A 230,686-nucleotide genomic window follows, 5' to 3' on the forward strand; every position below is an offset into this window, starting at 1 on the left:
GTACGCTTACCGAAGCCGTTTTCAGTCGCGGTCAATACCGATTGCTGCTCGTTTTCGGCCACCAGCAGCGCAATCACTTGCTGACCTTCTTCCAGATTCATACCGCGCACACCACGTGCCGTACGGCCCATTGGACGTACATCGTTTTCGTCAAAGCGCACTGCCTTACCCGAATCGGAGAACAACATGACATCGTGCTTGCCGTCCGTCAGTGCTGCACCGATCAGGAAGTCGCCATCATCCAGATCCACCGCGATAATGCCGGCTTTACGTGGATTACTAAAGTCGTTCAATGGCGTCTTCTTCACGGTACCAAGGCTGGTCGACATGAAGATGTAATGGTCTTCAGGGAAGCTGCGGTTATCGCCTGACAATGGCAGGATCACTGTGATTTTTTCACCATCTTGCAACGGGAACATATTCACAATCGGCTTGCCGCGGGAATTACGTGAGCCTTGCGGCACTTCCCAAACTTTTAACCAGTACAGACGACCACGATTCGAGAAGCACAGGATGTAATCATGCGTATTGGCGACAAACAATTGCTCGATCCAGTCGTCATCCTTGGTCGCTGTGGCCTGCTTGCCGCGACCACCGCGTTTTTGCGCACGATATTCAGACAAAGGTTGCGACTTCATGTAGCCGGTATGTGACAGTGTCACGACCATATCGACTGGCGTGATCAGGTCTTCTGTTTCGAGATCGGTGGCATTATGCGTGATCTCAGAACGACGAACGTCTTTGTTGCCTTCTCCGTATTCATTGCGGGCAGCAGTCAATTCGTCAGTAATGATGACGGTGACGCGCTCTGGCTTGGACAAAATATCCAGCAAATCAGCAATCACGGACATCACGTCTTTGTATTCGTTGACGATCTTGTCTTGCTCCAGACCAGTCAAACGCTGCAGACGCATCTGCAAAATCTCTTGCGCCTGATCGTCGGACAGCTTGTACAAACCGTCCTTTTGAATACCATAATGCTTAGGCAAATTTTCTGGGCGGAATGCATCGATACCGGCTGGATTATCTGCCGCAGTCCGCATTAACATCTCACGCACCATGGAGCTGTCCCAAGCGCGATTCATCAATTCTTGCTTCGCTAAGGGCGGTGTCGGTGCTGCTTTGATGATGGCAATGAAATCATCAATATTAGCCAATGCAACCGCGAGACCTTCCAGAACATGGCCACGTTCACGGGCTTTGCGCAACTCAAATACCGTGCGGCGTGTAACCACTTCGCGACGATGCGACAGGAAGCAATCCAGCATCTGCTTCAGGTTCAGCAATTTAGGCTGACCGTTCACCAGCGCCACCATATTCATACCAAAGGTGTCTTGCAGCTGCGTTTGCTTGTACAGATTATTTAATACGACTTCTGGCACTTCACCGCGCTTCAGCTCAATGACGACGCGCATACCGGACTTATCGGATTCATCACGGATGTCAGAAATACCATCCAGTTTTTTATCGCGCACCAGCTCGGCGATACGTTCTAGTAGAGACTTCTTATTGACCTGATAAGGTAGCTCATCGACGATCAATGCAGTGCGGTTTTCTTTGCCAAACTCCTCAAAATGCGTCTTGGCACGCATGACCACACGGCCACGACCAGTACGGTAACCGTCACGCACACCGGATACGCCATAAATAATGCCGCCGGTAGGAAAATCCGGTGCAGGGATAATTTCGATCAGCTCATCAATCGTGCAGTCCTGATTACGCAAAACATGCAACGCACCATTGATGATTTCGGTGATATTGTGTGGCGGAATATTGGTCGCCATACCTACCGCAATACCCGATGCGCCGTTGATCAGCAGATTCGGGATGCGGGTCGGCAAGACGGATGGTTCTTTTTCTTTGCCGTCGTAGTTGGGAACAAAATCGACAGTTTCTTTCTCAATATCGGCGAGAATTTCATTCGCGATCTTGTCCAGGCGGCATTCGGTATAACGCATCGCTGCCGCATTATCCCCATCGACTGAACCGAAGTTACCCTGACCGTCGACCAGGGTGTAGCGCAGAGAAAAATCCTGTGCCATACGCACCAGCGTGTCGTAGATCGACGCGTCGCCGTGCGGGTGATACTTACCCATGACTTCACCGACCACGCGCGCACATTTGACGAACGGGCGGTTATACACGTTGTTCATTTCGTGCATCGCGAACAGAACGCGTCTATGCACAGGCTTCAAGCCATCACGTACATCCGGCAAGGCACGGCCAACAATCACGCTCATGGCGTAATCGAGGTAGCTCTTGCGCATTTCTTCTTCAAGGGAAATCGGGAGTGTTTCTTTAGCGAATTGATCCATTGGCGGGCCGGCAATTTAGAGCTTGGTTAAATAACGATGCATTCAAAAAAAACCATGCAAATTCTCATCAAAAAAACAAGAGAAATGCAAATTAGGCATTTTTAGTGCTGAACTTCTGATTTTAACATGCTCGTCATATGAGCAACACCGTTTTTGAGCCAGGCCCATATTCATCCAAGTGTCGCCCAAATGACAGCAAGTGAGGAATGTCTTATGTTGTAATCAGTTCATAACAATCACAAATACACATTTATTTATCCAGACGGAGACAAAAATGATGACAACAATTAAAACATATGTAACTTGCCTGATTACCATGACGAGTCTGTCATGTCTTGCACAAACTGACATTAAAGCAGCCACACCGAATAGCGCATATGTTCAGGACGGTCGCGGCATCGTTGCAAGAAGCGCATTCGGGCTATGCTGGCGCACCGGATACTGGACGCCTGCCGACTCCATTCCCGGTTGCGATGGCCCTTTATCAGTACCAGTAGTCACGCCAGCAGCGCCGCCAATTGCCCCTCCTGCGCCAGTAGCTGTGCTCCCCGTACCAGCAAAACCTGCACTGCCAAAACGTTGCGATTTTGCAGTCACATTGCAAAATGACGAGACTTTTGCATTCAACAAAAGCATTTTAAGTAACGCGGCCAAGCAAAAAATCGATGCAGAGGTCACGCCCAAACTCGCAAATTGTGCCAAAGTGGATCTAGTGATTGTGACCGGACATACCGACCGCATAGGCACTCAGCAATATAATCAAAAACTTTCTGAAAAACGCGCCGACGTCGTCGCAGCTTATCTGACCAGCAAGGGTATTAACGCCACAATAGACACAATGGGCATGGGTAAAACTCAGCAAATCATGTCCTGCGATGACAAACTGGGGCAGGTAAAACTCGCTGAATGTCTGGCACCAAACAGACGCGTTGTGATTGAAGGTCGAGGCCTTGCCAAGTGAAACGCCCTGTCAATGACGCGCAATTGATGACAACCTTAAGTATTTGCACTCAAACATGGCAAGTTGCTAAAACACGACAAATTCACAAAATGTTACTTTAGCGATTTAACAATCTTAGCTTAGTGATACATCCTATGGCAAAATGGTAAGGTGTTACAACGCTATTTCAGCTATGGTAATTTGATGATGAAATAGTATTGTCATCAAGCACGTGGTAGTATCCAGTTTTATGCAGTCAATTGCGCAGTTCATCTGCGGTAGGTAATCTCACCCGAGAGGAGAAATATGAAAAATTTAGTAAAACTCGTTATCGCAGCTTCCTCAGTAGCCGCTTTTTCAGTATCTGCACAAGATATGACAGATATCAAAGCAAGCACTCCAAACAGCGCTTATGTACAAGATGGTCGCGGTGTCATCGTGCGTGATCCATTCGGCCTGTGCTGGCGTACTGGCTACTGGACACCGGCTGACGCGGTTCCAGGTTGCGACGCTCCATTGGTCAAACCAGCACCAGTAGTTGCTGCACCTGCACCAGCGCCAGAAGTAGCGCCTGCACCAGCACCGAAGCCAGTTGCTCCACCAGCACCAACATCTGAGAAAGTTACTTTCGCAGCTGATGCATTCTTTGATTTCGACAAAGCAGTACTGAAACCAGAAGCAAAAGCAAAATTGGATGACATGGCATCAAAACTGAAAGGTATCAACCTGGAAGTTGTGATCGCTGTTGGTCACACTGACTCTGTCGGCTCTGATGCTTACAACCAAAAATTGTCTGTAAAACGTGCAGAAGCTGTTAAGGCTTATCTGGTTAGCGCTGGTATCGAAGCGAACCGTGTCTACACAGAAGGCAAGGGCAAAAAACAACCAGTTGCTGATAACAAATCAGCAGAAGGCCGTGCTCAAAACCGTCGCGTAGAAATCGAAGTAGTCGGTACACGTAACGTTAAATAATTTTTCCGCCCGTAGGCGGTGAATTACAAAAACCCCGCTACGGCGGGGTTTTTTATTATGGACACGTCCTGAAGGCTTTTATCAAGTTGGACTACAATAGCCAATTTCACACGTAATAGTCTTATACCCTCTCACTTCAGGCATCTAAACTATGTCAACAGTTAACGTCGATCCCGCCGAAATTCAAAAATTCAGCGATCTGGCTCACCGCTGGTGGGATCCCAGTTCCGAATTCCGCCCACTGCATGAAATCAATCCACTGCGTCTGGAATGGATTAACAGCCGTATAGCACTCGCAGGAAAAACGGTCATTGATGTCGGATGCGGCGGCGGTATACTTGCCGAATCCATGGCAAAAAAAGGGGCAAAGGTCACAGGCATCGATCTTTCTGAAAAAGCACTCAAGGTTGCCGACTTACACGGCCTGGAGTCTGGCATCAGCGTGCGCTATGAAAAAATTGCCGCAGAAGATATGGCAGCCCGTGAGGCAGAGCAATTCGATGTGGTTACTTGCATGGAAATGCTGGAGCATGTACCTGACCCGGCCTCAGTGATTCAAGCCTGCTATCGCATGGTCAAACCCGGTGGACATGTATTTTTCTCTACACTGAACCGCAACCTGAAGTCCTATGTATTCGCGATTCTGGGGGCAGAATATATTTTGCAACTGCTACCCAAAGGCACACATGATTATGCCAAGTTCATCACACCGGCAGAATTGTCTCAGGCAATCCGCAATGCTGGCCTGCAGGTTGAAGCCTTAAAAGGCATGAGCTATAACCCCCTGACGAAAATTTACTCACTCAATCAGGATACCAGCGTCAATTATCTGGTCGCCTGCACTCGTCCAGTTTAACTACCTCACCCTCTTCCGCAGCGACTCCCGCTGCGGAAAACATCATCTATTTCTTATGCAAACTCCCCGCGCTATTTTGTTTGATCTTGACGGCACACTCGCCGACACCGCCCCCGATCTTACTGCAGCGGTAAATCTGATGCGTAGCAAACGTCAATTGACTGAAGTCCCGTATCTCAGTTTGCGGCCCTTCGCCTCCGCAGGCGCCAGAGGCTTGCTAGGCGCAGGCTTTGATATCAAACCCGAGCATCCTGATTATGAAGCGATGCGGATTGAATTTCTGGCAAATTACGAGGGCGCTATTGCAGTACATAGCCAACTGTTTGCTGACGTAACTCAACTCCTGCAAGGCATAGAAGAACTGGGCTTGCCATGGGGTATCGTGACCAATAAAGCCACGCGTTTTACCATGCCGTTACAACCTTTGCTCGGCTTGCAAAATGCTGCCTGTAGCATTTCTGGTGACACGACACCGCATGCCAAACCCCACCCTGCTCCGTTACTCGAGGCCGCCAGGCAAATCGGCATCAAGCCTGAGGATTGCTGGTACGTAGGCGACGACCTGCGCGACATACAGGCGGGGCAAGCTGCGGGCATGTTCAGCATCGCCGCAGCTTGGGGATATTGCGGTGCGACAGAGCCAACCCACTGGAAGGCAGATGCGATTCTGGACTCACCTTTAGAGCTGCTAGAGCTGATACGCGCAAAACATAGCCAGCGAACCAGCCCTTGAAATAATCAATATCCACCGCACATCAAGGTTACACGCTACAATAACGTTCTGTTTGGGGACGACCTGGTTTCGACAGGGGTTGCAAAGCAGCGCAGGGCATACCGAGGCCTGACTACCTCGTAAATACAATCAGAACTATATAACTGCAAACGATAACTCGTACGCATTAGCAGCTTAATTGCTTGCTAACTCTACACCGTCTCTTCCCTAGGGCGGGCTGGCAACAGCAGTAGAGTCATTCATAGGGAATCGTCTTAAGTTGGGTTACTTAGCTTTAGACTAAATAATAGGTGACTCGTCCAGCCGCAGCGTGTGCGTCCGCGTCGTCTGGATTAAATTAAATGGCAGCACTAAGTATGTAGAACTGTCTGTAGAGTGCTTCTGGACGCGGGTTCGATTCCCGCCGTCTCCACCAATATATCAACGCCAACGGGTCTCCGTTGGCGTTTTTATTTGCGTAATGCCGCGTGTTCGCGGGGGCTGGCGCGGGTGTTTGCGGACTGCGGGCTACCCTCGGAATGAGCACTCGAGGCTGGTTTCCGCTCTCTCCAAGCCGATATTCTCTCCACCTCTCCTTTCCCAAAAAAGCCCAAAGTCCGCAAAGGCCGCCTTCCACCCCCTTATAAATCAATGGTTTACACGCGGACGAATCGACCGGTTTCATTCTGGCATTGGTAGAGCGAATCGTCTTGATTTGAGGGGTAGAACATCTGATATTTATCATAATCCGTTGGTTCGGCCAGCCGTGGGCGCGTTGCAAGCCATCGACTTGATTCGCGTCTGCCTCCCCGCCTGAATCGTGGCATGGCGCTTTTCATTGGCCCACTCCAATGATTGATTTACCACAGACAACAAAATTGCACACCTGACAGTATTGACAGGCGTATCTCGTCCGCCTTTTCAAAATTTGTATCGTTGTGTATTTCCTGCTACGCTTCGCAGCTAATTTACAATAAGGGCAGTTTGTGCGCTTTTGCTTTTCAATCCACAAGGCAATATTCGTTTGCGTGATGCTTACCGGGGGAAGCTCGCCCGCAAGTGCCGACAACCTGAAAATTGGGCGTGACATACAGCAGCAATTGGCCCTCCCGGAAAATAAGATCGACGTCGGCATTGCGGCATTGACCTTCGCCAAGGAAATTTATCCAGATATTGACGTCGCCGCCTATTCGAGAAAAATAGACTTGTTGGCTGACAAAGCACGACAACTTGCCAATGGCACGCAAGACCCGGAACGAAGAATTCGAGTGCTCAATACGGTCCTTTTTCGAATGGAAGGAGTTCATTACGATCATGCACCAGATGCTCGACGCAAGAAGGAATACTATTTTCTGAATGGCATACTGGATACGAAACAGGGCATTTGCTACACGATGCCATTGCTCTATATGGCTGTTGCTCAACGCCTGGGCTATCCGGTGTATCCGGTTCATGCGCCAGATCATCTGTTCGTCCGCTACGTCGATCCTTCCTTCAAACAGCAAAATATCGAGGTGACCAGCGGCGGAAAATATTTCGAAGACGAATGGTATATCCAGGACTTCGCTATCGGGGAAAAGGGACTGTCCAGCGGAAGTTATCTCAGGACCATGACCTATCGAGAGTTTCTTGGAGACATGTTGGGCGCGAACGCATTCATTGTTGGAACAAGAGATGGCGAAAAAGCTATCACATATTATGAAATCGCACGCGAGCGCGACCCGAAATTTGCCGACAATTATTTCAATCTGTCAAATGGGTACCACATCAAAAGCAGAATAGGCATCGCCGGATGGAAAGAGAAATATCAAAAATTGTCTGAACAATATGCGTTGAAGGCGAAAGAACTTGGGTATGTCGATCCCGTTGAAATCGATAAAGTTAGAGGGTTAAAGGGAAAATGAAATTTTTTAAAATGCTTTCAGCCGTATTGCTGAGTTTCGCGTTTTGTTCGATGGCACACGCCACCTATTACGACAAGGAAACCGGTCTTTTTTACAACTACCATCGAGATCTTGATCCGAGTACCGGCCGATATATTGAAAGCGATCCCATCGGACTTAAGGGTGGCATAAATACCTACACCTACGCCTACAACGCACCAACAAAATACACCGATCCGACTGGGGAGTTCGTCCCACTAGTGATTGCCGGCATTTGCTGGGGTGGTGGATGTGAAGCCATCGGAGCGGCATTGGCCGCTACTGCTGTATGGTGGGGAATTCAACATACCCCCGCCATTCCGTCGACTAGCACCCCGGCAAATGCAGGTGGACAATCATGTGTTGAACAGTGCTACCCAATTTTAGAGCGCCCCAAAAAAGGGTGGTGGGATGATTCGAACACATCAGATTTCAATAAATGTATGGCCGCATGCCAGGAAGCAAAAGCCTGTCACAAGTAAGAAAGGATGATCCATGGATAAAGAGATAGCCAAACTCGTTGCGCTTACGGCGTTTCGCAGTTCAGCGGATATTAATAACCTAATTCCGTTTTTGAAAGAACATTGCAGTGAAACAGAATGCCGCGATTTTGGGTTGGCTATTGCAACTGCGTCTGCAGGAATTAGTGAGCACGTATTGACAAAAATTTTTGCTATGTATCCAGATTTGGAGGCAGAGTTTGACATGCAAATCCGTAAATATGGCCGCCCAATCTAGGCCAAATGCGCTTGTGCGGAAAGCATTTTACTGAAATGATTTCCACACAATATGTGTCTCAAGTTCGTTTGAGAGTTGATGATATCCCGACTTTCGACAGGTACCCTTTTTCGCTTTCTGCAGTGCGTAATTTGGACGTCCTCGAACTGCACCCCAATGTCACCTTCCTTGTGGGAGAAAACGGGTCTGGAAAATCCACTCTTCTGGAAGCCATCGCGGTGTCATTCGGATTCAATCCTGAAGGCGGTACGAAGAATTTTGGTTTTAATACCCGAGCATCTCATTCGGAGTTACATAAATTTATTCGCCTATCTAAAGGCGTCAAATTTCCTCGGACCGGATTCTTCCTTCGCGCCGAAAGTTTCTTTAATCTTGCGACAGAAATCGAAAGATTAGATGCTGAACCAGGCGGGCCTCCAATAATTGATTACTACGGTGGCAAATCACTACATGAACAATCTCATGGGGAATCGTTTTGGGCTCTCCTGATGAATCGATTCGGCGGACAAGGGTTCTACGTGCTTGACGAACCTGAAGCCGCGTTGTCCCCGCAACGTCAGCTCGCAACGCTTGCCAGAATTCATGAACTTGTCAATGACGACTCTCAATTTATCATTGCAACTCATTCGCCGATTTTGATGGCGTATCCAAACGCGTATATCTATGGTTTTTCGGAACACGGCATTGAACGTCTTACCCTTGAAGAAACGGAGCATTACCAGGTCATGCATGACTTCGTAATGAATCCGAAGCGAATGCTTGATGAACTTCTCGACTCGTCAAAACATGGCGACGGCTAAGATAATTTCTGTCGGGGCATCCCAACAGCAAAGGAGCAATCGTTGAGGTACGCACGTTGACGGACAACACAAAATTATTTTCCCCCGGCTTCTTCGGCCGCTTTTTCAATCGCTCGCCCAATTGGGAACTCCATCTTTCCGCTCCAACATCAACACTCGTTTTCGACGGGCAGAAAACAGCCATAGACCTGCAAGCGATATTGTCGGCGCGAGTCGAAGATGGCTACGTCTGGAGCATGATCGCGATTGGCCCGTGGCGACTCGAAGGCCTGACAATAGACCGACGCGTTGAACTTGGCAAAACGGCTCAATATTTAGCCGAGCAGCTTCGCCGACAACAGGAGAACGAGGCTCGTCGAAAGGAGGCCGAAGAGCTGGCGCGCCTGAAACTGGAAGAAGAGGAGCGCCGCATCAAGGCCGAGATCGCGCGACTCCGCGCTGAATTCGAAAAACTCGTACCCTCGCTTGATCGCCTGTCTGCCGCCTACAACGAATTGCTGGGCCGGGGTTGGTATATACGGGAATATTTGCGGAATGACTTTCTCTCGAAATGCCAAGGTGATATTGAAGTCCTACCAGCCCTGGCGACGGTTCTCGATCACCCGCTCTTTCAACATGAAAAGAAGGCAGCAGCCCACGCTGCGCATCGCCGACTTGCACGCGCACTGACATCGCCCTTCGCTGGCATAAAAGATTACAACGACCAGTTCATCAATGCCGAGAAAGTCCAGTGGGCGGATTTTTTCAAAAACGTGGAAAAATCGGAACTCACCGACGAGCAGCAGATTGCATCCATCGTTCACGAGGACAGGAATCTGCTAGTCGCTGCAGCAGGTTCCGGAAAAAGCTCTACGCTTGTTGCCAAGGTCGGGTATGCGATCAAGAAAGGCTACATCAAGCCGGAACAAGTATTGGCACTGGCATTCAACAACGATGCTGCCAAAGAGCTCTCCGAGCGGCTCGACAAGCGCCTGAAGCTGCCGATCAAGGCGCAGACATTTCACAGCTTGGGCAACGAAATCATCAAAAATACGCTTGGGCGAAGGTCTTTGCTTACGAATAACAGTAGTGAACTGCAGAAATTGCTCGACACACTGTTGATTGACAGTCCTGGCTACCGCACCCTGTTCTATTTGTATCATGCGGCGTTCTGCATCACTGAACCTGAGCAGGAGCATACTTCCGTCCAAGCATATGAGACCTATATTCGACGTGTCGGTGAATTCGATAAGGATAGGAAAATCTGGGGGGTGCCGACGTTGCGCGGCGGAGTGGTACGCTCGTTCGAGGAATTGTCGATCGCGAACTGGCTACACGTACAAGGCATTGAATATCGCTATGAATCATTCTACCCACATGATGTAACGCATCTTGGGTGGACCAAATACGAACCCGATTTTTGCTACGTTCTGCCGGACGGGCGAACTATCTACCACGAGCACTTCGCACTCCGCCCTGACGGAACTTCGCCGTTTGGCCAATCGTATGTCGAAAGCGCAAAACAGAAGCGCGCGCTCCACAAAAAATATGGAACGCTCTGTTTTGAAACCACCAGTGCCGGCTTCAAGAATGGTCGTATCTTCACCGACTTGCAGGCCGCACTTGATGCGCACGGCATCCCGTTTGCTCCGATGACGCATGAAGCAATCGCCGACACCCTCAAGGGAAATCCACTCAAGGAATTTACTAAATTAGCTGGCGCGCTCATTGCCCACGCCAAGGAGGGTGGGCTCACCGAGGAGTCGATACGCCAGCGAGCGCAGAAATTGCGAAACCAGTTGAGAACCCAAAGTTTTCTGGCGCTTTTTTTCCCGCTATGGGAGAAATACGAGGAATATCTCAAGCGCACGCGGAAAATCGATTTCGCCGATATGATTGGCGAAGCGGCGGCCTTGGCATCCAGGAAAGAATTTCCGTCGCCATATAAATTCATCCTGGTTGACGAGTTTCAGGACATTTCGCGAGGACGTGCCAATCTGGTTCGCGCGCTCCTCGACCTGCATCCGGACTCTGTTCTTTTTGGTGTCGGTGATGACTGGCAATCAATTAATGGCTTTGCCGGGTCGGATCTCTCGATCATGCGTCAATTCGAAACCGAATTTGGACGCTCTGCAACGAATTACCTGAGCCTCACCTTCCGGAGCAATCAAGGTATCAGCAACGTCGCGGCGATGTTCGTTTCCGAAAATGGCACGCAAATAAAGAAATCGGTCAAATCCATCCAACCCAAAACAAAAGATGTGGTTCGGCTGACGGAATTCAACGGGCTCGACGACCAGCGAAAAAAAATCGCTTCGAAATTGGGAGAATTGGCTGAGAAAGCTTCCATTGAAAATCGTGTGATCTCCGTCATGTTACTGGGTCGCTATAAGTACACGACGACCGAGGCGATCACGGATGAGCAGGTAAAGGAATGGAATCTTACCTTTGCGGGGCGTCTCAAAATAATCCGCAAGGAGAAAAAGAAAGACGGAGAGATTGTCGACGCGGCTCTCGATACAGTTCACAGTTCCAAAGGCCTCGAATCCGATTTTGTACTGGTCCATAGCCTTCAGGCGCCGTTCCAGGGGTTTCCCTGCAACATTGAAGACGATCCATTGCTGACATTGGTACTTCCAGACCGGGAACCATTCTCATACGCAGAAGATCGCCGGCTTTTCTATGTAGCGCTCACTCGCGCCAAGGAAGAAGTCACGCTATTCGTTTCGCGAGGTCAGGCATCTCCTTTTGCCATCGAGCTACTTGGGAAAAAATATCGGGGAATGGTGACATTCGAAGGCCTGCTCAATCCGCCGGAGATCTGTACGACATGCGGGCAAGGCTACTATGTTCCTCGACCTGGTAAGCGTGGACCATTTCTTGGATGTTCCTCTTTTCCGACAACTAAGTGCAACGGATCTAAAGATATGCCTCTGACGATGGTGGCGTAGTGAGCACGGCTCGCAATATTTGGCGAATGCGTGACTCGGGACAACATCCTACAACCGAAGCCGTTGCTCGTCCCACAGCGCCGGCGGGTCAACCGCCAGATCGAACAAAGTGATGTGATCCGGCAGAGCATCGTCGAGAATGGCATTGACGATGTCCGGCGCCAGCGTGGTCAGGTTGACCATCCGACTGACGTAGCTGTTATCAACACCTTCCTTTGCGGCGAGTTCCTTCAGCGACCTGACCTCGCCGGAATCCAGCATGGCGAGCCAACGATGCCCGCGAGCAAGCGCAAGTTGCAGCGGCGTCGCGGCACAATCCCATGGTCGCGGCTTGGCCGTTTCACCACTGGGCAGCGTGACGAGCTTACGGCCACTACGGCGCTTGATGCGGATCGGGACCGAGATCGTGAGTCGGCCGGAGCTATCCGGGATCACCTCGGGAGCGCCAGTCTGGTCGATGCGAGTTTCGCTCATACCATTTCCTCCTCAACCGGCTCGGTTGCTTCCGGGTGTAATTCCAGCGCCAGGCGCTCGATGCCGTTCGCATGCAGTCTGAGTTCGATGTCATCCGGCGAAACCACCACCTTTTCCACCAGCAGCCGCACGATGCGAATCTGCTCGGCTGGAAATAGCTGATCCCAGATCTGGTCGAGCCGCGTCATCGCCACTGTGATCAGCGCCTCGTCAAGCGTGGCATCCAGTTCGACGGCCCGGGCGACAACGTCCCCCAGCAGGCTTGGCGAGCGCAGCGTCGCACGCAACTGATCTAGCACCGCCGACTCCAGTTCGGCTGCCGGCAGGCGCGGCAAACCCGATGCTCCCGCATGTTCTTTCGCGTCCCGCTGCGGAATGTAGTAACGGTACCGGCGTCCGGTTTTCTTTGTCGTATGCCATGGAGACAATGCGCGCCCGTCATTGCCGAATACGATGCCCTTGAGCAGGAATGGCACCGTCGCCCGAGTCGCATTGGCACGCACATGGCTATTGCTGGCCAGAATCGACTGCACATCGTCCCATGTCTTGCGGTCGACGATTGGAGGGTGCTCCGCCTGATACCACTGTTCCTTGTGCCGCAGCTCGCCGAGATAGGTGCGGTTGCCGAGCAGTTTGTAGATCAAACTCTTGTCGATAGGCTTGCCCTCGCGCACCTTGCCCTCCTGCGTGACCCAGGCTTTAGAGGTCACTCCATCGAGACGCAATTCCTTTACCAGCAACGTCGACGACCCCAGTTCGACGAATCGCTTGAAAATATGCCGGATGATTTTGGCTTCGCGCTCGTTGGCCACGAGCCTTCGGTTCTCGACGTCGTACCCGAGCGGCGGCACGCCACCCATCCACATTCCCTTGCGCTTGCTGGCGGCAATCTTGTCCCGGATGCGCTCGCCGGTGACTTCGCGTTCGAACTGTGCAAATGACAGAAGGACGTTGAGCATCAGCCGCCCCATCGACGTCGTGGTATTGAATTGCTGGGTTACCGAAACGAACGACACACCCTGCCGATCGAACACCTCGATCATCTTGGAGAAATCGGCAAGACTGCGCGTCAGGCGGTCGATTTTGTAGACAACCACGATATCGACCTTCCCGGCCTCGATATCCATCATCAGACGCCTCAGCCCAGGCCGCTCCATGTTGCCGCCGGAAAAAGCGGGATCGTCGTAGTCGTCGGCGACCGCAATCCACCCCTCGGCGCGCTGGCTGGCGATATACGCATGGCCGGCATCGCGCTGAGCGTCGATCGAGTTGTATTCCTGATCCAGCCCTTCCTCGCTGGACTTTCGCGTATAGACGGCGCAACGCAGGCGACGCTTGAGTATTTCGCTCATTTTGCCGCTCCCTTCTTCGGCTTGGACGGCGTCTTGAGCCCGAAGAACAGCGGGCCGGACCAGCGGGTGCCGGTGATTTCCCGTGCGATCACGGACAGGCTCGGGTAGAGACGCCCTTCAAATTCGTATTGATCATCGGCGGTTACCGTGACCCGATATTCGATCTTCTGGTATTCGCGGGTGAGGACGGTGCCAGCCACAGGCCGGTAATCGCGGTCGCGCTTCTTGAGTTTGCCCGTTTCGACCAGCGCGGCGATTCGCCGGCGGTTGCGCTCCAGCAGTGCGCCATTGCTTTTGCGGCACTCGTTCTCCTGCAGCTTGTAGGCAATGCGCCGCTCCAGGAACTGCCGGTTGTGGGTGGGCGTCTCGGCCGCAAACAGGCGGCGCCAGAGCGACTTGATCTCAATCATGGGCAGTGCGGACAAGCTGGAAATCTGCGCGACCAGCGTGGGCGGCATGGTAGGAATAGTTGGTGGCACTTTCATTTGAACTCCGGTTTTCTGGTTGACGGGTTGTCATGAACGCTCTGGTCACCAGAAAAGCCAAGTACAAAATCGCTCTCTGCGCCATGCCTTGCGGACTTCGCGAGATTAGTGTTTCGTAAGCGGACAATCCCGCGCGCCAGGTAGTGGGCGACTTCGCTGCATCGCTGTTCGGCGGTCATTCTGGACGGTGGCGTCTGGTTGACGTCTTTCATTGGTTAGCCCTTTATCATTTCAAACTGGTGTGATCCACGATTATCCGAATCTGCCCGTCCTCGCGTAATCCCGGAATTGCGTAGCCATTAGGGTGAAATCGAAAAATTGCGGGATCTCCGCCACGACAGTCCAACTCTTGACGAAAACGCCGACGCCGCCAGCAACCAGGCATGCGTTGAAATATTTACTACTTTTGTACGATTGCTTTCTTGAAATATTACTCACAGACCCTCATTTGTTCGTGTTTTCATAAAAAACCTGAAAAACGCAGTTCAGCCAAGCTCAACGGACGGCATCCAAGGCGGCTTTTGGCCACGGATTACCCATGCATGCTTTTCTGATAACAACATTCAACAAACGGAGCAACATGGCAAGAACATTTAAAGGAATCCCATCACTGCACCGACTGCTGGAGTCAGCGCCCGTCGAAACCATCAAAACGCTCGTGCTTAACGTCGACGAAGCACAACATGCCGCCTGCTTCGCCGATGTGCCATGGCCGGCAGACGATGCCGACGATGCGCAGATCGACGCGACCCGGCATGCCGCACTCGAGGTGGCACTCGGATTAAAACCAGAAACGGCGATCCCGCTGGAGCAGCACGCGCTGCGGATCCTCACGCTGTCGGAGGGGCGAGGGAGCGAGGCGATTGGCAAGGTGTCGGGCCGGATTTTCGATACCGACAAACTTGCCGCGTTCAACACGCAGCGCGATGGCTATGGCCGGGCCGGCTGGTTGTACCTCAATGAGGAAACGCTGTTCGACGAAGCGGAAAATCTGTTCTACGCGGATCACTACCGCAACCTGGGCAAGATGTATGAAGCCTTCGAGGTCGATACCAGTGGCGGCATCGAATTCGAGTGGAATGCCACCACCAAGGCGGCACTCGAGCAAAAGCTGCAGGAAGAGCTCGATCTTGCCGAGCCCTGCAAGATCGACCACATCCGCGTAACCAATACGCGCGACGACGGCACCGAATACGAGTCGCACCTCCTCATCGTTCGACATGCCGGACCGCTGTCGAGTGTCGCCGCACTGAAAGACGGACGCAAAAAGCCGCTCTACTACCGCCCGGCGATCGAGGCGACACTGATGTATTGCCCGCAGGATGGCGTGGTCGAGGTGTTCGCGGAAAGCGCTGGCGTCAGGCCGGTGGTTGCGTCGGCGTTTGCGGTAGTCGGACTGAAGCATGATCTCTCGGACAAGCCGCTTACCCTCAAGCAGTACAATCTCGCGCGCTTCCTGGATTCGCTCAAGCTCGACGTGCCCAGCATTCCGGGATTTGACATTGAGTTCGTGACGATCGTGGAGGCCGAAGCCAGGCCCCAGAATCTCAGGCATCGTGCCTCGCTCAAGGTTTCGCCGGGTGACGACATCGAAACCGTCGCTGGCGAACTGTTCGGACCGGATAACATCTTCCGGCGCGCCGCCGTCATCAGCAAGGTGGTGATTGCCGTGCGCTATTCGATGGACGGCGAAGGCAAAACCAAAACACTGAACATCACGCTCAGCGATCCCAACCGCTGCAACCTGCGCAGCAACCGGGATCCAAGGCAGCGGGATTTCGGATTCGCGCTGCTGGCACATTGGGGAATCCTGCAGACGGTGCGGCAACTGGACGCCGCTGAAGAAAACACGATCTTCCCAGCATTACTTGCCCTTTATGATCAACGGGAAGGCCAGATTTCCCGCAAGTATCTTCACACACGCGGCATCCCTGTCGATACGCTGCTTGACGGCGGGTTCCTGGTGCGCCGCGGTCGCCACAATTCCATCGATATCGATCTGGACGACGGTCAGGTGCAGATGGTGCCCGTCTCGCCCTCATCGACGCCGGGTCACGTCAGATACGATTGTCCGCAGGCCGGGCTACCGATTGAAATTCCCGGCCTGATGCTGGAATATTTCGAGATCAAGCGCGACTGGATCGAGGAGCGGGTTGTCAATGGTCTTCGCGCTTCGCTCAAGCCGGTCGGGCAGCCGTTGCACGATGACGGACTGATCTATCTCGGGGAACTGGATTTGGATTCCGAGAGAGTGCCCGGCTACCTCGCCCGGCAATTGCACGATGGACGCGTGGTGAGCAGCTACGACACCCAGCTGCGCGCCAGGCATGACGCCGGTACCGGCATCGTTCTTTCCGCCGGCAATACGCATCCGTCGTTCCTCGGCATCAATGTGGTTGTGCCGCTCCCATCGATGCTCGCCACCAATGCCGCCGCAATTACCGTCGACATTGCCCGTCTCAAGAGCGTCTACATTCAGAACAAGACCTTGGCACGCGGCGGACTGACCGTCGATTTTGCGGTCGACGGCAATCGCACGGCCACACTGTTCATTCCCGGCAAGCCCGCCCTGACCATCGTCGGCGAGAAGCAGATCAAGATCATCCAGCGTCTTGTCGACGCCTATCGCTCTGGCAATCCTGCGGTGGCCACCAAGGATCTGATGGATGGATCCGGTTCGCAAAGCCCCAGCCAGGCATTCCGTAACTGGGATTCCATCGTCGATACCTACATCGGCACTGCCGGCAAGCGCGGCGCGTGGATGCTGCTGGTCTGACCAGCGTCTCATCAGCGTTTAACCTCCCCAACGGGCCGCCACAGTGCGGCCCGTTTCCTTTTGCGGGTTCGCCCCGTCTCACGAGCGTCTAAGTTTTCGGTATAGAGCGTCTCAATTCATATCCGGAGGATTCGGGTTTCCTTAAACACACTTAGGAATACCCAAGATGCACATATCTTCCTCACCTACCCGGCAAGGCACCGCAGCAGCGGTCTCCGTTTCGCCGGAATCAATTTCTGCCCCCAAGACCCGCCTCGCGCAGCTCGACCTGTCAGAACGCTGGGGCATTTCGCCAAAAACCCTGGAACGCTGGCGCGTGCTCGGCATTGGTCCGTGCTTCCTGAAGCTGGGAGGCAAGGTCGTCTACCGGCTCGAAGATGTCGAGGCGTATGAACGGCATTCCCTGCGCCAAAGCACTTCCGAAGCGGCTCACGCCGGAGGTGCAGCATGAGCCGCCTCACCCTCGACCGGGCGTTCACCACGCCCGTCACCAAACTTGCCCAGTTGCCGGCCGACGCCCTGTTTGACCTGAAGACCGAAGCGGCCGATATCCTGACCGCCGCCAAGGGTCTCATCGAGCACATCGACACCGCCGTCGAACTGCGATTCGCCGAACAGGCCCAGACATTGCGCTTCGCAGCCGGCAAGGACACCGGCGTCGTGCATTTCACCGATGGAGCGGTACGCGTCACCGCCGACCTGCCCAAGAAAATCGAATGGGATCAGGCCAAGCTGGCCGAAATCGTTTCGCGCATTGTCGCTGCAGGCGACAACCCTGCCCAGTACGTTGACGTCAGCTATCGCGTGGCTGAGACGAAATACTGCGCCTGGCCAACAGTGCTGCAGGAGCAGTTCACGCCAGCCCGCACCATGAAAACCGGCAAACCCGGCTTCCGCCTGGCGCTGATCGATGGTGGAGACACGCAATGAGCCTGCCCATCATATCCGCAGACCAGCGGCTCGCCGAAAAGCGCGGCAGCAAGCTGGTGATCTTCGGCCCATCCGGCATCGGCAAGACCAGCCTGCTCAATACCCTCTCCGCCGAACGCACGCTGTTCGTCGATCTGGAAGCCGGCGACCTGGCCGTACAGGACTGGACGGGCGACGCGATCCGTCCGCAGACCTGGCAGGAATTCCGCGATTTTGCGGTATTTCTCGGCGGTCCAAATCCGGCACTGCGCGACGAGCAGCCGTTTTCGACGGCGCACCACCGCTTCGTGTGCGATCAGTTCGGCGATCCGGCTTCGCTGGCGAAATACGACACCTATTTCATCGACAGCATCACCGTGCTGGCGCGCCTTTGCTTCCAGTGGTGCAAGGGGCAGCCGCAAGCCTTTTCCGAAAAAACCGGCAAGCCGGACAGCCGCGGCGCCTATGGCCTGCTGGGGCAGGAACTGATCGGTGCGCTGACCCACCTGCAGCACACCCGCGACAAGAACGTGGTGCTGGTCGGCATCCTCGACGAAAAGACAGACGACTTCAACCGCAAGGTGTTCGTGCCGCAGATCGACGGCAGCAAGACCGGCCTGGAGTTGCCCGGAATCGTCGACCAGGTGATCACGATGACGGCCTTGAAAGCCGATGACGGCAGTCTCTATCGCGCTTTCGTCTGCCACACGCTCAATCCGTGGGGCTATCCAGCCAAGGATCGCTCGGGCCGGCTCGACCTCACCGAGGAACCGCATCTCGGCCGCCTGCTGCACAAGATGGCTGGTCCGGTGCGTCCGGCCGCCGAGCGCCTGCGCTTCGACACGTTGCCATCAACACAAACCCCGCAAGACACCGAATCCACTTCACTGCAAGGAATCTGATCCATGAACAACTACAACCACACCAATCCATGGGCCGATTTCAACGACGCCCAGAACCAGCAATCGTATGACGTGATCCCGAAAGGCACGCTGGCGCGGGTACGCATGACCATCAAGCCGGGCGGCTACGACCAACCCGATCAGGGCTGGACCGGCGGTTACGCAACCCTCTCCGACAAGACCGGCTCGGTCTACCTGAATGCCGAATTCGTCGTGACAGAAGGCGATTTCGCCAAGCGCAAGATCTGGAGCCTGATCGGTCTGTACAGCCCTAAAGGACCGGACTGGGCCAACATCGGCCGCGCCTTTGTGCGCGCGCTGCTGAATTCGTCGCGCAATCTGCAGCCACAGGATAACGGCCAGCAAGCTGCAGCGGCGCGCCGGATCCAGGGATTCGCCGATCTCGACGGCATCGAGTTTCTGGCGAAGATCGACGTCGAGAAAGATCAGAACGACGAGCCCAAGAATGTCATCAAGGTCGCGATCCAGCCGGACCACAAGGACTATGCGCGACTGATGGGTTTGCCGTCCCGTGCTCTCGCCTCGTCCGCAGGCTCGGCCCCGGCAGCGCCGACACCTGTGGCGCCAGCGACTCAACCATCGCGGACTCCACCACCGGCTCCCGCCAACGCACCCGGCCGCCCGAGCTGGGCGCAATAGGAGACCGCTGCCATGATGCTCAGACCACGACAACACATCTTTGTCGAGCGCTCGGTAGCGGCGCTCGACGCTCACGGCAACACGCTGGGCGTGGCGCCGACCGGCGCCGGCAAAACCGTCATGCTGTCGGCCACCACTGGCCGCATGCTGGCCAACCGCGACGCCAAAGCCTGCATCCTGGCCCACCGCGACGAACTGGTTGCACAGAACCGTGCCAAATTCGAGCGCATCAACACCGGCGTCAGCACCTCGGTGTTCGACGCCAGAACCAAATCGTGGGATGGCCGCGCCATCTTCGCGATGGTGCAGACCCTGTCGCGCGACAACCATCTCGATACGATGCCGGAGCTCGACCTGCTGGTAATCGACGAGGCGCATCACGCGGCCTCGGCCAGCTATCGCCGCGTGATCGAGCGCGTGCTGCAGAAGAATGCGAAAGCCAAGGTCTTCGGCGTCACGGCGACACCGATGCGCGGCGACGGCAAGGGCCTGCGCGAAGTTTTTACCAATGTCGCCGACCAGATACGCCTCGGCGAACTGATCGCGTCCGGCCATCTGGTGCCGCCGCGCACTTTCGTGGTCGATGTCGGTACCGCCGACGCGCTGTCGCAGGTCAAGCGAACGGCTTCCGACTTCGACATGAGCGAGGTCGAGGCGATCATGAACAAGACGCCGGTCACCGATGCAGTGATCCGTCACTGGCGCGAAAAGGCTTCCGGCCGCAAGACCATTGTCTTTTGTTCGACCGTCGCGCACGCCGACAGCGTATGCCAGGCATTCAATACCTCCGGCATCGCGGCGGTGCTGGTGCATGGCGACCTGTCGGAAGCCGAGCGCAAAACGCGCCTCGCCGCTTTCGAATCCGGCGCCGCCCAGATCGTCGTCAACGTCGCCGTCCTGACAGAGGGCTACGACTACACCCCAACTTCCTGCATCGTGCTGCTGCGTCCGAGCTCACACAAATCAACCCTGATGCAGATGATAGGACGCGGCCTGCGCACCGTTGATCCGGCCGAATATCCAGGCGTGTTCAAGAGCGACTGTATCGTGCTGGACTTCGGCACCGCGACGCTGATGCACGGCCAGCTTGAGCAGGAGGCGAATCTCGACGGTCGTGAATCTTCATCCGGCGATGCGCCGGTCAAGGAATGTCCTGGCTGCGAGGCGGACGTTCCGGCCGCCTGCCGTGAGTGCCCGTTATGCGGCTTTGTCTGGGAGCGTTGCGACGACGGGGCCGAGGCGTTGACCGACTTCATCATGACCGAGGTCGATCTGCTCGCGCGCTCCAATTTCCGCTGGTGCGACCTGTTCGGCGACGACTGCGCGCTGGTGGCCACGGGCTTCTCGGCCTGGGGCGGCGTGTTCTACCTGAGTGGGCGCTGGCATTCACTGGGCGGCGGCAAGTCCCTGCCGACGCGCCTGCTCGGCATCGGCGAGCGTTCGGTGTGCCTGGCGCAAGCCGACGACTGGCTGAACGACCATGAAAACGCCGACTCCGCGCACAAGACCAAGCGCTGGCTCAACGAACCGCCGACTCCGGCGCAAATGAAATATCTGCCGCTCCAGCATCGCAACGACTACGGCCTGACGCGCTACCAGGCGTCGGCGATGCTGGCTTTCCACTTCAGCAAGCCACAGATCAAGAATCTGGTGTTCGCTGCCAATGCAGCACAACGGGAGGCGGCTTGAGATGCGCAATCTGTTATCGGCAAGCAAAGGGTTTCGGCTGGCAGGCGCCGCACATCCGCATTCATCTTCAGATCGACGTCGCGCCCGCTCTACGCCGACGGTTCACCTTCTGCTCCATGCGCTGCCAGGCGGCATTCTCGCGCATCGTCATCAAAACGGAGGGTCGCATGATTGATCCGTCTGAACTCGAACTTGCGGCACTGCAAAGCTGCCTGGCGCCACTGGGCGACTACGTCGGCGCGATCGGCATGGATCGGCCGCTGGCCGACTACAGCAAGCGCGAAGTGCAGGGACTGGTCGAAACCATTGTCAGCGCCTATCAGGAATACATGATCGACGCGCACGAGCAGATGGCAAAGCGCGATCTCGCCTTCCTGGAAGAAAGGCTGGCGGCTTCTCGGCAAAATTCTCAGAAAAATTCACAGCAAGCCCCGCAGCAAACCCAACAGCATGGCTTGCAACACAGATCGCTGGCGCGTGGTACGGGAGTGCCGTTCTGATGCTCGACTATAACTCCCAACCGAAATTTCACGAGCGCGTCGCCGCCGTGCTGGACGCCGCGCTGCAGGCAGAACGCGACCAACAGGCAGCGCGCACTTATCTCGGTGCATCGCGACTGGGGGTCGCCTGCGCACGCGCGCTGCAATACGAGTTCGTGCAGGCGCCGGTCGACCCGGAGCGCGAACTGCCGGGACGCACGCTGCGCATCTTCGAGGTCGGCCACACGCTGGAGGACCTGGCGATCCGCTGGCTGCGGCTGGCCGGATTCGAAATCTACACCCGCAGGCAAAGTGGCGACCAGTTCGGTTTCGCCGTCGCCCGCGGACGCGTGCGCGGCCATGTCGACGGCATCCTTGCCGCCGGACCGGCAGCGCTCAGCATGCTTTATCCCGCGCTATGGGAATGCAAGACGATGAATGACAAGAACTGGCGCGATTGCGTGAAACGTGGCGTCGCGCTGTCAAAACCAGTCTATGCGACCCAGATCGCGATCTACCAGGCCTACATGGAACCGGCGGTACCAGGCATCTCGGCTCACCCGGCTCTGTTCACCGCAATCAACAAGGACAGCCAGGAACTGTATTTCGAGCTGGTGCCGTTCGACGCAGCGCTGGCGCAACGGGGATCCGATCGCGCGGTGCAGATCCTGCAGGCAACCGATGCCGGTGAACTGCTGCCGCGCATTGCGCACGATTCGTCCCATTACGAGTGCCGCTGGTGTAACTGGCAGGAGCGCTGCTGGAGCAAACAGGCATGAGAAATGGCATCGACTGGTTCGATTTCAACGATGCTGGCGGTCAGGTCAATCCGCGCATGCAGCGGGAAGACACAGCTGCATTGCGACACGGGCTGTTGGCAGGCATCGATGCGGTTCTGCATTATCTGCTGCCGCAGGGCCGGGTGCGCGGTGGGAAATTCTATGTCGGCGACACCGATGGCAATCCCGGCAAAAGCCTCGTGGTGGAACTGGCCGGTGAGCATGCAGGGTTGTGGAAAGATTTCGCTTCCGGCGAAGGCGGCGACCTGTTCGACCTGTGGGCAAGAATCCGGGGCTATTCGATTGAAAGGGATTTTCCTGTTGTTGCGACCGAGATCGGTCAGTGGCTGGGCATGCGTCCGGTCACACCCCTTGCCTCTGCCCGGACGGATATCCGCAGTCCGGCCATTGATGAACTCGGCCCCTACACGGCGAAGTGGAACTACACCACGGCCAGCGGTGAGTTGATCGCCTGTGTCTACCGCTACGATCCGCCGAGCGGCAAGGAATTCAGGCCATGGGATGTGCGTGCCCGCGCCTGGCGCACGCCCGATCCGCGTCCGCTTTATAACCTGCCGGCGGTCGTCAAGTCTACGACCGTGGTGCTGGCCGAAGGTGAAAAGTGTGCGCAGGCATTGATCGGGCTGGGCATTTGTGCGACGACCGCAATGAATGGCGCCAAAGCGCCTGTCGACAAGACCGACTGGTCGCCGCTGCGCAACAAGCATGTGCTGATCTGGCCGGACAAGGATAGCCCAGGCTGGGACTATGCCGAAGCTGCGGCCCAGGCCATCGTGGCTGCCGGCGCGCTGTCGGTCTCGATTCTTTTGCCGCCCGACGCCATGCCGGAAAAATGGGATGCGGCCGATGCCGTCGCCGATGGCTTCGACTGCAAGGCTTTCATCGCAACAGGCGAACGCGCGACGATCAAGGCGGCGCCCGCGTCGCTGCCGGTGTTTTCTCTCGGTGCGATGCTGGACGATCTCAGTCCTATTCCTGACGACATCATCAATCCGCGCGTGCTCACGCCGGGCGGCATGCTGGTGTTCGGCGGTGCTCCCAAGGTCGGCAAGAGTGATTTCCTGCTGTCGTGGCTGGCCCATATGGCGGCAGGCGCTCCGTTTCTGGGTATGCGGCCGCCACGTCCGCTGCGCGTGTTCTACCTGCAGGCGGAAGTGCAGTACCACTATCTGCGCGAGCGGATGCGCGACATCAAGTTGCCGGCATCGCGCATGCTGGAGGCACGCCGCAATCTGGTGGCCACATCCCAGTTGCGCATGGTGCTCGACGACCATGGCCTGCAGCAGATCATTCCGGCGATTGCGAACGCTTTCGGCGGTGAGAAGCCTGACATCATCGTGATTGATCCGATCCGCAACGTGTTTGACGGCGGTGACGATGGCGGAGGGGAAAACGACAACGCCGCGATGCTGTACTTCCTCTCGCAACGGGTCGAGCGACTGCGCGATGCTGTCAATCCGGAAGCGGGGATCATCCTCGCCCACCATACCAAAAAACTATCGAAGAAGCAGTTTGAGGAAGACCCGTTCCAGGCGCTCGCGGGCGCCGGCAGCCTGCGCGGTTATTACACCACCGGGATGCTGCTGTTTCGCCCGGACGAAAGCAGGACCACGCGTCAGCTGATTTTCGAGCTGCGCAATGGCCCGGGCATTCCGACCAAACATGTCGACAAACTCAATGGCGCGTGGTGCGAGCAGGATCCGAACGTCGAACGCCTGGTGAAGCAGGACTATGGCGACAAGCTCGATGCCGAGCGCCGGCGCAAGCACGACGTGATCCTGCAGATGCTGTTCGACGAGGCGCAGAAAGGGCGCGCCTACACGGTCGTCCAGTTCGCGGAGAGCTTCGAGAACCAGGCGGGTCTGGGTGGCCGCTCTACGGTTGCCGAGCGCATCGGTGTGCTGGCTACCAAGGGCTACGTGAAATTTTTTCAGAATCCGCGCGATTACGGGCTGACGGCGCCGACCCGCAGCAAGTTCGGCTACCTGTGCGTGGAAGGCATGGCCCTCCTGCGCCCAACCGGGCCGCCTGACCCCGACACGGGCGAGATTCACGAGGCACCGGTGTCGGTGCTGCCTACCCATTACAAATGCCGCCAAAGCGGCGCAGTACTGCCAGTTGAAAACCCCCAGATCTGGATCTATCAGGATGAACATCACGAAAGCGAGGAGTACAACGATGACGAAATACATGCATGAATTACCCCAATCCCAGAATCCACGCGTGCCGGATTCTGGATTCTGGCTGGATGGTCAAACCGATATAAATCAGGGACTTGACGCAGATTCCAGAATCCAGCGGATTCTGGGCTGGATTCTGCGGATTCTGGCAACAACCCCAGAATCCATGCGGGTTTGCGCAGGGTTTCCAGAATCCAGTAGTTCACCCTACTACTACGTAGTAGGGAACCCTATGGGTTTCCCTACGCTACGTAGGGCGGTTCTCTCGCTCGGGGGTGTCTGATGCAAGTCATTCTCACGCTCGATCTGGGCACGGCCACCGGCTGGGCTATCCGCACACGCGACAACGGCATCACCAGCGGCACGCAATCGTTCAAACCCCAACGCTTCGAAGGTGGCGGCATGCGCTTCCTGCGTTTCAAGCGCTCGCTCACCGAAGTCAAGCAATCAGTCGATGGCATCAACGTCGTCTACTTCGAAGAGGTGCGCAATCACGCGGGCGTCGATGCCGCGCATGCCTATGGTGGCTTCATGGCGCATCTCACCGCCTGGTGCGAACACCACAACATCCCGTACCAGGGCGTACCGGTAGGCACGATCAAGAAGCACGCGACCGGCAAGGGCAATGCGGGCAAGGACGACATGATCGCCGCCATGCGAAGCAAAGGCCACGCACCGGCCGACGACAACGAAGCCGATGCGCTGGCGCTGCTGCACTGGGCAATCGATACCCAGGAGGACGCCATATGAAAATCCACAAACAATCCTACCGCTGTCCGCTGGACCGGCTGCTGGCACAATCCACCGATCTGGACGCGGTCAAGCAAAGCGGCTGGCGCGATCAGCGCATTCTGGTGGTGTCGGAAACCGACGAGCGGCTCGATTTCGTCGAGCGCGAATTCGTGCGCCGCCTGGACCAACGTCTCTACGGCTCAACCAGCAACGGAGGGCAGCATGACTGACTGGACCATCGAAGCAGTGGCTGAACGACTTATCGACGCGGACCAGATTGCCCGACGCTTGCCACCCGTCCGGGTGCAGGGCTACTACAACGTCTGGCCTTTGTTTGTACGCACCGAATACGAGCGCATGGCAGGCGACGATCCCCCGCCCCGACGATTTCCACCGGATCCGAAAGCTGTCGACCGCATGCTCGAGACGATGAGCTGGATGCAGTGGCTCGAACAGGAGCAGCGTCATCTGGTATGGATGCGCGCCCAGCGCTATTCCTGGTCCGACATTGCCAAGCGCAACGCCTGCTCGGTCAGCACCGCGCAGCGCCGCTGGCAATCTGCCCTGTCGGCGCTCTGCAAGCGAATCAATCAGCCACGAGAGATTGCGGGAAGTGGATGAAATCTGCGGGACATTGCTGGCGCATGAGGGAAATTGCGGAAAGTGGGGTCATCCTGGCGTGACGCGTTTCAGGAAAATTAGTCTATGATTTCGGCTATGGTTGCGAAAGCTGCATCTGAGCTGAACTGCAGACCAAATCACATTCAAGAGCCCGCGACGAGCATTGCTTCTCGCGGGTTTTTCATTTCCCGGATCCCATGCCTGAATTGCGTTCGTCCATTGCTGAGATCCAGATTGTGTTGCGGCCGGTCGATGCTCTGATCCCGTATGCCAAAAATGCCAAGCAGCACTCCGACGCACAGGTGGCACAAATTGCCGCCAGCATCGTCGAATTCGGCTGGGGCGCGCCGATACTGGTCGATGGCGAAGACAATGTCATTGCCGGCCACGGTCGTCTCCTCGCCGCACGCAAGCTTGGCATGAGCGAAGTGCCGGTGGTACCGATGACGCATCTGACCGAAATCCAGCGCAAGGCCCTGATCCTGGCAGACAACAAGATCGGCGAGAACGCCACCTGGGATAACGAACTGCTTGGCCTTGAACTGGCCGAATTGCAGGACGGCGGATTCGACCTGGGATTGACTGGTTTTTCGTCCGATGAATGGGACGCACTGATCAACGGCGGCGAACCTGAAAACGCGGGACTGACCGACGAAAACGACGTGCCGGGCGTTGCCGCAACTCCAGTGTCTGTTTCCGGCGATGTCTGGATTCTCGGTAATCATCGGTTGCTTTGCGGTGACGCGACGATGCCCGAGAGCTACGATGCGTTGTTGGGCGAATCGCATGTCGACATGATCTGGCAAGACCCGCCCTACAACGTCGACTACGCCAACAGTGCCAAGGACAAGTTGCGCGGCAAAAGCCGCGCCATCATGAACGACAATCTGGGCGACGCATTTGGCGGCTTCCTGCTGGCGGCGCTGGCTCCTGCCATGGCACGCTGCGACGGCGCCATTTACATCGCAATGAGTTCTTCCGAACTCGATGCGCTGCAAATGGCCTTCCGCGCTGCAGGCGGCAAATGGTCCACCTTCATTATCTGGGCCAAGAACACGTTCACGCTCGGCCGCTCCGACTACCAGAGGCAATACGAACCAATTTTGTATGGCTGGCGCGATGGCGCGAAGCACCATTGGTGCGGCGACCGTAACCAGAGCGACGTCTGGAACGTCAAGAAACCGCAAAAGAACGACTTGCACCCGACAATGAAGCCGGTCGAACTGGTCGAGCGTGCCATCCGCAACTCAAGCCGCCCGGGCGACACTGTGCTGGACTGCTTCGGCGGTTCAGGCAGCACCTTGATCGCCGCCGAAAAAACCGGGCGTCATGCACGACTCATGGAACTCGATCCGAAATACGTGGATGTGATCGTGAAGCGGTGGCAGGACTGGAGCGGGAAGAAAGCAACCCGCCAGTCCGACGGGCTGGAATTCGATGCGTTAGCTTCTCCGGTCAATGCATAGCACGTTGACGGAAATCGACGAGCTTGGCGACAAGATCATCATCGAAGCCAAATCCGTCGAACTGGGCCAGTCCCTCGCGTTCGAGGATACGCCAGCGCGCCGTGTCGTTCTCCGCACGGCGAAGCTCGCTGCCAATCTGTTCGAGATATAAATTCTCCTCGTCCGTGAGTTGACGCGGTTGTTGTTTGAGACTTTGCAAAATCGTAATCAGTTTGAGCATGGAGGTCTCCCGAAATCAATGCCGGGTACCGCGGCTGTTGAACAATTTTCCCGTCGCGCCAACCGGTATCCGTTCGAGCAATTCCAATATTTGCGCCCATGGGATGAAAATCAGCGGCTTGGCAAATGCTCCCGGCAAAGCGGAACTCCAGTTTCTAGTTTCCGAAGCAAACAGTCCGTCTCCAGTGACGCCGATCAGGGTTCCGATGGGTTGTCGCTCTGCGGCTATGTATCGCGCAATCGCGTCATTGATATCAGCCGGAGTCAGGTTATTGCGAGTGAGTAGCGAAAGTGCCATTGGGCTTCCGGTTGGAAATACCTGCAGGCCAGCATTGTTCCTCGTGCGTTTCATGTGATGTCCTCAAAATAATTCAGGGGCTCGCGCCCCTGTGAAAAAAGTCATTCGATCCCGTCAGCCGATTCGCGCCACATAGCGGCCATAATCGCTGCCTGATGGATCCACGAGCAGGATGGGTCGGCCCGGTGCGCTGATTTCGACACACAACCTGCCGTCCTCGGCATAACCGCCCTTGCCGCTCAGCCACTCGCGCGACAACAATAATTGCGCGGCAAAAGCGTCGAATTCAATCGCGCTCATCTCCCGCGTTTCGGTAACGAAGACCCGGTAGCTTCCCGATCCGCCAACCTCACTGAGATCGGCAGGCTTGCGGGCAAATGGCACGCGCAAATCGAGTTCCTCGACCTGGATGGCGTTGCCGCCGACAGTCAGCGTGCGCGGTGTGCGTTCGATCGTGATTGTCATGATGGTCATGCGCTTACTCCTTTCCAAGAATTTCGAAGCTACCGGGGCCGTTGCCCTCGTCGTCAGCGAGGAACGTCAGGGTCAATTCCTTGCCGTTCTGTAGTGTGATGACAATCCCGAAAAATTCTTCATCGAAAGCGTCCTGCGGAGGGCCTGTCCGCGCGAGGGCCGTGATTCGTCCGCCGACGAGGCGCTTGAGCTGGTTAAGGTAAAAATCCGTATTTGTTTGCATGGAGTTCATTCCGTTGTTGTTGATGACGCTTACATGAACGCTTCATTCACAAAAATCATCAAGCGATGATTACGTGATATCGCACATGTTTGTCGCTATTTAGGTAACGCCTCAATGGCCGCATGCATGGCCTCGAGCGCCGAATCGTAAAACTGCACTTTGATCAGCTGGCGCGGCGCGATGAAGGTATAACCCTGCTGTTCGTCGTCAGCCATGCGCAGCACGGTCAGGCCGTAGTCGAACCAATGCCCGGCAAACAGCGCGGTCGGGATATTGATTTGCCACATCAACCGGAATCGCCCATCCGGTCCCTCGCAGAAGCGAACGGTCTCGAAGCGGTTGAGCGCTATTCCCGCAAACAAGTCGTCCGCCATGCTCACGCTCCTGCGCTGATCATGTAGACGCGATCAGCGCCGGGCTCCTTGGTGGAGGTGATGTCGAGCTTGAGTTTTTTCTTGAAGGCGCCTGCAAAGGTGCCGCGCACCGTGTGCGTCTGCCAGCCGGTCACCTCAACGATCTGCGCGATGGTCGCGCCCTCCGGACGTTTCAACATGGCGATCACTTGCGCCTGTTTGCTTTTTTCGCGCGGCTGGCCATCGCCTTGCCACGTCGCCTCGGCGGTTTTGACGGCGATGTCCAGATCGGGATCGGCCGGCGTTGCTACTTGCGGACGACTGCAGCCGACCGCTGCGTAGCCTGCGTCGGTGATCACAATATCCTTGCGCTTTTTCTTGGCGAGGTCGCGGCTCAACAAGCCGTCGATCACCTTCTGGCGCGCACCACCTTTCAGTTGCGGTGGCAGCGGTTCAATGTTGCCGTCTGGACGTTCTGCTGCTTGTAACAAGACGGTGCGTTGGGTGTCGGTGAGTTTGATCGTGGTAGTCATGGTTCGGTTTCCTTGAGGTTGGATAATCCCCGCCGGTTGGCGGGGTGTGATGCTTTACTTGGTTGCCGCTACTTCGTTGGCCAGCGCCGGGAGGTCGATCTGGCCGGAGGCGATCGCTTGCAGGATGTCGTCGTCAAAACACCCGATCACGCGGCAGGCGCGGCGTTCTAGTTCTTGCTGTGCGATGCGCTGCCAATCCTTGAATGCGGCAAGTTGCTGCAATGCGTTGTTGCCGGTTGATCCGAATCCACGCAGGTAATCCTTGGCGTGTCCGGCGATTTCGCTGGTGTCTCTGGTCATGCTGTTTCTCCTTGGTCTGGTTGCGTCGTCAATCGCGACAACGACATGAACGCTTCATTCCGATCAAAAGCCAAGTAGGTATTCGATGGTTCTTGCGAATGATTGCGAACCCTTGCGCGTAGTTGCTAAAAAGCCGCAGAAAGATTGACCCGTGCCCCGCTCTGCTCCAACGCCGTGCCGACATCCGGGCTGCCCGGCGGTGCTGGTCACGCCGGGTTACTGCGCCAGGCACCAGGTCGCATTGCATCGCGACTATGGTCGCGCTCGGCGTGGTTTCGATGCCGAACGTACCTTCTACCAGTCGGTGGCATGGCGTACCCTGCGTGCCGCCTTCCTGCGGCTGCACCCGGTGTGCTGCCGTTGCGAGGCGCGTGGCGTGATCGTGGCGGCGGTGGTCGCCGACCATGTACTGCCGATCAAGGATGGCGGCGCACGGCTGGACGAAGCGAACCTGCAGGCGCTTTGCGTGCCCTGCCACAACCGCAAGACCGCCAGCGAGACGGCGCTGCGGGCAAGACGTCGCGCACCATAAAGCTGGCACAGGCGCGTAGCCCCCGTGGGGGTGTCAATTTTCTGGAAGGCTGGCTCGCCGATGCGTGCGCCAAGTCAAATTTTTGTACCCGCGAAATTCGCATAGGGGGGGTTCCCCATTACTGGATACGACGATGCCGCGAGGCCGAACACCCAAGCCGACCGCGCTCAAGCTCATTGCAGGTAATCCCGGCAAACGCAAACTCAACCCGCGTGAACCAAAACCGGAGGGCGTCCTGATCGAGCCGCCCGCCTATCTCTCAGACGGTGCCAAGGATGCGTGGCGCGCCGCTGTTCGCGCGGCGCCGCCTGGACTGCTGCGCACGCTGGATGGTTCGATTCTGGAGATATGGTCCTGCGCGGCGGATCTGTACAACAAGGCACAGACCGGCTTGACCAAGACAGGCTTGCTGGTCAAGGCGCCGAACACCGGCGTCCCGATGCAATCGCCTTACCTTGCGATCGCCAACAAGCAGGCGCAGATCATGATGAAAGCTGCCGCCGAGATGGGTTTTACGCCGGCATCGCGCTCCCGGGTGACGCTGCCGCTGGAAGCTGCTGGCGATCTGGATCCTTGGGCCGATATCGCTGGATGAACGCAGATCAATGACGAGAGCTAAATATGCCACCGTGGCGCGGCAATACGCCGAAGCCGTGGTGGCGAGAGACATTCCGGCCTGCCGCTGGGTGCAGCTCGCGTGCCAAAGGCAACTGGACGATCTGGCGCGCTTCAAGGGTAAAGGCAGTCCATACCGCTTCAATCCGAAACTGACAGACCGCACGGGCAAGACATTCGCTCCGGCGGACAACCTGTGCGCCTTCATTGAGCGGCTGCCGCACGTAAAGGGGCCGCTGGCCGGGATGTCGATCAAACTGGAGCCATGGCAGGTCTTCATCCTGTCTACAGTGTACGGCTGGGTCAAGGCAGACGGGACACGACGCTTCCGTCGCGCCTATATCGAGGTGCCACGCGGCAATGCCAAATCGACGCTGTCGTCGGCAGTTGCGCTGTACATGCTGGCTGCAGATGGAGAAGGTGGCGCAGAGGTGTATTCGCTGGCGACCACCCGCGACCAGGCCCGTATCGTGTTTGGCGATGCGCAGACGATGGCGCGCAAGTCCAGCGGTTTCCGCTCACGCTTTGGCGTTGCCGTTGGCGCACACAACATGCACGTTCTGGCGACAGGTTCCAAGTTCGAGGCGCTGTCGGCGGAAGGCTCGACCCTGGATGGATTGAACATCCACTTCGGCTGCGTCGACGAACTGCACGCGCACAAGACGCGCACCGTCTACGACGTGGTTGAAACCGGAACCGGCAAGCGCGACAACTCGCTACTGTGGGTGATCACTACCGCTGGCAGCAATCGCGCCGGCATCTGCTACGAGGTGCGCACTTTCGTAACGAAACTGCTGGACCGCGTGTTCGAAGACGACAGTCAGTTCGGCATCATATTCGGACTGGATGACGGCGACGACTGGGCCAGCGAAGCAGCATTGGTAAAAGCCAACCCGAACTGGGGTATCTCGGTACGAGCGGAAATCCTGTTGCCGCTGCAGGCCAAGGCAATGCAATTGCCCAGCGCGGTCAACAATTTCAAGACCAAGCACCTGAACGAATGGGTCAATGCCGATACCGCGTGGATGGACATGCGCGCCTGGGATCGCTGCGCCGACCCGGCACTGAATCTCGACAACTTTGCTGGACAGCCTTGCTGGATCGGACTGGATCTGGCGAGCAAGACCGATATCGCGGCACTGGTGCTGGTATTCGCGCACCCGGATATCGCGGGCGGCTTCGCCGTCTTCGGACGCTATTACCTGCCGGAAGATACTGTCATGGCGACTGGCAACAGCCAGTACCCCGGCTGGATGCGCACCGGACGCCTGACCGTTACTCCCGGCAATGTGATCGACTTCAGCTGGATCGAAGCAGATCTGATTGATGCGGTGTCGCGCTTCGCGATCCAGGCAGTGGCGTTCGATCCGTTTCAGGCGACGCAACTGTCGACCCGCATGATCGCCGAGGGCCTGCCGATGATCGAGGTACGTCCCACCGTGCTCAACTTTTCGGAGCCGATGAAGACGCTCGAAGCGCTGGCGCTGCAAAGGAAGCTGATCCACGATGGCGATCCGGTCCTGACCTGGATGGTGTCCAACGTGGTCGCCCATCTGGATGCCAAGGACAACATCTATCCGCGCAAGGAACGCCCCGAGAACAAGATCGACGGCATTGTTGCGCTGATCATGGCGCTGGCCCGCGCCAGCCTGCCGGGCGCGATCATGGAATCGATCTATGACCAGGGCGTCGGCATTTAACGCGCAAATCTGAATCACCTTTTTCGGCCCGTCCAGGCGTTTGTCTGGTGCGGGCTTTTTTAACTGCACTTCCAACAAGGATCAAGCATGAATGTCATTCTGAATATCACCACCAGTCCGCTCGCCCTGCCGACCGGCATCACCGCCGGACAACTCAGTCTCGCGATCACCGACGTCGCCGGAAAGCCGGTCAACGACGCCAGCGGGAATCCCATCGCCGCTCATGTAGGTACCGAAACGCAGGCGACGTTTGCTAACGTTCCCACCGGCGATTATCTGGCCACTGCCGTCCGTCTGGATACCAGCGGCAATGCCATCGGCACCGCCATTACCCAGCCTTTCACGGTGCCGCATCCGACCGTCGCGACCTACGACGCGCCACAGTCGATCACCGTCACGCTGGCGTAATCGTGTTTCGCCTGCCCGGCAACTGGAGTGAAATCATGAGCAAGTTCAGGTACATCGTGCTGCGCTGGCTTCATAAATTGCCCGGCAGGCGGACTACCCAGGTACCGGCATCGATCACGGCAACAGTCAAATGAGATCTAACCAAAAACTGGCCGCATGGGCCAATGCGCATCTTGATCTCATTGCGTTTCTGGTCGGCTTGGTTGGCTTCGCGTTATTCGTCGCCGGTATTGGCTTCATTTACTGGCCGGCGGCATTGATCGTTGCCGGTGCAGGACTGCTCATGTGGTCGTTCATGGCCGCACGGGCAGTCGCCGCTCGCAACACCAGAGATGCGCAGGACCACTGATGTTCTTTTCCGACATTGTATTTGCCGGCAACGGTAATGTGACCCAGCAAGGCAGTGGTGGCTGGCTGGGCTCAGCCCTTGGTGGCGGCTGGGGCATTCGTGCCGATTCCGGCGCCGTGGTAACGCCCCAGACCGCGCTCGCACTCACTGCCGTTCAGCGAGCCGTGACCATCCTGGCTGAAGCGGTGGCGCAACTGCCGGTGAATTTTTACCAGACCACGCCGGACGATGGCCGCACGCTGGTCAGGGATCATCCTGCCTATGCGTTATTGCGCGTAGCACCGAACGCGTTCCAGACACCGTTCCAGTTCAACGAATTCAAGCAGCTGTCGCTGGGACTGCGCGGCAACGCATTCGCGCTGAAATTCTATGATCGCGGTGGTCGGGTCAACAGTCTCTATCCGCTCAACGCCGACCGCGTACAGGTGATGGTGAGTCCGGTCGACCGCATGCCTTACTACCGGATCCTGCGCATGCCGGACGGCATCGAGGGAATTTTCCCCTTGCGCGACATCCACCATGTGCGCTGGATCTCGGACAACGCCTATACCGGTATCTCGCCGGTATCGCTTCATCGCGACGCCATCGGCGTGGCGCTAAGCACCGAGCGCCATACCGGCAAGATGTTCGGCAACGGCACGCATCTGTCGGGCGTGATCACGCGTCCGGCCACCGCGCCGGCGATCAAGGATCCCGCCGGCATCGAGCGGATCACGACCGAATGGGCCGCGAAATATGCCGGCACGGACAACGCCGGCCGGGTGGCACTGCTGCAGGAAGGCATGGACTTCAAGCCGCTGTCGATGAGCAATGAGGATGCCCAGCTGATCGCAGCGCGCCAGTACGGCGTGCGCGACATCGCCCGCATTTACGGCATCCCGGCGCACATGCTGGGCGACCTCGACCGTGCAACCCACTCGAATATCGAACAGCAATCGCTGGAGTTCGTGATCTACACGCTGATGCCGTGGCTGAAGCGCCATGAGGAGGCAATGGAGCGGGATTTCCTCTCTGATGAAGAACGACTGGGAGGAATGATTATCCAGTTCAGCGTCGCCGGCCTGCTGCGCGGCGACATCACGTCGCGTTACGCGGCCTACGCCCAGGCACGCCAGTGGGGCTGGATGTCGATCAACGACATCCGCCGCATGGAGAACCTGCCGCCGGTTGCCGGCGGCGATATTTACCTGCAGCCGCTGAACATGACCGACGCACGGACGCCGCAACCGGGTATTCCGCCGGCCGGTCAACCTGCGCGCGCCACCGACAAACAGATTGCCGCAATCGAGGCCCTGCTCTCATGAATCGTGCTTATTTGTCCACTTATTCGTCCACTTACTCCCCTATGTATCCGCATCTTATCTCCCAGATTTTTAACCGGGCGCACATGATGACGCCCGAACTGATGGCGCTGGCCGTCGAACTCGCCCGGTCGCACCTGTTTTCCGACGCGTCGGCTGCGACGCTACCGCAGACTGCCATGCAAGGCGCCGGCCCCGATGATGAAGACGATGGGGAAGACGACGACACCGCTTCCGGCATCGCAATGATATCAATTGCCGGTCCGCTGGTGCCGCGCACCGGCAACCTGAAACTGTGCCAGCAGATGACCGCCTATGAATCGGTAGCAGCACAGGTCAATGCGGCGCTGTCCGATCCCGATGTTGCCCACATCGTGTTCGACATCGACAGTCCCGGCGGCGCTGCAACCGGCGCATTTGAGCTGGCTGACCAGATCCGCGCCGCTGGCCAGATCAAACCGACCACCGCGATCGTTCATTTCAGCGCAATGAGCGGCGCCTACCTGCTCGCTGCCGCCTGCAACGACATCAGCGTCAGCCAGTCCAGCGGGGTCGGTTCGATTGGCGTGATCGCGCAGCACATGGATGTCTCGAAGATGAACGAGGCGATGGGCATCAAGATCACTGCAGTGTATTGCGGCGACATGAAGAACAACCTCACACCCAACGAACCGCTCACCGAGGGCTCGCTCCAGCAGTTGACCCAGATGGTGAACAGAAGCTACCAGCAATTCACCGGCGCGGTCGCGCAGTTTCGTGCCATGCCCCAGCAGCAGGTTATCGATACGCAGGCAGCACTTTATTTCGGGCAGGAAGCCGTTGACGCTGGTCTCGCCGACCGTCTGGAAACGCCACAGGAAGCGATTGATCGCATCGCGTCCGGTATCGCAGACACGCGGGCGGTGCAAACGCAGCAGTCCTTCCGCATGCAGATGCAGCGTCAGGCACTGCACCTAAGAGCAAGCGCAATGAATCTGCAGGTTCACATGTAGCCCGCTGACCTGAACACCGGAGCGCCATCAAGTCTTCCGGTTTGACGGTTTCCATTTACCCGATTTCGCCATGACCGCGTTCGCGTGTCAGGCATTCCCAACCCGCTCTGGCGCAAGCCCCGGCGGGTTTTTTATTTCCAACGGAGTCCCGATGAGTATCCAGAAACTGAAACGCGAACGCACCCAATTGAACACCCGAGTGCAGGAGCTTGCCGTGCAGGCGCAAACCACGCTATTGTCCGAGGCAGAAACCACTGAATTTTCCGAACTGGAAGCACGGTTCACGGCGCTTTCCGCGCAGATCGATACCCTCGATCGTGCAGAACGCATCGCCATGGCGTCGGCCGTCCCGGTCGACAGCGTCGAAACCGGCAAGCAGGCGCAGGCCGAAGCCACAGCACTGGCCTCCGGCCTGGCAAATCAGGTTGGTTTAGCTGGAAGCGGTCAGTATTTTGCGCGACCAAAGGATCACGTAGCACAAACCGCCCACAACATGAGCGTGTTCTCCGGGATCGTCGCTGCTCTCAAGCATTCTCCCGGCAATCTGGTCGCGGGCGCAGAGTTTGCGCGCAAGACAATGATGACCAACGGTGTCGGCGATGGCGTCGCCATGGCACTTTCCTCCGTGAACGCCTCGGGCGGCGCGGTGCTGATCCCGTCAGTGCTGGCGCAAACTGTGATCGAGCGTCTCGTCCCGAACGCCGTCGTGCGCGGCATGGGGCCGCTGTCGCTGCCGCTCAACAATGGCAACCTGACCATGCCTCGTCTTGCTGGCGGCGCGGTGGCCGGTTACATCGGACGCGACGCCGATGCCCCAGTGTCGCAACAGAGCTTCGACGATGTGCAACTGGTCGCCAAGAAACTGGCCTGCCTGGTGCCAATTGGCAATGACCTGATCCGCTTTGCCGGCATCGATACCCGTGTCGATGCGCTGATTGTCGAGGACACCGCATTTTCCATGGCCAACGCCGAAGACGTGGCCTTCATTCGCGGCGACGGCACCAACAGCACGCCGAAGGGCTTGCGCAACTGGTGCCTCGCGCAGAACGTGCTCAAGGCAACGCCGACTGCAGCACTTACCGGACAGGAACTGGTGCAAGCCATCATGCTTGATGCCGGACGCTGCGTGCTGGCGCTGCGCCGCGCCAATATCCGCCTGCGCAAGCCGGGTTGGCTGATGCATCCGGATAGCATGCAGTTCCTCGGTGATTTGTTGACCACGACCGGCAACAAGGTGTTTCCTGAAATTGCCGATGGCATGTTCCGTGGCTTCCCGATCGGCATCACGACTGAGATCCCGACCAATCTGTCCTCGTCCGGGGCCACCGGCAACGGCAGTGAACTGTACTTCGTCGATTTCGCCGAAATGGTGATCGGCGAATCGATGAATCTGTCCGTTGCGATCTCGATGGACGCCACCTATACGGATCCGGCAACCGGCAATCCGGTGTCCGCGTTCCAGCGCGACCTGACGCTGATCCGCATCATCACCGAGAACGACTTCGGGCCACGACATGCCGAGGCAATTGCCGTCCTGGATGGCGTGACCTGGTACCGCTAATCACCCTTCCATGCGCGGACTTCCCAGGCCCGCGCATTCGCTCATTCAGAAGACTGGCCCATGAAATCCATCAAATTCAAGAGACACTACCGCTGCTATAACCCCGGTGAGACCGCACATTTCAGCATCGACATTGCAGACAAGCTGATCACGGCGGGTGTCGCCGATGAGGTGTCTGCGACTGCCAATATCGCATCGGGAGCGGACGAAGAGCAGTCCGGCAAGGTGATCCGGAAAGCGCAACCAAAGGCAGCCAATGCTCAACCGGACTGACATCCCGGTTCCGGCGCTCACGCTCGACGACGCCAGGCTGCAGGTTCGCCTGACCGCCGACGAGCATGAATACGATGCGGACCTGACGGCACTGATCAACGACGTGCAGTCGATGGCCGAATCGGAATTGCGCTGCGGCCTGACCGACACCAGCTATCGTGAAACCCTGTCGGGATTCCCGACTTCGCGTTGGTATCTGAATCGCGGCCGTGTAAAGTCGATCGCGTCGATCCAGTATTTCGACACTGCCAACTTCCTGCAGACGCTCACCGCTTACACGTTGGCGGAATCGTGCGGACTCGCAATCATCTCTCCGGGAGCTGGAATCGATAAATTTCCTGACGTCACCACGCGCCCCGATGCGGTCACCGTTGAATACCTCTCGGGGTTTGGCAAGCCGTCCGATGTTCCGGACAGTATCAAGCGCTGGATGAAGCTGCAGATCGGCAACTGGTTCGCCAACCGCGACGCGGCAAGCGAGGTATCAAGCAAGCATGCGCTGGTTACAAACCCGTTCCTCGACGGCCTGATCGCGGAATATCGCGTGCGGACCTATGTATGACCCTGCAGTCCGGAAGTCTCAATCGGCTGGTGACCATACAACGCAAATCCGGCGACAAGGATGGCCTCGGCCAGTCCGCTCCCGTTTGGGTCGACTTTGCGCTGGTGTGGGCGAATATCCGCATGCTCTCCGGCAAGGAGTACATGGCCGGACAGGTTGAGGTGAGCAAGGCGATTGCCAGCATCCGCATCCGGTACCGCGAGGATGTTACTGCGGCCATGCGCGTGGTGTATCGCGGCGCAACCTACAACATCGCCGCGGTACTGCCCGACACGCAGGGCCGCGAGTATGTGGATCTGGCGGTTGCGATTGGAGCCAATCGTGGCTGACGCTGCGCAGGTTACCGGGCTGGACGATTTTGCCGCGAGCGTCGACGCCCTGCATAACGCATTGCGTGCTGCGTTACCGGACATTGTCGTGGACGGCGCAGCAATCATCGAAGCAGAAATCCGGGCGCGGGCGCCAGTGCGGACCGGCAACCTTGCCAGTGCGATCGACACCATCGAGACCCATGGCATCGACACTGCCTCGGCGATCGTGCAGATCGACGACAGCGCGCAAGGCCAGCAGGAGCACTACGCGATATTTGAGGAATTCGGCACGTCAAAGCAACCGGCGCGGCCTTTCTTCCGTCCTGGCGTCCAGGCGGCAGCACCCCGGGCGCAGGAAATGATGGTCGAGCGTATCGCATCCATTATCGGGGATGCCCAGTGAGCGTCGAAGCGGCAATCTTCCAGACGCTGAGCGCCTGGCCGGCGCTCGTCGGCGTCGTGATCAGTGCGGATCGCGTGGAGGAAACCGATGCGCCGCCGTATGTCATTTTTCAGAAGATTACCGGCATGCGTGTCCATTCCCTGCAAGGAGATAGTGGCCTCGCCAATCCGCATTTCCAGATCGACGTGTATGCAGAAACACGGGCCATCGCCATCGTGCTGCGCGACGAGGTCAGGAAAGCGATGCTGTCAAATCCTGATCTTGGCGCGGTTCACATCGCGGAAGGCGCCGCATACGAAGTCGACACCAAGCTGTTCCGCGAGCGCACCGATTTTTCGCTCTGGTTTTACGACTGAACATTCCATTTTCTACCGATGGCCGCCTGCGGGCGGCCTTTTCATTTTAGGAGCCATTTATGACCAATGCCATCCGCAGTCAGGGCACCCGGCTGCAACACGGTACGGGGGCCGGCCCGGTCGTCTTCGCCGACATTGAGGAATGCACCGATATACAGCTCGGCGGCGTCAGTGTCGCCGTGGTGGATGTCACACACCTGCTGTCCGACGGCAAGGAATCGGTACCGGGCCTGCTCGACCCCGGCACGATTACGCTGACCTGCAACTACACGGGCGGGGCGGTGCAGAAGGCGCTGTACGCCGACGTACTGGCGGGACGGACATCTCCCTACCAGCTGATACTCGGTGGCTCGGCGACACCGATCACGATCAGCTTCAACGCCTACGTCACCAAGTACGACGGACCGACCGCAAAGGTGGATGGCAAGCTGGATCTCGCCATCAGCCTGAAGATCACAGGCGTAACCACCACCGTATGAATTTGATAGACAAGCTGAGGAAACATGACAAACAGATTTGATAAAGCCGCATTGCTGGCTGCGCTGCAACCAAAAATCACCACGCTGGACATCGACGGCTTCGGTGAAGTGGGCATCATGCAATTAAGCGTCACCGAAGTGGAAGGTCTGCGCTCGGCGCTCAAACAGGATGACAGGACAGATCAGTTTGGTCTCTCCATGGTCATGCTTTCGGTGGTGGACAGCGACCGGCAACGGGTCTTCACGGACGACGATCTATCGGCACTAAAATCTGCCAGCAACGCTGTCATGGATGTGCTGGTTGGCAAGACGCTGGAAGTGAACGGGTTCAAGAAGGTCACCGACACAAAAAACTAAGAGACAGCCCGGATCGCCGCTTCCGATGCAGACTGGCGATCACTCTTGGCAAGTTGCCGGGCGAAATCGATGCCATGCCTTACGCCGATTACCTCGAATTGCAGGAATTTTATGCCATTGAGCCATGGGGTGTTTCCGTGCAGGATGCGATGCAGGCGCATCTTGCGTCGGTCCTGGCGAATGTGAACCGTGACAGCAGGCAACATCCGGAACCGTACAAACTAAGCGATTTCCTCCTTTACCACGCGCCGCCGCAGGAAGACCATGTCAGCGAACCTGACCATCCACGCGTTCAGGGCTTGACAGCACACCAATGGAAGATGTTATTGTTTTTCCAGGCACTACAAGCAAAACAGGAAAGGGAGAAGGCATTTGAGCAAACGAACTAAGGGTTTTTTGATTGCGCTGGCAATTGCCGCAGGCATTGCCGCGATTTTTGGCAATGGCGGTGGCGCATTTTCTGTGAAGCTGGCTCTGCTGGCATTCCTTGTCTGGCTGGGCTGGGGCGCATTTGTGCTGCTCTGGCGGCTTCTCCGTCCGGTACGCAACGTCGTCATGCCTGCCGCCGACGAGACACTCAGAAATGTCGGTTTTGGCAAAATCGCCGATGCCGGTCAACGTTTCAATAGCCAGATCGACAAGGCGACGGTCCAGGAGCCCGGCAACAAGCAGAACCCCTGAAAGAATAGAACCCGTTTCACTCAAGCCGCCCGACGCAAGTCCGGCGGCTTTTTAATTGGACAGACATGGCGCTCGGCAATCTCTCGATCACGGTCAATGCGGATATATCCCGGTTCGTCAGCAACATGGATACGGCTTCGCGCGCCGCACAATCTGGCATGGGAGAATCCACGGCGTCTGTCGAGGAGTTCCAGAGCAGCCTGATGCGCGCCGCAGCAGAAATGGAGCGCGCTGCCAAGGCAATGAGCGGCAACATGGTTGCCGCCAACGATGCAATCATTTCCAGTTCAGAGCAGTCGGCCGAAGCGATACAGAATATCGCCGATACCGCCAACGATGCTGACTTCAAGTCCGTAGGCCAGAAATTTGCCGAAGGCATCGGAACCGGCGTCGGCGTCGGAATTGTGGCCGTCCAAAAGGGCTGGGACGGCTTCACGGCCTGGGCAAAAGCCAAGGCTGTCGTTACCAGTGTCGCCATCGGCGCCATTTTCGCGGCAGTCGGGCTAGGCGCGGTATATACAGCGTATAAGGTCATCAGCGGTTCGCTCGGATTCATCGTAGGCCTGCTCACCGGCGACAGTTACAAGAGCGAGAGCATTGATGCCCTGATTACGGCTAACAACGAAATCAAGGAAATCCAGAATTCTCTCAACCTCACCGCCCAGCAGGCGTCGGCCACCAATGCCGCGATCGCCGCGCTCGGCGTGAACAAATCGGATTACACATCGGTGTTCAACAGCGCTGCCGGCGCGATCCGCACGAATACCGACGAGCTGGACCGGCTCGGCGTCAAATATAAGGACGTCAACGGCAACCTGTTGCCATTGACGGACACCATCCAGAATGCAAATGCGGTTCTCAATGAATATACGTCCGGATGGGATCGCAACCAGGCAGCCTCCGCTCTCGGACTTGGGACCGCCGCCCAGGTCGCCGCCGCTGCGACCGTCACCAAGGAAGCGATGGGTGCGGCTGCCGCGCGCCTGAACGACTATAACCTTGGCATCGGCGCCGAATCGCAGGCAGCGGTCAAGCGCTATGAAGACGCGATGCGCGACTTCAACCGCGAGACCCAACTGACATCGGATGGATTCAAGCGTGCCTGGGCCGACAATATCATGCCAATCCTGACGGATTTTGCGGAGTTTTTCCGCGACGGCTTTCCGTTCGCAGTGAATACCTTCCGCTACAGCATCGCAACCATCACCTCGCTCTTCTACGGACTCAAGACCGTGGTCTACATCGTGGCGGAATCGATCGTCGGCAGCATCTCGGCGATTGGCTCCGGCCTGGGAGGTGTTGCAGATGCGGGAGTCAAGGTGCTCAAAGGTGACTTTACCGGCGCGAAGGATGCGCTGATTGCTGGCTGGACCGACGCAAAGGGTCGGCTGGGCGAGATCGGCGACAACATCGTCGCACAGGCCAGGCACAACTCGGACGCAATGAAGCAGGCATGGGCGCTGGACGATCGTAACGAATCCGGTGTGGCTGCCGCCAAGGGCAAGACATGGGTGCCGAAGCCCAAGGATAAGCCGGACGGCCCGGCCGATGATCCGGCCAAGACCATACTCGAAGGCTATCTGAAGGCAGAGGACGCCCTGATCGCCGCCGAGAAAAAGAGCATGGAAACCCGGCAGGGTTTCCTCAAGCAGTCGTATGACAGCGAATACATCAATGCCCGCACCTACTACGACGAAAAGCGCAAGCTCATTGCCGATAACTATGCAGCGACGCTGGCCGACTACGACAAGGAAGTCGCCGCCGTCAACAAGTACAAGGCGGCGCTCAGCACAGACACCGACAAGGTAAAAATCGCCGCTGCCGACGTCAAGCTGATCGAGATTGCCGCCAAGCGCGCCGCAGCGGAAGCCGAGGCCAGCGCGGCCATGGTCAAAACCAGTTCCGAACAACTCAAGATCTATTCCGATTTCGACCGCGCCACCATCGAATGGACGCGCAACCAGGAATTGTCGAACGCCCAGCAGCAGTTCGCGATCGACCTGATGGGCAAGAGCACGCTCGACATCGCCAAGCTGACCGCCGCGCGCAAGATCGACCTGGAAGTGCAGGAGCGGATCCGTCAACTGCGGCTGAAGGATCCCAATGCAGATGTTTCCGGTGCGGTCGCAGCCGGCGCCGTGCAAACCCAGAAAGCAATCGACCTGATCCAGCAGCAAAACGACAAGCAGAAAGATCCGTGGTTCAATGCGCGCGAATCGATCCGCAAGTATGGGGAAGCGGCCAACGATGTCGGCACGCAGATCGGCAACGCGATGGACAATGCCTTCAAGGGCGCCGAGGATGCGTTCGTCAATTTTGTACAGACCGGCAAGCTGTCGTTCAGGAGCCTGGCGACGTCCATCCTTGCCGACATTGAGCGCATCCTGATCAAGAAGGCAATCGCCGGGATCGTTGATATGGCGGTGGGCGGGTTTTCGTCCGGCTTTGGTTCCGGATCAGGCGCGGGCTCTGGCGCTGGATCGGCAGGTTCGTGGGCTGGCGGCGACGGCGGCGGCATGGATGTCATGTCGGCCGCTGGCGGTTATGACATTCCGTCCGGCGTGAACCCGCTGACGCAACTGCACGAAAAGGAAATGGTGCTGCCTGCACCGCAAGCTGACGTGATACGTGGCCTCTCCGGAAAACCGTCCACCGGCAGTGGCGATGTCTCCATCAACATCACGGTAAATGCGCAGACCGGCGACAGCACCACATCGTCGACCGGGAATGCAAAGCAGATGTCACAACTGGGCGCCATGATCGGCGCCAAAGTGCGCGAAGTGATCGTGACCGAGAAACGCTCGGGAGGCTTGCTGGCGACATGACGACATTCACTTTCCCACCGAGCAATGCCAGTCTGACCGAAAAGCCGAGGATCGTGGTGGCAAAGTTCGGCGACGGCTACGAACAGCGCACCGCCTTCGGCCTGCACACCAATCCGCAATCATGGTCGCTCACCTTCGCCAACAAGCGCGCTTCCGAGCGCGACGCGATCATGGGTTTTCTGCGGGCAGCGGGAGGCGTTGCCGCATTCGACTGGCAGCCGCCAGGCGAAACAGCCAGCTCCCGCTTCAAGTGCGCCGACTACGCGGCGCAGATCAACACCGACAAGCTGTGGACGATCACCGCCACGTTTGAGCAGGATTTCGGAAATTAATTGTATGAATTGTGACTTGGTCGAACATGATGCGTCAGAATTTGGGGTCAGCCAGGATTTCCTGCAACGTACCTTTCATAACAGCCGCGACCGTCTCGGGGGACATAGCGAGAATTTCCTTCAAGTCAGAGAACGCAGACCTTGCTCCACCGTCTTCAGTCACTAGATCATCGAAGTACGACGCTGTGAGTGCGTATTCGATATCGAGTAGATTGTTGAGCTCACGTTCCGTCGGCAGCGAATCTAGCCCACCCTCGATCGCCCAGTCGAGAGCATGTCGGGTGAGCAAGACCGTGTACCGGAACGTCATCGGCTGATACGAAAGAAATTTATAAGCGGCTGCGGGAGCTATTACTTTGGGGGGAATGTGATTTAGAACGAATTGTTCAGCTTGGGCAGCAATCAACGCAAGCCTGTACTGGGGATAGCTATGGTTCCTCAATGCCTTGATTACCTCTTTTTTTAGTCCCTTTTTGAATAAATGTACCAACTCAATCACCCGCGCCTTGGCCGAGTCTGCATTGAGGTCAGCCGTCTGCCAGTGTGTAAATGCCTGTGGAAAGTTGGCGCGGATCAATTCCATCGACATCGCGGGCCTGCCAGATGACAGCTCTTTGATCAAAGACCGTACGAACGAAGTGAATTCGTCGGTGATCAGATCTTGCACTGTTGTCGCATTAAGAAAATTACGCTCTCGCTTGAGAGCCTCGCCAATCGACAAGGAGACATAAATGCGATCATTCGCCCCCGCAAACGCGGCTAACGAAGGACGCATAGTCCCCTCCCAGTTCTGGCCCTTGCTCATTTCGAGGAGAGCGACATCTGGAACGATGAATGACGAGTCCGGCTCCGCAGCAATCAATGCCGCAAGCATCGGTTTGCGCATTACGTTCTGATCAATTACATAGCTTTTCATCTGAGAGATTCATCCTGCATTTTCGACTCGAGAGCCAATGCCATGCAGCATACCGCAATAGCAGAATTAGGCAAATTACTCAACAACAATCATACAGTTCTTTGAGCGGCATTTTATTTCCATGACACTCCAACCCGACACCATCCAGTCTGAAATTCAGAGTCTCGCGCCTTCCGCACTGATTGAACTGTTCGTGCTGGACCTCGCCAAACAGGGCGGCGGCGTGTTTCATTTTCATACAGGCACCAATGAACTGTCGGGCGACGTCGTATGGCAGGGGCAGACCTATTCCCGCTTTCCGATTGAGGCGACCGGCTTCGACAAACGCAGCACGGGCGCGCTGCCGCGTCCGGTTGTCAAAGTATCCAATGCGCAGGGCCTGATGGGCGCCCAGGCACGCCAGTTCGGCTATTTCCTGGGTTGCCGGTTCATCCGCAAGCGCACGTTCGCGCGCTTCCTGGATGCAGTGAATTTTGCGGCCGGCAATCCGCAGGCGGATCCCAATCAGGCGCTGCCGGACGACATCTGGATCATCGACCGCAAGGCGAATGAAAACCCCACCCAGATGGAATTTGAACTGGCGTCAGCGCTGGACATGCAGGGTGTCGCGCTGCCACGGCGCCAGATGATCCAGAACTGCTGCGCCTGGGTCTACCGCTCGCCGGAATGCGGCTATGCCGGCGGCGCGGTCGCAAAAGAAGATGGCACCGCCACCGCCGACCTCATGCTCGATTTGTGCGGCAAGCGGCTCACCGACTGCAAGCTGCGCTTTGGCTCCGGCGTGCTGCCGTATGGCGGCTTTCCCGGCTGCGGGCTGGTGCAATGAATCCGATCTGCGACGCCGTACTCGCCGCGATCCGGGCCGACGCCGAACGGGCTTACCCGCGCGAATGCTGCGGCGTGGTGGTCGTTGCACGTGGCAGGCAGCGCTATGTCCCCTGCGCCAACATTGCGCCCGGCAACAGCCACTTCGCGATCAGTCCGCAGGACTATGCTGCAGCCGAGGAAACCGGCGAGATCACGCACATCGTTCACAGCCATCCCGGCATGTCGCCGCTTCCGTCGGAAGCCGATCTGGTCGGCTGCGAACGCTCGGGACTGCCATGGCTCATCGTCAACTGGCCGACGGGCGCGCTCCATACCTTTGCACCGACCGGTTACCAGGCGCCGCTGGTCGGGCGACCGTTTTCGCACGGCATACTGGATTGTTATTCGCTGATCCGGGATTACTACCGGCAAGAACTCGCGCTCGACCTTCCCGATTTCGAGCGCGACGAGGAATGGTGGCTGAAGGGAAGCAATATAGCGGGCGGCAATCTCTATCTGGACAATTTCCAGCGCGCCGGATTCGTCACTCTGACTAACGACCAAACGATGCAGAAACACGATGGCCTGCTGATGCAGATCGGAGCGGAAGTGCCCAACCATGCAGCCGTGTATATCGGCGACGGACTCATCTTGCAGCATTGCATGCATCGTCTGTCGAGCCGCGATATCTATGGCGGCTACTGGCAGCGCAGCACCGTCAAGGTAGTCCGGCACAGGAGTTTGATTGATGCACGATGCGATGCAAAACACGATGCGTGAAGTCCGGCTATACGGTCACCTCGGCAAGCGGTTCGGGCGCGTGTTCCGGTTCGATGTCAGGTCGCCGGCAGAAGCGATACGCGCGTTGCGCGCCAATCTGGAAGGATTCGAGGCATACCTGTTCCAGCATTCTGCGCCAGGCTTTCATGTATTTGTCGGCAAGACCAATGTCGGACAAAAGGATCTGCTGACATCAAGCGATGACGCCACCATCAGGATCGTGCCGGTCGTGGCCGGAGCCGGGCACGGTGTGTTCCAGACGATACTGGGTGCGGTGCTGGTCGTAGTCGGCGCCTATTTCGACCAGTCGTGGCTGGTGAATATCGGTGTTTCGATGATGGTCGGCGGCATCACGCAGATGCTGATACGCCCTCCCGGACCAGCCACGCCTCCCAACAACCAGGCTTCCTATTGCTTCAACGGCCCGGTCAACACCACCGCCCAGGGTAATCCGGTGCCGATCTGCTACGGCGCCATGATCGTCGGCTCGCAGGTTGTCTCAGCCGGGCTGTCAGTGGAGCAGATTGCAGTATGAGTACCGCCGTTTCTAACATTATTTCTGTTATCGATTCTGCTGCCGAACTGGATACCCCCGCACACGCACCAATCATCCGCGGCGCTGGCGGGGGTGGCAAGGGCGGCGGCGGATCCGGCGCGACGGAGGCGTCCGACAGCCTGCGTTCCCGGCAGATTGCGCGCGTCATCGATGTCCTGTGCGAAGGGCCGATTGTCGGACTGATCAATGGCCTGCAATCGATCTACCTGAACGAAGTGCCACTGCAGAACGCCGACGGGTCCTCTCAGGTTTCGGGCGGTCCGCTGCAGAATGCGAACGGCACCTTCAATTTCGTCGATGTCGCCGCGCAGTGGCGCAACGGCACGCAGGACCAGTTGCCGCTTGATGGCGTCTCCGACGTCGAATATGAAACGGCGGTCGGTGTCGAAGTCAAGAACGGCGTGCCCATCGTGCGCACGCTGACGAACCCGAATCTCGACAGCCTGCGGGTCACCGTGTCGGTACCGGCCCTGACCACGCAGGACACGACCAATGGCAATATCACCGGCAGTTCCGTCGACATCACAATCGAGATACAGACCAATGGCGGCGGCTATGTCAACAGGGTCAGCGACACGATTGCCGGCAAGACCAGCAGCCGCTACCAGCGCGCCTACCTGATCAAGCTGGAAGGGGCCGGACCGTGGGACGTGCGCGTCACCCGCGTGACGGGCGACGCCACGACCTCAGCAGTCAACAACAAGACCTACTTCGACAGCTATACCGGCATCATCGGTTCGCGCCTGGCTTACCCGAACTCGGCGCTGGTGGGCACCCAGATCGACGCTGCGCAGTTCACGTCCATCCCGAGCCGTGCCTACGGCATCAAGGGCCTCATCATCCGCGTTCCCACTAATTACGACCCGGTGGCGCGCACCTATGGCGACCTGTGGGACGGCAGCTTCAAGCTGGCATGGTCGGACAATCCGGCCTGGTGCTTTTACGACCTGCTGACCAACGGCCGCTACGGACTGGGCGATTTCATCGATCCGTCCAGCATCGACAAGTGGTCGCTGTATGCGATCGCGCGCTACTGCGACAAGACCGTGCCGGACGGTTATGGAGGCTTCGAACCGCGCTTTACCTGCAACCTGTATCTGCAAACACGCGCCGAAGCGTATTCGGTCGCCCAGAATTTCGCCTCGATCTTCCGCGCCATCACGTTCTGGAGCGCCGGCACCATCGTTGCGATGCAGGATCGCCCGGCAGACGCCAGCGCCCTGTATACGAACGCGAACGTGATCGACGGCGTCTTCAATTACTCCGGCACATCGATCAAGCAGCGTCACACCGTGGCGCTGGTAGGCTGGAACGATCCCGCCGATTTCTACCGTCAGAAAATAGAGTATGTACAGGACGACGAAGGAGTCAGGCAGCTGGGCGTGGTGCAGACGCAACTGACCGCCTTTGGCTGCGCATCGAAGGGGCAGGCACACCGGCTGGGCCACTGGCTGCTGGCCACCGAAAAATACGCGACCGAATCGGTTGCATTCAAGGCGGGACTGGACGGCTGCGCGCTCTATCCGGGCGCGATCATCAAGACCGCCGACCTCAATCGCGCCGGCAAGCGCATGGGCGGCAGGCTCGGTCCGTCAACCGCCTCGGTACTGACGCTTGATGCCGATTTCGTGCTGGAAGACGGCAAGACTTATTCGATCAATGTCATCGGCAGCGATGGCAGCACCAACGCCTGTGCAATCATTGATCCGGCCGGCACGACCCACATTGTCAATATATCGCCGCCACTGGCAACTGCGCCGCAAACCAATGCGATCTTCGTGATTGCGGCCAACGACCTCGCCGCCGAGACCTGGCGCGTGATGGGTGTGCAGGAGAGCGGCAACAACGTGGTCGACGTGATGGCGATCGCGCACTACGATGGCCTGTTCGATCTGGTCGACCGGGGAGTCATGTTCGACCTGCCGCAGGTCAGCAACATCAAGACCGCGCCGGACAGTCCGGGCAACCTGACCGCCATGACATCTCCCTACATCGTCGCCGGTCACGTCGCAGGACTGCGCCTGACCCTGTCGTGGGAGTCGTCCGCAGGAACCTTCCGCGTGTCCTGGCGCACTGCGTCAGGACAGCAGGACGCGCGCGAAGTGCATCAAACCTCGATCGATATCGACAATGTCGACCTGACCACGTATTACTTTTCGGTGGTGGCTGTATCCACCATCGGACGTGAATCTGTCCCGTCAGTTCTCACCTATGTAGTCAGTCCCAAGACGACCGCGCCAACGCCGCTGACCGCACTGTCAGCCGCCGGTGATATCCTCCAGATACATCTGACCTGGATCTATGCTTCAGCGGTCGACACAAAGCTGCTTGAAATCTGGGGCGGCGCGTCGAGCGACCAGGCAAGCGCCGTCAAGCTGGCCGAAATCGCCTACCCGACCGCACAATGGACGCAGCAGGGTCTGGGTGCCGGCATCACCCGTTACTACTGGGCGCGGGTGGTGGATACCAGCGGCAATTCCAGCGCATGGTCGGGGCCAGCGTCGGCCACCACAAGTACCGACGCGTCCGATATCCTCAGCTACCTCGCCGGCCAGATCGGCAAGACGGAACTCGGGCAGGACGTCCTGAAACCGATCGAGGATGCGGAAACGCTCATCGGCCCGGTGCTGCAGCAGATCGACGTACTGCTGAACGGAGTTGGCCAGCAGGACCAGCTGGCGGCGACCCAGCTGACCGGCCTGATCGCTGCGGACAATGCGCTGAAAGCCGCGCGTGACACGCTGACATCGACCATCGGTGGCGTCGCCACCCAGGTGACGACCGAAGCGACCAAACGCATCACAGCCACTGACGCGCTGGCGAGCCAGATCAGCAGCGTGTCAGCTACCGCCAACGGCAATACCGCGTTGATCCTCACTGAGCAGACCGCCCGCGCCAACGCGGACAGTGCGCTCTCGACGCTGGTGACGACCGTGGCGGCGACCGCAAACAGCAACACGGCTGCCATCACCAGCGAACAAAGTGCGCGTGCCAATGCCGACAGTGCCATATCGACACGGGTAGACAGCGTCGCTGCAACGGCCAACGGCAATACCGCTGCCATCGTCTCAGAGCAAAATGCGCGCGCCAGCGCCGATGGTTCGTTATCCACCCGTATCGATAACGTGGTGGCGACCGCCAGCGGCAATACTGCCGCCATCGTGACGGAGCAGAATGCGCGAGCCGGTGCGGACGGTGCCCTCTCCACCCGCATCGACAGCGTGGTCGCCACTGCCAACGGCAATGCGGCTGCGATCCAGTCGGAAGCGTCTGCGCGCGCCAGCGCCGACAGTGCCTTATCGTCTTCCATCACGACAGTCGCGGCGACCGCTAATAACGCCAGCGCATCGGCGCAGACTGCCACCAGCGCGGTCGCATCAACCAATGGACAGCTATCGGCGATGTCCACCATCAAGACGCAGATCGCCACCGGAGGCCGGACCTATCTGGCCTCAATCGGCGTCGGCGTCTCGAACAGCACCGGCATCGTCGAATCGCAGATCCTGCTGTCCGCTAACCGCGTCGCGATGATCGACGAGAGCAGCGGCACACTGACCACACCCTTCGTGATCCAGGGCGGGCAGACCTTTATCAGCCAGGCGCTGATCGGCACCGCCTGGATCACAAACGCAAAGATTGCCTCGGCTGCAGTCGGGACGCTCAATATCGGCGGCAATGCTGTCACGATTCCGGCATCGATCAGCGGCAACGGCGGCGCCGGACCGTTTTCCGGGAGCGGCAGCTATGTGATGTCGCAGGTCTTTGCCGCCACGCTCAACGTCAGTTACACCGTGACGACGCCGGTGATCGTGCTGGTGACGTGGCAATCTGGTGCGCCTGGTGACGGCGGCAACACCAGGGTGGAAATACGGGCGGACGGCAATACCGTTCTGGCTGCGTCGGACACGGCGCCGTCCAGTATTACCACTTCCCACGTGGCATCCGCCGTCGTCAATCTCGCGGCGGGCGCCCATTCCTTCACGCTGTGGTTCGCTAACGACTGGCCTGGAGGAGGCACCTGGAATCTCGGAAACTGGTCGTTGACTGTGCTGGGAGCGATGCGATGACGGACTTTGCCAAATACGACAACACTGGCCGGATACTGGCGACCGGCAGCATGCCTGCCGCCATGCTGGCGCTGCAGGACGGCAACATCTATGCCGGCACAGTGGATGCAGACCGGCATTACATCGCCGACGGAGTGGCGTTACCAAGACCGGTGAATCCGGCCACGTTCGCTGGCGCCACACTATCGAACCTGCCAGCGCCCTGCGTGATCCGGATCAATGCGTCCGAATACCCGTGTACCGACAGCACGGCGACGCTCAACCTGACGCTGGCCGGGACCTACGCGGTCACCGTGATCGCTTTTCCGTTTCTTGACGCCATTTTTACCATCACAAAATGATCATCTATCACACCGAGGATTACCGCGTGTTACGCGCGAAAGTATACCCGCCGCTCGCTGATCTGGCCGATGCGCTTTACTGGCAGGCAAAGGGGGACGCATCAAAAATGGCCGCGTACCTGGCCAGATGTGACGCCGTCAAGCAGCGCTATCCGAAATCGTAACTGGAATTTGCACTTTCACTACCAGCCACCTTCGGGTGGCTTTTTTACGTCCGCAACTTCATAAACAAGGAAATCCCTCATGACCATTAAAGGTATCAGCGCGCGGATCGAGGACCCGAACACCGGGGCCGACTCGACATTCCATGTCATACATTTTTACTCGGTCGATGTGCGCAACCAGCTCTCCACCGCGCTGCTTGAAGGCTATGTGTCGCAGGATGCGCAGGCAGCTGGCCGCAATGCGCTGATGCACCACAACGTCCAGGTGCCAGGTATTCCCAACGCCACAGCCGCGCTCGACTGGCTGTACGCGGCGGTGGTTATGCCTGCGCCTGTGAGCGCAGATGGCGCTTCTGCGTTGCAGAACGTATTCGCCGGCGCAGTACTCGTACACGAAGCCGACTGATTATGGCATGGTACAAGACGGGATCGGTCTCGCTGGTTAGTGGCAGCAATGCTGTTACCGGCATCGGTACCGATTTCGTGACGCATGTGTCGTCGGGCGGCATTTTCTGCGCGCCGGACGGCCGTATCTACGAAGTTGGCAGTGTAACGAGCGCAACTGCCTTGACACTCGTCGCCAGCTATACCGGTTCGAGCATAGCGAATGCGCCTTATGCGATTGCACCGACGCAATCTTACATTGTTGACCTGGCTGCACAGGCATCCGCGCTGCTGAACACCTTCGGTGGTTTCAGGGATGCTTACCTGGCCGGCAATCTGGTCGGAGCGGGCCTGCAACTGAAAGGCGTGCTGACCGATCCCGGCCTGCTACCCGCCTCGGGCACAACGGGCGACGCCTACCTGATCGGCAGCAGCCTTTATGTCTGGGTCGGGACGACGTGGAAATCCAGTTCGATTCAGGGCCCGAAAGGCGATGTCGGAGACGTCAATCCCGCCAGCCTGGCCGCTGCCGCATCCGCGCTGGACAGCAAGAATACCGCGACAACTGCAGCAGGCACTGCCACCGCTGCCGCCATCTCAGCACAGACTGCTGCCAGCAACGCTGGCAGCGCACTGACGACGACGCTCGTTGCTCGCGACGCAGCATCGGCGAGCGCAACTTCTGCGACCGGATCGGCCACCGCCGCGCAGGGTAGCGCCGTTGCCGCGGCAGGATCGGCTTCGTCGCTGGCGGCGGCACTCAGTTTTTTCCGGTCCGTATTTCTCGGTCATTTCGCTGCTGATCCGGCTTTGGATGGAAACGGCAATGCGCTGGTTGCCGGCGTCGAGTATTTCAATACGACCTCCAGCAAGCTGCGCGTCTATGACGGCGTTGCCTGGGGCGACTACGACAGCACCGCGCAGGCTGCGACGCACAACGCTGTACTTAGCGCCGCCAGTGCAGCCGCATCGGCGTCGACTGCAGGCGATGCCGCGACCACGGCAACCACCCAGGCAGGTATCGCCGTCGCGCAGGCAAGCACGGCGACAACGTCTGCGGGCACCGCAACAGCCCAGGCCGGAATTGCCACTGCCCAGGCAAATGCTGCCGCCAGCAGCGCCACCGTTGCTGCGACACAGGCATCGATTGCCACCGCGCAGGCGTCAACGGCGACTACCGCCGCCAGCACTTCCTCCACACAGGCAGGAATAGCTACTACGCAGGCAGGCGCCGCCGCTGGCAGCGCCGCGACCGCAACTACCCAGGCGGGTATCGCCACGACACAGGCGAGCACAGCGGCAACCAGTGCCGCCACTGCGTCGACCGAAGCCGGCATCGCCACTACAGCAGCGACCAGCGCAAGCACCTCCGCCGTCAATGCCGCGGCATCGACTGCCACGGCAGGAACAAGCAGGGACACCGCGGTCTCGGCGGCGGCAACGGCTACCGGAAAAGCCAGCGATGCATCCGCGTCTGCCGCGATCGCCGTACAGGCGGCGCAGCAGGCAACTGCCGGCAACCTTGTGACGTCCGTCGCTGGCAAGCAGGGCGCAGTGCAGCTTGGTGCCGCAGACATCTCCGGACTGGCTGCCGTTTCCACATCGGGCAACTATGCCGATCTGTCCAACCGGCCCAGCGTCGACCAGCTGGCGGGTTACGTTGATCCGATCGCCTACGCGCTTGTTTTTGGAAGCTGATCCATTTCACCCGACGGAAAGATCTTGAATGACAACTGCATTTACACGCACGCCGATTGCAAATATCGGTGCCACCCTGACTCCGCTCTACGTGGCACCCGCCAATACCAAGGCGGTGCTGGTCGGCTGCATCCTTACCAACAAGACGCCCGGCGCACTGCCACTGACGGTGATCATTCGGCCCGTCGCCAATGCCGGCGGGGGCGACATCAACCTGCTGCGTAATGGAAAAGTCGCGGGAGGCCAGTCAGTCGATCCCGCGCAAGGCAGGAAATGCATTCTGCTGCCCGGCGACCAGATCATGGCGCAATCGGTGCTTGCCAACGCGTTCGATGCCAGCGTATCCGTGCTTGAGGGAGTGTCCTGATGGCCGAATTCTATGCAGTCGGCAGCGGGGACACCGCCGGCACCGATCTCGGCGACAAGAGCTTTTATGGATTCCGCCTCAACCCGCAAACCGGGCACCTGAATGTCGAAGTCATCAACGACGGCGTCTCAATCGTGTCCATGCCCGACCCCTCGGTCATTCGCGCCGACGACTACCGCCAATTCGTGTGGACGACGGACACGCTTGGTTTTTCTTTCGACGCCAACGGCCACCTTCTCTTAACTATTTATTGACCATCTACTGAGGAACACATGACGCAAATCATCGATCTCGGCAAACTGCGCTTTCATTTTGCCGGCGACTGGCTGGCCACCACGATTTATGAAGCGAACGACATCGTGAAATACGGCGGCAACGTCTATTGCTACACATTCGCGCTGGCCCAGGCCGGCATCCTGCCGACCGACACCACCCACTGGGCACTGATGGTCAAGGGTTTCAATTTTACCGGCACCTTCCTGCCAACCCAGGCTTATCACGTCGGCGAAGCAGTTGCGTATGGCGGCAAGGTGTATGTCGCGATCGCCGACAATACCGGACAGATTCCACCGAATGCCACCTACTGGTCCCAGTTCGCGGATGGCATTGAGTTCATGGGCGCGTACTCCGGCACCACGCCCTACAAGAAGAACGACATGGTGATCTATGGTGGCAGCGTCTATATCGCCAATATCGACACCACTGCCAACCTGCCCAGCAACGCCACCTACTGGACACCCTTCGTGTCCGGCATCAACCCGCAGGGCATCTATAACGCGGCGACCGCCTACGTTAAAAACGATGTCGTCGCCTATGGTGGCAGCGTCTACATTGCGCTTGGCAATACGATCGGCAACCTGCCCAGCAATCCGGCCTTCTGGCAGGCATTCGTTGCCGGCATGGCGCCCAAAGGCACCTATTCAGCCGTGGCGGGTTACGTCAAGGGCGACATGGTGTCCTATGGCGCGAACTGCTATATCGCCAAGGGCGACACCACAGGTAACCTGCCAACCAATGTCGCGTACTGGACGCTGCTCACACAAAGCGTAGCCAACCGCGGCGCTTACTCTGCTGCGACCCAGTATTACATGAACGACCAGGTGGTATTCGGCGGGAGCCTGTACCAGGCCAGGCAGGACACGCTGGGCAACGACCCGACCAGCGCCGCCTACTGGTCGCTGGTGGTCTCAGGCTTCCGCCTGATCGGCCCGTGGGCGACTGCCACGCAGTATTACGTCAACGACATCGTCAGCTATGGCGGCAACACCTATGTCGCGCTGGCCTATCACGCGTCGGCCGCCTTCCAGATTGACCTCGCTGCGGCCCGTTGGCAGAAATTCAACGGCGGGATCCGCTGGCGCGGCGTGTGGGGAACAGGCGTCAGCTATCTGGCAAACGACATCGTCACCGACAACATCAGCACTTACATCGCGCTGGTCGACCATGTGGCCGGCGCGTCGATTGCGTCCGACCTCGCTGCTTCCAACCTGCAGGTGCTGGCGCTGGGCCAGAGCGTGTTGCCCGGCATGGCGGGCAAGGCTGGGCTGGTGCTCGGCAACGACGGCGTCAACCCGCTCTGGGTGCAGGGCGTCTCGAGGATGAAAACCGCTTTCTACGCATCGCAATTTTAAAAGGAAAAGGAACATGGCAATTTTAGGAAAACAGTCGCCGGCAGCGGCCACCGAAGCTGTCCTCTATGCGGTCAGCGTGGGAAAGAACGGCCTCGCAGCAGTCGAGGTTTGCAACAGGAACGCGGTACCGGTCAAGATTCGCTTGGCGCTGCGCAGCGTCGGTGAAAACGCGACACTCCCCGCAAGCTATATCGAATACGACACCCCGATCCCCGGCAACGGCGTGTTCGAGCGCACTGGCATCCAGCTGACAGCCAGCGAAGCGATCACGGTGCAGTCGGATACTGCCAACACGAACTTTATCGCCCTTGGGCTGGAGGAATAAGCATGGGACGCACACTCACAGCAATGCCTGCAGCTATTGGTAATGTCATCAGTCCATCACACCAGATGTCGGCGGCATCCCTACCGCGCGCATCGTATGCGCTTATTTCCGCCAATTCCTCGAATTCGATCAATGAAACGGTGTTCCTCGATGCGGAGTTTCGCGCCATCGCGCCATATAACGCAGGACCGGTCGGTGCCGGCCAGGCGACAGGTGGCGGCGCGTCCGCTTCCTTTGACCGCTTCCTTGCAACCTACAAGGATCATGCCCAGACTTCTGGCGCCTACAACGGCGGGCCGACGCAAACGCAGCCCAGCTCCAACGGCACCACCAGTTCGTGGGTCAATGCCACCAATAACAGCGGCGAATTCGGCAATGACAATACCTGGGTGTCCGAACGCGGCCTGCAAGGCAACACGGTCCAGCGCGCCGGCACCAATACCGTCATGGCGCAAACAAACTTCTCGTATATCAACAGCGATCACAGGGATCGCAATGCGGTCCTGACGCTTAACGCCGGCCAGGTGTCATTGACCAGTCGCTGGCGTCCGACGCCGCCTTCCCTGCTCGCGCTGCAAAAAAGCAAGGCGCGTACAAAATCCATCGCCGCGCAGTTCGGCGCAGGATCGCAGATTGCCAGCCAGTTCGGCTCTGCCTCCTACAACAACGTGCGCAAGGAATTCGTCACGGTCGCCTACAACACCAGCGTCGCTGGCCAGTTCGACGTGAAGATCTGGAAGAACATCAACTTCGATACGGTCGACGTGACTGCGCTGGGCGTACCGGATGTCGCGCAAACTGTCAACATGAACACCGTCAGTGGCTGGGGTTCGAATACGACCGAGTCGCAATATCGCGTGACGCCGGTGCTGGTCGACAGCGGCGACATCTACCTGATGGCATTCTTTCCGTCCGCTGCTATTCGCCTGTTCAAGATGGTACGAACCGGCGGCGACACGACCAATACCTTCACCCTGCTTGATTCCATCACCACGACCACCAGCTACGGGCTGGAGCAGGGCAGCGACTACGGCATGAAGACCATGCAGTCGCGCAACGGCCAGCTGGTCATCTGCTTCTGCCCGTATTACTACTATGGCACCGGCATCGAATCTTTCGTGGTCGACAAACGTAACAGTTCCTGGGCGCGCGGTTTCCAGTATGCACTGACAAGCGGCGGCTGCCAGGTCTTGCCGTATGGCGACGATGGCTTCGCGAACTGGTTCTCCGGTAACTACTACGCGAGCAACAATCAAGGCGCGTATATCCAGGGATTCGTCACACCCGGCGTGACTGCCGGCGCGTCGCCGGTGTGGACCAACGCCAACCTGTATCTGCCGGTTGCCACTGCCCCGAATACGACGAACTACCCGGGCATGAGCCAGGTGTGGGAGTTCGCCCTGCAATCTGAACTGCCCTATTAATTTACCGGAGAAGCGCAAATATGTTTATTACTTTTCATGACAAGGGCGGCGCGTCGGTTTCCGAAATCGATGGCGACTATCCGTTGCCGGATGGTAGCTCGACTCTGGCCTGCCGCTACCAGTTGACCAACGGTGTGGTGACTGACCAGTATCCAGGTAGATCCGATGCCGATGTCATCGCCGCGCTGCACGCAACGAACGCGGCCCAGACGACCGCGCTGGAGGCGACACACAGTCCGCCTGCGACCGTCCTGACCCGTCTCGCGTTCATGGAACTGTTCACATCCGATGAACTGGATGCGATCTATACCGCGGCAAAAACGGTTGTGGCAGTCGAAGTCTATCTGGACAAGCTGAAGGTCTCGGACGTCATCGACCTGACCAATAACGCGACCGTTGCCGGCATCGGCAGGCTGCAATCGGCCGGACTGCTGACGGCGGAACGCGCGTCCGCCATTCTGGCAGGGTGCGCACCGGCTGCAGCGACGCCGTAATTCATCAATATCAACGCCCTCTAAAACCACCTTCGGGTGGTTTTTTTATGGGCGAAAGGAATGACATGCAAATAGATCAGGAACGCATTACCCGCGTCGAATCGAAAGTCGAGTTTCTCGAGAGTGACCACGAAAGGCTACAGGCGGCACTGCTCCGGCTGGCCGACGACATGCATCAGATGGCACTGGTCAACGCCGAGCGGGCGGAAGACCGGCGCGCCATGGAACGCGCATTCAGCCAGCTCGAACTGGACAAGGCGGAATTCGTCCGCCTCTGGGCCAGAACCGACGCGATTGTCGAAGCCCATGCCGCCGCCGAAAGAAAGCGCATGGAAGACGCACTGAAAGAAAAGAGCAAATGGATCGGCGAGCTGGTCAAGACGGCCCTTGCGATCGGCGCGGCCATGTTGCTTTACCACCTGGGAATACATCCACTATGAACACACCTGCACACGAACACGCCATCCACGAAACCATCACCATCGATGTGTTTTACCCGGACCATCCGCCGCGCACTGAGAGCGCCGTATTCAGGGCGACGAAACTGCACTGGCACTGGCTGCAAGCAACTTGCGGCGTATGTGCCAGCCGCGAACGGGTTGAGATTCACCACCGGTTCATTGAGTGGGCCGACAGCGATGGCGTGAACTGGGACAAAGTCAAATCCATGCATCCGGACTTTAACTGGACAACATTCCACGTCGCCGCTGACTTCATCGACAGCATCTATAACACCGAGCCGTTATGCGAGAAACACCATCGCGGCCCGGCACCCCACGGAAAGCATTTCACGCCCGAGCCGATCTGGAACATGCAGAAGTACCAGCGCTTCGATTTTGTGTATGCGCCTGATGAGGTGAAGTCATGAATCCGGACGACTTCATCGCAGCGATCGCACCTGCGGCACAGGTATCGATGGCACAGACCAGGATTCCGGCCAGCTTTACCGTCGCGGAAGGCGCACTCGAATCAGGCTGGGGGAAATCGCAGCTGGCAACTGACGGCCACAATCTGTTTGGCGTCAAGGCTGACCCTGCGTGGCATGGCGACATCCTCGCCATGCGCACCCGCGAGTTTATCAAGGGTGAATGGGTCATCGTGCCGGCCAACTGGCGCAAATATCCGGACTGGCTTTCCTGCATCACTGATCACGCTGCCTTCCTGCTGACCAACCCGCGATACAAGCCTGCATTTGCGCAATGCGGCGATGCCGAAGCATTCACCCACGCCATCGCGGCTGCCGGTTATGCAACCGACCCCGACTACGCCAGCAAGATCATTGCCGTGATACGGGCGCACGCGCTGACGCGCTTCGATTCCCGCTGACCGCCAGCCAGGCTGGCTGACCATTTTCGATAAGGAGATCGCAATGATCGTCAAAGCGCTCATTTTTTGTCTGGTGCTGTCCATGTGGTTCGCTTTGGTGGTGCTGGGCAAAGCGGACTCAGGTTCGTTCATCGCCGCCCTGCAGGCAATCCTGGTCGGCGGTGGCGTATTCCATGCCGTCATGACCAACCCAAACGGAGGTCAGGGTGCGGACAAGTCATAACGTCGTCGTCCTCACCCTGGCCTCCTTCATCCTGTCTGGTTGCGCATCATGCCGGCTTGAGGCCGTCCCTGTTTTTCAACCCGCAACTGAACATCCCGCTACCGAAACAGTACGGGCCACCTTCGACAGAATCGAATCTGTCACTTTTCTTCACTGTCAATATTAGGAGCCATACCATGTTAGCCTTTTTAGCCACCCTCGAAGCCATCGCCCAGATCCTCCCGGCCCTGAACTCGCTTGTACTTGCTGCGGAGGCCATTCACCCAGGGCCGAACCTGGGTCAAAGCAAATTGAATACGGTATTGAACACCGTGCAAGGTGCGCTCACCGCCACCGGACAGGCCGTGGTCACGTATGAGCAGATCAAACCGGCCGTTGTCGGCGCGGTGTCCGGTATCGTGGCCACTTACAATGCCGCAGGCGGCTTCCCTTTGCCGGTCGCGCCAATTGCCGCGCCTGCTTCGCCGGCATTGCCCTTGGATCCAGTTGTGCAGGCTGCATCGACTGCTACAGGAGCCGCGCAATGAAGCCGCTGCGGGTTGCTCTCAGCGGTTCAGGATTCAAATTTCCGGCGCACGTCGGTGCGCTGCTGGCCATCCGGGACGCCGGCTACACGCCGGTTGAAATCGCCGGTACTTCTGGCGGCTCGATTGTGGCGACACTGGCGGCCTGCGGCATGCCGCTCGACGCCATGCGCGATCTGACCTTGTCACACGACTGGTCCGGCATGCTGTCGTTTTCTCCGTGGTCGCTGCTGACCAATCTGGGGTACTGCTCCGGCACCGCCCTGCTCGACTGGCTCACGGAAAACACAGGCGGCAAGACATTCGCGGATCTGGACATTGATCTGGTCGTCATGGCGTCGAACGTCGCGACCGAACAGCCGTTCGAGTTCAGCAAGGCAGCCACGCCGAACGTGTCGGTAGCTCTCGCCGCGCGCGCGTCGGCATCAATCCCGTTTGTCTATGCGCCGGTGACCATGGCCAGCGCTGCTGACACGCCAGTCATGCTGATGGATGGCGGGATGGTCAACAATATCCCGGTCGACAAGCTGACCGATGACGCGCTGCCCCGGATCGGCATTCAGCTGGTTGCCAAGCAGTCGCCGCTCGGTGCCGGCACGCACTCGATCTTCGACATCGCGCCGCGCGTCATTGACCTGATCCTGTCCGCAAATGAAAACACCCATGTGGAACTGGATGAGCAGGATGGCGCCAAGTTCGCGTTTGTCGAAACCGGCTATGCATCCGGACTCGACCGCAACATGTCCGTAGCCATTCGCACCCGATTGATGCGGGACGGGTACGAGACCACCAAAAATGCGCTGGCTACATTCGCATAGTCCAAGCCATTCACACGGTCGTCCGGCAATACCTGGGCCTTCCGAATCAATAAATCACAGGAATATTCCATGAAGTATCTGAGCGTCTGCAGCGGTATCGAAGCCGCTACTGTCGCGTGGCATCCGCTAGGGTGGGAGCCGGTCGCATTTTGCGAGATCGAGTCCTTCCCTTGCGCCGTGCTGGCGCATCACTACCCAGGCGTACCGAATCTGGGGGACATGACCGGGGTCGCCGCTCTCGTTCGATCCGGCGCGGTGGCGGCGCCGGATCTACTGGTCGGCGGCACGCCCTGCCAGGCCTTTTCTTTTGCCGGACTGCGTCAATCGCTGGACGACGCGCGCGGCCAGTTATCACTTTCTTTTGTGGATCTAGCAAATGCAATCGACGCAATGCGAACTGTTCCAGCCATCATCGTCTGGGAGAACGTGCCCGGCGTCCTCTCCACCAAGGACAATGCCTTCGGCTGCTTTCTGGGAGCGCTCGCAGGGGAAGACGATCCGCTGCTCCCGCCAGGGAAGAAAAACGGCGGATTCGAGCGCTGGCCGAACGCTGGTTGTGTATATGGCCCCCGCCGAACAATCGCGTGGCGGGTGCTTGATGCCCAATATGTCGGAGTGGCCCAACGACGCCGCCGTGTGTTCGTTGTCGCAAGTGCTCGAGACGGGTTCGATCCCGCAGCGGTACTTTTTGAGTTCGACGGCGTGCGCCGGGATATTGCGCCGCGCCGCGAATCGCGGCAAGAAATTACCGGCACTCTTGGAGCACGCGCTTCAAGCGGTGGCGGGTTCGGCACCGACTTTGAATGCGCGGGAGGAATTCAGCCTGTAGCGTGTGGCGTGACCGGCGACGTTGCCCATACGCTGCGCGCCGAGGGATTCGATGCCAGCGAGGATGGCACCGGGCGCGGCACGCCCATCATTTGCATGGCCCACGGTCAGGGCGGAGCGGAAGTACGCCATGACTCATGCCCGACGCTGACCTGCAACCATGAAGCGCCGATCGCCGCATATGCAATTCAGGCCGGAGCGCTACGGATCAACCCGCAAAGCGGACCGGATGGTGTCGGTGTTCAATCCGATATCGCGTACACGATCGAAGCGCGCGCCGAAGTGCAGGCGGTTGCCGCGTATGCGTTTCAGCCAAGAATCGGGCGCAACGGGCGCGGCGACATGGGCGATCTGGTCAATTGCCTCAGCGCACGGTCGGGTGAGTCGGGCAAAGGGGATGCCGCCCCGTGTGTGGCGATCGCCGGCGACATTCGTCATCCGCCGATTGGGGGTGATCAGGAGGTTGTCGCGTTCTCCTGCAAGGATTACGGAGCAGACGCCGCCGCCGAATTGTCCCCAACCTTGCGTGCAATGGGACATGCTTCCAGCCACGCCAATGCTGGCGGACAGGTGGCGGTGGCCATTGCCCTGCAGGATACATCTGGCCGCTGCAAGGCGGAGAATGGCAAAGGATGGAGCGATGACGGCGCCAGCTACACCCTGGACGCGGCGTCAACGCAAGGCGTGGCTTATGCATTTGCTCAAAATACCCGCGATGAAGTCAGGATGATGGGTGGCAACGGCCAGATTGTTGGTGCGCTGGCCGCGCAGCCCGGCATGAAGCAGACGTGCTATGTGGCGCGGTGCGTCGCCTTCGAGCCGCGCTACTACACGCGGGACAACAAAACGGGGGGAGCGCCGCGCGACACGGTGATGCTGATGCGCGATTGCAAAACCGGCGATAGCACGCCGCATGTCGCAACCGGCATGCAGGTGCGTCGCCTGACGCCCATGGAATGCGAGCGCCTACAGGGTTTCCCAGACAACTATACTTTGGTACCTGTGCGCGGCAAGTCCGCCGCCGACGGTCCGCGATACAAGGCGTGCGGCAATTCCATGGCCGTGCCGGTGATGCGTTGGCTCGGGCAACGGATTCAAATGACTATACTACAAGTGCGGTAAGCGCGATCTCGATCCATGTGCGGACAACTGCCCCCGCTACGGCCCACTCAACACAAGGCTGCATGGGAGTACCATACTATTTCGTAGTTAACCGTTGCAGTTGGTTGTTCCAACAGCAATACAATCAATGCGAGCATCTTCGTGGACACTATCGGTCCTGAACAAAGAAGTCGCGTTATGGCGGCGATTAAGAGCTGCAACACCAAACCCGAACTTGCAGTCAGGCGGATGTTGCACGCACTTGGTTTTCGCTTTCGTCTCCACCGCAAAGACCTTCCGGGTCGCCCCGATATCGTGTTACCGAAATACAAGACCGTCGTCCTTGTCAATGGGTGCTTTTGGCATCAACATGCCGGCTGCAAGCTCGCGAGCAGACCAGCTTCTCATCAAGAATACTGGGAACCGAAGTTGGATCGGAACATTGAGCGCGACAAAGCAAATTGTGCCAAGCTCACTGCTCTCGGCTGGCGTGTCGTCATGATTTGGGAATGCGAACTTCGGGATGCCAGCGACGTCTCACTGCGGCTTATGAATTGCCTGAAACATCCCTCTGACTCCGTGGACGAATCATATTTCGGTTAAACGTGGGTAAGCATGGCATGGGGAAGACGCCGGTGACACGTTACTTTCTCAAAAACATGTCAATTACCGTGTCCAGGGTCAAGACATCTGGCAGTCTTGCAGCACTAACATCCCATTCAAAATTGCTATAGTCCGGAGCCTCCTCGAGGTCAAATGCGAAATATACTGCCTTGTCAACGATGCCAGGGCAGCCCATCGTCCGGAGCCTCGCCGCAGTCAACAATCGTGCGCCATTCCCACCAATTTTTGCAAATGACGTCAATGGGAACAAGCCAGGCGAGCAAATCAGCAAATAGTGCGCCGTCGAAATTCTTTGGTCAATCCGTAGCTCCTCGCCGGCCTCACCGGCGCAGTAAGCATAGACACTATTCCTCAACGTCCAAGTGAAGTGATCAATGCTCTGCGTAGTGCCAACGAATACATTCGTTTCCGCAAGCGGAGGAAGACGCTCGCCTGTCGATCGATCCCTTTCCGGCAATGGAGCGTGAATTCGATTTGGCTTTTCTGCTTTGTGGATTCGGTAGCTATTGAAGTTACTGTGTTCCCGCTGCGTCGCACGGTCACATACATGTTGCACAATGTCATCAATAAATCGCGTAAGCACGTCATCCCCACTACCTGGACGAAGAGGGAAAGCACCAAGACCAGGCAATATTTCGTTGAATTCCTCCCACCCCTTTTGCGCCTCGCCCGGATATAAAACGTAGGCGCCATGAGTCCTCCGAATCGCGTCGCGATAGGCGTGCATCTTTAAGAGGTCATCTCGCTTGTATTTCCCATTCCCCGACTCAGGCACTTCGTCTAGCGTTGAGCTGCTTTCCTTACCAAATATTTCCTGTAAATCATCAATTCGATATTTTGCGTCAAAGTGAACATGCACCATTATTTCTTGGTGCTCAGCTTCAACCGCGCTGAATTCGCTTGGCCACAGGCTCAAGGTGCAGTCGGGCCGCATCCTCTCCGTCCATGATCCCGCAAAACCCCGCTTGGCATTTCTTCCAAAGGAGCGGTTGTAGCCGAATTGCACGTTAAGCGAACGCCCACAGACAACTCGTGTTGCATCAAATGCTAGATGCTCGCCAGACTTGAGCTTGACGCCGAAGCCGTCGTCAGTTTGCTCCATCAATGTTTCGACCAATGGCGTTGTCAATTCAAAATAGTTGGAAACAATCGACAGCAATTTGAAAAACACCCAATATTCATAAAGAGTAGCAATGTCGCGTTGTCCAGCACCATAAACATCATCGCCGCCATTCCACGTCAAGCGCGCTGCCATATCGAACTTTAACCACGACTGGAAGATTTCCCGATAACCTTCTTTACGCTGAAGCACCGGGCTTCCAAGGGGGAGGATATCGAGTTCGGACAGATTTCGAAAAATATCTGCATTCAGGGAATGAAGCAAATTGCTTTCCAATGCCGAGATTTGCGTCTGCAAACGCGAATCGGCTTCGCTTTTCTTTTGCCCACAACGGGCTTTTTCCGCCGCCAGCTCATCCAGTTTGCGCTGCATACGCCGCAAGAATGCGACGAACGACTCCAACGCAAACTTAACAAACTGGTTCTCCTTTGTGTCTTCTGTTTGAGCGCTTCGATATGTAGGAATTCGCTCGGGAACTGAGGGCATCACCGCTGCAAGCGGATGGCGAGCATGAATCGGCACGCGCCGCGGGGCTTTCGCAATCTCACGCATTGTTTTTGCGTTTGCGCGAAATCCGCGCCGCACATCGATTATTCGTTCTTCCGCCTCCCATCGACTGTGCGGATGCGTTGATATTCGATGCAGCGCGTCTCGAAATGCTCTTGAACTGATGAGTGCTCGGAGAAAAGAAAAGCGTTGATGTATGGTTGAAGACGAATTGCCCGGCGACGGAGCAAGTTTCATGCTTGTAGGCGCCCTGAGGTCCATCGCCAATCCGACACAAGCCTCTGTAATGTCTTCAAGCATCAGTCGATAATGATCCCGATGGCCTAGCTTCCGGGGTCTGATTTCAATGGCGGCAGTGCCTAGAAGCGCGCCAGTTGCGTCTATAACTTGAAGTATCAGTTTGCCGGTATTGAGTCCGGTAACCAGCGTGCCGCAATGTGCCAAATGTGGGTTGGAGCTGGCGGAAACGATGCCGGCGCCCGTTTCCTCGACCAAGCGATAGTTGGAATCGGAAAGCTCATATTCGTAGCGAAGCCCTTCCAGTAGCTGAATTGGCTCCTCACCGAATTCGGCGACCTCCGATGGAGTCAAGCGTTGTATTGCGGACTCCATGCCCCCGGGGGCGTATATTGTCATCGTAACGGGGCCACCGACTGCCGGCTCGGAAAATGTTACGACTTCACTCGACGTAACCGCGGCCATCTACGCCTCAGCGAAGCTCGTAAATCCGTCCTTCAAACGCTCTTGCATGCGCCCAATTTTCTTCAAGCTATGACCGCAGTCGTTCGCTGCACAGAATTCACTTAGCTTTTTCAGTACAGGCCCCAACCTCCGCTCCGAGCCGTGCAATTTTGGCAGCAATTTTTGCAAGACTTGCGGATCAAGCGCGTCCGTTAACTTCCAGCCGGGTCCAGTGAGATAGGCATGAAAGTAAGTAAATCGGCTAATTTCAATCGCCGTGCGGAATCCAAATTCGCCTCCTATTGCAGCCAGTTCATCAAAGATTTGAACCAGCTTCGCGTTAAGTTGCGACTCAAAATCAGCACCATTCGTGATAGTAGAGTGCAGCGAAGACAAGGCGGCATTTTGCGTGGTGCAGCCGAGTACAAACGCCTGTGCAAATGGGGATCCTTTGCCTGCCAAAGCATCTAGTTCTATCGCTTTGGGCGCCTTCAGGAACGCACTTATGTCTGCGGAGGACGCGCGAAATTCAATAACATTTGCGCGATCAAGAACCTTGGGGGAGAACATGTACGTCGTTTCGTCAACATTGACCGTGCCGATGACGAATAAATTTGAGGGGAATTTTATTTTTGCAGGAATTCCAAGCTCGTCGCCATCGCCGCTCTTTAACGCACTCAAAGAGGCGTGCAGTGCGATTTCTTGCTTCGACTCAATCGCAGATAGTATGTCGGAAAAATAGCGCTCGACGTGAGATAAATTCATCTCATCAAGAATAAGAAAGTATGGCTTGGATGGATCGTTTGCTGCATTCAATATTAGATCCAGCGTACCTGTCGTCGGCTTGCAATATCGCCCGGCTTGCAGCGCATCTTGGTAGCCAAGAATATTCTCGTTCGAAGTCCAATCCGCCCCGACCGCGACAATTCGGTATTGGTCGGGAGACGCAGAAATCCATGCTGCAAATGCGTGTGCCAGCTTAGTTTTTCCCGAACCAGAAAGACCGGTTAGAATAAGGAACGGCTTCGCGAGCAACGACGAAATGAAATTCCGAGGAAGCGTTGGAGTAAGCGCAAGATTTGCCAGCTTTGCTGAAGCTGTAAATTCCAAATCAATGCCATCAATCGATGTCTTGGCGTCGTCATCCTGGCCCTGTTCAATGTTGCCTTTTGAAGAGGCAAGACGTGTCAGGATGGCCTTGTCCCATATCCGCCAGATCTTTCCGGAATTGATTATGCCGCCACTTCTCTCCAAGATTTTCAACATCAGTGTAAGCCGTCTTTTCGGCGTACCTGGAATCTCGGATCCAATCAGAGATTGTGCCGATGCAAGGCTATCCGCTAGTTTATCGACCCCAGGTCGATACCCTGTCTCGATGCCGAAAAAAACTTCTTCGACCGACAGCGGCTTACCTGCATTCAAAAACCCACTTGCCAAGATGCAGAACGGCTGCTCGCCATTCTCCGTATAACTTTCACAAAAATCGACCATGCAATCACGCGCGCTCAGCGTGCCACTTGCGATTTGACGACCAATTTGCGTCAGCTGAAAGGTCTCATTAAATGTCACAACTCCGGTAATCGCCCAAGCCTTAGAAAAATCACGGAAATACGGTCGAAAAGCGCCATTATCAGTGTCGCGCCACTTCAATGCCGGAAGACTTGCCTCAAGCTCTGCATAAATCGGCGCATCGTTGTCATAAACACGCTCTCCTTCGTGGCGCGCGACCGCCTCGATCAGCCCAAGCCATACGTCTGGGGCCCATGCACCTTCTGACCCGTCGTCAATCTTTGTCCAAGCGCTATAGGCCATCTATGTCGTCCGTAAAAAGGTTGTCCTGGCCCAGAATTGAAACGAGCTGCTGAAAACTTCTTCTTTCTCCGCCGAAGAATTTCTGCATGATCTCACGACCAACGACCGCTGCCAACAATGGTGGAACTGCGTTTCCAACCTGCCTTATCGGATGCCGAGAGGTTCCGGAAAAGGCCCACCAGTCGGGAAACGTCTGCATGCGCGCAGACTCGCGCGGCGAAACTTCCCGTGGCTCCACTGGATGCACGTGACCTTTCCCTCCACCCTTATCTGAACCCACAATAATCGTGTAACTCGGCCGTTCTGGATGCAGTTTATTTATCCTTGTCTTCGAGTCCCGCTCGCCGTGCTTGAGGTTCTTGTAGCGGTCAATAATGCGTTGGCTGTGTAGACGGCTCGTATGGTTCGCGAGCTTCGTTCCCAGCGGGGGAATTCCGCGCAGGCCATCATTTACAGTGCGGTAAGGCAATAGATTTCTGTCCGCGTGATAAGCTTTTTCCGGAGTCGCGCCACAGATCTTTGGTATACATTCGATCTTCTTCCCGTTGCGGCTCCCAATGATAAAAATACGATCGCGAAATTGCGGGACGCCATATTCCGCCGCGTTCAAGCGGAAGACGGAAAGCGTGTAAGTGATGCCGTCGCCGGGACTTTCCAAATTAGCACAGAGTTCCTTGAAGGTTTCACCGCCGTGGATTGTAAGAAGCCCGAAAACGTTCTCGAAAACAAAGGCTTTTGGCTCAATTTCCCTGAGTAGACGAAGATATTCATAGGGGAGCAGGCCCCGCGGATCGTTTACCCCAAGCCTCTTACCAAAGACACTGAACGCTTGGCACGGTGGGCCTCCCGCCATCAGATCGACCTCGCCCTTCTTGATGCCTGCCGCCTGCATCACATCCTTTGAGGTGAGGTGAATGACGTCAGCTTGCCTGATAGTTGCAGACTGCAAGAACGGCAACTTCGCCCCTGCGCAGTAGTCCTTGCCCTGTTGGAGCGTCTGACAGCTATGGTAATCAATGTCGGTTGCGAAGACCGTTTCGAAACCGGCTGCCTCAAGCCCCAGATCAAGGCCGCCGCCACCGCTAAAAAATGAAATCAGCTTACGAGTCTTCTTTTGGGGGGAGCTGACAGTTCGCTTCACGTTTTGTTTTTTGGTTGCGGCAATTGCGCTGCGCCCCAAATGCACACTGCTGCTGTCCTCCATAACTCCCATCCGATCTTCCATCGCTATTTTCCTTTGCTGCTATTTGTCTGGTTTGCTGTGTTTTCTTGCTGGGTGTCAAACATAGACAATTGCTTACTATTTCGTATGTATTCCTCGGCGCGAATGACGAACCAACGCTTCAATGTCTGGCCATCACGGCTGAGTGCGGCGTGCAGCTCGCGCTTCATATCCGGCGCTATCTCGATCACGATGCGCCCGCTTCCACCAACGCTCATTCTTGCCTCGCATCTATGTTACATAACAGAAGTAATATAACATAGTATCGATATGCGAAATTGCCATTAAAGCAACTATTTGTTGTAAATCTACCTTGCGACAACAAATTTTTCTGGAACTTTGAGCCAGCAAAAATACTGTGCATTTATACAGTAAAATGCATTTTGGTGCTATGCCCGTCGAAAAAACAGACCCAAGTAACTGGGCGATACCTTGTCGTTGTCATATCTCTGGCGGACACGATGTGCCATAAAGAAAATGACATGGCCGCCTCTGAGATTGACGCCAATCGGAACGAAACCTGTAGTCCCGTTGCAATTGTGCATTAGGCCGGCGTAGCTTTCGTTAAGCGAAACGCTTGATCGGATGCCTTTTGCGGACTGGGTGTTTGGGTTCGAGACACAGGAATTCGCTTAAAGAGTTCCAAATTGTCTGATTGAAGTCGTCACGGACTCGCGGTCATGATACTTGACCATGGGAGTCACGATTACTTCGACTGATCGCCCTACTGATCCAGGGCAGTTGTCTTGATGATCAACTCGAACTCGGCCACAACTTCCGGCTGGCGCTGCCGAAGATATCGAGCGACCGCGCCGTTTTCCAGCAGTTTTGTCAAGTAGCCCTTGGCGAGCACGAGATTCAACACGTCCTGGCCGTAGGTCTGCTCGACCATTTTGTACTGTCCTTGTAGGTTTGCCATTTCCCGCTCCATTTTTGCAATCTGCTCCTGCGACACGCCTGTCATTTTCTGCGGCTTTTTTCCTTCGACCAGCAGCTCGGCCGGCGTGGCCACCAGCATGGCTTCGGCATAGGCCGTCGTCACCGTGTTCGCAGACACCATCAACTCGACGCATTCCACTTGCCGCGTCGTCTTCATCTTGCGCAGCACGCGGGAAATTTCAGCGGAGAACTGCCGGTCCTTCAACATCTCAGCCGCCTCGGGGCAGATTCCATCCAGCAAAGTCATTTTCTTGATGATGTGACTGACGTCGACGCTGAGCGCCTTGGCCAGACGCTCCGGCGAAACGCCGCGCTCGATCGCGCGCCGGATCATGAAATGTTCCTGAATGGTCGACAGGCGATTGATCCGGCTGTTGTAGGTATATCCCTCGTCGTCCTTGGCCACCAGGCAAGGCGCGTCGGCGTAGCCCAGATCGCTCAGGACAATCAGGCGGATATGCCCGTCCAGGAGCATGTGTTGGGACGACTTCTTGATCGCCTGGGTGACTGAAAGCGGTTCAATCAATCCAACCTCCTCAATCGACGAACGGATTTGTTTGAATTTCCTCGACGTCGCCAGTCCTTCCGGCGCTTTTCGTGACGGCAGGATGTTCGTCAACGGAACCGACAAGGCATCCATCGAGAAGCCGAGGGTAATACCTGTCATGCCATGCTCCCGCCAGACCACACACGTTCGGCCAGATATTTTGGCAAGGTATCGAGTCCTTCGGCGCGCAGCAGATTAGTAAAGTTTTCGTCTGCAAGAAGTTCGCGTAAAGCGCCCACGACAAAAAGTAGGCGTTGTTGTGCGAACTCCGCCTTTTTCACCATCAACCGCTGCCGTTCGACTTCCTTCTGATAGGTCCTGACGAGGCTGGACTGCGTCACGTCGACCGGCTTTCGTGATCTGCCGCGCGCCACGGAGCGCCCCAAGGTGTGGCGCCGTTCGATCACCCGTCGGGCTTCGCGCAAATGTTTGCCGCGCAGCTTTCCAGATTCGTAGGCATCCTGCAAGGCTGTCTGAACCGCTTTATCGTCGTCGCCGGCGCCAACGATCGCCAGGGCCGCATTGAGCGGAATTTTGCCCTTTTCAACGCCGACAATCAATCGCTCTTCCCCGTGCTGAAGCAATGTCAGAATGCCCCACACATACTCCGGCGTGAGGCCGGTTTTAGCGGCGATCGCTTTCTTATCATAGCCTTGGTCTCGCAATGCCACGATGCCAGCGAGGATTTCGAGGGGCCGACATTGGCGACGGGCGATATTTTCCGCGAGGCTCATGATGAATGCATCCTCGTCACTGACAGCGACGATCAGCGCCGGGATGGTGGTTTCGCCCGCCGACTTAAAAGTCCTAAGGCGTCCCTCGCCACAAACCAGCAAATACCGTTCGGTGCCATCCTCCCCTGCGCGCGGAGTCACGGTGATTGGTTTCTTGAGCCCGATCGCCTGGATATTAACGGCGATTTCATCGAAGATCTTGCTGTTGCGTTCGCGCGGATTGTGGACATCGATGCGGTCCACCGGGATCATGCGCAGCTCGCCTGGTTTGTGTTTCTTGGTCATGCCACTCTCCTTAGCCGGGTGCGTTCCGCCATTCCATACAGGTAATCCAGCGTGTCGAAGCGGTAACTCTCCAGTTCCACCGCGTTCTGATCCGCCAGACTGAGACGCTGCAGACCAAAATCCAGTCGCGGCAACAGGTAGTAATCGAGAGCGCTCTTGTTGTCATGGTCGAGCCGCACGGCCACGGTGATGTCGGGCAGGAGGCTGGTGTCGAACCTGATTTTCCAGTGGTGTCGGCCAGAGTCGTGCGTCTGGCAACGCGCTAGCACAAGGGAAACGTTGAATTCGCCGTTGACGTGTAACAGGTCGGTCGCCGGGTCGCGCATAACCCGGCCGCCCAATTCGGCGATTTGCTGCTCGGTCTGCGCCACGATGCCTGGATGCAAAGTCCGCAGAAAACGATTCACTTCCAGATAGCGATAGTCCCGGTCCGGGGTGAAACCGACCATTTGATAGGCTTTGACCAGACTGCCGAAGCGAAATGCGTACACCGACGAAGAAGGCATTCCATCCGTTTCGTTGATGATCAGGCCGGAGAGCAGTCCGCGATTTTTGTAAAGAGATCTGAGCCTGTCAACCAGTTCCTCATTGGTGTAGCGCCTGGTCCGGGCGCGGATGATTCCCTGCGCCGTGTAAAAGATGTCGGGCGGCACTATGGGCTCGAAGGCGCCGTCCTTCTTGATCCACATATCGGGCGTGTTGATCACCCGCAGTTTTTTGAGTTTGAAGGAGATGCGGTTGTAGACATTATTGCCGACGTATTTTTCATTGATCAGCACCTGATGCACGGTAGCACGGGTCCAGGCCCGATCCAGATCAGTGAGCACGTTCATGGCGTTCAAGCGCATGGCGATTTCTGATTCGACCAAACCGTCGTCAATAAACCAGCGGTAAATCTGGCTCACGATGCGAATTTCATCCTCCGGGCCAGGCATCAGAATCACGCGATCCGTCTGCAGACTCTTGTGCTCGCCGCGACTCAGTTCGGTTTTGATGGAGCCGTTCTGGTCAATCAATACCCGGCGCAGGCCGTAGCCCGCCGGGCCACCCTGCCGGTAACCGAGTTCGATCAGCCGACATTGTCCGGCGAAGACCTTGGCAGAGAGTTCCCGGCTGTACTCGCCAGCCATCGCCCGCTTGACACCCTTTACGATGGTCGATACCGGCGACCCGTCGTTCTCGAACTGCTCGGCGCAGTATGCAACCTGGATGCCGGCGCGCCGACACCGGTATTCGTAATACGCGCTTTCGTCCGCGTCCTGGAAGCGTCCCCATCGGCTGACGTCGTAGACCAGAATGATAGTGAAATCCGCCGTGCCGCTTTCGACGTCCTTGAGCAGCTGCTGCAGCGATACGCGTCCATCGATGCGCAGACCACTCTTGCCGGCGTCGGCATAAGTGCGAACGATCTCAATCCCACGATGGGCCGCATATTCGCGGATCTTGTCGGCCTGGTTTTCGGTGGAGTATTGCTGGTGTTCGGTCGACATCCGAACGTACTCGACCGCCCTCAGCAGGGCTGGCTGCTCGACACAAACATCGCTTGATTCGCCTGGTTGCATAATCCCGATCGCCCTCATCAATTGGAATTTCGGCTCTCGGAAGTTCACCTTTCTTTAAATGGCGGCGATCGTCAAGGCGTCCCTCCGTTGATGAACCAGGAGGGCAGCGTTTCGAAATCGCGCTTGGCGTGTCGAGAGTGCATATGTGCAATACGGTAGCATTGATGTATCGAATCACGGCACACGTCCTCTCTTTGCAATTTCGACGTGTGGCACGCACTGGCACGCATGCGCCCTGATTTCTACTGTCCACACGTCCATCTTTGCAATTTCGTTGGGTGCAATCAAGTGAAGGCGATAGATGCCCGATGGCAGGGGAATCACCGGGATTGACGCGTCCATCTTTGCAATTGCGGCATTTTGGGGTCGTGGGTTGCGCTCGCGTTGCTGTGTACGATTGCGATCAACATACTCCGGGTGCGCTTCGCGGTATTCGCGCCAGTAGTTGGGATTGCGATTGCTCCATGCCTGCTGCGCCCGCGTCTGGTTATCTTGATAATCTGGATCGTGCTTCAGCTTGTCACGCTGCCAACGCCGTCGGCGTTCACGCTGACAGTTTTTTGCTGAGCAGTAACACTGCATTGGGACTTGCGGACGCAGCTGAAACAGCTGACCGCATGCAAAACATGACCTGGTTACCATGGTGACTCCACAAATGAAACGTATATGGAGCGTGAGAGCCGTGCCCGTGGATCAAAACTGCGACGATCCAAGCAGAAAGTTGACTGGACCAAAACGAAACAGGAGAAAATGTGCGCAATGGTGCATAAATCTATACATTAACCGGGCCGGGCAACGATAATTTTTATCAAATAGTCGGAAAACGAAGGGAAGTCTCTTGGATACACCCCATATCAAGCGTCTACACATCCAACGGTTTCGGGGTATCCAGGCATTGGTGTGGCTTCCGGATCCGAGCATGAATGTCATCCTTGGTGGCGGCGATGTTGGCAAAACGTCTATCCTCGACGCGATTGCGATGTTGCTACACCCAACTAATGGCTATCCACTCAGCGACTCGGACTACTGGCAGCGTGATGTCGATGCCGAGTTCGAGGTCGAAGCCGTTATGTCCTTGCCGGCATCAACCGGCATTCATACCCAAAACGCGATGGCTTGGCCTTGGGAATGGGATGCGACTAACAACGCCGCCGCCATACCCATCGAAGGGGATCAAGCCGGGCGAGAACCCGTGTTCAAGGTAAGAGTGCGCGGATCGTCCGATCTTGAGGTGATCCATGAATTGTTGCAACCCGATGGAAGCACAATATCCATGACCGTCGGCATGCGCCGCGCTATCGGTCTGGTACGACTTTCAGGGGATGACAGAAACGAGCGCGATCTTAGATTGATACAAGGTGCCGGCCTAGACCGATTGCTAAACGATAAATCGCTACGCGGTCGTTTGTCCCGGCGTTTTGCCGCACAAGGCGTGAATGATGATTTGAGCGAGGCAGCGCAAGCGTCGCTCATCGCGTTGGACGAAACATTTGGAAAGCGATCACTTCCTACGGATCTCGGCATCGGATTTGTGGGTGGGAACGGTCTTTCGATCAATGCTCTGGTGGGTCTGACATCGAACAGAAATGGAGTTGCGCTGCCGCTTTCCAGTTGGGGATCCGGCACCCGTCGCATGGCAGCATTGACGATCGCGGACACATTGCAAGACAAACAACCGATTTCCGTCATCGACGAAATCGAACGAGGTCTGGAGCCGTACCGGCAACGAAGATTGGTTTCCGCGATAAAAGACAAAGGAACACAAATCTTTCTCACCACGCACAGCGCCACGGTGCTCAGTGCTGCAACTGGCGCCGCCTTGTGGTACGTGGACGCTCAAGGCCGGATTGGTCGACTACCGACCGACAAGGTGGGCAGGCATCAGGCATCCGATCCAGAAACATTCCTTGCACGCCTGGCCGTCGTGGCCGAAGGGATTACGGAGGTCGGTTTTGTCTCAAGCCTTTTTAAGAAATACGTTGCGGAGAACTGGGAAGATCTCGGCATTCACGTCACTGACGGCAAGGGAAACGACCATGTGCTGAAAATCCTGGAAGCGCTTTCGTCGGGCAATCTCACCTTTGCGGGTTTTGCAGACAACGAAGGCCGCGATCCAGGAAAATGGCAAGCTGTGCATGATCGCCTGAACGGACTTATGTTCCGTTGGCCGAACGGCTGCCTTGAAGAACATTTCATCCCGCTGGTCGAGCATGCAAAATTGCTCGACCTGATTACGGATCCGGAGAACGAGCTCACCTCGGTGCGCTTGAGAACGTTGGCCGATCGCTTGAAAATTGCTGACAATTCCTTCGAAACCATTGTTGCCAAGGCGGCAGCGGACGGAATTTCCCTGCATGCGTTGATTGTTCAGGCGGCGACCGGAAAGGTGCCGGCAGAATTTGCAGAGGCTGCGGCCGCCGTGCGGAAACCGTTTGCCGGGCATTCCAAGCAGTGGTTCAAATCATACAGTGGCGGTCAGGAACTGGCGGCGAAAATGCATACCCTTGGCGTCTGGGTCCAGGTTCGCGGGATCCTGCTGCCGTTCCTCAACGCGATACGCACCCAATCGGAAATGGGCCCATTGCCGGACGATGCGGCATGAGCGACGCAAGCGTTTCTGAGGCGTTACGGTCGGTCGATCCATTAGTCGTCATCGAAGCGCCTGCCGGATGCGGAAAGACCCATCAGGCTGGGCAGTACGCTCGCTGGCTGGCGTCCACGACCACGGATGCTGGGAAAGTGCTGATTCTTACTCACACCCATGCCGCGTGCGACGTTTTCCGTTCGCGTACCTCGGACATTTCCCGTCGCGTGGCAGTTTCGACCATCGACAGCATGGTCACGCAAATCGGGGGTATGTACCATCAAACCCTTGGTCTCCCTCAAAATGTTTCGGCATGGGCTCGTACAACTCGCGATGGCTACGCACAACTGGCGGTGAAAGTCAGCACCTTGTTGTCCACATCGAAACATATAGCTAAAGCCGTGGCCTGCCGTCACCCAACAATTGTGTGCGACGAGCATCAGGATACCAATGCAGCGCAAAACAAGCTCGTTCTGGCCCTGCATGATGCCGGAGCCAAACTACGGATATTTGGCGATACGATGCAATCGATATTCGGCGCCGACGATGCCCAGGAGCGACAGTGGGCGGATTTGGCTGCCAGGGCAAATCGGTACGAAGAGCTGGATTTTCCACATCGCTGGGCAGGTGCTTCCGAGGAGCTTGGCCAGTGGGTCTTGCGAGCCAGGGCTATTCTAAAGGCAGGGCAAGCCGTGGATCTCAGGAGAGATCTCCCAGCAGGATTGCAAATTATCCGGGCGGACAATGAAGCACCGCGCCATGGCGGTTTTCAGTTGGCAAATGGATCGCGGCGGCCTTTGGACGCGATGGTCAATGGATCGCCGTCAATGTTAATTCTGTGCCCGCACACCGCGACAATACGTGGTTTGCAGGCGTTCTGGGGGAGAAGCATACCCGTATGGGAGGGTCACACTCGAGAAGCCCTTTCATTGCTCATCGCAGGATGCCAGCGCCATAACGACAATGCTCGGGAAATAGCGATCGCACTGAGGGATTTCATGGGGGCAGTCGGCGTCGGTTTTAGTCCCAGCGGTTTTACCGATCGCTTGCTGACCGAAATCGATGCAGGGTGCGTCGGCAACGGCACCGGCAAACCCGGTCACCTTCGAAACATCGGGCGCCATCTTTTACTATCGCCGAACCATGTTGGTGTCGCCCGCGCGTTGACGTTAATCAAAGATCTGGCGCAAAACGAACAGTCGTTTCAAACTATCAAAATCGACATGAGGAAAGAGTTTCATGACGCAATTCGCTTAGGTGAATACGAGGACGCAGACCACGGATTGACGGAAATAACACGCAAAAGAATCGGGGTTCAATCGACGATGCCGAACAAGACGTTGAGCACCGTGCATAAAGCTAAAGGACTTGAAAATACCCATGCTGTTGTGCTGCCTTGCGATGCAGTTCATTTTGCAGACAACAGCAAGAATCGTTGCCTCTTATATGTGGCTTTGAGCCGGGCCACCACTTCCTTAACGCTGGTCGTGTCACCCAATCGACCCACACCGTTGCTCATAATATAGGTCATAGCTACGATACCTCGGTAGATCTTGATATATACCGATATTTTGGAACATGATTTACAGTGCGGAAGAATCAGCCGTCGTGGCTTCAACGCCCCGATTCCGACGAAATCTCATCAATGAGACTGGTTGTACGCCTCAAAAATCATCGAAAAAGCACAGGCGATGCCGTTCGACTCACCGAAGTTCACTGGCTCATCGTTGTCCGGATAACAAAAAACCGCCGACGCCCGCACCATATTGATGTAAGCCGGTCTGAAATCCCCAGACTCTTCCAGTTGCCCCAATGCTTCAGCTTCGATTTTTCGCAACAGCCGCCACGTTAGCCTATGCCCCGCTGTGCGGTACGATTCGACCAGTGTGGCGACGACCGGCTTTAACCTCCCGATCACCGCATCGAACTCATTTACATCCACCATCGACATGACTCTCTCGCCAAATACTGTATATATAAATGGGGTATCCACTTAGCTCCACTTCTGCCAGAATGTCATGGTGGACATCAATCAGCATACCCCTATTTCCGGAGAAGATTACCCTCGAACGTGGAGCCAGTTTTTGGATTGGTTTCCAACAGACGAGGCGTGCTCAGACTATCTGGAACGATTGCGCTGGCGTGAAGGATTTGTATGTCCACGGTGCGCCAGTGTTGAACAACCTTACCGCGCCAGCCGCACTCGGTTGATGTGTCGATCTTGTCGGCATCAAAGCACCGTTACTGCCGGCACCATTTTTGACAAGACACGCACCCCCTTGAAAGTATGGCTGGCTGCTGCATGGTACGTTACCAATCAGAAGAACGGCGTTAGTGCATTGGGGCTGCAGCGAGTTCTCGGATTGGGGAGTTATCAAACTGCCTGGGCCATGCTACATCGTTTTCGTCGGGCGATGGTCCGTCCCGGACGGGACCGCTTGAAAGGAAAAGTGGAGGTTGATGAGACTTTCATCGCCATCACAGACAGAATCAACCCGATTTCAAAGATTGGCCGCAAAGGAAATACAACCAAAACGCTGATCGCCGTTGCGGTGGAAATACTTGAGCCAAAAGGTTTTGGACGAATCAGGCTACGTCGCATTCCCGACAATTCTGAGCAGTTTTTGTTACCGTTCGTCACGGAGACGATTGTCCCTGGCGCCACTGTGCATACCGACGGATTGGCCGCCTACCTGGTGTTGCCGAAACATGGCTATCTACACGAGCGCAGCGTGATGCTCGGCTCGGACATCCCGGCGCACATCTCAATGCCGGGCGTACACCGCGTGGCCTCGCTTATCAAGCGTTGGCTGCTGGGAACACATCACGGCGCGGTGCAACCGGAACAGCTAGACTATTATTTGGATGAGTTCGCGTTCCGCTTTAACCGCCGTACATCCCGTTCACGCGGACTTCTTTTTTACGGTTCTTTAGACTTTTCTGTGGGTTGAGGGTACGCTATCGCGCAGGTTTGGCTAGGGAGGAGCGCGATGGAAAGCAAGGAGTTGTACCAGTGTCTGTTGGGACTGAATGAGCCGTGGACGGTGGGCCGAGTCGAACTGGACATGGCCAAGATGCGTGTGGACGTATACGTCGAACATCCCAATGGTACGTGTTTTGCGTGCCCGGAATGCGGCCAAGCGTGCGCGGGCTATGACCATGTTGCCGAGCGCGTATGGCGGCATCTGGACAGTTGCCAGTTTCTGACCTACCTGCATGCCAAGCCGCCGAGAATATCGTGCCCTGAGCATGGTGTGCGGCAGGCCCGATTGCCGTGGGCGGAAGAAGGCAGCCGCTTTACGCACTTGTTTGAAGTGCTGGCCATCGATATGTTGAAGGCGGCCAACATCAAGCAAGCGGCGCATATCCTGCGCATAACTTGGGACCAGGCATGGCACTTGATGGAACGGGCGGTGTTGCGCGGACGTGCCGCCAAAGTCGATGCGCTGCCCAAGAAAATCGGTATCGACGAGAAGGCGATTGCGAAAGGTCATCGGTACATGACACTGGTGTGCGACCTGGAAGCGGCGACCGTCGAGTACATTGGAGAAGAGCGTACCGAAGCAAGCCTGACGGCATACTTCAAGGCTTTTACAGAGGAGCAGCGTAGCGGGATTGAAGCGATTAGCCTGGACATGTGGCCGGCCTATATTAAAGCCTGCACCGCGCAGGTGCCGCAGGCAGAGGATAAGATGGTGTTTGACCGCTTTCACATCATGCAGCATGTCGGTAACGGCGTCGATCGTGTGCGCAAAGAGGAACACAAGGTGCTTTTGCAAGAAGGAGATGACACGCTCAAGCGCAGCAAATATCTGTGGCTGTACAGCGCAGAGAATATGCCAGCTGCGGCGCGCGAAAGGTTTGATCAGATCAAGCACGGCAACTTGAAAACGGCGCGTGCCTGGGCGTTGAAAGAATCGTTGCGGGAGATGTGGAGCTATCGCAGCGTTGCCGGCGCAAGGCGTTTCTGGGATCGCTGGTATTTCTGGGCAACTCATAGCCGGTTGGCACCCATGATCGACAAGGCCAAGCTGCTTGCCAGACATTTGCCCAACATATTGACGTATTTTAAGCATCGCGTAACCAACGCCGTCGCCGAAGGATTGAACTCTAAAATTGCAACTGTACAAAAACGTGCCTGTGGTTTCAGAAACCGGGACAACTTCAAGATCGCTATCTACTTCCATTGTGGCGGACTTGATCTTTACCCGGCTTCAACGACCCACAGGAAACCCGGATGAATCTTCTTTACAGGTTATTGGAACAGGCGGTGGCGACTGCGCCGGTGACGTATCAAACCATCGCGCAGCGACCTAAAAAGCGGGGTAATCGCGCTAGTGGAGCTAAGTGGATACCCCATATATATAACCAGTATATTGCAGAGATCGCGGAAAATATAGTGCTTTCGCGAAGATTGGTCCGGAGTAACATACCTTCTCCCAGACGCGAGGCGCGGTGACAACATCACGCCTGCTAATTCTGTCGAGTACGGTCTATAGACGTCAGTATCGTGATCCAGAGTTTAATGTCCGGCGTCCGGAGGAGTTAGGTTAAATGGGGTTTCTGCCGAAGTCCCATTGCTGACAAATCAAGCACCAATGGGTGCAACAATGATCGCATTGCTTCACCGCCACGCGACAGGATATCCAAGAAGTCCTCTTGATTCGGCTGTCCAAGAGCGAGCCGATAAATCATACGCTGCTCCTTCAAAAGTGCGAAACGCCCGATGTCGCGGCCGAACGGTCGATCAAAGACATGGCGAGTGATTTCTGCACCTTCGTGCACCCACCACGGTCGCATTCCGCTGGCATCGGCATGGCGCTCAGCAAGTTCGGCGAGGCGTAGCCAAGGCGATATCTCTGCCATGCCCCGGTCGATCCAGATTTCGCTTTTGAGATCATCTGCGAGGTGTCGCCGGACCGCTAAACCGGCATAACGTTGCACACGTCCTTCGCGCTGCTCGAGATCAAGGGGGTTGGAAGATAGGTCCCAGTGCAGAACTCTCGAACACCAAAGATGAAAATCAAGCCCTTCTTGCCCAACCGATGTTGTGGCGAGCACATGAGGCCAAAATGGCGTGTTGAAACTGCGCCGAATCTCGTCCGGACGTGCTGCTGCGAGAAACGAAACGCCATTCTCACCGATTGTTGGCGTCGGATCAGACTCCGCGTCTCCAAATGCCACCGCAGCATGACATCGCACTTGGATCTTGTGATGCTTGCCGGCAGCAATGCTATGAAAGCTGAAACTGCCTGCCCGCAAAGTCAAGGCTGATAGCAGATCCTTGGCGAGACCGGCTCCCCCCTCTTGCAGGTTCTGGACACGAAGCCAGAAATGCTCGTCCAGCATGCTTTCAAACCCACCGTCGACAACGGCTCGCATCACTTGATCGACCGCATTTTTGCCTTGCAATCCCGAAAGCAATACCGGATTGTCAAGATATGCGCGCAGACCCTGCCAGCTCAGGCGCACCAGTTCAGGGAAGCGTTGAGGGCCTAGAATAGTCGGGTCATGACGGATAAGCGCACGTCCCAACGCCACGCCAGGCGCACCCAACGCGTAGTCCACGAGATCGGAAAGTTCTGCAGGAGAGATTCTTTCAATAGGCTTCGCTAAGCGCCATTGATTGATGGCCGCTTTAGCTGCGGCGTCGTCGCCGACGGCCATATTCCAAGCATCTGCCGATTTGCCAGCGACTCCGACTAGGCACTCGATTGATGACAGCACTCGCCCGATCGACCGATGACGACGGCGCGCCTTGACCGTGTCTCGTTCAACAATGCCCTTGGGCAGTGCATCAAGAATCTGGCGACGCATTGCCTGCCTCACCGCCGAAACCGACCCGCCAGCTGCAATCAAAGGGTTCGTATTGAGAATCAGCCAGGGTGAAGGATGGAAGGCCGCCATTACTGGACCAGGATCCGCCGACAATTTGAAGTGCCGACGACGGTAGGCTTTCTCGTAGCCACCTCGTTTTTTGGGCAAACAATATGCTTCGACGCCGAAGCTGAGTAATGAAGCAACGCTAGGCGGTGTAGCGCGAAATCGACTGAACATAAGCAACTTTGGATCGACAGCATCCGAATGCCAATCCCGCGCGAGCGGCCACCAAGGCAACGAGGGCGCGACCCAAGGAAGTGCGAGACGTTTCGGCGGAGCAACCTTCGCCAAGGCACGCAATTTGGCATCCGGCCATTCTGGCGGTGGGTTGAGTTGATCGCGTCGGGCGATCGTCATTCGTACCAGTTTTTGATTTAGCTTGATACGATCACGCTGCCAGGCAGCATAGCGAGGCCCAAGCGATTGAGCTGGAAGTGGTACGGACGACCAATATGGCAAGGCCTCATGACGGGTGCGGTTATCAAAACTTTCGACGAGATGCCGGTAAATGCGAAAATCCTCTTCAATGGGTTCCGCATGCAGAAAGTGTGTTCCCGCGAGAAGATCTATCTTCCCGACGCTGTCGCGTTCGGTTCTCGACATTACGGGCGTTAGAAGTGCTCGCAATTGATCGCGCAAAATCGCCGCGTCCCCAACGTCCTTCATTACTGCAGGATGGTCTATATTGGTATGAGCGACAATGTCGCGCAGCTTGTCACCAAAAGCCGAGAAGAGGCCCGTTGCCTTCTCTCGTACGGATGCGCCGGCAAGAAATTCAACCAGATCCAGAAGTTCGCGCTGCGCAAGCACGCCGCGCGCTTCTTCCCATCGCGTGCTCAACATCCGATAAGGCGTCGCGCTCAACAGCAGTAGTGCAGGTGGAGGCGTGATGCAGTCTGATCCAAAAAGCGCTTTCAGAAGTGGGTCCTGATCTTGCTCGTCAAGCAGTTGCCGATAGCGTTGGAACTCATCAAGAATTACGAGATCCGGCGGTTGATTACGCAGCGTGGCCAAGGCTAAGGCACGGCGCAGTCGTCCGACAAAAACGCTCGGCTTGCCCGTTGCAGCAATCTCGAGCTGGGCGCGAACAGATTCACCGAACTCCACGGCTAGGGCTTCGCGAAAGCGACGCGTCAGGCTCCGCGGAGCGTCGGCCAGCATACGCGCACAACCATCGACGGCCAAATCCCAAGATGCTCTCGCGGTAAGCCGTAGGATGGCAGGATCCAGATCCCGTGAGAACGCAGGATAGGCTCTTTCAAGTAACACCTTCAAAAATGCACGTTCCTCCTTGCGACCGCCGGTTAGTCGCGCCCGGGCACCGGGGAAGGAGGTGGCAGGCGTTAGCGCGTAAATGACGACGGAGTCTTTCGGGACCGCAGATACCGCGATCAGGGACAATCTGTCAGGCGTCCCGATTGCGGCCGTTCTAGCGTCGTCGTGCAGAAAGTCGACAATCCTCTCCTTGTTCTGGTTCGAAACCGAATGGCCGTTGGCGATGTAATAGACAATCAGTGGTCGGCGGCCGTCTTGAGACATCCGCCGTGCGACCTCCTTGGCAATAACCGTTTTCCCCAAACCCACCTCGTCGGCAACGAGAAACCGCTTGCGCCCTGTAGGATCGGCGAAGGCTCCAATAGCCGCTATCACGGCTGCTTCCTGGAATGGCTTTGGCTTGCTCAACGGCGAGTTCTCCCAGGACTTGGAAATCCAAGCCCCGTTCGAAGCGTTTTCCAAAGCTCGCTGAAGACCTTTAAATCCTCCGCAGCTGCGAGGTCCTCGCGTTTGACTTGTTCCAAGACGGCCGGAAGATATGTCATGACGCGTTGATCTATCTCACTGAACCTGCGTGGATTCCCGGCCCAAGCGGCCAGCATCTCCTCAAGCGTTGGCAAAGAGGGATCAAGAGCAAAACTGATTTCGGAGCGCGACGGCTTTGCGCGCTCGTCTTGCGTCCAATCGCCCTCTCCGTCCGCTCCATTGTCTCCCAACAGTCCTGCCACCCAAAGAAGAAAGCCCCGCGCGCCGAGGAATCGCGCGAAGGCGGCCCGATCCCGCTCCTCGCCGAAAGGTGGATCCGCCGGAGCTCTCTGCAGCCAAGAAATGCCGACACCGGCGCGACTGACGCGCAGCCGCACGAATTCGCTACGTTCATCACGCGCGACAAAACCCAGGTTCAAGGCGGAATCGTTCCGGCGCCATTCCACAAGAGGCCCGGTAAGACCAGCGACCTCCAGGAGTATGTCATCCTCGTCCGGATGCGGGCCGGGAAACGCAGACTCCGCGCGATGCGTCAGGCGAAGCGCCTCCCCCTCAAGCACGAGTTCACCTGCCCATCGCGCCGCCACCTGCGCGCGCGCCCGCTCAAGAGCCTCTTCCTCTAGCGTCGAGGCGTCGGCTTCGTACGCCGACGTAGGCAATTGGACGACCTGTGCCGATCCGAGGAGAGCATACAGTCCCTTTTCTATTGCTTCGCTTATTAGGAGCTCGGCAGTCACCTCGATGTTGCGGCCCGTCCAGGCTCTCATAGTTGCGTTCGCGCTACCAAGCCACAGTCGCCGCTTTTGTCCCACCCGCATGAAGAGCAGTTTGGCGTGCAGGCCTCGACCGAGTTCCTCTTCGTCAGACGCTGCCATGTCGTTGTTGCCAACCTGTGCATCATGGCTTTCTGGCTGCGGATCTCGATCTGGGTAGTCTGGCGCGTCCAATGCCAGCAATTCATCGAACCCACCGAGCCCCGGCCCCAAACGATCGATTTCGCGCATCGTAGTCAATAGGACACGATGTGCAACTTTAGCCCCGGGCGGTGCCTGCAACGATAGAAAGCTCTTATCGATGAATGGGCTTACAACCACGACAGATTCGGTTCCCGCTGGCGGTATCGGGACAACGGAATTTCCATCGCTTGTCGTCCAGCGAATCCGCTCGACCTTAACTCCCGGCGGAGCCCGCCAAAGTACGGACCGCACTGTGGCAGCAAGATTTGAGGGCCGAACACCTTTCAGGGCTGCCATTTCCGCCAAGGCACGTGCGAGATCGTCGCACCCCTCGATGGTCGATCCGCCTTTTGAAGTGGAAACCAACATCAACCCAATGTCGAGATTTACGCATTCGGTCAGGTTCCTGCTACCTATCCAAAGTCTCCAGCTTGTCATGCCGTCGGCGTTGCACAGTTTGATGAGTGCCGCTTTGGGGTGCCAACTGCTTGTCGCTTCGTCGAGACCGACCTCGCGCACGAACTGATCCAGTACGGCGGCGACTCGGGGCGTACGGCGCATCTTCGCTAGCCGCCCACGCTGAATTACAATCCTCGTCTTACCTCTTAAAGTCTCGACGGCATCGGCGAAATCAGATGGACTCCCTTGTCCGGCATCATTGTCTTTTCCGGCAAGTGCGAGAAGGGCGGCACCAATTGACCCAAGATCTGCCGAGTATGCGGCAAGAATAGCTAGTTCAACCTTTTCGTCCGGGCCAGGCCGTAACCCCTCGAGGAACGAAAGGGCGGGCCAACTATCAAGAGCATCAGTCAACTTACCGCCGCCAGATCATTCAGGAGACCACTAACCTGGCCCCACCGATAGTGGAGTGGACTGGCCAAGCTATGCTCGTTGCTGGACCATTCCCGCCGACGAGCCCGACCATTGGGCGTTCGTGCAAGACGAGCTCGAGATCCCTTACGGGCCTCGGCCGCTTCAAATGGCTTAAACAGAATGTTCGGATCTCGCGAACCCGTCGTGAGCCAGGCCTTCGTTTCTACCACCACAGCACGCAGCCGCGAAGGTAGCGCGCCGATATCGACCTCCAGCGCGTCAATGTCGAGCGTGCAGGCAAGCGATCGATGCTCCTCCACCATCTGCGCAAGGTGCGCGCGATGTCTGTCAGAGACAGTGCGCTTATCCTCGTGCTCGACCATAGCCTCCAACAGGGCGTCGTAGACGGCCCGGCCAATTGCTGCCAGGCTAGCTGCCTGTCGAGCTCGTCGCAGTGGCCGGCGGTCTGAGCCGGCGACTTCGCTGACCATATCGGACCATAAACTGTCAGGTGCCGGCACACGGGTTTTGACCAAGCGCGAGAGCAGTGACAATTCGTGATCGTTTGGACGGCGCAAATTTGAAAGACGTTCACGCAGAAACGTCGCTTCGCCCTGCCCTAGATCCGGCGTAATTGTTCCCTCTTGCCAATTTTTCGGGCGTTCTGGCAATGTAAGAAATGGTGGATCGAAGCCGATCAGAGATTGACCGTCGTCATCAATCGCCGTGCCAGCCGGACGAAGAAGCCGATGCACCTGAGCTCGTGACAGTGTTCTTCCATTGGCTCGAGGCCGAAGGATTCCCCAAACCGCAAGCGCGTTCCAATAAACCGTCGATGGCGGCTGATTTGAGGGTTTAGGAAAAACGCGCTTCCCGATCACACCCCAACCGTCGAGCCGTCCTGCCAGCTCGCATTCGCGATCACGCAACGCGCGGATAGCAACGGCTCCCGTCAGCCCTGCGAGATCCTCAAACAACCACGGCACGATTAAGGCATAACGCGCGCGAGTGTGCAGCACTGATGTACCCGGGAAAAACCGGTCAGCATAGTTCTGGTGGATTATCAGAAAACCAATTTCGTCACGAACGCCCATGGATTCATTGTCCATTTGGGCCTTCGCCCGCGCCAACGCCGCGCGGGAGAGATATGACCAGCCTAGTGCAGGTTCAACGATGGGAGATTTTTTCATATCTCACTCATCCCCGATTAATCCGCATCTCGATGGCGCGACAGTTTTCAATGAGATCAGAAAAATCGGGCTGGTGCAATGCCAATAACCCATCCTCCAGCATGGCTGAATAATCTCTCTCCAACGCGGCAAGAGATTCACCTGTCGGAATCAACTGAATCGCGCCGGTCACCGCACGTTGGTAATCAACTTTGGCTCCCGCCGCATCTTTCTCGGCGAAGAACATCGATTTGTGTTCGGCCACCTTTTTTCCGAGCTCCCGGTCGGTAACAGCGGATTCGTAGTGAGCGGATCTGGAAATTGCCGCGAGATCATACCAATGGCGGGAGTAGCGCTCACCGCGCAAGCGGCCCTGTAAACAATAGACGTGCGCGGCGGTCGCCTTTTCCCAAAAAGTGCGTTCGGCCGCCATAACCAACGGCCGTGCCGCCGGAAAGTCCACGCCATCAATAACGCTGGCGATGTCGCAGCCGACATCATGAACATGGTTCGGTTCGCCAGTCGCCCGTGCGCCGAACTCCAGTTGAATGCTTGCCGGCGCATAACCAGTTCCGGTTTTCAGGGCAGGATAGCTGACGATCAGCTTTTCGTTTTCCTGTCCCACAATAGCCAGCGAGGCTTCAATTTTGGATTCGAAGAGCGCTGTTTTAATGACTGGCATGACAGCGGATTCAATCCAGGCCGGCAGGCGCTTACGGACCTCGCTGGTAATTTTCTTTTCCTGACTGGGGGACACCGGAATCGGATTACCTTCGCGGAGCATATCCGGAACCAGTTCGCGAATGTCGTAAGTCAGATCCACGTCCTCGGAAAACCGATCGATGATTTTGTAAACCTTGGAGAGCGAGGTGCCACCCTTGAACGTAAGTTTGCCAGCCAATGTCGAGCCATAAATCGCCGCCAGGGCCCAGACCACCCAGATGTCTTTTTCAAGTAGGTGCGCCGGCCGGCCGGTTCGATCAGCGGCGACCTCAAGTGCTTCAGCTTGATCTTGCCGGCTGAGAGCGAACCATGACTCAGCCATGTGCGCTCACCTCACTCACCGCGCGCGCCATCCAACTGGGTAAAGCAGCGCGGGCGACGCGCATCGCTTCCCATTCCGCCTCTGGCAGTTTGGTCCGCAAAATCCTGAGCGCTGCGTGCGCCTGCTCAGGGCCCAGCCACGATAAGGCGCGCACAGCCATGCCAGCGGGCCGTTTACCGAGCGCCAATTGCCAGCGGGTTCCATGCTTGAGCTCGACGGCCCGGCTACCCAATTGCAGAATACGCGAGGTACCGGAGGTGAAGAAAACCTCCCGTGTCGGCACCTGCGTAGTCAGGCCCAGTGCGTTGGCCTCTGCCGCACCACTGGCGACAATGGTTTCGCCGCTTCGACCCTCGATCGCTTGCACAACCGATTCGGTGGATGGCGCCCGTGAGCCGAAACGTCCGTTGACGGGAATCACGTAGGCACCTCGCCCCACACGCAACAGTTTGCCTTCACGAGTCAGCCGGGTCAGCGCCTGATCTACCGCAGCGCGCGATCCCAGATGCAGGAACTCTTTGGGCGACAGAATGCCGCCCTCGGGTAGAGATTGCGCTGCGGCAAAAATGGCTTGTGTCAGGGTGCTCATGCGTTTAACTCCGTATGTCAGAAATATATATTAGTTTCTGACATATTGCAATGAACACGCCCACAGGCATGGACATACTTACTCATCAACACTTGGCGTAGAGTATTGACGGACGCGGGTTCGATTCCCATTTCGGAAACCGAACCCGCGTCCAGTTGCTGCCACAATGGAATTGTTAAAATGACATCCACAGGAACAGGGTCGAGCGCTCGCGAGCCGCGAACCCTCAATATTCCGCACCGATTTGCGGCGCTCCGCAACTGCGATACTGACGCTGGCGGACACGAGGGGCGACCCCACCACCAATATTATTGCTAAGCCACTGACTCGTCAGTGGCTTTTGCATTTTCACGACGATCAACTTCAATTTTACTTATTCAAAAATCGCGTTCATACGTTATGCACACGCTGATGCATGCGACGTAGTCCCAGCCATACGCCGGCGGCAACAAAGGGGACTAATATACCGACGACTGCATCGGTATTGACGATTAGTCCGAATACTTTCGCAGCTTTGCCTGTGTAACTGAACAAGCCGATGACGTAATACGAAATCGCTGCTACGGAGAGGCCCTCGACCGCTTGTTGCAAATGTAGCTGCTGTGCGGCACGGGCGTTCATAGATTGTAGTATCTGGCGATTCTGCGCTTCTTGTACGATACCGACGCGGGTCCTTAACAGGTCGTTCGAGTTGGCGATCCGCTGTGCCAGTGCCTCCTGGCGACTTGCCATTGCATCGCAGGTGTTCATTGCGGGTGTCAGGCGTCTGTCCATAAACTCCTCGACCATGGGAATTCCCTCGATCCGGACTTCACGTAATTCTTCAATACGTGCGTGCACCAGACGCACATAGGCTTTAGATGCAGAAAAACGATAGCTGTTATCGAGTGACAGTTTTTCTATCCGCGCGGCTAATCGCGTGATCTGATCGAGCAAAGCGCGTTCAGATACACCGGACTGTTCTGACAGTTCTGCACTTGCCGCATCATCGGTCTCGACCATCGCACCGGCAAGTGCGACCAGTTCGTTTTCGATTGCATTTAAGGCGGGAGCGGCTCTGTGCGCATAGGGCAAGCCCAGCAGTGCCATCATCCTGTAGGTTTCAATCTCGAGTACGCGCTGCACCAGGCGTCCTGCCTGCAAAGCACGCATGCCGACGTCACGAATCACAAAACGGCTGAAACCATCCGCCTGTATCGCGAAATCCGTCCATAGCTCGCCGCCCTGCATCACATAGCTACCTGCGAGTACATTGCCCTCAAAGACCCTTTGCAGACCTTGTGCGAAGGCCTCTGTCCTGCCGCCGCTATCGTCGAGGACAACATGGGCGGCAACGATGATTTTTCCCCTCAGGCTAAGTAGCCATTCCTCAGGCAATTGCAATACCGGCATTGCCGAAAACGCTTCAGCAACCGGCAATGTACGCTCTAGCCGCTCAGCGAATGTATAAGTCGCAAACTCAGTATGGCATTCCCATTTCAAGCGGAAATGACCAAAATCATAGTAAAAATATTTGGACTCAAGCATAGGTGGCGTGACACCAAAGTGCGTGCACAATGCGGCCAATGTTGCATGCTGCTCAGCGGCGATTGAGCTTAAAGTGACCTCATCGCTATCCCGATAGACAGCAAAATGGGAGACCAACTCAGGAGCTTCCAGTTTTAAGAATGGCCGCGAATGAATCTCTGCAGCAAGAGGAACGCGCAGAGCATGGTTGAGACTCGAGTAAGTGATTGTCATAAGGCAGGGTCCGTCAATGAGAAATCAGTTCGCAGTCGTTAGTGCATGTTTACTCCGAATTCCGGTCATCGTCTCTAAGAACAAATACTGAGGTGTGGCATTCAGTACCGTGCTTTTGCCGATGAATGTACAGCGCGCTGGAGTACATTCGCCGCTGGAAAGAACAAGCGATCTTGCGATCGAATAATCCAGCAGCATCCATTTTGCCCGGTAATTCGATAGCAAGATGCTCAGCACGCTCAAAGAGTCCTATGCTAACTAAGCGTCAGAACCATAGTACACACCCTATTTGCATGTACGCCACATAGAATTTAAAAAGGATGACTCAAAAATGAAACCGCAAGCTGGGTAAGCCTGTTAGCCAGAAAAACCTCTGGGAGCCGCATCCAGCCTGCGGATTCAATGCGGCAACTTCTAAAAATCTCTACATTCCAAAATCACGTCTATCGGACTGACGCAAAAACTAAGACCGCTCACCACAGAGACACGGAGACACAGGGAAAAGACCGGGGTAAGCCGTTCCATGAAATATCGATTAAAGTTTTTTAAGATGTTCGCTGCAGGCGAGCTTCTATTGCGACAACAATTTTATGTGGGCTGATTAATGCAATGGAACTCTCAGGTTGTCACGCAGGATTGATGCGCTTTAGGGAGCAATAAAACACGGTGTACCTGACCACATTGCGTCATTTTATTGCACACTATTTGGCCTTCCAATACCGAGGTATCACTGCGCCAAGGCTGGCAATTCTGCCAAACACCGCATCTCGGTTACAGAGTATTGAGAGATTTCTGGCGAATTATGGTGGGCAAATTTTCGTTTTACGTGGATCGGATGGAAACGCATGATAACGAGACCCTATATTTTGATCATCCACATCAAGGCAAGCGGACCAAAGGTAAAAGCTAAAGTGATGTTTGCCACTATTTTTTGACCCATCTATTTTGACTAGCAACGGCAAATATACTCATCCGGGGCAAAATTCAGGAGCCGCCAACGCTTTTTTCTAATTTCGGTTACCCTCTCGTCCTACTATTTGATCTGTAATTCCATAAGGGATATTCCTTGAATACTCAATTGACACAACGTCTTTTACTGCTGACTCAAGATCAGCACCGTTCTCTCTTGGGACAAGGGCTGCGCGGTATAGAGAGAGAAACTCTGCGCGTTGATCCGACAGGCAGGCTGGCAGCGACTCAGCATCCGCTTGCCCTCGGTTCTACCCTGACGCACGCTCAGATCACGACCGATTATGCTGAGACCTTGCTGGAATTCATTACGCCTACGGATAGCGATATCGCTACGACCTTAAATAAGCTAGACACGATTCACCGGGTCGCTTACAGCGCATTGGGTAGCGAAATGCTGTGGAGTCAATCGATGCCAAGTATTTTGCCGGCAGAGAAAGATATTGAAATCGCCTGGTATGGTAAGTCGCATATCGGCATGCTCAAGCACGTATATCGTCGCGGCCTTGCCTTGCGCTATGGCAAAGCGATGCAATGTATCGCCGGTATTCATTACAATTATTCACTGCCTGAAACATTGTGGTCTTTGCTCAAGCAAGAAGAGGACGTATCGGGCACTGAACAGCAGTTTCAGTCAGAAAGCTATATCGCGCTGATACGCAATTTCCGTCGTTATAGCTGGCTGTTAATGTATTTGTTCGGCGCATCGCCTGCCCTGTCACGTTGCTTCCTGCAAGGACGCGATCATCAACTGGATCGCTTGTCTGAAGATACGCTCTATCTGCCTTACGCCACTAGCTTGCGCATGAGCGATCTCGGCTATCAGAACGACGCGCAATCGGGTCTGCGCCCGCAAGAAAACAGCCTGGAAAGTTATGTTAAAACTTTATCGGATGCGGTCAGCAAGCCCTATCCTCCGTATGCCGTCCACGGTACCAAGAACGGTGATGGTGAATGGATACAGCTCAGTACCAATATTCTGCAAATAGAGAACGAATATTACTCAACAATTCGTCCTAAACGTGTAATACGGAGCGGCGAGCGCCCGATACAGGCACTGTGCGGCAGAGGCGTGCAATACATCGAAGTCCGCTGCATGGATGTTGACCCGTTTGAGCCGGTTGGCATCAGCCTGGAAACCGCACGCTTTCTCGATGTATTCCTGTTGTTTTGCGCACTCGATGCGAGTCCGGCTATTTCGCCAGAAGAAAGCCAGGAGCAGGCTGCCAATTTTGCACTCACAGTGAAGGAAGGCCGACGTCCTGACCTGTCTTTATTGCGACAAGGCGAAGCGATTAATTTGCAAGTATGGGGACAGGATTTATTATCAAAAATGCGCCCGGTTGCCGAGCTTCTGGATCAGGAACATGGTACCGGCTGCCACACTAGCAGTATGCACACACAACTGCAAAAACTACATGATGCGACGCTGACACCATCAGCCCGTGTATTGCAGGCGATGAGCGAGCATGGCAACTCTTTCCATCAGTTTGGTCTGCATCAGAGCAAGCAGCACGCCGCTTATTTCAAGGCGAATCCGCCAAACAGTGAGGAAAGTCATACCTTCAAGGAACTTGCGGACAAGTCGCTGGCGGAACAGGCGCACTTAGAGCACGAGCAAACCGGAAGCTTCGACGATTATGTCGCCGCTTATCTTGCGAGCAGTCTGTGCAAGTCAACGCCTTAGATCGAACGTAATCGAACATAGCTGAGTTTGCCATGCCTGTGAAACCCTCTGCATTACAACCTGAGCGCCACACCGATGGTGAGGGCAAACTGCATCCGCGTAATCGTCACCAAGGTCGCTACGACTTTCACCAGTTGATCTCGGCAGAACCTTCTCTGGCAGAATTTATCCAGAAAAGTATCAGTGGTGACGATCGTATTGATTTTGCGAATCCCGATGCGGTCAAAGCACTGAATCGCGCTTTACTCAGGCAACACTACGGCATTACCGCCTGGGATATTCCACCGGACCATCTTTGCCCGCCCATACCAGGTCGCGCTGACTACCTGCATTATCTGGCTGATCTCCTGGCAAGCAGCAATGGCGGCAAAATTCCCAAAGGTGGCGCGATACAAGTCATGGATATCGGGGTCGGTGCGAATTGCATCTACCCGTTGATCGGCTGTAAGGAATATCAGTGGCAATTTGTCGGAACTGACGTCAGCACGGTATCACTGGGCAATGCGCAGACAATACTGGACGCTAATCCTGAGGCAAAATCAGCGATACAACTCCGTCTGCAAACATCGAAAAATACTATTTTTAAAGGTGTTGTTGCGGAGGATGAATGGTTCGACCTGACCATGTGCAATCCGCCATTTCATGGCTCAGCAAAAGAGGCTGCAGAAGGTACACAACGCAAGTGGAGCAATCTGGGCAAGGACTCTGCGAAACACAACAGCTCACTCAATTTTGGTGGGCAAGATACAGAATTGTGGTGTCCTGGCGGAGAAGCCGCATTTATCCAACGTATGATAAAAGAGAGCAAAGAGATCGCGACGCGCAGTTTTTGGTTCACTACGCTGGTATCCAAATCAGCAAACCTGCCTGGCCTTCAGGCGAGCCTAAAGCAAGCAGGCGTGTACGACAGCAAAACAATCTCGATGAGCCAGGGACAAAAACAGAGTCGTTTTCTGGCATGGACATTTCTGAATCCGACGCAACAAGGCGCGTGGCGCAAATTACGCTGGTCAAAAGCCTGAGTCCGGTTCACAGAACGGTGTAATCTCCGCAACTCACCGATCAGGCTAACGTGTCCGTATCAAAAGTACGGCGTCGTGATACCTTCCATGTCAAAAGTCCGCTTAACGCAAGGCCGCTCTGCTAAGAGGTTCAAAAATTTCCCCAGATGCTCACGATCTCGTGCCGGATTCTGCATATTGCGTGTCCAACGGCATAGCATGAATAAATAAGGATCGAGTATGCTGAATTGCTCGCCTAATAAATACTCGCCGCCTGACAGGGCCAGATTGTTTTCTAACAAATCGATCATCTCAGCAACACGCGCCTCTGCATGCGCTTTTACCTGTGCAATGGCAGCATCGTCAGTCGCCAGTCGGTGTGGATAAAAATACGTGATCAGCTCGGCCTGCAAGGTATTCGTCAGATACATCAGCCACCGATACAACTGCGCGCGTTGCGGCGTCCCCAAAGAAGGTACGAGCTTGCCCTGAGAGTATTTATCGGCAAGATGCAGACAAATCGCCGCAGTTTCTGTCAATACCAGACCGTCGTCCAATAATGCCGGTATCTTGCCGGTCGGATTCAGTTTCAGATAAGCAGCCGCCTGATGCTCTTTCTTCTCGGTATCGACCAACACCAGCTCGTAAGGCAGGCCCATCTCTTCGAGAATCATATGCGGCGCCAGATTGGCATTGCCTGGATAGTAATAAAGTTGAATCATGATTGTTGCTTTCTTTCGGTAGTTTTCGACGGCAATAATGATCTCAATCCCCCAGACGATCTGAGCGGCGTCGCGATCAGGTTTAATGAAGCAGACGCTTAAGGGTAAAATACTGGATTAGTCAGCAATTTTACCTTGCTGGCATCACCTTGATTTTTGTTTTACCTGGAATACTGTAAATGCTACGCCTGACTGATATACAACTCTCTCTTGATCATCCTGAATCCGCTATTCAAGCGGCGATATTGCAGCGACTCGGCATTGCCGAAGAAGATCTGGTCAGTTTTATTATTTTTCGCCGTAGCTACGATGCACGCAAAAAATCTGCGATTGTATTAATTTACACGATTGACGTAGAGACAAGGCAAGGCGATCAACTGCTCACCAGCATCAAAAATAAGTCAAATATCACGATCACTCCTGATACAAGCTACCGCTTTGTCACTCATGCAGAAGCCCCGCCCGCATTACGTCCCGTCGTTATTGGCTTTGGCCCCTGCGGTTTATTTGTTGCCCTGATTCTGGCACAAATGGGCTTTCGCCCTATTGTTCTGGAGCGCGGCAAAGAGGTACGTGAACGTACCAAAGATACCTGGAGTCTGTGGCGCAAACGTGAGCTACAGCCAGAGTCGAATGTGCAATTCGGTGAAGGTGGTGCCGGTACCTTCTCGGACGGTAAATTATGGAGTCAGGTCAAAGATCCGAAACATTACGGTCGTAAAGTTCTCACAGAATTCGTCAAGGCCGGTGCGCCGGAAGAAATTATGTATGTGAGCAAACCGCATATCGGTACTTTTCGCCTGGTCAAAATGATTGAGGAGATGCGCGCCAATATTGAAGCACTTGGCGGCGAAATCCGCTTTCAGCAAAAAGTGACTGATATTGATGTCGAGGATGGTCAGGTGAAAGGTGTGCAGCTTGAGAATGGCTCATACATCCCGACCAGACACCTGGTACTCGCCGTCGGACATAGTGCACGCGATACGTTCCAGATGGTGCATCAACGCGGCATTTATGTCGAAGCAAAACCCTTCTCAGTTGGCTTCCGTATTGAGCATCCTCAATCGGTCATTGATAAAGCGCGCTTCGGTCCAAATGCCGGTAATAAAATCCTCGGTGCTGCAGATTACAAGTTAGTACACCATGCAAGTAACGGACGCTCCGTGTATAGCTTCTGCATGTGCCCTGGCGGTACGGTCGTTGCTGCGACCTCAGAGCCAGGTCGTGTCGTAACAAACGGGATGAGCCAATATTCACGTAATGAGCGTAATGCGAATAGCGCCATCGTGGTTGGTATCACCCCGGCAGATTATCCGGAACATCCTTTAGCGGGGATTGATTTCCAGCGCAAACTGGAGTCACTGGCGTATCAATTAGGCGGTGAAAACTACAATGCGCCTGGTCAGCTGGTCGGTGATTTTTTAGCGAAAAAAACATCCACAGAATTAGGGACTGTGGTGCCTTCCTACAAACCAGGTATTACCCTGGTGGATCTGGCACAGGCGCTTCCCGCTTTTGCGATTGAGGCAATTCGTGAGGCCTTGCCCGAATTCGATAAGCAGATCAAAGGCTTTGCAATGAATGATGCCGTGATCACCGGCGTAGAAACCAGAACATCATCACCGATCCGCATCAAGCGTGATGATCACTCTTTACAGAGCCTGAATACAAAAGGCTTATATCCTGCAGGAGAAGGCGCGGGCTATGCCGGAGGTATTTTATCTGCGGCGATTGATGGCATCCGGGTGGCTGAAGCGCTTGCGCTGGATATGCAGCATCACATGCAGCCGCTAGCGAAATAATCTGACCTTGCTGGAAATATCAAACGGGCCGGTCTTTGCTTCTCACTTTACCGGACCGTTCGATACCTACAATTATCTACAATTTTGCTGAGATCGCTTAACTGATTGAGGAAAATAAGATTCCGTCAATACCTTAAGCGATTAAATCTTCCATGCCCTCACTTAACTCTGCAATTGGTGGCATATCGTTGAGTATGACTGTTGCTGAAATGCCGAGTTTTTTAGCGACATCTTCAGGGAACGTGGCTTGTAACTCTTCGTCGGAATAATTATTCTCCAGAGCCCGGGAACGCCACGCGGCAAGATGGATCACCGCAGCCATCGGTTCAAAAACCGTTGCCGATAAAGGCTCTGGAAACGCCAGTATGACTGAGGCAAAATTATCAGGAAAGCGCCAGCGTTTTGCCAGCTCGGCACCGACATCTGAAAAGTTATAGTTGAAAGAAGTCCGCTCTACGTCCAAACGGCGCGAATCATATGGACTCGCCACTTTGTCTATTTGCAGCATATTTTCTGGCATGGCCGCATGCATAACAAGCTGACCGATCGCATGCATCATCCCGACGGTAAAAGCAAAATCAGAATTGCTTTTTAACTGTTTCGCCAGCCATTTTGCGATGATCGCGGTATGCAAGCTGTAACGCCAGAATTTTTTCAAATCCACGCCTGGCATCGCTTTAAAACCACCAGTCAATCCACTGCTGACAACCAGAGTACGTACTGTCATAAAACCCAGCATCAGCACCGCATCATCAACGGTGCCGACACTACGGGATGCATGATAATAAGAGGAATTTGCCAGCCGTAATAATTTGGCGCTAAGCACTTGATCTGCGGAGAGTTTCTTCGCAATCTCATCGATCGACACGTCCTCGTTATTGAAGCTATCGATGACTTCCTGAACCACTTTTGGAATAGTTGGCAATGCATTTTGTTGCTGGAAAAGTGCGTCGAAATTCATATAGCATCTCCTTTAAAGACAGTGTGCGACAGTATCGATACTGTTACAGCTCTTAATTGATTTTATATGCACGAAGAAGACCGTTAGAATCCTTCAAGGGAAGTGAGCGCAGGGGCAAATCGCATTCACTATGGAAAATAATACTCTGATACCTTAATCAAAGAAAACAATTTTTTTATGACATATGTCACGAACATGGCATTCGCAACAAAATATATTTTGTATTAAAGCGCTTTTTGCCAGTAGCCGACATCAACCCAACGATCTTTTTTAAAACCAATCTCAGAGAAATGGGCGACTTTGGCAAAACCTAGCTTCTCATGTAAGGCCACACTGGCGGAGTTAGGCAGAGCAATGCCACCGATGACGCTGTGAACACCTAGCGTGCTTAACTGTTCAAACAAACTTTCATACAAGAGAGTACCTGCGCCCTGCCCGACAGCATCATTCGAGAGGTAGACAGAACATTCTACTGAAAATCGATAGGCTGATCTTGGCTTCCACTTAGTCGCATATGCATAGCCAATCACCATTCCGTCCCTCTCAAGCACTAACCACGGATACTCATTGGTAATGTCCAGAATCCGGCGCGTCATCTCTGTTACACCAACCTCTTCCTCCTCAAAAGAAATCGTGCTGTTCGCTACGTAATAGTTATAGATACGACAGATAGCTTCTGCATCATCAAGACTGACCATACGCAAACCGGACATCATCAACACTCCATAAAAAAGCTGCGGCTACCGAATTATCGGCAGCCGCAGCCTGAGTACTTATTTACGACTAAAAATAAAAACCATCGATTGGTACGTTATTCGTCTTTTGCACCATCAATGCCGAGTTCCTGAATTTTCCTGGTAATCGTATTACGACCAATTCCCAGCCGGATTGCCGCATCGTTTTTTCTGCCATGGGTATGTTTCAACGCGGCTTTAATCACGATGGATTCAAAGCTTCTTCCCAATTTATCAATCACCTCAGATTGCCCCTGGGTCAGCATCGCAGTCGCTTCCGCTTCTAATAAACTCATCCAGCTTTCCGCTTTATGCGAACTTTGTGCCTCAGGCATACTGCCGTTCGCAAAATTCAGACCGTTGTTAACAGTCCCTGGATTTGCTGAATTCGCTTCCATATGACGCGCCTGCATATCGCTGGCCTGACTTGGCGAACTCAGTGATACGAGTTGACTAGCTGCGGGGATCAGATCCTGAGGCAGATCAGGAACTTCTACCGTTTGGCCGGGTGCCATGACCGTGATCCAGTTACACAAATTTTCTAACTGACGGACATTGCCGGGAAATTCCAGTCCAGATAAAAACTGCAACGCTGCTTCTGACATGCGCTTCACTTCCACACCCAATTGCTTAGCACTCTGGGCTAGGAAGAACTTGGTCAGTAAGGGGATATCTTCACGGCGTTCACGCAAGCTAGGTAAGCGCAGCCGAATCACGTTGAGGCGATGATATAAGTCCTCGCGGAACAGGCCATCTTTTACACGCGACTCCAGATTCTGATGGGTTGCTGCAATCACGCGCACATTCGCCTTCATGGGCTGATGACCGCCTACACGATAAAAATGCCCGTCAGACAGGACGCGTAATAATCGTGTCTGCAAATCAAAGGGCATGTCGCCAATTTCATCGAGAAATAGCGTGCCACCCTCGGCCTGCTCAAAGCGTCCGCGCCGGGTTGCTTGCGCACCAGTGAATGCGCCGCGCTCATGACCAAATAATTCTGATTCCAGTAAATCCTTAGGGATAGCTGCCGTATTTAAGGCGATAAAAGGCTGAGCAGATCTGGGGCTGTGTTTATGCAGCGCACGTGCGACTAATTCCTTACCGCTACCTGATTCACCGGTGATCAACACGGTCACATTCGATTGAGATAAGCGGCCAATAGCGCGGAATACATCCTGCATCGCTGGTGCTTGTCCAAGAATCTCCGGCGTTTCAGAAACGTTCTGTTCAACATTGGATTCACGCAGACTTTCGTCCAGCGCACGGCGTATCAATTCAACGGCCTTATCCAGATCAAATGGCTTGGCTAAATACTCAAACGCCCCCCCCTGAAAAGCCGCTACTGCCGACTCCAGATCAGAAAATGCCGTCATGATGATGACGGGCAATCCCGGATATTTTGCTTTAACGACTTGCAACAACTCCAGCCCTGACGCGCCATGCATGCGAATATCAGACACCAATACTTGTGGCGTATCACTTTGCAGTGCTGTCATCGCATCACGTGCGTTCGTGAAGCTCTTGGTCGCGAGATTCTCACGTGCTAGCGCCTTCTCAAGCACCCAGCGAATGGAATCATCATCGTCAACTATCCAGATTGGTTTCATATAATCGTTTTACATCCTGCGTAAGAAAAATAAGCCATTAGATCGGAACACTTGTGATATTCCGGCTTTCCAGTTACCTGCTTTAAGGTAGTGGAATTAAAATGCGGAAATCCGTGCATCCCGGTCGACTTTCACACTCAATGACCCCCATATGTTGTTCAATGAAAGTCTGTGCCAAAGTCAGTCCTAATCCGCTACCGCCATCCCGCCCAGATACCAGAGGATAAAAAATACGATTGCGAATTTCGGCTGGAATGCCTGGTCCGTTATCGATGATATGCAAATCTAATGCCAGCCTGTAGCGCACCTTGGCCAACGTGATCTGACGCACAACGCGTGACCGGAAAGTCAGCTCAGCATCGCCGTGTCGAATCCGCTCACTCAAGGCCTGTGCCGCGTTATGGGCAATGTTTAACACCGTTTGAATCAACTGTTCTTTATCGCCGCGGAATTCTGGTATCGATAAATCGTAGTCACGCTTAATACTCAAGCCTTGAGGAAATTCAGCAAAAATCAGACTGCGCACGCGCTCGCAGACTTCGTGAATATTGACGTCGCCGACGATGTGCGGCAAACGATGTGGCGCCAATAAACGATCTACCAACGTCTGCAAACGATCTGCTTCCTTGATAATGACCTGGGTATATTCACGCAGTTCTTTTAACTGACGCTCGGGCAATTCCAGCTCTAGTAATTGGGCTGCGCCGCGGATACCGCCAAGGGGATTCTTGATCTCATGAGCGAGATTACGTATCAGCTCTTTGTTTGCCTTGCTCTGATCGAGCATGCGCTCTTCTCTGTCTAGCTTTAGCTGTTGGACGTTTTCACGCAGTTCAATTAATACTGGCGTTGCAGGGTTATCCAGTGCCGTCACAATACTGTGCACGTGCAAAGGTTCGCGGCCTGCACGCTCCAGTGTCAGGTCTTGCCGCTTATCGGCAAACTGATGCGCAACTGCCTGCTCGAACACGGTTAATAACTCTTCACCATTGAGAAAAAGATCCGTTAATTTTAAATGGGATAAAGATTTTGCCGAGCTGTCCAACATACTTTCGGCAGCGGCATTCGCATACAGGATACAGCTATCGACATCCAGCACAATTACGGCAGATGTCAGCAAATCAAGTCCGGCAAACGAGGTCATAGAAGTAGTCAAAATGATCCATAAAAAAAGGCCGCATAGTGCGACCTTGTTACGCAAGCATCATGCCTGAAATGCTGATTTTTCAGTCCTTGAAGATTTATTTCAAATTACTGAGTTCTCGTTTCAGTGCTTCGATGTTTTTTTCGGTGCGACTAATATCATCTTTCATCATTATGGTGCGTTCTTGATATTTGGCGTAGTTCTTTTCATCGCCACGTCGCTCTGGTTCACCGTTGTTGTAGTCCTTCTTCAGATTCGCTAACTTTTGCTCCTCTGTTTTTAATTCATCTTGCAAAATCTGACGGCGATCTGAATCACGCGCTTTTTGGGTGCCTTCGTCCACCTTAGGAAAGTCAGCGGGAGATGATGCGGCTTTGGCTGTGGATTTTTTTGGTAAGACAGGGGCTGGTATCACCGTAATGCCTGGAAGCTCTACCCGCTTGCACCCTTTGGTTTCACCGGTATTTTTGTATTCTTTTTTACCATTCTCATCAACACACAAATAGACATCGCCATCAGCAAGCGCAAACGACGCCGAAGAAGCGAGCGAGCTGAGTGCGACAGCAGCGAAAATTGCACGACGTAAAAGTTGATTCATTTTGTCAAGGTTTGGTCACTAACAACTTTAGTGTATTCCAAGCAGGCTCATAGCACAATTGCCACGTACGCTTATCGGGAACTTACATGTGACAATCCGTAACAAGCGAGGAAAAAGTGTCTTTATCCACTAAAAAGACGAAAAAAAACGGGGTAATTACCCCGTTTTTTGGATTCTGTATTTTTTAAAAAATTACAGAGAGTAGTACATGTCGAATTCAGCAGGATGTGTCGTCATGCGCATGCGCTGTACGTCCTGCATTTTCAGTTCGATGTAGGCATCAATCATGCTGTCGCTGAACACACCACCGCGCGTCAGGAATTCACGATCTTTATCCAAAGCTTCCAGAGCCTGTTCCAGAGAATGGCAGACTGTCGGGATCAGTGCGTCTTCTTCTGGCGGCAAATGGTAAAGATCTTTGGATGCGGCTTCGCCCGGATGAATCTTGTTCTGAACGCCGTCCAGACCAGCCATCATCAATGCGGAGAAGCACAGGTATGGGTTCGCCAGAGGATCTGGGAAGCGTGCTTCAACACGACGGCCTTTTGGATTCGCAACGTAAGGAATACGGATCGATGCAGAGCGGTTCTTAGCAGAGTAAGCCAGTTTTACCGGTGCTTCGTAACCTGGTACCAAACGCTTATAGGAGTTAGTGCCTGGGTTCGTGATCGCATTCAGAGCGCGGGCATGCTTGATGATACCGCCGATGTAGTACAGAGCGAAATCAGACAAACCAGCATAGCCGTCGCCTGCGAACAGGTTTTTGCCATCTTTCCAGATTGACTGATGCACGTGCATACCAGAACCGTTGTCGCCAACGATAGGTTTAGGCATGAAAGTCGCTGTTTTGCCGTAGGTATGCGCCACGTTCCAGACAACGTATTTCAGGTTTTGTGTCCAGTCGGCGCGCTCTACCAGAGTAGAGAACTTGGTACCGATTTCGTTTTGACCTGCACCAGCTACTTCATGGTGATGCACTTCAACCGGAATACCAAGGGACTCCAAGATCAGGCACATTTCAGAACGCATGTCCTGAAAGCTGTCGACCGGAGGAACCGGGAAATAGCCGCCTTTAACGGTTGGACGATGGCCAGTATTGCCGCCTTCGAGTTTTTCGCCTGTTGTCCATGACGCTTCTTCAGAGTCGATCTTTACGAAGCAGCCAGACATATCGATTTTCCAGCGTACGCTGTCGAAAATGAAGAATTCTGGTTCTGGGCCGAAGTAAGCGGTATCACCAATGCCGGAGGATTTCAGATACGCTTCTGCGCGCTTGGCGATGGAACGTGGATCACGGTCATACCCTTTGCCGTCAGCTGGTTCGATCACGTCGCACTGCATGAACAGTGTAGTTTCTTCCATGAACGGATCGATATTGGCGGTATTTGGATCTGGGATCAGCAACATGTCAGATGCTTCAATGCCCTTCCAGCCAGCGATAGACGAGCCGTCAAATGCGTGGCCAGATTCGAATTTATCCATACCGAACTGGGAAACTGGAACAGTCACGTGCTGTTCTTTGCCTCGGGTATCAGCAAAGCGGAAATCAACGAATTTAACTTCGTTGTCTTTCGCCATTTTCAAGACTTCTGCGGCTGTCATTGCCATGTGAAACTCCTCAAATAGAGCTAAAAATAAATTCGTAAGATGCTGAGCGGTCTGCTAACCAACTTAGCTCTGAACCTGTGATTCCAAGCTGATTTTCCTGCCCTGACTGTCTTTATCGGACGTTCAGGATAAAAAAATCGCATAACTATAGTACACCAAGCCATTAGCAAAACTCACCGGGGATAATAGCAGAATCCATGCCATCCTCTGCACAATCGCAAAGTTCGGAATAAAAGCGCTAAACCTCTGTTTTCTAGACACTTTTCAATTTCAAGAGACAGTGCGTCAAAAAATCGCAAACCTAGAAAACGCACCATTTTTACGCAAATTTAACTTATTGCACCAAATTAACTCAATTCATGGAAAATAATGTGCCATTGATCTTTTTTGGTGCATTTGGTTTTAATGTGGAACAATCAATCCCATAGGCGGAGAGAGAATAAAATACCCTTTTGCGCCAGATTCCGCAGCTGAATATTGTGGGTATCATGCATAATCAGTCGGCTCACATTCACCAATCCACATTTTATTATGACAACTCAACTCATCGCTATTGCCCGTCAACGCGCTCAGGAACAAGGTTTGCCCTATGCGGGTGCTGTGACGCCGCAAGAAGCGTTTTCCTTATTGCAAACAGGCACTGGTGTGGTACTGATAGATGTCCGCACCAATGCGGAACGCGATTGGGTGGGGCGAGTGGTATTACCAGAAGTGCAGCACAAAGCGGTGCAATGGAGCACTTATCCGGGCGGCATACCCAACCCGGACTTTATGTCTGAATTACACGCTGTAGTTCCTGATACGACAGCTACCTTATTGTTTCTATGCCGCTCTGGCGTCCGCTCCAGACATGCTGCCAAGCTCGCAACAGAGCATGGCTACACCGCCTGCTTTGACATTTTGGAAGGGTTTGAAGGGGATAAAGATGCTGATGGCCACCGCAAATCCATCGGCGGCTGGTGCCAAAAAAATCTTCCTTGGGCTGGAGCCTGATTCAGGTTTGGCTTGGCTTATGGTGTGGGTTGTGATTTGACGTGTAATCGGCGGTACAGCTCAATCGCGACAGCGGTATTACTTTGTGGATGCTGTCCCTCTCCCACCTTCAAATTACTTATCAGATTGCAGCAAACCTGTGGCGATCTCATTCGTATCTTTCAAGGTCTGCAATACGATATTGGAGCGAATATCCAGAACGCCGGTTGTTTTGTACAAACGCTCCAGCACAAAAGAGGAGTAATGCTTCAGATTGCGCGCCTTCACCCGCAATAAATAATTTGCATCGCCGGTAATAATGTAAGAGCCGACAACCTCAGGCCAGCTTTGGAGCGCGGCTGAAAAATTTTCATGCCATTGCTCGACATCGCGCCGCATGGTCACCTGCACAAAGGCATCGACTTCCAGACCCAGCGCTGTCGCATCGAGCACCGCGCTGTAGCGACTAATAATGCCGGCCTCTTCCAGCATCCTGACCCGCCTCAGGCAAGACGATGGTGACAAAAATACCTTATCCGCCAGATCCTGATTACTGATACGCCCTTCGCTCTGCAGGAAGTGCAAAATCTTAATATCGGTCGCGTCTAGCTGCATTTCACATATTCCATCAATAATTGCATATTTATTCGCAGTTTATTCTACAAAAATGTAATTATCTATTGCAATTTGCAAGAACTCATCATTACTTTCAGAATAAAATTATTCTTATCAACAGCATCGAGGAAATTTCATGTCCGCCACCGAAGCAAGGCCTGACTCACATATCTGGGACATCACACCGACCATGCGAAGCGGGATGCCGGTCTGGCCCGGCGACACGGCGTATGCGTCGGATACCACTTGGCAAATTGAAGATGGCTGCCCGGTCAAAGTCAGCAAAATCAGCATGTCCACCCATACCGGCGCGCATTGTGATGCGCCATCGCATTACGATGCGTCGGGTGTCGCGATCGATCAAGTCGATCTGACGACATATGTCGGCAACTGTCGCGTTATCCATTGCATAGGCCGTACCACAGTGGAGCCTGAACATATTGCTGCCCAGTTAAACGGAACGCCAGCACGCGTTCTGCTGCGCACTTATTTCAGAGCACCGCAAGATCAGTGGGACGATCATTTTCCGCATATTGCACCTGCGACCATTGCCTTGCTGGCGACACATGGTGTGCGGCTGATCGGTATCGATAGTCCCTCACTCGATCCGCAAACCTCTAAAACCATGGATTGCCATTGGGCTGTTCAACAGCATCAGATGGCAATACTCGAGGGTATCGTGCTGGATGACGTCAGCGCTGGCGATTACGAATTAGTTGCCCTGCCGCTGAAACTCGCCGGACTCGATGCCAGCCCGGTACGCGCCATTCTCCGTTCACTTCCACTTTGATTTTTCTATGACTACCATTGATCGCCACCACTGCCTGAATCTCGATGCGCAAGATGCACTGGCCGGACTAAGACAAGAATTCGATTTGCCTGACGGTGTGATTTATCTTGATGGCAATTCACTCGGTGCCATGCCAAAATCTTCAGCAAGCCGCGCCCAGCAAGTGATACGTCAGGAATGGGGGACGGATCTGATTAAAAGCTGGAATAGCGCGGGCTGGTTTGATCTGCCGTCACGGCTGGGGAATCTGCTCGCCCCCCTGATCGGTGCGCGCCAGAACGAAGTCGTCGTCACCGATTCGACATCGATTAACTTATTCAAGGCTATCGCGGCGGCTCTGCATATTCAGGCCAGTCATCCTGCCAGTGCAGAACGAAAAGTGATTGTCACGGAGCGCAGTAATTTCCCCACCGATATTTATATGGCAGAAGGACTGACGCGCTGGCTGGATCGCGGCTATCAGTTAAGGCTGGTCGATACTCCCGAAGAACTCCACAAGGCCATCGATAAACACACTGCACTGGTAATGCTGACCCATGTGAATTATCGTAGCGGCTATCTGCATGACATGACAGCGATCACCGCACATGCTCATGCGCAAGGCGCGCTGATGTTATGGGATCTTGCGCATTCCGCTGGCGCAGTGCCGGTGCAATTGAATGACGCTAAAGCCGATTTCGCTGTCGGCTGCACCTATAAATATCTGAACGGCGGACCAGGCTCACCGGCCTTTATCTGGGTACCAACACGCCACCAGGAAGTCTTTTCGCATCCGCTGTCGGGATGGTGGGGGCATGCGAAACCGTTTGAAATGCAGCCTAGCTTTAGTGGTACGCCCGGCATACGGCGTGCGCTCTGCGGCACTCAGCCTATCGTCTCGCTGGCAATGGTGGAATCCGGTTTAGAAATTTTTGGTAAGACGACGATGGCAGCATTACGCACAAAATCGCTGGCACTCACCGATCTGTTTATCGAGCTGGTAGAAAGTCGCTGCGCCTCGCATCCCTTGCAATTAGTCACCCCGCGCGAACAAGAGCGCCGCGGCAGTCAGGTCAGCTTTACGCATCCGCATGGCTATGCCGTGATGCAGTCATTGATTGCGCGCGGCATCATCGGTGATTACCGCGAGCCGGCTATCATGCGCTTTGGTTTTACCCCTCTGTACACCCGCTTCAGCGATGTCTGGGATGCAGCCGAAGGTCTGCGTGACATCCTCGATAGCAAAGCCTATTCACTTAGCGGTGAACGCAATGAGGTTACCTGACATGCAGGCTGCCAGCGAGTACGCCATATCTGCGGGATCATCAGACCATACGTCATTCAATAATAAATACATTCCTTAAGCGACCATCATGAGCACTCAAGATCAGCACAATAACAATGGCGATAGCCAGGCAAAATGTCCTATGTCCTGGCATGGGGCAAAAATGGATTTCAGCAGCGACATGAGCTATGGCGACTATCTCGGGCTGAATCAAATCCTCAATGCACAGCATCCGCGCTCGCCTAATCATAACGAAATGCTCTTCATCATTCAGCATCAAACCAGTGAACTCTGGATCAAATTGATGCTGCATGAACTGCATGCCGTGCGTGCGCAATTGCGTGCTGGCGATCTGCCACCGGCCTTTAAAATGCTGTCGCGTGTTGCTCGCATCATGGATCAACTCGTCCACGCCTGGGATGTGCTGGCAACGATGACACCCAGCGAATACACAGCCGTTCGCCCGTACCTCGGCAACTCGTCCGGCTTCCAGTCGCATCAATATCGCGAACTGGAATTTTTGCTTGGGAATAAAAACGCGCACATGCTCAGTGTCCACGAAAGCAATCCTGACGCGCATGCCGCATTGAACGCAGCTCTGCTGGCACCATCAATTTATGATGAAGCGATCATGCTGATGGCGCGTCAGGGATTCACGATTGATGCTGCGCGACTGAATCAGGACTGGACTCAAGGCGTGGTTGCAAATGAGTCGGTCAAAGCAGCGTGGTTGCAGGTCTACCAGACACCTGAGCAGCATTGGGTATTGTATGAGCTGGCAGAAAAGCTGGTGGATATGGAGACGGCTTTCCGCATCTGGCGCTTCCGTCACGTGACCACGGTTGAACGCATCATCGGCTTTAAAACCGGCACAGGCGGCACCGCTGGCGTCAGCTACCTGCGCAAAATGCTTGATGTCGTGTTATTTCCGGAACTGTTTTCTTTGCGTACAGCTCTGTAAAAAACAGCAAAAATACCTAAACACCAAAAAAACTAAAAGTAGCGCAAACCACTGCACAACAACTCCGGTGACCAATGGCTAGGCGCTGGTCACTGGCAGCGCTTCCTATCCAAGATTGCGCACTGAACAAATAAAAATATACTCCCATATAGTATTAATTCAATCCCCACATAAAATATGCGCAATAAGGCATGTTTTATATGGAAAAATGGGGAGTATATTTATTCATCATTCTTATATCGCATCAATCTGCCCTCACCAAAGTGTGAATAGCTTCTAACCCAGTCATGTTCATTAAGAAAATTAATGAATTAAAAGACAATTTATTGCGCACATTCATTACAATTTGATTTATTATTTGCCAACATACTTGATTTGACCATCAGCAAAATAATATAAGCTGATCAGGCCAATGACCCCATCAAGTAGCTGAATACATTGATCGCATTAGATGTATTAATACCCCTAGCAAGCAGTTCCATATCGATTCCTACCGCACCGCTGATAGATTGTAGCGGTCAGTGTTAGCAAGGTGATGCCATGGCGACGCGCGATAGACAGCAAGAACCTGCCCCACATGATGGAATGGTGACTGGTAATCTATCGACCATTGCCGATATCGATCCGGTCAATAACGACGACATCCCTCCCCATCAGACCCCCTTGCCTCCACGCAGCTGGTTTGGTCTGCGCGAAAAACTCATGGCATTGGTCATGAGTGTCGCCATCCTGTGCATGCTGGCTGCGGTCGCAACCTTTTTCTTTGTCAGCCAGCGCTCGATGGAAATCGCCATCGAATCTCACCTCGCATCCGTCGCACGTCTGCACGCGCAGCGCATTGATGAGTTTAATAATTTCTTGCGCTCAGAATTGCAGCTCATGAGCAATCGAACGCAGCTCAGCAAATCCGTCAGCAGCTATATCGATCATCGCGGCAGCGACGCCCTGGAGCAAACCAATCAACTGCTCAATGATGCTAAACGCAGCGCGTCATTTATCGACAATGTTCTGGTGTACGGCATAGACGGCAAGCTGATTACCTCCGTCTCGGCAATCAGCCAGGAGTCGCAAGAGCTCGATGTCACGACGCGTGACACCTTACTCACCAATCCATTGATCACTGCCAGTGTCGTCGGTGCAGACGGACGGCGACTGATCAGGGCGGGCGGCCCTTTAATGGATGGACGACGTGTTATCGGCATTTTGGTCATACTGACCAGCATGGAACCGCTACGTGTCATCTCGGGCGGTAGCGCTGGCTGGATTTCAGAAGAACTCATCATCACCGAAACGGATGCCAACGGCGAGCCTCGCCCGATTACACCGCTGCGTTTTGCCATGCTGGAGGATGTGCCGGTCGCCAAACTGACCCGCATCCACGAGCCGCGTTCCAGCACATCAGAAGAACGTCATCTGCTCAGCGGCAAAGATTATCGCGGCGTTCCTGTGCTAGCCTATACCCATAATCTGGCGCAACCGAACTGGACCATCATCGTCAAGATCGATCAGGAGGATGCGTATAAACCACTGCGTGATCAGCGTAATCTCTGGCTGGGATTGATGCTGACGATTTTTATCGTAACAGCAGCAATCGCTGTCTGGCTATCGAGTCACTTTACTCTCCCAATACTACACATGGCCGAAGTCGCCGTGATGATTGCCAGCGGCGATCTGAAACGTCGCATGCAACATCCGTCCCGTGATGAACTCGGCATGCTGTCGTACTCTGTCAATCGCATGGCAGATAAACTGCTCGATGTCAGTTCTGAACTGGAAATACAACTGCGCCTGCAACAAGACCGCGCTGAACGCCTGAACGAACAACTAATCCACGCCAATAACGAACTGCATTGGCTGTCGCGCACCGATGCCCTGACGCGTCTGTTCAATCGCCGCACGCTCGACGAAACACTGGAAAGCGAATGGCTGCGCGCCACTCGCAGCAAACACTCGCTTGCGGCGATCATGATCGATATCGATTTTTTCAAACTGATCAACGATATTTCGGGTCATGCGAGCGGCGACGAATGTCTGCGACGATTCGGTGCCTTGCTGAAAGAGACGGCGCAACGCAGCGGTGATTTTATTGCGCGTTATGGCGGTGAAGAATTTGTGGTGCTGGTGGTGGATGCAGACCTGCCACATGCAATGGCATTTGCCGAGAGAATCAAAGCGCGCCTGGCTGACGAAGCGATTCCACATCCGGCTTCCGAGAACGGTCCTAATGTCACGGTCAGTATGGGGATCGCCGCGCTACATCCAAGTAAGGAGACCTCGCCACAAGTTTTGCTCTCGCTTGCAGATCAGGCGCTGTATATGGCCAAATCGCGCGGACGCAACCGTATCGAAACCTTAAGCGGACATTAAACCCTCTGTTTTAAAAACCCACAAAAAAGGACGCACAATGTGCGCCCCCTTTTTAATCGCATGAACTCCTCACCGGATTCAGAACGCGGCAATCCCCGTCTGTGCCCGACCCAGTATCAATGCATGAATATCATGTGTGCCTTCGTAAGTATTCACCACCTCCAGATTCACCAGATGACGCGCGACACCGTATTCATCCGAGATGCCGTTGCCACCCAACATATCACGCGCCATGCGGGCGATATCCAGAGACTTGCCACAAGAATTACGCTTCATGATCGAGGTAATTTCGACGGAGGCCGTACCTTCATCCTTCATCCGCCCCAGACGCAAACAACCTTGCAAAGCCATCGTAATTTCTGTTTGCATATCAGCGAGTTTTTTCTGGATTAGCTGATTTGCTGCCAACGGACGACCAAACTGCATGCGATCCATCGTGTACTGACGTGCTGTATGCCAGCAAAATTCTGCCGCTCCCAGTGCACCCCAGGCGATGCCATAGCGCGCTGAATTGAGGCAGGTGAATGGCCCTTTTAACCCCTCGACTTTCGGCAGCATGTTTTCTTCGGGAACAAAGACTTCATCCATCACGATTTCACCAGTGATAGAGGCGCGCAATCCGACCTTGCCATGAATCGCCGGTGCCGATAAACCCTTCCAGCCTTTTTCCAGAATAAAGCCGCGGATACGACCATCATCCGTTTTCGCCCAGACCACAAATACATCAGCGATCGGGCTATTGGTAATCCACATTTTTGCGCCGCTCAGCGAATAACCACCCGGTACCGTCTTCGCCCGCGTCTCCATACTGCCCGGATCAGATCCGTGATTCGGTTCAGTCAGACCGAAGCAACCTATCCACTCTCCAGTCGCCAACTTAGGCAGATATTTTTGTTTCTGTTCCTCATTACCAAACTCGTTGATTGGCACCATCACCAGAGAACTCTGAACGCTCATCATGGAACGGTAACCGGAATCAACACGCTCGACTTCACGCGCAATCAAGCCGTAAGAAACATAATTCAGACCAGCACCGCCATACTCCACCGGAATAGTCGGCCCCAGCAAACCCAATGCACCCATCTCAGGAAAAATAGAAGCGTCCATTTTTTCATGGCGAAAAGCATCCAGTACCCGCGGTGCCAGCTTCTCTTCACAATACACCCGCGCCGCTTCCTGTACCATGCGCTCCTCATCGCTCAACTGCGATGACAGCAATAAAGGATCGTCCCATTGAAATGATGCTTTCGCCATTTGTCTCTTTCTCTTTTAATTAATATAAAAATGCCAGAACTGGTGTCGTTCGTCGATGCGTTCTAGCTACTTTCTAGCTACTTTCTAGCTACTTTCTAGCTGCGTTCTAGCTGCGTTCTAGCTGCGTTCTAGCTGCGTTCTAGCTGTGTTCTAGCTGCGTTCTAGCTACGTATTCTAAACCTTCTGCCTTGCAAGCGATTTAATTCCCATCTGGATTTGTCACATATCAACCCAGACTGACTCACAAGCATTTCTGCCTTTTAATTCGTCGACAATTTAATACCAAAGCCTATCAGCGTCACGCCAGCAAGCTTGTGTGCGATCTTTCCTATCCACGCATGTTGTTTCAGACGTGTCGTGATGACATTCACCAGCAGCACGACGGCAAAGCAAAACAAAATCGTCAGGCAACTCACTGTCACGCCCATGGCCAATAAAGTCCAGGCGCCATGATGTTCGGCAGGATTAATAAACAAAGGGAAAAACGCCATATAAAACACGATCGCTTTGGGATTCATCAGCGTAATCAAAAACAAGCGCCGGAAATACCTGGTTCCCGCGTCCACACTTTGTCCCGCTGATCCTTGTCCCGGTAATGCAGACGGTTCCGCTACTTTTATCCGCAATAAAGTCACGCCGATGTAGATCAGATAAGCAGCCCCCAGATACTGAATCGCTTTGAACACCAGAGGATTTGCCTGCAGCAGCGCCGCAACACCTATCCCCGCCAGCATCATATGCACCCAGTCACCCACTACGACACCGAGCGTGCTGGCAAAACCTGCGCGCTGGCCATTTTTCCCTGTCGCAGCAACGATCCCCAGCAGCCCAGGACCGGGTATCGCGAGGAATAATAAAACCGTGAGTACAAAGGTGGGGTAACTGACGATACCAAACATAGTGCGCTCCTTATTTTTCATAACATAAAATAAAAGACTGCTAGCAACGCAGTTAATTTATGCTTCTTCATTTATAGATAGGCAAATAAATTTAAATACGATTTTGTTTTATCACATATTCGATCTAATATTTATTTTTGGTTTTTACTCTTTCATGGAAATTGAGATGATCAAACTAGATAATAAAAAACCAGACCCTAGAGCTCTTCATTTGCGCAAAAAACATATTCGAAAAATTGAATCTCAACCAAAAAATTGCTTGTTCCCAGGCTGTGAACACAAAGCAATTGGATCCCATCTATTACAAAAAAATGGAATCATGGATTTAATTAGCGACGTACATGGAAAAATTGTTACACAAGAAATGGACACGTTTACAAACCAAGTTCACTTTGTGAAAAAAGGATACGGCAAGCAAATTACCTTTCCTCTACTTTGCAAGACGCATGATCTTGAGCTTTTTAAAGAGATGGAAAATCCGAATAGTCTTAATCCATTTAATCTAAGGCATCAGCTCTTACTTTCATACCGAGCGTCACTCGGCGAGCTCTCAAAACAACGGGTATTCAAAGAAGCATCAATTAAATTTCTAAATGACAAAGAAATTATTCGAGATTATGGAATAAGTGCATTAGAACGTAACAAAGAATATTGGGATCTTTGTTTTGAGGAGTCAAGTTATTATTGTGAGTCACTAGGATATCAACTTGGTTTTTCTAGCACCCCATCTACTTGGCAGACAAAATTTATATTTGCTATAAAGGAAATCGATTTCCTACCAATTTGTTGCTCTACGATCTTCTCTGACATTAAAGGTGTAGCTAATTGTGCAGGCTGGAGAGAGCGTACGAACCGAACCGTTGGTGATATACCAATTTATATACCTCCATCTGTTCTATTTCATATAATTCCCGGATCTAATTCAACATATGTAATTTATGGTTATGCAGAATCGGAGGGGGATCGAATATCTTGGTCAAAAGCAGAAGTGGAAAATGAAAAAAAAGACCTCTGGCTAAGGCGAATTAACGAAATATTACTACTCTCAGTAGAGTCTTGGTACTGTTCTCCTGATTTTTACACCACGAACATAGCGCCAAGAAAAGAAATGATTGAATCCTTCATCAGCGAAAGAATTTTTGAAAAGTCTTTTGATATACCTTTCTCACTTTTTTAACATAATGTTTTTAAATCTATCCAAAGAACCTCGTTAACAGATTCGCCATTAGTAAATTAGGTATGAAAATTCAATATAACAGTAGAACTAACCATGGATACTGCTAATTTTTCTACGTTCGTGATTTTTCGCACGGATTTGATGGTCCCTCCGACAAGAATCGAACTTGTATCCCACGCTTAGGAGGCATGTGCACTATCCATTGTGCTACGGAGAGACTCTATTCGAGCACTAGATACCGCCATGCTCTTTGAAGAGAGCAGCATCTTACCTGAGCGTGGCATAACAAGCAATTGACGGCTTTTGCGATAGAAGGCTCGGGCTCAAGTACAATAGTGCCTTTATTCATCCAATTTCAGCGGATTTCGGTTGCTTCAGGCGGCATTTTTCAGACAACATTGACCTTCTCACTCAATCACCGACACTCCCGGCTTTAGTTAAATCACACCCTCGTTTACCAGGTATTTATGGCAGTCATTTCACTCAGCAATGCCCAATTGGCATTCGGTCACGTCGCCCTGCTCGATCACGCAGAATTTTCTATTGAGTCCGCCGAGCGCGTTGGCCTGATCGGTCGTAATGGCACAGGCAAATCGTCTCTACTCAAAATCATTGCCGGCACATCGAAGCTGGACGACGGTCTGCTGGTAATGCAGCAAGGTATCAAGATCGCCTATGTTGAGCAAGAGCCGCAATTCTCGCCAGATATCAGCGTGTTTGATGCGGTCGCCTCCGGTATGGGTGAGATGGCAGCCTTGCTCGCTGAGTACGAAGCGCTGACCGGACAGTTTGGTGGCGATAACGACGACGCGCTGATGGAGCGTATGCATGATATCCAGATCAAACTCGATGCGGCGGATGCATGGAGCCTGACCAACAAAGTTGAGACCACGCTGGACAAACTCAATCTCAGCAAAGACGCCATCATGAGCACCCTGTCAGGTGGGATGAAGAAGCGTGTTGCCCTGGCATGCGCGCTGGTGAGCGCACCGGATGTACTGCTGCTCGATGAACCGACCAACCATCTGGATTTTTCGTCGATCAAATGGCTGGAAGGTTTGCTGCGCGATTTTAAGGGCAGCGTACTATTCATCACCCATGATCGTAGCTTCCTCGATAACGTGGCGACCCGCATCATTGAATTAGATCGCGGCAAAATCACGTCCTACCCGGGCAATTTCACCACATATCAAACGCGTAAAGAAGAACAACTCGAAAACGAAGAAGTCGAAAACGCCAAGTTTGATAAGTTCCTCGCTCAGGAAGAAATCTGGATACGTAAAGGCGTCAAAGCCCGCCGCGTTCGTGATGAAGGCCGCGTCAAACGTTTAGAAAATTTGCGCCTGCAACGCAGTGCGCGTCGTGATCAGCAGGGTCAGGTCAAGCTCGATGTGACGACAGGAGAGCGCTCCGGCAAGATCGTGGCGGAATTGGAAAACGTCTGCAAATCCTTTGGCGAAAAAGTCATCGTACGCGACTTCTCCAGCATCATTATGCGCGGCGACAAGATCGGTCTGATTGGTCAGAACGGCGCTGGCAAAACCACGCTGCTGAAGCTGATTCTGGGGCAAGATGAGCCGGACAGCGGCCTGATCAAACAAGGTAGCAAATTACAGATAGCCTACTTCGATCAGATGCGCGCGCAATTAAATGACGAAATGAGTTTGGCCGATACCATCGCACCAGGTAGCGATTTCGTCGAGATCAATGGACAGCGCAAGCACGTCATGTCCTACCTCGGCGACTTCCTGTTCGCACCGGAACGCGCACGCTCACCGGTAAAATCTTTATCCGGCGGCGAACGCAACCGACTGTTACTGGCGCGCTTGTTTGCCAAGCCAGCGAACGTACTGGTACTCGATGAACCGACCAATGATCTGGACATCGATACGCTGGAATTGCTGGAAGAATTATTAGAAGACTACGACGGCACCGTGTTCTTGGTCAGCCATGACCGCACCTTCCTCGACAACGTCGTTACGCAAGTAATCGTCTCCGAGGGCGATGGTCAATGGGGCGAATTTATCGGTGGTTATTCAGATTGGGAACGCTATCGCAACTCTACGCCACTAGTCAAAACAAGCACGAAGCCAGACACAAAATCAGAGTCAAAAACAGATGCAAAAACAAATGCGCCAGCACCCGCCGCGAAACAAAAGAAGCTCAGTTATAAAGAGCAACGCGAGTTAGATGAATTGCCGAATCTGATCGCAACGATGGAAGCGGAACAAAAAGCGATCACTGAAAAACTCAACGATGTGAATCTCTACAAAAACGGTGCAGATGAAGCCAATAAGCTGAACGCACGCTATGCAGAGCTGGATGAGTTACTTATCGAAGCACTGGATAAATGGGAAAAAATCGCAGGCTAAATTGCGGTGACAGTATCGCAGGCAAATAAAAAACGGGGCACATGATTGCCCCGTTTTTTTTAAAAAATCTGCTCAACGCAGAAGATTACTGACACTACCGATTTGCGATTCTGACTCATCTCACATCACAGCTGATCCCACACCTTAACTCCACAACCCGATCGCGCAACACCAATGCGGCTTTCCAGCCATTATTGGTCTGGAAGGCGCATCCAGTATGCGGTTTGCCTTTCCGGAACTACCCTAATACGAATTACTTAACCGCTTTACGAAAATCCTTTAAGCGGAATCCCATCGCAAACAAGGCAGAAAAATACGTCAGCATACAAGCCACAATCACACCGCCCAATATCGCAATCCTTGTGAGCTTATGCGGCTTCAATCCTATCCAGTCCACTTGAGCGGACAAGAAAAACGCAACACCACCCATCAAAAGCAAGGCAACCAGCAATTTAAGCAAAAACTTCATCCAGCCAGATTCTGGTGTATAGATGCCACGCTTTCTCAGTCCTGCGTATAAAAACGCCGCATTGATACAAGCGCCCAGGCCAACAGATAAAGCCAAGCCGACATGCCCCATTTTTAAACCACCCAAAAACAGCAGATTCATTAACTGCGTGCAGACCAATACGCCAATCGCGATCTTCACCGGCGTGCGTATATCCTGTTTGGCATAAAAACCTGGAGCGAGAATTTTGACCAGAATCAATCCCATCAGGCCAACACCATACGCACTGACCGCCTGCGACGTCATATGCACCGCATCTGCACCGAATTTACCGTTATGAAATAACGTCGCCGTCAGCGCATCGGGCAACGTCCCCAGCGCGACCGCCGCAGGCATCGCCAACAGACAGGTCAGACGCAAACCCCAGTCAAGCAGCGAGGAATATTCTTTCGTATCCGACTCAAAATTCGCCTTGGATAAACTTGGCAACAAAATCGTCCCCAAAGCCACACCCAGCAAAGCACTAGGAAATTCCATCAAACGATCGGCAGACGCCAGCCACGAAATACTACCGTCCGGCAAATAAGACGCCCAGGTTGAATTAATCAAGATACTGATTTGCGTCGCAGACACCGCCAGAACAGCCGGCCCCATCTGACGCAAGGCCCGCTTCACACCAGGATCGCGCAACGCAAAAAACGGATTCATCCGGAAGCGCGGCAATACGCCCAGCTTCATCAAAGCAGGAACTTGAATCACCACCTGCAACACACCACCCACAAATACCGCAATCGCTAATGCATAGACAGGTTGCGCAAGATACGGTGCTAAAAAAATCGACGCCGCAATAAAAGACAGATTCAATAAAACCGGCGTAAAAGCAGGAATTTTAAATTCACGCCAGGTATTCAAAATTCCACTGGATAAAGCCACCAACGACATAAAACCAATGTACGGAAACATAATCCGCGTCATCACCACGGTCGCCTCGAACTTATCCGGATTTTGGGCAAAACCAGACGAGAACAAATACACCAACACCGGCGCACCGACCACACCCAATATGCAAGTAGCCAGCAGCGTCCACGCCAGCACCGTGGCTACATGATCGATCAACTCCTTGGTAACGACATCGCCTTTTTGATTTTTATATTCGGCGAGAATAGGAACGAAAGCCTGAGAAAAAGCACCCTCAGCAAACAAGCGGCGAAAAAAATTCGGAATCCGGAAAGCCGCGTTATACGCATCCGTCAGCGCCGTCGCACCAAAATAATTATTGATCAGCACATCACGGACTAGCCCCGTAATACGTGACAACATCGTCATGCCACTAATCGTGGCGAGCGTTTTGAGTAGGTTCATGGAGCGGCATTATAACGTTTGCAAGCGCTAGCAACCCACCAGAAAATGAGTCGCGACGCAGGCACTGGCAACAGTCAAATTAATACGAGTAGTCAATGGCACCAGAGCAGGCCAAAAACCAAGGAAAAATCGGCTGCGGGAATAAAATATTTGCCCTGAAATCTTTATCTGCTATAATTGCGAGCTTCGCAAATGAGCAACACTGCGAAACTGGAGAGATGGATGAGTGGTTTAAGTCACACGCCTGGAAAGCGTGCGTAGGTTCATAGCCTACCGGGGGTTCGAATCCCCCTTTCTCCGCCAGAATTTATAAGGCCCTCCTCGTGAGGGCCTTATTTTTTGCGCTATTCAAATCTACTGCGCTGTTCAAAATCAATTTCCCGTTAATTGTAACCGAGCGCAAAATTTTGCACTGGTTTGCGCGTAACTTTGCACACGAGGCGTAAGTTTAAAAGTGTCATGGGACTATTCCGAGTACGCTTGTTACGATTATTTGGCTTTGGTCCGCCAAAATAGCCCACCTAACACATAAGCGATGGCGCATGCCAGTACGCAGCCAACGAGTGGAAGAACCCAGGGGCGGTCGTCATTGCCAGTGGTATCCACACATTTTTGCTCAGCGTAAACCACCCACGGCGGAATACTTTGTGGCTGTATTTCCGGCTTTCCCTCAGCCCGCTGCTTCAAAAGCGCATCAAGACAGTCTGAGGAGCTACCCTGAGGCGAGCATTCTTTTAGTTCGGGCAGATTCAGCGCGGACTCACGATTTGCTTTCGACTCCAAAAGCGAGCCGCATCGCCTCGCGGTCGTAAACTCCTGCCACCCCTCATAGACCGTTGCGGCAAAGAGGAAAAAGCCGAGTCCCCAGATGATATGAGACAGTCGTTTTAGCACGGTACGCTCCAATTAAAGTTTCTTTGACTATGGCTTTGAACGTCATAGGACTTCAAAACACTGCTCGACTATTGGGGCTTAAAGAACCAATTCAATGTCTTTTGATGTCCTCAGCCTTTGAAGAGCACGGCTGATTTTTCAGACGTTAATAATTTTTCAGGAATCGAAATTCTCACAAGCCGACTGCGGCCAAGTATCGATCCAATGGACCTTTCCAACTCCCGCAACGCTTCTATCATCGGTTTTTCATCATTTTCTAAAGCTGCGACTAGTCCAATGTTGGTTGATTCAATCCTACCTTGCAGATAAGCAGGGACTCTTTTCATAGCGAGATCAATATTTATATCCTGCTGTTGATTGGCACCACTCATTTCTGAAATTTTTTCCTGCAGTTCAAGCATATCTTTGAAATGGGCTTTGTGCAGCCCTACAAGATTTCTATACTTGCCCTGTGCAATTAGTAAGTGGTTCATCGCGTCGTGGGTTTGCGGATGAAATAGAAACGTCAGAGATTCAAAATCGATACTCAGCGTCTCGTCAAATTCGTGAAAAATTGGACGCATTTGCATCCAGATCGGAAGGTTGGGAGACGCATTAATTGTTTCCACGCGTGTTTGCACCACTTGTTGCTTGTATATTAAGAATGCGTTAATCATTCTTCCAAGAGTTACAATTGCAAGATTTCCGGCAGCTACTCGGTCTTCCTCTCGCTGATATTGACGAACCAACCAATTCGCAAAAAAAGCAAGCCAAGCGCCAACAAAGCTGCCGATAAGAGCCTTTATTACATCAAGAAAAAAAGCACTTCCATCCATAGTGGCTCCGGTATTGTTGTGACATGCATGATCTCCGCCGATACAAGGTTGCTCTTGGGTTTTAGCAACACTATTTCCCGTTCGGCATTGTAGCGTTAAACTAGTATGTAACGAGCACCTTCGCCCATCACGGGATCACCAAAAATGTGTGAACGGCTAGCTCAGACACGGTCTGTTAGGCATTACTCGGATAGCCTTGGCATGCCTGTTCGGAATGACTTTGAAGATCTGGATACGCCAACAGCTATGTAGGGCGGGTGCAACCCGCGCTGTAAGTCACCCTAACGACTTATTGTTCAAATATTCTTTCAAGCATTAAATCACTATCGTGACATCTTGAAAATTCTTACGGCGCGGGTTGCACCCGCCCTACAAGGCTGATCCCCATACTCAATGTGAACCAGTGCGGCTAATGTGGTGCAAAAAAGCGCGGGAGTCCATCCCATCAGTCAAAAGGCTCAACTTTAACTTTAGGCGCAGTCCAAACAAAAGTTAGCGATCTCATCTATTGACATAAAATGACAACGAAGTTTTCAGATAAAAAGGAAGTTTGCAATGGGTTCGTTCAGTATATTTCATTGAATCATCGTTCTTTTAATTATTGGGCTGTACTTAGTTCCACTTTGGCGGATCATAAGCAAAGCTGGTTACCCCGGTGTGCTCTCCATTTTGTCAATCATCCCCATCGTTAACATTATCCTTCTGTGGGTCTTTGCGTTCTCTAAATGGCCTGTCGAAAAATCCGCAGAACAAAGTAACTGACTAGAAAAATGGCAATACATCAAAAAACGGCACAGTTTCTCTGCATTTAGGTTTAGCCGTTTTGCGTACAATTGTTAGCGTGAAAAGCAATGCAAACAATCACGGCGTGCGTTGCGCCTAACAACTCAATCCAAGGGAGGGAATCGCCAGTAAGCTGGCGCCCCCTCCTGATTTCAAACATAAGGCGTCCACGCTTCTATGGATAACAAGGAAGAACGAGAGTGGGCAGTATTCGGGCTGTTTGCCAACGCAATAGGTCTGCTGCCTGATGGCTCATTCGAGAGCCGAAAGCCCGATGAGCCAGATATCCTATACTGGTCCGCAGCAGGACCAAGTCTTGCATTCGAGCTCGTTGAAATTTTGGATCGTGATTACTCTACTTCGATCGGCCGCCACCTTGACACTAAGAACGCCTGCAATAAGTATCTTCACTCTCTGCCGGCCGAAGACCGGGCTGCCTTCGAACGAGAATTCTTCAATGCCGATATCTTCCTGGGCTTCAAGTCAAGTCTGACAATGCGCCGGCGCAAGAACGCATTGCCCAGAATCTTTACAAGTTTGCTAGAACTTCAGCCTAACACTACTGGCCCGATATTTACCGAGGAACGTGAGTTCGAGGACGTTCTGAACGATGCTCAGATTAACCGCGGCCGATTCAGGGGACCGCTATTTGATGCTAGCTCGGTTACCTGGGTAGGAGACCCGACTGTTGATACCGTCCTGCCAAAGATGACTAAGTCATACACGCCTGCGGGTGAGCTAAACCTGCTTGCGTACATCGCGGGCAATCCGATGTACCCCAAAGACGTGTGGCTGCCGAACCTTGATGACTACCTCAAAACTCTTGATTCGTCGTGCCAGTTTGAGCACATCTATATCTTCGAGTGTGCAACCAATGAAGTTCATCGAGCTTGGCACAGAGACGCCTAACCATCATAGAGCTACAGGTCATTCTCAACACGTTTGCATCCGACATACCTCAATAAAGTAACACGCGCCAACCCAAATTGCGCCAATCTGTTACCCATCCAAACCAAATCATTGATACAGATCATCCTGCATAGCTCAAAACAATGTGATGCTTCTTTCTATCAACATGCCCACACCATTTTGGAGTGAGATGTTCAAGCACACATTGACTGAAGAGTGACTATGACTATGACGAAGAAAAATAAAAAGGCCTATTTATTAGGTGGTGGTATTGGTTCTATGGCGGCAGCTGCGTTCATGATTCGTGATGGCAAGATTGCTGGCGAAGACATCGTCATATTTGAAGCATCACCTCTGATGGGCGGTAGCCTGGACGGTGCTGGTAATGCAGAGCGCGGTTATTCGCTGCGCGGTGGACGCATGCTGACGACCGACAACTACGAATGCACTTGGGATCTGTTTAAATCGATTCCTTCTTTGAATAGAAAAGAACAATCGGTATTTGACGAGACGCTGGCATTTAATGAGAAACATAAAGCAAATTCGATGGCGCGACTGGTTGATCGCCGTCGCGCGAAGGTGCCGGTAAGCTCGATGGGATTTTCTATGCAGGATCGCTTGGAATTGCTCAAGCTGAGTAATGCAGATGAGGCGAGTTTAGGAGCGAGTTGCATCACTGATCATTTGTCACCGACATTTTTTGAGACCGAGTTCTGGTATATGTGGGCAACGACATTTGCATTTCAGCCCTGGCATAGCGCGGTAGAGTTTAAACGGTATCTGCATCGTTTTATGCTGGAGTTTTCTCGTATTGAAACTCTCGGTGGCGTCAAGCGCACGATCTATAACCAATACGATTCGTTTGTCCGTCCGCTCCACGCATGGCTGATTGATCAGGGCGTGCAGTTCTGCATGGATAGTAAAGTCTACGATCTTGATCATCAAATAGTGAACGAACAGTTTGTTGTGACTGCTATCCACTACCAGCAGCATGCGATCGATAAGGTCGTGACGGTGGATGAGGATGATCTGGTATTTTTCCAAAATGGTTCAATGACCGATGCCTCTAGCATAGGGTCTATGGATGCTGCACCAAAAAAACTCAGTAAGGTAGACAGCGGTGGTTGGAAATTATGGGAAAAATTAGCCGAAGGACGCCCCGAGTTTGGCAATCCCGCAGCCTTCAATAGCAGCATTGCAGAATCAAGCTGGGAGTCCTTTACTGTCACACTAAAAGATCCTGCATTCTTCAACAAGATGCAGCAATTTAGCGGCAATGAGCCAGGCACAGGCGGCCTGGTCACGTTCAAAGACTCGAACTGGCTGATGTCGATTGTACTGGCGCATCAACCGCATTTTGCGAACCAGCCTGAGGGCGTTCAGGTATTTTGGGGCTATGCATTATTTCCAGATCGTATTGGTGATTTTGTGGCAAAACCAATGGCGGATTGCAATGGCGAAGAAATCCTGCGCGAGCTGTGCGGTCATCTGAGATTTGATCTGGAGATAGTCAACAATGCAAACTGCATCCCCTGCTATATGCCGTACATCACGAGTATGTTCATGCCAAGACAACATGCTGACCGGCCACTGCCCGTGCCGAAGGAGTCAAAGAATCTTGCCTTTATCAGTCAGTTTGTTGAGATTCCGGATGATGTCGTCTTCACGGTTGAATATTCGGTACGAGCAGCACAAATGGCGGTGTATCAATTACTCAAGATTGATCGCCCTATTCCTGCAATTATTCCCCATGATAAGTCCTTGCGAACTCAGTTCGAAGCATTGATCAAGGCATTGAGATAGTTGCTCAGCTGGGTACCCGGACGGATCTTCGGGCTGCGGGCTAAGCTGTGATGTATTTACCGCAGACCAGACATCTGCGGTAAATGCCAGTGTCCATACTAATATCGGTGGCGGTCATTAAAAGTGACCAGCAATGATGATCACTTCTGATTGCGCAATCGCTGTAATAGGGCATCTGCGCTACTACTGAGCGGCACATCATGCTGGCGTAATAACTGGATGTGGAGCACCAGATTTTCCAGTACCAATTTGGCAGAGACTGCGAGCAAAGTCAGGTGACGGTCTTGCTCGCTAAAACTCTCCAGACTCTGCGCCATGTCGCATAAATGATCAGCGACCAGTGCGCGCAGTACACACTCTTCTATGGGGAGGTCGGCAAAGTCGATAGGATCTTCCCGCTCGACTTCAAGTATGAGTTCTTGCAACTGCTCAGGCGTAATGGGCATCATGGCATCCTCGCTGTGGCATGCCTTTATTATAGTGCGATGTTTATCCTGAGTGAAACCGCTAAAAAGCTATACCGAACCCAGACAATTACCCAGGCTGGGTTGCTGGTCTGCTCTTATGAAATACCAAGGGACTATAAGGTACGCTCGACGGAGGTGCTGATTGCAAGATATTTTTCTTCATCTTGCCGACTACATGCATTTCGCATGGTTTGCAGTCGAACCTGAGCGTCAGTTTTTCATTGCCGTTCATGAGTGTCATTGGTTCTGCTTTGACCTGACCTTGCACTCCCTGTACACCTTTGGCTTGTTTAGGACAAAGATTAAACGAGAAGCGCAGACAGTGCTTGGTGATCATTAGAGAAACTTCGCCAGCCTCCTCATGTAATTCGTAAGCGGCTTCAATGAGTTTAACACCATGCTTTTCGTAAAATGTCCTGGCCTTGTGGTTGTAGACATTGGCCAGATAAGACAGCGAGGCTTCGGGATATTGCGCTGGCGGCTCTGCCGCAGCTTTACGCAATGGTCGCTGCCAGCTCGCCAGACGAGCAATTTCGTGCTGAGTTACGGCATCACGACGCAAGGCATTAATGACAGAGCTTGGTACAAACCAGGGTTCACGCAATTGCAGCTCAATTGCTTCTGCATAAAACATGGTGTTGCCAAGTTTGCCGAGGTTATCACGCAGCGCGGCTTCTGCTTTATCGGCTTGCTGTGCTGACTCGAGTACGAGTTCAACATGCGCGGTGCTACTTACCCCATCAGCATCGAATAACTCCAGACTGAGGCCGCGCTCATGATCTTTTAACGTCATCCACAGACCAAGTTTGCGGTCGGCGGATTTTTTAGTTAGTGCAGATTCCCAGTGATGGTCACGATTACGATTAATCGCCACACCTACTTTTAAACCAGTTAGATCAGATATCGCTTCATTAGGATGAACACGCCAGATAGTACCAATTTTTTCAACGGTGTTTGCTTGTATGCCAGCGACTTCACGCTTATGCATGTAATTCAGTCCATCACCATTCGCCAGCGGATCGCTCGCATCCAGATCGAACCAGGTCGGCCCCATCTGGGTGACATAACCTAAATGCAGGCCAACATATTTGGGTGAATCAAAAGCACCGATATTATCGAGCCTGCCGTTGGCAAAATAATCTGTGTGACCGCGATGAAATGTTTTATCGACATTCGGCGTAAAAGCGATCTGGCTATGTCCGCTGGAAGCGCGTGAAAATTCAGTGCGACGCGACATTATTTCGTCTAATAACAAACGGTAATGCGCCGTGATATTTTTGACATAGCCCATGTCTTTATAACGGCCTTCGATTTTGAGGGAGCGAATACCCGCATCAATCAAGGCTTCGAGGTTACTGCTCTGATCATTGTCTTTCATCGACAGCAAATGTTTGTCGTACGCGACAACTCTGCCCTCACCGTCCGTTAAGGTATAAGGCAAGCGGCAAGCCTGAGAGCAATCGCCGCGGTTTGCGCTACGTCCATTGTGCGCATGGGAGATATAGCACTGTCCAGAGTAAGCAACACACAAGGCGCCATGAACAAAATACTCAAGCGGCGTATCGACTTCTGCCTTGATGGCTTTAATTTGTTCTATCGTCAACTCACGCGCCAATACCAATTGAGAGAAGCCCGAATCGCCAAGAAATTTTGCCTTGGCAACACTGCGGATATCACATTGCGTGCTCGCATGTAATTGAATCGGCGGTAAATCCAGTTCCAGCATCGCCATGTCCTGTACGATCAGTGCATCCACACCAATGTCATACAGCTGATGGATTAATTTGCGCGCAGGCTCTAGTTCTGAGTCATGCAAAATCGTATTCATCGTCACAAAAATCCGCGCATGAAAACGATGGGCGTACTCCACCAGCTGCGCGATCTCACCAATCTCATTACTCGCATTATGGCGGGCACCAAAAGACGGACCGCCAATGTATACCGCATCTGCACCATGCAAGATCGCCTCACGTCCAATCTCAATAGTTTTGGCCGGAGCGAGGAGTTCCAATTGATGCGCGAGAAGTGTCATAAAAATGATTCGGTAGAGGTGAGGCGAAATTATAGCGAAATAGGGGTGTGGTGTCTGTTGCAAGACGTGCTTATTAGAAACGCTAAGCACACTAAGGATCACGAACAAGCCTGATAGAGACCCGATGAACATCCGTCAGAAATCTGGCAAGGGACTTTACAAGGAATATGATAACGTCAGCAAAGACCGTCTATTCAGACAAAGGGCCTTCTGCAGGCAATAATATGGTTGAAGTTAGCACAGTTCTCACCATCCGTTATTAAATTCATCTTTTTACTTATCAAATTGGCTTTTTCTCTTATATATCAGTCACTTAGTTCACAAAAAATTGAAACAAATCGTGAAATCGGATTGACACAAGTCACCAAACCGCTAAAGTGAAGTCTAGGGCAAACTTATTGAAAAGTAAGGACGCAAAACTTCCGGCCTAAGGTCTGTCACAGATCATGGTAGCGGGGTCGCCAACAAAGTGTTCCGTTCATCGATGCAACAGTCATCCATGGCATCACTTTATTGTCAGCGTATGCCCTTTGTTTAAACACTTAACAAAGGGATCAAAATGAAAAACTCCACAAATGGCATTTCTGTTTCGCGCAAAATTTTAGCGCTTGCTGTCATTGTCGGTCTCGGAGGACTCGGCGCCTATGCCAGTGTCAGCCTGGGTATCAACGACAAGACTCCGCTAGCCAGCGTAACTAGTTCGCAACATCCAACACATATGGCAACAGCCGCGACTCCGGCAACAGCATGGGGTAGCAATCCTCTGCAATTGGCGCAGGCAAATACTGCTGCGGCAACGACACCAGCAACAGCGCAACTTGCTGAAAAAGCTCCGGCGATCAACTCTGCTATGAACACTGCATTAGCAAACAATGCAGTGACCGCACAGATTGACATGCCGAATGACTTCGTGCCCTCCAGCGCTGAAGGGACAACCGAGAATTCGCCATTCGCGCGTATCAACCTCGACGAACTCTCCTCCGGACAGCGTGCAATCACTTTACTGGCCAGTAATCTCGATGCGGTCGCGCAGTGGTATGGCATGAGTTCAGATGGTCTTAAACAATTATTGTTATCCGATAGCACTGTCCATATCGATAAAAAAGGCCGCTTATTACACATCGATAGCGGCGTTACTGCTGCCGGTGACGTGATGAACGCGACCACGACATCGACTACCACAACCACGACAGCAAGCACCTCGCCCTTCCCTCTGGATCAAACATTTAAACTGCATACCAAAACAAATTCGACCCGTCTCTTGTATCTGAACTTTACCGGTTTTGGCAAAAATCCTGCTTTTGATCTGGATAAAGCGCCGGCGACATTCAGTGATGCTGAACGTCTCCTAATACAAAAAGTCTGGCTGCGTGTTGCAGAGGACTATGCCCCTTTCGACGTCGATATCACAACAGAAGCACCAGGTGTCGTCACCGGAAAAATCGGTGTGATGATTCTGATTACGCCGCAAACCAATACCGCAGGCGGCTATGCGTATATCAATGCTTTCAGTACCTATAATCCGAATGCCTCACCAGCTTTTTGTTTCCCGAATAACCTGGCGAACAGCGAAAAACCCATCGCCGAATGCATCTCACACGAGCTTGGTCACACTCTGGGCTTGCTGCATCAAGGTAGCACCTCGACCGAATACTATGCAGGTCAGGGCGATGGCGAAACAGGCTGGGCTCCGATCATGGGTGTCGGTTATTACAAGAATCTGACCCAATGGGCCAAGGGTGAATTTACTGGCGCCAACAATAAGCAAGATGCCTACGCCATCATGCTCAAGCAAGGCCTGAGTCCCCGTGTCGATGATCATGGCGGCACAATTGCATCCGCCGATGCAATGAGCAGCACCGTAGCGAACGGCTTTAATAATGTCAGCGCCAGCGGCATTATTGAAGTTCCCGGCGATGTAGATATGTTCAGCTTTAATGCAGGTGCCGGTACGATTACATTGAAAGCTGCAACAGCCGCTCTCGGTGGCAATCTCGATATCTCGCTGCAATTGCTCGATGCGACGGGCAAAGTTCTCGCCACCTCAAACGACGCTGCCACGCTGGCAACGACACTCACCGCCACACTTACAACGTCCGGCACTTACTATCTGAGCGTAACCGGTGCTGGTAAAGGTTCTCCGCTGCAAACCGGCTACAGCAACTACGGTAGCCTCGGTCAATACAGTATCACTGGTACAGTACCGATTGCGATTGCAGCGCCGGCGTCTATCGTCCTGGCTACCTCCGCAACAGAGGGCAAGGGGCCATTCACGGTCAGCTTTGATGCGAGCAAGACAGAAACAGCAACTTTAAAAATCTGGTCTTACACCTGGAGTTTTGGTGACGGTTCCGCCGCAGTCACCAGCACACCCAACGTCGTCAACGCAACGACCAGACATACTTACACCAAAGCAGGCACCTACGAAGCCGTATTGAAAATTATCGATGCGAATGGTAAAACCAACTCCAAGAGCGTCAAGATCACGATCAGTTAATCCGATAATGATCACCAAGGCGTCAATGGCGCTTTGGTGAGCATACGTTAAACGAACTCTCCATTACGCCAGGTCTGATGATCTGGCTTTTTTTTGAACATGAAACAGCTCACCGTCTCTGCCAGATAAGCAGACGAGACAACAATCTGCGCCGCATGTTTGCACTACAATGTCCGTGTTTGTACATCACGGAGTCACAGCATGTTCGCATCGGTTTTATCGGCATCAGGTTTGCAAGGAAAAAGTAAGTCACTGATCTCGACGTGTTTGATGAGTGTATTGAGCTTGTCGGCATCAGCCGCACTTAGTCAGACTAGTTTACCGCTCTCGGTAGAAGTTGCATTGACGAAGGCAGGTATTCCCAGCAGCGCAATCAGCGTGATGGTACTACCGGCCGAGAGCAGCACGCCGACACTTGCGATTGGCGCGACAACGCCCATGAATCCCGCCTCCACGATGAAGTTGCTCACTACACTCATTGCACTGGAAGAGCTGGGGCCGACCTTCCGCTGGAAGACGCAGTTCTTAAGTGACGCCACACTAAAAAAAGAGACCTTGAATGGTGACCTCTATCTGCGCGGTGGCGGGGCACCAGACGTTAGCTGGGACAAAATCAGTCTGATGTTACGAGGACTACGTAATCAAGGCATCCGTAAAATCAATGGCGATATCGTGCTTGACCGTAGCTATTTTTCGCCGGTCCGACCTGACCTCGGCACCTTGCCGTTTGATGACACACCAAGTACTTACTACAACGTGATTCCTGATGCGCTGATGGTCAATAGCAACATCCTGACTTTTGACATTGATACCAACGGCGGCAGTATCAAAGTACAGACCACACCGCCAATGGCCAAAGTACAGATCAAAAACGAGCTCAATTTTGACGACAGATCATGCAGCGAATGGGATAGCAAATCGCATCCCCCAGTGATCGAAACCAATAACAAACATCAGACCACAATCACTCTTAGCGGGCATGTGCCGCAGCGCTGCAAGTTATCAATGTCGCTGAACATCCTTGACCGCAATCTTTATATAGAACATCTCATACGTCAGCTTTGGCAAGAGATGGATGGTGTCTGGAACGATAACGTCAAAGAAGGTAAAACACCACCCAGCGCCAACGTCCTGTTCGAGAGACAGTCTGATACGCTAGCCGATATCATTAAGCCTATCAACAAGCGCTCAGATAATTCGATGGCACGCAGTGTCTATCTCAGCCTCGGTGCAGAATTTTCTGATGCAAAAAATTATCTGACCAGTGCACAGGCAGCCGAGGCTCGCATCCGCTCATGGCTGTCCAAACGCGGTATCAATCCCGACAATCTGATTCTGGATAATGGATCTGGATTATCACGCACTGAGCGTATCAGCGCGCTGCAAATGGCACAGTTATTAAAAATTGGTGTGAGCAGTAACTGGTATGCAGAATTTGCCACCAGTCTGCCAATCGTCGCGATAGACGGAACCATGCGCAAGCGGCTCAAGGATACCCCGCTGGAAGGCCGGGCAAGAATCAAAACCGGCACCCTAAAAGATGCGACCGCAATCGCCGGCTATGTACGCGATTTACAAAATAAAACCTGGATCGTCGTCGCCATGGTGAATCACAGCGATGCAGGCAAGGCCAGACCCGCACTCGACGAACTGATCTACTGGGTCGCTACAGGACAAACCAATCAACCCAATATCGCGCCGACGACAACACCTTAAAGCCGGATCAACCCTCACAGACAGCGCTGGTTGATTGACGGAGAATGCAGTAGCATCCTAGCTTTGTTTCATCACGGCAGTTCTGGCATGACCTCACATTCGCAACAAGGTAGTATTCTCTTGAGCAAAAAAGCAGTACGAATCCTGACGACGGTGTGCCTGAGTATGCTAGGCGCCTGTAGCAACCAGGCAACTCAGCCAACACCGACTGCCGTACCCAGCGAAGCCAAGCCAGCGCTATCTATCGGACTACCAAAGACAGCCTCGCCAACAAACCCAATACCGTCAAAACAGGATACAAAAAATCTTGCCTCCCAACCATCTGCGCCGCAGGCACCAAGAGAATTCCGTGCTGCCTGGATCGCCACGATAGGCAATGTAGACTGGCCCAGTCAAAAAACTCTCAGCGTCCCTCAGCAGCAAGCAGAAATTATTCATATCCTTAACAGCGCCAAGGCGATGCAGCTCAATGTGATTGTGCTGCAAGTCCGTCCAAGTGCCGACGCTATCTATCCATCGGAGTTAGAACCCTGGTCTGATTACCTCACAGGCGAACAGGGCAAGGCACCGGTACCATTTTACGATCCTCTGCAATTTTGGATAACGCAGGCACATCAACGCGGACTCGAGCTGCATGCCTGGTTCAACCCCTATCGGGCAAAGAGCAACGCCAATAAATCCCGTCTTGCCAGCAGCCACATTTCACGTACACATCCCGAGCTGATCAAAAATTATGGCGACATGCTGTGGATGGATCCCGGGGAACCAGCAGCGATGCAACACACGCTAGCGGTGATTCAGGACGTCGTCCATCGCTACGATATTGATGGCGTACATATCGACGATTATTTTTATCCTTATCCAGTCAAGAATGCGGAAAAAAAAGAAATCGATTTTCCTGATCAACATTCCTGGCGCAGTTATCTCAACAATACAAACAATACCGGCACTGGCGGCAAACTCGCCAAAGCCGACTGGCGCCGTGAAAACGTCAACCAACTGGTCGAACAGATACACCATCATATCCACCAGGAGAAACCTTGGCTACGCTTTGGCATCAGCCCATTTGGCATAGGCAAGCGCGACAAACTGCCGCAAGGCATCAGTGGCTTCAGCCAATACGACAAACTCTATGCCGACGTTGAGCTATGGCTGGAGCGCGGCTGGCTCGACTATCTGGCACCGCAACTCTACTGGCCAATTCAACAGAGCCAGCAATCGTTCACTAGCCTGCTCAGCTACTGGCGTCAGCAAAACCCGCAGCACCGCCACATCTGGCCGGGCCTCTACACCAATCGTGTGGATAACGGCGATAAGCCGTGGCAAGCAGAAGAAATTCTTCAGCAGATCAATGCAATCAGACTGAATGTAGGGGATGGTAATGAACCCGGACACCTGCATTTCAGCATCACGGCTTTGCTCAAAAATCGCGGCGGCATCCGCGACCAGTTACGTGAAAAGTCTTATGCCAGCTCCGCCTTAATACCGGCAATGACATGGGTAAGCAGTACTCCGCCATCGGCTCCGCATTTAAGCACGCTCAACGATCAACAAATTCAGGTAACAATAACTACGGCGGACAACGCGCATCAGATAGCCATCTGGCGACGCTTTGGTACGGTATGGGTATTTTCAGTGCAAGCGATCACGCAGACCACGATCTCGCTTGAGCAGGAAGGACAATCAGGCAACGCTGATCAGCTCGTGGTGAGTCTTATTAATCGGTTTGGTGTTGAGGGGGAGCGGACGGTTTATACCCCGCGATAAAACGCACCTGCCCCCAATTTATCCGGGTTAAGGAAATTAAAAAGAGAGTTTTGAAAATAGAATCCGCAATATCCATGCGACTTTCAAAGGCGTTTCACGCCAGGAACCGCATCAATGCTGCGCATTATCATTCGGAATCTACTAAAAACCTTCACATTGAAGAATCTTATTTATTGGACTGACACAAAACCAAGGTCTCTCACCAACTAGGCATAGAGGCACGGGGACATGAATACATAGAGAAAAGACAGGAGTGAGCATTTCTATGAAATACCGACTAAAGGTATTTTAGAAATTCTCATTTAATTTTCTAAAATCCAGCAATCACAATCTACCGATCCTGATAAACAACATTACCCGAGCTTAGTAAAATCGTCACATCACGAAAAGACGTGATATTTCCAACAACTTGCCCTTCGCTATTCAGATAATTACTGAAGCAGAGGACCGCAACCGCTTTGGAGTGATTCGCTGGCATCGTCACATTCACATCGGTCGCAGGCGGGATTTTTAGTGAGACAACCTGGATTGCTGTCGCCAATCCGGCCGTCAGCGCTGCCTTGGTGTCGAACCACTGCGTGCTGGATTTCGGCATCATAGCCTCAACATTTTTATCGTAGACGAAGACAATATCGACTGCCGTTGCGGTCATTTGATTCGCATCTGGGAATGCGATAATTTGAATGCGATTGACTCTGCTGGCAGTTGGCGTACTCATGCATGCGGACAGGATAGCGATGCACGCCAGCAGGCAAATCTGTCTAGATAAATTACGCGAATAAATAGCTATATTCATAGTGTGATGATACCGGTCAGGTATGAGCGATGGATGTGATCTTCATTAAAAAATTTTCTATTAAGTTTTTCGTCTCAGCGGTGAGGCTGGATGGTATCCGTTTTTTGCATCAACAGACAATCTCACACCTGATGTCGCACAGTCTATGGGCATCCCACCAGGCTCGTTCACCATGACTCGCCGCAAGACGCATCAACATGAGCGTTGATTGGTACCGATCTTCTGAAATTCATTCAACAACTATTTTCTTTCCTCAGCATTTGTATGGCGATCACATATATCAATACACTGAGTTAATGTGCTTCCACATCGAGATAACGCCAATTCGTGAAGCTTACCGGATGCCGCTTATAGTTTTTTAACCAGGGTTGCCAGATGTCGGCGGACAGTGGGTGAATCCGTATCACCCAAGGTGCATAACCGTGCACCAGTTGCGCCATGTCGCGATAAATTTTTTGTTTCTCCGGCGATTCTGGCATCGATAATGAACGTTCATATAGTTGATTAAAAGCAGGCAGATTAAAGCGGGCATAATTTGCCCGTCCACGATTGGGACCGTACAACAATTGATAGAAATTCGATCCATCAGGAAAATCGGCGATCCAGTTGGCTTCGGTCATCTGCACTTTGCCGAGTCGTGCTGCCTTGATGATTTCGGTATGTTTGTCGCTGACGAAGTTAATCCTGATTCCGATTGATTCTAGATTTCTGCGCCAGTTTTCATCGCGTAAACGGCCCGTCGTGGATGTCAGATTATGCATGGTGAGTAACAGCGGCTGACCGTCCGGCAGACGCCGGTAACCATCGGCACCGCGCTGATAAGAGAATTTATCGAGCAAGACATTGGCGAGCCGGATGTCATGCCTGACCGGACTGTGATACTGCGCGTCGTAGCCGAGCACATTGGGTGGCAGCGGCGATTGCGCAGGCAAGGCCAGGCCTTTTTCTGATACAGCAATATCTTCCTTGCTGTTGTAACTCAACGCAATCGCACGACGCAAGGCGATCTTTTCCTGTGTATAACCGCCGATCACCGGATCATCCATATTCATCCACATGTAATAAGTTTGCAGCGGTGTGAATAAAGATAATTGAATGCCGCGCTGGCTCAGTTCAGGTTTCAGTTCAGGCTTTAGCTCAGTTTTTTGTTGTAGCTGGTTCAGCACCATGTCGGACAATGGTGGTGGCACCTGCTCGAGATAATCAAATTCTTTGTTGAGAAAACCGAGTACCCGCGACTGGTGCTCCTCGACAATTTTGATTTCGATACGATCGACACGCGGTAAACGCTGACCTCGTAAAGCCGCTGCTATCTGAACGTCTTCTGGTGCTGTTGATGTTGAGGAGAAAATGACTTTGCGGTACGTGGGATTCGCCAGTAATTCAATACGATAGCTGCGCTGCCATACTCCCATTCTGAATGGCCCTGTACCCACGGGATGATTGCCGACCTGATTGCCATAGGTATCGACGACTTCACGCGCCACAGCGGCGGTTGCCGGAGTCGCTAGCTGAAACAACAACTGATGATCTGGTGCGACGAGTCTTATCCTCAGCGTGTAACGGTCAAGCACCTGCAAACCTTCGATCTCAGTATCGATATTGAACTTGACTGGCGTATTTTTGCCGCGCAGAAGTTTGTCGTCACCCAACAGTTTGTGCTCAAACAAAAACAGCCATGGCGATTTGATCGCCGGGTCATACAGGCGTTTGATGCTGTATGCGTAGTCCTGAGCAATCAGTTCACGCTTTTGTCCCTTGAACGCCGGATCATCCGCAAAAAAAATCCCTGGCTGCAGACGTAGCAGGTAACTTTTTCCGTCGTCACTGATATCAGGCATCGCAGCAAGTGTGTTCGGTCTGAGTCTGAGCGGTCTGGCCAGATAGTCGTACTCCAGCATCGTGTCGAAAATATTTTCATTGATACTGACGGACTGTAGATCCGAGGCAGCCGCGGGATCAAGTGCCGCTTCTGGATTGGTCAATAAAACCCGTAAGGTTTTCAGTGAGGATGCGGTGGCGGGAGGTAGTGGTGCAGAAGCCATCGCTACCGACATACCCGCAAGATCAATCAGACTAATAAAGACCGCCAGTAACGGCAGAATTTGCGCGCAGCGATGTTGCAGTAAATACGAAAAACGACATAGCATGAAGGGATCCAGACAAAAGAAATGCGCAAAGTCACATGGTCTAATAACATCATGTGACCTTAGATCGCCTTAGTCTAAACGCTCTGGCACCACTGAGCAATTTTTCAATTGCCTGCACTTGGCTCAGTTTGAAGCAGATCGCTTCCACCAGGAAGACATGACTAGCTTTGTGGAGGCAAAAACAAGTAATCAGGGCTTACGAAAAACGACAAACTATCTATCCACATATAAATTGAAGCCGCATACTATATGCGGCCTCCCGAGGCATTTTGTGCCAGCAGGCGCATTCTGCTTACGGATTCGGTTTGATATCGATATTCCGCTGAACCGATTACTCCCGCCTTTTCTCTTTGACTCTATGTCTCGGTATCTCTGTGATGAGCGGTTTTAGTTTTTACGCAAGTCCTGGTAACTTATCAGGTCTTCATTTATGTTTTCGTTTCAGCATTCGATCCCACTTTTGTCTTACCAAACCAGGTCAGGCCAAACAAGTGTGAGGGATCCAGCATGTTCTGGATGTCGCCAGCCAACTGCTGGGCAGCGTCGGATGTGTAGCGGTGATAGTAGGTCTGATTATAGGGGCCAACACCATGCTCTGCGCTGAAGCTGCCCTGATACTCATGAACCACCATATCGTAAATCGCGGCTCGTAAGGTATTGACGATTGCAGCATCATAAGCAAGGCTCGCTGCGTGAGGCCAGACCAGATTAAAATGACTGCCGCCATCGGCCCAATGGCCAAAATCCATGATCTGTAATTGCGGATAATGTGTCTCCACCAACTCGATTGCCCGCTGGCGAAAAGCGACCAACGATGAACGTGGCATGGAGATATCAAAGGCAATGATCTTGCCTTCGCTACGTAACGATTCGCTGATCGCATGGCGAATCCGCCAGAGATCTTTGCCCCGTCCCACAACCGCATTCGTGATGACGTCACCAAAATGGGCTTCCAGTATCTGGTTCAACAAAACATCGAGATGCAAACCCGATTTATGCGGTGACATCGTGCTGTCGAGTTCGATCAGAATACAATAATCAGGCACAGCTTCTGGCGCAAACGGATTCGTGATCGCCGGAATATGTCGTAATACGGATGCCATCGCCTGACCTGAGATACCTTCAAAGGCGCTGAGGAATTCGCCGCAATCCTGTTCAAGTATTTGCAACAGCTCTAATACCGCCGCCTGATCGCGTGGCACTACCAGGGCGGTAGCAGTTTGCTGTGGCAGGCGATGCACTTGCAAGACAGCACGGGTAATGATTCCATAGGCACCGCTGGTACCGACCAGTAATTGTTTGAGATCGGGACCGGTATTATTTTTTCGCAGAGCGGCACGCAGATCGAGTATGGTACCTGCAGGGTGAAGTAACACGGCCTCCAGACCAAGCAGATTAGCCCGCACATCACCATACTTGATCAAGCGCGCTCCGCCGGTATTGGCGGCGATCATACCGCCGATACTGGGATTCGCACCGAGATCAATCGGGAAGCATAGTCCGTGCACCTCTAGCGCCTGATTCAGGTCATGCAGAGTTACTCCGGCATCGACCTCCACAGACCGGTTGATAACATCGATCTGAATATGGCGATTCAAGCGTTCGGTACTCAGTACGAGAAAATGACCGCTGGCATCCGGCGTACTGGCAGCGACCAGTCCGGTGTTGGCGCCCTGCACTACGAGTTTGATCTGATACCTGGCGCAATACTGCGTTAATTGTGCGATCTGCGCTGTAGTTGCCGGACGCACGACTGCCAGCGCACGCCCAGCGCCATACCGCGCGCCGGTAACGTAACGGGCGCAGTCAGCGACATCACTGATCACTGCAGAGTCACCCAGTATGTTGCGGAGTTCAGCAATGAATTCAGTACTGCTCTCAGGAATACTTACAACCGGATCAGCGGAGCTATGCATATCGTCAGGCATTGGCGGTCATCTTAAAAATACCCTGGGCATTCCCGGTATCAAAACTCAGATCCAGTTGCTGGACTCCATTGGTATCCGTCATCTGATCCCGTGTGATGAATTCATAAAACGAGCCAGGCACCTCACGCGTGATCACACCATCGGTATCAGTGCGAAATTCTCGCAGGACGGTCGCCGCTTTAAATGCGGTCTGACGCACACGTCCGGATCCAGAAACCTCAACCTGAGGCTTGATCGGGCGGCCAAGTTGCCGCTGCTCCTCCGCTGTCTGGAACACATCCGCGACGCGGTCAGTCGCATGGTTGAATACATTACCTTCGGTTGCAATCCAGGCCATCTCAGCCGATTCACTTTTGAGAATATCGTAATCGGATAAGGCAGGGATGCCATGCTGGCGGTCAAAACAATTGATCAGCACGGGCAATAACTCAGCCGCCTGTTGCATGCTGAGATTACCGTCGCGATCGAGTTCGTTGAGCAAACTGACGGCACCCGGTGTAAGCGGATCAACCGAGTCACCTAATACGCGGGTGACCGCCTCTTGAAATTCCCGGCTGAAACGTTCCGGATGCAATTCACTGACGAAAAATTGCGAGATGTTTTCCGGATCATCCATCTGTGCATACGAGCGACCAGTCATGCTCAAACGATCAAGCGGATATTTGCCCTGCAACTGATAACCTAGAGGTTTCAGAATGCGGGTCAAGGCAGCTTCTCCGGGCGGCAGGTCACCAATACCAAACCAGCGCACCGTACGCAGAGCACCGTGATCGAGCATCACCTTGCCGCCTCGGGCGGTGACCTCGCTGGTGTAGTCCTTGCCGCTGGGCACGCGCTGCAAAATACCGTCAAATAACATCATATTCAGCGTCTGAGCCAGCTCGGCACGACTGACACGTCCCTCTTCCCATACGCTAAATTTAGGTGATACATGCAATAAATTCATTAACTCATGAGACTTTGCATCACCAGCACAAATGGAAATCAGGGTATCGATATTAGTTTTCATATTAATTTTACTTATTGAAGTGAGCATATTCTGCGGCAAACCCAGACCAACAACAAACGAGTTAAAATCATAAGTTAGTGAGGAAATGGAATAATGAGAAAAAAAATCCCTAGTCTGCATGCTCTGATGATCTTTGAGGTGGCGGCTCGCCTACAAAGCTTTACCCGTGCCGCCGATGAGCTGGCACTGACCCAAAGCGCGGTCTGCAAACAAATCGCCGGCCTCGAAGAGTGGCTGGGTTTAGCCTTGTTTGCACGTGTCAAACAACGCATCATTCCAACACCAGCCGGGCGAAATTACGCTGAAAAAATTCGGGCGCATCTGAGCCGTATCGAACGCGACACGCTGGAGTTGATGGGCACACAGGACGGTTCCGGCACCCTGGAGCTGGCAGTGGTTCCGACCTTTGCGGCACAGTGGCTGATCCCCCGGCTGGCAGAGTTTCATGCCTTACGACCTGACATCACAGTCAATCTGAGCACCTGCACCGATGCATTCATGTTCACCGAATCGCCATTCCATGCCGCGATACATTCAGGTGAAGCGCCCTGGCCCGGCACAAAAGGTGATTTTTTAATCGGCGAAGACGATACGACGCCGGTATGCAGCCCTGCTTTTCTCGCTCGCCATCAGGGCAAGTCGAAAAAACTGAGCATAGATGACATCAGTCGTATGCCCTTGCTGCATCTGATGACACGTCTGGATGACTGGCGCCGCTGGTTTGATCTGCATGACCACAGCAATGATGTGTCAGCGGTTAAAGGGGCGCGCTATGAGTTATTCACGATGCTGATCAGCGCGGCAGCCGCGGGCATGGGAGTGGCACTGATACCGCGTTTCATGGTGCAGGCAGAGCTGGATGCCGGCACATTGACCATCCCGCTGGCATTAAGTCTGCCGCGATCGGCGGCGTATTATCTGGTGTATCCGGAAGAGAATGCGGCACTCGGTCCTTTGCTCGCGTTTAAAACCTGGTTACTGGCGCATACTCAGTCCGGCGGATAATATAGCGAGCAATATAGCAAACCATGCAGCAAACAATAATCGTCTGATTGCGGTGATGGCAATTTTTTACTAGTGTCTTTGACACTCCCTTTTGCATACGCAACTCAGCTGTATTCCAAGAAAGGCAGGCCAGTGTTGAAACGCTTTTTTACTTATGCATTGCTGGGCATTGTTCTGATTCTTGCAGCGACCGGCGGCTGGCTGTACTACCAGATAAAAAATCCGCCAGGTCTAACACCCTACGCCGACCTGTGGATACCTCCGGCACCAGCATCTGACCAGCAAGCTCAATTACGCGTAACATTTTTGGGTGTATCAACCTTGTTGCTCGACGATGGTGAAACGGCGATACTGACAGATGGATTTTTCTCGCGCCCTGATGCAAAAACGGTATTTACTGGAAAAATTGCGCCCAATCCTGAGATCATTCAGCAATCATTGCAGCATGCAGGAATTAAGCAACTTGCAGCCGTCATCGTCGCCCACTCCCATTACGATCACGCGATGGATGCACCTGAAGTTGCCAGACGTACTAATGCAGTCTTAGTCGGATCTGAATCCACCGCTAATGTCGGGCGCGGCTGGGGCATCAAAGAACCGATGATCAAAGTCGTACATGATGCGGAGAGCCTGAATTTTGGCCGTTTCCAATTAAAATTCATCCGCTCACAACATGCCCCCACCGGTTTTACCGGCGGCACAATCGATGCCCCGTTAGTCCCGCCAGTAAGAGCAAATGCATACAAAGAAGGACAAAGTTTTTCTATTCTGCTCACGCATGAAGCTAAGTCGTTGCTGATACATAGTTCAGCAGGATTTGAGACAGACGCATTGCAGGGACAGCATGCGGATGTCGTATTTCTGGGGATAGGGACTCTTGGCACGCAGCCCAAGGAATTTCAGGAAACCTATTGGAAAGAAGTCGTCGCCAGTGTCGGAGCACGACGCGTGATACCGATTCACTGGGATAATTTTTTCCTGCCACTTGATCAACTCCTGCAAGCAGGTCCTCGTCCTTTCGACAATATCGAGAATTCGATGCAGTTTTTAATGGATAAAGGAAAGCAGGAAAAGGTGGAGATCAGGCTGGCACCCGCATGGGTGGTGATTGATCCGTTTTTTGGTCTGATTAAACAAGCTGAAATAAGTACTCTGAAATAAGCGACTTAATCTAAAGGCAGATCCCATATCAACGCGGTACCCGAACAACAGAGCTGCCACTACAATAGTATGCCAGGTGCTTTTTAGGTATTGCTGCCGTATCCCCAACATGCGTTGGTATGCCTTGATATCCTTCATCAAGCCGCATTATCGCGATTGAATTTACTTTTTCGCTCTGGCATCTGCAAGCCATTCTGTAGTATTCTTGATATCAGAAGACGTCACCCTATCGTATTGCGCAGTCCCTACGGAGCCCCCGTTACGATTCATGAATCCGAGACCGAGCGACCATGGTATTAAATCAGCGCTGCCTCTGCGAGCAGTCATTGCCATTACCGTTGCGGTCGGAATCGCCCTGGCATCAGCACTGGTCTATCTGGAGGAAGCCACCCGTATCGAGCAGGAGCATACGGCGAATGTGCAGGTGGAACTGGAGCGACTGACTACCCTGACCTCTTTAGCACTACGCGAATCTTTGTGGCAATTCGTACCGCAACAAGCCGATTCCATCATCGAAGCGGCGTTTGTCAATCCCGACATTACCAGTATCAAAGTCGTAGAAGGTGCAGGTTCGCCTTTTGCATCCAAAACACGAAATAATTTTCAGGATGAAAAGTCGCTCACACTGAAACAAGACATCTCGCGGGATGGCGTCAAGCTGGGTCAATTGACAATCAGTATGACGACAGCGGGCTACCGCCAAAAACTCAAAGCGGTGACCATACGGTATGGTCGTGCCGGGTTACTCATCATCATCGGCTCCCTGCTTTTTATCCTGTTCGTCATGCACAGACGTTTTGTCTACCCAATGGATCAGCTGGTTGAGGCCTCACAGAATCTGGCACAGGGCAAACTCGAAATACCGATTCAAGCGATACGCAACGATGAATTAGGCATACTCGCGCAAAGCCTGGAAGAAACGCGAAAATCACTGCTCGACCTGTTTAGTAAAGTAGAGCAGCGCAATGCCGAACTCAAGGACATGAATGAACATCTCGAACAAAGAGTCGAAGAGCGCACCCGCTCCCTGGAAGAGACTCTGCAAACGCTGAACCGTGCCCAGCACGATATGATACAAACTGAAAAACTTGCTTCGCTTGGTCGCGTGGTTGCCGGTGTCGCTCACGAATTAAACACGCCGATAGGCAATGCCTTATTGGTCGCATCCACAATCAATGGTGACTTGAAAGAGTTACGCACAGAAGTCGACTCTGGCAATATTCGCCGCAGTACCTTATCCAAAGTGCTGGATCACTCACAGCTTGGATTCGATATTTTCTTCAACAACCTGGAACGGGCAGCACGTATTGTCGGCGATTTCAAGCAAGTCGCCGTCGATCAGACCAGTGAACAGCGCAGGCAATTTAACCTGGGTAACGTCAGCAGCGAAATTCTCACAATGCTGAATCCTGCCATACGCAAAACCGGATGCACAGTGCATCTGCAGGCGGAACCCGATCTTCTCTGCGATAGTTTCCCAGGGCCTTACGGTCAGGTGCTGAATAATCTGATTATGAATGCGGCGCTGCATGCCTTCGCCGATGACAGCGCCGGCATCATTCTGGTCACGGTAAAGCGTCTCAATGCTGATAATGTACAACTCATTGTCAGCGATAACGGTGCGGGCATGGATGAAGACGTCCGAAAACAAATATTCGATCCCTTTTTCACGACAAAAATGGGCAACGGAGGTACTGGCTTGGGAATGAACATCGTACACGGCATCGTGGTCAGGATTCTCGGCGGCACGATTACCGTCTCAAGCGAACTTAATAAAGGGACTGAGATTTTGATCACGTTCCCTACGGTATCGCCCGTCATGAAAGCCTAGAGCATTTTTATGCATTTGCCTGCCTGTGCGCAAGATCAGCAACGGCGTATCCGGTCAATCCTGACAGCGCTGGCAATCGGTATTGCGGTAACGGCGTGCGCCGGCATTCCATCTGGCAAAATGAGCGGAGCGTCTGATGTAGCCGCATTTGATCTGAACAACATAGATACAAACAAATCCGCAAAAAGCCAGGAAAGCCGAGTGAAATTTATCATCCTGCATTACACAGCACTCGATATGGCCTTATCGCTCAAAGTGCTCAGCGAGCAAGCCGTCAGCAGCCACTATCTGATCGGTGATGATAGTCCGGGCAAGGTCTATCGTCTGGTTGATGAAAGCCGTCTTGCCTACCATGCAGGCGTCAGTAGCTGGAAAACCTATCCCCACTTAAACGCAAATTCTATCGGCATAGAGATCGTGAATCTTGGCTATCAGGACACGCCATCGGGACGCATCTATCCACCCTACCCAGCTCATCAGATCGATACGCTGATTGTTTTACTCAAAGACATCGTAAAACGCCATCAGATTCAAGCAGAGAATATCCTCGGCCATAGCGAGATAGCACCACAGCGCAAACCTGATCCCGGTCCTTTATTCCCATGGAAAAAGCTTGCCGATGCCGGCCTCGTCAATTGGCCAGACATTCAGCAAGTACAGCTGCGGCAAACCGTATTTGAGCAGCAATTACCGGATGTCATCTGGTTCCAGCAAAAACTGGCACAGCATGGCTATGCAGTACCGCAAACCGGTGTGTGGGATCAGGCAACACGCAATGTGATGATCGCGTTCCAGACACGATATCGCCCCAGCCTGTTCGATGGCAATCCTGATGCCGGGTCGGCAGCCCTCCTTGATGTATTGACGCAAAGTCCGTAACACTTTGACGTTACGACTGCTCGCATTCAGGGGGATAAGTGATCAACTAAATAATTGACTAAGCAGCGGCAGAAACCGGACACCATCCATCCCCTAAAACAGATCAATTACACCTGAGTTTTTGCATTTCGTCGCAAGCAGCTGGAGATCATGAGGTCGTGTGGCTACAGTACAGTCACATCAACCGACTCCGAAAGGAAATAGTATGAAACTCAGCGCAAATATGGATGGCGTCGTCATCGCTAGCATCGCCATCGTCATGATCAGCAGTCTCTTACATCAACTCTTAGCTTAATTAGCTTTACCAGGAAAAATGATGATGGGCTTATTACTCTGGATTATTTTATTGATCGTATGCTGGCCATTGGCATTGCTTGCTCTAGTGCTCTATCCGCTGGTGTGGTTGCTTTGCCTGCCGTTCAGATTACTGGGCATTGCGGTCGAGGGTGTATTTGAATTATTGCGTGCAATTGTGATGTTGCCGGCACGGCTGCTTGGTGGACGACCATAAGATATGATGGTCGCGAACGGTTATCTGATGCAAACCTGACGCTTTGGTCGTGATCGTGATCGTGGTCTTTTAGCGATGGATCATTGCCGAACAATATTCAGGCAGCGGCGTTAAATATTTCGTGCAGTTCATCGAATTTGTCGGCGGCTTCATCCATCGCCAAGCCTAAAAACCCGCACGCCAGCTCGCCGCCTTTTTCCCATTCAGCGGACAACTCTTGTCCATGATATTTCTGAATACCGTACTCCGACATCAAGGCTAAGGCAATCAGGGAGCGAACGATTTCTGGCGTGGAAATATCTTCAAGTACCGCATAATCATGATGCAACAAAATCCCTGTCGACACATGCTCAGGCAAACCCCAGGTACGTGCCATCAGTGAACCAATGGCAGCATGGTTACACGCATGTTTTTCGTCTTCGACATCGGTAAAACGCTTGACGAATTCCTTATTCGCCGTGGCCAACGTGGTTGAATAATCTGGAAAACGTTCCAGCATCAAGGGCACACCGATATCACAAAACAACCCGAAGGTATGCGCGACATCTGCAGGACAAACGCGAATACGACTGGCCAGATATGCCATCGCCTGTGCCCGCTTGCTTGAGAAATCCCAGAACTTTACCAGCGACCGTCCTTGCACCACAACAGCCTGACGCGCAATGATCCCCGTCATCAGCAAGCCACATTGACTTAATCCCAGCAAATCTACGGCATGATCGACCGATGTCGCTTTTAGTCGTAAGCCAAAAAAGGACGAGTTTGTCAGTTTCATCAATGAGCCAGCCAAAGCGACATCATTGGCGATAATTTTCGCCAGACGCCGTGGACTGGGGTCCTTGGATGCCATCTCCTGCTGCACGTCTGCCAGCAAACTTGGGCGCGGCGGAATACGTATCGTCTTCAGCAAAGCATCTACCGACTGTTCCGTCGTTTTGCCCGGTGCAATGGATGTGTTCATTAATTTTTTCAAATTGGTCACGCAATCTCTTATTTTAAGGCGCATTCATTTCCATGAGGCATTATTTGAGGTGATTACACACTCTAAAACTCATTTAACTGAAACGAGTGTATTTTTTCTTGTAATTAAAATCAAATCTCAGTGACAATTTGCACACTTTGTATATATTGCAGTTTGTTCAACACCTTCACCGAAGGCCTTATGCACACGAGCGCAATGCTGGCGACTTTCGCAAAAATCTTTGTATTACCACCGCTTAGCCTTTTCTTAATTTATCTGATAGGTATGCTGATCAGCAAATGGCGTCCGCGTACAAGCCTCACTTTGCGTATCAGTTCTATTTTTTTGCTATTTTTTATCAGCACAGGAATTGGCTCATGGTTATTGGTGCGGCCATTGGAGTCACTGGAGCAAGCGCTGACCTCCGACAAAAATACTCATGCAGAGGCCATTGTTATTTTAACGGCCGGGAGGATAGAGAGCAGCCCCGAATACCATCATCAGGACATCCCTGACTACATTGCGCTGGCACGTATCCGATATGGCGCCCATCTCTACCGCGCTACGGGCTTGCCGATACTGGTGACAGGCGGATTAGGGCAATCCAGCGGGAATACCGAAACGCTCGCCGTAGGGATGAAGCGGGCGCTGGAGCAGGACTTTCTCATTCCGGTGAAATGGGTAGAAAACAATGCACGGAATACAGAAGAAAATGCCTATTATTCAGCACGTATTCTCAAACAATCCGGCGTCAAACGCGTGCTGCTCGTGACCGATGCGATGCACATGCGAAGAGCGCGTATGGCGTTTGAGCGTAGCGGTTTACAAGTCGTATCAGCACCGACAATGTTTTTGGCGGACACCGAGTGTGCACCATGGAATCTGTTTACCTCAGCAGAGAATATGCGTCGCTCGCACTATGCTTTGTATGAATGGCTGGGCTTGCTCTGGTATCGAGTTGAGGCTTGGTTCAACTGAATCTGATTCATATTGATTATTGACAATCTGGGTCATTAATCAGTGCCAATAATCAAGATCTATTGATAACTCTGAGAATTTTTAAAATTCTGAAAATCTTATGCGCATCAACATCCGTCCCTACCTGCTGTATTTGCTTATCTTGACCGCCCTGATGCTACTAGCGGGCTGGGCTGGGCTGTATTACCTGCAACAAGCAGGAGTGACGCCTAGGGCGTTGTCTCCGTATGTCGAGCGCAGAACATCGGATCACAATCCCTTCATCGTTAAAGCAGGTGAACTAGCGAGCAAGACGCTGATGCAACTGGATCGTGGCATAGCCTTGCCGCATCAGGCGCTCCACATCACCATCGGCACTCAGGCAAATCGATTGCCTCAAGCCGGGCTTGAGTCCGCTCCTCATGCGGTACCGGCAGAATCGGGCGTTTTAGTCACATCGAGTACACAGCTAGTGACAGCACTGGCTAAAGCCAATCCCGGTGACGTCATCACAATGATGCCGGGTACTTACTATGTTGTGGGTACACCGTTAATCGCTAACCGGCCCGGCACCGCTAGCAATAGAATCACGGTACGGGCAATACAGCCCGGAACAGTATTCCTGGAATTTAATCTTGGTGAAGGTTTTCAAGTTTCTGCGCCTTACTGGACCTTTGAAAATCTGTCTATCCGGGGCGTCTGTCAGTATCACGAAAACTGCGAGCATGCTTTTCATGTGACCGGTGGTGCCAGGTATTTTGTCTCGCTGAACAATACGATCTCTGATTTCAATGCGCATTTTAAAATCAACGGTAGCGATGGCCGTATGCCAGACTTTGGCCTAATTGAAGGCAACACATTAAGTAATACCAGTGCCAGAAAAACTAGCAATCCGGTAACCTTGATTGATCTGGTCGCAGCGAGTCACTGGGTCATACGGCGTAATATGATCTCGGATTTTATTAAGGATCAGGGGGACAGAATCAGCTATGGTGCGTTTGCCAAAGGTGCAGGTGCGGCAAATAAATTTGAACAGAATATCGTCTTATGCGAGCACTTATTACAAGGTAAGTCCGGGCAGCGAGTCGGGCTATCGCTGGGTGGCGGCGGCACAGGCAAAGAGTATTGTCGCGACGGACGATGTATCACCGAACAGGATAAGAGCATTATTCAGTCAAATCTGATTGCCTCATGTTCCGATGACGGCATTTATCTGAATCGTGCTGCGGCCAGCGTGGTAACTCACAACACACTGCTCGACACCGCAGGAATAACCGTACGATTTCCTGAGAGCAGCGCAGATATAGAAGGCAATCTGGTGGACGGAGCTATCCGCAGCAGAGATCAGGGATTATTACGCAGCAAGGATAATAAAGAGACTTCAATTGCGCTGCTGTATCTTGGATACCATCCGGTACGCAGTCTGTTTTTACAGCCGGAAGCCGCTAATTTTATGGTGAAAGATCAGTTGCCACGACGCTCTGTCACGCCAGAAAAACTGCCGGACTTATGCGGGAACTCCCGACCCGCGACACCAAGTTACGGGGCGTTTGAAGATTTTTCAGGATGTTTGTTATCAATACAAAGAGCAAAATAAACGCATCACGGAGCAAAGTAAAAAGCCCGCCGGACAAGCCACTGAGCGTGGCGAAGAAGGCGTCCCCCAATAAATAGAACGCCCTCTGCGCAACCAGAAAACTGATCGTTATTTCAGCGGAATTATTGTCGCTCTATCCACCGGCACCGCTGTCACACTATTTTGCGGCGAGCCGTCAATCAAGCGATCAGAATAAGTCAGATATACCAATGCATTACGTTTGGCATCAACGACTCTGACGATACGCAATTTCTTGAACAAGATAGAAAGACGCTCGTTAAAGACTTCTTCCTGCTGCGCTAAAGGTTTAGGAAAACTGATAGGCCCGACCTGACGGCAGGCGATTGACGCCTCCGACTTATCAACAGCCAGACCAATCGCTCCTTTTATCCCGCCCGTCTTGGCACGTGATACATAGCATGTCACACCGGCGACCTTGGGATCATCATAAGCCTCGACAACGATCTTATGATCCGGACCAATCAGAATGAACGCAGTATCCACACTACCGATCACTTCGGCATGGACGGCAACACCTGTCCCAGCCAGCAACATTGCGACGCTCACGGGCAATAAAAACCGAGTAACTAGATGATTCATCTTTTTCCCTTACCAATAATAGAAATACTGCGATTAGATGTAGCAAGGGCTCTTGGATTACAAGAGCCCTACGATTTTCTGCAAAATTATTTTTCGCTTTGCTCACCTGTATGTAGTCGTGAGTGACGCATACCGTACAGAAAGTAAATCGCTACCGCAACCGTCATCCAGATACAAAACACCCAGTAGGTAGTAGGCGGTAAATCCTTGACAATATACAAGCAGGCTAACACGCTTAACCCTGGCAGCAAATAAGGGCCAAATGGCACACGGAAACCATCACTGTCAGCGCCGATACCTTTGCGACGCATCACCGGCACGGCAACGGATACCACCATAAAGGCGACCAGAGTTCCCATACTGACCATATCCCATAAGAAGGTGGCATCGACCAGTCCGGCGACAACACCAACAATCATACAAACAATAATGGTGTTACTGACAGGGGTTTGGGTACGGACGCTGACCTTCTGGAATGACGGCGAAATCAAACCGTCTTTACTAATCGCATACAAGATACGGGTCTGACCATAAATCGTCACCAAGGTCACGCTAAATACAGAAATCACCGCACCAGCCGACAAGATCAGTGCAGGCCACGCTTTACCGGTGACGTTTTGTAAAATCACCGACAGCCCTGCTTCCTGGCCTTCAAACATACTTGCAGGTTGCGCGCCCAGTGCCGCGACCGCGACCAGCATATAAAACACCGTCACAATCACCAGCGCGGAAAGAATCGCCAACGGCACATTGCGCTTAGGATTTTTTACTTCCTCACCCGCAGTTGCCACAGTATCGAGTCCAATAAATGAGAAAAACACCGTGCCTGCTGCTGCAGTCACACCAGCCATACCGGCAAGGCCTTTGCTATTGTCCTGATTGAAGAAAGGTGTGAAATGCTCTGGATTAAAACCAGAGAAAGCGATAAACGCAAAGAAGCTCAGGATGACCAGTTTGATCATCACCATGACGGCATTGACGGTAGCGGATTCTTTAGTTCCACGTAACAGCAAAAAGCCGCAGACGATCACCAGAATAATCGGCGGCAAATTGATCTGCCCTGAATGTATCTCCACGCCTTTGGCTCCGGCAACAATCATTGGCGAGCGCAGCATCTCCGGGATTTGCCAGCCGACGGCATTGCTTAAAAAGTTGTTCAGATACGCAGACCAGCCCACCGCCGTTGCACTGGCGGCCAGTCCATATTCGAGTAACAGACAGGCGGCAACAATGTAGGCAGCAAACTCACCGACCGTTGCATACGCATATGAGTACGACGAACCTGATGCAGGAATCCGTGAGGACAATTCGGCATAACACAATGCAGTTAAACCCGCCGTCAACGCAGCAAGCAAGAACGACAGAATTACCGATGGACCGGCCTTAGGCACGGCCTCGACCATCGTGAAAAATATCCCGGTACCGATGGTCGCACCGACGCCGATCATCGTCAGCGAAAACAAACCTAACGAGCGATGCAGACCACTGCTATTACGCTCTTCTCCTTCTTTACTGCTGCCAACTGGCTTGGTGCGTATCAGTTGCTGCCCGAATGTCTGCTGTCTCAAAAGAATATCCTTTTTTATAAATAGGGAATGTCTGTGCGCAAGCCGCTGATGGCGGCTGTTTTGCTACCTGCGGCCGGTTTTATCCGCCGCTGTAAGCTACTGGCTGCAAGATTATTTGGCCGCAGGTACTTTAATCATATCGCCGCCCTTCATCACGAACTCGACCTTCGTCAAGGTTGTGACATCGCGCAGAGGATCACCGAAAACCGCAATGATATCTGCAAACTTTCCGGCTTTTATACTGCCTATCGTTTTTTTCCAGCCTAATAAATCGGCGGCGTTAATCGTTGCTGCCTGGATCGCCTGCATCGGACTCATGCCGTATTTGACCATGTAAAAAAATTGTTTTGCGTTGTCGCCATGTGGATACACACCGGCATCCGAACCAAACGCCATCCTGTCGCCGTATTCAAATGCTTTACGGAAGTTATCACGTTGCAATTGACCAATTTCTTTTTCCTTTGCCAGCGACTCTGGCAAGAAACCGGCTTTTTCACCTTCACCGAGAATATAGTCATCGTTATAGATGTCCATCACCAGCCAGGTACCCTTTTCTTTAGCAAGACGCATGCCCTCAGCATCAATCAGACTGGCATGCTCGATAGAATCGACGCCAGCACGCAAGGCATCGTTAATTCCGCTGGCGCCATGGGCATGCGCTGCAACCTTGCGCCCCAGCTTGTGCGCTTCGGAAACAATAGCCTGCATTTCTTCTAAGGTGTATTGCTGTGCGCCTGCGGCATCACCCTTGGACAAAACACCGCCGGTTGCACAGATCTTGATCAGGTCGGCACCAAATTTTGCCATTTCACGGACTTTGGCACGGGCCGCCCAAGGACCATCTGCCACACCTTTGCCGACGTCGTTGTACTCCGCCGGCAATAAATTATTGTCGCAATGACCGCCCATAATGCCGATGGCATAGCCAGAAACCAGCATGCGCGGACCGACGATATCCCCATCATTGATCGCGTCCCGCAAAGCCACATCACCGTAGCCATCTGCACCGACATTACGTACTGCGGTGAAGCCCGCATTCAAGGTATCGCGCGCCGCACGAACGCCATACAGCGCAGCACGGATATTCGAGGTACCGATGCCGGTGTAACCATGCTCATGCGGATTGCCTGTAAGGTGGGTATGCGCGTCAATCAAACCGGGCAAAACCGTTGCCTTAGATAAATCGATGATCTGTGCACCTGCCGGGATGGAAGTCGCCTGACTGGATCCGACCGCAATAATATGCTCACCCTTGACGATAATGATCTGATCCGTCAGCACCTGTGCGGTCTCTACATCGACTAACTTGCCAGCCTTGATCGCGATCGTTCTGGCGGACTTTTCATCCGTAGCCGTAGCCGCGCTGGCGGCGTGCATCGTCGTAAGCAGCAAGCTAGCCGACAGACTGAGCGAAAAACCGATTGAAAGACTGGCAGAAAAAACCGAGCGCAATGGCGTGTGCTTATGCATAAAAAAATCCTTTTTTACTAAACCGGAAAATTGGAGAAAATGTTCATGGTCGATTGCTTACTAACAAGTGATACACAAGGATAAAAAACAAGGATAAGCAATCCGCCGTTTTTACTACCTCAGCTTTATTACCTGAAGATGAACTTATGCCACGCATTCTATCTGCGCTGAAAAAAGCTGTCCGTTGTATTTTGTTTCAAATACAGCAGAAGATCACTAATTGCTCTGATTTTGCCTAAGGTCTAGAGTGTAATACCTCGCCACCTGGCCAATGACAGCCCGCTTCAGGCACTTCCATGGACTCGCTAAGGATGATTTTGGTGACGCACTTATGCTATAGTCGCGCCCCATGACACTACGACGCATTTCCCGCCAACTCGTTGCCCTCGTGCTATTTTTGTACGCGGCGGCTTTGGGCGTTGCGATTGCGGCACCGGTGGTCAATCCACAGGCGATGAGCCTGATTTGTACCGGCACTGGATATAAACTGATCAGTCAGCAAGATAAAGACGCGCCAAAAAGCAGTAAAAGCGGTGATAACATGAAGCACCTGCTTGATTGCTCTTTTTGTCTGGCGACCGGTATCACACCGGTTCTGCCGCAACAAGATGCCATTCAACCGACGCATGCGCTGTCCTATGTCTTGCGCTCTATCCCCGCAGCACGTCTGGCTGCGATTGTCTCCGCTCCGCTTCCCGCCCGTGGCCCGCCGGCCTGAACACCTTCTGCACTCATTCTGAGTTAATTCGTCGCTTAGTCCTGACTAAGTTACACCTCAGTTGCCCCCTGAATTCACACCTGAACCGCGATGCCTTGCGTTCAACTCCGGTGCGCCAAATTTATTTGTAGTTTGCTTTTTTAAAGCCTGAACCATGACCTCTATTCAATGTTCGCGTGCTGGTAGCACGCGCTTTGCCCTGCCTACTACTTCTGCTATTCCTGCGATTCCTGCGATTTCTGCCGCTTCTTCTATCTCTACTATCCGCATAATGAGCGCCGCAGTGGCTGCAACACTGCCGTTTATGTGTACAAGCAGCTTCGCCGCGGAAATGCTGACCACCGACAACGGCCTGACGGACCGCGTCGTCATCACCGGTGGTCGCCCTTCTTCATTGCCGACTGAAATCCCGACAACGATAGAAGGGATTAATGCCAAGACGATGGAACAAACCATCAATACGATCGATGCCGAAGACGCTCTTAAATACCTGCCAAGTCTGCTGGTACGCAAACGTTATGTCGGCGACTACAATCACGCCGTACTGGCAACCCGGGCGTCAGGCACGGGCAACAGCGCACGTTCACTGGTGTACGCCGATGGTGTGTTGTTATCCAACTTACTCGGCAACGGTGCCAGCTTTACCCCGCGCTGGGGCCTGGTCACACCGGAAGAAATCGAGCGTGTTGACGTACTATACGGCCCCTTCTCGGCCGCTTATCCGGGCAATTCTGTCGGTGCCGTGGTCGATTACATTACACGGATGCCGGTCCAGTTTGAAGGACATGCAAAAGTGCTGGCCTTCAATGAAAATTTTCAGCAATACGGCACCGATAAGTCGTATAGCGGTCAGCAGCTTAGTGCATCTATGGGAAATAAACAGGGGGACTGGTCGTGGTGGGCGAATATCAATCGTCTGGACAGCGACGGTCATCCTATTGCCCTCGTGAACAAATTATTATCCACAGGGATTACCAGCAATACCGGTACGCCCGTTACCGGTGCAATCTTTGATAAGAATCCGAAAAATCAGGACTGGCTGATCCTGGGTGCGACCGGGCAATATCATACGGTGCAAGATCATGCCAAAATTAAATTGGCTTACAACATCACACCCGCGCTGAGCATCAGTTATACCCTGGGATACTGGCGTAACAATATGAACAGCAGTGTCGAGAGTTACATCCGTGACACTGCAGGTAATCCTGTCTATAGCGGCGACATTAATGTCAGTGGCAAAAAATATACCTTAGCCGCAACCGACTTTGCTAACAGCACGAATAGTCTTGAGCATATCGCGCAAGGCCTGAGCCTGAAAAGCAATACCAAGGGCGTGTGGGATTGGGAAATCGCCACCAGCCTGTATGAGTACAGCAAAGATATTGCACGCTCACCTACCGTCGCCATACCGCAAGCCAATACCGGTGGCGCAGGTCGTATCACGGATATGAACGGCACCGGCTGGAATACACTGGCACTCAAAGGTATCTGGCGTCCGGAGTCGGCCAAAGAACATACGCTTGAATTCGGCTATCAGCGCGAGGCATATAAGCTGCGCACACTCGTATCCAATACCAGCGACTGGATCAATGGTGCAGCCGGTTCGCGTTTCTCAGGGTTTCAGGGGAATACCGAATTACAAAGTCTCTATGTCCAGGATGCATGGCGTATCAGTCCGCAATGGAAGGCCATTATCGGTGGTCGTGCAGAGCAGTGGCGTGCCAGCAATGGTGCTATTTCTTCGGCAAGCAGCACCTTGCCGTTCGACGCACGTGAAGAAAATGCCTTTTCACCGAAAGCAGCATTAGCCTATAAGATCGATAACGACTGGACCATGAAGGCATCAACCGGACGCGCCTTAAGAATGCCGACCGTATCAGAGCTATATCAGGGATCGGTCAGTTTGAATACCATCGTCAACAACGACCCCAACCTGAAGCCAGAGAAATCCTGGACCTCAGAATGGAGTATCGAGCGCGCGCTGGATAGCGGCATGCTACGTGCCACAATTTTCCACGAACGCACGCAGGATGCACTGTATTCGCAAACCAATGTCAGCGTCACTCCCAACGTCACCAATATCCAGAACGTTGATGACATCCACACCACAGGATTAGAGCTGGCCTATATCGCCAATGATGTCTTCGTACGCGGACTGGATCTGACTGGCAGCCTCACGTATGCGGACTCCAAAATCGTCAAAAACGATAAATTCCCCGCCAGCGTCGGAATGTGGCAGCCACGTGTGCCAAACTGGCGCGCTAACTTTGTCGCCAGTTACCAAGTCAACGATCATCTCGCGGCCACTTTCGGTGCACGATACAGCGGCAGACAATACGGCACCCTGGATAACAGTGATCCGAACGGTAAAACCTATACCGGCGTCTCCAGCTTCTTTGTGACTGACCTGCGAATCCAATACAAGGTCGCCAAACAATGGACCGCCTCCGTCGGCATCGACAATCTCAACAATGCAAGTTATTGGGCATTTCACCCCTACACGCAACGCAGCGTTGTCGGCGAATTGAAGTTTGACTTTTAACCGAGAAACTCCATTGGGGTTTGAGATGATGACGGATGGATTTACGAGGCAGTTTTGTGAGATTTGATTTTGTCATAGCTGGCTATGGCAAAATAAAATCTTACCGCTGTACCACACTGAGTGACCGCAAAGTCACCGCCAGCGCTCAAGCAGCACTGAAAGTGCGCCCAATGGAAATTCTCGGTTTAACTCTCGGCTTGAAGTAAATACAGATTGAGTGTGACTTTGAATGCCGCAGTATCTATGCGCCTTTCCAGCCATTATTGGTCTGGGAGGCGCATTTTTATTAGTGGATGCTTTGTGGAAGCTTTGTGGAAGCTGATAAAAACCTTCCCATTAAAATTTTACATCGACAGAACTGATAGAACTAACGCAAAAACCAAGACCTCTCGCCACAGAAGCATGAAGGGTCCAGCACATTGCAGGGACTCCGGCACTAAGGCATGATGTTTCCGGAAACGTCTCTTTTACGAATGCTGAGATCAATTTCGATTTTCAATCCGAATTTTGCAGACAGCACGCTGAAGATAGAACAGACTGCCGGTATAGAAATAAAATCACAGTGAGCAAACTCGCCATAAACCGCAATACAACTTTATAATCAAGTCCTCAGATTTTTCCGGAGTATGTATGAGCGTATCGATGATGATTATTTTCTTCAAGGCCTTGATTGTCGTGCCGATCACGCTGCTGCCTATCCTGAACCCGATTGCGATCGCACCGATTTTCTTGTCGATGACGGGGCCGATTGAATCAAGCCTGGCGAATCGCCTTGCAAAACGCATTGCACTGAATTGCTTTTTCCTGCTAATGGGAGCCATCTTTATTGGCTCTTATGTTCTCGATTTTTTCGGCATCTCTTTACCTATCGTCAGAGTGGCGGGCGGCATCGTCGTCGGAATGGCGGGCTGGAAGCTGCTGAACGACCAAGGGCAAGATAAATTACGTACCTCTGTCGCAGAATCCCACGGCGGCACCTGGAGCAAAGAAGAATTGCGTCGCCGCAGTTTTTACCCGTTCAGTTTTCCACTGACAGTAGGACCGGGGACGATCGCGGCATCCGTGACGCTCGGTACACAGATGCCTCATAAACCGGTGGACTGGCTGATCACCAGTATCGCCTCGGCTCTCGGGGTCTTGCTGACGACTCTGGTGATTTATCTGTGCTACCGTTTTGCACGGAATATGGAGCGCTTTTTAGGCGACATCGGTGCAACTGTATTGATGCGCCTATCTGCATTTATTTTGCTCTGTATCGGAATTGAAATTGGCTGGACGGGTATTTCAGAACTGGTAGAAGATTTAAAATTTCATTGAATTTAAACATTAAATTTCAACATTGAATTTAAACATACCTAGTGCTCGTATCACCGGGCAATCAGTACACATATTGTCGTCAATAACACCATAAAGAAAAAGCGCCATTCAAGTAGTTTGAATCGCGCTTTTTTATGATGTTTGGTGGTGAATTGAGGCAGGTAAATCAGGTTTCAGCAGCAACTGGCGCGGGGGCTTCCATCAACATCAGCGCATGTTCAACCTGCGGTGATTCGTCACCGATCTTGCTCAGCCAGGCACGCGAAAAATAAGATTTTTCTTTTTCGCTTGGAGCGACATGCCAGATCACCATCAAAGTCCCTTTGTGATCATGAATTTTTGCTAGCTTAGTAATGCAATCGACGTTTCTATCGGCATCAGCAAGACCAATTGCGTAGCCATAAACGCGATATAAGCGATCAAGGCGGTCTGGCTCTGTTTCGCTATGAGTTGCCGAAATCTTTGGGTGATCGAGGTACATCGTGCACACTCCGTCGAAATAGTTAAGCGGAAAAAAATCGAATAAATCAGATGCGTCGAACATCGGACACACATTTCATAGTAAGTAGATATGCTGCTGCGCACACTATGCCTGTGTATTTTACTTATTCTATCCGATAGCCGGACACAGTACCGTACCGTTGATTATTTTTTATGGGACCTTGTGGTTTATCGCCACATCAGAAATTGCCGACTAGCGGATACGGCTACGTTTTTCCCATTTGCACTCCTGGGTATGGACGATGTTATTGTGCTGATCAACGGTTTCCAGATACACATCAAATCCCCATAAGCGGGCAACATGCTTCAACACCTCGTCCGTCTGCTTGTTCAGCGGACGGCGCAAATATTCGTTATGTCGCAGTGTCAGGGCGCGGTCACCCTGCATATCGACAGACCAAATCTGAATATTAGGTTCACGATTGCCAAGATTGTATTGACCTGCCAGCTGCTGCCTCAGGTACTGATAGCCACTCTCATCATGAATGGCAGAAATACTGAGTTTGTCTTGATGATCATCATCAAGCACAGAAAAAAAATGAAATTCACGTATCAGTCTAGGTGATAAATATTGCGCAATGAAGCTCTCATCTTTGAAATTACGCATCGCAAAATTCAAAGTCTGTTGCCAGTCACTACCGGCAATATCGGGAAACCATTTTCTATCCTCATCATCAGGCTGTTCGCAAATGCGACGAATATCACGCATCATCGCAAACCCAAGAGCATAGGGATTAATGCCGTTAAAGTAACGGCTGGTCACAGGCGGCTGATACACCACATTCGTATGACTCTGCAAAAACTCCATCATAAAACCATCACCCACAATTCCCTCATCAAACAACTGATGCAAAATCGTGTAATGCCAGAAGGTCGCCCACCCCTCGTTCATCACCTGAGTCTGGCGCTGTGGATAAAAATATTGAGAAATTTTCCGTGTAATACGGACGATTTCTCTTTGCCATGGTTCCAGTAAAGGCGAATATTTTTCAATGAAGTACAGAAGATTTTCCTGGGGCTCAGTCGGAAAACGCACGACTTCCTGATCAGCAACTGTTTCATCACGACGCGGCAATGTGCGCCAGAGATCATTCACTTGCGATTGCAGATAGCGCTCACGTTCTTCTTGTCTCTCACGTTCTTCTGCCAACGATAATTTAGCGGGCCGCTTATAACGATCTACACCATAATTTTGCAGGGCATGACAAGAGTCGAGCAGCAGTTCTACTGCTTCTATGCCATAACGCCGCTCACAATCCGTCACATAATTACGCGCAAAAACCATGTAATCAATAATCGCGTCAGCATCGGTCCATGTCCGGAATAAATAATTTCCTTTAAAAAAAGAATTATGCCCATAAGCAGCGTGTGCGATCACCAGTGCCTGCATGGTCAGGCTATTTTCCTCCATCAGATAGGCGATGCAGGGATTGGAATTAATCACAATCTCGTAAGCTAGTCCCATCTGCCCACGCCGGTAACTTTTTTCAGTCGAGAGAAAATGCTTGCCGAACGACCAGTGGTGATACGAAACCGGCATTCCGACTGATGCATAAGCATCCATCATCTGCTCAGCAGTAATGATCTCAAGTTGATTCGGGTAGGTGTCCAGTCCAAAATTTTGTGCGACGCGACGGATCTCTTCATGCGCCTGTTCGATCAATTCAAATGTCCACTCCGATTGTTCTGGTAACCGATGTGGGTTGCTGGAGGTCGTAACCGGGCTATTCATCACGATACTCACTTTGTTTGTTTTTTAAACAGTTCGCGGAATACAGGATAGATATCGGCTGGCGTCCGGATTTTTTGCATCGCAAAGTGCGCATGATGTTCCGGCACTTGCGTATACTCTTGCCATAAATTTTGCGGCTCACCTTCGGTAATTTCTACGTAAGCATAATATTGGACAAGCGGCATAATCGTGTTGATTAATAACTGACGGCACGTCACTGAATCGTTGTCCCAATTATCGCCGTCAGATGCCTGCGCTACATAGGCATTCCAGTCTCCGCTAGGGTAGCGCTCCTGTATGATCTGCGTCAGCAAATTCAGTGCCGATGAGACGATCGTGCCACCCGATTCACGTGAATGGAAAAATTCATTCTCATCCACCTCGGATGCCGCTGTGTGATGACGAATAAAAATCACATCAATTTTTTCATATGCTCTGGTCAGGAATAAATATAAGAGAATGAAAAATCGCTTAGCGGTTTCTTTTTTTGCTTCATCCATCGAACCGGATACGTCCAGCAGACAAAACATCACCGCCTGAGTCGATGGCTTCGGCACCTTTACACGATTGCTGTAGCGGAGATCGAAAGGATCAATAAAGGGAATTGCCAGAAGCCGTGTGCGCAGGTGGTGAATTTCATGTTTTAAGGTAGCGATATGCTCATCCATATGATCCGGGTCAGGCGATTTGCGTAATAGCTCCGCCATCTCCATCTCAGCTTGCTTCAGACGTCGCGCAGACTTACCGCCAACGGCGATTCGTCTTCCCAACGCACCACGCAACGAACGCAATACATGCAGACTCGATGTGGTGCCGGATGTTTTATACCCGGCGCGTTGACTTTTAAAATCAGTAGTAGAGGCGAGTTGCGTTTTGACGAGATTTGGCAATTCCAAATCTTCAAAAAAATAATTCATGAACTCTTCGCGACTTAACTGAAAAATGAAATCATCTTCACTCAGTTCATCGCTATTACCGGCCTGCCCCTTACCCGCACCAGCGCCGCCTTTTGGCCGGGCAACCTGATCACCTTTCAGATATTCTTTATTTCCAGGTTGAACCGTTTCCCAGACACCGCCACGGTCATGCCCAAATGTCGGTTCATTGACATCCTTGACGGGAATACGAATGTTCTCACCACTCTCAAAATCAGTGATAGACCGGCCCTTGATTGCTCTGGCTACGGCATCTTTAATCTGCCCTTTGTAACGACGTAAAAACCGTTCACGATTCGGAGCAGATTTATTTTTTCCTTGAACACGCCTATCAATCAGATGAACCAAAATGGTCTCCTGCAAAATGAGGTTCAACACACCGGTCAGGAAAATTTATCCTTCCCGCCAGATGTCCTGTTGCTGAAAGGAGCGGACATTAGGATGATTTTCTGACACGCAGATACCATTCGCATAATAGACGTACCTGTTTAGCGGTATATCCCTTCGCCACCATCCGTGACACAAACTCCTGATGCTTATTCGCATCGTCAGCGCTTGCCTTGGCATTGAACGAAATCACAGGCAATAACTCTTCCGTGTTGGAGAACATTTTTTTCTCTATGACCGTACGTAGTTTTTCATAACTGGTCCAGGCCGGGTTTTTACCCGCATTCTGCGCTCTGGCGCGCAGGACGAAATTCACAATCTCGTTTCTGAAGTCTTTAGGATTCGAGATGCCGGCTGGTTTTTCTATTTTTTCTAACTCGTTATTCAAGGCGTCACGGTCAAAACTTTCGCCTGTATCGGGATCACGGAATTCCTGATCCTGTATCCAGAAATCAGCGAAGGTCACATAGCGATCAAAAATATTTTGTCCGTATTCCGAATAGCTTTCCAGATAAGCTGTCTGGATTTCTTTACCGATGAATTCTGCATAACGCTGGGCAAGGTATTCCTTGATGTACGAAAAATATTTCTGCTCAGTTTCCGGTGCAAACTGTTCACGCTCAATTTGCTGCTCCAGAACATATAGCAGGTGTACGGGATTCGCAGCTACTTCTGTCGTGTCAAAGTTAAATACTTTGGACAGAATCTTGAATGCAAAACGTGTGGATAAACCGTTCATCCCCTCATCCACACCTGCATAATCCGTGTACTCCTGGCGCGACTTGGCTTTCGGGTCAGTGTCTTTCAGATTCTCCCCATCGTACACCAGCATCTTGCTGTAGATACTGGAATTCTCCGGTTCTTTAAGTCGCGACAACACCGCGAATTGGGCCATCATTTTTAAAGTTCCCGGAGCACATGGCGCCTGATCAAGAGACGACGTCCTGACCAGTTTTTCATAAATTTTGATCTCATCGCTAACGCGCAGGCAATACGGTACTTTGACAATATAGATACGGTCGAGGAAGGCTTCGTTATTTTTATTATTTTTAAATGCTTTCCATTCTGATTCGTTTGAGTGCGCCAGAATAATGCCTTCAAAAGGAATCGCGCCAAAGCCCTCTGTCCCTTTGAAATTCCCTTCCTGCGTTGCGGTCAATAAAGGGTGCAGGACTTTGATCGGCGCCTTAAACATCTCGACAAATTCCATCAGTCCTTGGTTGGCGAGACAGAGGCCTCCCGAATAGCTGTAAGCATCAGGATCATCCTGTGCATAGTCCTCCAGCTTCCGGATATCGACTTTACCGACGAGTGAAGAAATATCCTGGTTATTTTCGTCGCCTGGTTCGGTTTTAGAAATCGCGATCTGCTTCAAAACCGATGGGTAGCGCCGGACAATGCGGAATTGATTAATATCACCGTTAAATTCATGCAATCTTTTTACTGCCCATGGACTTGGAATATTTCGTAAATAACGTCGTGGAATACCAAAGTCTTCTTCAAGAATAGTGCCGTCTTCATCTTCATTAAACAGTCCCAGAGGAGACTCGTTAATCGGCGAACCCTTGATGCAGTAAAAAGGAATTTTCTCCATCAGATATTTTAGTTTTTCGGCAATCGATGATTTACCGCCACCGACCGGGCCCAGCAGATAAAGAATTTGCTTACGCTCTTCAAGGCCTTGCGCCGCATGCCGAAAATAAGACACGACTTGTTCTATGACTTCTTCCATGCCATAAAACTCACGGAAAGCCGGATAAATTTTAATGACTTTATTTGAAAAAATCCGGGAACGCCGAGAATCATGTCGTGTGTCGATCAGCTCAGGTTCTCCGATGGCAGCTAACATGCGTTCGGCAGCAGAGGCATAAGCAAGAGGTTCTTTTTTACACAATTCCAGGAACTCTTGCATCGAATACTCTTCTTCACGAGTCCGTTCATAACGCGCTGTATAGTTGTCAAAGATTTTCATTGTGATCTCCTTTGAAAGCGATGGATCGACTATGCGACTGAGTAAGGAAACGATATTTCTACATCCGCAGAACATAGAAAACGTCCATACTAAGTCGTTGCTCTGCTGCACCTGACAACTTTAGTGTAGGTGAAATTAAAAAGAATGTTGAGAATTTCCGGTTTTATTTGTATCGAAAAAAGACATTGACCTGATGGGATTACGGAAGTCTCTTTCCTGCTGGATAAAATCAGATTAGAGTTGTGAGATTGGATGCAAATGATGTGTTAGGCCGCAGCATCTCTGTGGAGATGTTGATGGACATTGATACTCGAAGAATCACACTATTTTCGCCTGAAATACAAAGGCTATCCCGGCATTAGTCTATCTGGACTGAAGAGGAATCTTTATGCGTCATTAGGGTGCTGATTGCGTTATGAACGCTGCTGTGGAGAGGGCACTGTATAGAACGGCAGGCATAGCGAAACACCTAAACTGGCATCTCGATGCGATCAATAACAAGCTTATTATTTCACGTCAGACAACATAATTTTGTATGCTGAAAATCATAAAAAAGCCGCCAGTGTTCATGCTGGCGGCTTTTAATTTTTGGTAGCAATTACATCGCTTTACATTGACGCAATTCACATTTTGCGAGGAATGTTTGTCCGCTTTCGCACTGCATACGATAAATTTCCACTGGTCCCGCCGGAGTGATTAAACCGGCACCTTTGCCACCGTTGCAACCATACTCTTTCGCAATTCTTTCAACAGTTGTCGATGATGTACCGGTAACGAAGTCAATAGTCTGGATTTTATACGTGCCAGATGCCGCTGCCTGAGTTGCGACAACTGGCGTAACCGGGGTAGCGACGGAAACAGTTGTCGTTGCTGGCGCTGGTGCGGTCACAGGCGTTGGTACTGGTACTGATTTTTCAGGCGTTGCCTGAGATGCACTTGCCGCAGCTGCTGGAACTGATTGCTGTCCGTTCATTTGCGAAGCCGCTACAGGCTGTCCCTCTACTTCATTGCGACGATCAAAACTCAAGCTCTGCCCAAAGACCAGATTCATCCATTTTGGGTAGGTATAAGCTGAACCATTACTGTGATCAATCAATGCTCCGATACCACCGCCAATAATAATATTGCCGTACATATTCATATTGGCACGTGAGGTTGCAATCGCACTTGCATCGGCGTAACCAGGCTTCGCACAGTCAATTCTTAGATTAACGGATGAACGATGAACGTTTCCATAATCTGGCGTAGTAACACTGACCTGACCGTAATCATTCGCCAATTTACAACTTGCCCCCGGCACTTGATTGCCACTTTGGTCATAGGTTTCGATCCTTACCTGCTGACTTCTGTCACCGGTAATCGAAGCGCAGCCGGTCATTGCGGCAAGAATGGCACAACATGTCAGGATCTTGAAAAGAGAGTTCATTTTTTTAAACCGAATTAGAGGAGAAAACATTGTAGATTATCTGGAAGCAAGATTATCCAAATAATGTGTTTTACTCTGATTTTGTGGTGTTTCTGTCAAAAAATAATTTATTCGGCCAAAATACCAGCAAGGGTAAATTCCTTGAATCAAGCAAAATAAATTCCACGAAGAAATATGTCTCTATCCATGAAGTAGCGCCAATCATGTGTAAGGCAACATGAGACTGAGTCAGTGCGTTGCAAACTTACATTCGCGGATCAGTTACGAGGCAAGTACCTCGTCAAGAATGGCGGAATTTTTCTGTATCAACAGGCTCATGGCATCGACTTCCAGGGGGCGATAATATAAGTAGCCCTGAAAATAGTCGCAACCGATATCTCTGAGGAAGGACTCTTGTGCCAGATTCTCGACGCCTTCGGCAACCGTCTTACAGGACAGAATTCCGGCGAGTGAGACGATTGCCTTGATGATCATTTCACTCTTTTGATTATTCCCGATGTGAGCGACAAATGAACGGTCAATTTTGACACTGCGTGCCGGGAAATGGCTGAGTTTAGATAAAGAGGAATAGCCTGTACCGAAATCATCAATTGCAATGCCGAAGCCACGTTCTTTGAGTTGGTCCAGGTAACGGATGGCCTGCACTTCATTTTCGATCAGCCCGGTTTCGGTGATCTCAAATTCCAGAAACGATGGCTCCACCGCATGCTCAGAACAAATGCCATCAATGAGCGCCAGCAAGTCATTGCGCGCCATATCGGATGCGGATAAATTCACGGCGACAACCGGACTGGAACCGAACTGATCGAGCCAACTACGAATTTGCGCGCATGCGGTATTCAACACAAAGTTGCTGATATCACGGATCAGACCAGCTCGTTCGGCGATCTCAATAAACTCCACCGGACTGACATTGCCGAGACTCGCCGATTGCCAGCGCAATAATGCTTCTACTCCGGCGAGAGAACCGTCCTGCGTCACTTTAGGCTGATATACCAGTCTGAATTCTTTTTGTCTGAGACCGCTGACGATGCCCATTTCGATTTCTACACTACGCCGTATTTCGGCTTCGTCTTCTTCATCAAACAGGGTTGCACCAGGGTCACTGGAGCGCCTTGCGGTATCGAGTGCGACTTCGCTACGACGTATCAGATCATCCGGCTCACTCTCGCCCGGACGTACCAGAGCAATCCCGGCAGAAAATTGAATCAGCAAACTCTCGCCATCGATATCAATCTCTTTAGGCAAAGCATGACGTACATGATCAACCATCTTGATGATCTCACCCGGCGTCGAAAAATCATCGACAACAAAAGAGAATACGATGCTACGCAGCCGCGCACAAAAACTGTTGTGCGGTAATGCCGCCGTCAGTTCTTCAGCGAAGCGACGCAACAAAATGTCGCCGACATATATCCCCAGCTTTTGATTTGCATGACGGATGCTGTTCAAACGAAAAGACACGAGTGCAGTAACTTTGCCCTGATCAGCTTTGGCCAAAACGTCTTTGAGATGCTTACGCAACATATCGCGGTCCGGCAAGCTGGTAAGCTTATCGTGATTGCTCAGATAACTCTCACGTTCCTGGCTTAACTCCAGAGCATGGTGGATGGAATGCAGATTCGACACATCACGCAGCGCGACGATGTAATGCTCGTTCTTGGTCTGCGCAATACTCTCCATCGCCACGAGTTTGCCATCACGTGTGCGATACGCCGACATACGCAGATTAGCACCATCCTCGGGGTTGCCACCCTTGAGACGAATGCTGTTATCCAGAGATAGCCAGTCAAATAGAGCGGCGTCCTCAGCAGATGCGATAGCCGGCGTAACGACCCGCCCCAGCAAACTATTCGCAAGATGATTCGCCTGCAAAATAATGCCATGCGCATCGGTCAATAGTAATGGGCTACCGGCATTTTGAAAAATTTCGTGATACTGATCATGGCTGATTTCTAATGCGGTCGTAGCTTTACGATGACGTAAGGCCGACGCATCTAGCGCATGCAGTACTCTGAACACCGCTAAAGGAATGCAGACGTTAAAGAATAAAAATAATAAAGACTGAATATACGTATGACTATCTGGCAGCGTCGTATTGATGCCGATGAAATTAAAAATTGGTTGATTACGCAACAAGAAAAAGAAAGGAAGTACGTTCAGCACCATCAGAATCACAGCAAGCCTGCTGGTAAAAAATAATCTGGCGATGATCGGTGTCGTATAAATAAAGAGAAATCCGAGCTTAGCAATCTCAAACTGATCGATAAACCCGACGATGGAGAACGCTGCTCCATACACCGTGGCGATTAATATACCGGCACTCAGATTGACATTACGAGCCGAGTAATACAATCCCAAGCCCAAAACAGCATAGAACAAACCGACGATCCACAGGATGTGATAAGCCCCGACAGCGATCGCTTGCAGCGAGCTATCAATAGCGACAATTGCTTCGAGCAAAAACCCCGACGCCAGAATAATGCGCAAAGCGCTTATCTTCCAGATGGCGTGTTCAGACGGGTCTAATGCGCTTTCGTTAAGTGAAAGCCAGCGAAACATTATCAGCGAGCTTGTTTACTTGGGTGTAACACATGACCAGTCGTTATTCTTTCCAAGAAGAAACTAATATTATGACACAAAACAGGTTTGATCCCTATGGTCAACTTGTCCTGAAATTGTAACGGTGATGCCCTGAGTCCATGGAAAGATAAAATGCTGAAAATGCACTCTCCTATGCGGATACATAATTTTTACTTGACACTAGACGACTGGTCTAATAATATTCTGCACATGGACAAACCAGATCAATATCAAGATACCCGTGAACGCATACTCGCCATCGGCGAGGGTCTGATATTGGGTCGCGGTTTCAGTGCAATTGGTCTGAATGAGATTTTGACCAAGGCAGAAGTTCCAAAAGGCTCGTTCTATCACTACTTTCAATCCAAAGAAGGTTTTGGCGTCGCCATGCTGGAGCGCTATTTCGAGGCCTATCATCAGCGGACTCAGCAACTATTTACTAACGAGACATTGAGCATCAGTGAACGTTTGTTCGCTTACTTCAGCCATTGGCGAGATGTTGCAGCCAGCAGTCAATGTCAGAATATGTGCCTGGCTGTGAAGCTGGCAGCAGAAGTGGCCGATTTATCCGAGCCTATGCGTATCGCGCTGAGCCGGGGGATGGCGGGCATTACTGCACAGATTGCCAATGCGCTAGGCGTCGCTCAGAAAAATGGCAGTTTAGCTGCCAGTATCGATCCCGACCAATTAGCCGAATCTTTGTACAGTATGTGGGTAGGCGCCTCTCTGCTAACCAAGGTCAGTCACAGCATGACCGCCATGAATCTGGCGTATAAACAGACAGAACAGATGTTGAAACCACCCGATTAAATCGTTACAAGCGACAGCACTTTGCAAGACGGGCAAGCGATTGCCCTTTTTTTGAATCACCAACTAGACGACTGGTCTAATTTTTAAAAGGACGAACATGCTCAAGCACCTACTCTCTCCGGTCCGTACCGGCAGCATCCATTTGACTAATCGCGTTGTCATGGCACCACTGACACGCTCCCGCGCAGGTCAGCCAGGCGACATTCCACGTGCACTGAATGTCGAGTACTATGCCCAGCGAGCAACCGCCGGTTTAATCGTTACCGAAGCGAGCCAGATTTCCCGTCAGGGTCAAGGCTATGCCTGGACGCCGGGTATTTACACCGATGCGCAAGAAGCTGGCTGGAAGCAAGTTGTCGATGCCGTGCATGATAAAGGTGGTCGTATTGCCTTGCAACTCTGGCACGTCGGCCGCATCTCTCATTCGCTTTTGCAAGAAAATGGCGCAGCGCCAGTCGCACCATCCGCCCTCATCGCAGCGAATAGCCAATGCTTCGTTGTACAAAAAGATGGCACGCCTGCGAACGTACCGACAGAAACACCACGCGCTTTAGCATTAGAAGAAATCCCCGGCATCGTCGCCCAGTATCGTCAGGCAACCATCCGCGCAAAAAACGCAGGCTTCGACCTGGTAGAAGTCCACGCCGCGAACGGCTATCTGCTACAACAGTTCATGTCAACAAACAGCAATGTGCGCACTGACATCTATGGCGGCTCAATTGAAAATCGTGCCCGCCTGACGCTGGAAGCCGTTGACGCCGCCATCGCCGAACTCGGCGCGGATCGTGTTGGCGTACGTATCTCACCGAATTTTGTGGCGCATGGCATTGCTGATACAGAAGCGGAAGCAATGGCGCTCTACCTCGCTGCAGCATTCAATCAACGCGGCATTGCTTATCTGCATATCGCTGAACCGGACTGGGCAGGCGGCCCGGTATTGACCGAAGAATTCCGCAAGCAACTGCGCGCAGCGTTCACCGGCACATTGATTTGCTGCGGTGGTTATACCGCCGATGAAGCAGAAGCACTGATCGCCAGCGGTCTGGCAGACGCCGTTGCGTTTGGTCGTCCTTACATCGCCAACCCAGACTTGGTTGCCCGATTCGCCGCAGGCGCATCACTCAATGAAGGCGATCGCACAACTTACTACGGCGGTGAGGCAAAAGGCTATACCGACTATCCGACATTGCAAGAATCAAAAGCAGCGGCGTAATACCGAATACCGGCATACCTGTTTGCGGATCAATGCCGTAAATAAACCAAAGGCAGAAGACAATTACGTCCTCTGCCTTTTTCATGAGAATTCATTATACTCACCCCAAGTATTTTTTAATCCCCATGTAAAAACTGCGGAATATGCCCTGTTTATGCAGATACTCCCCTATTTTTATCAAATCAGTGAAATGATATCGCGCTGTTTTGGGCGCGATCAGGGGCAAAACAAGAGCAACCACAATAGCCATCTTAGCCAGGCAATATCAGCGTCACCATGACGCCGCCCTCCTGCCGGTTCCGCATCAATATTCTGCCGCCGTGCGCTTCGATAATTTCTCTTGCGAGCGCCAGCCCGAGTCCTGTACCGCTCCGTTTAGTCGAGTAAAACGGCACCAGAGCATTCGCCATCACGGCATCGTTCATCCCGCTCCCCTGATCCATCACATCAATGCGTATACCGCCTTGGATGCGCCTGACGGACAAGCTCACATGCTCTGCCGCCGACCCGGATTCATGCGCATTTTTTAACAGGTTCAACAATGCCTGCTCCATCTGCGCGATATCAAAACTCACTGTATCTTCTGGCAAATCACCGCTTAGATGAAAACCGATTTGCGATTGCAAACGCGAGATAAATGTAGTCCAGGCTGTCGCCTCGATTCGTGGTGTCGGCAATTTAGCAAAACTGGCATAACCATGAATGAAGCTCTCCAGATGACGGGTACGCTCTTCTATCGTCGATAAAATTTCTGGCAAACGCTCTAGCTGCCCGCGCCTGAGCAATTCACCGCCAGAGTTCGCCAGCGACGCGACCGGTGCCAGTGAATTATTCAATTCATGGCTAATCACGCGGATGACTTTTTTCCAGGTTCGTACTTCCTGGCGGCGCAATTCGGTGGTGAGATGCCTGAGCAAAAGCAGCTCGTGACTACGGCCATTCAGGCTGAAATTCCGGCGCGCGAGGTGATACACCTCTTCGTCTTCATCGGGATTGCCGTCAATCAGGGTCTTGCTGCTGACGGTAAATAAACCGTCGCCGCCGCGGTCAATCGCCTCACGCAACGAAGGCGACAAATGCCGGAGTACATCGCTGAGCGTATGCCCTTCGATTTTGCGACCTTCAAACAACAACTGGCGTGCCGCGATATTCGCAAATACAACCGGCCCCTGATCCGCAATCAGGAGCATCGCCACCGGCGTATTTTGCACCATGGTGTCGAGAAGGAGTTCACGCTGAATCAAATTCAAGCGCTGCTCGCGCAAGACATTACCAAGTGCATTATGCGCGTCGACCAGAGCGGCGAGTTCGTCTCGTCTGTCCCAATGCAGACCAAGAGAATAATCACCGTCCTGATAACTGATCACCGTGCCGCTAAGCGCCCGAAATAACGCCAACATGGCATGCAACTGACTGCGCATCACGATAATCGTCAAGGGCAACATCACCATCACTACCACAAGCACCACACTAAACGGATCATGTGGAAAGAGCAGCGATATTCCGTACGACAAAGCCAGCGTTGTCAGCACCAGCAAGAACGCCGCCAGGCTAAAACGGGCAGCCAGTGATATCGCGAATGATCTATCCGTCGCTGCGGACTTATTGGTCGTTGCGGCTGTCGTTGCTGATACCGTAGTCGCAGCGTCTGTCTTTTCTGTTGGCATTGGTTTATCCGGACTTGCTAATACCCAGCCGGTCCATGCGCCGGTACAGAGATTGACGGCTCAGTCCCAGCTCTGACGCTGCCTGCGCGATCACACCATTCGCTTTATCCAGCGCCTGCTCGATCGTGTCGCGATCCAGGATGACCTCGCTGATGACTCGCGGTACTGATTGCGCAGGCAAACCCAAGTCACCGGCCTTGATCTCACTGGTCGTTGCCAGCAAGGCAGCTCTTTGCATTACATTTTTAAGCTCACGCACATTACCTGGCCAGGAATGCTGCAATAACGCCGTACGTGCGCTCAGGTGCAGTTTTTTGTCCTCACCAAGGAAGTGTTCTGCCAGCGGAATAATATCCTCGGGCCGTTCCTGCAAAGGTGGCAAATTCAGTTGAATCACATTCAAGCGATAGAACAGATCCTCGCGAAATTGCCCGCTCCTGATCATCGCAGACAGATCAGCGTTGGTCGCGCTGATGACGCGGACTTTGACACTACGTTCTTTATTTGACCCCAGCCGCTCGAAACGCCCGGTCTCCAGAACGCGCAATAATTTCATCTGGCCAGCCAGCGGCAAGTTACCGATTTCATCAAGAAATAAAGTACCACCGTCAGCGGCTTCAAACTTGCCTTCACGTGCTTTGACCGCTCCCGTATAAGCCCCCGCCTCAGCACCGAACAATTCGGCCTCAATCAATTCTGCAGGCAAGGCGCCGCAATTCAAAACGACAAAAGGCCCATCCTTGACATGCGAATTTGCCTGAATAATTTCGGCGACTCTTTCCTTACCAGCACCGTTCGGTCCAGTGATAAGAACAGATACATCAGAGCGGGCAACCTGACATGCCATTTGCAAGAGTCGCTCTGTAGCAGGATCTTGCCAGACCAGCTGACGCACATCATATTTTTGCTCCAGCTCACGCTTCAGTTTGCGTTCACGCTGCACACGTTGCTGCAAAGCGCGATTCGCCTGTCCGAGTTCGATCAGATTTTGTACCGTCGCAATCAGGCGCTGATCGTTCCACGGTTTTGCCAGATAATCGGCCGCTCCGGCTTTGATCAAATCCACTGCGACATCCAAATGTGTCCAGGCTGTCAGCAAAATCACCGGCAAATCCGCATGCTGCTGACGGATCTGATGAAATAAGGCGACACCCTCTTCGCCCGAGGTCGTATCTGTACTAAAGTTCATATCCTGTATCACCAGATCAACGCAAGTCGTCTCCAGTTTTGCCAGGCCCTGCTCCGGCGACTGGGCACTGATCGTCGCGATATCATGTAGCGACAGCAGCACATCCAGCGCAATAGCAATCGAAGGGTTATCGTCAATGATTAGTACAGTGGGCATAGTTTCATGGTCTTAATGCGCAGTTGAAGGCGGGCTAAAAAATTTAGAAGGACAAAAAAGAAGCTTACATTCTCAGCTCTTAGTACTAATTAAAATAACTTGCAACGGCTTAGTCCAAGACGCAATTCCCATGCGGCTTCTGGGCCTGATGCCTTGCAAAGGCGCATGAATAGTGCGTAACAGAGCATGAGCCTGATCGGATTTTCAACTAAGATTCTAGTCGAAAAATACGATCAAGCTCATGGTTTTTTAAGCACTGCGAGTTGCTGTGGCGGGTGAGATACCGGCAGCGCGTGATGCTGGTCCGAATGTCGCAATCAATCCTAAAGTCCAGAAAATAAATGGTGCGAAGAATAAATAGGGAAGCGGTAATTTACTTAATTCAAACTGACTCACCAGAATCTGATTCAATCCTATGCTGAGTGCAATACCGACTACAATTCCGCCACTGGTAATCACGATATTTTCGGTAATGAAGTAACGCAGAATATCCACCTTGCGCGCACCGAGAGCACGACGCACACCGATCTGCTTACGTCGTTGCGCAACCCACAGAGTACTCATGCCGACAATCCCGCTGGCAGTCACCAGCATCAGGAGCACGCTCACCGCCAGCAACATCCACGCTAAACCTTTTTCAGAGCGGTACCGCGCAATACGCATATTCTCCATCGTCTTCATGGTAACTTTAATTGGCGTCGTCGAATCTCTGCGCAATGCGTTTTCTACCTCCTTCATTACCCGGTCGCGCTGACCAGGCTCTGCCCGCACGGCATAGACTTCGTAGGAGATATTTGAGAGGCGAGCGGGCATCAATGTGGTGTAAGCACCTCTTGGCTCTGTTTGTCCACTCGATGTCTGCAAGGTCTCTACTACACCGATAATTCTGACATCTTTCGCATCATCTCCCGAGCCAAAGAAAAATTCCTTGCCGACGAAATTAGTTTGATCTGGGAACAATTTCTCCGCAAGGGCTTTGCTGACTATCACTTTTTTTACAAATTCCTTGCTGGTATTAGGATCTGTCTCAATATAATCGCCTGCTTGAAAATCTTGCCCTTGTATTAATTGCAAACCCCAGGTCTTGACTAATGAATCTGCCGTAAAGTAAATACCCGAGTCGGCGGTTTTGATCGTCTGCTTACGATCATTGTAGACGCTGCTATTGCTGCCAGAATGCGAGATGGGAAACGAGTTGGTGCGCGCCACCGAGGTGACACCAGGAACCGCACGTATCGTCGCGGCCTCTTGCTTTTGCATTGCCATCTGATCCTCATGTCCACCCAACTTCTGATTACCAATATGCACTCTGAACACATCCAGTTCATTGGCGACACCACTAGGTCGTGCAGCCGCATCTAAACGCAGATTCACAATATAGATGGCGTTCACCAAAATCGCGAGGCTTAAGGCAACTTGTGTTGCCACCAAAAATGGACCTAATTTATTGCGTAATAAGGCAGAGAAAATGGGGCGCATTTCAAAAAATGTTTTCATTATTTGTTGTCCAATCCGATGATAGCGATACGATTAGGGCGATCCGGTTATTGCGATTTAAGTTGCATCGCTGGTGTGACCTGGCAAGCGCGCCATGTCGGCAACAAGCCAGCCAAAATTGCCGCAGTGACCGTCATGGCAAAAGTCAGTCCCAACATCGCAAGATCCATATGCGCTACCATCGCCAAAGTCCTCGATTGCAGAGCAATGAGTTGTAAAGCCCCCAGCGCCAATATCACGCCAAGCCCCGCACCGACCAAACCGACCACGCTGGTTTCGATCAAAAATTGGCTAAATATGTCGCTACGTGATGCGCCCAGTGCCCGACGCACACCCACCTCGCCAGCACGCACAGAAAACTTGGCGAGTAACAGACCTATCGTATTGACCAGGCACAGTAACAGGAAGCCAAATGCCAGCCACGCCGAGAGTTGACTGTCGTCACCGACGACCTGCATTTCCTGTAAAAATTCGCGCACATTAAACAGACGATTTTTTTCTTGCCGTTGAAAACGACCAAGTTTGCGCTGCTCGCTGACATAGCTATCGAGGTAATTCTGTAATTCCGCACGTTGCCCAGATGATTTCAATTCGAACCAAAAATGCATCCAGGTACATTCAGAATCCAGTCGTCCCTGCCAGCCAGGCTCATAAGGGAAAGAGCAACTCATGCCACCCGCATGCGTAGCCTCTCTGCGAATCGAATTACTGAGCGGGATAATAAATTCTGCCTCGTCAGTGAATGCGCTATCACTTCCGTTGTAATAATAAAATCGCGGCTGAGGTAACCATTTTTCAGTGACGCCAACAACGGTGTAATCACCACCCATCATACGGATGCGCTGACCGACAGGATTGACAGCGCCAAACAATTTATCAGCGGTCTTGTTACTCAAAACTACCACATCCGCCGCACTAGCATCTTCACTTGCCTGCCATCCCTGTCCAAACTTAAAAGGCACGTCAAACATGGCAAACATATCTGAGGTCGCAGCCAGGCCTTCAAACTCGATCACATTCAAATCTTTGCGGCTTGGCTCAACGTTGGCTAAGATCGAATATAGTCCTGTGCTGCGCACACCCTGCTTACTGGCGAGGAGATTGATCACATCCTTATACGTCAGTTGATGGTCATTCACTTTATCACCAGGCGTATGGCCTTCCTTCGGGCCGTTATCCAGAATAGGCGCAAATAAGCGATCGCTCTTGTGCGGAATAGGATCACCCGACATCACGTGCAAAATCGTCAGTGTGGAAATGCTAGCCGCAACGCCTATCGCCAGCGTCAGAATCATCAGGGACGTCAACGCCGGGTTGCGGCGCAGGCTGCGTAGCCCGAGTAAAAAATAGTAAGCAAACATAGTGAGTCCTCAGGCAGCGGCAGAGATCAGCGAATGTGCATCATGATTCGCCTCGTGCAGGGACGGTGTTTTACGGATTAAATCACTCACCTGTCCATCGATAATATGCACATTACGCTGCGCCCTGACTGCCAGTTCAGGATCATGTGTGACCATCAGAATCGTCGTGCCACCGGCATTGATCTCTTCGAGCAACTCCATCACGCTGCGCGCCATGTGAGTATCGAGATTACCGGTCGGTTCATCCGCCAGCAGCAACTTGGGCTTACCAGCTAATGCGCGGGCAATTGCAACCCGTTGCTGCTGACCACCGGACAGCTCGGCCGGATAATGCTTCATACGCGACACCAGACCTACCTGTGTTAAGGCTTCCTCTATCCTGCGCTTACGCTCTGCGGCATTAAAGCCACGATAACGCAGAGGTACGTCAACATTGTCGAATAAGTTCAGGTCCGGAATCAGATTAAAACCCTGAAAAATGAATCCTAATTTTTCATTCCGCAAGCGCGACCGGTCGTTATCGTTCATGCCTTTGACGTTGACACCATCGAGAAAGTAATCGCCGCCTGAAAACTCCTCCAGCAAACCCGCAATATTGAGAAAAGTCGTTTTACCCGATCCAGATGGTCCCGTCACGGTCACAAACTCACCTTCTTTGACATGGATCTCAAAACCACGCAAGGCATGGGTTTCTATCAGATGGGTGCGATACACTTTGCTCAGATTATTCATGCGTAACATAGATATTCTCTCGATGGTGATTGATTAATGATTGATTGAAATACGTTGAGCGTTCTGGAACGTATCTGTACCAGAGATAACAACTTTATCGCCCACTTTTAAACCGTCTGCAATCTCTACGGCGGTCACACTGGTTGCTCCAATTTTGATCGGTCTGCGTACGGCCACTCCCGATTCCACGATATAGGCAAAGCGCCCTCCTTCACTCTCAACAAAAGGTCCACGTGGCAGGATCAGGACATTTGGCTTTTCTTCGATCAGCAAGCGGGCTGAGACGCGCTGGCTTTGCCGTAAGCCAGCCGGTTGTTCGCCGCTAAAACGCGCTCTTGCCAGTACCTGATTTTTGACAACTTCTGGCGACATTGCAGATAATTTCCCTACCGCTTTTATCCCATTGACCGTCATTTCAATGTTCATACCCAAACCCAGATCAGTGACATAGCTTTCAGGTATCTCCAGCTCGACCTCAAGCTGGGATAAATCCACCAGGGTCATCAATGCCGTGTTCGCTGCGACCACACTACGATTAGCGACAGATAGCGTACCGACCACGCCATCTACCGGTGCGCGCAGCTTGAGATCATCGACACGACGTTGCGCGTTATCGCGGACGAGTCGTTGTTGCTGTAACTGGCTGATTCTGGTTTTCAAAGCAAGATCGACATCTTCGTTTTCCAGACCAGTTGCCTGCTCTGCATGCTTGGCCCGGATTTGCGCGGATTTCATTGCGTCCTGCGCTTTTAAGAAATCGATCTTGGCAACCACACCAAGTACACCGGCGTTTTCTATGCGCTGATAAGTTCGCTCAGCGGAAATCCGTTCAATCTCGGCCTGATCTGCTTCGCGGCGAGCCAGTAATTTTTGCTTGCGGGCGAGGATGTGCTGACGCGCGACTTCGGCCTCTAACTGTTCATAACTGGCTTGCTCGCGCTTGAGTTCATTGCTGAGATCCGGCGATTCGAGTTCGGCGACGATCTCGCCTTTTTTGACTTTATCGCCTGCGTTGACTTTGAGTGTCACAGTGCTGGGCGCGGTCGAATACAGGGTCGGACTGTTCGCGGCGACCATACGACCATTGACAGCGGCATCACGGACCAAGCTACCTCTGCTGACCGTCGCAATACTTAAACGGGCAGCGCTGACAGATTGGCTGCTACCACTCCAGGCGACGCTTACAATCAGAACGGATGCGATTACCACGACAGCAAGCGCCGTCATCAGATAAACTTTTTTGCTGCGCCAGACTGGTGTTGCGGCAATGACGGCATCTTGGCCGGAGGTATCACGGATCATAGAGAATTGTATGGAAAAGTTAATGATTGATCAGCAGGAAACGTGCCACAACTAAGTCATTGATTTGCTGAGATTTTTAGTTTTGACGATCACTGTCCGCGGTGTCCGGTCTGTCCGCACAGTGTCCGCAACAGAGTTCGCGGACAGATTGGACGTCGTGATGATCTGTGCCAGCCGGCTGCTGTCCAGGTGCAAAAAGAAATGGCATTGCTGAGCAAGTTCGATGTTGATACTGAGCTTAAATATATTCGCGTCCCATGTGCCGCTCCATTCACATTGCTCACAATCATGATTGACACTCACCGTTTGTACAACACGGCATAGCAAGGTGCCGGTCTGATCTTCGCTTGCCTGACTGCTGTGATAGCTCAGCAAAATTATGCTCATCAGCACCGCGGTGAGCATACCCAGCACAACCGTCAGCGAGGTTTTGATGATCACGATTATCCGCTTGACCAACGGAAGCGGTTGAGCCTGGTTAGCCTGGTGAGTGTGGTAACTAGAGCGAGTCGCGGTTGCAGTATTCATGGCACTATCCCTGGTAAGAATAGTGATCATTTAGCACTAAGCGTGCCAGTGCGAAATAAAAATACAAGCCTTTGATTTACAAGGGAATTTTATTTTTCAACGACAGAAGAAGATTGTCCGGACGGTGTTCGCTCGCCTCCGTGGACACCTGCTGCGGACGGTCCAGGCCGATAACAAAACCTTAGATTGCTTGCGTCGTCAGGGCGCCGATAATCGGACATTTGGCCTGCGCGGAACTGCTTGCACATTGATGTATCAGCTGTGACAGCATATGTTCCATCTTATGTAAGTCATGGAGTTTGGCCCTTACCTGCTCTAGCCGTTCGCTGGCGATGTCGCGTATGGCGCTTCTATCGTTGCTATCTTCTAACAGCAATAAATGCGCGATTTCATCCAGAGAAAATCCTAATTCCTGTGCCCGCTTAATAAAACGGATTCTTTCAGCCAATGCCACCGGATAGGACCGAAAACCAGTATCGGTATGTGGGACAGGTAACAAAGCGCGACGCTGATAATAGCGTATGGTCTCTACACCGACATTCGCTGCACGCGCCAGTTGCCCTATGGTGTAAGTCGTCTGTGCATTATTTTTCATATAGTCCTTGACTCCGTTCCTGAGTACAGCATCTATCATAAATTGAAATAGCTATTGGAGCATTTGCGATGAATCAAACTAAGCCACATGATCACCAGCACGCGTCTGCCGACGAATCCTGCTGTAGCACTGCATCATTCAAAGTCGACACGACGGTAAGTGCAACAACAGTCACAGAAAAAAACTACACCGATCCGGTCTGCGGTATGCAGGTCACAAAGAATCCGGACAAGACGGCTCGTTATCAGGGGATTGCCTATTATTTTTGCAGCCACTCCTGTGTCAAAAAATTCCAGGCAGCGCCATACAATTTTGTCAAAGCAAAGAAACTCATTACACCTAAAGTTGTGAGAGAGGCCGCAGCGGCCTCAGACATTCCTGTAAGCGACGCAAAGATAACGACAAAATCTGTGGGTTCATGCTGTGGCGGTGGAAGCTCCGGCAAAGGCAAGCAGCTTGATCTGGTCTGCGGGATGCAGGTGGATGAGAGCAGTCCGCATCAACTCGATCTCGACGGACAAACGTATTATTTCTGCTGTGCAGGCTGTCTGGAAAAATTCCGTAAAAATCCGCAACACTGGTTGAATCCGGCGTCACGTCCGGCACCAACACCCGCGGCGAAAGATGCCATATATACCTGCCCTATGCATCTGGAAATTCAGCAAATCGGCCCGGGTACTTGCCCTAAATGTGGTATGGCTCTGGAGCCAATGGAGGCTAGTGCGGAAGAGGATACCAGCGAGCTTGATGATATGACGCGGCGTTTTAAAATCAGCGTTGCACTCAGCTTGCCTCTTTTACTGATCAGCATGGGCGACATGCTACCGGACTTACGGCTGCATGATCGCCTTGGTATGACGCTATTTAACTGGTTGCAGTTTGCTCTGGCGACGCCTGTCGTACTCTGGGCCGGGATGCCATTTTTTGAGCGCGCACTGGCGTCGTTTAAAACACATCACCTGAATATGTTCAGCCTGATCGGTGTCGGTACAGCGACGGCATACCTGTTTAGCCTCGTCGCCCTACTCTTCCCTGGCAGTCTGCCCGCCGCCTTCCTCATGGACGGCATGGCACCGCTGTATTTTGAAGCAGCTGCCGTCATTATTACGCTGGTTCTGCTTGGCCAGGTACTCGAACTGCGCGCTCGTTCACGCACCAATGCAGCGCTAAAATCCTTGCTGGCATTAACACCGGCAACCGCCATCCGGATTAATGCACAAGGTAAGGACAGTGAGATCACCCTTGATCAGGTGCAGCTCAGGGATGTTTTACGCGTCAAGCCTGGTGCGCATATTCCGGTAGATGGTGTGATCATCGATGGACACTCGAATGTTGATGAATCCATGATCACCGGCGAAGCCTTGCCCGTCTCCAAACAAATTGATGACCACGTTAGTGCTGGCACGATCAATCAGCAAAGCAGCTTTAGCATGCGTGCAGAGCGCATCGGTCGCGACACCTTATTGTCAAAAATCATCCAGCTTGTCAACGACGCGGGCCGCTCTCGCGCACAGATACAGAGCCTAGCAGATAAAGTATCAGGCTATTTTGTACCCGGCGTGATCGCGATCGCTGTATTAGCTTTTGTCGTCTGGGCACTCGTTGGCCCGACACCGACACTGGCAAATGCGCTAATGGCGGGTGTCTCGGTTCTGATCATTGCGTGCCCTTGCGCGCTTGGTCTAGCAACACCGATTTCGGTGACTGTCGGTATAGGTCGCGGCGCGACTGAGGGCATCCTGATTAAAGACGCCCAGGCATTGGAGCAGTTAGAAAAAATCGATACACTGCTTATCGACAAAACCGGTACGCTGACTGAAGGCAAACCCGCCTTACAACAAATCATCTGCGCGCATGGCTACACCGAACAACAAATCATCGGGTTCGCCAGTGCCATAGAAAAATCCAGCGAACATCCGCTTGCCCGCGCTATCTTGACGTATGCGGAACAACACCAAGTCGTCAGCCCACCGATTACAGGTTTTACTTCAGTGACAGGCAAAGGTGTTAGTGCTACTTCGGAGGGCAAAACAATTTTGTTCGGTAACCAGCAACTGATGCAGGATCATCAGATTCAGACAAGCGAGCTGGACAAACGCTGCGGAGAATTGCAAGCGCTAGGACATACGGTGATGTTCCTCGCTATCGATCAACAGCTTGCAGGTCTGATCAGCGTAGCCGACAGTATTAAGACGACCAGCCTGCAAGCCATACAGGAATTACAAAGTTCCGGTCTGCGCGTGATCGTGTTGACCGGCGATAACGCGATTACCGCGAAGGCAGTAGCGATCCAGCTCGGTTTAAACGAAGTCCATGCAGGCGTGCTACCAGCAGACAAACACCGCTTCGTTCAGCAACTCCAAGCACAGGGACGCATTGTCGCCATGGCGGGAGACGGAATCAACGATGCTCCCGCTTTGGCACAAGCTGACGTCGGCATCGCGATGGGCAACGGTACCGATATTGCGATGAATAGTGCACAAGTGATCCTGGTCAAAGGAGATCTGCGCGGCATCGTGAAGGCAAGGCTACTCAGTCAGAATACGATGAAAAATATCCGGCAAAATTTATTCTTTGCGTTTGCGTATAACTTCATCGGTGTCCCCGTCGCTGCCGGCGTGCTATATCCGTGGTTCGGGATTGTATTAAGCCCCATGATAGGCAGTGCGGCGATGAGCCTGAGCTCGGTCTCTGTCATTGCAAATGCCTTGCGCCTGAGGCATACCAAGCTGTAGATACCTGACATCTTCCTATCGACGTACACTTAAGGACAAGTCCGATAGAAAATGCCGGAAGCGGTTAGAATATCGCTCCAGCAGGCACCATCTCACCTCATTCATCATTTCATGTTCAGACTCCGTATTCCCGCGCTCCAGCGCCGACTGTATTCCTCTATCGCTGCGCTGATCGCATGCTCTGCGACATCGATGGCACCATTAGTGCTGGCATCTGAATCCGGGCAGGCGTCTAAAACCAAACCACAAGTAGCAAAATCCGTCACCGTGTATGTCGCAGGCGACATCGCCGATTGCCGTAAAAAACCGTTCACCGAGAGCATGGCTGAAAAAACTGCCGAACTGGTCGAGGCCGGTCTGGCAAATGACCCTAAAGCCGTCGCTCTGACGCTGGGCGATAATACCTATCCGGTCGGCAAACCCGAAGAATTCAGTCAATGTTATGACCCGACCTGGGGACGTTTTAAAGCACGCACCCTGCCATCACCCGGCAATCATGATTACGGCATGCCATCGGCACATGGCTATTACAACTATTTTGGCGAGCTAGCAGGTCCCGATAGACGCGGTTACTACAGCCGCAAAGTCGGTCAGTGGCAGCTTATTTCGCTGAACAGTAATGTAGATGGTGCGCAGATGCAGGCGCAACTGCAATGGCTGAAAGAGGAATTAAATAATAATCCGCGTCGTTGTACTCTGGCATTTTGGCATCACCCTGTTTTCAGCACCGGTGGTCACGGCAATAACGACATCATGCAAGCCGCCTGGAAACTCCTGTCGGATGCTAAAGCGGATATCGTATTGACCTCACACGATCACGACTACGAGCGTTTCGTGCCACTCGATGAGCATGGCAATATCGATCAGAAAAATGGCATACGCAGCTTTGTCGTCGGCACAGGCGGCGCCAAACTGACACCGATGTTTTTTCCTAAAATTATTACCGAGATTCGTGATAACGCGACCTATGGCGTATTGAAACTCAGCTTGCATGAAAAAAGCTACGACTGGGAGTTCCTGCCGGTTGCCGGACAGAGCTTCACTGACAAAGGTAGTGGTAGCTGTCATTAACGGCAACTTATAACGCACTCACACCTCTCCCCTTGCGGAGAGGGCTTACCTACAAATTTATCAGGCTTGCCGAGACAGTACACTTAACGGCACTGGCTATTAAAAGCTCACAAGCTGGCAAGCACACAACATATCTTCATGCTGATAATCTCTATATAAAAATAAGATCAGCATCCGTCTGCAAATTAACTATACTCAATTACGGCTCAAAGCTTTTTCCTCATCCAGGTCGTCTGCCACGCGACCACAGGAGTCGTAATGCACATAGAAGAATCTCTCAAACTCGATTTTAAAGACGTATTAATCCGTCCTAAACGATCTACACTGACATCACGTTCCCAAGTTGAATTGCAGCGTGAATTTGTCTTTCATCATTCGCGTCAGACTTATCACGGAATTCCGATTATTGCAGCGAATATGGATTCAACCGGTACGCTGGAGATGGCGCACGCGCTTGGCGAACATCAGTTATCCGTTGCGCTGCACAAGCATTATGATGAAGAGACATTAGTCAATTATTTCACCAGCCTGCAAAAGAAGTCGACCGCGTTTTATTCCATGGGTATCACGCAGGCCGACTTTGAAAAATTCTCTGCCGTCATGACCCGTGCACGCAATGCCATTGACTATGTGTGCATTGATGTAGCGAACGGTTATACCGAAGGATTTATCAATTTCGTCAAAAAAGTACGTAACGCTTATCCGCACCTGACCATCATGGCGGGCAATGTCGTCACTGGCGATATTACCGAAGAATTGATCTTAGCCGGTGCAGATATTGTCAAAGTTGGTATTGGTCCTGGATCGGTCTGTACGACACGTAAGATGACCGGAGTTGGCTACCCGCAGCTATCCGCCGTGATCGAATGTGCTGATGCTGCGCACGGGCTGGGCGGACAAATTTGCGCTGATGGCGGTTGTGTGGTGCCCGGCGATCTGGCAAAAGCTTTTGGTGCCGGTGCCGACTTCATTATGTTGGGCGGCATGCTGGCAGGGCATGATGAATGCGCTGGCGATCTGATCGAACGGGATGGCAAACAGTACAAACGTTTTTATGGCATGAGCAGTAAAGTCGCCATGGAAAAGTACGCGGGCGGTGTCGCCAAATACCGGGCGTCTGAAGGGAAGGAAGTCTTGATCCCCTATCGCGGCCCCGTCGAAGCAAGTCTGCTCGACATCTTAGGCGGCGTGCGCTCGGCATGCACCTATGTCGGTGCACATAAGCTGAAAGAGCTCACCAAACGAACCACCTTCATTCGGGTAACCCAGCAGTTGAATGAGGTGTTTGGCAAATCCTAGAGATAAGCCTAGAGATAAGAAATACTCGCCTTACCGGCAAGTGTACACCCGTCATGTGAACGACGGGCGCACACTTCCGGCAAACTCAGACGCCAGCGGACTCCGATGCTGCAACATGAGGAGTGACCGGAGGAGCGGCGAGCTGTTTTAATACATGCGCCGCCGCCCTCAAGCCAAATGACGCGGTCACCACAATCGACGAACCGAATCCCGCGCAATTCAATCCGGTAACGCCGGACGCAAGACTGTTCTCAGTCTGATTAGTCTGACTACTGTCTCCGCCCACCTCGCAAACCTCAGCCGTCTCCGGCATCGTCAGTGCCTCCATCGAAAACACGGCATCGATACCAAATTTACTTTTTGCACCACGCGGAAAACCATGATTCTGGCGCAGGCGTTTGCGTACCAGCGCCAGCAAAGGCTCTTGTTCAGTGCGTGACAGATCACGGATCTCAATCTTCCCCGGGTCAGTTTGTCCGCCCGCGGCACCAATCGTGATTAGCTTGATGGCATGCTCGCGGCAATATGCGATCAAGGCCGTCTTTGCCTTGACGTTATCAATCGCGTCGATCACATAATCAAACTGCTGCACTCCCAGCATCTGCTCAAGATTATCCGGTGCAATAAAATCCTCGACTTCGGTGACCCGGCAAAACGGGTTGATTTGCGCAATACGCTCAGACAAAGCGGTAACTTTGGCTTTGCCTATAGTGTCGGTAACCGCCTGTATCTGGCGATTAACATTGGACTCCGCCACATTATCGAGATCAATCATCGTGATGTGACCAATCGCGCTGCGAGCCAAGGCCTCTACGATCCAGGAGCCGACGCCGCCGACACCGATGATGCAAATTCTGGCGGTTTTAAAACGTTCCAGCCCGGCAGCGCCATATAAACGGGCAATGCCACCAAAGCGGCGCTCAAAATCGACGTTTAATTCATCTTGCATAGGGTTTTACTCAGCATTTCTGGCTATTCAACTGTCGCTATTTTACAAGAGCAGGCCGCCGGGCTGTCGTTTGCTTGATATGGCACAAGCAGGATTGTGCTAAATGATCGATAATTTTTCATTATTTTAGTCCCACCACAGCCAAACACATCGAGGTATCGTGACTACACTATTCGACAGCGCACCCGGATTTGATCAACCGATCGCCGTGCTAAAACATTGCCATGACCGTATTCGCAAGCAACTCGCCACGCTGGACAAATTACTGACGCATCTGCCAGTACACGGCGCTGATCAGGATGCACGGCAGGCAGCACAGGCGGTGCTGAAATACTTTACACAAGCCGCGCCCCTGCATCATGAAGACGAAGAAATGGATTTATTGCCGGCGCTGGAAACTACCGCCACCCAAGAGGATGCTGCATTGCTGAAACAATTGTTGCCAGAAATTATGAAGCAGCACCTGCAAATGACGGCACAGTGGTCCAATCTCGAAAAGCAACTGAAGCAGATTCAGGAAGGCAGTTCAGCCCAATTATCCACGCTGGATATCCGGCATTTTTCTGATATGTATCTGCATCACATGGAGCTGGAAGAAACCCATATCGCACCGATGGCAAAGCGGATTTTGAGCGACGCGCAGATGCAAAGATTAGGTGCTGCCATGCAAGCGCGACGCGGCATCGTACCGGACGCGTCTTAAACATCATCCATGTCGTCCATATTGTCCATATTGTCCATATTGTCCATCAATAACAACATTTAACACTCTCTATAAAGAGCATCAATATGTCATTAGCCGATTTACGCAAAGATTATCTCCAGGCGAGTTTGTCAGAATCCGACGTCGCCAGCGATCCTGTTCAGCAATTTTCTACCTGGTTTGACCAGGCGATCAAAGCCGATGTCGCCGAACCCAATGCCATGAGCCTGGCAACAGTCAATCATGAAGGACGTCCGAGTTCAAGGATTGTCCTGATCAAAGAATTTGATGAGCGTGGATTTTGCTGGTTCACCAATTATGTCAGCAGCAAAGGGCATGATCTGGAGACCAATCCACATGCTGCCTTGCTATTTCATTGGGTCGCACTGGAGCGTCAGGTCAGGATCGAGGGGCGCGTAGAAAAAATTACAGCGCAAGAGAATGATCGCTATTTCAACAGCCGCCCGCTGGGGAGCCGTCATAGCGCGATTGCATCACAACAAAGTGAAGTCATCGCAAACCGGGATTTATTGGAAACGCGTTTATCAGAAGTAGTTGCCGCTTATGGTGATGAACCGCCGCGTCCGGAACACTGGGGCGGATATCGCCTGATTCCTGAGCGCTTAGAGTTCTGGCAAGGTCGCCGCTCGCGCCTGCATGATCGTATTGTCTATACCAGACAGGCCGACGGCACATGGAAAATCAGCCGCTTGCAGCCATAAAATGCAAGCCGAACAAAGCAAGGTTCGGATAATTTGAAGATTTTTATCTGTTATCCGGTCAATACTTGAGATCGCCACCGACCTCAACTGCCCGTCTACCGGGATGACAGACTACCAGAGAAAAACTGTCTTGCTTTAGCAACCTTTGGTGCTACGACTAAGGTGCAATACCGCTGCTGACTATTCATCTTAAAGTAATTGTGATGATAGTCTTCAGCGGGATAAAACATCGGTGCCATCTCAATCGCAGTCACGATCGGTTTTTCCCACTTTGTCGCGACATCCGCCATGACAGCGGCTGCGCAAGTCTTTTGCTCCTCGCTCTGGCAAAAAATCACAGAACGATATTGCGTGCCCACATCACTGCCCTGACGATTCAAGGTAGTCGGATCATGGATCGCAAAGAAAATCTCGACCAGCGCCTTGTAACTCACCGCCGCATTATCGAAAATCAGACGCACGACTTCTGCATGTCCGGTACCGCCCTCGCAAATCTGATCGTAACTGGGATCATCAACCTGTCCCCCTGAGTAACCCGGCTCAACGCTCTTGATCCCGCGGATTTGCTGAAATACTGCCTCGGTACACCAGAAGCATCCGCCACCAAATGTTGCTATCTCTAAAGCCATTGTGTTTCTCCTTGTTTCATCAGCAATCTGAACTGCCTAATTCCACTGTATTTCCCACTGCATTTCATTTGAAATACCCGCAATGTCTGCGGCGGAGTGAATTATCAAGTCAAGCAAGAATGTGATCAATCAACAAACAAAGAGTCGCATACAAGGTGGCTTGGTGTATTATTTTTTAATACTTTTTTACATTTTAGATTTTACCGATCATCAACACTGGGATTTCCGATGCTAAAAGCAAGTATTTTGATTGATGCCTTGAAGCGCGAATTGAAGGCGAGAAACATCACCTATGCCGATCTGGCGACACGGATTGATATGTCGGAAGCAAGCGTGAAACGCATGTTTTCACAAAAGAATTTCACGCTACAGCGACTAGACGAGATTTTGAATGCAACGGAGATCAGTCTGCGCGACCTGGCGCTGGCATCGAACGAAGACACCTTGATTTCTGAACTGACGTTTGATCAGGAAAAAGAAATCATCAGCGACCCGAAAAAATTTATTGTCGCTGTCTCGGTACTGAATCTGCTCACCGTCGAGCAAATCATCCGAATCTACGACATCAGCGAGATTGATGTCGTTAAGCATTTATTGCGTCTGGACAAAATTGGCTTCCTGGAATTGCTCCCTAACAACCGGGTAAAGCTGCTGGTGTCGCGGACTTTTCGCTGGATACCGAACGGCCCTATCCAAAGCAGTTTCCGCGATCAGGCCTATGCCGAATATCTGGAGTCAAATTTTGATGGCGAACATGAAATCATGCGTCTGGTGAATGTCATGCTGTCTAGGCAGTCGGTGGCAGCACTGATTACCCGCCTGAAGCAAGTCGCCCGCGAATTCTCAGAACAACATCAGGAGGACGCAAAGCTGCCATTTGAAGAAAAACACCGTATCAGCTTCATGCTGGCCGCGCGCCCCTGGCTGCCAAAGCAATTCAAATCACTGGTGCGCAAAGACTATATCGAGCAACATGAACAAAAAAAAGGCAAAAAAAAGTGAGGCAACCAGCCTCACTTCAACAACAAGCGCTTACACCAGCAAAACTAACCAGCAAGCTTACTGGCAAATAGCTTACGCGCTTTAGCGACTTTGGGAGCCACCACAATAGAGCAATACCCCTGATTCGGATGCTGCCGGAAATAATTCTGGTGGTATTCCTCAGCGATATAGAACATCGGTGCCAAGGTCAGCTCTGTCACAATAGGGTCATCCCACACCGCAGCCATCGCAGCGATCACCTCCTGCACGATGGCTTTTTGCGACTCATCGTGGAAGTAAATCACCGAGCGGTATTGCGTACCGCTGTCATTGCCCTGGCGATTTAATGTCGTCGGATCATGGATCGTGAAAAAAATCTCTAGTAACTCGCGATAGCTGATCACCTCAGGATCAAAACTCAGCCTGACCACTTCCGCATGGCCGGTGCGGCCAGTACAAATTTGCTCATAGGTCGGATTGTGAACTGCACCGCCGCTATAACCGGACTCCACCTTCTGTACGCCGCGAATCTGTTGAAACACCGCCTCTGTACACCAGAAGCAGCCGCCACCTAGCGTGGCTGTTTGCCATTGTGTCATCTTGTTATCCTCATCTTTATTTGTACGACGCCGGATTCAGTCATTCCTAATCCGTCTTGTTTAGTCGTACTCAAGTGTATTTTCTTACAAATCGTGAATTACCGTATGGTCATGGCAGTTTTGCTCACACTACCACCAGCTGAATTCACGTAACTTATTAAAAAAGGGGAGTATAGGTAAAAACAATGCTAATACCGCATTGCTTATATAGTCTTTTAAATTTACTCCACCCTAGTATATAAATAGTAACATCTATAAATGCAGTGCCAACCATTCTGGCGTCACGCCAAGCACTAAAGGAATATGCTGGCACACTACACATTAGCCAGAATTTTCATGAAAATTTGATTTGAATTGAGTTGATAGCGGATGTACTTGTTAAGGCAGTGTTGACCTGAAGGAGACACCCATGTCGAGCTATGGCAATGAAGAGAACCAAAATTGACCAGTAAAATTAACTGGAAACACGCTGTAAGCGCTCAAATAGCACTTTTGATACGCCTAACGGAAAATTCCAACTTAACTCCCTGACAATACTCAATCGTCTTGCAAGCGGGTAAAATGCCGCATGCAAAATTTCTCCAACGAACCATCCAAAGCACCTGAGCCAGGCCATGAAGATGACGACGCACTACAGTCGTTTTTTCGCCCTGGCATCAGCCCTGACGATGTTGCACCGATATTCCCTTTAAAACGTGCACAGCCGCTGCTGCAAGCCTTTACTGCACTGTTCCACGGCGGGTTCAACAACGTCATGCTGCGTTTGCTGGTCCTGCGCGAGCTGGCTGCCGACGTCGATACGCCGTCGTTGTCCCGTGCGGACATCAACGCCAAGCTGGGCTATATTGATCCGGACCGCTTGGAAACCATCCTGATGCGCTTGCGCTCGCACAACCTGCTGGCCTGGGATGCAGGTCAATCGGTATATCGCATCACGCCAACCGCCCGTAATGTGCTGGCAGCGCTCTCCTCCTTATTGCAGGCTGAGCAGCAGGCGGAGCAACAAGGTGATGAAGCCGAAATGAGCTACATGCTCACGCAGGTCGCCGGGGCGCAGGCCGTTGGTGGCGTGTCGGTAGAACAGTTGCACCATCTGCTCGGTCGTCTGATCGAACTGACCGAAGAATTTTCCGACGCAATCGCGTCCGGCTCTGAGTTCCAGCTGCGTACCGCCCAACAAAAATGGCACACCGCCTGCGACTGGGTAGAAAAGGGCTCGCAGATCATTCACGCAATCACCAACGATAGCCGTGCCGATTCTGCAACCCACAGAGCGGCACAAGCGATCGGTCGTGCCCAGAGTGCGCTGCTGAATATGCAAGGCATGTTTTCGCGTGCGCTGAATCAGATCGAACGTCAGCGCGTCCACCTCGGACAATCTGGCTTATCTACTACCGATATCAAAACCTGGCTGCTGCAATACGCCGATCTGGCATCACTGGCAGATGATGCGCTGGCCTATCCGATGACACCGCTGTTCATCACACCATCAGAAATGATCGATGTCGCTGAAAGCGAATTACTGACCAATCGCCAGTCCGCCGTCGCCAATATTTTGCCGACAGGCGAAAACGCACCGGAGATCGCCAATGACGATAGCGATGCTTTACTGGAACTCGATCATTGGCTGGATCGACTGACCAATATCGAACACATGCAAGCCGGCAAACCAATGCCATTGCAAGAGTTGCTATTACCATCCAGCTTTGCGATTGCCTCGTATCGCGCATCCTTGCTTCCATTGCTGGGGGACGTCAACGAATCCGCCTTGCAAGGTGCAACCGCCGCGCTGGCGCGCTTGCCGCTGGAATTTAATTCGAAAGACAAAATGCAACGCGTGTCTGACCCGCACGTTTCCGCTATCTCGGTCGCCACCCTCACCGCATTGAGTAAAAAAGAATGACAGAAGACGCACAATTCCTGATCGCCCGCCTGCTCGCGCATCAAACCCTGCGCCGTGAAGACAAGCTCGTTAAACGCGCCCTCTCCGACGAATTATTCCGCGCTGATGTCGACGCAAGGCTAAAAGCCTGCGGCATGAAATTCATCGACAACGTGTATGCCGATCACGTCACACTGGCACTGACACGTGATAGCGAATCGAAAGTATTCGGCACTAGAGAAACCTGGCAGAACAATAATTTCAGCTTGGCACGCGATGGCGTTGCCTTATTGGTTGTCCTATGGTCACTGATTATTTTGCCAAAACGCGAGCGGCAAGAAGCACATCAACTTGCCGAAGAAAATCAAAACGATATGTTCGGCAAAGACAAGCCCATGCCGCGGGCTGAAGATACGTCCATCGGCATTTCTTACCGCGCCCTCCTCGCTGATTTTGGCGAAAAGCTCGGCAAGAAAACCCGTATGGACATGAATCTGGGCCAGCTCGTGCGTTATGGTTTTGTCGAACGCAAAGCGGATCTGATCGTCGAAGGGCCACTGCTCGATCTGATGATGGATACCGATACCCTGAAAGACCGCATCATCAATGGCGCGCTATCGGATATTTTCAAAATCCCTGTACGGACCCCTGCCATCATTGCTCCCGCCGGCGAAGACCGAGAGGAAACAGTCGCCAGCACTGACAGCGATACCGACGGCAACGTAAGTACAGACCCAAATAGCACCGATAGTCATCACACTACAGAAGAAGAATAAGCCACATGTTCCATATCAAATCATTAGAACTGGTCCATTGGGACTACTGGCAACGTATCAAGAATATCCCGCTCGACGCTAAGATCATCACGATCGCTGGTCAAAATGGCTCGGGCAAGACGACCTTGCTGGACGCCTTGCGCACTCTGTTCGGCCTCGAATGCTCCATGGGCCGCTCGTACAAACATTACGCACGCCATTCAGGACAGCAAACTGCCTGGATTCGCGCTGTCGTCGATAACAGTGCCGTCGGACCACAAATTTCTAACCGGCCTTTCCGCATGTCCGGCTTGTATGAGGACGAAGTCACCCTGTTCTGCCAGATCCAGAAAAACGGCGGCGACTGGAAGCGTCAGTACCTGATGCGCAGCGGCAAAGTCGAGATAGAAGACATCCAGGAAGCCAACGATTGGCTCGGTGTAGAAACCTATCGCAAACGACTGTCGCACGCTGGTTTGTCAACAGCGATGGGTAAAGTGCTGGCGCTGGAGCAAGGCGAAACCGACAAACTCTGTGAATATGCACCGCGTCAATTACTCGACCTGGTGTTTCAGGTTTTTGGCGATAAAGAAGTACTAGACGCCTATGACGATGCCAAACGCCATCAGCGTGATACCGAGACCGAATTACAGCGATTTGAAACCGAGCTTGAAGGCGCAAAAACCAACCTCGAAGGCCTGCGCCTGCGCGTGGCGAATTACCACCAATGGGAAAGCCTGAACAAGGAAAAGCGCGACCTGCAAGAAGAGATTTTACCAACGCTGCAATACCATGAAGCCTTGCAACATGCGTCGGCGACCAGCCAGAGTCTGCGCAACGGCAAGCGTCAGCTAAAAGCACAAGAAGACGGTTTATCGGAACGTCGTAGCAGTCTCGCCATACAGGCACAGATGCATAGCGAAGCGCAGCAGCATGAGGCCGCATTGGAAGCGGAAGAATCTCAACTGCGCGAAAAACTACAGCACATCAATACCAAACTCAAACCGCAAGAGAGTTTACTGGAACAAAAAGCCCGTCTACAAAAACTCGCCGCAGAAGCAGATGCCGACGTCGCCAACGTCGCCGATGATTTAGAGAAAAAAGAAGCAGAACTCTCGCGTCACAAACAAGAGCGCGATACGCTATCCAACCGCATCGCCGCTGAACTGGAAACCATTGCCGCCCTGCAAGGCAAAGCCGCTCTGCCTGACCCGGAGAACGTGCGCAATATGCGCCGTGCTTTGAATGATGCAGGTATTTCTCACAGCATGCTGCCGGAGATCGTCGAAGTCACCGATCCCAAATGGCAAGGTGCGGTCGAAGGCGTCTTGCGCGGTTACACCTCGGTGATTTTGCTGGATAAAGCCAGTGATGCGAGCGCAGCTTATCGCGTCGGTGAAAAGCAACGCTATGGTCATTTCATCGTACCAGACCGTATCCACGCTCCGACTGTCAAAGACAAAAGTCTGCTATCTGTAGTGAACTTCACTGCCGCTGCGCCTGCCTGGCTGATCGAGCAACTACAACGAATCGAGATGGTCGATTCGGTTGAAGTAGGTCTCAGTTTTAATAAATCGCAATCCGAATCAAAATCCAAGTCACAAGAATGGATTACGCCCGACGCTTATCATGGCGAGCGTCGCGGTGGTCGCTCGCTATTTGTCGAGGCATCTCGCTACCGCTTTGGCAGTGCAGGTCGCACACAAAGGCTGGAGGCATTGCAACGCTCTTTACCACGCCTGCAATCGCAAGAAGATCAGCTCACGATTGCCATCAGCAAACTTGCTGGCGAGATCAGCGCCTTCAGAGCGCGTCTGGCTGGCGTTGATGCGGCAAAAGAACTTAGTGCCCGTCACGCTGAATTTGAAGAGGCCAGCCGCCATATACAACCCCTCAGACAACAACGGATCGAAGTCGGCAGTCGCCTAGGTGAGATTTCGCCTCTACTTAAATCAGCCACCGAACAACGTACCGTTGCTCATCTGAAATGGGAGCAAGCCAAAGCCGCGATTGCCGATGCAGAATCCCAATTACGCAGTGCAGAAAAGCGCTTGTCAGACGAGCGACAAGGCCATTTTGCAACGCTCACCGGCATGCGTCAGACCTGGCATCAGTTGCCGGTTAACTGGAAGCGTGCCAAGCACAGGCAAGAGCTGGTTGCCGAACATGAAAACGTCCATCAGATCGAACTGCGTCTGCGCAGTCTTGGCAACAACCTGGCACGTGAAGACTGGGAAACTGATTCAACAGTCGTCGATCAGTTCGTACGTCTGAACGCCCTGCTGCAAGGCCGCCAGGCCGAGACCGATGAGCGCCGCTATCAAAATAACCGGGCCTCAGAAGCAACCGTCAATGCACGTGCGGCCTACATGGATCGCCTGCGTTTCACCATTAAGACTTATAGCAAAAATATTAAACAGCTCGGCGAGCTCGCCGGGATCGAAGTCCATACTGATCCGGTTAAGTTGGAGAATGACGACATTCAGCTATCACAAGCGGGTCTGCACGTTCGCTTCAAGTTCGACGGCAAAGGCCCGATCGGAATGAATGACGGCGAAGCATCCGGCGGTCAGCAAGTCATGAAATCCCTGATCCTATTAATCGGTTTATTGAAATCCGAAGATGGTTCAGGCGGCTTCGTCTTCATCGACGAACCGTTTGCCCATCTAGATATCCGCAACATCCAGCTCGTCGGTGAATTCCTGAAAAACACCGATGCACAATACCTGATGACAACCCCGTTGACGCATAACACCGACGTCTACGATCCATCAGAATTGACACTGATCACCAGCAAAAAGAAAAAAGATACCGAATGGGCACAACCGATTTTTGTGCTGCAGCGCCGGGTAGAGAAGTTGAAAGATGTCAGGGCATAATTTATAGTGAACGCGCAATACTAAAAACCTGTTGGCTGACTAAATTCACCAACAGATTTCACATCAATCATAGGCATCTGGGGCTGCAATGGGAATCGAAATTGACGTATCAAGCGATGTGATCACTCAGGCAGCTGTCGTCAGTGAATTTGATCATAGCAGTGGTAATACTTCTAAAGATGCGACCAAAGATTCAGCCACACCTGCGTCATCCGGATCACATGATGAACACGGCAGCTGCGCCAATTGCGGCGCCATTCTAACTGGCGCTTATTGCCATGTGTGCGGTCAACATGCGCACATCCATCGCTCTTTGCTGCATATGTTTGAAGAACTGCTGCATGGTCTGTTCCATTTTGAAACCAAGGCATGGCGCACGATTCCCGCATTGATCTACCGTCCCGGAAAATTAACACGACAATATATTGAAGGTAAGCGCACTTCGTTCGTCTCACCGTTAGCCTTATTTCTGTTCATGATTTTCCTGATGTTTTTTGTGTTTTCTTTCACCATGAAAGATCCGGCCAAAAATCTCATGGGGTCAGATACCAAAGAAGAAGTGATGAAGGAACTCGATCAAGCCAGGCAAACCCTTGCCAGACAAAAAGAGCAAGAAGCAGCTCTGATCGCAAAACATGAAACGGTCACTGACATTCAAGAAGAAATCAAAGAAACGCAAACAGAAATCATGGCACTGGAATTAGCGGCAACTAAGGCGGCTAGCGATACAAAGAAATCGAAAGAAGAAGTCGAACAACAGCTTCAGGAAGCCAAAACCAGGTTAAGCACACTAGAGACGGAAAAACATAAATTAGGTCCTGATGTACAAAAGCGTATCGACATCAGTAAAGAAATTTCATCAGTAAAAAAAGAAATTCATACCCTAGAGGTCGCATCAACACAATTATCTGACAAGAAAAATGACTCCGCCAAAAGTGAGTCAGGCGCCGCAAACACCTCCTCCGCATCGAGCTCAAGCGACGATCTGGTTATCGATATTAGAGATGACTACACACTCAATGAGATCCCGGGAATAGGATCGTCGTTAGCCAAAGCGAACGCCAACCGGGAGCTCACGCTGTATAAGATGAAGGCAAATTCTTCAAAACTCGCTTTCTTGTTAATGCCTATTTCATTACCTTTTTTATGGTTGCTATTCGCCTTCCGCCGCCGCTATGTGATGTTCGACCATGCAGTTTTTTCCTTGTATTCATTGTCGTTTATGTGCGTACTACTGATCATCATGGCATTGCTGAATAAATTTAATTTCACCGGCACCGCAGTATTTTTGCTCATGATTGTTCCACCGATTCACATGTATCTGCAATTGCGCGATGCTTATCAACTCAGCGTTTTCGGTACGCTCTGGCGTACTGCCGCGCTGTTATTGATTGCCTTGGTTTCACTGTTGATTTACGCAATGATTGTGACGGGGATGAGTATTTAATTATTTGATTCTCATAAAATATCTGATCGCCTTATTCACTCAATCCTCACTGAAAACGAGGAGTGAGTGCATCACTCATTGATGTCCATTGATCCCACCCAGACCAGTATTCATTAGTATCTCTGCCTAAGTAATCAAACCATCATTGATATACCGCGTGTGCAGCCGGGTATAACAACCTGATCAATCTCACCTCGAAGAACTCAATTTTCAGCCGGGTGCTATCATCGTTCCCTTGTGCCACGCTTTCTCATCGCACCATGCCATCCATATCAGAAACGACTGATCACGCCGCTGCTGTCAAACGCTATTTGCCCTGGGTCGTTGCGACGGCGCTGTTTATGGAGCAACTTGACTCGACGATTATTAATACCGCGGTACCGTCAATGGCGGCGAGTTTGCAGGTATCACCGCTAAGCCTAAAGGCTGTGGTCACGAGTTATATCCTGAGTCTTGCTGTCGGCATCCCGATTAGCGGCTGGATTGCTGATCGCTATGGCACACGGCGGGTATTCAGTATTGCTGTGGCGATTTTTACCTTGTCGTCTGTGCTATGTGGCTTGTCTCTGAACTTACCGATGCTGATTGCTTCACGCATCTTGCAGGGAATGGGGGCTGCGATGATGATGCCGGTGGGGCGACTAACCATCATCCGCACATTTGCTAAATCAGAATTATTGATGGCGATGAACTTTGTGATTATCCCCGCGCTGATCGGTCCTTTATTGGGGCCAACTATCGGTGGTCTGATCGTGCACTGGATGTCATGGCGGGTCATCTTTTTTATCAATGTACCAGTCGGGCTGGCGGCGCAATATCTGATTCATCGTCATATGCCGGATTATTACGGCGACAAACCCAGACCGCTTGATGTGATTGGCCTGGTGTTGTTTGGTACTGGCACCGCGCTGCTGTCGTGGTTGCTTGAAATTTTTGGTGAACATACGATTGATGTGACGTCAACGATGGTGTTGTTTGCTTTATCTCTCAGCTTGCTGGCGGCATATGGCTGGCACTCGCGACAAATTCCTTTTCCTTTATTGCGCCTGAATTTATTTCAGATAAGGACTTTCCGTGTCTCGGTGGTCGGCGGTTTTATTACACGACTGGGATTGGGTGGTTTGCCATTTTTGCTACCGCTGTTGTATCAGATAGGATTGGGGCTGCCGGCATGGCAATCGGGGTTATTGATGATGCCCGCAGCATTTGCTGCGATGGGGATGAAACTGATTGCCAGTAAAGTGCTGAGACGATTTGGCTACCGGCAGGTGTTGATTGTAAATACTCTGATGATAGGGATAACGATTTGTTTGTTTTCGACGGTTTCACCGGGTACGCCGCTGGCACTGATCGTATTACTGGGATTGACGCAGGGATTTTTTAATTCTCTGCAATTTTCTAGTATGAATTCGATGGCGTTTGCCGATGTCAAAACAGAGGATTCCAGCATGGCGAGTACGATCGCCAGTACGCTACAACAATTGTCGATGAGCTTTGGACTGGCTTGCGGCTCACTTGTCACTGGCTGGTACCTGAGCGGTCTGCCGCAGTCGGATCAGCTCGCAGTGACCAGCGCCTTGCATCATGCATTCATCACGCTGGGTGTGATGACGATGCTGTCGTCCATTACCTTCTGGAGCTTGCGTCCGGAAGATGGCGAGAGCGTGAGTAAAGGAACGACCTGATTCTACGGTAAGCGGGGTAATTCATCTGCGTGCTCACCTGCGTTCGTTTGTTTTTGGCTGCTTCACATGGATTGTTGCGCCACCCAATATGCCGTCTTTGGCAGAATAAATAATAGGGCAATTTACAACCACCGTTGTCGGAGTAAGCTGGATTTCAAGCTTGTCGGCGGCGTTCAGAACTTCTTCTTCCGAACGTAAAGTCCGTGGCGTTGTACCTGCTTGCCAGGTCGCCAGATAGACCACCCATAAAGGTGTATAAGCCTCGTTAGTATTCTGGTAGCCGATTTTTTGCGGTGCCGACGGGAACACACTACCCTGATTGAAGTTGGTAAATTTATACACGCGGTCTACCGCTGTTGGCTGCCCCGGCAGTGGCGCACGTAATGCATACGACAGGCGCGACACATAATTGGTACCGGTTTGCTGCGACATCACTTGATCCGACATATCGGTTGAGATGTAGTGCACCAGTTGCCCTTCGTACCAGCCTGCCAGCAGGGGAAGCTCAATCGTCGCTACCGAGTTCTCATTCAGTTGATGGAGTTGCCTGGCCGGGCTGTCAGCGGCCTGCACGCTGACGCCAAATACACTCCCGCAGAGTAAGACCGCTGCGTACGCTGTAGTTAACATCGTGAACCGGGGCTGCTTGAGTTTGGCTACAGACGGCATGGAATTCTTCCCAAAAAAAGATAACTTGCTAGTAACGGCACAATTTACTTATGCTGAATCTCGACTATCGATTTTTTAAAAACCCATAAGGAAATTTCTAAAACTTCGAAATTAAAAAATCATATCGATACAACTGACGCAAAAACCAAGACCTCTCACCATAGAAACTCAGAAACTCAGAAACTCAGAAACTCAGAAACTCAGAAACACGGAGAAAAGGCAGGAGTAAGCGGTTCCGTGCAATATTGATTAAAGGCCTTTTTACAATTCTCATCAAGGCTTGCCTATATTCTATGCGCCCTCCAGACCTTTTTTGACCTAAAAGGCGCATGTACTATGCGGGATCTGTATTGCGATTTTAAAAACTCAGCAGTACGAGATCGCACCGTTTTGATGAGTCGACTGGCAACTGCATACCTTACAGTCTTTGCCATGATGAATACAAAATACTTAATCTTTCCAGACCACGCGGTTTCTGCCGCTATGTTTTGCCTCATACAAGGCTTCGTCAGCGCGCTCCAGTAATTTACCTAAACGCTCGTCATCTTCACGGTTGGTCGAGACACCAATGCTGACGGTCAAAGAAAACAGTTCACCGTTCGGCGCGTTAAACACCAGCTCCTGTACACGCTCACGGATGCGCCCGGCAGCAATCATTGCATCTTCACGTGGTGCCTGCTGCAATAGAATACAAAACTCCTCACCGCCCAGGCGTCCGAATAAGTCCGACTCGCGTAACTCTTGTCCAACCGTCTGCGCAAACCTGATCAGCACGTTATCGCCGCCCAAATGACCGTAGCGATCATTGATCGCTTTAAAGAAATCCAGATCCAGCATCAGTAAAGTAATGCCGGTGGTATAGCGCTGGCTGCTTTTAAATAACTGTTCGGCATTTTCTAAAAATGCGCGCCGGTTCTGAATGCCGGTCAGTGTGTCGATAGTAGCCAGGCGCTGCAACTCTCGCTCTAGCATTTTGCGCTGAGTCACGTCGCGATAAATACCTTCTACGCCAGCAAATGCGCCCTGCTCGTCATAAATTGCCTGACTGCTGATAGAGATGTCGATGATGCGACCATCCTTGCGTACCATCTGTCCGCCGAAATCGCTGACCTTGCCATCTCTGACGATCGCCTGTTTGAGTGCGTCACGGTCCGCCACGTTCGGGTAATACGATTCGGCTGTTTTGCCGACGATCTCTTCAGGCTCATATCCCAGCACCGTGCGGACACCGGGGCCAACCATCAGCACGACGCCTTTGGCATCGGTGCGGTAATACACGTCTTGCATATTGTCAAAGAGCCGACGGAAATTTTGCTCACTGATACGCAGCTGTTCCGAGATTTCACTTTGTGCCGTCATATCCATGCCGACTAACAAAATGGCGCTTTTATTCTCGAATTCGATAGTCAGACTAGCGACCAAGAGCATGCGCAAATTACCTTTAACGCTGCGCAAACGAAATTGCTGAGGCGCGTTAGACCATTCTGTACCCTGGCGATGCAGGCGATTATTTGAACGGGTAATATCGAGCGGATGCACAAAATCACTGACAGGCCGCCCGATCAGGACACTGGCGTTATCGGCTTCCAATAAAATAGCTGCAGCATTGTTGGCGTACGTGATCTGGTTATCAGTCAATACCACCATCGATACTGGCATGATGTCGATCAGATAACGTGGAAATCCATCTGTAAGCATGCCGACCTCATTTCCTTATTTTAATTGTGCTCTGGAGAACAAAATCTGATGCTGAGGTTATTGCCAGGTTTGCTTTTTATGCGTTAATAAAGGGCGTAACAGGGAACAAATTCAAATAAATTTTACTCGAATAGCGTCAAAAACTTTCTATCCATCGAAAAGATTTTTTCATATTGGTTTTTACTCCAGTTTTTATCACGGCGTTCATCACCTTAGGGGCTACATAAGGATTCACCGAAACTAGCCATAATTTGGTATCGTGTTGCTCTCTGGATATCCTCCGAACACCCCAAAACTCCCCTCCGGCTCAGTCTCATCATGAGTGTGACTGGCGGTGATGTAATACTTAAACCTTCTGGTATTTTTATGCGAATATTGTTGTTTACTCTACTGGCCGCTATGTCATTCTCCACTTCTGCAGAACGTCTCACCATCGACCGCATTTACGATAATGCGAATCTGTCCGGCAGCGCGCCGCGCAAACTTCAGGTATCCCCCGACGGCAGTCGCGTGACATTTTTACGCGGTCGCGACAATGACCAGTTCCAGCTTGATCTGTGGGAATTCAATGTCAAAGATCAAAGTATGCGCAGGCTGGTCGATAGCAAAATTCTGCAAGCCGAAGAAAATATCTCTGATCAGGAAAAAGCCCGTCGTGAACGCGAACGCATCGCCAATCTGCGCGGCATCGTCGATTACAGCTGGTCACCTGACGGCAAACAACTCCTGGTACCACTGGCTGGCGATCTGTATCTGATCGATCTGTCGAATACAGACAAAGCGCGCAAGATCGCTTCTGGCCAGGTCATGTCAGCACAAATTTCGCCGAGAGGTCGCTATGTCTCTTATGTCCGCGACCAGAATTTATTTGTGTTCGAACTCAGCAGCGGGACTGAGCGCCAGCTGACCAAAGATGGCGGCGGCACGGTTCATAATGCCGAAGCAGAATTCGTCGCGCAGGAAGAAATGGCGCAGACCAGTGGCTACTGGTGGGCACCAGATGACTCACGTATTGCGTTTAAACGTTTTGATGAAAGTCCGGTACCCGTCGCCCGTCGTTTTGAAATTTATGCAAACCGGACTGAAGTCGTTGAACAACGCTACCCATATGCTGGCGCATCCAATGTGCTGGTCAGCCTGGCGCTGGTGAGTCCTGAGAACGGTGTGATACAAGCCATCGATCTGGGCAAAGAGAAAGATATTTACCTCGTCAGAGCGGACTGGAGCGCAGATGCCAGCACCCTGGTATTTCAGCGCCAGAGCCGCAATCAGAAGCAGCTAGATCTGATCGCCGTCGATAAGCAGAGTCTGGCACAACGCAGCCTGATTATCGAAACAGCGAGTACCTGGGTCAGTATTCTGGACAAACCTTACTTTCTGAAAAAGACACAACAATTTTTATGGATGTCCGAACGTAGCGGCCGCAAGCATTTGTATCTGTATGATCTGCAAGGCAAGCTGGTGCGTGCCATCAGCCAGGGAGAATGGGGAATTGACGGTCTGCTCGCCGTTGACGAGCAATCACAGACGGTCTATGTCGCCTCCAACCGTGATGCCGTATCCGACAAACAGGTATATGCACTCAAGCTCGACGGCAGCACGGCTGATCAGCCACAACGCGTCACCAAAAACGACGGCTGGCACGAAACACGTTTCTCAGCCAAGGCCGAAATTTTTATCGACACCTGGTCGGACGACAATACGCCGCCGCAAGTCAGCTTGCGCAAACCGGACGATACGTTAATCACCTGGATAGAACATAACGAACTCAATGCAAGCCATCCTTATGCCCGTTTCAAGGAAGCGCATGTCCCGACTGAATACGGCAGCTTGAAAGCAGAAGACGGCCAGACCCTGTATTACTCCATCAAGAAACCGCTGAACTTTAATCCGGCCAAGCGTTACCCGGTATTCCTGCAAGTGTATGGTGGTCCCGGCGCGCAGACGGTGCAAAGACATTGGGGCAGCCTGTTTGAGCAATACATGGCACAGCAAGGGTATATCGTTTTCAAACTCGACAATCGCGGTTCAGCCCGTCGTGAGCGGCAATTCACCAATACCATCTATAACACGCTGGGGAAACATGAAGTCGCCGATCAGCTTGTAGGCATCAACTGGTTACGTCAGCAAGACTTTGTCGATGCGAAACGTATCGGCGTATTTGGCTGGAGTTATGGTGGCTTCATGAGCTTGCGCTTATTGTCGGCCGCCTCTGACAAGATCGCGGCAGGGGTCTCCGTTGCGCCGGTCACCGATTGGGCGCTGTACGACACGCACTATGTCGAGCAATTCATCAATCAGCCGAAAGACAATGCCGAAGGCTATCGTCAGAGCGGCGTGTTTGCCCATCTTGACGGTTTAAAATCACCGCTGTTACTCATGCATGGCATGGCGGATGACAATGTACTGTTCACCAATACCACCAAACTGATTGATGATCTGACGACCCGCGGCGTGCTATTCGACCTGATGACCTACCCGGGAGGCAAGCACGGAATTGCCGGTGCGGCGAAACAGAAGCATGTGTTTCATACGATAGAAGCCTTCTTCGCTAAGCATTTGAACAATCCTGTCGGCGGCAAACCTTAAGGATAGTTACTGACCCAATGTGCCATAGCGAATTTCGGTTATCTATGGCACATGATGAAGCTGTATAAGAAAATGATTCACAATATAGTGAAATTTGTAATGGTATTTGTAGTGATATTGATCTGTATTCATTTGTATAGGTTTTCTACTTCCGCCGTATTGATTGCTTTGCTTTGCTTTGCCCTCCTCTTTCCCTTAAACCATGATGACTCCATTTAATCCGAAAAATTCTGACTTCGCAGTACGTCGTCGCTTGCTGTCCTGTCTGATCACGACCTGTATCGCCGCCAGCACAGCATTATCTTTCTCAGCTAGTGCAGCGCCACTGTCCTCCAATACCGCAACGACCACACCAAAATTGCTTGTCGTGCTGGTCGTCGATGGCTTGCCGCAAGAACAGGTGCAGCGTTATCGCGATCAGTTCGGTCAGGGCGGCTTCCGTCGTTTGCTGGATCAGGGTGCATGGTTTAGCGACAGTCATCAGGCGCATGGCGTCACCGTCACAGCGGTTGGCCATGCGGCGGTACTGACCGGAGCCTATCCGTATCAGCACGGCATCATCGGCAATGAGTGGATAGACCGCAGCACGATGACATCGATGTACTGTACACAGGACACAGCGCACACCTATCTCAACGAGAGCACCAAACCCAGCGACGGCACATCGCCAGCCAATCTGCGCGTGAGTACCGTCGGCGACGAACTCCGTTATAGCAACGGCGGCCAGTCCAAAGTGGTGACAGTCTCTGGCAAAGACCGCGGGGCGATTCTGTTGGCAGGCAAATCCGGTACAGCCTATATGTACATGAGTAAATCCGGCCATTTTGCGAGCAGCACTTACTACATGCAAGATTATCCCGGCTGGTACAACAGCTTTAATGCCGCCAAGCCCGAAGATAAGTTTTATGGCAAAAAATGGGAATTATTGTTACCGGAAAAAGCCTATCAGGGTGATGCGCCGGATGGTTCACCAGGGATGGGCAAGCTCGATAATCAAACAGGCTTCCCGTTCGTGTACGACAGCAAATCCGGCAAACCCGATGCGGAATATTATGGCCGGATTTTTACCGGTCCTTACCTCGATGAACTGACCCTCGACTTCGCACGTGCTGCGATTGATGGTGAGCAGCTTGGTCATAATCCGGCCGGAGTCACTGACGTCATCGGTATCAGCTTGTCCAGCCACGATTACATCAATCATAGTTTTGGCCCGGAAAGTCGTATGTCGCATGACCATCTGCAACGTCTTGACCGCTTACTGGCAAAGTTCTTTGACGATCTGGAAAAACGCGTTGGCCTCGATAAAACTCTGGTAGTGCTGACGGCAGATCACGGTTTCCCGAATGTGCCGGAATTTTCACAACGCCGCAAAATCGATGCACAGCGCCTGAATACCAAAACATTGATGGATGATGTCAATACGCATCTCGCACAAAAATTCGGTATCGCTAATCTGGCTGCTAAATGGTCATCCCCCGCGGTCATGCTCGACTATCCGGCAATAGACCAAAAGGGACTCAAGCGCGACGACGTAGAAAATACCGTGGCGCGCTTCTTGTCAACATACCCTGGCGTAGCACGCACTTATACCCGCACCCAGCTTGAATCAGGTGCGCTTCCAGACACGCGTCAGGGCAAGTTAATGCAACGCGGCTGGAATCAGCAACTATCCGGCGATATCATGGTCGTGACGAAGCCTTTCTGGTATTTCGGTAGCGGCACGACAGGTACCTCCCATGGCTCACCATATGCATATGACACCAATGTACCGCTGATCATGATGGGCAAAAACTGGATCAAGCCAGGTGCTTACGGGCAATATGCGGAGGTCGTGGATATTGCCCCGACGCTGGCCCATCTGTTGCACGTACGTCCACCCAGCGCCAGTGAAGGAAGGGTACTCACCGAAATCATCAAAGCAGACTCAGTGCACTGATATCTATTGTTGAGTAAATCGCTTTGTGTCCTTATGTAACAAAAAAGAGCGACGCAAAGCGATTTCGCATCAGTTTGTAAGACCTCTTTTACAAATGACAAAACTGACTAAAATGATGGGGTAGCTGGTTCACAAGTAAGGAGTCAATATGATGCGACGTTCACTGATCACTGCGCTTTTTTGCGCGGTCACCCTCCCCGTCTTTGCAGGCGAAGCTAAAGTCGATTTCGTTCAGCCAGAAAAGTTCACCGATATCCGCAATGTGAATGACAGTCTGGAAGATGCACAAATCCGGGTAAGCAAAGAATTTAGTTTATATTTTTCAGATCTGGCGAAGACACTTCCCGACGGATACATCCTGGAAGTACAGGTCACCGATATCGACCTCGCCGGCAGGATCGAGTACAACTATGCCAGAACCATGCGTGACATCCGCGTACTGAAAGACATCGACTGGCCAAAAATGTCTCTGTCCTACAGGCTCAAAAATCCTCAGCAAGAAGTCGTCGCTTCCGGCAAAGAAGATATCCGCGATATGTATTATTTATCGAAAGCGAACTTAAGCAGCAGTGATTACAAATATGAGGAGCAAATGTTGAAAGAATGGTTCAGGCATCTGCAACGTAGTAAGGTATTTCCGACCAGAGAAAAATCCTGAAATCTCGCTCAGTTACGTTCACCAATAGCAAATCTACCTGCAACGATACAAAATAAAAAGCCGCTCAGATGATCTGAGCGGCTTTTTCAATTTCACATGAAATTATTCACTATGCGGCGCGGCGACCACGTCTGAATATAAACGATCCCAGACGTACAATACGGCGATACATAAAGCGCAGCAAAGTGATCGTCAATAAGGCCTCAATCAAGGTCGTCACGAACGCAAATAAAGTATTCCAGCGGGCATCGCGTGCCAGGAACTTAGCGAACATCCGGTCTCTGGCGATTTCTATACTGTCATAAAAAGTCGGCACTACCAGCAAAGTCAGCAAAGTCGAAGTAATCGTACCGCCGATGATAGCGACTGCCAGCGGACGATAGAACTCACCGCCCTCACCCAGGCCGATCGCGACCGGCATCATGCCAGCAATCAGGGCGAACGTCGTCATCAAAATCGGACGCAAACGCATACGACCGGCATACATCAGCGACTCTTCGCGGCCAAAGCCTTCCGTTTCACGTTTGCGGGCACAATCAAGCAACAGAATCGCATTTTTAGCGACTAATCCCATCAGCATAATGACCCCGATGAAACTCATCAGATTCAGCGTGCCACGCGTCAGCAGCAACGCCAGAACCACACCGATCAGACTCAAAGGTAAGGACAGCATTACTGCAATCGGTGCTGTAAAAGAACCGAACTGCATAACCAGGATCAGGTACATCAGGCCAATACCTGAGATCAGTGCAATACCCATCTCGGTGAACAATTCCTTCTGATCACGCGCAGCACCGCCAAGCTCAATCCCGTAGCCGGTAGGAAAATCAATCGCATTCGCAATCTTCATGGCATCTGCCGTAACTTCGCCAGGCGAGCGGCCCTGTGCGTTGGCAGACACAGCAATCATGCGCTTACCATCAGAGTGCTGAATCTGCGCCGGGCCTTTGCCCATCGTGATTTTTGCGATCTGATCCAGAGGAACCATCTTATCGGTGCCGCTGACTGCAATGGGTAAATGCTCGATATTCTCAGCATTGACCCGATCTTCCGGCTGCAGGCGTACTGCAACGTCACGTGCTTCCCCGGTAGGATCCACCCAGTCGCCGACCTCAACACCGGCAAATGCGACGCGCAGAGATTGCGCCGCGTCACCGACTGAAATACCCAGCGAATTCGCCAGACCGCGATCCAGCTCAATCTGTAGTTCATCAATCGGATCCTGCTCGGATAATCCGACATCAACCGCACCGGGAACCGCGCGTAATTTCTCCATATACGCCGTGGTGATCGCCATTAATTTACGCGAATCAGGGCCGGAAAACTGAATCTGCACTGGCTTACGTGCGCCATTATTCAAGTCGTCCAGCACAACATATTCAGCACCGATAACACCAGCAACTTTTTTACGCAGATCGACGGCAATTTTTTCAGCGGAGCGCTGGCGCTTGGTGCTCTTACCCAAGTCCACGTAGACCCGGCCACCGCTGGCATTCACATTACTATTCGTTGCCACGGTCTCTGGCAAGGTACGGGCAATCTCTGCCGCTTTTTCTACCTTCAGCCGTGCGTAATCCAGGCTGGAACTTGAGGGTGTGCGGATATCGATAATGATGGTGCCGTTGTCAGCAGCCGGCAAGAAACTCGAACCGCCAAACATCACATGCAGCGTCAGCGCACCGATCAGGCTGACCACCGCAATAATCGCCATCCAGATGCGGTGATGCAACGCCCAGGCGATCACTTTACTGTAGCGATCTGCCTGATGATCAAACCAGTGATTAAACCCGGACAGCAACAAACTGATGCCCGTTTTTTTCTCCAGATGATGTCCGACCGGATCCCCCCAATATGCCGACAACATGGGATCCAGCGTGAATGAAATAAACAGGCTGACCAGGACCGAACTGGCAACCGTCAAAGCGAATGGACGGAACCATTCACCCGCACCGCCCGGCATAAACGCAACAGGAATAAATACAGCAATAATAGAGAACGTGGTCGCAGCAACTGCCAGACCAATTTCGCGCGTACCGTTACTGGCCGCAGTGCGGCGATCCGAGCCCATTTCCATATGACGCACAATATTCTCGCGCACCACGATGGCATCATCGATCAGCACACCAATCGCCAGCGACAGACCAAGCAAAGTCATGAAGTTCAGTGTAAAGCCACAGAGCCAGACAGAGATAAATGCGGCGATCACTGACGTCGGCAAACTCAGCGCCGTAATCAGCGTCGAGCGCCAGGAGTTGAGGAATACATACACAACAAAAATCGTCAGTACCGCACCGAACATCAGCGACTCGATCACATTATTCAGGCTGCTCTCGGCATCCTTGCCACCGTCCTGTGTGACTTCGAGCTTGGTTCCTTCGGGCAGTGTTTTATTGATTTCATCCACCAAAGTACGGATCTTGTTTGCCACCGATACCGTACTCGCATCGCGTGAGCGGGTAATCGAAATACCGACGTTAGGATTGCCGTTACGCATACTAAAACTATTCAGTTCTGCGAAACCATCAGCAATCTTAGCGACCTGCGCCAGACGGATGACTTCCGTGCCGCGGCGCTTGATAACGATTTGCTCGAACTCAGCAGGCGACTCAATCCGCCCAACCAGACGAATACTTTGCTGATCCAGAATGCCACGTACTTTGCCGACAGGTGCCGTCGTATTCTGACTGCGCAGGGCATTCACGACTTCGGTGACGGAGACATTGTATTCACGTAATTTTTGCGCATTCAGCAGTACGCTCAGTTCACGACGCAAAGAACCATTGACACTGACTACCGCCACACCATCGACCGCACGAAACTTATCGGACAGCTCATCTTCAGCCTTGCGTGAAATTTCTGCATGCGACATGGTTTTGGATGACAAGGCCAGTTGCATGATCGGTTGTGCTGCCGGATCAATCCGCTGCAAAATCGGTTCACGCATTTCTGCCGGCAATTTATAACGTACCGAGGCGATTGAGTTTCGGATTTCATCCGAAGCCTCGATCATATTCTTCTTGAAGTTGAAGATGATCACGATGCTGGCATTGCCTTCGCTGGCCGTCGCACGGATCTGATACACACCCGTAATGCTTTGCAGCGATTTTTCTACGCGGTTGATAATCTCGCGCTCTACCGTATCGGGTGAGGCACCCGGATAGGGGATATTAATCACCATCACCGGCTGTTCCACATCGGGAATCTGATTCACACGGAGTTTTTTCAGTGCCAGTAAGCCCAGGCACATCATCGCAATAATAATGACGATCGTCGCAATCGGACGCTTAATACTAAAATCAGATAGGAACATAATTATTTCCCCGTTGCTGAGCTGGCAGGCACACTCATGACGGCGGCCGCTTTTGCTACACCGGCTGCACCAGCTGAATCAACCAATGCGACTTTCTGGCCATCTTTGAGAGTCGATACCGGATTACGCACGACCTTGTCGCCATCCGACAAACCGGTACTGACGACATAATCACCACGGCGCGGATCGCGCTCGCCTAAAGTGATGCTGACTTTTCTCAGCAGACCATCCTTGACACGCCAGGCATAAGCCTTGTCACCGTCACGTACCAGCGCACTGCTCTTGATCATCAGGTTTTGCGTACTACCTGCTTCAATACGGCCTTCGGCATACAGGCCAGATACTTTCGGCTGATTGCTGTCAACAAAGTCCACCAGCACCTCAACTTGACGCGTAGTCGCATTCGCAGCAGGATCAACACGACGCACCTTACCGATAAAATCCTGATCGCCATAGCCATTGACCCGGAAGCTGACTGGCATACCTGATTTGACATCCTTTACGCGGTCTGCGGACACCAAGCCTTGCAGGCGCATGCTGTTCGGATCAATCACTTTGACCAGTTCTTTGCCGATCTGCGCAGTGTCACCTGCAGACACCTTACGTTCACTGATGATGCCGTCGAACGGGGCGCGAACCTCGGTGCGTTGCAATGTCTGACGGGCTTGCGCAGAACGTGCTTTGGCTGCGACCAGATCACTTTGGGAGTTATTACGACGGATCTCGGCATCTTCTAATTGCTGGGTCGACGTCATGCCAGAGGCGCGCAAGGTTTTTAAGCGCTGGAATTGACGTTCCGCCTGATCAAACGATTGCCCGGCAGCGCGTACCGCTTCTTCTGCAGAGGTCAGACTGTCGCGAATCGAGGTATCGTCCAGACGCACCAGCAGGTCGCCACGCTTGACGACATCGCCGTTTTCTTTGAGTACCTGCAAAACAATCGAGGAAATTTCTGCACGCAAATCTGCGCGGCGCTCAGGCTGTACAGAACCGGTAATCACTGGACCAGATGCCAGCGAGTTGCTTTGCACAGTAATCAGATCTTCGGCGGTGATCTGCAAAGTCACGTCTTCCGAAGCGCTGGCTTTTTTGCTGGCGGAGGCATTGTTTTTGTCGCTTTTATCACCCTGTGCACCCTTGCTACAGGCAACAAGTGTGGTTGCAATGGCGAGGACAAGTAAAGTACGACGCAACATAGACGATCTCCGGAAATATTGAAATTTGAACAAAGCGTTGGGGCAAAACAATTACTGTAAGGTCTGAAATACGAGCAAAACACGAGCTGAATATCTAGCTTGATACGCAATCGCGTTAAAGACATTGCAGGGCAATCTTGTAATACGATCTTGTAACACGATCCTGTAACAAGTTCTTACAATCTTCACGCGCCAAAGTATCGCCAGCTTGTTGCTTGATGTCAATCACATAATGTAAATCACGAATGTGGTTGATTCATATGGACCAATCGGGCACATCAGGTACTTAGCCGCTTTTCGTTAAGACAAGCAGCCTAATCGCAAGTTTGTAGATCAATCCTCAGGAATCACTTGAAGTTTGCGTCTAACTCCAGTAGTCTCCGCCCTCTTTCTTGTTTTAGCTTGCAATTGCTGAATTGACTGCCTGTGCTGCCGCTGGCGGTACACGCTTTATTTATGACCGTCATTATCGCCACCGATGTATTTGGAAACACCCCGGCTGTCGCCAGCCTGGTTCGCAGTTTGGAACATCCCTGTCTGATCGTCTCACCGTATGACGAACAGGATCACAGCGGCATCCACTATCGCTCCGAGCAAATCGCCTATCAAGCCTTCATCGCCCAAGGCGGGCTCGCACGCTATAGAGACAAACTTGGCCGTGTTATACAAAAGCAAGAGAGAGAACATCCCAACACCCCCTGCGTCACCATCGGCTTTAGCGCTGGTGCCAGCGCGCTCTGGCTGCTGGCTGCAACGGAGAACGCGCATCACATCGATCAGATGGTGTTGTTCTATGGTTCACGCATCCGCGATTACACCCATCTGCAACCACGGTGCCCCGCAAGGCTGATCTTTGCAGCACGCGAAGCCGCCTTTGATCCGCTTACACTCACGCAACAATTGCGCCAGCAAGGCCAGCCTGCCGAATTGATTGCGAATACCTCGCATGGATTTATGAATCCTTACTCAGGGGGATTTTGTGTCAAAACGCAGGCATTGTTTTTAGAGGAACTCGCGCAGCTAATCCGGCAGACACATCCATGCGCATTAGCTGCATGAAATGACGAACAAATGACGAAAGCGAACAATAAGTTTACAGAATGGCGAGCACTAGTAACTGATGGCATCCGCCGCGCAGCACACTTGTTAGGACAACCTATTCAAATAATTTATTTTTTCTGCGCCAGCCAACGACGGTAAGTCAATAAAGCAACATGTGCATCATCTGCCGCATAGCGGATCTGCCGCTCCGTCAATGGCGCTAGCGACCAATTCGAGGTTGAGGTTTTTTTAGATTTTTGTAAGGCCATTCCCAAAAACCGTGCTGCGGCAGTTTTCGCTCCCATATCACTACCTTTACGCTCGCGCATGGCTCTCGCCAGGTCAAGAATCTGTGCAGGATGTATCCCCAAACGCGCACGCAAGCGGCTCTGATCATCACCCAGACCAAAACCCACCTTCAATATATGCGATGCCTCCAGCGCCTCCTTAGCTGGTGTCAGATACGCGGAATCGATGACCGGAAACAGAAACACCTGATCGTCGGTGGCAAGTTGAATCAAATGCGGCCCACCCGAATTCTGACCTCTGACAAAAGTCGGTCGCGACTCTGTATCAAATCCCAGCACATCCGCTGCCAGCAAAGCCTGCTGCGCCTTCTCGGCCAATTCAGCGTTAATGACTATATGAATATGTGCTGCATTCACACCCTGATAGGCGGGCAAAGAAGGAAGTACGGCGCCCGACACGTCCTCGTCGGGCTCTGCGCTGGGGGATTCTTGCTGATTGGTTAATGTTGAGTTCATTCATCGAATGATACAGGGCATCTTTCAAAATAAACACTAGCGTATCGCCACAGCGGCAGAGTTCTTTCTCTACATAAAGACTTGTATCACCGCTGTGCGCAAATCATTCTGCGAATTTGAATTTCCGCCCCCTATCGCCTATACTCGCACCCGCGTGACACAATCACCGCCCCGTTGTTGGCAGCACCACACCGCAGCCCATGACTAGCAAGACCTTGTTGTACTGAGAGACTATTTTTTAACATAACTTTTTTGCGGCACGTCATCATTCTCCTTATCGGGACGCATGATCACCACCGCGCGGAGCCATAAGCATGACCGCTTTTGTATTTAACGAAATCAATTTTGACGACCACGAACAAGTCGTTTTTGCCTCAGAAGCCAAATCCGGCCTCAAAGCCATCATCGCTGTCCACAATACCCGCCTTGGCCCGGCCATGGGTGGATGCCGCATGTGGAATTACGCCAGCGAAGCCGAAGCCGTACGTGACGTACTGCGCCTCTCGCGCGGCATGACCTACAAAAACGCTGTAGCAGGCCTGCCAATCGGCGGCGGCAAAAGCGTCATTATCGGCAACCCGAAAACAGACAAAACACCTGCCTTATTTGAAGCCCTCGGCGAAGCACTGGAGCGCCTCGGTGGCCGTTATGTCACCGCAGAAGACGTCGGCACCAGTCCGGCAGACATGGCCAATGTCGCCAACAAAACCAAATTCGTCGCCGGTCTCGGTGACCGTGGTGATCCATCACCATTCACCGCGCTTGGCTGCTTTGTTGGCGCGCAAGCGGCAGTAAAGCATCTGCTAAAACGCGACGGCTTCGACGGTCTGACCGTCGCCTTGCAAGGTCTGGGTCACGTCGGTTACGACTACGCACGTCGCCTGCATGAGGCTGGCGCTAAACTCGTTGTCGCGGATATCGATCAGGCCGCACTCAAACGTGCACAGGAAGAACTCGGCGCAACAGTTGTCGGTATCGACGCGATCTACGACGTGCAAGCTGACATCTACGCTCCTTGCGCCCTCGGCGCGACCTTGAATCCAGACACATTGTCACGTCTGAAAGCCAGAATCGTTGCAGGTGCCGCGAACAATCAGTTAGCCACTGCCGATATCGGTGAAGCCTGCCGTCAAAAAGGTATCTTGTACGCGCCGGATTTCGTCATCAATGCGGGTGGCATTATCAAAGTCTGCTATGAATACCTGAATACGCCGGAAGACGGCATGGATGCACATGTACGCCGTATCGGTGAGACACTGACCGAAGTCTTTATCCGCGCTGATGCAGAAGGCTTGCCAACCAGTGTGGTAGCGGACCGGATTGCTGAGGCAAAGTTTAAACACTAAGCAAACCAAAAAACACTCGGATTCATCAGAGCATTAAATCATTAAAGCACCAATATCAAAGCCGCCTGAATACTATTTCAGGCGGCTTTTTTATTCTTTTGTGAAGCCGCGAGAACAATCCGGCAAACGAGAACGCCATCGCGTGGCATCGACATACGCTGCGCTGACGGATCAACGAGTGATCAGCGTCACCGTCAGATTCTGACTATCTGCATCGCCAGATGCGTTGTCGATCAAGGTCAGCAGTCGATCGATATTCGGATGCTTACCCGGAAAAGCTCTGGCATCCGCCGTGTGCTCTGCATACATCGCCAGTCCCTCCGTAGCCGCCGCCGCATTGATCTCGCCAAACTTCTTCAGCAGTGCATGATAGACGCGCACACTACCGACTGTGCCAGGCCGATTCTCCAAGCGAGCGACCAGCGTATCGCCATCAAATAACTCCAGTGCCGCGACATGGTCGATGGTGGGCAGGGCAGCTAAGATCTCACTGAATTGCATGCAAATTTCCTTCTAACAAATAAAATAATATGCTGTTGATACCCAGCATTTGTACGACATTTTTTGGCGATGAACTGAATACCAGCCAGAGATGGGTGATGACTCGTCATGCCCGATCTGACTGGCTGGCTGACTTAAGCAAGGTATTCATGTGAAGAGCGGTGCAATTTATTTAGCTTCCGCCTTCACCAGCAATGCCTCCAGCTGCGAAGGCAAATATCCTGTGGAATCATAATTAGACAGCACAATAACGGTATATCCACTTTCGACATACATCGCCACCTCACCCGAAACACCTTGCAAGCTACCCGTGTGTCCAGTAACTCTCCCTATATCGCTACTCCAGACCTGAAAACCTAAACCGAATGGCCGGCCACCAAGATTTTGGCCCTTGCTGTAATCAGTCCACAGCAATTGAAGCGTCTCATTTTTAATCAACTTCCCTGCTCGTAATGCAGATGTGAACCGCCACAAATCATGGACAGTCGAATACCCCACGCCAAACGGAGAGCCCCGGAGAGGAATATAAAAATTATTTTCTTTTGAAAAGTTCGGTGCTTCCGGCGTAGAAAAATAACCTGTAGCGATATTTTCAACAGGCTCGTCCCTGAAGTAGCTATCAGAATTCACCATGCCAGCAGGCTGATAGATATGCTCGCGGATATAGGTAAAAAAGTTTTTTCCTGATGCTTTCTCAATCACCAGACCCAATAAAAAATATCCCGTATTACTATATAAAAAATTACTATCTGGTTCGAATTTCAGTTTATCGTTCTTCAATAGAGACTTGTAATCTGTCAGCTCCCGCAGGAAGATCAGTTTGATATAGGGAGCATAAACAATATGCTCAGAAAGGATATCGCCAAAACCCGCACGATGCGACAGCAACTGACGTATCGTGACCTGATCAAGGATACTTTTTGGATACCAACTCGTATCCACATAGCGGCTTAATTTGTCGTCATAAGAAAGCTTACCCGCCTCGGCCAGTTGTGCGATAGCGACGGCCGTAAACATTTTTCCTATCGATGCGATATTAAATTTGGTCTCCATCGTATTGGCAACGTGGTAGCGCTTATTCGCCTGGCCACACACGCCGTCGGTGATGAGCTGGTCTCCTCTCGCAATGACTATTGCACCTGAAAATTGATCCTGATCACATTTCTCTTGAAGCAGCGCATGAATTTTTTCTGACAGTTGCGTTTTCGGCGAAGTCTGCTGATTCGGCTGACTCTGCATCACGCTATTTGGAGACTGCGGCGATCCGGATTGACTTGTCGATTGCGCGAAAGAATAAGATATTCCGCTGAAAAACACAGCAACTCCAGCGCAAAAGATTAGCCATTTTTTTATTTGCATACGATTACCTTTATTTTTATTGATTGGATTCTGATTTTTAATTCAAGTTCAGCTCAGTAAAAACGACAAAGCCGCCTGAAAATTATGTCAGGCGGCTTCGTTTTCATCATATCGCTTTTAACGCTATCCATCAACAGAATCGAATGTCAGAAAATCCAAATCTATATGCGCTCAAACCAGCTTCTCTGCGCCATCCAGATTTAACTCTGCGTCGCTATTAAAAACATCCATATTGGTCTCGCCCAATACTCTGCTAGTAATAGTACCGGCAGTGATGGCGCCACTGACATTCAGAGCGGTACGTCCCATATCGATCAAAGGCTCCACCGAGATCAGCAAGCCCGCTAATGCCACGGGCAAATTCATCGTCGAGAGTACGATCAGCGCGGCGAAGGTCGCACCGCCACCGACACCAGCAACACCAATCGAACCGACAGTGACGATCGCGATCAATTGAGCAATGAAGCTAAAAGTAAATGGATCGATCCCGACGGTCGGCGCAATCATGATCGCCAGCATCGCGGGATAAATTCCGGCACAACCGTTCTGACCAATGGTGGCACCAAACGACGCCGCAAAATTGGCGATGCCTTCGGGTGTACCAAGGCGCTGCGTCTGGGTTTGTACATTCATGGGGATCGCTCCCATGCTGGTGCGCGAAGTAAAAGCGAATGCCAGTACAGGAAAAATCTTTTTAGCGAAACGGACAGGATTCAGGCCAGCACCTGCGATCAGGCACAGATGAACGGCAAACATCAGCAGTAGTGCGCTATACGATGCAACAACGAAGTTGATTAACTTCAGGATATCGGCATAACTCGACTCTGCAACCACCATCGTCATCAACGCAAACACGCCATACGGAGTCAGGCGAAGTACCAGCGTGACCATGCGCATGATAATCGCCTGCGCGACACTGACAAACTGGGTAAATGACGCAAATAGCAAGGGCTTAGCACCCGCAATACCTGTTGCAGACAAGCCGATAAAAATCGAAAAAATTACCACCGCAATCGTAGAGGTTTTACGCGCACCGGTTAAGTCCAGAAACGGATTAGTCGGAATAAAGCTCAGTAGCAAACTCGGCAACGTCACCGCCTTGGCACTGGCCAGCGTGCCTTGCAGATACTCGCCACGCGCTACTTCAGCTGCGGTGGAACTTAAACCAATCGCAGTCAGGCCAAATAATTTCGCCATCAAAATACCAATGCCCGCTGCCACCATGGTGGTTACCAGCAGTGTGCCGATGGTCAGCGCACTAATTTTACCGACGGAGCTGGCACCTTTCAGCTTAAGAATGGCACCAACAATCGACACCATAATCAGCGGCATCACAATCATCTGCAACAGCTTGACGTAGCCGCTACCAACGATGTCGAGGTAAGCATTCGTCGTCGTGATCACAGCCACCGTGGCAGCATCTCCGCCATACAACAAATGCATCGCTGCCCCCAAACCCACACCCAGTCCGAGCCCAGTCAACACCCGCACCGTAAAAGTCGCCTCAATACGCTGTTGCCAGTACATAAAAACACCGATCGCCAGCGCGACCGCTAGATTGATCAGAACATAGATGGTGGAATAAGATGCGATCGAACTGATCATGGACTTACCTCTATCGAAATGGAATGAAATGCGGTGACGGATAGGTCACTAGAATGCGGAGATTTTTCGGTAAAAATCAATAGCCTTCACAATTATACGTGGCAACGATTATTCATTGTCAGCGGAGAGATTCGCAATTTCCGCCTATCGTCGTCTAATCACACAGTTGATAAAACCAACGTATAAAAGCCAATGTAGCACGGAGTACGGTCATGCTCTGTTCGTTTGTATGCATATAGGCATAAAGATGAGTGTGCCTTGGCTGATTAATTTTAGACGGTGAAACATCATCGTATTTATCTTTAAGGATGCAAAACATACAGCGCACCACGTCGCTAAATTTCGTGGTTGCTGGGAGCATTCTCCCAACCGGCATGTTGCAGCACCACACAATATCCGTCGTGATCAGTAAAGGTTTTTCCGTTCACATTCCAATACGGGTTGAATGCTGCCACTTGCTTGAAACCTGCAGCTGCCATTTGCAGGCAACTTGCTTCCCATTCCTGGTGATCGGGCAGATAAAACACGACCAGGTCTTCTGCTGTCGGTTGCGGGTAAACCGGATGTGATTTGCAATGCGTGAATTCGAAGTGGTAGTGCATACCGGCACGACCGAGCATGACGCCGTCGAATCCCTGATGGTCTTCAAATGTCCCTATGACGCTGAGCTGCAATCCCGCTTGGTACATTGCTTTCGCTCGTTGCAGATCACTCACTGGACGGGCGATTCTGAGATGGGCTTGCATATGATCTCCTGCAGATAACTTATTGGCGACAATGAATTGACATTGAATTAGTCGTGACCAAGCATACTAGTCAGTAGCAATCCTATTATTTAAAACAGATTCACTTACTCCAAAAAACATATACTACCTACCTGTATTTTCAAATTCCCACACAAATAGTGCGGATCACGGCTATTTATTTTAAAAACAGGGGGAGTATATGTATCTCGTCAAACTTTAAGCGACTGTCTAAGCCACATCAGAAATGCGGTGATACTGAAAGAAGAGGTTGCTTCGATCAGCGGAATCTGTCTCTCCGTCCACCTACAAACCCTGAACTTTCAATGCCTCAATCTCGGCGTCGCCATCATCGACCAGTCGCGTCCAGCCGTCGAACTTTGCTACTCCTAGCGACCGTGCCATGGATAGCAGCAGACTTTGACCCGGGGCCGGGCGATCTGGCGTCAACTGATAGACCGGGTCAGCGAATGCGCTCGCGGGCGTGACGATATTCCAGCCCATGTCTTTAAATTGTGCAATCACATCGTCGAGCCATAAGGCGTTAATCAGGTTGTGATGAAGCAGGATGATTTGCGGAATATCGCGGCCTTGCAATTGCTGCGACAGAGCGCGGTAGGCAATGGCACGCTGGCGTATGTGGCTGAGGTAGGCGCGCTTGATTGGACTGAGATCCGCGTGCGGATTTTTTGTCAGAACCTCGGTGAGTTTTTCATCGAGCCGCCAATCACTGGTGTCGAGGCTGACATAGGCATTACGGTAGCCGTGCTGTTTTAAAAATCCGCGCATACCGTCGCGCTTTTCCGGTGTATTGCCTTCTCGCAGATAGGTGAAACGAAACCATTTCTGGTAACCGGGTAACGTGCTGATGATGCGGTCACAATCGAGTATCTCTTGCTGATATTGCGTAAGACTGAGCTTGTCACTATGCAGATCGGGATGGGTCATGGTGTGATTGCCGATCGCGTGTCCGGCATCGCCCCATGCCTTGGCGAATGCATATCCTGCGGGCTGAATTGCCCCATTCGCGGCCGTGATAAATAGTGCCGCCTTGACCTGATGTTTGGCTAGCGCATCAAGCATCGCCTGATTACGTGCCTGAGCCGACAGCAGCGGCGTGCTGGCAACGCTGGGGCCGTCATCGAAGGTAAAAGCAACGGACTGTGCCTGAGCATTGGTGATAAATACAAAGGCCAGCGTCAGCCCAAAAGACGTAAGTAAATTTTTGAAGGTAGGCATACTATTATTTGATCATGAAATGCCATCTAGTTTTTAATCCATACGCCGCAAAAAAACACCATGGCAAATGGACATTCTGTCATGGTGATATGAATACCCCTGATTTGACCCGAACTCAGGACTGCAATTGCAGGGTTTTGATAATCCGTGACTCGCCCTTCTCTCCTGCACCAGATCCACTACTCTTGCTTTCTTTGCGCGTGGTGATCAGACGGTCACCGACCTGCGCATAGACTTGCTCGTCATCATTCGTCGATTCAAAACTGATCACGACGAAGGCGCGGCCGGATACCGTTTCATGCTGGCGACTGGCGAGTGGCGTGCCGTCTGGGGCCACCCAGATGTCGAGTTTGCCTTCGTATTTTTTGACATATTTACGGTCTTTTTCGCTGATCTTGTCGATCGACAGATCAAAGCTCAGCAGGCGTGCCGATTTGCCGTTGAAAGTATCGGCTTTTTCATTTTTAAAATTCGCTTTTTCGACTGCACGCGATAAGCTGCCTGCCGCATAGATCAGCGGACGTACTTCGCTGGAATTGATTTCTTTCAGGGCGGACAGTGTCGGTGTTTTGACCTTGGCATCTTTTTCTTTGGCGAGCTCTTCGGTGTCGAGTTTTGTCAGCAATTCCTTACTGTAATGAATGTGCAGACCGCGCTGCCCTTCTTCGATAAAAACATTCGCGACACCATTTTTTTCTTCCGCGTCTTTTCCCTCACCCTGCTTGCTCCAGGTTTTAGCCTCCAGCGTTGCCTTGACTGCGGCGGGACCTTGTAATCTGGCGAGCGCGGCCTTCAGATCGCTCAAGCCATCGGCATGCGCAAATAGCGGGCTGAATGCACAGGCGCTCAACAGACAGATACGGGATAACATTTTTGGGACAGGGTTTAGACGCATTTTTTACCTCAATGTAAAACATTCGTTATTTACAGTATTCATTCATCACATTCATCAAATTCAAAGCAGTAATTTATCGCATCACATTAATACTCACGCTCTCGAATTTTCTGAAAGACGTATTTCAGACCCAAAGCGATATCACAAGTTCAACTTTGGATAAGGGCATAGCGCCATAACCCCAGCGAAAAATCCTTGCGACCATGGGTTACAGGGAATTCGGTAGAAAAAAGCAACGGATAGTGCGACATGGCTGTTTCAATGTTACAAGTTCTCTCGTAGAATTGTCAGCATAGAAAGATTAATTAGCAATATAACGAATGTTATGTGCACTCTTTTTAAAAATACACACTAAGGATTGTGCATCAACACTCTTTAGCCACTATTACCAGACCAGGAGAGAACATGGGTATGGTCTTTTGCCGCGGTTGCGGAAAAGAAATACATGAGACAGCGATGAGTTGCCCTCATTGCGGCGCTCAGCAATTAGCACCACAAAATCAGACAACCACAGACAAGCGGATATTACCTGCTGCATTGTTCTGTTTTTTCTTTGGTTTTTTGGGAGTGCACCGTTTTTATGTCGGAAAAGTCGGAACGGGCATTCTGCAAATTTTGACACTAGGCGGGCTCGGCATCTGGGTACTGATTGATTTTATTATGATCGTTGTCGGTAGCTTCAAGGACAGTGACGGCAAGAAAATTAATCTGTGGACCTGATGTGAATCATCTGTAACGTCGCAGGCCAAAGTCGCCACGATGTCAATAAAATGATTCATGCGGCTTGCTTGGCTCATGTGGCTTACACAACTTTTACAAGCGATACAATCAGCAGCATATTGAAGAACTCAAGGGAGATCAAATGAACATGGTATTTTGTCGAGGCTGCGGTAAAGAAATCCACGAAACCGCTGCCACCTGCCCGCACTGCGGCGCGGCGCAAGCCACAAGCTCAGCAACATCAACGGCGTCCACCATAGCAGATGACACGGGCAATGCCTTTGACTGGTATATCTTGGTATTACAAAAATATGCGGTATTTACCGGTCGCTCACGTCGTAAGGAATACTGGTTTTTCTTCTTGTTTACGATATTGATTTCAATGGGACTGGCGATTGTTGACCGCATCACAGGTACAGCAAGTTTTGGCTCGAATACGGGCTTGCTTGGCGGCCTGTACTCATTAGCTACTTTTATCCCTGGTTTAGCCGTTACGGCAAGACGCCTGCACGATACCGGGCGCAGCGCATGGTGGATGTTAATTGCGTTCATTCCTGTTATTGGCTGGATCATTCTGATCGTATTTTTGGCATCAGAAAGCCATCGTGCAGAAAATGAATACGGCGTATGCCCGAAAATGATGTAAATCAGACTGGCGCCTGCTGCATTTAGGCAATACCTAATCAGGGTATCAGGATCATAAGAGGTGACATCCCCATACGATTGTCACCTCTTTTGTTTTTATCGACACCGATCAGGCAGGCCAGACTGAAGCAAATTCGCCTCTGTCGCCTAAAACCCGCTAAAATCTAAGGCTGTGCAAACTTTACTCTGCGTCATCCAACGCCATCATCCAGAGCGGAACACCAACATGCTGACATTTCAACAAATCATCCTCACACTGCAAGACTACTGGGACAAACAGGGCTGCGCCTTGCTGCAACCCTATGACATGGAAGTCGGTGCGGGCACTTCGCATACCGGCACCTTCTTGCGCGCGATCGGGCCGGAACCATGGCGTGCTGCCTATGTACAGCCGTCACGCCGCCCTAAGGATGGTCGTTATGGCGAGAATCCCAATCGCCTGCAGCACTATTACCAGTATCAGGTCGTCTTAAAACCCGCGCCGGACAATATTCTCGACCTCTACCTCGGTTCCTTAAAAGCTCTGGGTCTGGATTTGCAGCAAAACGATATTCGCTTTGTAGAAGACGATTGGGAAAACCCGACGCTGGGCGCATGGGGACTGGGTTGGGAAGTCTGGCTCAACGGCATGGAAGTCACGCAATTCACGTACTTTCAGCAAGTTGGCGGTCTGGATTGCAAACCGATTCTCGGCGAAATCACCTATGGCATCGAACGTCTGGCAATGTATTTGCAAGGCGTAGAAAACGTCTACGATTTAATCTGGACTGAGCGCGAAGAAAACGGTAAAACCGTGCGCCTGTCCTACGGCGATGTCTTCCATCAAAACGAGGTGGAACAATCGACTTTTAATTTTGAATATTCGAATACCGATTTTCTGTTTTCACTATTTACCAATTACGAAGCCGAAGCCAAGCGCCTGCTGGATGTCACCGAAAAATCTTTGGCTTTGCCTGCTTACGAAATGATTCTGAAAGCCGGACACACTTTCAATTTGCTCGATGCTCGCGGAGCGATTTCTGTGACGGAACGCGCCGCGTATATTGGCCGTATCCGTAATTTGTCGCGTGCAGTTGCAGCAGCTTACTACGCTTCTCGTGAAAAGTTAGGCTTCCCTATGTGTGCCGCAGATGATCAGCATAAACCAGTCCCTGTATTGGCAGATTAAACGCAAATAGCTAGGGAATATACGTAGGGTGCGCCATGCGCACCACCTCGCAAACCTGTAGTTATAAACCGATGAACTAGTGCGCACGGCGCCCCCTGCATAAGCGAGTTTGGTCGTATCGGACAAAGTTAGAATCGATAGAGATAGAAAAAATGAACAACACACTCTTAGTTGAATTATTTACAGAAGAATTGCCACCGAAGGCACTCGCTAAACTTGGCGAAGCATTTGCCGCTGGCATCGTCAATGGATTGAAAGCACGCGATTTCTTAGAGAGCGACTCTGTTGCCACCAGCTACGCATCACCACGCCGTCTGGCTGTGAGTATCACGAATGTGCGTGCTACGTCGCCAGATAAAGTATTGCGCGAAAAAGTTTTACCGGTATCTGTCGCACTCGATGCAGCGGGTAACGCCACCGCACCGCTGGCAAAAAAACTGGCGGCACTGGGTTTCCCCGATCTGCAAGTCAGTCAGCTCGAACGCGCTGTCGATGGCAAGGCGGAGAGTTTTTTCTACAGCTACACGGCAGCAGGTTCTGCCTTAGCAGGTAGTTTGCAAACGACATTGGAAGAAGCGATTAGTAAATTACCGATCCCCAAAGTCATGAGCTATCAGCGTCCTGATGGCGAAACGGTACATTTTGTGCGCCCGGTACATCGCATCATCGCTCTGCACGGCGCCGATATTGTGCCGCTTTCCCTGCTTGGCTTGAAGAGTGATCGCGTGACTTTGGGTCATCGCTTTTTGACGACGGGTCAGATCAGTATCGCGCATGCAAACGACTATGCCGCCAATCTGGCAAGTCAAGGCAAAGTCATCGCCAGTGTCGCCGAGCGCAAAGAAAAAATTCGTGCTGCCTTGTTAGCAAAAGCAGGCAACGATCAGGTATTGATGCCCGAATCTTTGCTCGATGAAGTCACTGCACTGGTCGAATGGCCTGTGATTTACGAATGCAAGTTTGAAGATGAATTCCTGGCCGTGCCGCAAGAATGTCTGATTCTGACCATGCAAACCAATCAGAAATATTTTGCCCTGACGGATGTCAATGGTAAATTGCGCTCGCGCTTTTTGATCGTCTCGAATCTGGAAACAGCAACACCGGAACACATCATTCAAGGCAATGAGCGCGTGGTACGCCCGCGCTTGTCGGATGCAAAATTCTTCTTCGAGCAAGACAAGAAAAAAACTCTGGAAGCGCGCTTGCCGATGCTGGCAAATGTTGTGTATCACAATAAACTCGGTAGCCAAAAAGAACGTACTGAACGCGTCCAGTCACTGGCAGGCAAAATTGCCCTGTCAATGGGTACCGATGCCGCGCTGGCGGAACGTGGTGCCTTGCTGGCAAAAGCAGATTTGCTGACGGATATGGTCGGTGAATTCCCTGAATTACAAGGCATCATGGGCACGTATTACGCGCTGCATGATGGCGAGCATGCCGAAGTTGCCGCTGCGGCGTCTGAGCACTATCAGCCCCGTTTTGCCGGTGACGCATTGCCTGCGACAGCAACCGGTACCGCCGTCGCGCTGGCTGATAAACTGGAAACACTGGTCGGCATCTGGGGCATAGGCTTACAACCGACTGGCGACCGCGATCCGTTTGCGCTGCGTCGTCATGCTCTGGGTGTGTTGCGTATTCTGATAGAAAAAAAACTGACTATTAATTTACATGATCTATTAAAAATTACGCAAAGACAGTTCACAGGGATATCTCAATTTGCAGATCACTCAGAGAAAAAAGGAATATCCGTTCCAACTTACATAGAAGTTCTTTTCTTTATTAGAGAACGTGCGAAAGGTTACTTAAAAGACTGTGGATTTAGTACAAACGAAATTGAATCTGTTGTAAGTATTGATACCATTCAACCATTTGAGTATTTGCCTCGACTAAAGGCAGTTAAACAATTTCAGTCTTTGCCAGAAGCAAAAGAGTTGGCTGAAGCCGATAAGCGAATTAGAAATATTATTTTTAAAAATGGTGCTGAATCTATGATTCTTGTCCCTAGACAAAATCTGTTGATAGAAGAAGCTGAAATAGAATTATTTAATCAAATTCAGATTTTACGTCCCTTGGCAGACCAGTTTATTGAGGCGCAAAACTTTGAAGGTGCATTAAATGTACTTGCAAAGATTCATCAGCCTGTTACCGCTTTCTTCAAAGATGTGATGGTGATGGCTGAAGATAATGAGATTCGAAATAATCGTATGGCGTTATTACATAGCGTGGGCAATTTAACAAATCAAGTAGCCAACATTTCCAAATTAGCCACATAACTATTGATATCGCTACTGACCTCCCTTCTCCCGCTTGCGGGAGAAGGGCTGGTGTTGAGATATCTCGCAAAAGTGAAATTTGCGCAAACAACGAGCAGTTCTAACAAGAGATTGACGACATAAGATTTTTTCAAAAAATCACCGATAATTTTGGCCATTAAATACGGTCACAGTTCTCATACTCCAACTGTGTTCCCGATTAAGGGAACACGGAGTAAAACAAAAATATTACCCACATCAACCTCACCAGAAAAGGAATGCTCATGGAAAAACCGATGAAGCTGATCATCCTTGATCGCGATGGCGTAATCAATCATGACTCCGATGCTTTTATCAAATCACCGGACGAGTGGCATCCTATCCCTGGTTCGTTGCAAGCAATTGCGAAGCTTAATCAGGCAGGTTATCTGGTGGTCGTTGCTACCAATCAATCCGGTGTCGGGCGTAAGTTATTTGAAATGTCAACGCTGAATGCAATTCATCAAAAAATGCATACGGCCGCACAGCAGGTCGGTGCTGAAATCGATGCTGTATTTTTTTGTCCGCATATCGCCGATGATAATTGCGATTGCCGTAAACCGAAGCCGGGCATGCTGCGGGAGATCGCACAGCGCTACGATATCAGCCTGAAAGGTGTACATAGCGTCGGTGATTCGCTGCGCGATTTACAGGCAGGATTTGTTGAGGGCTGTGTTCCTCATCTGGTGTTGACTGGCAAAGGTAAAAAGACCTTCGACAAGGGCGGCCTGCCTCCCGGAACACAAATTTATCCGGATCTGGCGTCGATGGTAGACATCCTGCTAAAGAACACACCGGCAGAATTTTTTGTGGCGGTTTAGTCTCTATTTAGTAAGGATTTAGTATCAATTTAATGACTCTGACTCCTCGAGCCAAAGATAATTTTCACGGTCTTTATGCTGCTTTTTTTGTAGATTTTATTTTTCATAATCAGCACTTCCTTTATTGACGATAATCACTTCGCGGTTATCTTGTTGGAGATACGATGCTTCGTTTTACCTATTTTTTACGCTCTGTATTATTTGTCAGTCTGATGGCTGTTGCGACGATAATCTGGGCAATGGCCTGTCTGTTATTCGCACCTCTGCCTTACAACAAACGTTATTACTGGACAGCGCGCTGGAATGTTTTTGTGATCTGGCTGGCGAAAGTCGTATGCGGCATCCGCTATGAAATCAAAGGCCTGGAAAATCTGCCTGACCAGCCAGTGATTTTATTGTCCAAGCATCAGTCCGCATGGGAAACCATTTTTTATATGACCTGCATGCCACGTCCTTTGGTGTATGTATTTAAAAAAGAAATTACCTATATTCCCTTCTTCGGCTGGGGTATTTCTCTGATGCGCATGATCCCGATTGATCGCAGCAAAGGTAAGGATGCTTTCGCGCAGGTCGTAGAGCATGGACGCCGCCGGCTTGCAGATGGACAATGGGTTATTATGTTCCCTGAAGGTACGCGAATTCGTGTTGGTGAAAAAGGCAACTATAAACTCGGCGGCACTCGTCTGGCGACTGAAACCAACACAGCCGTTGTTCCTATCGCTATGAATTCCGGCGAATGCTGGGGCAAAAATTCTTTCATCAAGACGCCTGGGCTAATCACCGTATCAATCGGTAAACCGATTGCCCCAGATGGTTTGAGCTCATCGGAATTGATGCAAAAAGTTGAGGCTTGGGTAGAAGGCGAAATGCGTGTCATCTCGCCGCAGGTATACAAAAAAAACTGATCAAGACTCTCTTGGTCAATCAGGAGAGTTGAAGCATTGAAATCATGTTTGTCATTATTGACTAAGCCTTTGCAGTTTCTGATGCAACTGGACTTATTTTCGGATCATCGTACAGATGATGCAGAATCGTCAGGTTCTGCATCATCCGGTTCACCTTATGCTGATCGCGCACCGCGGTTTAAAAAAATACCGCCGCCCAAGCTAGAATCCCCACCGTCTCCACCGCCTGCCAAATCGCCTAATAAGCGTCAGATTCGCCTGGCCGAGCAATGGCTGGAATACACACTGCTGCGTTCAAAGCGCCGCACCATCGGCTTTCTGATCAATGAGGACGGACTGAGAATTACCGCGCCGCGCTGGGTCACGATTGCCGATATTGAGCAGGCAATTCATGAGAAGCAACGCTGGATTGTGACCAAGCTCAATGAACGCCGCGAACGCGACGCGCGCCAGCTACAACCACAGATGCAATGGGTGGATGGCGGAAAATTACCTTACCTAGGCAAGCAATTGACCCTGCGTATTCTGGCGAACCAGGCGATGGGGATCACACTGGATGATGCCAGCGATGAACTCAGGATCAGTCTGCCAGCAGACGCAGGTGAGCAGCAATTGAAAGATCGTGTACAAGCCTGGATGCAGCAGGAAGCTCGCCGGGTATTTTTAGAACGTTTACCGGTGTATGCAGAGAAACTTGATGTTAGTTATCACTCAATGTCTCTGTCCGCTGCGACTACGCGCTGGGGTTCGTGTACCTCGCAAGGCAAGATACGCCTGAACTGGCGCCTGATTCATTTTTCTCCGGCATTGATCGACTATGTAATTGCGCATGAGCTGGCGCATTTACGCGAGATGAACCATGGTCCGCAATTCTGGGCGACGGTACAATCGGTGTTCCCCGAATTTGAGCAGGCCAAACACGCTTTACGGCATCACGCTATTCATGACATCCCTGTATTTTAGGGGAGTATCTAATTTATATGGCTGATTCCGCAATGTCTACGTAGGCATTTAGTTTATTTAACCACATACTCATCACCAGTATATTTATCAATCAAACAAGGACAAACTCATCATGCGTATTTTGCACACCATGCTACGCGTTGGAAATTTGCAAGCTTCCATCGACTTCTATACCAAAATTTTAGGTATGACACTGCTGCGTCAGTCTGACAATCCCGAGTACAAATATACGCTGGCATTTTTAGGCTACGGCAGCAATCCTGAGCATGCCGAACTGGAGCTGACCTATAACTATGGCGTAGACAGCTACGACCTGGGCAGCGCCTACGGCCATATCGCGATTGCCGTACCTGATGCTTATCAGGCTTGCGCCCATGTCAAAGCCAATGGCGGCAATGTCACGCGCGAAGCCGGTCCTGTCAAAGGCGGCAAAACCGTGATTGCATTTGTGCAGGATCCTGATGGTTATAAGATTGAGCTGATCGAACGAAAAACAGCCGATCAAGCCACCAGTCTGTGATCGACGACACTATCTGCAAGCGAAGCTATCGCGCTATATACGCACCGTATGAATAATAAAAAAGGAGCCGTCTGGCTCCTTTTTTATTATTCATACATTATTCTGACCGGATCAAAACATCATTCACGAATGAGATTCACGCATGCTGTGTGATGATTTATCGATTGAAGCGTGTTGAGACTCTTGAGAATGTTGAGAATGGTGTTCTTCGGTTTTGATCTCTGCCTGCTTGTTGGCAATGGCATATCCTGTCGCCACCGGCAGGACAAAATATAAAAACCAGTGATCCAGCAATGCCAGGAACATCATGCCGTAAGAATCATCATAAGAAGCATGCCCGCTCTCGATGCCCTTCAAAGTAACGACAATAAAGAGCAAGGCGAGCATCAGATAATTAAAATGAATGGAGGTTGCGGCTTTCATTTTTCGGCGCTCAAAGTCAATAATTAAATTTGCAATTCAGGGTTGGTGATCGGAAACTTGCTCAGACTGCTGCTCTGCGATTTTATTCATGACTTTGACCAGACCGACAAGACCAGCGATTAAAGCAACGGTTAATACACCGATAATTCCGTCTAACATGATAACTCCAATCAGGAAAATATTTCCATAAACCAATAATTTCTACAGGTAAATTATATGGATATTTTCCCGAAGGAAACACCTAGATTGTGTCAAATGTTGTTAAATCTTTTTACGTTTTAAATTAGACGATGTTGTGATGACTTGTCACTATGTTTTATTGTTGTGGTCAACACTGATGACCCAACAATAAATCAGACATGCCCGTGACGGCGGAAATACGCGATCAAGCCACTGGTCGACGTATCGAGTTGTGCGTCATAAGCCTGATCACCCTTGATCGCTGGCAGTAAGCGATTCGCCAGTTGTTTACCCAGCTCGACCCCCCACTGATCGAAGGAATTGATTCCCCAGATCACACCCTGTACAAACACTTTGTGCTCATACAGGGCAAGCAACATACCGAGCTGGAAAGGGTCAAGATTTGGCATCAGGATCGTTGTCGACGGTTGATTACCTGCAAATACTTTATGCGGCAACAAGGCGGCAATTTTTGCCTCGCTCAATCCTGCCGCAGATAATTCCGCCCTCGCCTGCTGTTCGGTTTTGCCAAACGCCAGCGCCGCGCTTTGCGCAAGACAATTTGCCAGCAAAGGTGCCTGATGCCCGGGCAAGGGATAATCGCTAGACGCCGCCACTACGAAGTCACAAGGGATCAGCCAGCCACCCTGATGCAATAATTGGAAAAAAGCATGTTGACCGTTGACGCCGATTTCACCCCAGACAATCGGGTTGGCACGGCAGGTCAGCGGCTCGCCATCACGGCCAACCGTTTTGCCATTCGACTCCATCTCCAATTGCTGCAAGAACGCAGGCAAATGACGGATCGATTCGTTATACGGCAAGATCGCGGTAGTTTCAGCCCCTAAGAAATTGGTATTCCAGATCGAAATCAAAGCCAGCAACACCGGCAAATTATGCTCCAGCGGCGCACTGCAGAAATGCTGATCCATGGTCTCAGCCCCCTCCAGCAGGCGCTCAAACCCATTCATGCCGATCGCCAGCGCAACTGATAATCCAACCGCCGACCACAAAGAATAACGCCCGCCGACCCAGTCCCAGATTTGTAAAATATTGGCATCGGGAATACCGAATTCATGCGCTTTATCCGGGCTGGATGTGACCGCAATAAAGTGCTTGGCAACCGCCCATTCCTCCATCGCCGCCGCCATCAGCCAGGTACGTGCGGTATGGGCGTTGATGCTAGTTTCCTGCGTGGTGAAGGTTTTAGAGGCCACAATAAACAAGGTCGTACGCGGATCAAGTTTTTCGAGCAGCGGCGCGAGATGGGCACTATCCAGATTCGACACGTAGTAAAAAGTCAGGCCGGGATGCTGTAGCGCAGACAGCGCGCGGGTTGCCAGTTTAGGTCCGAGATCCGAGCCGCCGATACCGATATTCACCACGTTCTGGATCGCATCGCCTTTAAAGCCGCGCCACAGGCCACTGCGCACACGCTCAACGATATCGCGCATCTGCTTGCGTACACCGCGCACCAAGGGCATTACATCATTTTCAGCGGAAGGAAATGGGGTAAAAGTCGTATGACGAAGTGCCGTGTGCAAGACTGCACGATCTTCGCTGAAATTGATTTTTTCACCAGCAAACATACGGTCACGCCAATTCTCAACCTTGGCAAGCCGGGCTAGCTCGATCAGGCTTTGCAACGCTTCTGCATCAATTCTTTGCTTGGAATAATCGACCAGCAAGCCATCCAGCTCGGCAGAAAAATGCTGAAAGCGCGCCGGGTCTGCCGCGAATAAATCACGCAAATGCAGTGCATCGAGTCTGGCCTTATGGCCCAGTAATGTCTGCCATTCTGAAGTACGGGTGATATCCATATTGACCTAACTTATACGAGATGCGTTAAACGGTATGCGTTAATTGGAAGCAGATTTGGAAGCAGATATTATCAAGATACGGCAAGTTACTGCCCCCTTATACGCCAGATATTTGCTTCTCTAACAAACGTGCCAGCGCCACGTAGTGTTCGAGAGAGATGGTCTCGGGGCGCATTTGCGGATTGACTCCGGTGTCAATTAACTGTTGCTCAGTAAACATGCCGGCAACGCAGTTGCGTACCACTTTACGCCGTTGAGAAAACGCTTTGGTCACAACCTGTTCCAGCATTTTGACATTGCATTCCAGAGGCGCTGCTTTAGGAATCATACGCACAATCGCGGAGTCCACTTTAGGCGGCGGATCGAATGCCGTTGGCGGCACAACAAATAATAAGTCCATGTGATAGCGCCATTGCAACATCACCGATAAACGACCATAGGCTTTGCTACCGGGCTCGGCAACCATGCGCTCAACCACTTCTTTTTGCAGCATGAAATGCTGATCTTCCACCAGCGGAGCAATCTCGGCCAGATGAAATAATAAGGGGCTGGAAATGTTGTACGGAAGATTACCGACGACACGTAATTTTTTACCGGCAGAGACCGGAATCGTGGAAAAATCAAACTGCAAGGCATCGCCCTCATGGATGATCAATTTAGCCGGGTCGAAGGTTTTCTTCAGGCGTGCGACCAGATCGCGGTCCAGTTCAACGACGTGCAACTGGCTTAAACCATCAAGCAATAATTTCGTCATCGCCGCCAGGCCGGGGCCAATCTCGACCATGGTTTGGTCAGGCTGGGGTTTGATCGCATTGGTGATGTCACCGAGGACAAGCTGGTCCGTCAAAAAATTCTGACCGAAGCGCTTACGGGGTATGTGTTTCATAGTATGTCGATAGGTTGAATGTCACGATTGTAAAACATACGTGAGCTATTGCATGGGCAATCAGTGCAGAATCCTCAGCAGCTGTTGCAAATGATGTTATTCAGGGAATAATCTGGGTATGGGCAATAAACTTCAGGCAAAGCTGCCGTTTATTTCTATACCAGTGTCTGCGCTGCTGTGTTTGCAGCTGCCTTTGCCATCGTATTTACCATATCGGCAGCAACGCGAACCGCAACCAGCATACTACCGACATCCGCATGTCCTACGCCCTGCGCAGCCAAATCCAGCGCGGTGCCATGATCGACCGAAGTGCGTATCAGAGGCAACCCCAGAGTGATATTCACCCCCATGCCAAAGCTTGCATGCTTCAGCACTGGCAAGCCCTGATCGTGATACATCGCCAGCACGCAATCTGCTTCTTGCAGATATTTTTGCTGAAACAAAGTATCCGCCGGATACGGTCCCCGGACATCCATCCCCAGAGTTTGCGCCTGCTGGATAACCGGAATGATCACGTCAATTTCTTCTCGTCCGAGATATCCATTTTCACCTGCGTGTGGATTCAGACCAGTGACCAGTATTTTCGGCTGCGGCAGACCAAATTTAGTCTGCAGATCGCGATGAATAATCTGGATGGTAGTCAGTAAATGGGTAGGCACGATTGCTGCAGCGACATCTTTGAGCGGCAGATGGGTTGTTGCCAGTGCCACCCGCAGAGGCTGCGGTAAGTGGGTAGACGCTTCGCAAGCCAGCATCATGACGACCTGAGCGGTCTGGGTTTTTTCTGCGAAATATTCGGTATGTCCGCTGAACAGTACACCGGCATCATTGATCGTACTTTTTTGCAAGGGAGCGGTAACGATGGCATCACACCAGCCTTGCTGCACACTTTCAATCGCCACATCCAGGGTATGCAAAACGGAGCGGCCGTTGCGCGCATCTAACTGACCCGCGATCACATGTGCGGCCAGCGGACAATCAATCACCGTGATCTGATCCGCACCGCAGCCGGGCAAGCCGCCGTAACGCAGCGCTTCCAGAGAAACGCCCATTAGTTTTATATCAGGATCAATCTCGCCAGCCAGCATTGCCAGATAGGCGGCATCTCCGATCAGGACGGGACGGATTTCGTGACGTAATTGCCATGCAGCGCGGAGTGAGATTTCCGGGCCTATGCCGGCGGGTTCCCCCACCGTGATGGCAATTTTCTTACTCAATTATCGTCCAGGCGGAACTCGACATACGCGCGATCACGCAATTGACGCAACCAGTCTTGCAAGGCTTCATCCGCTTTACGATCACGCACGGCCTGGCGGGCAACCAGACGCTGACGCTCTTTGGAAACGTCATCGGCTTTACGCTCGGTGACCTGAATCAGATGCAGGCCAAACGAAGATTCAACCGGTTCGCTGACCTCATTGATCGCGAGTTTATTCATCGCCTGTTCAAATTCCGGTACGGTATCGCCAGGATAAATCCAGCCAAGATCACCGCCCTTAGACGCCGTCGCATCGTTCGAGAACAACTTCGCCAGCTCCTCAAATGTGGCGGCCTTATTGTCGAGACGCTGTTTCAATTCGACCAGCTTGCGGCGCGCTTCAGCCGCAGTCACGATCTGGCTAGGCTTGATCAGGATATGGCGTACATGCGTTTGCTGGACGACGGTACCGTCGGCTTTGGTTTTCGCGATATCACGTTTGCCAGTTAGTTTCAGGATGTGGAAGCCATTTGGACTACGTACGATTTCCGTGACTTCGCCGACTTTGATTTTATTCAGGGAATCGATAAACAATTGTGGCAAACGATCCTGCTCACGCCAGCCGATATCGCCGCCTTTGATGCCCTCAGTGGCATCAGAATAGGTCACAGCGAGTTTGGCAAAATCTTCACCTGCACGCAGTTTTTTCGCTACTTCTTCGGCGCGCAAACGACGCTGATTGATTTGCTCAGCAGAAGCGTTTTCCGGGATCAGAACCAGAATATGCGACAAGCTCAATTCTTGCGGAACTTTGCCCGGTGCGGCTTCTATCGCGAGATAGTTATCGACCTCTGATTCGGATACCTGGATTTTGCTATCGACTTCGCGTTCGCGTATGCGCTGCATCATGATGTCGTCACGGACCTCTTCGCGGAAACGCGCATAAGACGTGCCTTCGCGTTCGACCTGATTACGGAATTCCTGTATCGACATTTTGTTTTGTTCAGCCAGACGCATCATGGCGCGATCTAACATGATGTCGTCAACACGCATACCGTTCTCTTTTGCCAATTGCAATTGAGCGCGATCAACGATCATGCGCTCAAGCAATTGCTTTTGCAGATCTGCACGGTTTGGCAAGGCGGTACCTTGCGCGGCGAGCCGCTTCTCAACTGAACGCAGACGCTCGCTCAACTCCTGGCTGGTGATCACATCCTCGTTCACAACCACAACGATCTTATTGACCAGTTGTCCTTTTTCATTCGGGTTGTTCGCTTGATTCACCGGCAGAATCGGCGCGATCGGGGAAATCGCTGGTGCCACTTTTTGCGCCCACACCGGAGCGGCGGTGACCATCGTGACTGAAACAGCCAAAGCAGAGAGAAGAGTACGTTGTGTCATGTGCAAGTTGTGTCGCATAGTGATCCAAATTCATATTAAAACTGACAGAAAATCGCACGTCTTGTGCGCCGCCTGCCACTACTTACCGCTGCCTCGCGCTTAAAAAACATTAAGCGAATTAAGCAAAAGCTGAAATATACGCTAATTTATCGGCTGATAACCTGAAATATTCTTTTTCAGGACCTCTATAGGGTTCGATCCCAATCTCGCCAGTCCGTTCAATTCCAACTGAATAAAAAACGCCGTTGTACTCGCCAGTGTCGTCGTAGAAAAACGTTGACCGACCATGCGGAATGACCAGCAATTGCAAGGATCTTTGTATTCAAAACCCGCCAGACCATCAACGAGTTTTTTATCTGGCAGGGAATAATTACTTCTGCCCACCACAAACCAGCGATTCGCGATCGGCAGTTGGGTAGATAAATCAAGCTGCTCCAGGCTGTCGCGCTGATAGCGGTATTCGAGATTCAGTACCGTTTGCTGAGCGGGTTGCCAGCGTATGCCGTAATTCGAGCGCACCGAATGCCGGTCTGTCTGACTGATCTGCAAAGCGGTATCTGCACTGATCTTGTCAGAGATTTTGCCCGAGGCGGCCAGTAACAAATCGGAACGGCTCTGGCTATTGCTGGTGCTATCGAGTGCGACCTTCTGGGTATTGAAGTAGAAACGCTGGCCAATCGCTACTTTGAAACGCTCTTCGCCATTGCCCTCAATAAAACGTGAAATCAATGCGGCAGTAATCTGATTCGCATCACCGATACGATCTTGTCCGGTAAAACGGTTTTCGCTAAAAATCTGGGCGAAGTTGAAATCGGCAGCAGCGCTGTCAAAATTCGGAAACTGGCTTTGATCGCGATAGGGCGTATTGACGTAAAACAGGCGCGGCTCCAGCGTCTGCGTCACCGGCCTGCCCAGCAGACTCGACTGGCGCTCGAATACCAGTCCGCTATCGACCGAGAAGGTTGGCAGTGTCCGATGAAAATCGGTGTCCTGGCCGACGCCTGGATTGGTCAGGTGGTAATTGCTGGCATTGATCGAGAGTTTAGGCACGATAAAAAAACCAGGCTGGACAATAGGATAGGAGATCTGCGGATTAATCACGGCACGATCACCACGTACCAAAGTCGGATGCCAGAAGCGCGTAACGATCGTATCAACCGACCAGTCAAATCCCAACACGTCATGTTGTTCTGCATGCAAATTCAATTGCGGCAAACGGTCATAGGGACGCGTAATCGGCGCCGTCAAATCCTGCAAGACCTGATAATTCGATGCCCGTAAGGCAGCGTAACCTAGCCAGCCAGAGTAAGTCAGGCTCACATCCCGCAGTAATAAACGCTGAGCCGTTTTGGTAATCGAACTCGAAAAATCACTGGCATAGTCATCGTCAGACGCCGTGTTCACATTCCAGGCGAAGTCGAGTTGCGGCAACAATTTTTGTTGATGCACCGATGCCAGCGCATAACGATTGGTACCTGTCTGACGATCATTCGCCAGACCCTCTATCGTGGTAGTACCAGAAAAATCATCATCCAGGTAACGCGCCTCGGCTCCCAGTTGCAAACCGCGCCGGGTAATCAGCTTGGGATACAGAGTCAAATCCCGGTTTGGCGCAATATTGAAATAGTAAGGCAAAGTCAGTTCCGGACCACCTTTGGATGATCCGCCCCAGATCGGTGGCAACAAGCCAGAATGACGCGCGCCAGACAAAGGGAACGTCAGTGACGGAGTCGCCAGAATCGGTACACCTTTGAAATACACGATCGTTTTGCCCGCGATACCGCGATCCAGCCCAGTATCGAGCTTCAGTGTGTCTGACTGTAAATACCAGTCAGGATCATCACTGCTACACGTGCTGTAGGTGCCGTTAATTACCGTCGATTGCTCGTCATTCTCAAACTCAATGCGCTCTGCTTTACCCTGGGCATTACTTCTGGTTAATTTATATTTAGGCTTCAACACAAATCCGATACCGGAATCGAGCTGCAATCGCATTGCCTCGCCAGTGTAGTTATCACCGCCTTTTTGCATGCGCACCTTGCCCGTCGCTTTAACTTCGTCGTCGAGGTTGGTATAGGTCGCCTTATCCGCATTCAGTTTGGTGTCGCCGCGAGTCACCTCGACATCGTCGTCAAAATCGACATAACGCTCAGGGCGTCCCGATATTTTTTCCGCACGCAATACCGTGGGCTGCTCTTTATCCCCTTTGATCACGACCTCGGACGGTTTGCTGCTGTTGACCGGCGCGTCAGAGGCAGCAGCGACAGGCGCTGAAGCGGGACTTGTACTGACGGAGTTGACTGGCGCACTGGTTGCTGGCGTTTGAATGACGGCCTGTGCAATAGCGTGGAGCGGAAACAGTGCCGACACAGCAATCGCAGAGATAGTAGGAAACAAATGCTGTGGGTGAGATAATACGGGTTTCCGGCGCATGTAATGTGAGTTCTAAGGAGCTTGTTTGGTGTTTATACGGATGAACACAAGCAGTCAGGTTTGCAACATTATCATCGCAAACTCTTTGCTACTACTTAGCAGTAATGCACCGCTGTAATCGTGTCGCACCCGAAATCAATCGCCTATTATAGGGGAAATGGCCGAAACCTCCGCAGATTGTGCTGCCAAGATCTGCTTAGCTGATAAAAGTCAGCAGAGCTAAGGCTATTCATACTCACTTTGTATTCGCTTTGTATTCAAACTGCATTCAATAATTATCTAAAATTTACTCAATTCCACCATGTCTACAAGCTCTGAAAACCAACGCATGTCCGATATTCATACCTGGC

At 52.3% G+C, this 230,686-nt stretch carries 205 protein-coding genes, 2 tRNA genes, 1 other RNA gene and 1 riboswitch (2 of these 209 cut by a window edge); of the genes, 123 read left to right on the top strand and 85 right to left on the bottom strand.

Annotated features, from left to right (window positions below; translation table 11 throughout):
* Positions 1-2,315: the 5' portion of a DNA gyrase subunit A gene (gyrA, locus tag ACO0K3_RS04495; protein WP_422982297.1), read on the bottom strand. 343 nt of this gene lie to the left of the window's left edge; 2,315 of the gene's 2,658 nt are visible here — the first part of the coding sequence; it begins with the start codon at positions 2,313-2,315; its stop codon lies off the left edge, out of view.
* 274 nt (positions 2,316-2,589) lie between these two features.
* On the opposite strand from gyrA, the gene ACO0K3_RS04500 reads away from it, so the two are divergent.
* From ACO0K3_RS04500 to ACO0K3_RS04545, 10 genes are all read left to right on the top strand, one after another.
* A complete protein-coding gene (locus ACO0K3_RS04500) occupies positions 2,590-3,276 on the top strand; it encodes an OmpA family protein (RefSeq protein WP_422982299.1) in 687 nt (228 codons plus the stop codon).
* 285 nt (positions 3,277-3,561) lie between these two features.
* Entirely contained in the window at positions 3,562-4,227 is a 666-nt protein-coding gene (gene ompA / locus ACO0K3_RS04505; protein ID WP_422958057.1) for an outer membrane protein OmpA, read from the top strand.
* Between the two features lie 151 nt (positions 4,228-4,378).
* On the top strand, positions 4,379-5,083 hold the full coding sequence (ubiG, locus tag ACO0K3_RS04510; protein ID WP_422982301.1) for a bifunctional 2-polyprenyl-6-hydroxyphenol methylase/3-demethylubiquinol 3-O-methyltransferase UbiG: 705 nt from the start codon (positions 4,379-4,381) through the stop codon (positions 5,081-5,083).
* Between the two features lie 55 nt (positions 5,084-5,138).
* A complete protein-coding gene (locus ACO0K3_RS04515) occupies positions 5,139-5,816 on the top strand; it encodes an HAD family hydrolase (protein ID WP_422982303.1) in 678 nt (225 codons plus the stop codon).
* 54 nt (positions 5,817-5,870) lie between these two features.
* Positions 5,871-6,231: a transfer-messenger RNA gene (gene ssrA, locus ACO0K3_RS04520) on the top strand.
* Positions 6,232-6,781: 550 nt separating this feature from the next.
* Positions 6,782-7,699: a transglutaminase family protein gene (locus ACO0K3_RS04525; RefSeq protein WP_422959680.1), complete on the top strand. Its 918-nt coding sequence runs from the start codon at positions 6,782-6,784 to the stop codon at positions 7,697-7,699.
* Positions 7,696-8,199: an RHS repeat domain-containing protein gene (locus tag ACO0K3_RS04530; protein WP_422959681.1), complete on the top strand. Its 504-nt coding sequence runs from the start codon at positions 7,696-7,698 to the stop codon at positions 8,197-8,199. The genes ACO0K3_RS04525 and ACO0K3_RS04530 overlap by 4 nt, the downstream gene beginning before the upstream one ends.
* Before the next feature lie 13 nt (positions 8,200-8,212).
* Positions 8,213-8,455 carry a hypothetical protein gene (locus ACO0K3_RS04535; RefSeq protein WP_422959682.1) on the top strand — a complete coding sequence of 81 codons (243 nt, stop codon included), beginning with the start codon at positions 8,213-8,215 and terminating at the stop codon, positions 8,453-8,455.
* 35 nt (positions 8,456-8,490) lie between these two features.
* Complete coding sequence (locus ACO0K3_RS04540; RefSeq protein WP_422982305.1) at positions 8,491-9,255, top strand: AAA family ATPase; 765 nt, start codon at positions 8,491-8,493, stop codon at positions 9,253-9,255.
* Positions 9,256-9,311: 56 nt separating this feature from the next.
* Positions 9,312-12,185: a UvrD-helicase domain-containing protein gene (locus ACO0K3_RS04545; RefSeq protein ID WP_422982307.1), complete on the top strand. Its 2,874-nt coding sequence runs from the start codon at positions 9,312-9,314 to the stop codon at positions 12,183-12,185.
* A 48-nt stretch (positions 12,186-12,233) separates the two neighbouring features.
* On the opposite strand, the gene ACO0K3_RS04550 is transcribed toward ACO0K3_RS04545, so the two are convergent.
* The 4 genes from ACO0K3_RS04550 to ACO0K3_RS04565 are packed head-to-tail and all read right to left on the bottom strand — an operon-like array spanning position 12,234 to position 14,708.
* Complete coding sequence (locus tag ACO0K3_RS04550; protein WP_422982309.1) at positions 12,234-12,659, bottom strand: LacI family transcriptional regulator; 426 nt, start codon at positions 12,657-12,659, stop codon at positions 12,234-12,236.
* Positions 12,656-14,011 carry a recombinase family protein gene (locus ACO0K3_RS04555; protein ID WP_422982311.1) on the bottom strand — a complete coding sequence of 452 codons (1,356 nt, stop codon included), beginning with the start codon at positions 14,009-14,011 and terminating at the stop codon, positions 12,656-12,658. The genes ACO0K3_RS04550 and ACO0K3_RS04555 overlap by 4 nt, the downstream gene beginning before the upstream one ends.
* Positions 14,008-14,496 carry a DUF2924 domain-containing protein gene (locus tag ACO0K3_RS04560; protein ID WP_422982313.1) on the bottom strand — a complete coding sequence of 163 codons (489 nt, stop codon included), beginning with the start codon at positions 14,494-14,496 and terminating at the stop codon, positions 14,008-14,010. Before ACO0K3_RS04560 ends, ACO0K3_RS04555 begins: the two co-directional genes overlap by 4 nt.
* A complete protein-coding gene (locus tag ACO0K3_RS04565; protein ID WP_422982315.1) occupies positions 14,493-14,708 on the bottom strand; it encodes a hypothetical protein in 216 nt (71 codons plus the stop codon). The genes ACO0K3_RS04560 and ACO0K3_RS04565 overlap by 4 nt, the downstream gene beginning before the upstream one ends.
* Positions 14,709-15,076: 368 nt before the next feature.
* On the opposite strand from ACO0K3_RS04565, the gene ACO0K3_RS04570 reads away from it, so the two are divergent.
* The 14 genes from ACO0K3_RS04570 (at position 15,077) to ACO0K3_RS04635 (ending at position 27,710) form a co-directional block, all read left to right on the top strand.
* Entirely contained in the window at positions 15,077-17,272 is a 2,196-nt protein-coding gene (locus ACO0K3_RS04570) for a hypothetical protein (RefSeq protein ID WP_422982317.1), read from the top strand.
* 166 nt (positions 17,273-17,438) lie between these two features.
* Positions 17,439-17,723 carry a helix-turn-helix transcriptional regulator gene (locus ACO0K3_RS04575; RefSeq protein ID WP_422982319.1) on the top strand — a complete coding sequence of 95 codons (285 nt, stop codon included), beginning with the start codon at positions 17,439-17,441 and terminating at the stop codon, positions 17,721-17,723.
* The gene (locus ACO0K3_RS04580; protein WP_422982321.1) at positions 17,720-18,202 is read left to right on the top strand and encodes a hypothetical protein; all 483 of its coding nucleotides are present in this window, start codon (positions 17,720-17,722) and stop codon (positions 18,200-18,202) included. The genes ACO0K3_RS04575 and ACO0K3_RS04580 overlap by 4 nt, the downstream gene beginning before the upstream one ends.
* Positions 18,199-19,083, top strand: a complete 885-nt coding sequence (locus tag ACO0K3_RS04585; protein ID WP_422982323.1) for an ATP-binding protein — start codon at positions 18,199-18,201, stop codon at positions 19,081-19,083. Before ACO0K3_RS04580 ends, ACO0K3_RS04585 begins: the two co-directional genes overlap by 4 nt.
* A gap of 3 nt (positions 19,084-19,086) precedes the next feature.
* Positions 19,087-19,743 (top strand): hypothetical protein, encoded by a 657-nt coding sequence (locus tag ACO0K3_RS04590; RefSeq protein WP_422982325.1) that lies wholly within the window; start codon positions 19,087-19,089, stop codon positions 19,741-19,743.
* Between the two features lie 12 nt (positions 19,744-19,755).
* Entirely contained in the window at positions 19,756-21,432 is a 1,677-nt protein-coding gene (locus ACO0K3_RS04595; RefSeq protein ID WP_422982327.1) for a DEAD/DEAH box helicase, read from the top strand.
* Positions 21,429-21,932 carry a DUF6511 domain-containing protein gene (locus tag ACO0K3_RS04600; protein ID WP_422982329.1) on the top strand — a complete coding sequence of 168 codons (504 nt, stop codon included), beginning with the start codon at positions 21,429-21,431 and terminating at the stop codon, positions 21,930-21,932. The genes ACO0K3_RS04595 and ACO0K3_RS04600 overlap by 4 nt, the downstream gene beginning before the upstream one ends.
* On the top strand, positions 21,932-22,690 hold the full coding sequence (locus ACO0K3_RS04605) for a hypothetical protein (protein ID WP_422982331.1): 759 nt from the start codon (positions 21,932-21,934) through the stop codon (positions 22,688-22,690). The genes ACO0K3_RS04600 and ACO0K3_RS04605 overlap by 1 nt, the downstream gene beginning before the upstream one ends.
* Positions 22,687-24,909 (top strand): AAA family ATPase, encoded by a 2,223-nt coding sequence (locus ACO0K3_RS04610; RefSeq protein ID WP_422982333.1) that lies wholly within the window; start codon positions 22,687-22,689, stop codon positions 24,907-24,909. The genes ACO0K3_RS04605 and ACO0K3_RS04610 overlap by 4 nt, the downstream gene beginning before the upstream one ends.
* Positions 24,890-25,174: a hypothetical protein gene (locus ACO0K3_RS04615; RefSeq protein ID WP_422982335.1), complete on the top strand. Its 285-nt coding sequence runs from the start codon at positions 24,890-24,892 to the stop codon at positions 25,172-25,174. The genes ACO0K3_RS04610 and ACO0K3_RS04615 overlap by 20 nt, the downstream gene beginning before the upstream one ends.
* Complete coding sequence (locus ACO0K3_RS04620; protein ID WP_422982337.1) at positions 25,174-25,641, top strand: crossover junction endodeoxyribonuclease RuvC; 468 nt, start codon at positions 25,174-25,176, stop codon at positions 25,639-25,641. The genes ACO0K3_RS04615 and ACO0K3_RS04620 overlap by 1 nt, the downstream gene beginning before the upstream one ends.
* Positions 25,638-25,853, top strand: a complete 216-nt coding sequence (locus tag ACO0K3_RS04625; protein WP_422982339.1) for a hypothetical protein — start codon at positions 25,638-25,640, stop codon at positions 25,851-25,853. Before ACO0K3_RS04620 ends, ACO0K3_RS04625 begins: the two co-directional genes overlap by 4 nt.
* On the top strand, positions 25,846-26,244 hold the full coding sequence (locus ACO0K3_RS04630) for a DUF6362 family protein (RefSeq protein ID WP_422982341.1): 399 nt from the start codon (positions 25,846-25,848) through the stop codon (positions 26,242-26,244). Before ACO0K3_RS04625 ends, ACO0K3_RS04630 begins: the two co-directional genes overlap by 8 nt.
* Positions 26,245-26,441: 197 nt before the next feature.
* A complete protein-coding gene (locus ACO0K3_RS04635) occupies positions 26,442-27,710 on the top strand; it encodes a site-specific DNA-methyltransferase (RefSeq protein WP_422982343.1) in 1,269 nt (422 codons plus the stop codon).
* Here ACO0K3_RS04635 and ACO0K3_RS04640 read toward each other — a convergent pair.
* From ACO0K3_RS04640 to ACO0K3_RS04670, 7 genes are all read right to left on the bottom strand, one after another.
* On the bottom strand, positions 27,700-27,930 hold the full coding sequence (locus tag ACO0K3_RS04640) for a hypothetical protein (protein WP_422982345.1): 231 nt from the start codon (positions 27,928-27,930) through the stop codon (positions 27,700-27,702). The genes ACO0K3_RS04635 and ACO0K3_RS04640 overlap by 11 nt on opposite strands.
* A gap of 15 nt (positions 27,931-27,945) precedes the next feature.
* Complete coding sequence (locus ACO0K3_RS04645) at positions 27,946-28,227, bottom strand: hypothetical protein (protein ID WP_422982347.1); 282 nt, start codon at positions 28,225-28,227, stop codon at positions 27,946-27,948.
* Positions 28,228-28,341: 114 nt separating this feature from the next.
* Positions 28,342-28,701, bottom strand: a complete 360-nt coding sequence (locus ACO0K3_RS04650) for a hypothetical protein (protein WP_422982349.1) — start codon at positions 28,699-28,701, stop codon at positions 28,342-28,344.
* 4 nt (positions 28,702-28,705) lie between these two features.
* Positions 28,706-28,924, bottom strand: coding sequence for a hypothetical protein (locus ACO0K3_RS04655; protein WP_422982351.1), 219 nt, complete (start codon positions 28,922-28,924; stop codon positions 28,706-28,708).
* A 95-nt stretch (positions 28,925-29,019) separates the two neighbouring features.
* Complete coding sequence (locus tag ACO0K3_RS04660; RefSeq protein ID WP_422982353.1) at positions 29,020-29,298, bottom strand: hypothetical protein; 279 nt, start codon at positions 29,296-29,298, stop codon at positions 29,020-29,022.
* Between the two features lie 2 nt (positions 29,299-29,300).
* Positions 29,301-29,810, bottom strand: a complete 510-nt coding sequence (locus ACO0K3_RS04665; RefSeq protein ID WP_422982355.1) for a DUF3489 domain-containing protein — start codon at positions 29,808-29,810, stop codon at positions 29,301-29,303.
* A gap of 54 nt (positions 29,811-29,864) precedes the next feature.
* The gene (locus ACO0K3_RS04670) at positions 29,865-30,110 is read right to left on the bottom strand and encodes a hypothetical protein (RefSeq protein WP_422982357.1); all 246 of its coding nucleotides are present in this window, start codon (positions 30,108-30,110) and stop codon (positions 29,865-29,867) included.
* 199 nt (positions 30,111-30,309) lie between these two features.
* Here ACO0K3_RS04670 and ACO0K3_RS04675 point away from each other — a divergent pair, with 199 nt between their 5' ends.
* The 19 genes from ACO0K3_RS04675 (at position 30,310) to ACO0K3_RS04765 (ending at position 44,147) form a co-directional block, all read left to right on the top strand.
* Positions 30,310-30,642 carry an HNH endonuclease gene (locus ACO0K3_RS04675; RefSeq protein ID WP_422982359.1) on the top strand — a complete coding sequence of 111 codons (333 nt, stop codon included), beginning with the start codon at positions 30,310-30,312 and terminating at the stop codon, positions 30,640-30,642.
* Between the two features lie 133 nt (positions 30,643-30,775).
* The gene (locus tag ACO0K3_RS04680; protein WP_422982361.1) at positions 30,776-31,237 is read left to right on the top strand and encodes a phage terminase small subunit P27 family; all 462 of its coding nucleotides are present in this window, start codon (positions 30,776-30,778) and stop codon (positions 31,235-31,237) included.
* Positions 31,238-31,247: 10 nt separating this feature from the next.
* Positions 31,248-32,957, top strand: a complete 1,710-nt coding sequence (locus ACO0K3_RS04685) for a terminase large subunit (protein WP_422982363.1) — start codon at positions 31,248-31,250, stop codon at positions 32,955-32,957.
* 87 nt (positions 32,958-33,044) lie between these two features.
* Positions 33,045-33,365, top strand: coding sequence for a hypothetical protein (locus ACO0K3_RS04690; protein ID WP_422982365.1), 321 nt, complete (start codon positions 33,045-33,047; stop codon positions 33,363-33,365).
* A 130-nt stretch (positions 33,366-33,495) separates the two neighbouring features.
* Positions 33,496-33,714 carry a hypothetical protein gene (locus tag ACO0K3_RS04695; RefSeq protein WP_422982367.1) on the top strand — a complete coding sequence of 73 codons (219 nt, stop codon included), beginning with the start codon at positions 33,496-33,498 and terminating at the stop codon, positions 33,712-33,714.
* Positions 33,714-35,018 carry a phage portal protein gene (locus ACO0K3_RS04700; protein ID WP_422982369.1) on the top strand — a complete coding sequence of 435 codons (1,305 nt, stop codon included), beginning with the start codon at positions 33,714-33,716 and terminating at the stop codon, positions 35,016-35,018. The genes ACO0K3_RS04695 and ACO0K3_RS04700 overlap by 1 nt, the downstream gene beginning before the upstream one ends.
* 83 nt (positions 35,019-35,101) lie before the next feature.
* Positions 35,102-36,007, top strand: coding sequence for a S49 family peptidase (locus tag ACO0K3_RS04705; RefSeq protein ID WP_422982371.1), 906 nt, complete (start codon positions 35,102-35,104; stop codon positions 36,005-36,007).
* Positions 36,008-36,158: 151 nt separating this feature from the next.
* Entirely contained in the window at positions 36,159-37,568 is a 1,410-nt protein-coding gene (locus ACO0K3_RS04710) for a phage major capsid protein (RefSeq protein ID WP_422982373.1), read from the top strand.
* Positions 37,569-37,628: 60 nt separating this feature from the next.
* The gene (locus ACO0K3_RS04715) at positions 37,629-37,841 is read left to right on the top strand and encodes a hypothetical protein (RefSeq protein WP_422982375.1); all 213 of its coding nucleotides are present in this window, start codon (positions 37,629-37,631) and stop codon (positions 37,839-37,841) included.
* Positions 37,825-38,403, top strand: coding sequence for a head-tail connector protein (locus ACO0K3_RS04720; RefSeq protein WP_422982377.1), 579 nt, complete (start codon positions 37,825-37,827; stop codon positions 38,401-38,403). Before ACO0K3_RS04715 ends, ACO0K3_RS04720 begins: the two co-directional genes overlap by 17 nt.
* Positions 38,400-38,732 carry a phage head closure protein gene (locus tag ACO0K3_RS04725; RefSeq protein ID WP_422982379.1) on the top strand — a complete coding sequence of 111 codons (333 nt, stop codon included), beginning with the start codon at positions 38,400-38,402 and terminating at the stop codon, positions 38,730-38,732. Before ACO0K3_RS04720 ends, ACO0K3_RS04725 begins: the two co-directional genes overlap by 4 nt.
* On the top strand, positions 38,725-39,117 hold the full coding sequence (locus ACO0K3_RS04730; protein WP_422982381.1) for an HK97-gp10 family putative phage morphogenesis protein: 393 nt from the start codon (positions 38,725-38,727) through the stop codon (positions 39,115-39,117). Before ACO0K3_RS04725 ends, ACO0K3_RS04730 begins: the two co-directional genes overlap by 8 nt.
* Positions 39,114-39,473: a tail completion protein gp17 gene (gene gp17, locus ACO0K3_RS04735; RefSeq protein WP_422982383.1), complete on the top strand. Its 360-nt coding sequence runs from the start codon at positions 39,114-39,116 to the stop codon at positions 39,471-39,473. Before ACO0K3_RS04730 ends, gp17 begins: the two co-directional genes overlap by 4 nt.
* 59 nt (positions 39,474-39,532) lie before the next feature.
* A complete protein-coding gene (locus tag ACO0K3_RS04740; RefSeq protein WP_422982385.1) occupies positions 39,533-39,952 on the top strand; it encodes a hypothetical protein in 420 nt (139 codons plus the stop codon).
* Positions 39,953-39,976: 24 nt separating this feature from the next.
* A complete protein-coding gene (locus ACO0K3_RS04745) occupies positions 39,977-40,309 on the top strand; it encodes a hypothetical protein (RefSeq protein WP_422982387.1) in 333 nt (110 codons plus the stop codon).
* A gap of 74 nt (positions 40,310-40,383) precedes the next feature.
* Positions 40,384-40,698, top strand: a complete 315-nt coding sequence (locus ACO0K3_RS04750; RefSeq protein ID WP_422982389.1) for a phage tail assembly protein T — start codon at positions 40,384-40,386, stop codon at positions 40,696-40,698.
* On the top strand, positions 40,682-40,990 hold the full coding sequence (locus ACO0K3_RS04755; RefSeq protein WP_422982391.1) for a hypothetical protein: 309 nt from the start codon (positions 40,682-40,684) through the stop codon (positions 40,988-40,990). Before ACO0K3_RS04750 ends, ACO0K3_RS04755 begins: the two co-directional genes overlap by 17 nt.
* A 65-nt stretch (positions 40,991-41,055) precedes the next feature.
* Entirely contained in the window at positions 41,056-43,815 is a 2,760-nt protein-coding gene (locus ACO0K3_RS04760; protein WP_422982393.1) for a phage tail tape measure C-terminal domain-containing protein, read from the top strand.
* Positions 43,812-44,147, top strand: coding sequence for a phage tail protein (locus tag ACO0K3_RS04765; protein WP_422982395.1), 336 nt, complete (start codon positions 43,812-43,814; stop codon positions 44,145-44,147). The genes ACO0K3_RS04760 and ACO0K3_RS04765 overlap by 4 nt, the downstream gene beginning before the upstream one ends.
* A gap of 34 nt (positions 44,148-44,181) precedes the next feature.
* On the opposite strand, the gene ACO0K3_RS04770 is transcribed toward ACO0K3_RS04765, so the two are convergent.
* Positions 44,182-45,063 (bottom strand): hypothetical protein, encoded by an 882-nt coding sequence (locus ACO0K3_RS04770; RefSeq protein ID WP_422982397.1) that lies wholly within the window; start codon positions 45,061-45,063, stop codon positions 44,182-44,184.
* A gap of 121 nt (positions 45,064-45,184) precedes the next feature.
* Here ACO0K3_RS04770 and ACO0K3_RS04775 point away from each other — a divergent pair, with 121 nt between their 5' ends.
* The 22 genes from ACO0K3_RS04775 to ACO0K3_RS04880 all read left to right on the top strand — a co-directional run bounded on the left by ACO0K3_RS04775 (position 45,185) and on the right by ACO0K3_RS04880 (position 63,524).
* Positions 45,185-45,889, top strand: a complete 705-nt coding sequence (locus tag ACO0K3_RS04775; protein WP_422982399.1) for a phage minor tail protein L — start codon at positions 45,185-45,187, stop codon at positions 45,887-45,889.
* Positions 45,886-46,650, top strand: a complete 765-nt coding sequence (locus ACO0K3_RS04780) for a C40 family peptidase (protein WP_422982401.1) — start codon at positions 45,886-45,888, stop codon at positions 46,648-46,650. The genes ACO0K3_RS04775 and ACO0K3_RS04780 overlap by 4 nt, the downstream gene beginning before the upstream one ends.
* Positions 46,619-47,185 carry a tail assembly protein gene (locus ACO0K3_RS04785; protein ID WP_422982403.1) on the top strand — a complete coding sequence of 189 codons (567 nt, stop codon included), beginning with the start codon at positions 46,619-46,621 and terminating at the stop codon, positions 47,183-47,185. The genes ACO0K3_RS04780 and ACO0K3_RS04785 overlap by 32 nt, the downstream gene beginning before the upstream one ends.
* On the top strand, positions 47,182-51,273 hold the full coding sequence (locus ACO0K3_RS04790; protein WP_422982405.1) for a phage tail protein: 4,092 nt from the start codon (positions 47,182-47,184) through the stop codon (positions 51,271-51,273). The genes ACO0K3_RS04785 and ACO0K3_RS04790 overlap by 4 nt, the downstream gene beginning before the upstream one ends.
* On the top strand, positions 51,270-51,614 hold the full coding sequence (locus tag ACO0K3_RS04795; RefSeq protein ID WP_422982407.1) for a hypothetical protein: 345 nt from the start codon (positions 51,270-51,272) through the stop codon (positions 51,612-51,614). Before ACO0K3_RS04790 ends, ACO0K3_RS04795 begins: the two co-directional genes overlap by 4 nt.
* On the top strand, positions 51,611-51,778 hold the full coding sequence (locus ACO0K3_RS04800; RefSeq protein WP_422982409.1) for a hypothetical protein: 168 nt from the start codon (positions 51,611-51,613) through the stop codon (positions 51,776-51,778). Before ACO0K3_RS04795 ends, ACO0K3_RS04800 begins: the two co-directional genes overlap by 4 nt.
* 79 nt (positions 51,779-51,857) lie before the next feature.
* Positions 51,858-52,184, top strand: a complete 327-nt coding sequence (locus tag ACO0K3_RS04805) for a hypothetical protein (protein ID WP_422982411.1) — start codon at positions 51,858-51,860, stop codon at positions 52,182-52,184.
* Between the two features lie 2 nt (positions 52,185-52,186).
* Positions 52,187-53,860 (top strand): hypothetical protein, encoded by a 1,674-nt coding sequence (locus tag ACO0K3_RS04810; RefSeq protein WP_422982413.1) that lies wholly within the window; start codon positions 52,187-52,189, stop codon positions 53,858-53,860.
* 28 nt (positions 53,861-53,888) lie between these two features.
* Entirely contained in the window at positions 53,889-54,227 is a 339-nt protein-coding gene (locus tag ACO0K3_RS04815) for a hypothetical protein (protein ID WP_422982415.1), read from the top strand.
* On the top strand, positions 54,227-54,481 hold the full coding sequence (locus ACO0K3_RS04820; protein ID WP_422982417.1) for a hypothetical protein: 255 nt from the start codon (positions 54,227-54,229) through the stop codon (positions 54,479-54,481). Before ACO0K3_RS04815 ends, ACO0K3_RS04820 begins: the two co-directional genes overlap by 1 nt.
* Before the next feature lie 18 nt (positions 54,482-54,499).
* Positions 54,500-55,858 carry a hypothetical protein gene (locus tag ACO0K3_RS04825; RefSeq protein ID WP_422982419.1) on the top strand — a complete coding sequence of 453 codons (1,359 nt, stop codon included), beginning with the start codon at positions 54,500-54,502 and terminating at the stop codon, positions 55,856-55,858.
* A 13-nt stretch (positions 55,859-55,871) separates the two neighbouring features.
* Positions 55,872-56,183 (top strand): hypothetical protein, encoded by a 312-nt coding sequence (locus tag ACO0K3_RS04830; protein ID WP_422982421.1) that lies wholly within the window; start codon positions 55,872-55,874, stop codon positions 56,181-56,183.
* A gap of 2 nt (positions 56,184-56,185) precedes the next feature.
* A complete protein-coding gene (locus tag ACO0K3_RS04835) occupies positions 56,186-57,607 on the top strand; it encodes a hypothetical protein (protein ID WP_422982423.1) in 1,422 nt (473 codons plus the stop codon).
* 20 nt (positions 57,608-57,627) lie between these two features.
* Positions 57,628-58,101, top strand: a complete 474-nt coding sequence (locus ACO0K3_RS04840) for a hypothetical protein (RefSeq protein WP_422982425.1) — start codon at positions 57,628-57,630, stop codon at positions 58,099-58,101.
* A 65-nt stretch (positions 58,102-58,166) separates the two neighbouring features.
* Positions 58,167-58,541 (top strand): hypothetical protein, encoded by a 375-nt coding sequence (locus tag ACO0K3_RS04845; protein ID WP_422982427.1) that lies wholly within the window; start codon positions 58,167-58,169, stop codon positions 58,539-58,541.
* Entirely contained in the window at positions 58,538-58,969 is a 432-nt protein-coding gene (locus ACO0K3_RS04850) for a hypothetical protein (protein ID WP_422982429.1), read from the top strand. The genes ACO0K3_RS04845 and ACO0K3_RS04850 overlap by 4 nt, the downstream gene beginning before the upstream one ends.
* Positions 58,966-59,427, top strand: a complete 462-nt coding sequence (locus ACO0K3_RS04855; protein ID WP_422982431.1) for a glycoside hydrolase family 73 protein — start codon at positions 58,966-58,968, stop codon at positions 59,425-59,427. Before ACO0K3_RS04850 ends, ACO0K3_RS04855 begins: the two co-directional genes overlap by 4 nt.
* Before the next feature lie 82 nt (positions 59,428-59,509).
* Positions 59,510-59,650: a hypothetical protein gene (locus ACO0K3_RS04860; RefSeq protein ID WP_422982433.1), complete on the top strand. Its 141-nt coding sequence runs from the start codon at positions 59,510-59,512 to the stop codon at positions 59,648-59,650.
* 302 nt (positions 59,651-59,952) lie between these two features.
* Positions 59,953-60,177, top strand: a complete 225-nt coding sequence (locus ACO0K3_RS04865; protein WP_422982435.1) for a hypothetical protein — start codon at positions 59,953-59,955, stop codon at positions 60,175-60,177.
* Positions 60,174-60,992 (top strand): patatin-like phospholipase family protein, encoded by an 819-nt coding sequence (locus ACO0K3_RS04870; protein WP_422982437.1) that lies wholly within the window; start codon positions 60,174-60,176, stop codon positions 60,990-60,992. The genes ACO0K3_RS04865 and ACO0K3_RS04870 overlap by 4 nt, the downstream gene beginning before the upstream one ends.
* Positions 60,993-61,061: 69 nt before the next feature.
* The gene (locus tag ACO0K3_RS04875) at positions 61,062-62,942 is read left to right on the top strand and encodes a DNA cytosine methyltransferase (protein ID WP_422982439.1); all 1,881 of its coding nucleotides are present in this window, start codon (positions 61,062-61,064) and stop codon (positions 62,940-62,942) included.
* Positions 62,943-63,083: 141 nt separating this feature from the next.
* The gene (locus tag ACO0K3_RS04880; protein ID WP_422982441.1) at positions 63,084-63,524 is read left to right on the top strand and encodes a very short patch repair endonuclease; all 441 of its coding nucleotides are present in this window, start codon (positions 63,084-63,086) and stop codon (positions 63,522-63,524) included.
* Between the two features lie 40 nt (positions 63,525-63,564).
* On the opposite strand, the gene ACO0K3_RS04885 is transcribed toward ACO0K3_RS04880, so the two are convergent.
* The 7 genes from ACO0K3_RS04885 to ACO0K3_RS04915 all read right to left on the bottom strand — a co-directional run bounded on the left by ACO0K3_RS04885 (position 63,565) and on the right by ACO0K3_RS04915 (position 72,954).
* Positions 63,565-65,763 (bottom strand): DUF2357 domain-containing protein, encoded by a 2,199-nt coding sequence (locus tag ACO0K3_RS04885; protein ID WP_422982443.1) that lies wholly within the window; start codon positions 65,761-65,763, stop codon positions 63,565-63,567.
* 111 nt (positions 65,764-65,874) lie between these two features.
* A complete protein-coding gene (locus tag ACO0K3_RS04890) occupies positions 65,875-67,665 on the bottom strand; it encodes an McrB family protein (protein ID WP_422982445.1) in 1,791 nt (596 codons plus the stop codon).
* Positions 67,655-68,890 carry a DNA cytosine methyltransferase gene (locus ACO0K3_RS04895; protein WP_422982447.1) on the bottom strand — a complete coding sequence of 412 codons (1,236 nt, stop codon included), beginning with the start codon at positions 68,888-68,890 and terminating at the stop codon, positions 67,655-67,657. The genes ACO0K3_RS04890 and ACO0K3_RS04895 overlap by 11 nt, the downstream gene beginning before the upstream one ends.
* Before the next feature lie 2 nt (positions 68,891-68,892).
* Positions 68,893-69,105, bottom strand: coding sequence for a hypothetical protein (locus tag ACO0K3_RS04900; RefSeq protein ID WP_422982449.1), 213 nt, complete (start codon positions 69,103-69,105; stop codon positions 68,893-68,895).
* A 506-nt stretch (positions 69,106-69,611) separates the two neighbouring features.
* Positions 69,612-70,493: a plasmid partitioning protein RepB C-terminal domain-containing protein gene (locus tag ACO0K3_RS04905; RefSeq protein ID WP_422982451.1), complete on the bottom strand. Its 882-nt coding sequence runs from the start codon at positions 70,491-70,493 to the stop codon at positions 69,612-69,614.
* On the bottom strand, positions 70,490-71,392 hold the full coding sequence (locus ACO0K3_RS04910) for a plasmid partitioning protein RepB C-terminal domain-containing protein (RefSeq protein ID WP_422982453.1): 903 nt from the start codon (positions 71,390-71,392) through the stop codon (positions 70,490-70,492). Before ACO0K3_RS04910 ends, ACO0K3_RS04905 begins: the two co-directional genes overlap by 4 nt.
* Positions 71,389-72,954 carry a recombinase family protein gene (locus ACO0K3_RS04915; RefSeq protein ID WP_422982455.1) on the bottom strand — a complete coding sequence of 522 codons (1,566 nt, stop codon included), beginning with the start codon at positions 72,952-72,954 and terminating at the stop codon, positions 71,389-71,391. The genes ACO0K3_RS04910 and ACO0K3_RS04915 overlap by 4 nt, the downstream gene beginning before the upstream one ends.
* A gap of 308 nt (positions 72,955-73,262) precedes the next feature.
* Here ACO0K3_RS04915 and ACO0K3_RS04920 point away from each other — a divergent pair, with 308 nt between their 5' ends.
* From ACO0K3_RS04920 to ACO0K3_RS04930, 3 genes are all read left to right on the top strand, one after another.
* Positions 73,263-73,601: a hypothetical protein gene (locus ACO0K3_RS04920; protein WP_422982457.1), complete on the top strand. Its 339-nt coding sequence runs from the start codon at positions 73,263-73,265 to the stop codon at positions 73,599-73,601.
* 272 nt (positions 73,602-73,873) lie between these two features.
* The gene (locus ACO0K3_RS04925; protein WP_422982459.1) at positions 73,874-75,556 is read left to right on the top strand and encodes an ATP-dependent nuclease; all 1,683 of its coding nucleotides are present in this window, start codon (positions 73,874-73,876) and stop codon (positions 75,554-75,556) included.
* Complete coding sequence (locus ACO0K3_RS04930; protein ID WP_422982461.1) at positions 75,553-77,064, top strand: UvrD-helicase domain-containing protein; 1,512 nt, start codon at positions 75,553-75,555, stop codon at positions 77,062-77,064. The genes ACO0K3_RS04925 and ACO0K3_RS04930 overlap by 4 nt, the downstream gene beginning before the upstream one ends.
* Before the next feature lie 116 nt (positions 77,065-77,180).
* Here the strand turns inward: ACO0K3_RS04930 and ACO0K3_RS04935 are convergent, their stop codons facing one another.
* Complete coding sequence (locus ACO0K3_RS04935) at positions 77,181-77,489, bottom strand: DUF2471 family protein (RefSeq protein ID WP_422982463.1); 309 nt, start codon at positions 77,487-77,489, stop codon at positions 77,181-77,183.
* A gap of 67 nt (positions 77,490-77,556) precedes the next feature.
* On the opposite strand from ACO0K3_RS04935, the gene ACO0K3_RS04940 reads away from it, so the two are divergent.
* Positions 77,557-78,489, top strand: coding sequence for an IS1595 family transposase (locus ACO0K3_RS04940; protein WP_422982465.1), 933 nt, complete (start codon positions 77,557-77,559; stop codon positions 78,487-78,489).
* 39 nt (positions 78,490-78,528) lie between these two features.
* Positions 78,529-79,779 carry an ISL3 family transposase gene (locus ACO0K3_RS04945; RefSeq protein WP_422982467.1) on the top strand — a complete coding sequence of 417 codons (1,251 nt, stop codon included), beginning with the start codon at positions 78,529-78,531 and terminating at the stop codon, positions 79,777-79,779.
* A 304-nt stretch (positions 79,780-80,083) separates the two neighbouring features.
* Here the strand turns inward: ACO0K3_RS04945 and ACO0K3_RS04950 are convergent, their stop codons facing one another.
* The 6 genes from ACO0K3_RS04950 to ACO0K3_RS04975 all read right to left on the bottom strand — a co-directional run bounded on the left by ACO0K3_RS04950 (position 80,084) and on the right by ACO0K3_RS04975 (position 89,491).
* Positions 80,084-83,101: a hypothetical protein gene (locus ACO0K3_RS04950; RefSeq protein ID WP_422982469.1), complete on the bottom strand. Its 3,018-nt coding sequence runs from the start codon at positions 83,099-83,101 to the stop codon at positions 80,084-80,086.
* Entirely contained in the window at positions 83,098-84,948 is a 1,851-nt protein-coding gene (locus ACO0K3_RS04955) for a hypothetical protein (RefSeq protein ID WP_422982471.1), read from the bottom strand. The genes ACO0K3_RS04950 and ACO0K3_RS04955 overlap by 4 nt, the downstream gene beginning before the upstream one ends.
* On the bottom strand, positions 84,945-86,138 hold the full coding sequence (locus tag ACO0K3_RS04960) for a DUF6361 family protein (protein WP_422982473.1): 1,194 nt from the start codon (positions 86,136-86,138) through the stop codon (positions 84,945-84,947). The genes ACO0K3_RS04955 and ACO0K3_RS04960 overlap by 4 nt, the downstream gene beginning before the upstream one ends.
* Before the next feature lie 7 nt (positions 86,139-86,145).
* A complete protein-coding gene (locus ACO0K3_RS04965) occupies positions 86,146-87,162 on the bottom strand; it encodes a nucleotidyl transferase AbiEii/AbiGii toxin family protein (protein WP_422982475.1) in 1,017 nt (338 codons plus the stop codon).
* Positions 87,155-87,751, bottom strand: coding sequence for a DUF6088 family protein (locus tag ACO0K3_RS04970; protein WP_422982477.1), 597 nt, complete (start codon positions 87,749-87,751; stop codon positions 87,155-87,157). The genes ACO0K3_RS04965 and ACO0K3_RS04970 overlap by 8 nt, the downstream gene beginning before the upstream one ends.
* A 390-nt stretch (positions 87,752-88,141) precedes the next feature.
* Positions 88,142-89,491: a DUF3422 family protein gene (locus ACO0K3_RS04975; RefSeq protein ID WP_422982479.1), complete on the bottom strand. Its 1,350-nt coding sequence runs from the start codon at positions 89,489-89,491 to the stop codon at positions 88,142-88,144.
* Positions 89,492-90,557: 1,066 nt separating this feature from the next.
* Here ACO0K3_RS04975 and gshA point away from each other — a divergent pair.
* Entirely contained in the window at positions 90,558-92,147 is a 1,590-nt protein-coding gene (gene gshA, locus ACO0K3_RS04980) for a glutamate--cysteine ligase (RefSeq protein WP_422982481.1), read from the top strand.
* Between the two features lie 32 nt (positions 92,148-92,179).
* Positions 92,180-93,169 (top strand): 23S rRNA (adenine(1618)-N(6))-methyltransferase RlmF, encoded by a 990-nt coding sequence (gene rlmF / locus ACO0K3_RS04985; protein WP_422982483.1) that lies wholly within the window; start codon positions 92,180-92,182, stop codon positions 93,167-93,169.
* Positions 93,170-93,228: 59 nt separating this feature from the next.
* Here the strand turns inward: rlmF and ACO0K3_RS04990 are convergent, their stop codons facing one another.
* Positions 93,229-93,870 carry a glutathione S-transferase family protein gene (locus tag ACO0K3_RS04990; protein ID WP_422982485.1) on the bottom strand — a complete coding sequence of 214 codons (642 nt, stop codon included), beginning with the start codon at positions 93,868-93,870 and terminating at the stop codon, positions 93,229-93,231.
* Between the two features lie 179 nt (positions 93,871-94,049).
* Here ACO0K3_RS04990 and ACO0K3_RS04995 point away from each other — a divergent pair, with 179 nt between their 5' ends.
* Positions 94,050-95,672, top strand: a complete 1,623-nt coding sequence (locus ACO0K3_RS04995) for an NAD(P)/FAD-dependent oxidoreductase (protein WP_422982487.1) — start codon at positions 94,050-94,052, stop codon at positions 95,670-95,672.
* Positions 95,673-95,805: 133 nt separating this feature from the next.
* Here ACO0K3_RS04995 and ACO0K3_RS05000 read toward each other — a convergent pair whose 3' ends face one another.
* The 6 genes from ACO0K3_RS05000 to glnA all read right to left on the bottom strand — a co-directional run bounded on the left by ACO0K3_RS05000 (position 95,806) and on the right by glnA (position 102,327).
* A complete protein-coding gene (locus ACO0K3_RS05000; RefSeq protein ID WP_422982489.1) occupies positions 95,806-96,633 on the bottom strand; it encodes an HDOD domain-containing protein in 828 nt (275 codons plus the stop codon).
* 224 nt (positions 96,634-96,857) lie between these two features.
* Positions 96,858-97,349 (bottom strand): arsinothricin resistance N-acetyltransferase ArsN1 family B, encoded by a 492-nt coding sequence (locus tag ACO0K3_RS05005; RefSeq protein WP_422982491.1) that lies wholly within the window; start codon positions 97,347-97,349, stop codon positions 96,858-96,860.
* 95 nt (positions 97,350-97,444) lie between these two features.
* Positions 97,445-98,977: a nitrogen regulation protein NR(I) gene (ntrC, locus tag ACO0K3_RS05010; protein ID WP_422982493.1), complete on the bottom strand. Its 1,533-nt coding sequence runs from the start codon at positions 98,975-98,977 to the stop codon at positions 97,445-97,447.
* 82 nt (positions 98,978-99,059) lie between these two features.
* Positions 99,060-100,121, bottom strand: coding sequence for a nitrogen regulation protein NR(II) (glnL, locus tag ACO0K3_RS05015; protein ID WP_422983162.1), 1,062 nt, complete (start codon positions 100,119-100,121; stop codon positions 99,060-99,062).
* Positions 100,122-100,218: 97 nt separating this feature from the next.
* On the bottom strand, positions 100,219-100,719 hold the full coding sequence (locus ACO0K3_RS05020; RefSeq protein WP_422982495.1) for a DUF4124 domain-containing protein: 501 nt from the start codon (positions 100,717-100,719) through the stop codon (positions 100,219-100,221).
* A gap of 192 nt (positions 100,720-100,911) precedes the next feature.
* Complete coding sequence (gene glnA / locus ACO0K3_RS05025; RefSeq protein WP_422955455.1) at positions 100,912-102,327, bottom strand: type I glutamate--ammonia ligase; 1,416 nt, start codon at positions 102,325-102,327, stop codon at positions 100,912-100,914.
* 531 nt (positions 102,328-102,858) lie between these two features.
* Here glnA and ACO0K3_RS05030 point away from each other — a divergent pair.
* Positions 102,859-103,320, top strand: a complete 462-nt coding sequence (locus tag ACO0K3_RS05030; RefSeq protein ID WP_422982497.1) for a rhodanese-like domain-containing protein — start codon at positions 102,859-102,861, stop codon at positions 103,318-103,320.
* 114 nt (positions 103,321-103,434) lie between these two features.
* Here the strand turns inward: ACO0K3_RS05030 and ACO0K3_RS05035 are convergent, their stop codons facing one another.
* The gene (locus ACO0K3_RS05035; protein WP_422982499.1) at positions 103,435-103,914 is read right to left on the bottom strand and encodes an Lrp/AsnC family transcriptional regulator; all 480 of its coding nucleotides are present in this window, start codon (positions 103,912-103,914) and stop codon (positions 103,435-103,437) included.
* 136 nt (positions 103,915-104,050) lie between these two features.
* Here ACO0K3_RS05035 and kynB point away from each other — a divergent pair, with 136 nt between their 5' ends.
* The 4 genes from kynB to ACO0K3_RS05055 all read left to right on the top strand — a co-directional run bounded on the left by kynB (position 104,051) and on the right by ACO0K3_RS05055 (position 109,296).
* A complete protein-coding gene (gene kynB, locus ACO0K3_RS05040) occupies positions 104,051-104,704 on the top strand; it encodes an arylformamidase (RefSeq protein ID WP_422982501.1) in 654 nt (217 codons plus the stop codon).
* Positions 104,705-104,711: 7 nt separating this feature from the next.
* A complete protein-coding gene (gene kynU / locus ACO0K3_RS05045; RefSeq protein ID WP_422982503.1) occupies positions 104,712-105,968 on the top strand; it encodes a kynureninase in 1,257 nt (418 codons plus the stop codon).
* A gap of 88 nt (positions 105,969-106,056) precedes the next feature.
* Entirely contained in the window at positions 106,057-106,929 is an 873-nt protein-coding gene (gene kynA, locus ACO0K3_RS05050; RefSeq protein ID WP_422982505.1) for a tryptophan 2,3-dioxygenase, read from the top strand.
* Positions 106,930-107,469: 540 nt separating this feature from the next.
* The gene (locus ACO0K3_RS05055) at positions 107,470-109,296 is read left to right on the top strand and encodes a diguanylate cyclase (protein WP_422982507.1); all 1,827 of its coding nucleotides are present in this window, start codon (positions 107,470-107,472) and stop codon (positions 109,294-109,296) included.
* A 78-nt stretch (positions 109,297-109,374) separates the two neighbouring features.
* Here ACO0K3_RS05055 and ACO0K3_RS05060 read toward each other — a convergent pair whose 3' ends face one another.
* Positions 109,375-110,550 carry an acyl-CoA dehydrogenase gene (locus ACO0K3_RS05060; RefSeq protein WP_422959723.1) on the bottom strand — a complete coding sequence of 392 codons (1,176 nt, stop codon included), beginning with the start codon at positions 110,548-110,550 and terminating at the stop codon, positions 109,375-109,377.
* 260 nt (positions 110,551-110,810) lie between these two features.
* The gene (locus ACO0K3_RS05065) at positions 110,811-111,449 is read right to left on the bottom strand and encodes a LysE family transporter (protein WP_422982509.1); all 639 of its coding nucleotides are present in this window, start codon (positions 111,447-111,449) and stop codon (positions 110,811-110,813) included.
* A gap of 166 nt (positions 111,450-111,615) precedes the next feature.
* Here ACO0K3_RS05065 and ACO0K3_RS05070 point away from each other — a divergent pair, with 166 nt between their 5' ends.
* Positions 111,616-112,626: a hypothetical protein gene (locus ACO0K3_RS05070; RefSeq protein ID WP_422982511.1), complete on the top strand. Its 1,011-nt coding sequence runs from the start codon at positions 111,616-111,618 to the stop codon at positions 112,624-112,626.
* Between the two features lie 142 nt (positions 112,627-112,768).
* Here the strand turns inward: ACO0K3_RS05070 and ACO0K3_RS05075 are convergent.
* Positions 112,769-112,843, bottom strand: a tRNA-Arg gene (locus ACO0K3_RS05075).
* Positions 112,844-113,093: 250 nt separating this feature from the next.
* On the opposite strand from ACO0K3_RS05075, the gene ACO0K3_RS05080 reads away from it, so the two are divergent.
* Positions 113,094-114,998: an ATP-binding cassette domain-containing protein gene (locus ACO0K3_RS05080; protein ID WP_422982513.1), complete on the top strand. Its 1,905-nt coding sequence runs from the start codon at positions 113,094-113,096 to the stop codon at positions 114,996-114,998.
* A 253-nt stretch (positions 114,999-115,251) separates the two neighbouring features.
* Here the strand turns inward: ACO0K3_RS05080 and murJ are convergent, their stop codons facing one another.
* Positions 115,252-116,808: a murein biosynthesis integral membrane protein MurJ gene (gene murJ, locus ACO0K3_RS05085; RefSeq protein WP_422982515.1), complete on the bottom strand. Its 1,557-nt coding sequence runs from the start codon at positions 116,806-116,808 to the stop codon at positions 115,252-115,254.
* Positions 116,809-117,020: 212 nt separating this feature from the next.
* Between murJ and ACO0K3_RS05090 the strand changes: the two genes are divergently transcribed.
* A tRNA-Ser gene (locus tag ACO0K3_RS05090) sits at positions 117,021-117,111 on the top strand.
* A 701-nt stretch (positions 117,112-117,812) separates the two neighbouring features.
* On the opposite strand, the gene ACO0K3_RS05095 is transcribed toward ACO0K3_RS05090, so the two are convergent.
* Positions 117,813-118,517, bottom strand: a complete 705-nt coding sequence (locus tag ACO0K3_RS05095) for a hypothetical protein (RefSeq protein WP_422982517.1) — start codon at positions 118,515-118,517, stop codon at positions 117,813-117,815.
* Between the two features lie 960 nt (positions 118,518-119,477).
* Here ACO0K3_RS05095 and ACO0K3_RS05100 point away from each other — a divergent pair.
* On the top strand, positions 119,478-120,209 hold the full coding sequence (locus ACO0K3_RS05100; RefSeq protein ID WP_422982519.1) for a hypothetical protein: 732 nt from the start codon (positions 119,478-119,480) through the stop codon (positions 120,207-120,209).
* A 228-nt stretch (positions 120,210-120,437) separates the two neighbouring features.
* Complete coding sequence (locus ACO0K3_RS05105) at positions 120,438-122,012, top strand: oleate hydratase (RefSeq protein WP_422983164.1); 1,575 nt, start codon at positions 120,438-120,440, stop codon at positions 122,010-122,012.
* Positions 122,013-122,152: 140 nt separating this feature from the next.
* On the opposite strand, the gene ACO0K3_RS05110 is transcribed toward ACO0K3_RS05105, so the two are convergent.
* Positions 122,153-122,458: a hypothetical protein gene (locus ACO0K3_RS05110; RefSeq protein ID WP_422983166.1), complete on the bottom strand. Its 306-nt coding sequence runs from the start codon at positions 122,456-122,458 to the stop codon at positions 122,153-122,155.
* 88 nt (positions 122,459-122,546) lie between these two features.
* A complete protein-coding gene (locus tag ACO0K3_RS05115; RefSeq protein WP_422982521.1) occupies positions 122,547-124,511 on the bottom strand; it encodes a peptidase U32 family protein in 1,965 nt (654 codons plus the stop codon).
* Between the two features lie 378 nt (positions 124,512-124,889).
* Positions 124,890-124,977: riboswitch (cyclic di-GMP riboswitch) on the top strand.
* A gap of 93 nt (positions 124,978-125,070) precedes the next feature.
* On the opposite strand from ACO0K3_RS05115, the gene ACO0K3_RS05120 reads away from it, so the two are divergent.
* The 3 genes from ACO0K3_RS05120 to ACO0K3_RS05130 all read left to right on the top strand — a co-directional run bounded on the left by ACO0K3_RS05120 (position 125,071) and on the right by ACO0K3_RS05130 (position 130,491).
* Complete coding sequence (locus tag ACO0K3_RS05120; RefSeq protein ID WP_422982523.1) at positions 125,071-127,008, top strand: PKD domain-containing protein; 1,938 nt, start codon at positions 125,071-125,073, stop codon at positions 127,006-127,008.
* Between the two features lie 201 nt (positions 127,009-127,209).
* The gene (gene dacB / locus ACO0K3_RS05125; RefSeq protein ID WP_422982525.1) at positions 127,210-128,724 is read left to right on the top strand and encodes a D-alanyl-D-alanine carboxypeptidase/D-alanyl-D-alanine endopeptidase; all 1,515 of its coding nucleotides are present in this window, start codon (positions 127,210-127,212) and stop codon (positions 128,722-128,724) included.
* 87 nt (positions 128,725-128,811) lie between these two features.
* Positions 128,812-130,491 carry a glycoside hydrolase family 10 protein gene (locus tag ACO0K3_RS05130; protein ID WP_422982527.1) on the top strand — a complete coding sequence of 560 codons (1,680 nt, stop codon included), beginning with the start codon at positions 128,812-128,814 and terminating at the stop codon, positions 130,489-130,491.
* A gap of 331 nt (positions 130,492-130,822) precedes the next feature.
* Here ACO0K3_RS05130 and ACO0K3_RS05135 read toward each other — a convergent pair whose 3' ends face one another.
* The 4 genes from ACO0K3_RS05135 to ACO0K3_RS05150 all read right to left on the bottom strand — a co-directional run bounded on the left by ACO0K3_RS05135 (position 130,823) and on the right by ACO0K3_RS05150 (position 136,374).
* Positions 130,823-131,287 carry a hypothetical protein gene (locus tag ACO0K3_RS05135; RefSeq protein WP_422982529.1) on the bottom strand — a complete coding sequence of 155 codons (465 nt, stop codon included), beginning with the start codon at positions 131,285-131,287 and terminating at the stop codon, positions 130,823-130,825.
* Between the two features lie 293 nt (positions 131,288-131,580).
* Positions 131,581-133,437: an ABC transporter substrate-binding protein gene (locus ACO0K3_RS05140; RefSeq protein ID WP_422982531.1), complete on the bottom strand. Its 1,857-nt coding sequence runs from the start codon at positions 133,435-133,437 to the stop codon at positions 131,581-131,583.
* 428 nt (positions 133,438-133,865) lie between these two features.
* Entirely contained in the window at positions 133,866-135,365 is a 1,500-nt protein-coding gene (locus ACO0K3_RS05145) for an FAD-binding oxidoreductase (protein ID WP_422982533.1), read from the bottom strand.
* Positions 135,358-136,374, bottom strand: coding sequence for a DUF1338 domain-containing protein (locus tag ACO0K3_RS05150; RefSeq protein WP_422982535.1), 1,017 nt, complete (start codon positions 136,372-136,374; stop codon positions 135,358-135,360). The genes ACO0K3_RS05145 and ACO0K3_RS05150 overlap by 8 nt, the downstream gene beginning before the upstream one ends.
* Before the next feature lie 93 nt (positions 136,375-136,467).
* Here ACO0K3_RS05150 and ACO0K3_RS05155 point away from each other — a divergent pair, with 93 nt between their 5' ends.
* The 5 genes from ACO0K3_RS05155 (at position 136,468) to ACO0K3_RS05175 (ending at position 141,761) form a co-directional block, all read left to right on the top strand.
* Positions 136,468-137,379, top strand: a complete 912-nt coding sequence (locus ACO0K3_RS05155) for a LysR substrate-binding domain-containing protein (protein WP_422982537.1) — start codon at positions 136,468-136,470, stop codon at positions 137,377-137,379.
* A gap of 132 nt (positions 137,380-137,511) precedes the next feature.
* On the top strand, positions 137,512-138,540 hold the full coding sequence (locus ACO0K3_RS05160) for an MBL fold metallo-hydrolase (RefSeq protein WP_422982539.1): 1,029 nt from the start codon (positions 137,512-137,514) through the stop codon (positions 138,538-138,540).
* A 268-nt stretch (positions 138,541-138,808) separates the two neighbouring features.
* Positions 138,809-140,371 carry an ATP-binding protein gene (locus tag ACO0K3_RS05165; protein ID WP_422982541.1) on the top strand — a complete coding sequence of 521 codons (1,563 nt, stop codon included), beginning with the start codon at positions 138,809-138,811 and terminating at the stop codon, positions 140,369-140,371.
* A gap of 9 nt (positions 140,372-140,380) precedes the next feature.
* A complete protein-coding gene (locus tag ACO0K3_RS05170; RefSeq protein WP_422982542.1) occupies positions 140,381-141,250 on the top strand; it encodes an N-acetylmuramoyl-L-alanine amidase in 870 nt (289 codons plus the stop codon).
* A gap of 316 nt (positions 141,251-141,566) precedes the next feature.
* Entirely contained in the window at positions 141,567-141,761 is a 195-nt protein-coding gene (locus tag ACO0K3_RS05175) for a hypothetical protein (RefSeq protein WP_422961561.1), read from the top strand.
* A 97-nt stretch (positions 141,762-141,858) separates the two neighbouring features.
* On the opposite strand, the gene ACO0K3_RS05180 is transcribed toward ACO0K3_RS05175, so the two are convergent.
* Entirely contained in the window at positions 141,859-142,722 is an 864-nt protein-coding gene (locus ACO0K3_RS05180; protein WP_422982543.1) for an HDOD domain-containing protein, read from the bottom strand.
* Positions 142,723-142,923: 201 nt separating this feature from the next.
* Between ACO0K3_RS05180 and ACO0K3_RS05185 the strand changes: the two genes are divergently transcribed.
* The gene (locus ACO0K3_RS05185) at positions 142,924-143,700 is read left to right on the top strand and encodes a YdcF family protein (protein ID WP_422982544.1); all 777 of its coding nucleotides are present in this window, start codon (positions 142,924-142,926) and stop codon (positions 143,698-143,700) included.
* A 100-nt stretch (positions 143,701-143,800) separates the two neighbouring features.
* Positions 143,801-145,276: a right-handed parallel beta-helix repeat-containing protein gene (locus tag ACO0K3_RS05190; protein WP_422982545.1), complete on the top strand. Its 1,476-nt coding sequence runs from the start codon at positions 143,801-143,803 to the stop codon at positions 145,274-145,276.
* A gap of 108 nt (positions 145,277-145,384) precedes the next feature.
* Here ACO0K3_RS05190 and ACO0K3_RS05195 read toward each other — a convergent pair whose 3' ends face one another.
* The 3 genes from ACO0K3_RS05195 to ACO0K3_RS05205 form a co-directional block, all read right to left on the bottom strand.
* Positions 145,385-145,831: a CreA family protein gene (locus tag ACO0K3_RS05195; protein WP_422983168.1), complete on the bottom strand. Its 447-nt coding sequence runs from the start codon at positions 145,829-145,831 to the stop codon at positions 145,385-145,387.
* A 131-nt stretch (positions 145,832-145,962) separates the two neighbouring features.
* On the bottom strand, positions 145,963-147,444 hold the full coding sequence (locus ACO0K3_RS05200) for an APC family permease (protein WP_422982546.1): 1,482 nt from the start codon (positions 147,442-147,444) through the stop codon (positions 145,963-145,965).
* 111 nt (positions 147,445-147,555) lie between these two features.
* Complete coding sequence (locus ACO0K3_RS05205) at positions 147,556-148,914, bottom strand: amidohydrolase family protein (RefSeq protein ID WP_422982548.1); 1,359 nt, start codon at positions 148,912-148,914, stop codon at positions 147,556-147,558.
* 349 nt (positions 148,915-149,263) lie between these two features.
* Here ACO0K3_RS05205 and ACO0K3_RS05210 point away from each other — a divergent pair, with 349 nt between their 5' ends.
* The 3 genes from ACO0K3_RS05210 (at position 149,264) to ACO0K3_RS05220 (ending at position 153,491) form a co-directional block, all read left to right on the top strand.
* A complete protein-coding gene (locus ACO0K3_RS05210; RefSeq protein WP_422982550.1) occupies positions 149,264-149,632 on the top strand; it encodes a DUF2946 family protein in 369 nt (122 codons plus the stop codon).
* 154 nt (positions 149,633-149,786) lie between these two features.
* The gene (locus ACO0K3_RS05215) at positions 149,787-152,174 is read left to right on the top strand and encodes a TonB-dependent receptor (protein ID WP_422982552.1); all 2,388 of its coding nucleotides are present in this window, start codon (positions 149,787-149,789) and stop codon (positions 152,172-152,174) included.
* A gap of 630 nt (positions 152,175-152,804) precedes the next feature.
* The gene (locus ACO0K3_RS05220) at positions 152,805-153,491 is read left to right on the top strand and encodes a MarC family protein (RefSeq protein ID WP_422982554.1); all 687 of its coding nucleotides are present in this window, start codon (positions 152,805-152,807) and stop codon (positions 153,489-153,491) included.
* A gap of 166 nt (positions 153,492-153,657) precedes the next feature.
* Here the strand turns inward: ACO0K3_RS05220 and ACO0K3_RS05225 are convergent, their stop codons facing one another.
* The 6 genes from ACO0K3_RS05225 to ACO0K3_RS05250 all read right to left on the bottom strand — a co-directional run bounded on the left by ACO0K3_RS05225 (position 153,658) and on the right by ACO0K3_RS05250 (position 163,006).
* Positions 153,658-153,972: a hypothetical protein gene (locus ACO0K3_RS05225; protein ID WP_422982556.1), complete on the bottom strand. Its 315-nt coding sequence runs from the start codon at positions 153,970-153,972 to the stop codon at positions 153,658-153,660.
* A 213-nt stretch (positions 153,973-154,185) separates the two neighbouring features.
* Positions 154,186-155,724, bottom strand: a complete 1,539-nt coding sequence (locus tag ACO0K3_RS05230) for a SpoVR family protein (RefSeq protein ID WP_422982558.1) — start codon at positions 155,722-155,724, stop codon at positions 154,186-154,188.
* Between the two features lie 8 nt (positions 155,725-155,732).
* On the bottom strand, positions 155,733-157,007 hold the full coding sequence (locus tag ACO0K3_RS05235; RefSeq protein WP_422982560.1) for a YeaH/YhbH family protein: 1,275 nt from the start codon (positions 157,005-157,007) through the stop codon (positions 155,733-155,735).
* Positions 157,008-157,095: 88 nt separating this feature from the next.
* Positions 157,096-159,018 carry a PrkA family serine protein kinase gene (locus ACO0K3_RS05240; RefSeq protein ID WP_422982562.1) on the bottom strand — a complete coding sequence of 641 codons (1,923 nt, stop codon included), beginning with the start codon at positions 159,016-159,018 and terminating at the stop codon, positions 157,096-157,098.
* 598 nt (positions 159,019-159,616) lie between these two features.
* Positions 159,617-160,444: a hypothetical protein gene (locus tag ACO0K3_RS05245; RefSeq protein ID WP_422982564.1), complete on the bottom strand. Its 828-nt coding sequence runs from the start codon at positions 160,442-160,444 to the stop codon at positions 159,617-159,619.
* 261 nt (positions 160,445-160,705) lie between these two features.
* The gene (locus tag ACO0K3_RS05250) at positions 160,706-163,006 is read right to left on the bottom strand and encodes a putative bifunctional diguanylate cyclase/phosphodiesterase (RefSeq protein WP_422982566.1); all 2,301 of its coding nucleotides are present in this window, start codon (positions 163,004-163,006) and stop codon (positions 160,706-160,708) included.
* 153 nt (positions 163,007-163,159) lie between these two features.
* On the opposite strand from ACO0K3_RS05250, the gene ACO0K3_RS05255 reads away from it, so the two are divergent.
* Together ACO0K3_RS05255 and ACO0K3_RS05260 are read left to right on the top strand one after the other, a co-directional pair.
* A complete protein-coding gene (locus ACO0K3_RS05255; protein ID WP_422982568.1) occupies positions 163,160-163,837 on the top strand; it encodes a TetR/AcrR family transcriptional regulator in 678 nt (225 codons plus the stop codon).
* A gap of 97 nt (positions 163,838-163,934) precedes the next feature.
* Positions 163,935-165,050: an alkene reductase gene (locus tag ACO0K3_RS05260; RefSeq protein WP_422982570.1), complete on the top strand. Its 1,116-nt coding sequence runs from the start codon at positions 163,935-163,937 to the stop codon at positions 165,048-165,050.
* A 251-nt stretch (positions 165,051-165,301) separates the two neighbouring features.
* On the opposite strand, the gene ACO0K3_RS05265 is transcribed toward ACO0K3_RS05260, so the two are convergent.
* The 8 genes from ACO0K3_RS05265 to ACO0K3_RS05300 all read right to left on the bottom strand — a co-directional run bounded on the left by ACO0K3_RS05265 (position 165,302) and on the right by ACO0K3_RS05300 (position 174,077).
* On the bottom strand, positions 165,302-166,717 hold the full coding sequence (locus tag ACO0K3_RS05265) for a sensor histidine kinase (RefSeq protein WP_422982572.1): 1,416 nt from the start codon (positions 166,715-166,717) through the stop codon (positions 165,302-165,304).
* Between the two features lie 4 nt (positions 166,718-166,721).
* Complete coding sequence (locus ACO0K3_RS05270; RefSeq protein ID WP_422982574.1) at positions 166,722-168,062, bottom strand: sigma-54-dependent transcriptional regulator; 1,341 nt, start codon at positions 168,060-168,062, stop codon at positions 166,722-166,724.
* Positions 168,063-168,311: 249 nt separating this feature from the next.
* Entirely contained in the window at positions 168,312-169,559 is a 1,248-nt protein-coding gene (locus ACO0K3_RS05275) for an ABC transporter permease (RefSeq protein ID WP_422982576.1), read from the bottom strand.
* Between the two features lie 47 nt (positions 169,560-169,606).
* Positions 169,607-170,920: an ABC transporter permease gene (locus ACO0K3_RS05280; RefSeq protein ID WP_422982578.1), complete on the bottom strand. Its 1,314-nt coding sequence runs from the start codon at positions 170,918-170,920 to the stop codon at positions 169,607-169,609.
* 9 nt (positions 170,921-170,929) lie between these two features.
* Positions 170,930-171,661: an ABC transporter ATP-binding protein gene (locus ACO0K3_RS05285; RefSeq protein WP_422955501.1), complete on the bottom strand. Its 732-nt coding sequence runs from the start codon at positions 171,659-171,661 to the stop codon at positions 170,930-170,932.
* 24 nt (positions 171,662-171,685) lie between these two features.
* On the bottom strand, positions 171,686-172,954 hold the full coding sequence (locus ACO0K3_RS05290) for an efflux RND transporter periplasmic adaptor subunit (RefSeq protein ID WP_422982580.1): 1,269 nt from the start codon (positions 172,952-172,954) through the stop codon (positions 171,686-171,688).
* Positions 172,955-173,005: 51 nt separating this feature from the next.
* A complete protein-coding gene (locus tag ACO0K3_RS05295; protein ID WP_422982582.1) occupies positions 173,006-173,482 on the bottom strand; it encodes a hypothetical protein in 477 nt (158 codons plus the stop codon).
* 181 nt (positions 173,483-173,663) lie between these two features.
* Entirely contained in the window at positions 173,664-174,077 is a 414-nt protein-coding gene (locus tag ACO0K3_RS05300) for a MerR family transcriptional regulator (RefSeq protein WP_422982584.1), read from the bottom strand.
* A gap of 68 nt (positions 174,078-174,145) precedes the next feature.
* Between ACO0K3_RS05300 and ACO0K3_RS05305 the strand changes: the two genes are divergently transcribed.
* The 3 genes from ACO0K3_RS05305 to ACO0K3_RS05315 all read left to right on the top strand — a co-directional run bounded on the left by ACO0K3_RS05305 (position 174,146) and on the right by ACO0K3_RS05315 (position 179,182).
* The gene (locus ACO0K3_RS05305; protein ID WP_422982586.1) at positions 174,146-176,812 is read left to right on the top strand and encodes a heavy metal translocating P-type ATPase; all 2,667 of its coding nucleotides are present in this window, start codon (positions 174,146-174,148) and stop codon (positions 176,810-176,812) included.
* 111 nt (positions 176,813-176,923) lie between these two features.
* Complete coding sequence (locus ACO0K3_RS05310) at positions 176,924-177,883, top strand: metallophosphoesterase family protein (RefSeq protein ID WP_422982588.1); 960 nt, start codon at positions 176,924-176,926, stop codon at positions 177,881-177,883.
* Between the two features lie 258 nt (positions 177,884-178,141).
* Positions 178,142-179,182 (top strand): GMP reductase, encoded by a 1,041-nt coding sequence (locus tag ACO0K3_RS05315; protein ID WP_422982590.1) that lies wholly within the window; start codon positions 178,142-178,144, stop codon positions 179,180-179,182.
* Between the two features lie 85 nt (positions 179,183-179,267).
* On the opposite strand, the gene ACO0K3_RS05320 is transcribed toward ACO0K3_RS05315, so the two are convergent.
* The gene (locus ACO0K3_RS05320) at positions 179,268-180,131 is read right to left on the bottom strand and encodes a tRNA threonylcarbamoyladenosine dehydratase (RefSeq protein WP_422982592.1); all 864 of its coding nucleotides are present in this window, start codon (positions 180,129-180,131) and stop codon (positions 179,268-179,270) included.
* 160 nt (positions 180,132-180,291) lie between these two features.
* Here ACO0K3_RS05320 and ACO0K3_RS05325 point away from each other — a divergent pair, with 160 nt between their 5' ends.
* Together ACO0K3_RS05325 and pdxH are read left to right on the top strand one after the other, a co-directional pair.
* Positions 180,292-180,834, top strand: a complete 543-nt coding sequence (locus tag ACO0K3_RS05325) for a hemerythrin domain-containing protein (RefSeq protein ID WP_422982594.1) — start codon at positions 180,292-180,294, stop codon at positions 180,832-180,834.
* Between the two features lie 86 nt (positions 180,835-180,920).
* The gene (pdxH, locus tag ACO0K3_RS05330) at positions 180,921-181,556 is read left to right on the top strand and encodes a pyridoxamine 5'-phosphate oxidase (protein WP_422982596.1); all 636 of its coding nucleotides are present in this window, start codon (positions 180,921-180,923) and stop codon (positions 181,554-181,556) included.
* Positions 181,557-181,651: 95 nt separating this feature from the next.
* Here pdxH and msrA (ACO0K3_RS05335) read toward each other — a convergent pair whose 3' ends face one another.
* Entirely contained in the window at positions 181,652-182,185 is a 534-nt protein-coding gene (msrA, locus tag ACO0K3_RS05335) for a peptide-methionine (S)-S-oxide reductase MsrA (protein WP_422982598.1), read from the bottom strand.
* 228 nt (positions 182,186-182,413) lie between these two features.
* On the opposite strand from msrA (ACO0K3_RS05335), the gene ACO0K3_RS05340 reads away from it, so the two are divergent.
* Positions 182,414-183,187, top strand: a complete 774-nt coding sequence (locus ACO0K3_RS05340; protein WP_422982600.1) for a helix-turn-helix domain-containing protein — start codon at positions 182,414-182,416, stop codon at positions 183,185-183,187.
* Between the two features lie 44 nt (positions 183,188-183,231).
* Here ACO0K3_RS05340 and msrA (ACO0K3_RS05345) read toward each other — a convergent pair whose 3' ends face one another.
* Positions 183,232-183,765 carry a peptide-methionine (S)-S-oxide reductase MsrA gene (gene msrA, locus ACO0K3_RS05345; RefSeq protein ID WP_422982602.1) on the bottom strand — a complete coding sequence of 178 codons (534 nt, stop codon included), beginning with the start codon at positions 183,763-183,765 and terminating at the stop codon, positions 183,232-183,234.
* Between the two features lie 568 nt (positions 183,766-184,333).
* On the opposite strand from msrA (ACO0K3_RS05345), the gene ACO0K3_RS05350 reads away from it, so the two are divergent.
* From ACO0K3_RS05350 to ACO0K3_RS05370, 5 genes are all read left to right on the top strand, one after another.
* Positions 184,334-185,668: a hypothetical protein gene (locus ACO0K3_RS05350; RefSeq protein ID WP_422982604.1), complete on the top strand. Its 1,335-nt coding sequence runs from the start codon at positions 184,334-184,336 to the stop codon at positions 185,666-185,668.
* Positions 185,665-186,423, top strand: coding sequence for a hypothetical protein (locus ACO0K3_RS05355; protein ID WP_422982606.1), 759 nt, complete (start codon positions 185,665-185,667; stop codon positions 186,421-186,423). The genes ACO0K3_RS05350 and ACO0K3_RS05355 overlap by 4 nt, the downstream gene beginning before the upstream one ends.
* Before the next feature lie 5 nt (positions 186,424-186,428).
* A complete protein-coding gene (locus ACO0K3_RS05360; RefSeq protein ID WP_422982608.1) occupies positions 186,429-189,281 on the top strand; it encodes an ATP-binding protein in 2,853 nt (950 codons plus the stop codon).
* 88 nt (positions 189,282-189,369) lie between these two features.
* A complete protein-coding gene (locus ACO0K3_RS05365) occupies positions 189,370-190,728 on the top strand; it encodes a DUF3667 domain-containing protein (protein ID WP_422982610.1) in 1,359 nt (452 codons plus the stop codon).
* Between the two features lie 260 nt (positions 190,729-190,988).
* Positions 190,989-192,413, top strand: a complete 1,425-nt coding sequence (locus tag ACO0K3_RS05370) for a DHA2 family efflux MFS transporter permease subunit (protein ID WP_422982612.1) — start codon at positions 190,989-190,991, stop codon at positions 192,411-192,413.
* Positions 192,414-192,446: 33 nt separating this feature from the next.
* Here the strand turns inward: ACO0K3_RS05370 and ACO0K3_RS05375 are convergent, their stop codons facing one another.
* Complete coding sequence (locus ACO0K3_RS05375; protein WP_422982614.1) at positions 192,447-193,043, bottom strand: DUF7482 domain-containing protein; 597 nt, start codon at positions 193,041-193,043, stop codon at positions 192,447-192,449.
* Between the two features lie 489 nt (positions 193,044-193,532).
* On the bottom strand, positions 193,533-194,780 hold the full coding sequence (locus ACO0K3_RS05380; RefSeq protein WP_422982616.1) for a sensor domain-containing diguanylate cyclase: 1,248 nt from the start codon (positions 194,778-194,780) through the stop codon (positions 193,533-193,535).
* 366 nt (positions 194,781-195,146) lie between these two features.
* Here ACO0K3_RS05380 and ACO0K3_RS05385 point away from each other — a divergent pair, with 366 nt between their 5' ends.
* The 3 genes from ACO0K3_RS05385 to ACO0K3_RS05395 all read left to right on the top strand — a co-directional run bounded on the left by ACO0K3_RS05385 (position 195,147) and on the right by ACO0K3_RS05395 (position 199,963).
* Positions 195,147-197,369, top strand: coding sequence for an alpha/beta fold hydrolase (locus ACO0K3_RS05385; RefSeq protein WP_422982618.1), 2,223 nt, complete (start codon positions 195,147-195,149; stop codon positions 197,367-197,369).
* Between the two features lie 202 nt (positions 197,370-197,571).
* Complete coding sequence (locus ACO0K3_RS05390; RefSeq protein ID WP_422982620.1) at positions 197,572-199,305, top strand: alkaline phosphatase family protein; 1,734 nt, start codon at positions 197,572-197,574, stop codon at positions 199,303-199,305.
* A gap of 148 nt (positions 199,306-199,453) precedes the next feature.
* On the top strand, positions 199,454-199,963 hold the full coding sequence (locus tag ACO0K3_RS05395) for a DUF3016 domain-containing protein (protein ID WP_422982622.1): 510 nt from the start codon (positions 199,454-199,456) through the stop codon (positions 199,961-199,963).
* A 109-nt stretch (positions 199,964-200,072) separates the two neighbouring features.
* Here the strand turns inward: ACO0K3_RS05395 and ACO0K3_RS05400 are convergent, their stop codons facing one another.
* Complete coding sequence (locus ACO0K3_RS05400) at positions 200,073-203,273, bottom strand: efflux RND transporter permease subunit (RefSeq protein ID WP_422982624.1); 3,201 nt, start codon at positions 203,271-203,273, stop codon at positions 200,073-200,075.
* A gap of 2 nt (positions 203,274-203,275) precedes the next feature.
* Positions 203,276-204,469 carry an efflux RND transporter periplasmic adaptor subunit gene (locus ACO0K3_RS05405; RefSeq protein WP_422982626.1) on the bottom strand — a complete coding sequence of 398 codons (1,194 nt, stop codon included), beginning with the start codon at positions 204,467-204,469 and terminating at the stop codon, positions 203,276-203,278.
* A gap of 456 nt (positions 204,470-204,925) precedes the next feature.
* On the opposite strand from ACO0K3_RS05405, the gene ACO0K3_RS05410 reads away from it, so the two are divergent.
* A complete protein-coding gene (locus ACO0K3_RS05410; protein ID WP_422982628.1) occupies positions 204,926-205,528 on the top strand; it encodes a hypothetical protein in 603 nt (200 codons plus the stop codon).
* Positions 205,529-205,638: 110 nt separating this feature from the next.
* Here ACO0K3_RS05410 and ACO0K3_RS05415 read toward each other — a convergent pair whose 3' ends face one another.
* Entirely contained in the window at positions 205,639-206,274 is a 636-nt protein-coding gene (locus ACO0K3_RS05415) for a 3'-5' exonuclease (RefSeq protein WP_422982630.1), read from the bottom strand.
* Between the two features lie 314 nt (positions 206,275-206,588).
* Between ACO0K3_RS05415 and ACO0K3_RS05420 the strand changes: the two genes are divergently transcribed.
* Positions 206,589-207,620 carry a Leu/Phe/Val dehydrogenase gene (locus ACO0K3_RS05420; protein ID WP_422961075.1) on the top strand — a complete coding sequence of 344 codons (1,032 nt, stop codon included), beginning with the start codon at positions 206,589-206,591 and terminating at the stop codon, positions 207,618-207,620.
* A 171-nt stretch (positions 207,621-207,791) separates the two neighbouring features.
* On the opposite strand, the gene ACO0K3_RS05425 is transcribed toward ACO0K3_RS05420, so the two are convergent.
* The 6 genes from ACO0K3_RS05425 to ACO0K3_RS05450 all read right to left on the bottom strand — a co-directional run bounded on the left by ACO0K3_RS05425 (position 207,792) and on the right by ACO0K3_RS05450 (position 213,962).
* Positions 207,792-208,121, bottom strand: coding sequence for a DUF2322 family protein (locus ACO0K3_RS05425; protein ID WP_422982632.1), 330 nt, complete (start codon positions 208,119-208,121; stop codon positions 207,792-207,794).
* Positions 208,122-208,289: 168 nt separating this feature from the next.
* A complete protein-coding gene (locus tag ACO0K3_RS05430) occupies positions 208,290-209,480 on the bottom strand; it encodes a serine hydrolase domain-containing protein (protein WP_422982634.1) in 1,191 nt (396 codons plus the stop codon).
* Positions 209,481-209,651: 171 nt separating this feature from the next.
* Positions 209,652-211,085 carry an L-cystine transporter gene (locus ACO0K3_RS05435; protein WP_422982636.1) on the bottom strand — a complete coding sequence of 478 codons (1,434 nt, stop codon included), beginning with the start codon at positions 211,083-211,085 and terminating at the stop codon, positions 209,652-209,654.
* Between the two features lie 335 nt (positions 211,086-211,420).
* Positions 211,421-211,831 carry a VOC family protein gene (locus ACO0K3_RS05440; protein WP_422982638.1) on the bottom strand — a complete coding sequence of 137 codons (411 nt, stop codon included), beginning with the start codon at positions 211,829-211,831 and terminating at the stop codon, positions 211,421-211,423.
* A gap of 303 nt (positions 211,832-212,134) precedes the next feature.
* Positions 212,135-213,067: a polysaccharide deacetylase family protein gene (locus ACO0K3_RS05445; RefSeq protein ID WP_422982640.1), complete on the bottom strand. Its 933-nt coding sequence runs from the start codon at positions 213,065-213,067 to the stop codon at positions 212,135-212,137.
* A gap of 115 nt (positions 213,068-213,182) precedes the next feature.
* Entirely contained in the window at positions 213,183-213,962 is a 780-nt protein-coding gene (locus ACO0K3_RS05450; protein ID WP_422982642.1) for a hypothetical protein, read from the bottom strand.
* A gap of 456 nt (positions 213,963-214,418) precedes the next feature.
* Between ACO0K3_RS05450 and ACO0K3_RS05455 the strand changes: the two genes are divergently transcribed.
* The 8 genes from ACO0K3_RS05455 to gloA all read left to right on the top strand — a co-directional run bounded on the left by ACO0K3_RS05455 (position 214,419) and on the right by gloA (position 221,995).
* Complete coding sequence (locus tag ACO0K3_RS05455) at positions 214,419-214,682, top strand: TM2 domain-containing protein (protein WP_422982644.1); 264 nt, start codon at positions 214,419-214,421, stop codon at positions 214,680-214,682.
* A 142-nt stretch (positions 214,683-214,824) separates the two neighbouring features.
* Positions 214,825-215,328: a DUF805 domain-containing protein gene (locus ACO0K3_RS05460; RefSeq protein WP_422982646.1), complete on the top strand. Its 504-nt coding sequence runs from the start codon at positions 214,825-214,827 to the stop codon at positions 215,326-215,328.
* Between the two features lie 225 nt (positions 215,329-215,553).
* Positions 215,554-216,495 (top strand): glycine--tRNA ligase subunit alpha, encoded by a 942-nt coding sequence (gene glyQ, locus ACO0K3_RS05465; RefSeq protein WP_422982648.1) that lies wholly within the window; start codon positions 215,554-215,556, stop codon positions 216,493-216,495.
* Between the two features lie 152 nt (positions 216,496-216,647).
* The gene (gene glyS, locus ACO0K3_RS05470; protein ID WP_422982650.1) at positions 216,648-218,768 is read left to right on the top strand and encodes a glycine--tRNA ligase subunit beta; all 2,121 of its coding nucleotides are present in this window, start codon (positions 216,648-216,650) and stop codon (positions 218,766-218,768) included.
* A 275-nt stretch (positions 218,769-219,043) separates the two neighbouring features.
* The gene (gene gmhB / locus ACO0K3_RS05475) at positions 219,044-219,607 is read left to right on the top strand and encodes a D-glycero-beta-D-manno-heptose 1,7-bisphosphate 7-phosphatase (RefSeq protein WP_422983170.1); all 564 of its coding nucleotides are present in this window, start codon (positions 219,044-219,046) and stop codon (positions 219,605-219,607) included.
* A gap of 164 nt (positions 219,608-219,771) precedes the next feature.
* Positions 219,772-220,512, top strand: coding sequence for a lysophospholipid acyltransferase family protein (locus tag ACO0K3_RS05480; RefSeq protein ID WP_422982652.1), 741 nt, complete (start codon positions 219,772-219,774; stop codon positions 220,510-220,512).
* 81 nt (positions 220,513-220,593) lie between these two features.
* Positions 220,594-221,475: a M48 family metallopeptidase gene (locus tag ACO0K3_RS05485; protein WP_422983172.1), complete on the top strand. Its 882-nt coding sequence runs from the start codon at positions 220,594-220,596 to the stop codon at positions 221,473-221,475.
* A gap of 112 nt (positions 221,476-221,587) precedes the next feature.
* Positions 221,588-221,995, top strand: coding sequence for a lactoylglutathione lyase (gene gloA, locus ACO0K3_RS05490; protein WP_422982654.1), 408 nt, complete (start codon positions 221,588-221,590; stop codon positions 221,993-221,995).
* A 123-nt stretch (positions 221,996-222,118) separates the two neighbouring features.
* On the opposite strand, the gene ACO0K3_RS05495 is transcribed toward gloA, so the two are convergent.
* The 7 genes from ACO0K3_RS05495 to ACO0K3_RS05525 form a co-directional block, all read right to left on the bottom strand.
* Positions 222,119-222,418 carry a hypothetical protein gene (locus ACO0K3_RS05495; protein WP_422982656.1) on the bottom strand — a complete coding sequence of 100 codons (300 nt, stop codon included), beginning with the start codon at positions 222,416-222,418 and terminating at the stop codon, positions 222,119-222,121.
* A gap of 36 nt (positions 222,419-222,454) precedes the next feature.
* Positions 222,455-222,577 carry a hypothetical protein gene (locus ACO0K3_RS05500; RefSeq protein ID WP_422961061.1) on the bottom strand — a complete coding sequence of 41 codons (123 nt, stop codon included), beginning with the start codon at positions 222,575-222,577 and terminating at the stop codon, positions 222,455-222,457.
* Positions 222,578-222,771: 194 nt separating this feature from the next.
* Positions 222,772-224,418 (bottom strand): glucose-6-phosphate isomerase, encoded by a 1,647-nt coding sequence (gene pgi, locus ACO0K3_RS05505; protein ID WP_422982658.1) that lies wholly within the window; start codon positions 224,416-224,418, stop codon positions 222,772-222,774.
* A gap of 97 nt (positions 224,419-224,515) precedes the next feature.
* Positions 224,516-225,304: a 16S rRNA (adenine(1518)-N(6)/adenine(1519)-N(6))-dimethyltransferase RsmA gene (gene rsmA / locus ACO0K3_RS05510; RefSeq protein WP_422982660.1), complete on the bottom strand. Its 789-nt coding sequence runs from the start codon at positions 225,302-225,304 to the stop codon at positions 224,516-224,518.
* 155 nt (positions 225,305-225,459) lie between these two features.
* A complete protein-coding gene (gene pdxA, locus ACO0K3_RS05515; RefSeq protein ID WP_422982662.1) occupies positions 225,460-226,521 on the bottom strand; it encodes a 4-hydroxythreonine-4-phosphate dehydrogenase PdxA in 1,062 nt (353 codons plus the stop codon).
* Positions 226,518-227,903, bottom strand: coding sequence for a peptidylprolyl isomerase (locus tag ACO0K3_RS05520; RefSeq protein ID WP_422982664.1), 1,386 nt, complete (start codon positions 227,901-227,903; stop codon positions 226,518-226,520). Before ACO0K3_RS05520 ends, pdxA begins: the two co-directional genes overlap by 4 nt.
* Before the next feature lie 141 nt (positions 227,904-228,044).
* Positions 228,045-230,336: an LPS-assembly protein LptD gene (locus ACO0K3_RS05525; RefSeq protein ID WP_422982666.1), complete on the bottom strand. Its 2,292-nt coding sequence runs from the start codon at positions 230,334-230,336 to the stop codon at positions 228,045-228,047.
* 301 nt (positions 230,337-230,637) lie between these two features.
* Between ACO0K3_RS05525 and ACO0K3_RS05530 the strand changes: the two genes are divergently transcribed.
* On the top strand, positions 230,638-230,686 hold the beginning of the coding sequence (locus ACO0K3_RS05530) for an aminoglycoside phosphotransferase family protein (protein WP_422982668.1). The gene runs 974 nt beyond the window's last position; 49 of the gene's 1,023 nt are visible here — the first part of the coding sequence; its start codon is at positions 230,638-230,640; its stop codon lies off the right edge, out of view.

This window comes from Undibacterium sp. Rencai35W (assembly GCF_049340185.1).
Lineage (GTDB): Bacteria > Pseudomonadota > Gammaproteobacteria > Burkholderiales > Burkholderiaceae_D > Undibacterium.

Excerpts from the sequence above, each read along its gene's own strand:
- ACO0K3_RS05175 (WP_422961561.1), top strand. The coding sequence starts at position 141,567 with ATGATGGGCTTATTACTCTGGATTATTTTATTGATCGTATGCTGGCCA.
- ACO0K3_RS04565 (WP_422982315.1), bottom strand. The coding sequence starts at position 14,708 with ATGAAAGACGTCAACCAGACGCCACCGTCCAGAATGACCGCCGAACAG.
- glnL (WP_422983162.1), bottom strand. The coding sequence starts at position 100,121 with ATGACCTCGTTTGCCGGACTTGATTTGCTGACATCTGCCGTAATTGTG.
- ACO0K3_RS05400 (WP_422982624.1), bottom strand. The coding sequence starts at position 203,273 with ATGTTCCTATCTGATTTTAGTATTAAGCGTCCGATTGCGACGATCGTC.
- ACO0K3_RS04970 (WP_422982477.1), bottom strand. The coding sequence starts at position 87,751 with ATGAGCACCCTGACACAAGCCATTTTTGCCGCAGCGCAATCTCTACCC.
- ACO0K3_RS04690 (WP_422982365.1), top strand. The coding sequence starts at position 33,045 with ATGAATGTCATTCTGAATATCACCACCAGTCCGCTCGCCCTGCCGACC.
- ACO0K3_RS04575 (WP_422982319.1), top strand. The coding sequence starts at position 17,439 with ATGCACATATCTTCCTCACCTACCCGGCAAGGCACCGCAGCAGCGGTC.
- ACO0K3_RS04645 (WP_422982347.1), bottom strand. The coding sequence starts at position 28,227 with ATGGCACTTTCGCTACTCACTCGCAATAACCTGACTCCGGCTGATATC.
- ACO0K3_RS05095 (WP_422982517.1), bottom strand. The coding sequence starts at position 118,517 with ATGGATGGAAGTGCTTTTTTTCTTGATGTAATAAAGGCTCTTATCGGC.
- ACO0K3_RS05390 (WP_422982620.1), top strand. The coding sequence starts at position 197,572 with ATGATGACTCCATTTAATCCGAAAAATTCTGACTTCGCAGTACGTCGT.
- ACO0K3_RS04750 (WP_422982389.1), top strand. The coding sequence starts at position 40,384 with ATGCCTTACGCCGATTACCTCGAATTGCAGGAATTTTATGCCATTGAG.
- glyS (WP_422982650.1), top strand. The coding sequence starts at position 216,648 with ATGAACAACACACTCTTAGTTGAATTATTTACAGAAGAATTGCCACCG.
- ACO0K3_RS04745 (WP_422982387.1), top strand. The coding sequence starts at position 39,977 with ATGACAAACAGATTTGATAAAGCCGCATTGCTGGCTGCGCTGCAACCA.
- ACO0K3_RS05285 (WP_422955501.1), bottom strand. The coding sequence starts at position 171,661 with ATGTTACGCATGAATAATCTGAGCAAAGTGTATCGCACCCATCTGATA.
- ACO0K3_RS05250 (WP_422982566.1), bottom strand. The coding sequence starts at position 163,006 with ATGTTTCGCTGGCTTTCACTTAACGAAAGCGCATTAGACCCGTCTGAA.
- ACO0K3_RS04570 (WP_422982317.1), top strand. The coding sequence starts at position 15,077 with ATGGCAAGAACATTTAAAGGAATCCCATCACTGCACCGACTGCTGGAG.
- ACO0K3_RS05170 (WP_422982542.1), top strand. The coding sequence starts at position 140,381 with ATGCATTTGCCTGCCTGTGCGCAAGATCAGCAACGGCGTATCCGGTCA.
- ACO0K3_RS04905 (WP_422982451.1), bottom strand. The coding sequence starts at position 70,493 with ATGACAGGTATTACCCTCGGCTTCTCGATGGATGCCTTGTCGGTTCCG.
- ACO0K3_RS05380 (WP_422982616.1), bottom strand. The coding sequence starts at position 194,780 with ATGCTTACAGATGGATTTCCACGTTATCTGATCGACATCATGCCAGTA.
- ACO0K3_RS05255 (WP_422982568.1), top strand. The coding sequence starts at position 163,160 with ATGCTGAAAATGCACTCTCCTATGCGGATACATAATTTTTACTTGACA.
- ACO0K3_RS04720 (WP_422982377.1), top strand. The coding sequence starts at position 37,825 with ATGCTCAACCGGACTGACATCCCGGTTCCGGCGCTCACGCTCGACGAC.
- ACO0K3_RS04705 (WP_422982371.1), top strand. The coding sequence starts at position 35,102 with ATGATGACGCCCGAACTGATGGCGCTGGCCGTCGAACTCGCCCGGTCG.
- ntrC (WP_422982493.1), bottom strand. The coding sequence starts at position 98,977 with ATGAAACCAATCTGGATAGTTGACGATGATGATTCCATTCGCTGGGTG.
- ACO0K3_RS04780 (WP_422982401.1), top strand. The coding sequence starts at position 45,886 with ATGAATCCGATCTGCGACGCCGTACTCGCCGCGATCCGGGCCGACGCC.
- ACO0K3_RS04640 (WP_422982345.1), bottom strand. The coding sequence starts at position 27,930 with ATGCTCAAACTGATTACGATTTTGCAAAGTCTCAAACAACAACCGCGT.
- ACO0K3_RS05350 (WP_422982604.1), top strand. The coding sequence starts at position 184,334 with ATGCAAAATTTCTCCAACGAACCATCCAAAGCACCTGAGCCAGGCCAT.
- ACO0K3_RS05035 (WP_422982499.1), bottom strand. The coding sequence starts at position 103,914 with ATGCAGCTAGACGCGACCGATATTAAGATTTTGCACTTCCTGCAGAGC.
- kynU (WP_422982503.1), top strand. The coding sequence starts at position 104,712 with ATGACTACCATTGATCGCCACCACTGCCTGAATCTCGATGCGCAAGAT.
- ACO0K3_RS05360 (WP_422982608.1), top strand. The coding sequence starts at position 186,429 with ATGTTCCATATCAAATCATTAGAACTGGTCCATTGGGACTACTGGCAA.
- ACO0K3_RS05100 (WP_422982519.1), top strand. The coding sequence starts at position 119,478 with ATGGATAACAAGGAAGAACGAGAGTGGGCAGTATTCGGGCTGTTTGCC.
- ACO0K3_RS05215 (WP_422982552.1), top strand. The coding sequence starts at position 149,787 with ATGACCTCTATTCAATGTTCGCGTGCTGGTAGCACGCGCTTTGCCCTG.
- ACO0K3_RS04670 (WP_422982357.1), bottom strand. The coding sequence starts at position 30,110 with ATGACCAGAGACACCAGCGAAATCGCCGGACACGCCAAGGATTACCTG.
- ACO0K3_RS04915 (WP_422982455.1), bottom strand. The coding sequence starts at position 72,954 with ATGCAACCAGGCGAATCAAGCGATGTTTGTGTCGAGCAGCCAGCCCTG.
- pdxH (WP_422982596.1), top strand. The coding sequence starts at position 180,921 with ATGTCATTAGCCGATTTACGCAAAGATTATCTCCAGGCGAGTTTGTCA.
- ACO0K3_RS05155 (WP_422982537.1), top strand. The coding sequence starts at position 136,468 with ATGAGAAAAAAAATCCCTAGTCTGCATGCTCTGATGATCTTTGAGGTG.
- gmhB (WP_422983170.1), top strand. The coding sequence starts at position 219,044 with ATGAAGCTGATCATCCTTGATCGCGATGGCGTAATCAATCATGACTCC.
- ACO0K3_RS04895 (WP_422982447.1), bottom strand. The coding sequence starts at position 68,890 with ATGGAAGATCGGATGGGAGTTATGGAGGACAGCAGCAGTGTGCATTTG.
- ACO0K3_RS05355 (WP_422982606.1), top strand. The coding sequence starts at position 185,665 with ATGACAGAAGACGCACAATTCCTGATCGCCCGCCTGCTCGCGCATCAA.
- ACO0K3_RS05485 (WP_422983172.1), top strand. The coding sequence starts at position 220,594 with ATGCAACTGGACTTATTTTCGGATCATCGTACAGATGATGCAGAATCG.
- ACO0K3_RS05525 (WP_422982666.1), bottom strand. The coding sequence starts at position 230,336 with ATGCGCCGGAAACCCGTATTATCTCACCCACAGCATTTGTTTCCTACT.
- ACO0K3_RS04655 (WP_422982351.1), bottom strand. The coding sequence starts at position 28,924 with ATGCAAACAAATACGGATTTTTACCTTAACCAGCTCAAGCGCCTCGTC.
- ACO0K3_RS05375 (WP_422982614.1), bottom strand. The coding sequence starts at position 193,043 with ATGTTAACTACAGCGTACGCAGCGGTCTTACTCTGCGGGAGTGTATTT.
- ACO0K3_RS04560 (WP_422982313.1), bottom strand. The coding sequence starts at position 14,496 with ATGAAAGTGCCACCAACTATTCCTACCATGCCGCCCACGCTGGTCGCG.
- ACO0K3_RS04775 (WP_422982399.1), top strand. The coding sequence starts at position 45,185 with ATGACACTCCAACCCGACACCATCCAGTCTGAAATTCAGAGTCTCGCG.
- ACO0K3_RS05185 (WP_422982544.1), top strand. The coding sequence starts at position 142,924 with ATGCACACGAGCGCAATGCTGGCGACTTTCGCAAAAATCTTTGTATTA.
- ACO0K3_RS05265 (WP_422982572.1), bottom strand. The coding sequence starts at position 166,717 with ATGCCAACAGAAAAGACAGACGCTGCGACTACGGTATCAGCAACGACA.
- ACO0K3_RS05300 (WP_422982584.1), bottom strand. The coding sequence starts at position 174,077 with ATGAAAAATAATGCACAGACGACTTACACCATAGGGCAACTGGCGCGT.
- ACO0K3_RS04935 (WP_422982463.1), bottom strand. The coding sequence starts at position 77,489 with ATGTCGATGGTGGATGTAAATGAGTTCGATGCGGTGATCGGGAGGTTA.
- ACO0K3_RS05500 (WP_422961061.1), bottom strand. The coding sequence starts at position 222,577 with ATGTTAGACGGAATTATCGGTGTATTAACCGTTGCTTTAATCGCTGGT.
- ACO0K3_RS04620 (WP_422982337.1), top strand. The coding sequence starts at position 25,174 with ATGCAAGTCATTCTCACGCTCGATCTGGGCACGGCCACCGGCTGGGCT.
- ACO0K3_RS05115 (WP_422982521.1), bottom strand. The coding sequence starts at position 124,511 with ATGACACTTCTCGCGCATCAATTGGAACTCCTCGCTCCGGCCAAAACT.
- ACO0K3_RS04590 (WP_422982325.1), top strand. The coding sequence starts at position 19,087 with ATGAACAACTACAACCACACCAATCCATGGGCCGATTTCAACGACGCC.
- rsmA (WP_422982660.1), bottom strand. The coding sequence starts at position 225,304 with ATGAAACACATACCCCGTAAGCGCTTCGGTCAGAATTTTTTGACGGAC.
- ACO0K3_RS05425 (WP_422982632.1), bottom strand. The coding sequence starts at position 208,121 with ATGCAATTCAGTGAGATCTTAGCTGCCCTGCCCACCATCGACCATGTC.
- ACO0K3_RS04550 (WP_422982309.1), bottom strand. The coding sequence starts at position 12,659 with ATGAGCGAAACTCGCATCGACCAGACTGGCGCTCCCGAGGTGATCCCG.
- ACO0K3_RS05060 (WP_422959723.1), bottom strand. The coding sequence starts at position 110,550 with ATGGCGAAAGCATCATTTCAATGGGACGATCCTTTATTGCTGTCATCG.
- ACO0K3_RS04530 (WP_422959681.1), top strand. The coding sequence starts at position 7,696 with ATGAAATTTTTTAAAATGCTTTCAGCCGTATTGCTGAGTTTCGCGTTT.
- ACO0K3_RS04685 (WP_422982363.1), top strand. The coding sequence starts at position 31,248 with ATGACGAGAGCTAAATATGCCACCGTGGCGCGGCAATACGCCGAAGCC.
- ACO0K3_RS05000 (WP_422982489.1), bottom strand. The coding sequence starts at position 96,633 with ATGAATTTCGACGCACTTTTCCAGCAACAAAATGCATTGCCAACTATT.
- ACO0K3_RS05495 (WP_422982656.1), bottom strand. The coding sequence starts at position 222,418 with ATGAAAGCCGCAACCTCCATTCATTTTAATTATCTGATGCTCGCCTTG.
- ACO0K3_RS04650 (WP_422982349.1), bottom strand. The coding sequence starts at position 28,701 with ATGACCATCATGACAATCACGATCGAACGCACACCGCGCACGCTGACT.
- ACO0K3_RS05030 (WP_422982497.1), top strand. The coding sequence starts at position 102,859 with ATGACAACTCAACTCATCGCTATTGCCCGTCAACGCGCTCAGGAACAA.
- ACO0K3_RS04810 (WP_422982413.1), top strand. The coding sequence starts at position 52,187 with ATGGCATGGTACAAGACGGGATCGGTCTCGCTGGTTAGTGGCAGCAAT.
- ACO0K3_RS05240 (WP_422982562.1), bottom strand. The coding sequence starts at position 159,018 with ATGAAAATCTTTGACAACTATACAGCGCGTTATGAACGGACTCGTGAA.
- ACO0K3_RS05295 (WP_422982582.1), bottom strand. The coding sequence starts at position 173,482 with ATGAATACTGCAACCGCGACTCGCTCTAGTTACCACACTCACCAGGCT.
- ACO0K3_RS04815 (WP_422982415.1), top strand. The coding sequence starts at position 53,889 with ATGACAACTGCATTTACACGCACGCCGATTGCAAATATCGGTGCCACC.
- dacB (WP_422982525.1), top strand. The coding sequence starts at position 127,210 with ATGTTCGCATCGGTTTTATCGGCATCAGGTTTGCAAGGAAAAAGTAAG.
- ACO0K3_RS05020 (WP_422982495.1), bottom strand. The coding sequence starts at position 100,719 with ATGAATCAACTTTTACGTCGTGCAATTTTCGCTGCTGTCGCACTCAGC.
- ACO0K3_RS04805 (WP_422982411.1), top strand. The coding sequence starts at position 51,858 with ATGACCATTAAAGGTATCAGCGCGCGGATCGAGGACCCGAACACCGGG.
- ACO0K3_RS04785 (WP_422982403.1), top strand. The coding sequence starts at position 46,619 with ATGCACGATGCGATGCAAAACACGATGCGTGAAGTCCGGCTATACGGT.
- ACO0K3_RS04770 (WP_422982397.1), bottom strand. The coding sequence starts at position 45,063 with ATGAAAAGCTATGTAATTGATCAGAACGTAATGCGCAAACCGATGCTT.
- ACO0K3_RS05410 (WP_422982628.1), top strand. The coding sequence starts at position 204,926 with ATGACCGTCATTATCGCCACCGATGTATTTGGAAACACCCCGGCTGTC.
- ACO0K3_RS05065 (WP_422982509.1), bottom strand. The coding sequence starts at position 111,449 with ATGTTTGGTATCGTCAGTTACCCCACCTTTGTACTCACGGTTTTATTA.
- ACO0K3_RS05105 (WP_422983164.1), top strand. The coding sequence starts at position 120,438 with ATGACGAAGAAAAATAAAAAGGCCTATTTATTAGGTGGTGGTATTGGT.
- ACO0K3_RS04665 (WP_422982355.1), bottom strand. The coding sequence starts at position 29,810 with ATGACTACCACGATCAAACTCACCGACACCCAACGCACCGTCTTGTTA.
- ACO0K3_RS04965 (WP_422982475.1), bottom strand. The coding sequence starts at position 87,162 with ATGGCTGAGTCATGGTTCGCTCTCAGCCGGCAAGATCAAGCTGAAGCA.
- ACO0K3_RS04910 (WP_422982453.1), bottom strand. The coding sequence starts at position 71,392 with ATGACCAAGAAACACAAACCAGGCGAGCTGCGCATGATCCCGGTGGAC.
- kynA (WP_422982505.1), top strand. The coding sequence starts at position 106,057 with ATGAGCACTCAAGATCAGCACAATAACAATGGCGATAGCCAGGCAAAA.
- ACO0K3_RS04900 (WP_422982449.1), bottom strand. The coding sequence starts at position 69,105 with ATGAGCGTTGGTGGAAGCGGGCGCATCGTGATCGAGATAGCGCCGGAT.
- ACO0K3_RS04790 (WP_422982405.1), top strand. The coding sequence starts at position 47,182 with ATGAGTACCGCCGTTTCTAACATTATTTCTGTTATCGATTCTGCTGCC.
- ACO0K3_RS04540 (WP_422982305.1), top strand. The coding sequence starts at position 8,491 with ATGATTTCCACACAATATGTGTCTCAAGTTCGTTTGAGAGTTGATGAT.
- gloA (WP_422982654.1), top strand. The coding sequence starts at position 221,588 with ATGCGTATTTTGCACACCATGCTACGCGTTGGAAATTTGCAAGCTTCC.
- ACO0K3_RS05110 (WP_422983166.1), bottom strand. The coding sequence starts at position 122,458 with ATGCCCATTACGCCTGAGCAGTTGCAAGAACTCATACTTGAAGTCGAG.
- ACO0K3_RS05385 (WP_422982618.1), top strand. The coding sequence starts at position 195,147 with ATGCGAATATTGTTGTTTACTCTACTGGCCGCTATGTCATTCTCCACT.
- ACO0K3_RS04995 (WP_422982487.1), top strand. The coding sequence starts at position 94,050 with ATGCTACGCCTGACTGATATACAACTCTCTCTTGATCATCCTGAATCC.
- ACO0K3_RS04610 (WP_422982333.1), top strand. The coding sequence starts at position 22,687 with ATGAGAAATGGCATCGACTGGTTCGATTTCAACGATGCTGGCGGTCAG.
- ACO0K3_RS04795 (WP_422982407.1), top strand. The coding sequence starts at position 51,270 with ATGACGGACTTTGCCAAATACGACAACACTGGCCGGATACTGGCGACC.
- ACO0K3_RS04555 (WP_422982311.1), bottom strand. The coding sequence starts at position 14,011 with ATGAGCGAAATACTCAAGCGTCGCCTGCGTTGCGCCGTCTATACGCGA.
- ACO0K3_RS05190 (WP_422982545.1), top strand. The coding sequence starts at position 143,801 with ATGCGCATCAACATCCGTCCCTACCTGCTGTATTTGCTTATCTTGACC.
- ACO0K3_RS04975 (WP_422982479.1), bottom strand. The coding sequence starts at position 89,491 with ATGACAATCACTTACTCGAGTCTCAACCATGCTCTGCGCGTTCCTCTT.
- ACO0K3_RS04630 (WP_422982341.1), top strand. The coding sequence starts at position 25,846 with ATGACTGACTGGACCATCGAAGCAGTGGCTGAACGACTTATCGACGCG.
- ACO0K3_RS04615 (WP_422982335.1), top strand. The coding sequence starts at position 24,890 with ATGACGAAATACATGCATGAATTACCCCAATCCCAGAATCCACGCGTG.
- ACO0K3_RS05365 (WP_422982610.1), top strand. The coding sequence starts at position 189,370 with ATGGGAATCGAAATTGACGTATCAAGCGATGTGATCACTCAGGCAGCT.
- ACO0K3_RS05055 (WP_422982507.1), top strand. The coding sequence starts at position 107,470 with ATGGCGACGCGCGATAGACAGCAAGAACCTGCCCCACATGATGGAATG.
- ACO0K3_RS05140 (WP_422982531.1), bottom strand. The coding sequence starts at position 133,437 with ATGCTATGTCGTTTTTCGTATTTACTGCAACATCGCTGCGCGCAAATT.
- ACO0K3_RS05120 (WP_422982523.1), top strand. The coding sequence starts at position 125,071 with ATGAAAAACTCCACAAATGGCATTTCTGTTTCGCGCAAAATTTTAGCG.
- ACO0K3_RS04725 (WP_422982379.1), top strand. The coding sequence starts at position 38,400 with ATGACCCTGCAGTCCGGAAGTCTCAATCGGCTGGTGACCATACAACGC.
- ACO0K3_RS04605 (WP_422982331.1), top strand. The coding sequence starts at position 21,932 with ATGCTCGACTATAACTCCCAACCGAAATTTCACGAGCGCGTCGCCGCC.
- ACO0K3_RS05310 (WP_422982588.1), top strand. The coding sequence starts at position 176,924 with ATGTTCAGACTCCGTATTCCCGCGCTCCAGCGCCGACTGTATTCCTCT.
- rlmF (WP_422982483.1), top strand. The coding sequence starts at position 92,180 with ATGCCTGTGAAACCCTCTGCATTACAACCTGAGCGCCACACCGATGGT.
- ACO0K3_RS04870 (WP_422982437.1), top strand. The coding sequence starts at position 60,174 with ATGAAGCCGCTGCGGGTTGCTCTCAGCGGTTCAGGATTCAAATTTCCG.
- ACO0K3_RS04860 (WP_422982433.1), top strand. The coding sequence starts at position 59,510 with ATGTGGTTCGCTTTGGTGGTGCTGGGCAAAGCGGACTCAGGTTCGTTC.
- ACO0K3_RS04925 (WP_422982459.1), top strand. The coding sequence starts at position 73,874 with ATGAATGTCATCCTTGGTGGCGGCGATGTTGGCAAAACGTCTATCCTC.
- ACO0K3_RS05520 (WP_422982664.1), bottom strand. The coding sequence starts at position 227,903 with ATGACACAACGTACTCTTCTCTCTGCTTTGGCTGTTTCAGTCACGATG.
- ACO0K3_RS04830 (WP_422982421.1), top strand. The coding sequence starts at position 55,872 with ATGGCAATTTTAGGAAAACAGTCGCCGGCAGCGGCCACCGAAGCTGTC.
- ACO0K3_RS05230 (WP_422982558.1), bottom strand. The coding sequence starts at position 155,724 with ATGAATAGCCCGGTTACGACCTCCAGCAACCCACATCGGTTACCAGAA.
- ACO0K3_RS04845 (WP_422982427.1), top strand. The coding sequence starts at position 58,167 with ATGCAAATAGATCAGGAACGCATTACCCGCGTCGAATCGAAAGTCGAG.
- ACO0K3_RS04635 (WP_422982343.1), top strand. The coding sequence starts at position 26,442 with ATGCCTGAATTGCGTTCGTCCATTGCTGAGATCCAGATTGTGTTGCGG.
- ACO0K3_RS05130 (WP_422982527.1), top strand. The coding sequence starts at position 128,812 with ATGACCTCACATTCGCAACAAGGTAGTATTCTCTTGAGCAAAAAAGCA.
- ACO0K3_RS04940 (WP_422982465.1), top strand. The coding sequence starts at position 77,557 with ATGGTGGACATCAATCAGCATACCCCTATTTCCGGAGAAGATTACCCT.
- ACO0K3_RS04945 (WP_422982467.1), top strand. The coding sequence starts at position 78,529 with ATGGAAAGCAAGGAGTTGTACCAGTGTCTGTTGGGACTGAATGAGCCG.
- ACO0K3_RS04835 (WP_422982423.1), top strand. The coding sequence starts at position 56,186 with ATGGGACGCACACTCACAGCAATGCCTGCAGCTATTGGTAATGTCATC.
- ACO0K3_RS04850 (WP_422982429.1), top strand. The coding sequence starts at position 58,538 with ATGAACACACCTGCACACGAACACGCCATCCACGAAACCATCACCATC.
- ACO0K3_RS04580 (WP_422982321.1), top strand. The coding sequence starts at position 17,720 with ATGAGCCGCCTCACCCTCGACCGGGCGTTCACCACGCCCGTCACCAAA.
- ACO0K3_RS05225 (WP_422982556.1), bottom strand. The coding sequence starts at position 153,972 with ATGTACCTCGATCACCCAAAGATTTCGGCAACTCATAGCGAAACAGAG.
- ACO0K3_RS05315 (WP_422982590.1), top strand. The coding sequence starts at position 178,142 with ATGCACATAGAAGAATCTCTCAAACTCGATTTTAAAGACGTATTAATC.
- ACO0K3_RS04800 (WP_422982409.1), top strand. The coding sequence starts at position 51,611 with ATGATCATCTATCACACCGAGGATTACCGCGTGTTACGCGCGAAAGTA.
- ACO0K3_RS05430 (WP_422982634.1), bottom strand. The coding sequence starts at position 209,480 with ATGCAAATAAAAAAATGGCTAATCTTTTGCGCTGGAGTTGCTGTGTTT.
- ACO0K3_RS05275 (WP_422982576.1), bottom strand. The coding sequence starts at position 169,559 with ATGAAAACATTTTTTGAAATGCGCCCCATTTTCTCTGCCTTATTACGC.
- ACO0K3_RS04535 (WP_422959682.1), top strand. The coding sequence starts at position 8,213 with ATGGATAAAGAGATAGCCAAACTCGTTGCGCTTACGGCGTTTCGCAGT.
- ACO0K3_RS05320 (WP_422982592.1), bottom strand. The coding sequence starts at position 180,131 with ATGCAAGATGAATTAAACGTCGATTTTGAGCGCCGCTTTGGTGGCATT.
- ACO0K3_RS04825 (WP_422982419.1), top strand. The coding sequence starts at position 54,500 with ATGACGCAAATCATCGATCTCGGCAAACTGCGCTTTCATTTTGCCGGC.
- ACO0K3_RS05440 (WP_422982638.1), bottom strand. The coding sequence starts at position 211,831 with ATGCAAGCCCATCTCAGAATCGCCCGTCCAGTGAGTGATCTGCAACGA.
- ACO0K3_RS05165 (WP_422982541.1), top strand. The coding sequence starts at position 138,809 with ATGAATCCGAGACCGAGCGACCATGGTATTAAATCAGCGCTGCCTCTG.
- ACO0K3_RS05415 (WP_422982630.1), bottom strand. The coding sequence starts at position 206,274 with ATGAACTCAACATTAACCAATCAGCAAGAATCCCCCAGCGCAGAGCCC.
- ACO0K3_RS04595 (WP_422982327.1), top strand. The coding sequence starts at position 19,756 with ATGATGCTCAGACCACGACAACACATCTTTGTCGAGCGCTCGGTAGCG.
- ACO0K3_RS05305 (WP_422982586.1), top strand. The coding sequence starts at position 174,146 with ATGAATCAAACTAAGCCACATGATCACCAGCACGCGTCTGCCGACGAA.
- ACO0K3_RS04920 (WP_422982457.1), top strand. The coding sequence starts at position 73,263 with ATGGCAGGGGAATCACCGGGATTGACGCGTCCATCTTTGCAATTGCGG.
- ACO0K3_RS05455 (WP_422982644.1), top strand. The coding sequence starts at position 214,419 with ATGAGTTGCCCTCATTGCGGCGCTCAGCAATTAGCACCACAAAATCAG.
- pgi (WP_422982658.1), bottom strand. The coding sequence starts at position 224,418 with ATGGATATCACCCGTACTTCAGAATGGCAGACATTACTGGGCCATAAG.
- ACO0K3_RS05205 (WP_422982548.1), bottom strand. The coding sequence starts at position 148,914 with ATGCATAAGCACACGCCATTGCGCTCGGTTTTTTCTGCCAGTCTTTCA.
- ACO0K3_RS04875 (WP_422982439.1), top strand. The coding sequence starts at position 61,062 with ATGAAGTATCTGAGCGTCTGCAGCGGTATCGAAGCCGCTACTGTCGCG.
- ACO0K3_RS05070 (WP_422982511.1), top strand. The coding sequence starts at position 111,616 with ATGATCAAACTAGATAATAAAAAACCAGACCCTAGAGCTCTTCATTTG.
- ACO0K3_RS04820 (WP_422982417.1), top strand. The coding sequence starts at position 54,227 with ATGGCCGAATTCTATGCAGTCGGCAGCGGGGACACCGCCGGCACCGAT.
- ACO0K3_RS05460 (WP_422982646.1), top strand. The coding sequence starts at position 214,825 with ATGAACATGGTATTTTGTCGAGGCTGCGGTAAAGAAATCCACGAAACC.
- kynB (WP_422982501.1), top strand. The coding sequence starts at position 104,051 with ATGTCCGCCACCGAAGCAAGGCCTGACTCACATATCTGGGACATCACA.
- ACO0K3_RS04740 (WP_422982385.1), top strand. The coding sequence starts at position 39,533 with ATGACCAATGCCATCCGCAGTCAGGGCACCCGGCTGCAACACGGTACG.
- glnA (WP_422955455.1), bottom strand. The coding sequence starts at position 102,327 with ATGGCAATGACAGCCGCAGAAGTCTTGAAAATGGCGAAAGACAACGAA.
- ACO0K3_RS04710 (WP_422982373.1), top strand. The coding sequence starts at position 36,159 with ATGAGTATCCAGAAACTGAAACGCGAACGCACCCAATTGAACACCCGA.
- ACO0K3_RS05480 (WP_422982652.1), top strand. The coding sequence starts at position 219,772 with ATGCTTCGTTTTACCTATTTTTTACGCTCTGTATTATTTGTCAGTCTG.
- ACO0K3_RS04760 (WP_422982393.1), top strand. The coding sequence starts at position 41,056 with ATGGCGCTCGGCAATCTCTCGATCACGGTCAATGCGGATATATCCCGG.
- ACO0K3_RS05080 (WP_422982513.1), top strand. The coding sequence starts at position 113,094 with ATGGCAGTCATTTCACTCAGCAATGCCCAATTGGCATTCGGTCACGTC.
- ACO0K3_RS04840 (WP_422982425.1), top strand. The coding sequence starts at position 57,628 with ATGTTTATTACTTTTCATGACAAGGGCGGCGCGTCGGTTTCCGAAATC.
- ACO0K3_RS05005 (WP_422982491.1), bottom strand. The coding sequence starts at position 97,349 with ATGATGTCCGGTTTGCGTATGGTCAGTCTTGATGATGCAGAAGCTATC.
- ACO0K3_RS05260 (WP_422982570.1), top strand. The coding sequence starts at position 163,935 with ATGCTCAAGCACCTACTCTCTCCGGTCCGTACCGGCAGCATCCATTTG.
- ACO0K3_RS05340 (WP_422982600.1), top strand. The coding sequence starts at position 182,414 with ATGCTAAAAGCAAGTATTTTGATTGATGCCTTGAAGCGCGAATTGAAG.
- ACO0K3_RS04660 (WP_422982353.1), bottom strand. The coding sequence starts at position 29,298 with ATGGCGGACGACTTGTTTGCGGGAATAGCGCTCAACCGCTTCGAGACC.
- ACO0K3_RS05370 (WP_422982612.1), top strand. The coding sequence starts at position 190,989 with ATGCCATCCATATCAGAAACGACTGATCACGCCGCTGCTGTCAAACGC.
- ACO0K3_RS05135 (WP_422982529.1), bottom strand. The coding sequence starts at position 131,287 with ATGAATATAGCTATTTATTCGCGTAATTTATCTAGACAGATTTGCCTG.
- glyQ (WP_422982648.1), top strand. The coding sequence starts at position 215,554 with ATGCTGACATTTCAACAAATCATCCTCACACTGCAAGACTACTGGGAC.
- msrA (WP_422982598.1), bottom strand. The coding sequence starts at position 182,185 with ATGGCTTTAGAGATAGCAACATTTGGTGGCGGATGCTTCTGGTGTACC.
- ACO0K3_RS05280 (WP_422982578.1), bottom strand. The coding sequence starts at position 170,920 with ATGTTTGCTTACTATTTTTTACTCGGGCTACGCAGCCTGCGCCGCAAC.
- ACO0K3_RS04990 (WP_422982485.1), bottom strand. The coding sequence starts at position 93,870 with ATGATTCAACTTTATTACTATCCAGGCAATGCCAATCTGGCGCCGCAT.
- ACO0K3_RS05210 (WP_422982550.1), top strand. The coding sequence starts at position 149,264 with ATGACACTACGACGCATTTCCCGCCAACTCGTTGCCCTCGTGCTATTT.
- ACO0K3_RS04960 (WP_422982473.1), bottom strand. The coding sequence starts at position 86,138 with ATGAAAAAATCTCCCATCGTTGAACCTGCACTAGGCTGGTCATATCTC.
- ACO0K3_RS04625 (WP_422982339.1), top strand. The coding sequence starts at position 25,638 with ATGAAAATCCACAAACAATCCTACCGCTGTCCGCTGGACCGGCTGCTG.
- ACO0K3_RS05220 (WP_422982554.1), top strand. The coding sequence starts at position 152,805 with ATGAGCGTATCGATGATGATTATTTTCTTCAAGGCCTTGATTGTCGTG.
- ACO0K3_RS04890 (WP_422982445.1), bottom strand. The coding sequence starts at position 67,665 with ATGGCCTATAGCGCTTGGACAAAGATTGACGACGGGTCAGAAGGTGCA.
- ACO0K3_RS05290 (WP_422982580.1), bottom strand. The coding sequence starts at position 172,954 with ATGATCCGTGATACCTCCGGCCAAGATGCCGTCATTGCCGCAACACCA.
- ACO0K3_RS04855 (WP_422982431.1), top strand. The coding sequence starts at position 58,966 with ATGAATCCGGACGACTTCATCGCAGCGATCGCACCTGCGGCACAGGTA.
- ACO0K3_RS05270 (WP_422982574.1), bottom strand. The coding sequence starts at position 168,062 with ATGCCCACTGTACTAATCATTGACGATAACCCTTCGATTGCTATTGCG.
- ACO0K3_RS05180 (WP_422982543.1), bottom strand. The coding sequence starts at position 142,722 with ATGAACACATCCATTGCACCGGGCAAAACGACGGAACAGTCGGTAGAT.
- ACO0K3_RS04930 (WP_422982461.1), top strand. The coding sequence starts at position 75,553 with ATGAGCGACGCAAGCGTTTCTGAGGCGTTACGGTCGGTCGATCCATTA.
- ACO0K3_RS04680 (WP_422982361.1), top strand. The coding sequence starts at position 30,776 with ATGCCGCGAGGCCGAACACCCAAGCCGACCGCGCTCAAGCTCATTGCA.
- ACO0K3_RS04765 (WP_422982395.1), top strand. The coding sequence starts at position 43,812 with ATGACGACATTCACTTTCCCACCGAGCAATGCCAGTCTGACCGAAAAG.
- ACO0K3_RS05195 (WP_422983168.1), bottom strand. The coding sequence starts at position 145,831 with ATGTTGCTGGCTGGGACAGGTGTTGCCGTCCATGCCGAAGTGATCGGT.
- msrA (WP_422982602.1), bottom strand. The coding sequence starts at position 183,765 with ATGACACAATGGCAAACAGCCACGCTAGGTGGCGGCTGCTTCTGGTGT.
- ACO0K3_RS04515 (WP_422982303.1), top strand. The coding sequence starts at position 5,139 with ATGCAAACTCCCCGCGCTATTTTGTTTGATCTTGACGGCACACTCGCC.
- ACO0K3_RS04585 (WP_422982323.1), top strand. The coding sequence starts at position 18,199 with ATGAGCCTGCCCATCATATCCGCAGACCAGCGGCTCGCCGAAAAGCGC.
- ACO0K3_RS05150 (WP_422982535.1), bottom strand. The coding sequence starts at position 136,374 with ATGAAAACTAATATCGATACCCTGATTTCCATTTGTGCTGGTGATGCA.
- ACO0K3_RS04500 (WP_422982299.1), top strand. The coding sequence starts at position 2,590 with ATGATGACAACAATTAAAACATATGTAACTTGCCTGATTACCATGACG.
- ACO0K3_RS04700 (WP_422982369.1), top strand. The coding sequence starts at position 33,714 with ATGTTCTTTTCCGACATTGTATTTGCCGGCAACGGTAATGTGACCCAG.
- ubiG (WP_422982301.1), top strand. The coding sequence starts at position 4,379 with ATGTCAACAGTTAACGTCGATCCCGCCGAAATTCAAAAATTCAGCGAT.
- ACO0K3_RS05435 (WP_422982636.1), bottom strand. The coding sequence starts at position 211,085 with ATGATCAGTTCGATCGCATCTTATTCCACCATCTATGTTCTGATCAAT.
- ACO0K3_RS05245 (WP_422982564.1), bottom strand. The coding sequence starts at position 160,444 with ATGAACTCTCTTTTCAAGATCCTGACATGTTGTGCCATTCTTGCCGCA.
- ompA (WP_422958057.1), top strand. The coding sequence starts at position 3,562 with ATGAAAAATTTAGTAAAACTCGTTATCGCAGCTTCCTCAGTAGCCGCT.
- murJ (WP_422982515.1), bottom strand. The coding sequence starts at position 116,808 with ATGAACCTACTCAAAACGCTCGCCACGATTAGTGGCATGACGATGTTG.
- ACO0K3_RS04715 (WP_422982375.1), top strand. The coding sequence starts at position 37,629 with ATGAAATCCATCAAATTCAAGAGACACTACCGCTGCTATAACCCCGGT.
- ACO0K3_RS05145 (WP_422982533.1), bottom strand. The coding sequence starts at position 135,365 with ATGCCTGACGATATGCATAGCTCCGCTGATCCGGTTGTAAGTATTCCT.
- ACO0K3_RS05395 (WP_422982622.1), top strand. The coding sequence starts at position 199,454 with ATGATGCGACGTTCACTGATCACTGCGCTTTTTTGCGCGGTCACCCTC.
- ACO0K3_RS05445 (WP_422982640.1), bottom strand. The coding sequence starts at position 213,067 with ATGCCTACCTTCAAAAATTTACTTACGTCTTTTGGGCTGACGCTGGCC.
- ACO0K3_RS05420 (WP_422961075.1), top strand. The coding sequence starts at position 206,589 with ATGACCGCTTTTGTATTTAACGAAATCAATTTTGACGACCACGAACAA.
- ACO0K3_RS05405 (WP_422982626.1), bottom strand. The coding sequence starts at position 204,469 with ATGTTGCGTCGTACTTTACTTGTCCTCGCCATTGCAACCACACTTGTT.
- ACO0K3_RS05450 (WP_422982642.1), bottom strand. The coding sequence starts at position 213,962 with ATGCGTCTAAACCCTGTCCCAAAAATGTTATCCCGTATCTGTCTGTTG.
- ACO0K3_RS04695 (WP_422982367.1), top strand. The coding sequence starts at position 33,496 with ATGAGATCTAACCAAAAACTGGCCGCATGGGCCAATGCGCATCTTGAT.